The organism is Micromonospora sp. H33 (assembly GCF_052068455.1).
Taxonomy (GTDB): Bacteria; Actinomycetota; Actinomycetes; order Mycobacteriales; family Micromonosporaceae; genus Micromonospora.
In genome coordinates, this window is the sequence record NZ_JBQHDE010000009.1 from 1 (window position 1) to 222,902 (window position 222,902).

177 protein-coding genes, 2 pseudogenes and 1 riboswitch are annotated in these 222,902 nt (G+C 71.7%); of the genes and pseudogenes, 88 read left to right on the forward strand and 91 right to left on the reverse strand.

Annotated elements, in window-relative coordinates; genetic code table 11:
* Positions 1–717 precede the first annotated feature (717 nt).
* Entirely contained in the window at positions 718–2,628 is a 1,911-nt protein-coding gene (htpG, locus tag ACTMS0_RS19820) for a molecular chaperone HtpG (RefSeq protein WP_441156712.1), read from the forward strand.
* Between the two features lie 37 nt (positions 2,629–2,665).
* Here htpG and ACTMS0_RS19825 read toward each other — a convergent pair.
* From ACTMS0_RS19825 to ACTMS0_RS19835, 3 genes and pseudogenes are all read right to left on the reverse strand, one after another.
* Positions 2,666–2,884 (reverse strand): annotated as a pseudogene (locus tag ACTMS0_RS19825) (MFS transporter); the annotation flags it as partial.
* 116 nt (positions 2,885–3,000) lie between these two features.
* Positions 3,001–3,366: a hypothetical protein gene (locus ACTMS0_RS19830; RefSeq protein WP_441156883.1), complete on the reverse strand. Its 366-nt coding sequence runs from the start codon at positions 3,364–3,366 to the stop codon at positions 3,001–3,003.
* Positions 3,367–3,395: 29 nt separating this feature from the next.
* On the reverse strand, positions 3,396–3,704 hold the full coding sequence (locus tag ACTMS0_RS19835) for a hypothetical protein (RefSeq protein WP_441156713.1): 309 nt from the start codon (positions 3,702–3,704) through the stop codon (positions 3,396–3,398).
* A gap of 119 nt (positions 3,705–3,823) precedes the next feature.
* Here ACTMS0_RS19835 and ACTMS0_RS19840 point away from each other — a divergent pair, with 119 nt between their 5' ends.
* The 10 genes from ACTMS0_RS19840 to fxsT all read left to right on the forward strand — a co-directional run bounded on the left by ACTMS0_RS19840 (position 3,824) and on the right by fxsT (position 17,530).
* Positions 3,824–4,519 carry an SDR family NAD(P)-dependent oxidoreductase gene (locus ACTMS0_RS19840; RefSeq protein ID WP_441156714.1) on the forward strand — a complete coding sequence of 232 codons (696 nt, stop codon included), beginning with the start codon at positions 3,824–3,826 and terminating at the stop codon, positions 4,517–4,519.
* On the forward strand, positions 4,513–6,141 hold the full coding sequence (locus ACTMS0_RS19845) for an MFS transporter (RefSeq protein WP_441156715.1): 1,629 nt from the start codon (positions 4,513–4,515) through the stop codon (positions 6,139–6,141). The genes ACTMS0_RS19840 and ACTMS0_RS19845 overlap by 7 nt, the downstream gene beginning before the upstream one ends.
* Before the next feature lie 159 nt (positions 6,142–6,300).
* Positions 6,301–7,230, forward strand: coding sequence for a diacylglycerol/lipid kinase family protein (locus ACTMS0_RS19850; protein ID WP_441156716.1), 930 nt, complete (start codon positions 6,301–6,303; stop codon positions 7,228–7,230).
* A gap of 61 nt (positions 7,231–7,291) precedes the next feature.
* Entirely contained in the window at positions 7,292–8,194 is a 903-nt protein-coding gene (locus ACTMS0_RS19855) for a DUF4231 domain-containing protein (RefSeq protein WP_441156717.1), read from the forward strand.
* 64 nt (positions 8,195–8,258) lie between these two features.
* Positions 8,259–8,459, forward strand: coding sequence for an FxSxx-COOH cyclophane-containing RiPP peptide (locus ACTMS0_RS19860; protein WP_441156884.1), 201 nt, complete (start codon positions 8,259–8,261; stop codon positions 8,457–8,459).
* Positions 8,431–10,908 carry an FxsB family cyclophane-forming radical SAM/SPASM peptide maturase gene (locus ACTMS0_RS19865; protein WP_441156718.1) on the forward strand — a complete coding sequence of 826 codons (2,478 nt, stop codon included), beginning with the start codon at positions 8,431–8,433 and terminating at the stop codon, positions 10,906–10,908. The genes ACTMS0_RS19860 and ACTMS0_RS19865 overlap by 29 nt, the downstream gene beginning before the upstream one ends.
* A complete protein-coding gene (locus ACTMS0_RS19870; RefSeq protein ID WP_441156719.1) occupies positions 10,905–11,768 on the forward strand; it encodes an aminoglycoside N(3)-acetyltransferase in 864 nt (287 codons plus the stop codon). The genes ACTMS0_RS19865 and ACTMS0_RS19870 overlap by 4 nt, the downstream gene beginning before the upstream one ends.
* Positions 11,765–12,442 (forward strand): TIR-like protein FxsC, encoded by a 678-nt coding sequence (locus tag ACTMS0_RS19875; protein ID WP_441156720.1) that lies wholly within the window; start codon positions 11,765–11,767, stop codon positions 12,440–12,442. Before ACTMS0_RS19870 ends, ACTMS0_RS19875 begins: the two co-directional genes overlap by 4 nt.
* Entirely contained in the window at positions 12,429–13,598 is a 1,170-nt protein-coding gene (locus ACTMS0_RS19880; RefSeq protein ID WP_441156721.1) for a TIR-like protein FxsC, read from the forward strand. The genes ACTMS0_RS19875 and ACTMS0_RS19880 overlap by 14 nt, the downstream gene beginning before the upstream one ends.
* The gene (fxsT, locus tag ACTMS0_RS19885) at positions 13,595–17,530 is read left to right on the forward strand and encodes an FxSxx-COOH system tetratricopeptide repeat protein (protein ID WP_441156722.1); all 3,936 of its coding nucleotides are present in this window, start codon (positions 13,595–13,597) and stop codon (positions 17,528–17,530) included. The genes ACTMS0_RS19880 and fxsT overlap by 4 nt, the downstream gene beginning before the upstream one ends.
* Here the strand turns inward: fxsT and ACTMS0_RS19890 are convergent.
* Complete coding sequence (locus ACTMS0_RS19890) at positions 17,524–18,477, reverse strand: alpha/beta fold hydrolase (RefSeq protein WP_441156723.1); 954 nt, start codon at positions 18,475–18,477, stop codon at positions 17,524–17,526. The two genes, fxsT and ACTMS0_RS19890, sit on opposite strands and share 7 nt — an antisense overlap.
* 264 nt (positions 18,478–18,741) lie before the next feature.
* Positions 18,742–19,086 (reverse strand): hypothetical protein, encoded by a 345-nt coding sequence (locus ACTMS0_RS19895; RefSeq protein ID WP_441156724.1) that lies wholly within the window; start codon positions 19,084–19,086, stop codon positions 18,742–18,744.
* A gap of 361 nt (positions 19,087–19,447) precedes the next feature.
* Here ACTMS0_RS19895 and ACTMS0_RS19900 point away from each other — a divergent pair, with 361 nt between their 5' ends.
* Positions 19,448–21,853, forward strand: coding sequence for a M14 family zinc carboxypeptidase (locus ACTMS0_RS19900; protein ID WP_441156725.1), 2,406 nt, complete (start codon positions 19,448–19,450; stop codon positions 21,851–21,853).
* Positions 21,854–21,894: 41 nt separating this feature from the next.
* On the opposite strand, the gene ACTMS0_RS19905 is transcribed toward ACTMS0_RS19900, so the two are convergent.
* Positions 21,895–22,152, reverse strand: coding sequence for a hypothetical protein (locus tag ACTMS0_RS19905; protein WP_441156726.1), 258 nt, complete (start codon positions 22,150–22,152; stop codon positions 21,895–21,897).
* Between the two features lie 273 nt (positions 22,153–22,425).
* On the opposite strand from ACTMS0_RS19905, the gene pdxY reads away from it, so the two are divergent.
* Both pdxY and ACTMS0_RS19915 read left to right on the forward strand, forming a co-directional pair.
* Positions 22,426–23,277 carry a pyridoxal kinase PdxY gene (pdxY, locus tag ACTMS0_RS19910; RefSeq protein ID WP_441156727.1) on the forward strand — a complete coding sequence of 284 codons (852 nt, stop codon included), beginning with the start codon at positions 22,426–22,428 and terminating at the stop codon, positions 23,275–23,277.
* A gap of 9 nt (positions 23,278–23,286) precedes the next feature.
* On the forward strand, positions 23,287–23,778 hold the full coding sequence (locus ACTMS0_RS19915; RefSeq protein WP_441156728.1) for a GNAT family N-acetyltransferase: 492 nt from the start codon (positions 23,287–23,289) through the stop codon (positions 23,776–23,778).
* Positions 23,779–23,826: 48 nt separating this feature from the next.
* On the opposite strand, the gene ACTMS0_RS19920 is transcribed toward ACTMS0_RS19915, so the two are convergent.
* The 7 genes from ACTMS0_RS19920 to ACTMS0_RS19950 form a co-directional block, all read right to left on the reverse strand.
* Positions 23,827–26,217 carry a WD40/YVTN/BNR-like repeat-containing protein gene (locus tag ACTMS0_RS19920; protein ID WP_441156729.1) on the reverse strand — a complete coding sequence of 797 codons (2,391 nt, stop codon included), beginning with the start codon at positions 26,215–26,217 and terminating at the stop codon, positions 23,827–23,829.
* A 119-nt stretch (positions 26,218–26,336) separates the two neighbouring features.
* Positions 26,337–26,798, reverse strand: a complete 462-nt coding sequence (locus ACTMS0_RS19925) for a hypothetical protein (protein ID WP_441156730.1) — start codon at positions 26,796–26,798, stop codon at positions 26,337–26,339.
* Between the two features lie 20 nt (positions 26,799–26,818).
* Positions 26,819–27,694, reverse strand: coding sequence for a carbohydrate ABC transporter permease (locus tag ACTMS0_RS19930; protein ID WP_441156731.1), 876 nt, complete (start codon positions 27,692–27,694; stop codon positions 26,819–26,821).
* Complete coding sequence (locus ACTMS0_RS19935; RefSeq protein ID WP_441156732.1) at positions 27,691–28,698, reverse strand: ABC transporter ATP-binding protein; 1,008 nt, start codon at positions 28,696–28,698, stop codon at positions 27,691–27,693. The genes ACTMS0_RS19930 and ACTMS0_RS19935 overlap by 4 nt, the downstream gene beginning before the upstream one ends.
* Complete coding sequence (locus tag ACTMS0_RS19940; protein WP_441156733.1) at positions 28,695–29,978, reverse strand: ABC transporter substrate-binding protein; 1,284 nt, start codon at positions 29,976–29,978, stop codon at positions 28,695–28,697. Before ACTMS0_RS19940 ends, ACTMS0_RS19935 begins: the two co-directional genes overlap by 4 nt.
* Complete coding sequence (locus ACTMS0_RS19945) at positions 29,975–30,841, reverse strand: carbohydrate ABC transporter permease (protein ID WP_441156734.1); 867 nt, start codon at positions 30,839–30,841, stop codon at positions 29,975–29,977. The genes ACTMS0_RS19940 and ACTMS0_RS19945 overlap by 4 nt, the downstream gene beginning before the upstream one ends.
* Before the next feature lie 95 nt (positions 30,842–30,936).
* Positions 30,937–32,187 carry a PucR family transcriptional regulator gene (locus ACTMS0_RS19950; RefSeq protein WP_441156735.1) on the reverse strand — a complete coding sequence of 417 codons (1,251 nt, stop codon included), beginning with the start codon at positions 32,185–32,187 and terminating at the stop codon, positions 30,937–30,939.
* Positions 32,188–32,508: 321 nt separating this feature from the next.
* Here ACTMS0_RS19950 and ACTMS0_RS19955 point away from each other — a divergent pair, with 321 nt between their 5' ends.
* A complete protein-coding gene (locus ACTMS0_RS19955) occupies positions 32,509–33,849 on the forward strand; it encodes a nicotinate phosphoribosyltransferase (protein WP_441156736.1) in 1,341 nt (446 codons plus the stop codon).
* Positions 33,850–33,896: 47 nt separating this feature from the next.
* Here ACTMS0_RS19955 and ACTMS0_RS19960 read toward each other — a convergent pair whose 3' ends face one another.
* Entirely contained in the window at positions 33,897–34,616 is a 720-nt protein-coding gene (locus tag ACTMS0_RS19960; RefSeq protein WP_441156737.1) for a hypothetical protein, read from the reverse strand.
* A 290-nt stretch (positions 34,617–34,906) separates the two neighbouring features.
* Between ACTMS0_RS19960 and ACTMS0_RS19965 the strand changes: the two genes are divergently transcribed.
* Positions 34,907–35,377 carry a hypothetical protein gene (locus ACTMS0_RS19965; RefSeq protein WP_441156738.1) on the forward strand — a complete coding sequence of 157 codons (471 nt, stop codon included), beginning with the start codon at positions 34,907–34,909 and terminating at the stop codon, positions 35,375–35,377.
* 81 nt (positions 35,378–35,458) lie between these two features.
* On the opposite strand, the gene ACTMS0_RS19970 is transcribed toward ACTMS0_RS19965, so the two are convergent.
* A complete protein-coding gene (locus ACTMS0_RS19970) occupies positions 35,459–37,504 on the reverse strand; it encodes a glycosyl hydrolase family 28-related protein (RefSeq protein ID WP_441156739.1) in 2,046 nt (681 codons plus the stop codon).
* A gap of 380 nt (positions 37,505–37,884) precedes the next feature.
* Here ACTMS0_RS19970 and ACTMS0_RS19975 point away from each other — a divergent pair, with 380 nt between their 5' ends.
* From ACTMS0_RS19975 to ACTMS0_RS20000, 6 genes are all read left to right on the forward strand, one after another.
* Positions 37,885–47,565 carry a calcium-binding protein gene (locus ACTMS0_RS19975; RefSeq protein ID WP_441156740.1) on the forward strand — a complete coding sequence of 3,227 codons (9,681 nt, stop codon included), beginning with the start codon at positions 37,885–37,887 and terminating at the stop codon, positions 47,563–47,565.
* A 584-nt stretch (positions 47,566–48,149) separates the two neighbouring features.
* On the forward strand, positions 48,150–51,302 hold the full coding sequence (locus ACTMS0_RS19980) for an OmpL47-type beta-barrel domain-containing protein (RefSeq protein ID WP_441156741.1): 3,153 nt from the start codon (positions 48,150–48,152) through the stop codon (positions 51,300–51,302).
* Positions 51,303–51,322: 20 nt separating this feature from the next.
* On the forward strand, positions 51,323–52,288 hold the full coding sequence (locus tag ACTMS0_RS19985) for a sugar phosphate isomerase/epimerase family protein (protein ID WP_441156742.1): 966 nt from the start codon (positions 51,323–51,325) through the stop codon (positions 52,286–52,288).
* The gene (locus ACTMS0_RS19990) at positions 52,285–53,445 is read left to right on the forward strand and encodes a multicopper oxidase domain-containing protein (RefSeq protein ID WP_441156743.1); all 1,161 of its coding nucleotides are present in this window, start codon (positions 52,285–52,287) and stop codon (positions 53,443–53,445) included. The genes ACTMS0_RS19985 and ACTMS0_RS19990 overlap by 4 nt, the downstream gene beginning before the upstream one ends.
* Before the next feature lie 200 nt (positions 53,446–53,645).
* Positions 53,646–57,707 (forward strand): ThuA domain-containing protein, encoded by a 4,062-nt coding sequence (locus ACTMS0_RS19995; protein WP_441156744.1) that lies wholly within the window; start codon positions 53,646–53,648, stop codon positions 57,705–57,707.
* Positions 57,708–57,946: 239 nt separating this feature from the next.
* Positions 57,947–59,827 carry an ABC transporter ATP-binding protein gene (locus ACTMS0_RS20000; protein WP_441156885.1) on the forward strand — a complete coding sequence of 627 codons (1,881 nt, stop codon included), beginning with the start codon at positions 57,947–57,949 and terminating at the stop codon, positions 59,825–59,827.
* 50 nt (positions 59,828–59,877) lie between these two features.
* Here ACTMS0_RS20000 and ACTMS0_RS20005 read toward each other — a convergent pair whose 3' ends face one another.
* Positions 59,878–60,648: an FkbM family methyltransferase gene (locus tag ACTMS0_RS20005; protein WP_441156745.1), complete on the reverse strand. Its 771-nt coding sequence runs from the start codon at positions 60,646–60,648 to the stop codon at positions 59,878–59,880.
* 210 nt (positions 60,649–60,858) lie between these two features.
* Here ACTMS0_RS20005 and ACTMS0_RS20010 point away from each other — a divergent pair, with 210 nt between their 5' ends.
* The 5 genes from ACTMS0_RS20010 to ACTMS0_RS20030 all read left to right on the forward strand — a co-directional run bounded on the left by ACTMS0_RS20010 (position 60,859) and on the right by ACTMS0_RS20030 (position 64,020).
* The gene (locus tag ACTMS0_RS20010; protein WP_441156746.1) at positions 60,859–61,320 is read left to right on the forward strand and encodes a helix-turn-helix domain-containing protein; all 462 of its coding nucleotides are present in this window, start codon (positions 60,859–60,861) and stop codon (positions 61,318–61,320) included.
* Between the two features lie 9 nt (positions 61,321–61,329).
* Positions 61,330–61,761 (forward strand): VOC family protein, encoded by a 432-nt coding sequence (locus ACTMS0_RS20015; protein ID WP_441156747.1) that lies wholly within the window; start codon positions 61,330–61,332, stop codon positions 61,759–61,761.
* A complete protein-coding gene (locus ACTMS0_RS20020) occupies positions 61,758–61,919 on the forward strand; it encodes a hypothetical protein (RefSeq protein WP_441156748.1) in 162 nt (53 codons plus the stop codon). Before ACTMS0_RS20015 ends, ACTMS0_RS20020 begins: the two co-directional genes overlap by 4 nt.
* Before the next feature lie 87 nt (positions 61,920–62,006).
* Positions 62,007–63,632, forward strand: a complete 1,626-nt coding sequence (locus ACTMS0_RS20025) for an ABC-F family ATP-binding cassette domain-containing protein (protein WP_441156749.1) — start codon at positions 62,007–62,009, stop codon at positions 63,630–63,632.
* 55 nt (positions 63,633–63,687) lie between these two features.
* The gene (locus ACTMS0_RS20030; protein WP_441156750.1) at positions 63,688–64,020 is read left to right on the forward strand and encodes a nuclear transport factor 2 family protein; all 333 of its coding nucleotides are present in this window, start codon (positions 63,688–63,690) and stop codon (positions 64,018–64,020) included.
* 57 nt (positions 64,021–64,077) lie between these two features.
* On the opposite strand, the gene ACTMS0_RS20035 is transcribed toward ACTMS0_RS20030, so the two are convergent.
* The 4 genes from ACTMS0_RS20035 to ACTMS0_RS20050 all read right to left on the reverse strand — a co-directional run bounded on the left by ACTMS0_RS20035 (position 64,078) and on the right by ACTMS0_RS20050 (position 66,323).
* The gene (locus ACTMS0_RS20035) at positions 64,078–64,590 is read right to left on the reverse strand and encodes a hypothetical protein (RefSeq protein WP_441156751.1); all 513 of its coding nucleotides are present in this window, start codon (positions 64,588–64,590) and stop codon (positions 64,078–64,080) included.
* Between the two features lie 90 nt (positions 64,591–64,680).
* Complete coding sequence (locus ACTMS0_RS20040) at positions 64,681–65,535, reverse strand: isocitrate lyase/PEP mutase family protein (RefSeq protein ID WP_441156752.1); 855 nt, start codon at positions 65,533–65,535, stop codon at positions 64,681–64,683.
* 139 nt (positions 65,536–65,674) lie between these two features.
* On the reverse strand, positions 65,675–66,007 hold the full coding sequence (locus ACTMS0_RS20045; protein WP_441156753.1) for a putative quinol monooxygenase: 333 nt from the start codon (positions 66,005–66,007) through the stop codon (positions 65,675–65,677).
* Between the two features lie 25 nt (positions 66,008–66,032).
* Positions 66,033–66,323, reverse strand: coding sequence for a GNAT family N-acetyltransferase (locus ACTMS0_RS20050; protein WP_441156754.1), 291 nt, complete (start codon positions 66,321–66,323; stop codon positions 66,033–66,035).
* 229 nt (positions 66,324–66,552) lie between these two features.
* On the opposite strand from ACTMS0_RS20050, the gene ACTMS0_RS20055 reads away from it, so the two are divergent.
* A complete protein-coding gene (locus ACTMS0_RS20055; protein ID WP_441156755.1) occupies positions 66,553–67,044 on the forward strand; it encodes a hypothetical protein in 492 nt (163 codons plus the stop codon).
* On the opposite strand, the gene ACTMS0_RS20060 is transcribed toward ACTMS0_RS20055, so the two are convergent.
* Both ACTMS0_RS20060 and ACTMS0_RS20065 read right to left on the reverse strand, forming a co-directional pair.
* A complete protein-coding gene (locus ACTMS0_RS20060; protein WP_441156756.1) occupies positions 67,025–68,101 on the reverse strand; it encodes an NYN domain-containing protein in 1,077 nt (358 codons plus the stop codon). The genes ACTMS0_RS20055 and ACTMS0_RS20060 overlap by 20 nt on opposite strands.
* A gap of 20 nt (positions 68,102–68,121) precedes the next feature.
* Positions 68,122–68,742, reverse strand: coding sequence for an L-threonylcarbamoyladenylate synthase (locus tag ACTMS0_RS20065; protein ID WP_441156757.1), 621 nt, complete (start codon positions 68,740–68,742; stop codon positions 68,122–68,124).
* A gap of 164 nt (positions 68,743–68,906) precedes the next feature.
* Between ACTMS0_RS20065 and ACTMS0_RS20070 the strand changes: the two genes are divergently transcribed.
* The 7 genes from ACTMS0_RS20070 to ACTMS0_RS20100 all read left to right on the forward strand — a co-directional run bounded on the left by ACTMS0_RS20070 (position 68,907) and on the right by ACTMS0_RS20100 (position 77,474).
* Positions 68,907–69,908, forward strand: a complete 1,002-nt coding sequence (locus ACTMS0_RS20070; RefSeq protein WP_441156758.1) for a LacI family DNA-binding transcriptional regulator — start codon at positions 68,907–68,909, stop codon at positions 69,906–69,908.
* Positions 69,909–70,017: 109 nt separating this feature from the next.
* Positions 70,018–71,694, forward strand: coding sequence for an ABC transporter substrate-binding protein (locus ACTMS0_RS20075; protein ID WP_441156759.1), 1,677 nt, complete (start codon positions 70,018–70,020; stop codon positions 71,692–71,694).
* Positions 71,695–71,771: 77 nt separating this feature from the next.
* Positions 71,772–72,941 carry an ABC transporter ATP-binding protein gene (locus ACTMS0_RS20080; RefSeq protein WP_441156760.1) on the forward strand — a complete coding sequence of 390 codons (1,170 nt, stop codon included), beginning with the start codon at positions 71,772–71,774 and terminating at the stop codon, positions 72,939–72,941.
* Positions 72,938–73,915 carry an ABC transporter permease gene (locus ACTMS0_RS20085; RefSeq protein WP_441156761.1) on the forward strand — a complete coding sequence of 326 codons (978 nt, stop codon included), beginning with the start codon at positions 72,938–72,940 and terminating at the stop codon, positions 73,913–73,915. The genes ACTMS0_RS20080 and ACTMS0_RS20085 overlap by 4 nt, the downstream gene beginning before the upstream one ends.
* 3 nt (positions 73,916–73,918) lie before the next feature.
* A complete protein-coding gene (locus ACTMS0_RS20090) occupies positions 73,919–74,989 on the forward strand; it encodes an ABC transporter permease (protein ID WP_441156762.1) in 1,071 nt (356 codons plus the stop codon).
* Entirely contained in the window at positions 74,986–75,993 is a 1,008-nt protein-coding gene (locus tag ACTMS0_RS20095) for an ABC transporter ATP-binding protein (RefSeq protein ID WP_441156763.1), read from the forward strand. The genes ACTMS0_RS20090 and ACTMS0_RS20095 overlap by 4 nt, the downstream gene beginning before the upstream one ends.
* A gap of 68 nt (positions 75,994–76,061) precedes the next feature.
* Complete coding sequence (locus ACTMS0_RS20100; protein WP_441156764.1) at positions 76,062–77,474, forward strand: GH1 family beta-glucosidase; 1,413 nt, start codon at positions 76,062–76,064, stop codon at positions 77,472–77,474.
* A 261-nt stretch (positions 77,475–77,735) separates the two neighbouring features.
* On the opposite strand, the gene ACTMS0_RS20105 is transcribed toward ACTMS0_RS20100, so the two are convergent.
* The 5 genes from ACTMS0_RS20105 to ACTMS0_RS20125 all read right to left on the reverse strand — a co-directional run bounded on the left by ACTMS0_RS20105 (position 77,736) and on the right by ACTMS0_RS20125 (position 84,046).
* Complete coding sequence (locus ACTMS0_RS20105; RefSeq protein WP_441156765.1) at positions 77,736–78,338, reverse strand: cysteine hydrolase family protein; 603 nt, start codon at positions 78,336–78,338, stop codon at positions 77,736–77,738.
* A 12-nt stretch (positions 78,339–78,350) separates the two neighbouring features.
* Positions 78,351–80,438, reverse strand: coding sequence for an amylo-alpha-1,6-glucosidase (locus ACTMS0_RS20110; protein ID WP_441156766.1), 2,088 nt, complete (start codon positions 80,436–80,438; stop codon positions 78,351–78,353).
* Complete coding sequence (locus tag ACTMS0_RS20115; RefSeq protein ID WP_441156767.1) at positions 80,431–80,802, reverse strand: SCP2 sterol-binding domain-containing protein; 372 nt, start codon at positions 80,800–80,802, stop codon at positions 80,431–80,433. The genes ACTMS0_RS20110 and ACTMS0_RS20115 overlap by 8 nt, the downstream gene beginning before the upstream one ends.
* Positions 80,803–80,983: 181 nt before the next feature.
* Positions 80,984–81,925 (reverse strand): sugar phosphate isomerase/epimerase family protein, encoded by a 942-nt coding sequence (locus tag ACTMS0_RS20120; RefSeq protein ID WP_441156768.1) that lies wholly within the window; start codon positions 81,923–81,925, stop codon positions 80,984–80,986.
* Between the two features lie 18 nt (positions 81,926–81,943).
* Positions 81,944–84,046: a PQQ-dependent sugar dehydrogenase gene (locus ACTMS0_RS20125; RefSeq protein WP_441156769.1), complete on the reverse strand. Its 2,103-nt coding sequence runs from the start codon at positions 84,044–84,046 to the stop codon at positions 81,944–81,946.
* Positions 84,047–84,907: 861 nt separating this feature from the next.
* Here ACTMS0_RS20125 and ACTMS0_RS20130 point away from each other — a divergent pair.
* Entirely contained in the window at positions 84,908–86,665 is a 1,758-nt protein-coding gene (locus ACTMS0_RS20130; RefSeq protein ID WP_441156770.1) for a tachylectin-related carbohydrate-binding protein, read from the forward strand.
* A 41-nt stretch (positions 86,666–86,706) separates the two neighbouring features.
* On the opposite strand, the gene ACTMS0_RS20135 is transcribed toward ACTMS0_RS20130, so the two are convergent.
* From ACTMS0_RS20135 to ACTMS0_RS20160, 6 genes are all read right to left on the reverse strand, one after another.
* Positions 86,707–87,105 (reverse strand): DUF4190 domain-containing protein, encoded by a 399-nt coding sequence (locus ACTMS0_RS20135; protein ID WP_441156771.1) that lies wholly within the window; start codon positions 87,103–87,105, stop codon positions 86,707–86,709.
* Positions 87,102–87,416, reverse strand: coding sequence for a hypothetical protein (locus ACTMS0_RS20140; RefSeq protein ID WP_441156772.1), 315 nt, complete (start codon positions 87,414–87,416; stop codon positions 87,102–87,104). The genes ACTMS0_RS20135 and ACTMS0_RS20140 overlap by 4 nt, the downstream gene beginning before the upstream one ends.
* A gap of 29 nt (positions 87,417–87,445) precedes the next feature.
* Positions 87,446–88,258, reverse strand: a complete 813-nt coding sequence (locus ACTMS0_RS20145) for a ribonuclease HI (RefSeq protein WP_441156773.1) — start codon at positions 88,256–88,258, stop codon at positions 87,446–87,448.
* 153 nt (positions 88,259–88,411) lie between these two features.
* The gene (locus ACTMS0_RS20150) at positions 88,412–89,194 is read right to left on the reverse strand and encodes a hypothetical protein (protein ID WP_441156774.1); all 783 of its coding nucleotides are present in this window, start codon (positions 89,192–89,194) and stop codon (positions 88,412–88,414) included.
* Between the two features lie 119 nt (positions 89,195–89,313).
* Positions 89,314–91,074: a DUF6119 family protein gene (locus ACTMS0_RS20155; RefSeq protein WP_441156775.1), complete on the reverse strand. Its 1,761-nt coding sequence runs from the start codon at positions 91,072–91,074 to the stop codon at positions 89,314–89,316.
* 95 nt (positions 91,075–91,169) lie between these two features.
* Positions 91,170–91,700, reverse strand: coding sequence for a DUF4352 domain-containing protein (locus ACTMS0_RS20160; RefSeq protein WP_441156776.1), 531 nt, complete (start codon positions 91,698–91,700; stop codon positions 91,170–91,172).
* 105 nt (positions 91,701–91,805) lie between these two features.
* On the opposite strand from ACTMS0_RS20160, the gene ACTMS0_RS20165 reads away from it, so the two are divergent.
* From ACTMS0_RS20165 to ACTMS0_RS20190, 6 genes are all read left to right on the forward strand, one after another.
* A complete protein-coding gene (locus ACTMS0_RS20165; protein WP_441156777.1) occupies positions 91,806–93,713 on the forward strand; it encodes an N-6 DNA methylase in 1,908 nt (635 codons plus the stop codon).
* A gap of 253 nt (positions 93,714–93,966) precedes the next feature.
* The gene (locus tag ACTMS0_RS20170; protein ID WP_441156778.1) at positions 93,967–95,928 is read left to right on the forward strand and encodes an N-6 DNA methylase; all 1,962 of its coding nucleotides are present in this window, start codon (positions 93,967–93,969) and stop codon (positions 95,926–95,928) included.
* On the forward strand, positions 95,925–97,226 hold the full coding sequence (locus tag ACTMS0_RS20175; protein WP_441156779.1) for a restriction endonuclease subunit S: 1,302 nt from the start codon (positions 95,925–95,927) through the stop codon (positions 97,224–97,226). The genes ACTMS0_RS20170 and ACTMS0_RS20175 overlap by 4 nt, the downstream gene beginning before the upstream one ends.
* Positions 97,223–100,279, forward strand: a complete 3,057-nt coding sequence (locus ACTMS0_RS20180; protein WP_441156780.1) for a type I restriction endonuclease subunit R — start codon at positions 97,223–97,225, stop codon at positions 100,277–100,279. The genes ACTMS0_RS20175 and ACTMS0_RS20180 overlap by 4 nt, the downstream gene beginning before the upstream one ends.
* A gap of 74 nt (positions 100,280–100,353) precedes the next feature.
* Positions 100,354–101,955, forward strand: a complete 1,602-nt coding sequence (locus ACTMS0_RS20185; protein WP_441156886.1) for a protein kinase domain-containing protein — start codon at positions 100,354–100,356, stop codon at positions 101,953–101,955.
* Between the two features lie 298 nt (positions 101,956–102,253).
* Positions 102,254–105,607, forward strand: a complete 3,354-nt coding sequence (locus tag ACTMS0_RS20190; RefSeq protein ID WP_441156781.1) for a type ISP restriction/modification enzyme — start codon at positions 102,254–102,256, stop codon at positions 105,605–105,607.
* Positions 105,608–105,738: 131 nt separating this feature from the next.
* On the opposite strand, the gene ACTMS0_RS20195 is transcribed toward ACTMS0_RS20190, so the two are convergent.
* Complete coding sequence (locus tag ACTMS0_RS20195; RefSeq protein ID WP_441156782.1) at positions 105,739–105,942, reverse strand: DUF397 domain-containing protein; 204 nt, start codon at positions 105,940–105,942, stop codon at positions 105,739–105,741.
* The gene (locus ACTMS0_RS20200; protein WP_441156783.1) at positions 105,935–106,822 is read right to left on the reverse strand and encodes a helix-turn-helix domain-containing protein; all 888 of its coding nucleotides are present in this window, start codon (positions 106,820–106,822) and stop codon (positions 105,935–105,937) included. The genes ACTMS0_RS20195 and ACTMS0_RS20200 overlap by 8 nt, the downstream gene beginning before the upstream one ends.
* A gap of 322 nt (positions 106,823–107,144) precedes the next feature.
* Here ACTMS0_RS20200 and ACTMS0_RS20205 point away from each other — a divergent pair, with 322 nt between their 5' ends.
* The 3 genes from ACTMS0_RS20205 (at position 107,145) to ACTMS0_RS20215 (ending at position 109,454) form a co-directional block, all read left to right on the forward strand.
* Positions 107,145–107,432 (forward strand): DivIVA domain-containing protein, encoded by a 288-nt coding sequence (locus ACTMS0_RS20205; RefSeq protein ID WP_441156784.1) that lies wholly within the window; start codon positions 107,145–107,147, stop codon positions 107,430–107,432.
* Entirely contained in the window at positions 107,429–107,680 is a 252-nt protein-coding gene (locus tag ACTMS0_RS20210) for a hypothetical protein (RefSeq protein WP_441156785.1), read from the forward strand. Before ACTMS0_RS20205 ends, ACTMS0_RS20210 begins: the two co-directional genes overlap by 4 nt.
* A gap of 211 nt (positions 107,681–107,891) precedes the next feature.
* Positions 107,892–109,454, forward strand: a complete 1,563-nt coding sequence (locus ACTMS0_RS20215; protein ID WP_441156786.1) for a family 10 glycosylhydrolase — start codon at positions 107,892–107,894, stop codon at positions 109,452–109,454.
* Between the two features lie 109 nt (positions 109,455–109,563).
* Here the strand turns inward: ACTMS0_RS20215 and ACTMS0_RS20220 are convergent, their stop codons facing one another.
* From ACTMS0_RS20220 to ACTMS0_RS20230, 3 genes are all read right to left on the reverse strand, one after another.
* Positions 109,564–109,740, reverse strand: coding sequence for a hypothetical protein (locus ACTMS0_RS20220; RefSeq protein WP_441156787.1), 177 nt, complete (start codon positions 109,738–109,740; stop codon positions 109,564–109,566).
* Positions 109,741–109,965: 225 nt separating this feature from the next.
* A complete protein-coding gene (locus tag ACTMS0_RS20225; protein WP_441156788.1) occupies positions 109,966–111,762 on the reverse strand; it encodes a serine hydrolase in 1,797 nt (598 codons plus the stop codon).
* Positions 111,763–111,770: 8 nt separating this feature from the next.
* Positions 111,771–113,447: a glycoside hydrolase family 3 protein gene (locus tag ACTMS0_RS20230; protein ID WP_441156789.1), complete on the reverse strand. Its 1,677-nt coding sequence runs from the start codon at positions 113,445–113,447 to the stop codon at positions 111,771–111,773.
* Positions 113,448–113,794: 347 nt separating this feature from the next.
* Between ACTMS0_RS20230 and ACTMS0_RS20235 the strand changes: the two genes are divergently transcribed.
* Complete coding sequence (locus tag ACTMS0_RS20235; RefSeq protein WP_441156790.1) at positions 113,795–115,108, forward strand: protein kinase domain-containing protein; 1,314 nt, start codon at positions 113,795–113,797, stop codon at positions 115,106–115,108.
* 248 nt (positions 115,109–115,356) lie between these two features.
* Positions 115,357–115,740 (forward strand): phage holin family protein, encoded by a 384-nt coding sequence (locus tag ACTMS0_RS20240; RefSeq protein ID WP_441156791.1) that lies wholly within the window; start codon positions 115,357–115,359, stop codon positions 115,738–115,740.
* 24 nt (positions 115,741–115,764) lie between these two features.
* Here the strand turns inward: ACTMS0_RS20240 and ACTMS0_RS20245 are convergent, their stop codons facing one another.
* The 3 genes from ACTMS0_RS20245 to ACTMS0_RS20255 are packed head-to-tail and all read right to left on the reverse strand — an operon-like array spanning position 115,765 to position 117,416.
* Positions 115,765–116,109, reverse strand: a complete 345-nt coding sequence (locus ACTMS0_RS20245) for a TfoX/Sxy family protein (RefSeq protein WP_441156792.1) — start codon at positions 116,107–116,109, stop codon at positions 115,765–115,767.
* 12 nt (positions 116,110–116,121) lie between these two features.
* Positions 116,122–117,096 (reverse strand): TIGR03086 family metal-binding protein, encoded by a 975-nt coding sequence (locus ACTMS0_RS20250; protein ID WP_441156793.1) that lies wholly within the window; start codon positions 117,094–117,096, stop codon positions 116,122–116,124.
* Positions 117,096–117,416, reverse strand: a complete 321-nt coding sequence (locus tag ACTMS0_RS20255) for an ArsR/SmtB family transcription factor (RefSeq protein ID WP_441156794.1) — start codon at positions 117,414–117,416, stop codon at positions 117,096–117,098. Before ACTMS0_RS20255 ends, ACTMS0_RS20250 begins: the two co-directional genes overlap by 1 nt.
* Before the next feature lie 390 nt (positions 117,417–117,806).
* On the opposite strand from ACTMS0_RS20255, the gene ACTMS0_RS20260 reads away from it, so the two are divergent.
* From ACTMS0_RS20260 to ACTMS0_RS20270, 3 genes are all read left to right on the forward strand, one after another.
* Positions 117,807–118,586, forward strand: coding sequence for a basic amino acid ABC transporter substrate-binding protein (locus ACTMS0_RS20260; RefSeq protein WP_441156795.1), 780 nt, complete (start codon positions 117,807–117,809; stop codon positions 118,584–118,586).
* Positions 118,587–118,653: 67 nt separating this feature from the next.
* On the forward strand, positions 118,654–119,448 hold the full coding sequence (locus ACTMS0_RS20265) for an amino acid ABC transporter permease (protein WP_441156796.1): 795 nt from the start codon (positions 118,654–118,656) through the stop codon (positions 119,446–119,448).
* Between the two features lie 5 nt (positions 119,449–119,453).
* Positions 119,454–120,293, forward strand: a complete 840-nt coding sequence (locus ACTMS0_RS20270; protein ID WP_441156797.1) for an amino acid ABC transporter ATP-binding protein — start codon at positions 119,454–119,456, stop codon at positions 120,291–120,293.
* 68 nt (positions 120,294–120,361) lie between these two features.
* Here ACTMS0_RS20270 and ACTMS0_RS20275 read toward each other — a convergent pair whose 3' ends face one another.
* On the reverse strand, positions 120,362–120,760 hold the full coding sequence (locus tag ACTMS0_RS20275; protein WP_441156798.1) for an NUDIX hydrolase: 399 nt from the start codon (positions 120,758–120,760) through the stop codon (positions 120,362–120,364).
* A gap of 187 nt (positions 120,761–120,947) precedes the next feature.
* Between ACTMS0_RS20275 and ACTMS0_RS20280 the strand changes: the two genes are divergently transcribed.
* The 3 genes from ACTMS0_RS20280 (at position 120,948) to ACTMS0_RS20290 (ending at position 129,963) form a co-directional block, all read left to right on the forward strand.
* Positions 120,948–126,950, forward strand: a complete 6,003-nt coding sequence (locus tag ACTMS0_RS20280) for a DUF4011 domain-containing protein (RefSeq protein ID WP_441156799.1) — start codon at positions 120,948–120,950, stop codon at positions 126,948–126,950.
* 141 nt (positions 126,951–127,091) lie between these two features.
* A complete protein-coding gene (locus tag ACTMS0_RS20285) occupies positions 127,092–129,500 on the forward strand; it encodes a hypothetical protein (RefSeq protein WP_441156800.1) in 2,409 nt (802 codons plus the stop codon).
* 157 nt (positions 129,501–129,657) lie between these two features.
* Complete coding sequence (locus tag ACTMS0_RS20290; protein WP_441156801.1) at positions 129,658–129,963, forward strand: DUF1330 domain-containing protein; 306 nt, start codon at positions 129,658–129,660, stop codon at positions 129,961–129,963.
* 110 nt (positions 129,964–130,073) lie between these two features.
* On the opposite strand, the gene ACTMS0_RS20295 is transcribed toward ACTMS0_RS20290, so the two are convergent.
* Positions 130,074–132,824 carry a M36 family metallopeptidase gene (locus ACTMS0_RS20295; RefSeq protein WP_441156802.1) on the reverse strand — a complete coding sequence of 917 codons (2,751 nt, stop codon included), beginning with the start codon at positions 132,822–132,824 and terminating at the stop codon, positions 130,074–130,076.
* A 367-nt stretch (positions 132,825–133,191) separates the two neighbouring features.
* Positions 133,192–134,241 carry a zinc-dependent alcohol dehydrogenase family protein gene (locus ACTMS0_RS20300; RefSeq protein ID WP_441156803.1) on the reverse strand — a complete coding sequence of 350 codons (1,050 nt, stop codon included), beginning with the start codon at positions 134,239–134,241 and terminating at the stop codon, positions 133,192–133,194.
* 104 nt (positions 134,242–134,345) lie between these two features.
* On the opposite strand from ACTMS0_RS20300, the gene ACTMS0_RS20305 reads away from it, so the two are divergent.
* Together ACTMS0_RS20305 and ACTMS0_RS20310 are read left to right on the forward strand one after the other, a co-directional pair.
* On the forward strand, positions 134,346–134,795 hold the full coding sequence (locus tag ACTMS0_RS20305) for a VOC family protein (protein ID WP_441156804.1): 450 nt from the start codon (positions 134,346–134,348) through the stop codon (positions 134,793–134,795).
* Between the two features lie 79 nt (positions 134,796–134,874).
* Entirely contained in the window at positions 134,875–135,261 is a 387-nt protein-coding gene (locus ACTMS0_RS20310) for a DUF2267 domain-containing protein (RefSeq protein ID WP_441156805.1), read from the forward strand.
* Between the two features lie 137 nt (positions 135,262–135,398).
* Here the strand turns inward: ACTMS0_RS20310 and ACTMS0_RS20315 are convergent, their stop codons facing one another.
* The 3 genes from ACTMS0_RS20315 to ACTMS0_RS20325 form a co-directional block, all read right to left on the reverse strand.
* Complete coding sequence (locus ACTMS0_RS20315; RefSeq protein WP_441156806.1) at positions 135,399–137,651, reverse strand: esterase-like activity of phytase family protein; 2,253 nt, start codon at positions 137,649–137,651, stop codon at positions 135,399–135,401.
* 238 nt (positions 137,652–137,889) lie between these two features.
* A complete protein-coding gene (locus ACTMS0_RS20320; protein WP_441156807.1) occupies positions 137,890–138,225 on the reverse strand; it encodes a nucleotide pyrophosphohydrolase in 336 nt (111 codons plus the stop codon).
* Between the two features lie 194 nt (positions 138,226–138,419).
* A complete protein-coding gene (locus tag ACTMS0_RS20325; RefSeq protein WP_441156808.1) occupies positions 138,420–139,688 on the reverse strand; it encodes an endonuclease/exonuclease/phosphatase family protein in 1,269 nt (422 codons plus the stop codon).
* Between the two features lie 241 nt (positions 139,689–139,929).
* On the opposite strand from ACTMS0_RS20325, the gene ACTMS0_RS20330 reads away from it, so the two are divergent.
* Positions 139,930–141,546, forward strand: a complete 1,617-nt coding sequence (locus tag ACTMS0_RS20330) for an alkaline phosphatase D family protein (protein WP_441156809.1) — start codon at positions 139,930–139,932, stop codon at positions 141,544–141,546.
* A gap of 67 nt (positions 141,547–141,613) precedes the next feature.
* Here ACTMS0_RS20330 and ACTMS0_RS20335 read toward each other — a convergent pair whose 3' ends face one another.
* Both ACTMS0_RS20335 and ACTMS0_RS20340 read right to left on the reverse strand, forming a co-directional pair.
* The gene (locus ACTMS0_RS20335) at positions 141,614–142,003 is read right to left on the reverse strand and encodes a penicillin acylase family protein (RefSeq protein ID WP_441156810.1); all 390 of its coding nucleotides are present in this window, start codon (positions 142,001–142,003) and stop codon (positions 141,614–141,616) included.
* Entirely contained in the window at positions 141,934–142,254 is a 321-nt protein-coding gene (locus ACTMS0_RS20340) for a DUF4326 domain-containing protein (RefSeq protein ID WP_441156811.1), read from the reverse strand. Before ACTMS0_RS20340 ends, ACTMS0_RS20335 begins: the two co-directional genes overlap by 70 nt.
* Before the next feature lie 158 nt (positions 142,255–142,412).
* On the opposite strand from ACTMS0_RS20340, the gene ACTMS0_RS20345 reads away from it, so the two are divergent.
* From ACTMS0_RS20345 to ACTMS0_RS20370, 6 genes are all read left to right on the forward strand, one after another.
* Positions 142,413–143,630 carry an ROK family transcriptional regulator gene (locus tag ACTMS0_RS20345; protein WP_441156812.1) on the forward strand — a complete coding sequence of 406 codons (1,218 nt, stop codon included), beginning with the start codon at positions 142,413–142,415 and terminating at the stop codon, positions 143,628–143,630.
* Positions 143,627–144,583 (forward strand): carbohydrate ABC transporter permease, encoded by a 957-nt coding sequence (locus tag ACTMS0_RS20350; RefSeq protein ID WP_441156813.1) that lies wholly within the window; start codon positions 143,627–143,629, stop codon positions 144,581–144,583. Before ACTMS0_RS20345 ends, ACTMS0_RS20350 begins: the two co-directional genes overlap by 4 nt.
* The gene (locus ACTMS0_RS20355; protein ID WP_441156814.1) at positions 144,576–145,388 is read left to right on the forward strand and encodes a carbohydrate ABC transporter permease; all 813 of its coding nucleotides are present in this window, start codon (positions 144,576–144,578) and stop codon (positions 145,386–145,388) included. Before ACTMS0_RS20350 ends, ACTMS0_RS20355 begins: the two co-directional genes overlap by 8 nt.
* Before the next feature lie 39 nt (positions 145,389–145,427).
* The gene (locus ACTMS0_RS20360; protein WP_441156815.1) at positions 145,428–146,708 is read left to right on the forward strand and encodes an ABC transporter substrate-binding protein; all 1,281 of its coding nucleotides are present in this window, start codon (positions 145,428–145,430) and stop codon (positions 146,706–146,708) included.
* An 80-nt stretch (positions 146,709–146,788) separates the two neighbouring features.
* Positions 146,789–147,904 carry a glycoside hydrolase family 15 protein gene (locus ACTMS0_RS20365; protein ID WP_441156816.1) on the forward strand — a complete coding sequence of 372 codons (1,116 nt, stop codon included), beginning with the start codon at positions 146,789–146,791 and terminating at the stop codon, positions 147,902–147,904.
* Entirely contained in the window at positions 147,901–150,102 is a 2,202-nt protein-coding gene (locus ACTMS0_RS20370; RefSeq protein ID WP_441156817.1) for a glycoside hydrolase family 31 protein, read from the forward strand. The genes ACTMS0_RS20365 and ACTMS0_RS20370 overlap by 4 nt, the downstream gene beginning before the upstream one ends.
* A gap of 106 nt (positions 150,103–150,208) precedes the next feature.
* Here ACTMS0_RS20370 and ACTMS0_RS20375 read toward each other — a convergent pair whose 3' ends face one another.
* The 8 genes and pseudogenes from ACTMS0_RS20375 to ACTMS0_RS20410 form a co-directional block, all read right to left on the reverse strand.
* Positions 150,209–150,670 carry a DUF5709 domain-containing protein gene (locus ACTMS0_RS20375; protein WP_441156818.1) on the reverse strand — a complete coding sequence of 154 codons (462 nt, stop codon included), beginning with the start codon at positions 150,668–150,670 and terminating at the stop codon, positions 150,209–150,211.
* 137 nt (positions 150,671–150,807) lie between these two features.
* Positions 150,808–152,007, reverse strand: a pseudogene (locus ACTMS0_RS20380) (D-alanyl-D-alanine carboxypeptidase family protein); the annotation flags it as partial.
* Between the two features lie 238 nt (positions 152,008–152,245).
* Positions 152,246–153,829 (reverse strand): GMC family oxidoreductase N-terminal domain-containing protein, encoded by a 1,584-nt coding sequence (locus ACTMS0_RS20385; protein ID WP_441156819.1) that lies wholly within the window; start codon positions 153,827–153,829, stop codon positions 152,246–152,248.
* On the reverse strand, positions 153,826–154,458 hold the full coding sequence (locus ACTMS0_RS20390) for a DUF5987 family protein (protein ID WP_441156820.1): 633 nt from the start codon (positions 154,456–154,458) through the stop codon (positions 153,826–153,828). Before ACTMS0_RS20390 ends, ACTMS0_RS20385 begins: the two co-directional genes overlap by 4 nt.
* Entirely contained in the window at positions 154,455–155,048 is a 594-nt protein-coding gene (locus tag ACTMS0_RS20395) for a hypothetical protein (RefSeq protein WP_441156821.1), read from the reverse strand. The genes ACTMS0_RS20390 and ACTMS0_RS20395 overlap by 4 nt, the downstream gene beginning before the upstream one ends.
* A gap of 102 nt (positions 155,049–155,150) precedes the next feature.
* Positions 155,151–156,083 (reverse strand): hypothetical protein, encoded by a 933-nt coding sequence (locus ACTMS0_RS20400; protein ID WP_441156822.1) that lies wholly within the window; start codon positions 156,081–156,083, stop codon positions 155,151–155,153.
* 71 nt (positions 156,084–156,154) lie between these two features.
* Positions 156,155–156,862, reverse strand: coding sequence for a FadR/GntR family transcriptional regulator (locus tag ACTMS0_RS20405; RefSeq protein ID WP_441156823.1), 708 nt, complete (start codon positions 156,860–156,862; stop codon positions 156,155–156,157).
* Between the two features lie 143 nt (positions 156,863–157,005).
* Positions 157,006–157,575 carry a hypothetical protein gene (locus tag ACTMS0_RS20410; protein ID WP_441156824.1) on the reverse strand — a complete coding sequence of 190 codons (570 nt, stop codon included), beginning with the start codon at positions 157,573–157,575 and terminating at the stop codon, positions 157,006–157,008.
* 496 nt (positions 157,576–158,071) lie between these two features.
* Here ACTMS0_RS20410 and ACTMS0_RS20415 point away from each other — a divergent pair, with 496 nt between their 5' ends.
* A complete protein-coding gene (locus tag ACTMS0_RS20415) occupies positions 158,072–158,899 on the forward strand; it encodes a hypothetical protein (protein WP_441156825.1) in 828 nt (275 codons plus the stop codon).
* A gap of 27 nt (positions 158,900–158,926) precedes the next feature.
* Here the strand turns inward: ACTMS0_RS20415 and ACTMS0_RS20420 are convergent, their stop codons facing one another.
* The gene (locus ACTMS0_RS20420) at positions 158,927–159,913 is read right to left on the reverse strand and encodes a GGDEF domain-containing protein (protein ID WP_441156826.1); all 987 of its coding nucleotides are present in this window, start codon (positions 159,911–159,913) and stop codon (positions 158,927–158,929) included.
* Positions 159,914–160,141: 228 nt separating this feature from the next.
* On the opposite strand from ACTMS0_RS20420, the gene ACTMS0_RS20425 reads away from it, so the two are divergent.
* Positions 160,142–161,782 carry a hypothetical protein gene (locus ACTMS0_RS20425; RefSeq protein ID WP_441156827.1) on the forward strand — a complete coding sequence of 547 codons (1,641 nt, stop codon included), beginning with the start codon at positions 160,142–160,144 and terminating at the stop codon, positions 161,780–161,782.
* Positions 161,783–161,809: 27 nt separating this feature from the next.
* On the opposite strand, the gene glpK (ACTMS0_RS20430) is transcribed toward ACTMS0_RS20425, so the two are convergent.
* Both glpK (ACTMS0_RS20430) and ACTMS0_RS20435 read right to left on the reverse strand, forming a co-directional pair.
* The gene (glpK, locus tag ACTMS0_RS20430; RefSeq protein WP_441156828.1) at positions 161,810–163,333 is read right to left on the reverse strand and encodes a glycerol kinase GlpK; all 1,524 of its coding nucleotides are present in this window, start codon (positions 163,331–163,333) and stop codon (positions 161,810–161,812) included.
* A 42-nt stretch (positions 163,334–163,375) separates the two neighbouring features.
* Complete coding sequence (locus ACTMS0_RS20435; RefSeq protein ID WP_441156829.1) at positions 163,376–164,143, reverse strand: IclR family transcriptional regulator; 768 nt, start codon at positions 164,141–164,143, stop codon at positions 163,376–163,378.
* A 188-nt stretch (positions 164,144–164,331) separates the two neighbouring features.
* Here ACTMS0_RS20435 and ACTMS0_RS20440 point away from each other — a divergent pair, with 188 nt between their 5' ends.
* The 4 genes from ACTMS0_RS20440 to ACTMS0_RS20455 all read left to right on the forward strand — a co-directional run bounded on the left by ACTMS0_RS20440 (position 164,332) and on the right by ACTMS0_RS20455 (position 170,395).
* Entirely contained in the window at positions 164,332–165,159 is an 828-nt protein-coding gene (locus tag ACTMS0_RS20440; RefSeq protein WP_441156830.1) for an MIP/aquaporin family protein, read from the forward strand.
* A 39-nt stretch (positions 165,160–165,198) separates the two neighbouring features.
* Positions 165,199–166,716, forward strand: a complete 1,518-nt coding sequence (glpK, locus tag ACTMS0_RS20445; RefSeq protein ID WP_441156831.1) for a glycerol kinase GlpK — start codon at positions 165,199–165,201, stop codon at positions 166,714–166,716.
* A gap of 103 nt (positions 166,717–166,819) precedes the next feature.
* The gene (locus ACTMS0_RS20450) at positions 166,820–168,544 is read left to right on the forward strand and encodes a glycerol-3-phosphate dehydrogenase/oxidase (protein ID WP_441156832.1); all 1,725 of its coding nucleotides are present in this window, start codon (positions 166,820–166,822) and stop codon (positions 168,542–168,544) included.
* A 180-nt stretch (positions 168,545–168,724) separates the two neighbouring features.
* The gene (locus tag ACTMS0_RS20455; RefSeq protein WP_441156833.1) at positions 168,725–170,395 is read left to right on the forward strand and encodes a right-handed parallel beta-helix repeat-containing protein; all 1,671 of its coding nucleotides are present in this window, start codon (positions 168,725–168,727) and stop codon (positions 170,393–170,395) included.
* 7 nt (positions 170,396–170,402) lie between these two features.
* On the opposite strand, the gene ACTMS0_RS20460 is transcribed toward ACTMS0_RS20455, so the two are convergent.
* Complete coding sequence (locus tag ACTMS0_RS20460; protein WP_441156887.1) at positions 170,403–172,238, reverse strand: glycoside hydrolase family 15 protein; 1,836 nt, start codon at positions 172,236–172,238, stop codon at positions 170,403–170,405.
* Between the two features lie 222 nt (positions 172,239–172,460).
* Between ACTMS0_RS20460 and ACTMS0_RS20465 the strand changes: the two genes are divergently transcribed.
* The gene (locus tag ACTMS0_RS20465) at positions 172,461–173,222 is read left to right on the forward strand and encodes an ABC transporter permease (RefSeq protein WP_441156834.1); all 762 of its coding nucleotides are present in this window, start codon (positions 172,461–172,463) and stop codon (positions 173,220–173,222) included.
* Between the two features lie 4 nt (positions 173,223–173,226).
* On the opposite strand, the gene ACTMS0_RS20470 is transcribed toward ACTMS0_RS20465, so the two are convergent.
* From ACTMS0_RS20470 to ACTMS0_RS20510, 9 genes are all read right to left on the reverse strand, one after another.
* Positions 173,227–173,754, reverse strand: coding sequence for a DUF421 domain-containing protein (locus ACTMS0_RS20470; RefSeq protein ID WP_441156835.1), 528 nt, complete (start codon positions 173,752–173,754; stop codon positions 173,227–173,229).
* A gap of 47 nt (positions 173,755–173,801) precedes the next feature.
* A complete protein-coding gene (locus ACTMS0_RS20475; RefSeq protein WP_441156836.1) occupies positions 173,802–173,972 on the reverse strand; it encodes a hypothetical protein in 171 nt (56 codons plus the stop codon).
* A gap of 167 nt (positions 173,973–174,139) precedes the next feature.
* Positions 174,140–174,358 (reverse strand): hypothetical protein, encoded by a 219-nt coding sequence (locus ACTMS0_RS20480; protein ID WP_441156837.1) that lies wholly within the window; start codon positions 174,356–174,358, stop codon positions 174,140–174,142.
* Between the two features lie 221 nt (positions 174,359–174,579).
* Entirely contained in the window at positions 174,580–175,011 is a 432-nt protein-coding gene (locus ACTMS0_RS20485; protein WP_441156838.1) for an MmcQ/YjbR family DNA-binding protein, read from the reverse strand.
* 9 nt (positions 175,012–175,020) lie between these two features.
* Entirely contained in the window at positions 175,021–176,289 is a 1,269-nt protein-coding gene (locus tag ACTMS0_RS20490) for an MFS transporter (protein WP_441156839.1), read from the reverse strand.
* Between the two features lie 35 nt (positions 176,290–176,324).
* Positions 176,325–177,512, reverse strand: coding sequence for a DNA polymerase IV (gene dinB / locus ACTMS0_RS20495; RefSeq protein ID WP_441156840.1), 1,188 nt, complete (start codon positions 177,510–177,512; stop codon positions 176,325–176,327).
* A gap of 64 nt (positions 177,513–177,576) precedes the next feature.
* Positions 177,577–178,023 carry an SRPBCC family protein gene (locus ACTMS0_RS20500; RefSeq protein WP_441156841.1) on the reverse strand — a complete coding sequence of 149 codons (447 nt, stop codon included), beginning with the start codon at positions 178,021–178,023 and terminating at the stop codon, positions 177,577–177,579.
* 208 nt (positions 178,024–178,231) lie between these two features.
* A complete protein-coding gene (locus tag ACTMS0_RS20505) occupies positions 178,232–178,753 on the reverse strand; it encodes a GNAT family N-acetyltransferase (RefSeq protein ID WP_441156842.1) in 522 nt (173 codons plus the stop codon).
* A 50-nt stretch (positions 178,754–178,803) separates the two neighbouring features.
* Positions 178,804–180,378 carry an FMN-binding glutamate synthase family protein gene (locus tag ACTMS0_RS20510; protein WP_441156843.1) on the reverse strand — a complete coding sequence of 525 codons (1,575 nt, stop codon included), beginning with the start codon at positions 180,376–180,378 and terminating at the stop codon, positions 178,804–178,806.
* A gap of 139 nt (positions 180,379–180,517) precedes the next feature.
* Here ACTMS0_RS20510 and aceB point away from each other — a divergent pair, with 139 nt between their 5' ends.
* The 4 genes from aceB to ACTMS0_RS20530 are packed head-to-tail and all read left to right on the forward strand — an operon-like array spanning position 180,518 to position 186,246.
* Positions 180,518–182,101: a malate synthase A gene (aceB, locus tag ACTMS0_RS20515; RefSeq protein ID WP_441156844.1), complete on the forward strand. Its 1,584-nt coding sequence runs from the start codon at positions 180,518–180,520 to the stop codon at positions 182,099–182,101.
* A gap of 26 nt (positions 182,102–182,127) precedes the next feature.
* Positions 182,128–183,594, forward strand: coding sequence for an FAD-linked oxidase C-terminal domain-containing protein (locus ACTMS0_RS20520; RefSeq protein ID WP_441156845.1), 1,467 nt, complete (start codon positions 182,128–182,130; stop codon positions 183,592–183,594).
* A complete protein-coding gene (locus ACTMS0_RS20525) occupies positions 183,594–184,841 on the forward strand; it encodes an FAD-binding oxidoreductase (protein ID WP_441156846.1) in 1,248 nt (415 codons plus the stop codon). The genes ACTMS0_RS20520 and ACTMS0_RS20525 overlap by 1 nt, the downstream gene beginning before the upstream one ends.
* Before the next feature lies 1 nt (position 184,842).
* Positions 184,843–186,246: a (Fe-S)-binding protein gene (locus tag ACTMS0_RS20530; protein WP_441156847.1), complete on the forward strand. Its 1,404-nt coding sequence runs from the start codon at positions 184,843–184,845 to the stop codon at positions 186,244–186,246.
* An 18-nt stretch (positions 186,247–186,264) separates the two neighbouring features.
* Here ACTMS0_RS20530 and ACTMS0_RS20535 read toward each other — a convergent pair whose 3' ends face one another.
* The 10 genes from ACTMS0_RS20535 to ACTMS0_RS20580 all read right to left on the reverse strand — a co-directional run bounded on the left by ACTMS0_RS20535 (position 186,265) and on the right by ACTMS0_RS20580 (position 195,922).
* On the reverse strand, positions 186,265–186,831 hold the full coding sequence (locus ACTMS0_RS20535) for a hypothetical protein (RefSeq protein WP_441156848.1): 567 nt from the start codon (positions 186,829–186,831) through the stop codon (positions 186,265–186,267).
* Between the two features lie 142 nt (positions 186,832–186,973).
* Entirely contained in the window at positions 186,974–187,957 is a 984-nt protein-coding gene (locus ACTMS0_RS20540; RefSeq protein WP_441156849.1) for a hypothetical protein, read from the reverse strand.
* 284 nt (positions 187,958–188,241) lie between these two features.
* Positions 188,242–188,865, reverse strand: a complete 624-nt coding sequence (locus ACTMS0_RS20545; RefSeq protein WP_441156850.1) for a TetR/AcrR family transcriptional regulator — start codon at positions 188,863–188,865, stop codon at positions 188,242–188,244.
* Between the two features lie 100 nt (positions 188,866–188,965).
* Positions 188,966–190,474, reverse strand: coding sequence for an Nramp family divalent metal transporter (locus ACTMS0_RS20550; RefSeq protein ID WP_441156851.1), 1,509 nt, complete (start codon positions 190,472–190,474; stop codon positions 188,966–188,968).
* Between the two features lie 84 nt (positions 190,475–190,558).
* A complete protein-coding gene (locus tag ACTMS0_RS20555; protein WP_441156852.1) occupies positions 190,559–191,134 on the reverse strand; it encodes an NADPH-dependent F420 reductase in 576 nt (191 codons plus the stop codon).
* Positions 191,135–191,161: 27 nt separating this feature from the next.
* Complete coding sequence (locus ACTMS0_RS20560; protein ID WP_441156853.1) at positions 191,162–193,309, reverse strand: amylo-alpha-1,6-glucosidase; 2,148 nt, start codon at positions 193,307–193,309, stop codon at positions 191,162–191,164.
* 47 nt (positions 193,310–193,356) lie between these two features.
* Positions 193,357–193,887 carry a VOC family protein gene (locus ACTMS0_RS20565; protein WP_441156854.1) on the reverse strand — a complete coding sequence of 177 codons (531 nt, stop codon included), beginning with the start codon at positions 193,885–193,887 and terminating at the stop codon, positions 193,357–193,359.
* A 16-nt stretch (positions 193,888–193,903) separates the two neighbouring features.
* Positions 193,904–195,031: a peptidoglycan recognition protein family protein gene (locus ACTMS0_RS20570; protein ID WP_441156855.1), complete on the reverse strand. Its 1,128-nt coding sequence runs from the start codon at positions 195,029–195,031 to the stop codon at positions 193,904–193,906.
* A gap of 154 nt (positions 195,032–195,185) precedes the next feature.
* Positions 195,186–195,680 carry a flavoprotein gene (locus ACTMS0_RS20575; RefSeq protein WP_441156856.1) on the reverse strand — a complete coding sequence of 165 codons (495 nt, stop codon included), beginning with the start codon at positions 195,678–195,680 and terminating at the stop codon, positions 195,186–195,188.
* The gene (locus tag ACTMS0_RS20580; RefSeq protein ID WP_441156857.1) at positions 195,677–195,922 is read right to left on the reverse strand and encodes a helix-turn-helix transcriptional regulator; all 246 of its coding nucleotides are present in this window, start codon (positions 195,920–195,922) and stop codon (positions 195,677–195,679) included. Before ACTMS0_RS20580 ends, ACTMS0_RS20575 begins: the two co-directional genes overlap by 4 nt.
* Before the next feature lie 295 nt (positions 195,923–196,217).
* Here ACTMS0_RS20580 and ACTMS0_RS20585 point away from each other — a divergent pair, with 295 nt between their 5' ends.
* A complete protein-coding gene (locus tag ACTMS0_RS20585) occupies positions 196,218–196,481 on the forward strand; it encodes a DivIVA domain-containing protein (RefSeq protein WP_441156858.1) in 264 nt (87 codons plus the stop codon).
* Positions 196,482–196,724: 243 nt separating this feature from the next.
* On the opposite strand, the gene ACTMS0_RS20590 is transcribed toward ACTMS0_RS20585, so the two are convergent.
* From ACTMS0_RS20590 to ACTMS0_RS20600, 3 genes are all read right to left on the reverse strand, one after another.
* Positions 196,725–197,456 carry an amino acid ABC transporter ATP-binding protein gene (locus ACTMS0_RS20590; protein WP_441156859.1) on the reverse strand — a complete coding sequence of 244 codons (732 nt, stop codon included), beginning with the start codon at positions 197,454–197,456 and terminating at the stop codon, positions 196,725–196,727.
* Entirely contained in the window at positions 197,453–198,226 is a 774-nt protein-coding gene (locus tag ACTMS0_RS20595) for an amino acid ABC transporter permease (RefSeq protein WP_441156860.1), read from the reverse strand. The genes ACTMS0_RS20590 and ACTMS0_RS20595 overlap by 4 nt, the downstream gene beginning before the upstream one ends.
* A 96-nt stretch (positions 198,227–198,322) precedes the next feature.
* Positions 198,323–199,162 carry an ABC transporter substrate-binding protein gene (locus ACTMS0_RS20600; RefSeq protein WP_441156861.1) on the reverse strand — a complete coding sequence of 280 codons (840 nt, stop codon included), beginning with the start codon at positions 199,160–199,162 and terminating at the stop codon, positions 198,323–198,325.
* 228 nt (positions 199,163–199,390) lie between these two features.
* Positions 199,391–199,503: riboswitch (SAM riboswitch) on the reverse strand.
* A gap of 269 nt (positions 199,504–199,772) precedes the next feature.
* On the opposite strand from ACTMS0_RS20600, the gene ACTMS0_RS20605 reads away from it, so the two are divergent.
* The 6 genes from ACTMS0_RS20605 (at position 199,773) to ACTMS0_RS20630 (ending at position 207,792) form a co-directional block, all read left to right on the forward strand.
* Complete coding sequence (locus tag ACTMS0_RS20605; RefSeq protein ID WP_441156862.1) at positions 199,773–201,602, forward strand: glycoside hydrolase family 15 protein; 1,830 nt, start codon at positions 199,773–199,775, stop codon at positions 201,600–201,602.
* 92 nt (positions 201,603–201,694) lie between these two features.
* Positions 201,695–202,543 (forward strand): slipin family protein, encoded by an 849-nt coding sequence (locus ACTMS0_RS20610; protein WP_441156863.1) that lies wholly within the window; start codon positions 201,695–201,697, stop codon positions 202,541–202,543.
* Positions 202,544–202,774: 231 nt separating this feature from the next.
* The gene (locus ACTMS0_RS20615; RefSeq protein WP_441156864.1) at positions 202,775–204,430 is read left to right on the forward strand and encodes a serine/threonine-protein kinase; all 1,656 of its coding nucleotides are present in this window, start codon (positions 202,775–202,777) and stop codon (positions 204,428–204,430) included.
* Between the two features lie 35 nt (positions 204,431–204,465).
* Positions 204,466–205,386, forward strand: a complete 921-nt coding sequence (locus ACTMS0_RS20620; protein ID WP_441156865.1) for a hypothetical protein — start codon at positions 204,466–204,468, stop codon at positions 205,384–205,386.
* 68 nt (positions 205,387–205,454) lie between these two features.
* A complete protein-coding gene (locus ACTMS0_RS20625) occupies positions 205,455–206,366 on the forward strand; it encodes a mechanosensitive ion channel family protein (RefSeq protein ID WP_441156866.1) in 912 nt (303 codons plus the stop codon).
* A gap of 184 nt (positions 206,367–206,550) precedes the next feature.
* A complete protein-coding gene (locus tag ACTMS0_RS20630; RefSeq protein ID WP_441156867.1) occupies positions 206,551–207,792 on the forward strand; it encodes an MFS transporter in 1,242 nt (413 codons plus the stop codon).
* A 52-nt stretch (positions 207,793–207,844) separates the two neighbouring features.
* On the opposite strand, the gene ACTMS0_RS20635 is transcribed toward ACTMS0_RS20630, so the two are convergent.
* The 4 genes from ACTMS0_RS20635 to ACTMS0_RS20650 form a co-directional block, all read right to left on the reverse strand.
* Positions 207,845–208,225, reverse strand: a complete 381-nt coding sequence (locus tag ACTMS0_RS20635) for a VOC family protein (protein ID WP_441156868.1) — start codon at positions 208,223–208,225, stop codon at positions 207,845–207,847.
* Positions 208,222–209,052 (reverse strand): hypothetical protein, encoded by an 831-nt coding sequence (locus ACTMS0_RS20640; protein WP_441156869.1) that lies wholly within the window; start codon positions 209,050–209,052, stop codon positions 208,222–208,224. The genes ACTMS0_RS20635 and ACTMS0_RS20640 overlap by 4 nt, the downstream gene beginning before the upstream one ends.
* A 210-nt stretch (positions 209,053–209,262) precedes the next feature.
* On the reverse strand, positions 209,263–209,670 hold the full coding sequence (locus tag ACTMS0_RS20645; RefSeq protein ID WP_441156870.1) for a YchJ family protein: 408 nt from the start codon (positions 209,668–209,670) through the stop codon (positions 209,263–209,265).
* Between the two features lie 126 nt (positions 209,671–209,796).
* The gene (locus ACTMS0_RS20650; protein WP_441156871.1) at positions 209,797–210,036 is read right to left on the reverse strand and encodes a hypothetical protein; all 240 of its coding nucleotides are present in this window, start codon (positions 210,034–210,036) and stop codon (positions 209,797–209,799) included.
* Positions 210,037–210,280: 244 nt separating this feature from the next.
* On the opposite strand from ACTMS0_RS20650, the gene ACTMS0_RS20655 reads away from it, so the two are divergent.
* Together ACTMS0_RS20655 and ACTMS0_RS20660 are read left to right on the forward strand one after the other, a co-directional pair.
* Positions 210,281–210,886 (forward strand): FIMAH domain-containing protein, encoded by a 606-nt coding sequence (locus tag ACTMS0_RS20655; RefSeq protein WP_441156872.1) that lies wholly within the window; start codon positions 210,281–210,283, stop codon positions 210,884–210,886.
* Between the two features lie 120 nt (positions 210,887–211,006).
* On the forward strand, positions 211,007–212,548 hold the full coding sequence (locus ACTMS0_RS20660; RefSeq protein WP_441156873.1) for a serine/threonine-protein kinase: 1,542 nt from the start codon (positions 211,007–211,009) through the stop codon (positions 212,546–212,548).
* Positions 212,549–212,553: 5 nt separating this feature from the next.
* Here ACTMS0_RS20660 and ACTMS0_RS20665 read toward each other — a convergent pair whose 3' ends face one another.
* The 4 genes from ACTMS0_RS20665 to ACTMS0_RS20680 form a co-directional block, all read right to left on the reverse strand.
* A complete protein-coding gene (locus ACTMS0_RS20665; RefSeq protein WP_441156874.1) occupies positions 212,554–213,657 on the reverse strand; it encodes a magnesium and cobalt transport protein CorA in 1,104 nt (367 codons plus the stop codon).
* A 66-nt stretch (positions 213,658–213,723) separates the two neighbouring features.
* On the reverse strand, positions 213,724–214,305 hold the full coding sequence (locus ACTMS0_RS20670) for a class F sortase (RefSeq protein ID WP_441156888.1): 582 nt from the start codon (positions 214,303–214,305) through the stop codon (positions 213,724–213,726).
* A gap of 124 nt (positions 214,306–214,429) precedes the next feature.
* Positions 214,430–214,921: a hypothetical protein gene (locus ACTMS0_RS20675; RefSeq protein WP_441156875.1), complete on the reverse strand. Its 492-nt coding sequence runs from the start codon at positions 214,919–214,921 to the stop codon at positions 214,430–214,432.
* A 285-nt stretch (positions 214,922–215,206) separates the two neighbouring features.
* The gene (locus ACTMS0_RS20680; RefSeq protein WP_441156876.1) at positions 215,207–216,037 is read right to left on the reverse strand and encodes an ArsR/SmtB family transcription factor; all 831 of its coding nucleotides are present in this window, start codon (positions 216,035–216,037) and stop codon (positions 215,207–215,209) included.
* A 158-nt stretch (positions 216,038–216,195) separates the two neighbouring features.
* On the opposite strand from ACTMS0_RS20680, the gene ACTMS0_RS20685 reads away from it, so the two are divergent.
* The 6 genes from ACTMS0_RS20685 to ACTMS0_RS20710 form a co-directional block, all read left to right on the forward strand.
* Complete coding sequence (locus ACTMS0_RS20685) at positions 216,196–217,476, forward strand: lycopene cyclase family protein (protein ID WP_441156877.1); 1,281 nt, start codon at positions 216,196–216,198, stop codon at positions 217,474–217,476.
* A gap of 186 nt (positions 217,477–217,662) precedes the next feature.
* Positions 217,663–218,730, forward strand: coding sequence for an ABC transporter permease (locus ACTMS0_RS20690; protein WP_441156878.1), 1,068 nt, complete (start codon positions 217,663–217,665; stop codon positions 218,728–218,730).
* A gap of 80 nt (positions 218,731–218,810) precedes the next feature.
* The gene (locus ACTMS0_RS20695; RefSeq protein ID WP_441156879.1) at positions 218,811–220,559 is read left to right on the forward strand and encodes an ABC transporter substrate-binding protein; all 1,749 of its coding nucleotides are present in this window, start codon (positions 218,811–218,813) and stop codon (positions 220,557–220,559) included.
* 57 nt (positions 220,560–220,616) lie between these two features.
* Entirely contained in the window at positions 220,617–221,606 is a 990-nt protein-coding gene (locus tag ACTMS0_RS20700) for an ABC transporter permease (protein WP_441156880.1), read from the forward strand.
* Positions 221,607–221,617: 11 nt separating this feature from the next.
* On the forward strand, positions 221,618–222,685 hold the full coding sequence (locus ACTMS0_RS20705; protein ID WP_441156881.1) for an ABC transporter ATP-binding protein: 1,068 nt from the start codon (positions 221,618–221,620) through the stop codon (positions 222,683–222,685).
* A partial coding sequence (locus tag ACTMS0_RS20710) for an ATP-binding cassette domain-containing protein (protein ID WP_441156882.1) occupies positions 222,682–222,902 on the forward strand: 221 nt, incomplete at its 3' end. The genes ACTMS0_RS20705 and ACTMS0_RS20710, both read left to right, overlap by 4 nt.

The window sequence follows — 222,902 nt, forward strand, 5'->3', positions numbered from 1 at the left end:
CGCTTCTTCTCGCCGTGGCCCTTACGGTCGGCCTGGGCGCCCGGCTTGTCCGCCGGGGCGGCGAACGCGGTCGCCGGGCCGGCGAGGGCACCGCCGACGAACGCGGCACCAGCGGCGGTCAGAACGGTCTTACGCAGAATGTCGGTACGCATGATTGGTCGAAGCCTTTCGCTCGGGGGAAACCACGCCGGCACGCAAAAGGGGGGAAGGCGCCGCACGCGACAGGAAAGGGTGATTTCACAAGGACCAGCCCGGCGGGGTGCTGCTCGGGGGTCCGGGGATGTAACCGATCCGAGTCCCGGGCCATTCCGGCCCGCCGCCCGCCGGGGGCGGGTCAGGGGATCCCGGCCGGGCGCCTCGGGGGACGCCCTGCGGTCACCGCATGTACAACGGCCCGCCCCACCCGGCCATTCCACGACCGGGGTGGCCCCGACCACGGCACAGCCGACCCCGATACCGGACACCCCTCCCACGTCACCCCAGCCGGAAACGGATATCCCACCCAAGACCACCCCGCAGCCATCGGGACGCAACCGCACCCTCGAGACTTGGAAGGAAATGGCCCCTGGAGGGGCCGAAAGCTTCCAAGGTTTCGGGGTAGGGCGCGGGTGACGTATCGCCCTGTGTGAGGTGCTCGTATCCTTTCGGCGAACCTCTTCCGGGCGCCGGCCAGCGCCGGCACCCCGGCACCAGGCTTCGCGGACGAAAGGACACGGTGTGAGCACTGAGACGTTGGAGTTCCAGGCCGAGGCACGTCAGCTGCTCCAGCTGATGGTCCACTCGATCTACTCGAACAAGGACGTCTTCCTGCGGGAGCTGATCTCGAACGCCTCGGACGCGCTGGACAAGCTGCGCCTGGCGTCGCTGATCGACAAGGACCTCCAGGTCGACACCGCCGACCTGCACATCGCGATCGAGGTCGACAAGACGGCGCGCACCCTGACCGTGCGGGACAACGGCATCGGCATGTCCCGGGACGAGGTCGTCCAGGTGATCGGCACCATCGCCAAGTCCGGCACCGCCGAGCTGCTGCGCAAACTGCGTGAGTCGACCGACGCCGGCGCCTCGCAGGAGCTGATCGGCCAGTTCGGCGTCGGTTTCTACGCGGCGTTCATGGTCGCCGACCGGGTCGAGCTGGTCACCCGCAGGGCGGGGGAGACCGGCGGCACCCGCTGGGAGTCGACCGGCGAGGGCACGTACACGATCGCGCCGGTCGACGACGCGCCGCAGGGCACCGCCGTCACCCTGCACCTCAAGCCGGTCGACACCGACGACAACCTGCACGACTACACCGCCGAGTGGACCATCCGGCAGATCGTCAAGCGGTACTCCGACTTCATCGCCCACCCCATCCGGATGGCGGTCGAGCGGCCCGGCGCGGACGGCGGCGAGCCCACCACCGAGGTGCAGACCCTCAACTCGATGAAGGCGCTGTGGGCGCGGCCGCGCGACGAGGTCGAGCCGGCCGAGTACCACGAGTTCTACAAGCACGTCAGCCACGACTGGGCCGACCCGCTCGAGATCGTGCACATGCGGGGCGAGGGCACCTTCGAGTACGAGGCGCTGCTCTTCCTGCCGTCACACGCCCCGCTCGACCTCTTCTCCCCGCAGGGCCGCCGCGGCGTGCAGCTCTACGTCAAGCGCGTCTTCATCATGGACGACTGCGAGGCGCTGATGCCGGCGTACCTGCGCTTCGTGAAGGGCGTGGTTGACGCGCACGACCTGTCGCTGAACATCTCGCGCGAGATCCTCCAGCAGGACCGGCAGATCCAGGTCGTCCGACGGCGCCTGGTGAAGAAGGTCCTCGCCACCGTCCGGGACCTCAAGGCCAACCAGCCGGAGAAGTACCGCACCTTCTGGGCCGAGTTCGGCGCTGCGGTCAAGGAGGGCCTGATCGACGACACGGAGAACCGGGACACGCTCCTGGAGATCCTCTCCGTCGCCTCGACCCACGACGCCGCCGAGCCGACGGACCTCGCCGGCTACGTCAGCCGGATGAAGGACGGCCAGACCGACATCTACTACGCCACCGGCGAGAACCGCACCACCATCGAGAACTCGCCGCACATGGAGGCGTTCCGCGCCAAGGGCTACGAGGTGCTGCTGCTCACCGACCCGGTCGACGAGGTCTGGGTGGAGCGGGTCGGCGAGTACGACGGGAAGACGCTGCGCTCGATCGCCAAGGGCCAGGTCGACCTGGACACCGAGGAGGAGAAGAAGGAGGCCGAGGCCGAGCGGGAGCGGCAGCGCACCGAGTACGCCGACCTGCTCACCTGGATGAGCGGCGCCCTCGCCGACCAGGTCAAGGAGGTCCGCCTGTCGTCCCGGCTGACCACCTCCCCGGCCTGCGTCGTCGGCGACGCCCACGACCTCACGCCCACGCTGGAGAAGATGTACCGGGCGATGGGCCACGAGGTGCCGCAGGTCAAGCGGATCCTGGAGCTGAACCCGACCCACCCGCTGGTGAACGGCCTGCGCAAGGCCCGCGAGCAGGGCGGCACCGAGGAGTCGCTGACGGAGACCGCCGAGTTGCTGTACGGGATGGCGCTGCTCGCCGAGGGCGGCGAACTGGCCGACCCGTCCTGGTTCACCCGGATCCTCGCCGAGCGCCTCGCGCGTACCCTCTGACCGGCGGCGGGGACGCCGCGCCGGCGGCGTCCCCGCGTCAGGTCGCGGCGCTCCGCCGGGACGCCACCCACCAGCCGGCCGTCGCCACGACCGCGACGGCGCCGCTGAGCAGGAACGGCGCGACCAGCCCGGCCCGGGCGGCGAGCGCGCCGCCGGTGAGGGCGCCGAGCGCCGTGCAGCCGTAGGTGAGCGTGCGGGAGGCGGCCACGACCCGGCCGAGCAGCCCCTCGGGTACGAGACGCTGCCGCAACGACAGCGCGGCGGCGGCGGTCCAGAACGTCCAGAACGGTCGGCCGAGCGACCGGTCAGCGACCATGCCGGTGAACCTATCGCGCCACCATCCGCCCGCCGGGACGGGCGAGTACCCGAGGATCAGGTCGGCATGAGGATCACCGGCAGGTCGCCGTCGCCGTAGCGTGGCTCGCGGGTGAGGATCGGTGCGTCGTGCTCCAGGCATGCCATCACGGTGGTCGCCAGGTCGAGCCGGCCGGTGAACCCGCGCCAGTACGCCAACTCCTGCCAGGAGTCACCGCGGGTGGGCAGCACGGCGCAGGCGTCCAGCGCGAGCAGCCGGTGCAGCAACGCCCGATCCTTCGGGTTGCTGACCATGGCGGAGGTCTCGGCGGCGGTGACGGCCGTGACGCCGAACCGCACGCGGTCCTGGATCACCTCGTGCAGTGGCTCACCCACGTGCACAGAGCCATCGACGTACGCCAGCAGCGCGGAGCGGTCCAGCACCAGTCGCACCGGCCGCTCTCCTGGACCGGTCACGCGGCCGGCGTCTCGGTGGTGCCGACGGCCTCGTCACTCAGGTGCTGCCGCACCCGGTCGCGGACCGCCGCGTACCGCTCCGCCGGCCACGCCGCGTCCACGGCCGCGCGACGCGCCTTGGCGGCGGCCACACCCTGCTCGGTGACCGCGATACCGGCTCGGGCCAACTCAGTCTCAAGATCCTCGAGGCGCTTGCGGTCCCGTACCGCTTCCGCGACGTAGGCGGATGCGTTGGGTTGTTCCGCCAGGATCTCGGCCACGTCCGGTGGGACGGAGATCGACAACTTCCGCGAGGGTCCGGTCATACCGACAAGATACAACTGGTGGCATCGTGCTGGTGGCAGCCACGGGTGTGGACCGCGTCGCAACGGGAAGGCGGACCTCCTCGCGTCTCGGACGCGGGCGCGCCGGGGACAGGAGGGACATGGCCGGGGGATCCTTCGTGGTGGTCGGCGGCACGAGCGGCCTCGGGCTGGCGGTCGCCCGCGCCCTCGCCGGAGCGCACCGCGTCGCCGTCCTCGGAGACGTCGCGAGCGAGGTGGCGTCCGTCCGCGGCGAGCTGGGCTGCGACGGCGGAGTCTGCGACGTCGCCTCCTACGCCGAGGTACGTGATTCCTTCGGCTGGCTCGCCGAGCGGTACGGCACGATCCACGGGGTGGCCGACTGCGCGTCGGTGTGGGCGGGTGGGGACCTGCTGGACCTGCCCCCCGAGCGCATCCGGCGGGCCGTCGAGGTCAACGTGCTCGGCACCACGTACGTGTGCCGGGAGGCGCTGCGGCAGTTCCACCGGCAGGGCTTCGGCAACCTGGTGTACGTCGGTGCCATGGCGGTGGTGAAGGCCCGGCCGGGCATCCCGGTCTACCGGGCGACCAAGAGCTACGGCGCCAGCCTGGTCGAGTCGCTGGCCGAGGCGCAGCACAGCAACCGGGTGAAGGTGATGCAGCTGCACCCCGGGCCGATGCCCACCCGCCTGCAGGAGCGGGTGGGCGACGAGTTCCTGGACACGGTGTACGCCATGGCCGACCAGGTCGCGCCGGAGGTCGTCCGGCTGCTCCAGCTCGCCCCCGACGACCTGTACGTCTCCGGCGAGCTCGTGCTGCGCGCGGACGGGCGGTGGTGACGCGGGCCGACGCCGAGCCGGCCGTCTCGGCCTGGGCGCCGCTGCGGATCGCGGTGTACCGCAGCCTCTGGCTGGCCCTGCTGGCCGCGAACGTCGGCACCTGGATGCAGACCGTCGGCGCCCAGTGGCTCCTGATCGACGAGCCGAACGCCTCGACACTGGTCGCCCTGGTGCAGACCGCCAGCCTGCTGCCGGTGCTGCTGCTGGCGCTGCCGGCCGGCGCTCTGGCCGACGCCTTCGACCGCCGGCACCTGCTGATCTCCGTGCAGCTGTTCATGGTGGTGGTCGCGGCGGCGCTGACGCTGCTCACCGCCACCGGCCGGATGCCGCCGGCGCTGCTGCTCACGCTGACCTTCGCGTTCGGCGTCGGGCAGGCGCTCACCCTGCCGGCGTGGGCGGCGGTGATCCCGGAACTGGTGCCACGGGACCACCTGCGGGCCGCCTCCGCGCTCGGCTCGATCAGCGTCAACGTGGCGCGGGCCGTGGGGCCCGCCGTGGCCGGCGTCCTGATCGCCCGGGTGGGTGCGGCGCCGGTCTTCGCGCTCAACGGCGTGGCGTTCCTGGTCTTCGCCGTGGCCCTGCTGCGCTGGCGGCCGGGCGACGCCCGTGCCGTCGAGGTACCCGAGCCCTTCACCGCCGCCCTGCGCGCCGGCAGTCGGTACGTGCGCCACTCGCCGATCGTCCGCCGGCTGCTCCGGCGCGCGCTGGTGTTCCTGGTGCCGGGCAGCGTGCTGTGGGCGCTGCTGCCGCTGGTGGCCAGCCGGCGGCTCGGTATGGACTCCGGCGGGTACGGGCTGCTCCTCGGCGCCCTCGGCGTGGGCGCGATCCTCGGCGGCCTGCTGCTGCCCTGGGTCCGCACCCGGTTCACGGCCAACCAGTTCCTGCTGGTGGCGAGCGCACTGTACGGCGGGACGCTGTTCGTCGTGGGTACGGTCCAGGCCGTACCCGTGGTGCTCCTCGCCCTGCTGCCGGCGGGCCTGGCCTGGGTCAACGTGCTGGCCAACGTCAACGCCGAGATGCAGATCTTCCTGCCGGGCTGGGTGCGCGCCCGCGGTCTGGCCATCTACCAGGTGGTGTTCGCCGGCGGCCAGGCGGTGGGCGCCTTCGCCTGGGGCGTGGTGGCGGACATGGCGGGTCTGGTCGCCGCCTTCCTCGCCGCGGGCGCCCTCATGCTGGTCGGCGCCGTGACCAGCCAGATCTGGCCGCTGCCCGACCTGCGGGGCGTGGACAGGGACCCGGCCACGTACTGGCCCCGCCTGCAACTGGCGCACGAACCGGACCCGCGGGTGGGTCCCGTGCTGGTTACCGTGACCTACACCGTCCGGCGGGAGCGGGAGCGGGAGTTCCTCGACGCGATGGACACCGTCCGCGGCTCACGACAGCGGACCGGGGCGATGCGGTGGGGGCTGTTCCGCGAGGGCGAGTCCGTCGACCGGTTCGTGGAGGTCTACCTGGTGCCGTCCTGGGACGAGCACCTGCGGCAGCACGGCGGGCGGCTGACCGGTGCCGACCAGGAGGCCGAGGAGCGGGCGCGGGACCTCGCCGACGGGGAGCCGGAGGTGCGACACCTGCTGCCGGCCGCCGCCGGCGCGGCGATGACCGACCACCGGGAAGAGGGCTGAGCGGGATCAGCGGCGGCGCCGACCGGGGTGTCGCCGCTCCACTCGCCCAGCTTCCCGACCCTGGCCGGCCGGGCCCGGAAACGGACAGCGGTCACCGGATCGGGCGGCCACCGCGCGCCCCGGCGTGGGAGCGACGCCGGTTGGGTAACACCGGCGGGCATGAGCACTCCTACGGCGGAGCGCGCCGCGGCGCCGGCCCGCGTCGGGGCGGTCGCGGTCGTCGCGCACCGGAGGAAGACCTTCGGCGGCGGCCTGGACGCCCTGCGCACCGAGCTGGTCGCGGCGGGCGTCGAGAACCTGATCTGGTACGAGGTGCCGAAGAGCCGCAAGGCCCCGAAGAAGGTGCGCAAGGCGCTGAAGAGGGGCGCCGACCTGGTCTTCGTGTGGGGCGGTGACGGGATGGTGCAGCGCTGCGCCGACACCCTCGCCGGCTCGGGCACCGCCATGGCGATCCTGCCCGCCGGCACCGCGAACCTCTTCGCCGCGAACCTGGGGATCCCGGAGGACCTGTCCGAGGCCGTCCGGATCGGGCTGCACGGCCCGCGTCGCGCGCTCGACCTGGGAAGGCTCAACGGCGAGCACTTCGCGGTGATGGCCGGTGCCGGCTTCGACGGCGACCTGATCCGGGAGGCCGACCGGAAGCTCAAGGGCAGACTCGGCCGGGTCGCGTACCTGTGGACCGGGCTGCGGCACGTGCGGGGCGAACTGGTCCGCACCCGGATCACCGTCGACGGCGCCGAGTGGTTCGACGGCGAGGCGAGCTGCGTGCTGTTCGGCAACGTCGGCACGATCACCGGCGGCATCCCGGCGTTCGACGACGCCCGCCCGGACGACGGCGCCCTGGAGATCGGGGTGTCGACCGCGGACGGCGCGCTGGACTGGGCGCGGACGCTGGGCCGGATGGCGGCCGGCCGCTCCGAGGAGTCGCCGTTCGTGCGGATCACCCGTGGCCGCCGGGTGAAGGTGCGCCTCGCCGCGCCCCGGACGTACGAGCTGGACGGCGGCGCGCGCGGCGCGGTGACGAAGCTGAAGGTCCGGGTCGTGCCGGGCGCGCTGACGGTCTGCTGCCCGGAGACGTCAGGGCGGTGACGTCGACGGCGGCGGATCTCGTCCGGCCGGGGAGCGGACCGGGTGGCCTACCATTCGGGGAGTGTCGACCGTCGATTCGCCAGCCGTGCTCGAAACGGTGTGGCAGCAGCAGGGTGTCTGGTCCCGGGCGGCGGACGCGGCGCGGCGACGGATCGTTCGGGGCCGCCGTCTGGTCGCCGGCCTGACCGTGGTCGCCGCCGTGGCCGGCACCGCGGCCGCGCAGCTCGACACCGTGCACCTGGCGGCGAGCCGGGCGCTGGCGATCGCCGCCGCCGCCGCGCTGGGCCTCGTCCCGCTGGCCGCCCGGTCCACCGCCCGCGAGCCGGTGCAGGTCTGGGCGCGGCTGCGCGCGGTCGCCGAGTCGCTGAAGGCCGAGGTGCACCGCCACCTGGCCGGGGTGGCCCCGTACCGGGGGTCGGACCGCGACGCGGTGCTGCTGAGCCGCGTGGACGCGATCCTGGACGAGGTCGGCGATCTGGTCGGGCACACGGTCGACGTCGCTCCGGAGGCCCGACCGCTGCCGGCGGTGTCGGACGTCTCGTCGTACCTGGCCGAGCGGGTGAACCGGCAGGTCGAGCGGTACTACCTGCCGGAGGCCCGGCGGACGGGCGCCGCGGCCCGCCGGATCCGGGTGGTCACGACGGGCCTGACCGCGGCGGGCGCGCTGATCTCCGCCGTGGTCGGCGTGCTCGGCGACGGGCTCGGCCTCGCCGCGTGGGTGGGCGTCGTCGCCACGGTGACGACGGCCGTGGTCGGGTACGGCGCGGCCCAGCAGTACGAGCAGCACCAGATCGAGTACGCCCGCAGCGCCGACCAGCTCATCCGGCTGCTCCGTGCCCGGCGGGACGGGGACGGGTGGACCGACGATGACGCGGTCGTGGCGGAGGCGGAACGTCTCATCGCACTGTCCAATGAGGCCTGGATGGCCAGAACCCTTGAAGAAGATGGCGTACCGCACCGCTGAGGCTACTCGGCGTGTTGTAGAATCATCGACAGTTGTCTAGGGCCGCCGTCCCGGGTGGCCCCCGCTGACCCACAAGTCCGATGGGGGGACTCACGTGGATCGCAACGCAGGCCGGTCGACGACCATCGCTCCGCTGGCCGATCTCCGGCACACTCCGCTCGGCAAGATTCCGCTCTCCCGCGCCCGCACCGTGGCGCTTCCCGACACCCGCACCGTGGACCAGCCGGCGCGCGTCGATGTCGCAGCCTTCGGCTCTTCGATCTGACGCCGGTGAGCCCGCGACGCCCGGACGGCCCGCGTCGGCCGTAACCCTGAGTCAGTTCGTCCTCAAGATCGTCAGCCGGTGCGACCTGTCCTGCGACCACTGCTACGTCTACGAGCACCCCGACCAGTCCTGGCGCCGTCAGCCACACACCATGGCGCCCGCGACGGTGGCCGCCGCCGCCCGGCGCATCGTCGAGCACGCGGTCGCGCACCGGCTCGACTCGGTACGCGTGGTGCTGCACGGCGGTGAGCCGCTGCTCGCCGGCGCGGCCGGGCTCGCTGCTACCGCCGCCGAGCTGCGCCGCCAGCTCGACCCGGTGACCCGGCTGGACCTGCGCATGCAGTCCAACGGCGTGCTGCTCACCGAGGAGATCGCCGAGGTGCTCGTCACCCACGGCGTCGCGGTCGGCATCTCCCTCGACGGCGACCGGGCCGCCAACGACCGGCACCGCCGCTACGCCTCCGGCGCGAGCAGCCACGCCAAGGTGCGGCGGGCCCTCGCTCTGCTGCGCCGCCCCGAGTTCCGGCCGAGCTACGCCGGGCTGCTCTGCACGGTCGACCTCGCCAACGACCCCGTCGCCGTCTACCGGGCGCTACTGGCCGAGGACCCGCCCCACATCGACTTCCTCCTGCCGCACGCCAACTGGGAGCGACCCCCGCCACGCCCGGCCGGCGTCGCCACCCCGTACGCCGACTGGCTGCTCGCCGTGCACCGGGCCTGGACGGCCGACGGGCGCCCGGTGCCGATCCGGCTGCTGGACTCGCTGCTCGCCACGGCCGCCGGCGGCGTCACCCGCACCGAGGCGGTCGGGCTGGCCGCCGCCGACCTGGCCGTCGTCGAGACCGACGGCAGCTACGAGCAGGTCGATTCGCTCAAGTCCGCGTACGACGGGGCGCCGGCCACCGGGCTGGACGTCTTCACCCATCCGATCGACGCGGTCGCCGCCCACCCGATGATCACCGTCCGGCAGGCCGGGCTGGCCGGGTTGTGCGCCACCTGCCGCGCCTGTCCGGTCGTCCGCCAGTGCGGCGGCGGCCTGTTCGCGCACCGTTACCGCCCCGGCGCCGGCTTCGACAACCCCTCGGTCTACTGCGCCGACCTGGCCCACCTGATCCTCGGGGTGACCGGCGAGGAAGGCGCGGCGCCGCCGGCCTCGGGCCGTCCGGCCGCGTCGGACACCGCGATGCCGCCGGCACCGGCCGTTCCCGCCGGGCGGGATGCCGCGACACACCCGGCATCGAGTCGAGAACCCGTGGACGGGTCGGCGGGAGACGGCGACGCGCCGGCGGAGGACGGCGTCGGGCCGGACGTGCTGGACCAGTCGGTCCTGGACGACCTCGGCACCGGCCACGGCACCGACGCCTCGGTCCGCCAGCTCGCCGCCGTCCACCTGGCCAAGACCCGGGCGCTGCTGGTCGCGCTCAGTCCGGCCACGGCCGGGCACCCGCTCGCCGCGGCGGCCTGGGAGCGACTGGTCGACCTGGACGTCACCGCGCCGGCGGCGGTGCGGGAGGTGCTGGCCCACCCGTTCGTCCGCCGCTGGGCGCACCAGTGCCTGGAACGCCCGGCGCTGGCCGACCTCGGCCGCCTCGCGGCGGTGGCCGCGGCGGCGGCGGTCCGCGCGGGTGCCGACGCCGACCTGGCCGTGCCGGTCCGCGACGGCATACTCGCGCTCCCCACGCTCGGGGCGCTCGCCCTGCCGGAGGTGTCCGGTCCCGTCCTGCTGACCCCGGTGGACGGCGGGTTCCGGGTGCGGGCGGACGGGCGGACCGTCGACGTGCGGCCCGGCGAGGAGACATCCACCTGGCGCCCGGTTCGCCGCGCCGGCGATCCCGATGTGCTGATCGAGGACACCGACCCGCACCGGGACTGCTACCAGGACCTGGCGGTGGCGCCGCGACTCGGCGCCGACGCCGCCGCCCGCTGGGCGGCCCACCTGACGACGGCGGTGGACCGGATCGACACCGAGGCCGAGGCGTACGCGCCCGGCGTGCGGGCGCTGCTCCGCGCGGTCGTCCCGCTACGGCCGGACCGGCGGGGCCGGCAGCGCAGCGCCGCCGCCGCGTCCGCCTTCGGCGCGGTGGCGGTCACGCCGGTGCCCGACGACGCGGCGCTTGCCGTGCTGCTCGTCCACGAGGTGCAGCACCTGAAGCTCGACGGGGTGCTCGACGTCTGCGAGCTGGTCGACCGGCGGGACGCGCGGCTGCTCACCGTGCCGTGGCGGGACGACCCGCGTCCGGTGGAGGGCGTGCTGCACGGCACGTACGCCCACCTCGCGGTCGCGGACGTGTGGCGCCGCCGGCCGGGCGCGGAGGCCGCCGCCCACCACCGCCGGTACCGCGACTGGACCGACGGCGCGCTCGACGCCCTGCTCGGGCTGGGCGCGCTGACACCGGCGGGGGAGCGGTTCGTCGCCCGGATGCGCTCCACGGTGGACCGCTTGACATGACCGTCGGGCGCGCCGGGCTGGCCGCCGACCTGCGGGCCCTGGGCCTGCCGATCGGTGCGACCGTGCTGGTCCACGCCTCGCTGCGCCGGATCGGGCCGGTCGCGGGCGGCCCGGCGGCACTGTCCACCGCTCTGCGCGAGGTGCTCGGCGCCGCCGGGACGGTGGTGGTGCCGACGCAGACCGCCGGCAACTCGATCACCTCACCGGCCTTCCGGGCCGCCACCGCCGGCCTGACCGCGCGCGAGGCAGCGGAGATGGAGGCCCGGATCCCGCCGTTCGACCCGGACCGCAGCCCGTCGCAGGGCATGGGCGCGCTCGCCGAGTACGTGCGCCGACAGCCGGGCGCGATGCGCAGCCGGCACCCGCAGACGTCGTTCGCGGCGCTCGGCCCGGCTGCCGCCACCCTGACTACCGTGCACGACCTCGACTGCCACCTGGGCGAGCGGTCCCCGCTCGGCGCCCTGTACGCGGCCGACGCGCACGTCCTGCTGCTCGGTGTGGACTACGCGGTCTGCACGGCCTTCCACCTCGCCGAGTACCGCCTCGCCCGCCCGGCCGCCCGGCGGCCGTACCGCTGCTACATCCGGGACGACGCGGGCCGGCGAGTCCGGCGCGACTTCCTCGCCCTCGACCTCGACGACTCCGACTTTCCCCGGATCGGCGCGGCGCTGGACGGCCGGCCCGAGGTGCGGCGCGGCCGGGTCGGCGCCGGCACCGGCCGGCTGCTGCCGATGCGTACGGCCGTCGACTTCGCGGGCCGGTGGATGAGCCGGCACCGGACGCGAGCGCGACTGCGGGTTTGCCACTGCCGATACTGTGGTCCCGCGGGAGTGTCCCCTTCGGACGGGAGCGGCGTGTGATCGAGGAGGAGTTCCGGGTGGACCCGCGCGCCCCCGTGTTCTTCCTCAGCTACGCCCGAGCCAAGCAGCGGCCCGCCGAGCCGCCCCGGGACACCAACCAGAAGGTGTTCCAGCTCTACGTCGACCTGTCCGACCACGTGTCCGAGCTGCTGGGCCTGCCCGCGGGCAGCACCGCCGGCTTCCTCGACCGGGTCCTCGACGGCGGCCAGGTGTGGGCGGACGACCTGGCCTTCGCCGCCGGCCACTGCCAGGTCTTCATCCCGCTGATCTCCCCGCAGTACCTGCGCAGCGCCTGGTGCGCCCGCGAGTGGAACGCGTTCGTGCGCCGCCGGCAGGTGCGCCGCCCCGACGCCCGGGCGACGCCGGGGGAGCGGCCCATCATCCCGGTGAACTGGTCGGTGATGGGCCGCCGCCAACTGCCGGAGGCGATCCGCCGGCGGCAGATGTTCTCCCCGACCGGGCTGCCGCCCGACATCGCCCCGCAGTACCAGCACGAGGGCATCTACGGCCTGCTCAGCCTGGGCCGCAACGGCAAGGACGCGTACGACGCGGTGGTGTGGCGGCTCGCGCAGCGGGTGGTGCGTGCGGTGGACACGCACTGGGTCGAGCCGTACGTGTCGCACATCGAGGAACTCGGCGAGGGGTTCGAGGAGGCCGGGGATGAGCTGGACTGACACCACCGGCTCCCGCGCCGGCCGGGAGACGTACTTCTTCCTCAGCTACGCCCACTCGGTGCCGCTGTCGGCGGCGGCCCGCCCGGACACGGACTACTGGGTCACGCGGTTCTTCCAGGACCTGCACGCCGCCGTGCAGCGGGGCGCGCGCCGCGCCGGTGACCTCGACATCGGGTTCTTCGACGGGCTCGTCGCCCCCGGCGCCGACCTGAAGCAGGCGCTCACCGACGCGCTCAGCCTCGCCCACGTCTTCGTCCCGCTCTACTCGCCGAACTACTTCAGCAACGCCTGGGCCGTCGGCGAGCGGGCCGCCTTCCGGTCCCGGCTGGGCCGGCTGGGCCCCGGCGAGGCGGGCCGGCACATCCTGCCGGTGCTGTGGATCCCCTTCCCGCCCTGGGACGACCGGCCGGAGATGGCCGAGGCCCTGGATCTGGTCGGCGGCCCCACCGAGTACGCGGAGAACGGCCTGCGGGCGTTGTGCAAGCTCAGCGCCTACCGGCGGCAGTACGACGTGGTGCTCAGCGCGCTCGCCGAGCGGATCATCGCGGTGACCGAGACCGCACCGCTGCGCCGCTCCCGGGCCGCCCCGGTGGGCGCCGCCCCGGTGGAGGACCGGGGGGATCCGGCGCTGGTCGTCACCGCGCTCGCCGGCCCGGACGGGCGGCAGTGGCGGCCCTTCGCCGGGCGGCACGTGCTGACCATCGCCGACTACGTGGCCGCCACGGCCCAGCGGCTCGGGCTGCCGACCCGGGTCGTCGAGTTCGCCGGCGCCCGCGACCACGCCCCGGACAGCCCGACCGTCCTGCTGATCGACGCCAACCTGGGCGTGGCGGCCGTCCGGGAGGCGATCGCCGGCCTGCCGCGCTGGGTGGTGCCGCTGGTCGTCGCCGGCGCCGACACCCGGCCCGGGGGGACCGCCCGGGAGGCGGGGGCCGACGAGATCGACGCCGCGCTGCGCGAGGCCCGGTTCCCGGAGGTGCGGCCGGTCCACGGCGTGGACGAGTTCGAGCGCAGCGCGCCGCTGCTGGTGATCGAGGCACGCAAGCAGTTCCTCCGGCACGGCCCGCTCTACCCGCAGGACGCCCCGGGCACACCGCGGCCGAGCCTGCGCCCGACCGACCCATCCGACCAGCGGCGACGAGGGGAAGACCGATGACGGAACAGCGCGACGGTCAGGTCGTCACCTTCTACTCGTACAAGGGCGGCACCGGCCGCACGATGGCCCTGGCGAACACGGCCTGGATCCTCGCCGCGAACGGCCAGCGGGTCCTCGTCGCCGACTGGGACCTGGAGTCACCGGGGCTGCACCGGTTCTACACGCCGTTCCTCGACCCCGAGCAGGTCGCCTCCACCGGTGGCGTGATGGACCTGATCGTCGAGTACGAGTGGGCGAACCTGAAGCGGCGCCGGGAGGCCGAGGCCGCCGGGCTCGCCGAGGCGGTGGAGTCGCGGCCCAGCGACTGGCACCGCCACCTGGCCAAGGTGCAGAAGTACGCCTTCTCCGTCAACTGGGAGTTCCCCGGCGGCGGCAGCCTCGACCTGCTGCTCGCCGGCCGGCACAACCCGGACTACGCGAGCAGCGTCACCGGCCTGAACTGGGACAACTTCTACAACCGGCTGGGCGGGGCGCTCTTCTTCGACGCGCTGCGCGAGGACATGAAGCGCCACTACGACTGGACGCTGATCGACAGCCGCACCGGCATCAGCGACGTCGCCGAGATCTGCACCATCCACCTGCCGGACGTGCTGGTCGACTGCTTCACCCTGAGCGACCAGGGCATCGACGGCGCCGCCGCGGTCGCCGCCCGGGTCCGCGGCTACGAGGGGCGGCGGGCGCGGCGGGTGCTGCCGGTGCCGATGCGGGTGGACGAGGGGGAGAAGGGCAAGGCCGACGCCGGCCGGGCGGTGGCGATGCAGCGTTTCGCCGGGCTCCCGGGCGGGATGACCGACGCCGAGCGGCGCGAGTACTGGCTCACCGTCGAGGTGCCCTACCGGGCCTACTACGCGTACGAGGAGACCCTCGCCACCTTCGGCGACATCCCCGGCAGCCGCACCACGCTGCTGTCCGCGTACGAGACGCTGACCGGCCACATCACCGGCGGCCGGATCGCCGCGCTGCCCCGGATGGACGAGGCGCTGCGCCGCCGCACCGTGGCCCGCTTCGAGCGCAAGCCCGCCGTCGCCGACGAGCTGATCGTGCTGCGGCACGTCGCGGAGGACCAGGCCTGGGCGGAGTGGGTGCAGGCCGTCCTCACCGCCGTGGACCTGCGGGTAGTCACCGCGGAGGTGGACGACCCGCCGCCGGTGCGGGCCGGCACGGTGACCCGCGACGTCACCCTGGTCTCCCGCTCCTACCGGGCGGCGCACGGCGAGCAGGTCGACCCGCACCGGTCGGGCGCGGCGCTGATCGTGTACGTGGACAGCACCACCCCCTCGCCCGACGCCCCGATCGGCAGCTGGGTGTCGCTGCACGAGCTGGCCGCCGAGGAGGCCGTCGACCGGCTGGTGCAGCTCCTGGGGGTGTCCCCGCCTCCCGGCCACGGTCGTCCGCTGGTGCGCATTGCCCGCTACCCGGGCTCCCGGGCGCCGGTATTCAACCCGCCCAGCCGCAACCTCCGGTTCACCGGGCGGGAGGAGCTGCTGCGCCAGCTCCGGGAGGAGCTGAAGGCCGCCGGCAGCACCGGCATCCCGGTGGCGTTGCGGGGAGGCCCGGGAATCGGCAAGACGCAGCTCGCGATCGAGTACGCGCACCGCTTCCGCGGCGCGTACGACGTCATCTGGTGGGTGCAGGCGGACCCGCCGCAGTTCGTCGACGTGCGGGTGGCCGACCTCGGCGCGGAGCTGGGCCTGCCCCGGCAGCCCACCATCCCGGAGATGACCCGGGCGGTACGGCAGCGGCTCAGCCGCCCCGAGCGCCGCCCCGACGGCGGCCCGCCCGAGCAGTGGCTGCTCGTCTTCGACAACGTCGACCAGTACGAGCACGTCCGCGACTACCTGCCGCAGGGCGTCGGGCACGTGCTCGTCACCACCCGCAACCCCGACTGGGGCGACCTGGCCCGGGCCCTGGACGTCGAGGCGTTCCAGCGGGCGGAGAGCGTCGCGCACCTGCGGGCCCGCGTCGGCGAGCGGTCGATCACGGTCGCCGAGGCCGAGCAGGTCGCCGACGCGGTCGAGAACGTGCCGATCTTCGTCGCGATGGCCGGCGCCTGGCTGGCCGACACCGGCACCCCGGTCGCGGACTACCTGGCCGGCCTGGAGCGCACCGGCCCGGCCGAGGACATCTGGGACTTCTCCCTCCAGCGGCTGCGGGAGGGCTCGGCGGGCGCGTACCGGCTGCTCCAGCTCGCGTCGGTGCTCGCCCCGGAGATCTCCCTCGAGCTGCTCTACAGCGACCAGGTCGCCAAGGTCATCGCCGCGCACGACCCGGTGGTGGCCGCCCGGGTGGCCGACCGGGTCTCCGAACGGGACATCGCCGCCGCGCTCGTGCAGCGCATCAACCGCCTCGCCCTGGTCAAGGTCGACCTGCACGCCCAGCAGGTGCAGGTCCACCGGCTGCTCCAGGCGGCGCTGCGGGCCCGGATGACGCCCGAGGAACTGGCCGGCGTGAAGCAGGACGTGCACCGCATCCTCGCCGGCTCCCGCCCCTCCGGCGAGGTGGAGGACCCGGCCGCCCAGGCACGCCTGCGCCTGCTCTGGCCGCACCTCGACGGCGCCGACGCGCTGTCCTCACCCGACGACGACGTGCGTCAGCTCATCATCGACCGGATCCGCTACATCTACCTCAACGGCGGGTACGCGCAGGGTCACCGGTACGCCGAGCAGGCCGACGCCGCCTGGTCGCGGCTGCTGGCCCAGCTCGCCCCGGACACGTCCGAGCACCGGGCGTTGCAGGTGCAGCTGCTGCACCTGCGGTTCAACCGGGCCAACCTGCTGCGCGGCCTCGGCCGGTTCGACGACGCCCGCCGCCTCGACGAGGAGACGCTCGGCGCCCAGGAGAAGCTCATCGGGTCCAGCCACCCGTACACCCTCATGACCGCCGGTGGCTACGGCGGTGACCTGCGGGCGATCGGCCGCTACTCCGACGCGCTGGAACGGGACCTGCGCACGTACGCGGCCTCGGTGGAGGTGTTCGGCGAGGACCACCGCCGGACGCTGACCGCCGCGAACAACCTGGCCGCGTCGTACCGCCTGATGGGCGACTTCCGGCGGGCCCTCGACGGCGACGAGGCCACCTACCGCCGGCTGCGCGTGGTGCTCGGCCCGGATCACCCGCGTACGCTGCTCACCGCCAACAACCTGGCCCGGGACCTGCGGGAGGCGGGCGACTACGAGGGGTCGGTGGCGCTGCTGCAGACCGTGGTGGCCGGGTACCGCAACCTCTTCGGCGACCAGTCCCGCAACGTGCTCACCGCGCAGACCAACCTGGCCGCGTCGCTGCGCAGCACCGGTGAGATCGCCGAGGCGGCGCGGCTGCTCGACGACGCGTACGAGCACCTGCTCACCGGGTTCGGCCCGCTCAACCCGGACACCCTGTTCAGCCGCCTGTCCCGGGCCGCGAACCTGATGCTCCAGGGAGAGTGGGAGCGGGCCCGACTCGAGCTGACCGAGACCGAGGAGCAGTTCGCGCAGGTCTTCGGCGAGGGGCACCCGTACGTGCTGGTGTGCCGCAACAACCGCAGCGTGGCGATGTGGGACGACGGTGAGGTGGTACCGGCCCGGGAGCTGGCCGCGCGGACGGCGGCGGCGGTGACCGCGGCGCTGGGCGGGACCCACCCGCTGACGATGGCGGTCGCGAACAACCTCGCCGTGTTCACGATCCTGCACGGCGAGCTGGAGGCCGGGCGGGAACAGCTGCGCATCGTCGTCGGCCGGCTGCGCGAGACCCTCGGCGAGGACCACCCGGACACGCTGCGCGGCCGGGGGAACCTGGCGGTCGCCGAGCAGACCGCCACCGGCGGTGCCGGCAGCATCGAGCGGATGCGGCTGGCGGACCGGCTGGCCAACCGGATCGGTCAGCACCACCCGAGCGTGGTGAACCTGCGGGAGGGGCGGTACGTGCGGCGGGTGCTCGACCCGCACCCCTACTGACCGGGGCGCGCCCCGATCAGCAGATCCCGGCTCACCGCCACGTCGTCGTCGGCGGTGAGCCAGCGCAGGATGCGCGGCAACTCCTCCATCGCGTCGAAGTGCGCCGCGTCGGCCTGCACCTCCAGCTCCGCGCCCGGGATACGGGAGGCCAGCCAGTGGGTGTGGCTGACCGGGGCGAAGGTGTCCTCGGCGCCGTGCCAGAGCTTCACCCTGGTCACCGACGTGTCGATCAGGCCGAGGTCGAACTTCCAGTCCCGCCGCAGCGCCAGCACGTCGTCGATCCACCCGTACGGGCCGGCGCGTAACGCGTCCTCGAAGGTGTCGGCGAGCATCCGCCGCAGCGCCGGATCCCGCACCGCCCGCCGGTCCGCGACGGTCATCTGCGCCATCAGGTCCTCCAGCAGGTGGCGCGGGTCCTCGCTGGCCCGCTGCGCCCGGCGGCGGATCTCCTCCACGACACTCGACGTGTCGGAGCGGCCGGCGCCGAAGCCGTTGACGTTGTCGTCGTTCATCCCGGCGAACCAGTCCAGCTCGGGTGCGTCGGACGGGGCGAACCCGACCAGCGCCGCCACCCGGGTGACCCGGTGGCGCAGCGCCGGGTCGGCGGCGCAGGCGAGGGCGTGCGGGCCGCCACCGGACCGGCCGGCGATGGCGAACCGGGGCAGCTCCAGATGGTCGGCGATGACCTCCAGGTCCCGTGCGGCGTCCGCCACGTCACGGCCCTCGACCCGGTCGGAGCCGCCGTAGCCGGGACGGTCGTAGGTGATCAGTTTCACGCCCAACCGGTACAGAACGATGCCACGCGGCTTCGGCCCCCTGCGGCTGCCCGGCGTGCCGTGCATCAGGAAGACGGGGTGTCCGTCGGGCGCACCCGAGACCTCGAACGCCAGTCGCTTGTTGTCCGCGCGATAGGCGAATTCGGTCCCCGGCTCCCCTTCTCGGCCCACTCCAGCCTGCCTTCCGGTGCTGCTGACCAGCGAATATCCGTCACGTCGGCCCAGAGCGAAGATGATTGATCGGCGGTGAACGACTCCACTCGGCATTTGAGCCTAACGGTCGGGCCGGTCACGCCGCCATCCACCGGTCCGACAACCCGCCGGATCTGTCGGAAAGGACACCGTCATGGCGGTCCGTGATGGAACTTCCACCGAATGGGCCGCCGATCGATTCCGGTCGACGGCCCGTCCGCGTCGTCGCTGGTCAGCGCGCTGTCAGGCGGCGGTGCCGGTGCGGCGCGGCTGCTCCGGCGTGGCCGGGCGCAGCTGGCGCGGCGGGGCCGCCGACCAGCCCGTCAGCGGGTCGCTCGGCCGGTCGGCCGGGACGTCCGCCGGCTGCTGCTCGGGCGAGGCCTGGGCCACCTGCAGCGCCCGCTGGGCGGTCTGCCAGACGGCGCAGGGCCAGCCCTGGCCGGCGCAGAGCAGGTTGACGCAGTCGGCCCCGCCCTCGTCGGGCTGGTGCGCGTCGGCTACCCCGAGGGCGAGCCCCCACAGCAGCGGGTCGGTCACCTCGTCGGGTCGGTCGTGGCGGTCAGACCGGTCGTGGCTGGTGTCGGACATGGTGCGGCCCCCCTCATGTGCTGGTACCGACCCTACCTTCACCCGTTACCGGCATCCGTAAACGGGCAGGTCGGCATGCCGGGTCGGGGCCGGCCGGGTCCGGCGGGCATTGACAGATCGCTAGGTCCCGGCGAACGATGAGCACAGTCCACCGACCGTCATCGGACCGTCACCCGACCCCGGGGCGGTGCTGCGCAGCCGGCGATGCGGGCAGCGTCGACCCTGGACGCCGCCGGACGCCACGGCGCCCCGAAGAACCGCTACCGTCCTGGAGCTGAGGTAGCGGGCCGAACGGTTTCCGAGCGCCGGCGCGCACCCTCCCACTGCCGCCGCACGCCGGTCCCACGAAGGGCGGACATCGATGTTCGGTCTCCCCGGCCGGCGGTGGCGACACCGCCTGCCCGCGTTCCTGGCGGCCGCCACGGCCGTCGTACTCCTGGTCAGTCCCGCCGCGGCCGTCGTGCCCGACGCCCCCGCCGCCGATGCCGGTCCGGTCGCCGGCGAGGAGGCCAGCGTCGTCGAGGTGCTCCTCGACGGAACCGCGCAGCTCGACGCGCTCGTCGCCACCGGCGTCGACCTCGACCACCACGTCTCGCGCACCGAGGACGGCGTGGTGGTGCACGCGGTCGTCACCCCGAGCGAGGCCGCCCGACTCACCGCCGCCGGGTACCGGCTCGGCCGTGTCCTGCACCGCCCCGGCGACGCGCAGGCCCGCGTCGACGAGCGCGAGGCGACCATCGCCGCGCACCGGGCGGAGAACCACACGTTCGCCACGACCGCCACCGCCTCCGATGTCAAAATCATCCGGGCCGACTACTACACCTCCGGGACCAGCCAGATCCTGTCGGTGGAGGCCAAGTGGGCCCAGGGCCAGACCGCCGCCACGCCGCTCACCGTGGAACGCGACAGCGGGCCGGGCACCGAGATCGGCTCCGGCGGTACGCAGACCATCGCCCGCTTCGTCGACGCCGGCGTCTACCTCTACCACCGCGGCGCCGCGCCGGTCACCGTCCGGCCCGAGTACGTGCGCATCACCAGCCCGACCGGGGACGTCGCCGTCGCCAAGGTGCAGGAGTGGCTGCCCATCCCGGAGACCGACCCGGAAGGGCCGGGTTACCAGAAGGACTTCGTCACCAGCTACCTCACGCCCACCGAGCTGTACGCGCGCATCCACCAGCTCGCCGCCGAGTTCCCGGACCTCGCCGAGATCGTCGAGCTGCCACACAAGACCAACGGCTACCGGCGCAAGGCGCAGGCCGTGTTCGGCTCCGCGAACGCCAGCCGCGTCGCGGTCGACTCCCGCGCGTGGGGCCACCAGGGCGGCAACGACGTGTCCGTCGAGCTGGCCCACCCCGGGGCGCCCGGCGCCACCCTGGCCGTCACGGTGACCGGCAGCGACGTGCGGGTCAGCCTGGCCACCGACGCCACCGGCGCGGTCACCAGCACCGCCGCCCAGGTCGTCGAGGCGCTCAACGCGCAGGCCGGATCGCTGCTGCGCGCGTACACCTATCGGGGGAGCGCGGGCACCGGCGTGGTCGCGCCGGCACCGCGCACCCGGCTCACCGACGACCTCAGCGCGCCCGCGTCGGTGTCCCGCGAGCCGCATCCGGTGTACGCGATCCGGATCGGCAAGCACCGCGACGGGTCACGGCTCGGCGTCCTCGCGTACGCGCAGGAGCACGCCCGGGAGTGGGTGCCGCCGCTGGTCACCATCGAGACCGCCGAGCGGCTGCTGCGCAACTACGCGCACGACGGGCGGACCAAGCAGCTGCTGAACGACCTCGACATCTGGATCGCGCCGTCGGTCAACCCGGACGGCGGGCACTACTCGTTCTACGACTTCAACTCGCAGCGCAAGAACATGACCAACCACTGCCCGCTGACCGGGCCGGCCGACTTCCTGGGCCGCGACTCGTGGGGCGTGGACAACAACCGCAACTACACCGAGTACAGCCTCTTCGACGGCTACTCGGGCGCCTCGTCGAGCTGCACCAGCGGCACGTACGCCGGCCCGTCCGAGCTGTCCGAGCCGGAGAACCGGAACCTGGACTGGCTGGCCAGCCGGCCCAACGTCCGCTTCTCGATGAACCTGCACTCCTCCGGCAACTACTTCATGTGGTCGCCCGGGGCGTACGCCGTGCCCGGCCGGATCTCCGCGCCGCGGCCGACGCTCGCCGAGGAGTCGGCGTTCTGGGGCGCGTCGTCGCGGATCCTCACCGCGATCAAGCGGCACCGGAACATGGCCGTGACTCCGGCGCGGACCGGCCCGATCTCCGACGTGCTGTACTCGGCGGCCGGGAACTCCGGCGACATGCTCTGGTACAAGTACCGGATCTACGCGTGGAACTTCGAGGTCGGCACCTCGTTCCAGCCCGAGTGGGACGAGGCGCACCAGGAGACCATGGAGTTCGCCAACGGCCTGGTCGAGATGATGCGGGTCGCCCGCGACTTCGACCGGGACAACACCCGTCCGGAGAGCACGCTGCGGGTGGCGGCCAGCGCGACGGCGGGGACGGTCGACGTGACGTTCGACGTCAGCGAACCGGCTGCGGTCTTCTACACCCTCGACCGCAGTGCGCCGACGTACTCGTCCACGCTGTACGGCTCCGCCGGTATCCGCGAGGGCGGTGAGACGCTCACCGTGCCGGCGGGCACGACGGTCCACTGGTTCTCGGTGGACGCGGCGGGCAACGTCGAGAACAACTACACGCCGGACGGCAGCGGCCGCAACTACCGCAAGGCGGTGGCGACCCTCCCGACCGGCTGACGGCGGAACGGGGCGGCGGCACCCTGGGGGACGCCGCCGCCTCACGCTGTCCAGCCGAGCCAGACGTCACCGGCCCAGACGACTGCCAGCCAGATCAGCACGGCCGCCAGCGGCACCAGCGGCACGAAGGCCGGACGCTCCCGCAGCAGCCGGATCGCCACGGCCAGGAGCACCAGCCAGATCACCAGGAGTACCGCCAGGGCCCAGGCCGGCACGACCAGGCCGCTCGCCGCGTAGAAGAAGGCGAGGACCAGGTGGGCGGCCAGACCGAGCCACCCCACGACGCGCGTCATCCGCATCCGCCCATGATGCGGCTTACCACTCGCCAGCGGGAGACCCGTACCGATCTTGGAAAGAAACGGCCCCCGGAGGGGCCGAAATCTTCCAAGATCTCGCGCGGCGCGCCGGTCGGTACGCTGCTGACGTGGTCAAGGGCGTGCTGCTCGACTTCTATGGAACGGTGGTCGAGGATGACGAGCGGATCATGACTCGGATCGCCGGGCGGGTCGCCCTCGGGGCAGGCGGATGACCGTGGTGCGTAGCGCCGGGGCGGCAACGGCCATGATGGGCCGGTGAGGATCCTGTCCATCCAGTCATCGGTCGCCTACGGCCACGTGGGCAACTCGGCCGCCGTCTTCCCGCTCCAGCGCCTGGGGCACGAGGTCTGGCCGGTGCTGACGGTGCACTTCTCCAACCACACCGGGTACGGCGCGTGGCGCGGGCCGCTGCTGGCGCCGGCCGACGTCGCCGAGGTGATCGCGGGCATCGCGGACCGCGGGGTCCTCGGAGACGCCGACGCGGTGCTGTCGGGCTACCAGGGTGACCCGGCGATGGGCGCGGTGATCCTCGACGCGGTGGCCCTGGTGAAGACGGCCAACCCCGACGCAATCTACTGCTGCGACCCGGTGATGGGTGACGTCGGCCGGGGCATGTTCGTCCGGCCGGGCATCCCGGAGTACCTGCGGGACGTGGTCGTCCCGCGCGCGGACATCATCACGCCGAACCAGTTCGAGCTGGACTTCCTCGCGGGCCGCCAGACCACCTCCCTGGCGGAGGTGCTGGAGGCGGTCGACGTCGTACGGGCGACCGGGCCGCGGCACGTGCTGGTCACGAGCGTCCTCCACGGCGATGTCGCGGAGGGGTCGCTGGAGCTGGTGGCCGTGTCGGACGAGGGTGCCTGGGCGGTGACCACGCCGCTGCTGCCGATCAGCCCGAACGGCGGCGGCGACGTCACCGCGGCCCTGTACCTGGCGCACCTCTGGACCACCGGCTCGCCAGCGACGGCCCTGGAGCGCACCACCGCGTCAATCTTCACCGTCCTCGAGGCGACCCTCGCCGCGGGCACCCGGGAGATCCAGCTGATCGCCGCCCAGGAGGCGATCGCCGACCCGCCGGCGAGGTTCCCCGCCCGGCGGCTGCGCTGAGGCGGGCCGATGGCCACACTTGAGCGGCTCGACGTCAGTCACGCCCCGGCGCTGCTGCGGTTCGAGCGGGAGAACCGGGCGTTCTTCGCGCGGTCGGTGCCGGATCGCGGTGACGGGTACTTCGCCGGGTTCGACGCGCGCCACGCGGCGCTGCTCGCCGAGCAGGCCGCCGGCACCTGCCACTTCCACGTCCTGATTGACGACGACGGGGAGGTGCTGGGCCGGTTCAACCTGGTCGACGTCCTCGACGGCAGCGCCGAGTTGGGCTTCCGGGTGGCCGAACGGGCGACCGGGCAGGGCGTGGCGAGCGAGGGCGTCCGCCGCGTGCTCGGTCTGGCTCGCGACGAGTACGGGCTGAGCCGGCTGTACGCCTCCGCCGCGCTGGACAACGCCGCCTCGTTGGGGGTGCTCCGGCGCACCGGGTTCACCCCGGCCGGCGAGGTGACCCTCGAGGGGCGTCCCGGGCTGCGCCACGTGCGCCAGCTGACAGCGCCCGACTGAGCAGCACGGAGGCCACCTCCCATACCAGGGAGGTGGCCTCCGGACGGACTAGCCGGCGCGGCAGGACGACAGCACGCCCACCACACCGACCCCGGCGTCGTTCAGCGGCAGCCTGGTCGACGCCGCCGGGCAGCGCGGCACCGTGACGTCGTAGATGCCCCGGCCGAACGTCGCCGCGGTGAGCTGGCGCGACGGCTCGTGCCACCGCAGGTACATCACGGCCGCCTGTGGCAGATCCGCGCCGAGCGCCGCCCACTCGCCGCCGTTCCAGGCGGACATGAACACGCCGACGTCGGTGCCGACCAGCAGCAGCCCGTCGGCGGTCGGGACCACCGAGTTGACCGGCGCGTCGGGCAGGCCGCGCCCGATGTCGGTCCAGGTCCGGCCGCCGTCACGGGTCATCATCACGTGCGGCCGGTCGCTGCCGGAGCGGAAGCCGGAGAACGTCGCGTACGCGATGTTCTCGTCCGCCGGGTGCACCGCGACGCGGGTGACCCAGGTGCCGGGGAGCTGCGCCCGGTCGACCTCGTTCCAGCTCCGTCCGAGGTCGTGCGTCCACCAGAGCTTGCCGTCGTCGGTGCCGACGTACAGCGTGTCGCCGTTGGTGGGCGCCGCCGCGATCGTGGTGATGGTGCCCCACGGGTAGCCGGACGGGTCGTTCGGGCCGCCGCCGGTGAGGTCGGGGCTGATCGCGGTCCAGGTACGACCGTTGTCCGTCGACCGGTTCACGATGTTGCCGGCGTAGTACATGACGTTCGGGTCGCTCGGGTCGAACTGGAGCGGCGTGAGCCAGTTGCGGCGCTGCGAGGTGGTCTGGCCGGTGCTGATCGGCTGGCGGGGGCTGCCGCCGGAGTTCTCCGACCGGTAGCAGGAGCCGTACTGGCTGCACCCGAAGACGATGTTCGGGTACTGGGGGTGGATGAGCGTCTGGAGGCCGTCGCCGCAGCCGATCGCGTCCCACGGCCCGCCGGCCCCGTTGTAGCCGCGGTTGCAGCCGTTGTCCTGCGCGCCGCCGACCTTCAGGCTCGGGTCGGTCTGCGCCACGTCGACGGTGTAGAACTGCGTGTACCGCTCGTCGGTGGACTTCACCCAGCTACCGGCGCCGTTGGCCGCCGACCGGTAGAAGCCGCCGTCGTTGCCGAGGTAGACCCGGCCCGGCACCTTCGGGTCCCAGCGCATGGAGTGCTGGTCGGCGTGGACGCCGCCCACCGGGGAGAAGCTCTGCGCGCCGTTGGTGGAGCGCATGAGGTTGACGCCCATGAGGAACACGTGGTTCTGCTCGGCCGGGTCGACGAAGAGCTTGCCGAACCACCAGCTGAACGTCGACTGGGACGCCTGCCCGGCGGTGATCGGGGTCTGCGTCCAGGTGTCACCGCCGTCGTCGGAGCGGTAGAACGCCCGGAACGGGCCGAGGGCGGTGCCGACGTACGCGTACAGGCGCTTCGGGTTGCTCGGGGCGAGCGCGAGACCCCAGCGGCCCTGGTCGGCGTCGGTGGGCAGGCCGGTGGTCATCCGTGCCCAGGTCCGTCCGCCGTCGTCGGAGCGCCAGAGGCTGGAGCCGGGCCCGCCGTAGGTGCGCTGGCTCGGCTCGCGCAGGTGGTCCCACATGGCCGCGTACATCCGGGCGGGGTTGCTCGGGTCGATGACGACCTCGGTGGCGCCGGTGGTGCCGTTCGGCGGTGCGAGGACCTGCCGCCAGCTGTCGCCGCCGTCCTCGCTGAGGTAGACGCCGCGCTCGCCGCCGGGGACGAACAGGTTGCCGCTGGCCGCCGCGAAGATCCGGTCCTCGTTGGCGGGGTCGATCGCGAAGCGGGCGATGGCGTGGCTGTCGGCGAGGCCGACATGTTCCCAGGTGGCGCCCCGGTCGGTGGAGCGGTAGACACCGTCGCCGCCGAAGGTGATGGAGCCGCCGCCGGGCTGCGCCTCACCGGTGCCGGCGAAGAGGACGCCGTCGCTGGTCATGGCGACCGCGCCCATGGCCTGACCCCAGCCGTCCGGCCACGCCGGGGTGAAGGTGGCTCCGGCGTCGCTGGACTTCCACACACCGCCGGAGGCGGCGGCGATGAACACCTGGTTGGGCACCTGCGGGTCCACGGCGATGTCGACGACCCGGCCGCCGATGTCGGCGGGTCCGAAGAAGGACCAGCTCCGCTCGGCGAGGGGCCGGTAGACGCTGCGGGTCCGGGCGGCGAGCTGGTTGGCCTCGCCGCGGGCGCGGGCGTACTTGGCGGCGGACAGGTCGGTGCTGCCGTCGCTCATCCGCTGAGCGGTCATCCACTCGTCGGGGAGTTCCATGGGGCCGGTGGGGGAGCTCGTGGCCAGCGAGGGTTGCGCGGGCGGTGGTGGGCTGGACGACGCCGTCAGCGCGACCGTGGCGGTCAGCGCCAGCAGCGCCGTCGCCGTCAGCCCGCGGCGACTTCGGGCGAGGGTGAGGTTCATGCGGTTCTCCTGTCCGTACGCGGACGGTCCTGTGTGCGCACGCTAGACACCGCATCGGTGAACGTCACCGATCATCTGTCGGGAAACGAACCGCCCGGTTAGGACAGGTGTCGAGGCCGTCAGCCGGTGCGGAACTCGGGCAGGCCCGCGTCGTCGGAATCCGGGCCGACCATCGCCGTGAGCGTGGTGCCGTCGGCGCAGAGCGCCCCGGCCCGCAGGTACATGCGCCGGTCCTGCGCCCGCGCCAGCACCTCGGTCTCGAAGATCTCGTCCTCGATGCGCAGCAGTTCGATGTCGGTGCGCTGCTCATAGTGGGCGCGAACGTCCAGCGGGGACATGCGGACGGTGGCCTCCACGCTGGTCAGCGCCCCCTGCGTGACCACGCTGGTGACCCGGGCGCCGTCGGGCAGGACGAGGCCGGGCACGTCGGCGGCCACCTCCGGCTCCTGGTCCAGCGGCACCCGGTCACAACTGGGCAGGTTGGCCAGCAGGTCCCGGTTGCCACCGGCCGGCGCCTCCCCGCCGCCGCACCCGGCCAGCCCGGCGAGGAGGGCGACGGCGGCGAGGGCCCGGAGTCTCATGGGCAGCAAGGATGTCACGGTCACCTGAGCACCCGCCACCGCCGGACGGCCAGCAGCAGCCCGGTGATGATCACCGCGGTGACCAGCATCAGCAGGATGGTGACCAGCGAGCCGTACGCGAAGCCGGAGAACTCGAAGACCTGGTCGAAGATGTAGACGGGCAGGTAGAGGGTGGCGTTGGCGGGCCGGCCGTCGGTCAGCACGTACGCCGGCACGAAGTTCACCTGCAACGTGAGGATGGTGTCCCGGACGGCCAGCAGGACCAGCACCGGCGCGAGCAGCGGCAGGGTGATCCGGCGCAGCTGCCCGAACGGCCCGCACCCCTCCAGCGCCGCCGCCTCGTACAGCCGGCCGTCGAGCAGCCGGCGGGCGGCGAGGACCACGACGAACCCCTCGCCGATCGGGAACGCGAGCATCAGTACCACGCCCACCCGGGCGGTCGTCGGGTCGGCGAGCCAGGTGAAACCGGGGTGCCCGAACAGGCCGAGGAGCTGGTTGAGTGGCCCGTACAGCGGGTTGAGCACCCACAGGAACAGCACCGCGAGCGCCACGTCCGGGATGACCGTGGGCAGGTAGACGGCGGTGCGGAACCAGCGCCCGCCCGGGCGCGGGGCGGCGAGCAGCAGGCCGAGCCCCACCGCGGCGAGGAACCGCACCGGTACGGCGAGCGCCACATGGAACAGCGAGGCCTGCAGGCTGTCGAGCAGGAATCCGTCGTCGAGCATCCGCCGGACGTTGGCCAGCCCCACGAACCGCGGGTCGCGGGTCAGTCCGGTGTGGTCGGTGAACGCGTACCCCACGTTGAGCAGCGCCGGCACCGCGACCAGCAGGGCGACCGCCACCGCGTACGGGGCGAGGAACGCCCAGCCGGTCAGCGGTGGCCGGGGGCGGCTCACCGGCGCCGCCCGGTGGCCGCGTCGAACCGGTGCAGCCGGTCGGCGCGCAGCCGCACCTCGTCGCCGGGGGCGACGCCGGGGCGGGGGCCGGTGCGGACGGTGAGCCGGGTGCCGTCCGGGCAGCGGGTCAGCAGGATCGCCTCGCTGCCCAGCGCCTCCACCGCCTCCACGGTCGCGGGGACCGGTCCCGCGTCGTCGAGCGTCAGGTCCTCCGGGCGTACGCCGAGGGTCAGGCCCGGGTCGCCGCCGAGCATCCCGCCGCCGGGCACCAGGTTCATCGGCGGGCTGCCGAGGAACCCGGCGACGAAGGTGTCGGCCGGCTCGTCGTACACCTGCTGGGGTGGGCCCACCTGCCGGACGCGCCCGTCGGCGAGGACGACCACGCGGTCGCCGAGCGTCATCGCCTCGTGCTGGTCGTGCGTGACGTGGACGGTGGTCGTGCGCAGCTCCCGGTGCAGGGCGAGGAGGTCGGCGCGGGTGGCGAAGCGCAGCGGCGCGTCCAGGCTTGCGAGGGGTTCGTCGAGGAGGTAGACGCTGGGGTCGCGCAGCAGCGCCCGGGCCAGCGCGACCCGTTGCCGCTGCCCGCCGGACATCTGGTCGGGGTAGCGGTCCAGCAGGTCGCCGATGCCGAGCCGCTCGGCGGCGGCGCGGGCCCGCCGGTCGGCCTCGGCGCGCGGCACGCGGCGGACGCGCAGCCCGAACGTCAGGTTGCCGTGGACGGTGAGGTGCGGGAAGAGCGCGTAGTCCTGGAAGACCATCGCCACCGCCCGTCGGTGCGGCGGCACCCCGGCCACGTCGACGCCGTCGACCAGGACGTGCCCGCCGTCCGGCCGGTCCAGGCCGGCGATCAGCCGCAGGATCGTCGACTTGCCCGACCCGGACGGCCCGACGAGGGTCACCAGTTCCCCGGCCCGCACCTCCAGGTCGACGCCGTCGACGGCGGCGGTCCGCCCGTACGACCTGGTCAGCCCCTCCAGCCGGATGACGCCGCGGGGCTCGGTCACTTGCCCACCGGCAGGGTGAACAACGGACGGACGGTCTCCTCCAGCCGCCGCAGCCCTTCCTCCCGGCCGACCCGGCCGTAGAACACCTCCTCCAGCAGGCTGTCGGTCTCCTTCTCGACGCGGGCCCAGGTGGCGGTGCGCGGGGTGGCCCGCAGGTGCGGCTCGGCGTCGAGGTACACCCGCGACGAGCGCGGCGGCTTTGCCGGGTCGAGGAACGCGGGGGAGCCGGCCACGTCGAGGCGGGACGGGACGGTCCGGCCGGACTCGGCGAGCGTGCGCTGCCCGGCGGCGCCCATCGCGTACTCGATGAACCGCCACGCCGGGCGGTGGTCCGGCAGGCCGGCGCTCATGCAGTACGCGTCGCTGTGCAGGATCGACGCCGGCACGCCGCCCGGCGCGACCGGCAGCGGCGCCGCGTCCCAGGTGAAGCCGTCGATGGTGCGCAGGGTCGGCACGGCGACCCGGCTGCTCAGGTACATGCCGAGGGTGCCGCGCAGGAAGCGTGCCTCGCTGGACTCGCTCTGCTCCTCGGCGTCCGGCGGCACGACCCGGTGTCGCAGTTGCAGGTCGAGGAACCAGTCGACGGCCTCCCGGGCGGCCGGGTCGCCGCGCAGGGTCAGCGCGCTCGGCCGGGTCGGGTCGTCGACCAGCTCACCCCGGTTGGACCACACGAAGGGCGCGAGCCGGGCGATCGACGGCTGCACGCCCACCCCGTACCGGCCGTCGCGGGTGAGCGCCTTCGCGGCGGCGAGGAAGTCGTCCCACGTCCAGCCGGCGGCCGGCGCCGCGAGGCCGGCGGCCCGGAACAGGTCGGCGTTCCAGTAGACGACCAGCGAGGACAGGTTCTGCGGCAGGCAGGTGAGTGCCTTCCCGTCGAAGCGGAACGCGTCCAGTGCCCGTGGGCTGAAGTCGCTCTCCCTGATCGCGGTGCTCGTGTCCAGGTACGACTGCACCGGCTCGATCGCGCCCTGCGCGGCGAACTGCCCGTACCGGCGGTAGTTGAGCAGGAAGACGTCCGGCGGCCGGCCGCCCGCGAACGACGTGGTGAGCCGCGCCATCAGTTCGTCCTGGGTGGCGACGGGGGACAGGGTCACGTCGACGTCCGGGTTGGCCTCGGTGAAGCCGGCGACCAGGGTGCGGTAGCCGGCGACCTCCTCGGCGTCGCCGAACAGCACCACGGTGATGCCGGCCCGGTCCGCCGCCCGGTCACCGGGCGTGCAGCCCGCGACGAGCAGAACGGTGACCAGTGCCGCGCACACGCGCCGCCAGGTGGGGGTCATCGGCGTCCTTCCGGTTGAGGGGCTCGGGCCGGGACTTCGACCCGGCCCCGGAGCGCCGCGAGGGGGTCGTCGGACAGCAGGATCCGCTGCGCCAGCAGGAACACCAGCACGCACGGCGCGGTCGCGACCACGCAGCCGGCCATCAGCAGCGGCCAGTCGGTGGGGTTGAGCAGCAGCAGGAACCGCAGCCCGAGGGGCCACGTGTAGCGGTCGCCGCTGGTCAGGTACAGCAGCGGGTCGATGAAGTTGGCCCAGTGGAAGGTGAACGCGAGCACCGCTACGGCGAGGGTCGCGGGCTTGACCTGCGGCAGCGCCAGCCGCCGCCAGATGGTGAGCCATCCGGCGCCCTCCAGGCGGGCGGCGTGCAACTGGCTGTCCGGTATGCCGCCGAAGCTCCACGCGTACAGCAGGACCAGGAACGGGCTGACGGCGAGCAACGCCGGGGCCAGCAGCGGCAGGTACGTGTCGACCACCCCGGCCAGCCGGAACAGCTCGAAGCGGGTGGCCCACACGGCGGTGACCGGCACCAGCAGCAGCGCCAGCAGCCCGAGCAGCGCCCGCCGGCGCGCCGGGCGGGGCAGCAGCCGCAGCCCGAACCCGGTCAGCGACGCGACCAGCACGGTGAGCGGGACGGCCAGCGCCACCACCAGCGCGGAGTTCGCCAGGTAGCGGAACAGCGGGACCAGCTCCGGCAGGCGGGCGTACGCGTCCGTCGTGGGCTCGGCCGGCCACAGCTCCAGCGTGCGGGGCGGCGGGGAGCCGGCGGGCCGCAGGGAGCCGACCACCATGAACCACAGCGGGGCGGCGAACAGCGCCGCGACGAGGGCGGGCACGACGTACCGCCCGAGCCACCGCCCGGCCACCCCACCACCCCCTCATCGCTCGGGTTCCGCCGAACCTACGAACCGCCCCGCCACGGGGTCATCGGGCACCTGTCGAAGATCTCGATTCCGGGTTGCTACGCCTGTCGCATCCGCCCCCACTCCTCGGGCCGGTAGCGGCCGGTCAACCGGGCCAGCTTCAGCGCCAGGTGCAGGCAGAGCCGCTCGCCCCCGTCCTTGAGGTCGGTGCCGGCGAGCTCCTCGATGCGTTGCAGCCGGTAGTAGAGCGTGGTGCGGTGTAACCGCAGCTCCGCCGCCGTGGCGTGGGCGTTGCCGGCCAGGTCCAGGTACCGCTCCAGCGTCGCGAGCAGCGCCTGATTGCCCGGCCCGTCCAGCAGCCGGGCCAGGCCGGGATGGACGTCCGCCACGTCGAGGTGGTGCTCGCCGAGCCGGGCCAGCACCCGGTAGACGCCCAGGCCCGACCAGGAGACCACCCGGCCGAGCGCCGGCAGCCGCGCGCCGACCCGCGCGGCGTGCAACGCCTCGGCGTACGACTCGACCGCGTCGACCAGGCGCGGCCGGGTCCGGCCGACCCCGACCACGGTCCGCTCGACCGAGCCGAGGGCGCGGGTGACGTGACGCAGGTCGTCGTCGAGGTGCCGGGCCGCGACCTCCGGTGTGGGCCGGCCGGCGGCCGGCTCGGCGGGCAGCAGCAGCACCCCGTGGTCGTGGCGGACCAGGTGCAGCGCCTCGCGGATGCCGGCCCGTCGCCGGGCGGCCACCAGCGACTGCTCCAGCGCGATCCGGGCCCGTTCGTCCGGCTGCCGCTCCCGGGGCGCGACGAGGCGGGCGACGAGCGCGGTGGTCGGGCCGTCCGCGGCGATCATGCCCGCCTCCAGCAGCGCCCGGACCGCCTGGTCCCGGGTTTCCGGGCTGTCGGCGAGCAGCGTCCGCGCCGCCTCGGTCTCACTCTGCGCGGCCAGCTCGCCGAGCAGGTTCTCCCGGTACAGGGCCAGGGACAGCTCCTTGAGCAACCCCGTCGCCGCCAGGTCGACGTCGGCCATGGTGCCGTCGGGGTCGATGAACCAGACGAAGCCGAGCAGCAGGTCGTCGTGGCGCACCGGCACGCAGAGGCGGGGCAGCAGGTCCAGCTCGGGGCAGGCTGGGGTACGCACCGGCGTCCGGGCGTCGGCGATGCCGAACTCGCGGAGCCAGGCGATGACCTCGGGCGTGGTCTGCCGGCGCAGGATCGACGCCCGCCGGACCTCGTCCATCAGACCGGTCTGTTCGCTGTAGACGACGACCCGCTGCCGCCGGTCCTCGATCAGCGCCGGGCGGCCGGCGTGGGCGGCGACGGCGTCGACGATCCGCTGCAGCTCGCCCTGCATGAGATCCTCCTCGCCGCGCCCCACCGGTAATCATGATCAGTTTCCTGTCTACACCGGTGGTTGGCCACCTGACCAGGCCCGTCACGGCTGACCCTCCGCTCAGCCGGCCCGGTCGGGCGGGATGGCCGCCGTTGGGGGGCGTGCCGAGCAGTCGGGCCAGGACGGGCGCGCCGGGTCGCCTGACCGCCGCTGCCCCACGGGACGACCTGTCGCGGATGTCGCGTTTCCCGCCCGTAGCCGGCACCGGGTCGACCACAGTGGGTGCGTGACGTACCAGCCCAGTGCCGGACCGCCGGCCACCGCGGCGGGCGAGGAGGTGACATGACCGGGCTGCGCACCGACCTGTACGAGCTGCGGATGGCGGCCAGCTACCTGCGCCGCGACATGACCGATCGCGCCACGTTCAGCCTCTTCGCCCGCCGCCTGCCGCACCGGCGCGGCTTCCTGGTCGCCGCCGGACTCGACGAGGCGCTGACGTTCCTGGAGACGTTCGCGTTCGACGACGACGAACTGGCGTACCTGCGCGATGTCGTCGGGTTCGACACTCCGACCCTGGCGGCGCTGTCCGTACTGCGGTTCACCGGTGACGTCTGGGCCGTGCCGGAGGGTCGGGTGGTGTTCGCCGACGAGCCGCTGCTCGAGGTGACGGCGCCGATCGCCGAGGCGCAGCTGGTCGAGACCGGCCTCCTGAACCTGATCACCTTCCAGACCACGGTGGCCAGCAAGGCGGCCCGCTGCCGCCTCGCCGCCGGTGGCGCGCAGCTTGTCGACTTCGCGTTCCGCCGTACGCACGGCGTGGAGGCCGGTGCCGGTGTGGCCCGGGCGTCCGCGATCGCCGGCTTCGCCGCGACCAGCCATGTCGAGGCCGCCCGCTGGTACGGGCTGCGGCCGTCCGGCACGATGGCCCACTCGTACGTCGAGGCGTTCCCCGACGAGCGGGCGGCGTTCCGGGCCTTCGCCGCCGACTTCCCCGTCAACCCGATCTTCCTCGTCGACACCTACGACACGCCCGCCGGGGTACGGGCCGCCGTCGACGTCATCACGGAGCTGCGCCTGACCGGGCAGCTCGGCGTCCGGCTCGACTCGGGAGACCTCGCCGCCCTGGCCCACGAGGCCCGCGCGATCCTCGACGCCGCCGGGCTGACCCAGGTGCAGATCGTGGCCAGCGGCAGCCTCGACGAGGACGTCATCGCGGGACTGGTCGCCGGGGGCGCACCGATCGACGCGTACGGCGTCGGCACGAAGATGGGGGTCTCCTACGACGCGCCGTCCCTGGACAGCGCCTACAAGCTGGTCGCGTACGGCGACCGGCCGGTGCTCAAGCTGTCGCCGGGCAAGGCCACCCTGCCGGGCGCCAAGCAGGTCTTCCGGGACCGCGCCGGCGCCGGTGGGGACATCGTCGGGCTGCGCGAGGAAGCGCCACCGCCGGGTCGCGAGCCGCTGCTCGAACCGGTCATGCGCGGCGGACGCCGGCTCGACGCCGCCGACCCGGCCGCCGCAGTCCGCGCCGCCCGGGAGCGCTTCGACGCCGATCTGGCCTGGCTGCCCGAGCCGGCACGCCGGCTGGCGGATCCGGAGCCGCTCACCGCCACCGTCAGCGCCGGGCTGTCCGCGCTGCACGAGCGGGTGGCCGCACGGGTCGGCGCCGCAGGCACGTACTGACCGCCGCCCGGTCGTCCTGGTACGCCGGCGCTCCGCCCCGACGGTCCTCAGGACGCGGCGGGACTCGGACTCGTCCCGCCCGCCACGGGCGCCCCGCCCTCGGAGGCCGGACCGGCGGTCTGCGGAGCGGGCCCGAACAACGCCTCGCCCTTGGCGAACCAGGCGACCCCGAACGCGAGCACCGCGACCGCCTCGCACCAGAACAGCGGCCTGAGCACGTCGCGGGTGGCGTCCGGAAGCGCGTTGCTCGCCACGGCGACCGCGATGGCGGCGAGGATGAGGCCGCCGCAGGCGTGGTACAGGCGGCGGCGTACCCGGCCGTGGACCTCGCGGGGATCGGGCCGGGGGAACAGGACGATGCAGAAGATCGCCAGGATGACGAACAGCGCCGCGGCCGCCACCTGGTGCACCCGCCCGACGAGCACGTCGTTCGGCGTGATCGTCGAGCCGGGTTGCTGCGTCGCGGCCGGGAACAGGGCGACCACGATCGCCAGCCCACCGGCGATGGTGCTGAGCAGGTCGTCGACCCTCCGTTGCCGGTAGGAGACCAGGAAGACGCCGATCGCGCACAGACTGCCGACGAAGACGTCCCGCAGCTCGGTGTAGTAGTACGCGCTGAGCGAGCTGAGCAGCGCGAACCGGCCGCTGACCAGCATGTGGCCGACGACCAGCACGACCGGCAGCGCGACGCCGACGATGCCGACGCCGAGGCGCAGACGGCGTACCGTCTGGGCGTCCTGCGGTCGTTTGACAGGCGAGAGGTCCATGGTCGCCTCCGGTGATCCCGCGCAGCGCCACCGGCAGATCCGCAGCCGGCGCCTACCACTACCACCAGTGCAGTCCGTACGACGCTGCGTGTCAATCCGTCCGGTGTCGCACCATGCGCGTCGGGCCGGACCGGGAGCCGCTCGCGGGACGCGCGGCGCCGACCGGGGACGTTTGTCCGCCCGGCCGGCGGGAAGACCGGGCGGGCGCGACCGTCGGTAGGACGCCGCTTCGTAGCGCCCGGCTGCCGGTGGCGTGCCGACGTGGCGGGCGGATCCGAGGAGGAACCAGGATGGCCGACGGCAGGAGCGCGAGCGCGGCGGGCAGCAGGCCGACCGGGGCCAAGAAGGCCACCGGGGCGAAGAAGGCTCCGATGAATCGGAGGATGGCGGCGAAGAAGATCGCGACGGCCACCAAGCGAGCCACCGGAGCGAGCGCGGCCAAGACCCCGGGGGAGAAGCCGACGTCGACCACGGCCCGCGTCGCCCACAAGAAGGACACCTCCGCCACGGCCGCGCCGACCCGCCGACCGACCGAGAAGGCGGCGGTGGCCAAGAAGGCGACCAAGGCCGTCGCGAAGAAGGCGCCCGGGACGAAAGCCACCGCGAGGACAGCGCCCCCGGCGAAGCGGACGCCCGCGACGAAGGCCGCGGCGAAGAAGGCGCCGGCGACGACGGCGGCACGGAAGAAGGCGCCACCCCGGAAGGCGACCACCATGGAGTCGTTCGGAAGCAAGCGGACCGGCCGCACGGGGGCCAGGTGACCGGCGTTGCCACAAGTCGCCGGCTGGCCCGGAGGACCGGACCGTCCGGCGACGCGTGCGACCGGAGGTGAGTGGGCGACGTCACCAGCGTGACGGCGGTGGCGGTGGCACCACCGGTGGGCGGTCGTCGCAGGTGATGGTGTTCGGCAGCATCCATGGGGCGAGCCACCCACCGTCGTTGCCGCCGAGGTCGGTGAGGCGGAACTCCGAACCGGCCGGCGTGAAGTGGAACGAGCCGCAGTTGTTGACGCCGACGGCGCCGACGTTGCGGGCGTCCACGTTGGCGAACGACGCGGATCCGGCCGTACGGGCACTGACCACCGAGGTGCCGGTGCCGTCGACGCGGATGTCCCGGAAGTGCACGTCGTTGATCGAGTAGAGGTCCTTCACCGCCCACTCGCTCACCAGCATGACGGCGTTGTAGGTGTTGTCCAGGTACGCGTCCCCGACCACCTCCACCCGCGCGTCGATGCTGCGGTCCAGGGCGTAGAGCCAGATGGCGCCGAGGCCGATCTTCCAGTTCAGCTCGTACGTGCCGGCGCGGACGGTGGTGTTGCCGGTGATCCACAGGTGCCCGGTGAACGGCTGCGCCCCGAACCGGGCGCCGACCTGGATCGCGCTGCCTTCCCGTACGGGGTCGGCGATGAGGTTGTGCGAGACGGTGTTGTCCGTGCCGCCGTAGATCGCGATGCCGTTGGCCAGCACCGGTGACTGCACGGTGTTGCGGGTGAACGTGTTGCGGGCGTTGGCGACGGTCTCGGACCACATGGCGAGGCCGTCGTCGCCGGTGTTGCGGACGAAGGTGTTCGCGACCAGCGAATCGGTCACACCGGTGTGGAAGTTCAGCGCGTCGGCGATCTGGTCGACGATGATGGTGTCGGTGACGCGGACGTTGCGCATCGGGCCGTCGAACCAGATGCCCACCTTGGTGTGGTGCAGGTAGAGGCCGTCGATCGTGGAGTCGCTCATCGCGCCGCCGATAGCGTTCACCTGATCGGTGTCGATCCGCTCCCGGACGTCGCCCTCGACCGCGAAGCCGGAGAGGTGGACGTTCCGGCTGCCGCCGTCGGCGGCGTCCCGGCCGTAGAAGCCGACGCCGGTGTGCACCGAGCCGTCCGGGGCGGGGGCGGGCAGCGCGACCTCGCGGCCCTTCAGGATCGTGTGCCAGTTGCCAGCACCCTCGATCGTCACGTCGTCGACGATGATGTGCCGGTTCACCTGGTAGGTGCCCGGGGGCAGGTACACCGGCAGGCCCGTCCGCCGGGCGACGGCGATGGCGCGTTCCAGCGCCGGCGCGGAGTCGCGGCGACCGGTGGGGTCGGCACCGAAGGCCAGGACGTTCGCGGCGGCCAGCCGGACGCGCGGCGGGCCGACCAGTTCCGAGTCGAGCAGGTCGATCACGGTCCACGCGGCGTTGCTGCCGACGGGGACGGTGAGCCGGATCCGGTCGCCGGCCCGGTACGTGCGGCCGAGCAGCAGGCGCTGCTCCTCGTAGAAGTGGCTGGGTCGGAACGGCTTGGTGATGGTGGGGTACGGCGTGGTGTGGGCCGGCACGCAGGAGCACTCGGTGATCCACCAGTCCGGGTGCAGCAGGTCGGCGTGCGGGTCGTTCGTGAAGGGGTACTGGTTGTAGAGCCAGGAGTACTGCGAGGTGAGCGTCATCGTGCGGATCCGCTTGCCGTTGGCCGCCACGTCCAGCGGCGCGGTGATGCCGCCGCCGTTCGGCGCGTCCGGGATGCTGTAGCGCACGGTGATCGCGTTGGCCGGGCTCGGCAGCACGAACTCGACCCACCGGCCGGGGGTCAGCCGGACCGCGCGGCGGCCGGAAGCCTCGGACGGCAGGGTGTAGGCGGTGCGGTCGGGGCCGATGAGCTGCCCGTCGGTGCGGGCGTTCTCCGCCTCCTGCTCGAGGAAGTCGACGCGGGCGCCGCGACCGGCGACCAGCCCGGGATCGAGAGCGGCCCGGGTCACCACCGGCTGGGCGGCGGTGCCGTCCGTCGGGGCGGCGGCGACCGTGCCGGGCGCGCCGGTGAGTACGCCGAGCACGGTTACGAGCGTGATCGCGCCCGCCACCCCCGATCGCCGGCGGCGCTGCGACGACCGGGTGGGGACCATCGTCCAGGGCATCGCGGTTCCCTCCGGGGGAGATGAAGGCATCGGCGGTCATCATGACAGCACCGAACACGGGACTGCAATAGTCGAACATCCGGCTGAAAAAGAGCGATAGCTCCGTCGAAACAACGAGATGGAAAACGGTGAGCGCCAGACCGCGCCCCCGACGGGATGGCGAGGACCGCGTACCGATCGGGGCGGTGCCGGGAGCGTTGCGGCGGGCTGGCCGATCCGTGAGCACACTCCTCCGGCACCGCTCGGCTTGCCCCCGCCCGCCGTTCGGTCTGACGCATTGTCACGATGTCGACACAGTCGTTGTGAGCGGGTCCCGCGATCGATGTTCTGGCCCGGACGAGCCGCCGTCATGGACGGCCATCCGAGGAACGAGGTCGCTCATGGTTGCTCTACGACGGCTTGTCGCTGCCGCGGTCGCCACGGTGCTGACAGCGACGATCGCTCTGGTGTGGACGGCGGCACCCGCGCACGCGGACGAGCCGTGGGAGGCCGCCCTCAAGAACCTGATGTCCCGCACCGCGACCTGGGCCGACGGGGGGCTGTCGCGGGTCGGGCTGCTCGGTCAGCCGTTGCCGCTGCTCGGTGTCAGTCCCGGCGCGCTCGTCGACGCCGACAAACTGACCAAGAAGGCGTCCGACGCCCTGGCCGGCGGCCTGACCAAGGACAACGTGGATCTCGGCGGCGGCACCCGGCTGACCAGCTCGGTCACCACAAGCGGCGGCGACCACGTCCTCGACGTGCTGCTGACCACGAAACAGGAGGTGGCCGACAAGAGCCTCACCGTCGGCGGGGTGACGCTCGACAAGGCGGTCACCGTCACCGGCTGGGCCACCCTGCACCTGAAGGCGCGCCACACCGCGTCGGGCGAGACCTACCTCGTCCGCGACGGCGACACCCCGCGCATCGACATCGACGCCGTGGCCCGGCTGCGCGCCGACCTCGACAAGGCCACCGCCTCCATGGGCATCCTCGGTGTCACGCTGACCGCCGGCAGCACCCTCGCCGCCAGCACCCACCTCAAGGTCACCCTGACCGACCCCAACGGCGACGGCCGGCTCGGCTTCGACACCTCCAGCGGCGCGAACACCGGCGAGCTGGGGGCCGCCGGATCCCTCGCCGGTCTCGTCCAGGTGGCGTTGGACGGCTCCGGCGGTGGGCGGATCTCCGACACCGAGACCGAGTCCGGACCGGGCTCGATGCGCGGCGTGATCAAGCTCGGCGCGGCCACCTCCGGCGCTCCGTTCGCCCTGCCCGCCGTGGCCGCGACGGTCACCGTCGACTGGAACGACATCGCCGTCGGAACCCCGACGGTCACCACCACCGGCCTGGACGAGACGATCGCGAAGTTCCGCAACATGAGCCCGCTGGACCTGGCATCGGGGCTGGCCCAGCTCGCCACGCTGCTCAGCGGCGTGCAGCAGAGCGGCCCGGCGGGGAACCTCAACCTGCCCTTCCTGCGCGGCACCTTCGCCGACGCCGCCGCGGTCAACGAGAAGCTCACCGCGTTCCTCCGCAAGCACGTCCACCCGCGACCGCAGGATCCCCACTTCGACCCGGACGAGCACGACCCCGCTCTGGCGGGACAGCCCACGTTCAGCTCCATCCAGCAACTGCTCGCCCTGCTCGCCGCCGAGCAGCTGCCAGTGGACAACCTCTCCTTCGCCGGCGAGAAGCTGGTGTTCCGGGTCAAGCTGGAGCGTGAGTCCACCGTGGAGGTGCCGCTCGACCCCGGGGCCGCGTCCGTCTCCGGCCGTGGTGCGACCTTCACCGCCAACGGCTTCAGTGTGGGCGAGGAACGGTTCACCGCCGGCACCCTCGTCGGTCAGCGCGTCGTTGCCGGCACCTCCGCCGGCACCGTCCTGAGCAACACCGCCACCTCGATCACGCTTCAGCAGAACTGGATCGGCGGGCAGCCGGCCAACGACAGCGCCTGGTCGATCACCGGGTCCAGCCCCAACATCGGAGCCGTCGAGCTCGCCGGCTCGCTCACCAACACCGTCGCCGGTGACAAGAAGGTCGGCATCCGTGCCGCCAACGCCCAGGCGAGCTTCGCCACGGTGAAACCCCGCTACAGCGCTGCCGTCACGCTGGTCCTCGACCTGCGCGACGACCTGGGTAGCCCGGCCGCCAACGCCGACCGGGTGCTGCTGCGCACCGACCCGGCGACGCCGCTCTTCACCGCCGACTTCCCGATCACCACGGCGGTGGACTTCTACGCGACCGCCGGCTTCCTCAAGGTCAAGCTCGGCGGCCAACTGACGGTGGGCCCGGCGACCGCCGGCCAGCGGATGCTCCAGGTCGGCTTCACCAAGGCCGAGGACATCAGCCTCGGCACGTTCTTCCAGCGCCTGAAGTCCGCGCCGACCACGCTGCTGACCGCCACGTCGTCGGTGAAGACCACCGGCCAGGTGAAGGTCAGCGTCCCCGGCGCCACCGGCGCCCTTGGCGAGGGCATCGGCGTGGACGTCAGCTGGACCGCCGGCCAGCAGCCGGTCGTCAACACGTCGGGGCTGGCGGGGCTGTTCGCCGTCGACTTCAACCCCGACGACCCGAAGGCGCTCTTCGCGGTCGTCGTCGAGGCGCTGCGGCTGGTCAACGCCGCGATCTCCCAGTCCGAGGGCGGCACCGGTCCACTCAACACGGAGATCCCGCTGCTCGGCCGCTCGGCCCGGGAGCTGCTCGGCGCCGACCAGAGCGGCGTCGGCAAGCCCGTCACCTTCGTCGCCGACGGGGCGAACTTCCTGCTCAAGGACGGCAGCCGCAGCGGCGACGCCGGGTTCGACCCGCGGCTGGCCGGGCGCACCGTCGTGATCGGCAGCAAGGCGTACCGGGTGCTGGACCGGGTCGACGGGCAGACCCTGCGCATCGACGCGGCCGGCACCCCGAAGCCGGCCGACGGCAGCGCGTACGCGTTGCGCCCCGAACTGGCCGACGCCGTGGACAAGCTGCTCGCCGCGCCGCCGGAGAACCTCCAGGACGCCCTCGACCTGCTGAACAACTCGATCGGCGAGGGCAGCGGGATCAGCTTCGCGCTCGACCAGCGCGCGGGCGGTCCGTTCCTGCGCGTCGGGCTGGACTGGAAGCGCGACGTCCACACCGGCGGTCCGCTCACCTTCGCCTGGGACGGCGCCCGGGAGCTGGTCACCCTGGACAGCTCCGGCACGTTCGCCCTCGACGTGAAGGCCCGCGCCCAGCTGGGGCTGCTACTGCCGCTGCGGCCGGACGCCGCGCCGCTGCTGGACCGGACCTCCTCGGCGAGCGTCACCGTCTCCGGCGGGGTCACCGACGCCGCCATCGCCGCCCGCGTCGGTCCGCTCGCCCTGGATCTCGGCAAGGACCCGGACTTCGCCACCGTCAAGGCCAACCTCAGCGTGGGGCTCGGCGGGCTGACGGCGGACGGACCGATCGGCGGCCTGCTCGGCGTGACACCGCAGTTCACGACCGCCGGCGTCGACTGCGGTGACGGCGTCGGCGGTACCGCGGTGCCGGTCTGCGCCCGGGCACCGATCTTCGTCAACAACTGCGTACCGGCCGACGCCACCAACCTGTTGACCTTCACCATGGGCCTGGATCTGACGCCCACCGCCAACACCCCGAACCTGAACTCCTGCTTCGCCAACCTGGCGTTGAAGCTCACCGACTTCAACGTCGGTATCGACGGCTACCTGGCGAAGGTGGAGGACGCGCTGCGCCTGGCGAGCTTCGACGGCAAGCTGCCGCTCGTCGGTGAGGACCTGCAGCAGGGCCAACGGTTCGTCGCGAAGCTGCGCGAAGACGTCAAGGCCGCGATCGGTCCGGTGCTGGCCAACACCACCCTGGACAGCGCCGGCATGCAGACCGCCCTCAACGACGTCCTGAAGTCCCTGGACCCGGGCGTGAGCGCGGTGGTCGGTTGCCGCAGCGGAGTGGCGACGCCCTGCCAGCCGGAGAACTTCCAGTCCATCCGGATCAAGCTCACCACCTCGCGCGGGGCGCCGTCCGGAGCGGCCGGATGCACGGACGCGGGCGCCAACACCTGCCTCGGTGTCAACGTGCCGCTCGACCTGGGCATCCCCGGCCTGTCGCTGAAGGCGAAGAAGGGCGCCCCCGACGGCATCCAGGCCAAGCTGGGCTGGAAGCTGCACCTGGACCTGGTGCTCGACCGGGACGAGGGCTTCTACGTCCCCACCCACGACGGCGACACGTCCCCCGAGGTGCAGATCGGGGCCGCGTTCGACATGACCGGGGACCTCGCCGCACAGCTCGCGTTCATCCAGGTCAACGCCACCAAGCAGGGCACCGACCCGCTGGTGAAGGCGTACTTCGGGATCGACCTGAAGGGCTCGCCGGGGGAGAAGAGCTGCTTCGACCCGACGGTCACCGCGAACTGCACCCCCGAGGACGACGACAAGCTCACCCTCGCCGAGTTCGGTGACCTCGGCTCGCTGCTCGCCACCGACCTCACCGCCACGGTGAACATCGACTGGAAGCTGGCGGCGGCGGTGAACACCGGCGACGAGGTCGGTTCCGCGATGCCCGGCCTCAGCGCCCGCTTCGGGCTGAAGTGGGGCTTGAAGCACAAGCAGGGCTCGCTCACCGCGGCGGGCGACGGCGTGGAGACACCGCTGCGGGTCACGTTCACCGACATCGCACTCGACGCCGGCGATTTCTTCGACAAGATCCTCAAGCCGGTGGTGGACAAGCTGAAGGCGGTCACCGGTCCGCTGCAGCCGATCATCGACACCCTCTACGCGCCGATCCCGGTGCTGTCGGACCTGTCGAAGGCGACCGGCGGACCGGATATCACGCTGGTCTGGCTCGCCCAGACGTTCAGCACGCTCAGCGGCGGCCCGAAGCTCGACTTCATCCACACCGTCCGCGAAGTGATCAACTTCGTGAACCGGGACCTCGACTGCGACGGCGACGGCTGCTCCATCCCGCTCGGCCAGTTCCTGGTCGACCCGGCCCGGGCCCTCACCACCGAGGCGTCACCCGCGTCCGCGGAGAGCCTGATCAAGCGGGACGACCCGTTCACCCAGGCGAAGACCGACGTCCAGGTCAAGTCGGCGATCGACACCGCCGCCGGCACCGACGGGGACAAGCTGTTCACCCCGAAGGCGGGTGAGACCAAGTCCGTCGCGGCGAAGACCGGCTTCAGCTTCCCCGTCTTCGACAACCCGGCCTCCCTGTTCGGCCTGCTGCTGGGACAGGACGTCGAGCTCGTCAGCTTCGACTCCGGCCCGCTGACGCTCGGCTTCAGCTGGCGGCAGTCCTTCGGCCCGGTCTACGCCCCGCCGCCGGTGTTCGTCACCCTCTCCGGCAGCGCCTCGGTCACCGCCCGGTTCATCGCCGGCCTGGACACCGCGGGCATCCGGCACGCCATCGAGGCCGCGGCCGACGGCACCGCGGTCGACGCGGTCAGCCTCCTCGACGGCCTGTACTTCAAGACGGCCGACAACACCGGCGCCGCCGTCCCGGTCGTCACGCTGCGCGGTGAGATCGCCGCCGGAGCCGAGGTGAGCGTGCTCATCGTCAAGGCCGGCATCCAGGGCGGCATCCGGCTCACCGTCGGCTTCAGCTGGAACGACCCGAACAACGACGGCAAGTTCCGCACCAGGGAATTCCTCCAGGCCCTGCTGGTGAACCCGATCTGCCTCTTCACCACCAGCGGGCAGCTGTCGGTGTTCCTCAAGGTGTACATCACCATCGACCTGGTCCTGTTCTCCAAGACGTTCGACTTCACCCTGGTCGACGCCACCCTGCTCGACTTCCGGGCGCAACCCGACTGCGAACCCGAGCCACCGGAACTCGGCGGCACCGTCGGGGACACCCTGGTGGTCTTCGCCGGCAAGTTCGGCACCAAGGACCAGCGCGGCGACAAGGCCTGGGACAACACGTCCGGCACCTACGCCGGTGACGTCATCAAGGTGTACGCGCTGCACTACGCCGACGCCGACCCCGAATTCGACGGCTTCGCCGTCGAGGCGCTCGGTCGCCGGCAGGAGTTCCTGAACCGGGACGGGCAGCCGCCTCTGACCCGGGTGGTCGTCGACGGGCGCGGCTACTCCGTCAGCGACGCCGCCAAGACGTCCATGTCGATCCTGCTGCTCGGCGACGGCGACAGCGGGGGCGACGGGACGAAGATGTCGCAGTTCGACCAGACCGCGGTGGTGATCGGCTCCGACGGCAAGGACCAGATCCGCACCGGCACCGGCGTCGCGTACGTCGACGGGCGGGGCGGCGACGACATCATCGTCACCGCCGAGACGGGCGGCAAGGCCAGCCGGGTCGCCGGCGGTCCGGGCAAGGACACCGTCACCACCGGCGACGGCGACAACGTGGTGGCCGGCGACAGCGGCCTCGGTGCCGTCGACCGGACCAGCGACACCCCGGTGCAGACCGGTGCCGGCGAAAAGCACCTGAAGGGCCTGGTCGACTGGACAAAGCTGGGTGACCCGACCGAGGCGACGGACGGCGAGACCGACCACGTCACCGTCGGGCACGGCACCAACCGCGTCTACGGCAACGGCGGCGACGACGTGCTCGGCGTACTGGTCAACGACAAGCCCAACGGGAAGAACACGCTGATCGGTGGCCCCGGCGGGGACACCGTCAACGGCGGTAAGGGCGACGACACCATCCACACCTCGGACAGCGGCGTGCCGGCCGACGCCGACCAGCCCGGCAACGGCGACGCCGGGCTGACCAACCGGGTGGACACCGGCGCCGGCCAGGACACGGTGCACGGCAGCGCCGGCGTCGACCTGGTCGTCTCCCACTCGGCCAGCGGCCAGACCGGCCACCTGTACGGGTACGGCGGCAACGACGTCCTGATCGGCGGCTACGGCACCGATCGGCTGTTCGGCGGCCCCGACGAGGACTACGTCATCGCCGAGCCGTCGACGGTCGGCCAGCCCGGCGACCCGGACGGCTACGGCCCGTCCCGGCCGGTCACCCACGACCCGCTGCCCACCGGTACGCAGTCGCAGACCAAGCTGCTCGTCGGCGGTCTCGGCAGCGACCACGTGATCGGCGGCGACGGCGGGGCGACCGTCTTCGGCGACCGGCACCTGCCCACCGAGACCTGCACGGACGCCACGCTCGCCGGCGCCCAGCCCAACCCCTCCGACCAGGGCGCGGCCGACCTCATCCTCGGCGGCACCGGCGTCGAGGTGGTCTCGGCCGGCAGCGGCAACGACCGGGCGGACCTGGGCGGCGGCGACGACCGCGCCTGCGGCCAACTCGGCAACGACACCCTGCATCTGGGCGGCGGCGCGGACCGGGCGTGGGGCGCGGCCGGCGTCGACCAGCTGCACGGCGACGACGGCGACGACCTGCTCTTCGGCAACACCGACAACGACGGGCTGTTCGGCGGCACCGGGACGGACACCGCCGAGGGCAACGAGGGCGGCGACCAGGTCTTCGGCGGCCCGGACGGCGATGTGCTCTACGGGGGTGGGCGTACTCCCGGCACGAGCGACAGCCGGGACCACCTCTACGGCGAGGCGGGCACCGACCGGATCGTCGGGGACAACGGCACCCCGCGGACCGGCGACACCGGACCGGACCCGCTCGACCTGGCCGGTGACGTCCCCGGCGCCGGCGACGGCGACGTGATCTCCGGCGGCGGCGAGAACGACGTGGCGTACGGCGGCCTCGGCGACGACCGGATCAACGGCGACGGCGGGGACGACCAGCTCGAGGGCAACAACGGCGCCGACCTGGTGCACGGCGACCAGGGCCGGGACGAGGTCGTCGGCGGCTCCGGACAGGAGCCGACCGCCGGCACCGGCCGGCCGGACGTCGGCGACCAGTTGTACGGCGACGCCGACACCGACCTGATCGCCGGGGACAACGCCCGCTTCGCGCCGGCCACCGCCGACGCCACCCGGGTCACCCAGGGCCGGGCCGGCCCGCAACGCAAGGTCACCCTGCTCGACCTCGGGTTCAGCCCGGCGGCCGGCACCAGCGGCGGCGACCTGATCTCCGGCGGGGACGCCGACGACGTCATCTTCGGCCAGGGCGGCCCGGACCGGGTGCACGCCGACGGCGGCGCGGACTTCGCCGAGGGCGGCCCCGACGCCGACTGGGTCGAGGGCAACGCCGGTGACGACGACCTGGTCGGTGGCTCCAGCACCGCGTACGACGGATCCGGCGCGACCACCTGGGGCCAGCCGGACACCGCGGACGCCGTCTTCGGCGGACCCGGCTCGGACGCGGCCATCGGTGACAACGGCGCCGTCCTCCGCCCGCTCCCGGGCGAGCAGCCAACCTCGGTGACCGTCCGGCTCGGCGCCGGCGGCGCCCTGTTCGGCCCGCGGATCGTGGTGCTGCTGGACCGGGCCGCGGCCAGCGGCATCCGGTACGGCGGCGACCGGATCAGCGGCGGCGACGGCGTCGACACGCTGTGGGGCCAGGACGGCGACGACGCGCTGACCGGTGACGGCGACGGCGACTACCTGGAGGGCAACGGCGGTGCCGACACCCTGCGCGGCGACAACCCGCTCGGCGCTCCCGGACGCAACACCGTCACCCCGCTGCCCGACCCGGGCTGGCCGGGGACTCCGGCCGCCGCGGGCGACCTGGTCGGCTCGGGCGCACCGGCCGGGCAGGACGACCTGATCGGCGGCAGCACCGCCCCCGGCTTCCGGGACACCGGGGACGTGGTCGAGGGCAACGGCGCCGACGACGTGGTCCTCGGCGACAACGGCTCCCTGCTGCGCACGGTGGTCACCACGAACGGAAGCCACGCCGAGCGGGTCTACACCGAGCGGTACCCGACCGACGCGGTGCCGGACCACGCGACCGTGGCCCGTACCCACGACCCGGCCCTGCCCGGACCGTCCACCCGGTTCTGCACCACCGCCCAGGCCACCTGCGAGCCGGCCGGCGCCTTCGGCGGCGACCAGCTCTACGGCGACGCGGGCAACGACGGGGTGTGGGGCCAGGACGGCGACGACGCGATCCGCGGCGGTGACGGCGACGACGACCTCCTCGGTGAGCTCGGCGCCGACACCCTGTACGGCGACGACGGGCAGGACGCCATCCTCGGCGACCGGGGCGGTGTGGTGAACCAGTACCTCAACGCCGACGACGTGGCGGCGCTGGGCTTCACCACCACGCTGTCGTCGGTGCCGCAGGAGTCGTACACCGGGTTCCGGGCCGGCGACTACGACCGGCGGGTGGACCTGCTGCACGACACCGACGGCGACGCCTGGATCGGCAGCCCCACCTCGCCGTCGATGCCGCACGCCGGCCTGACCGCCGGCGCGGCTGACCTCATCCGCGGCGGCGCCGGGGCGGACAACATCCACGCCGGCTTCGGCGACGACGTCGCCAACGGCGACAGCGGCGGCGACAAGCTGTTCGGGGCGGAGGGCTCGGACGTGCTGTGGGGCGGCAAGGGCTGCGACCCGGCGCGGGACGCGGCCAACCCGCAGTGCCAGGTGAACGGTGCCTTCAGCGCCGCCGCCCGGGGCGACCGCGACCAGTACGTCGACCACCTCTTCGGCGGTGCCGGGGCGACCAGCGGACCGGCGGTGACGGCCGTGCTCGGCTCGGACCTGCTGGACTTCCGCCCGCGTGGCTCGTACCCGGACAACTGCGCTCCCGGGGCCTGGCCGGTGACCACGGCGTCGGGGACGGTCGACCCCTGCCGGTGGTTCGAGATGACCGACCTGGACGACGACGTCGTCGCGGACAACCAGCACCACCACGGCACCGACTGGGTCTACGGCGGCTGGGACCGGGACGTGCTCCAGGGTGACGTGACGGCGAACGGCCCGAACAACGGTGACCGGCTGTTCGACTGGAACGGTGCCTACAACCTCTACACCCACTGCAACGCGGCCTACGGCGGCTTCAACGACGTACGCCAGCACAGCCCGGCCATGCAGAACTTCCTGACCGGGCTGGCCTGGGCCGACGGCGCGGGTCGCAGCGCGGGCGACGTGACCACGGCGGGCACGTCGGCCTTCCTGGAGCTGTCCTACGTCTACCCGCGCGACAACAGGGAGCAGGGGGCGGGGGCGGCCTACCCGAGCACACCGGGGCACTTCGACCAACCGTCCTGCACCGACTGATCCACCGACCGGCCCGGGGCCCGGCTCTCCTGCGAGAGCCGGGCCCCGGCGTCTGTCCGGCGCCGTCGGGCGGCGGCGCGGGGGCATTTCAACCGCCTGTAACGCACTTTCGTTTCACTAGAGGAAAGTGCTGTTGGAGCCGACGAAAGGTCTAGACACGCTCGGGCGAACTTAGTAGTGTCCGAGACACATCGAAGTGTTTCACCGAGATGAACCGGCGGCGCGGTGAGTCTCGATCGTGGTCCCAGGCGGCGCAACACGCCCGGCGGCCACGGCTGGGACCAGGGACGGCACCCCGGGTCGGCGCTACCACAAGCGCCCCGGTGCGGACAACGCGCCGTGGCTTGACCGATGCTCATCCCTTCTGCACTCACACCCCGTCAGCTCCGATGCGGAACCCTGTCTGATCCCGCGCGCGATCCGGCTCGCCGCTGACGTCAGGCACATCCCGTTCCTCCAGGGCGGCCGTGACAACCGGTCACGGCCGAGGACCTCGTGCGGCCAGGGAGGGGCCCACGAGCGGTGAATACAACGTCGTACGCCGAGCAGACGAAAGATTCCTACGGGCCGTGAAAGAGGCAGTTATGAATGGGTTCTCACCGCCCGGCCGGCTCTCGGTGCGCCGGCTCCGGAGATCGATTGCGGCCGGCCTCACGGCGGCCCTGATGATGCTGACCGCTGGACTGGCACCGGCTCCGGCCAACGCGCGTCCGGTCGACGCTGACCGGGCGACGACCGCGGCCGCCACCGCGTCGTCGCAGCAACTCCAGGCCCAGGTGCTCACCTGGACCGCCGGCGACGACTTCCTCTCGTACCTCTCGGCACCCACCACCGCCGTCGCCGGGCCGGCGACGCTCGTGTTCGAGAACAGCCGCGCGACCGGCAACACCACCGGTATGCAGCACACCCTGACGTTCGAGACGGGCAATCCGGCGTACAACAGCGACGTCGACGTGAACATCCTCGCCGACCCGAACGACGCCAACGGTGGCCGGTGGACCGTGGACGTCGTGCTCTCGCCCGGCACATACCGGTACTTCTGCGCGATCCCGGGTCACGGCGGGATGTCCGGCCTCCTGGTCGTCTCCGGAGGTGGCTCGGACACCACGCCGCCGACCGCGTCGGCCGCCGTGTCAGGTGAACGGGACGAGAACGGCGCGTACGTGGGGTCGGCGACGGTGACGCTGTCGGCCACGGACACCGGCTCGGGCGTGAACCGCATCGAGTACTCCCTGGACGGCGGCGCCTACGGCACCTATTCGTCGCCGGTCACGGTGAACCAGCCGGGCCAGCACACGCTGAGCTACCGGGCGACCGACAACGCGGGGAACACCTCGACACCCCAGTCGGTGTCGTTCACGGTCGTGGAGCCACCGCCGCCGGACACCACCCCACCGACCGTGACGGCCGCGGTGTCGGGTCAGCGGGACGACGACGGCGCCTACGTCGGCAGTGCCACCGTCACCCTGTCCGCAGCCGATGCCGGCTCGGGTGTCGACCGCATCGAGTACTCGGTGAACGGCGGCGCCTACACCGCCTACTCCGCGCCGGTGACGGTGAACCAGCCGGGTCAGCACACGGTCAGCTACCGCGCGACGGACAAGGCGGGGAACACCTCGGCGGCGCAGCAGGTGGCGTTCACGGTGGTGGAGCCACCGGCGCCGGACACCACCCCACCGACTGCGACGGCTGCGGTGTCGGGTGAGCGGGACGACAACGGCGCCTACCTCCGAAGCGCCACCGTCACCCTCTCGGCCACCGACACCGGGTCGGGCGTGGACCGGATCGAGTACTCCCTCGACGGGCAGCCGTACGCCGTCTACGCCGCGCCGGTCGCGGTGAACCAGCCGGGTCAGCACACGGTCAGCTACCGCGCGACGGACAAGGCGGGGAACACCTCGGCGGCGCAGCAGGTGGCGTTCACGGTGGTGGAGCCGCCGGCGCCGGACACCACACCGCCGACCGCGTCGGCCGCGGTGTCGGGTCAGCGGGACGAGAACGGGGCGTACGTCGGAAGCGCCACCGTCACCCTGTCGGCCACCGACACCGAGTCCGGCGTGGACCGGATCGAGTACTCGCTGGACGGGGGCGCCTACGCCGCCTACACCGCGCCGGTGACAGTGAACCAGCCGGGTCAGCACACGGTCAGCTACCGGGCGACCGACAAGGCGGGGAACACGTCCGCGGCGCAGCAGGTGGCCTTCACGGTGGTGCAGCCGCCGGCGCCGGACACGACTCCGCCGACCGCGTCGGCCGCGGTGTCGGGGCAGCGCGACGAGAACGGCGCGTACGTGGGATCGGCGACGGTGACCGTGTCGGCCACGGACGCCGGTTCGGGTGTCGACCGGATCGAGTACTCCCTCGACGGGCAGCCGTACGCCGTCTACGCCGCGCCGGTCACGGTGAACCAGCCGGGTCAGCACACGGTCAGCTACCGCGCGACGGACAAGGCGGGGAACACGTCCGCGGCGCAGCAGGTGTCGTTCACGGTGGTGCAGCCGCCGGCACCGGACACCACCCCGCCGACCGCGTCGGCCGCGGTCTCGGGCCAGCTCGACGACAACGGTGCCTACGTCGGTAGCGCCACCGTGATCCTGTCGGCCGCGGACGCGGGATCGGGTGTCGACCGGATCGAGTACTCCGTCGACGGGCAGCCGTACGCGACCTATTCCGCGCCGGTCACGGTGAACCAACCGGGCCAGCACAGCGTCAGCTACCGGGCCACGGACAAGGCCGGCAACACGTCGGGCACCGCGTCGGTCACCTTCACCGTGGTCGCCAGCGGGCCGGAGCCGGACTGCCCCGTTCCGGACACGCGGCCGACGGTATGGCTCGGCACGGTCGACAGCGGCGTACCCAACCGCGTGGTCGACGGTGACTGCACCGTCAACAACGTCATCGAGGACGAGCGGGCCTGGTCCAACCACGGCGAGTTCGTCACGCACGTCACGACGATCGCGGAGCACCTGCACCACCTGGGCGTGATCACCCACAAGGAGCACGGGCGCCTGGTGAGCGCGGCCGGCCGCTCCGGCGTCGGCAAGCTGGACGAGAAGAGCGGCTACCAGCCGCTGCTCGACGGCTCGGCGGCGTCGTTCGCCCGGTGGCAGCACGTCGGGGCGGGGGCCTTCACCCGCAATGCCGACGGATCGATCACCAGCCGTCCGGTCGCCGGCCTCGGCATGCTGTGGTACCCCGTGACGGCGTACGGCGACTTCTCCCTGAAGCTCCAGTGGCGCGACGACGCTCCGGGCACCGGCCGCGCGAACAGCGGGGTCTTCGTCCGCTTCCCCGACGTCCACCGGCACGCCGCCGAGTCACGGCCGGAGTGGGTGGCCATCAAGTATGGCCACGAGCTGCAGATCTTCGACCGGCCCGACGGCGACCAGTACAAGAGCGGCTCGGTGTACGGCTTCGACCGCGTCGACCTGGCCGGGGCCCAGGTCACGCCGAAGGGCACCTGGAACGACTACGAGATCCGGGTGGTGGGCCAGCACTACTCGGTCTTCCGCAACGGCGAGCTCATCAACGAGTACGTCAACACCCCGGACGCGATCTTCAGCCCGCCTCGCGCCGACGATCCCGGCGGCGCCGGACGCCAGAGCGCCAGCGGATACATCGGCCTGCAGAACCACGGCACCGCCGACGTCATCAGCTTCCGCAACGTCCGGATCGCACCGCTCTCCGCGTGCTGCCCGAGCGGAACGGCGTCCGGCAACTCGAGCACCTGCTGCTGACCGAGCGAAGGGAACCAACCATGGCGAAGAACAGAATCGACCGTCGGGCCCTGTTGCGCGGGCTCGCCGGAACCACCGTCGCGGTCAGCGCGGCGAGCCTCGCCGGAGCGCTGCCCGCCGCGGCGTCCGGCGACTCGAACGGGCATCTGATCCCGCGCGGGCACATGGGCATCCAGCTCTACAGCGTCCGGGACAAGATCTCCCAGCTCGGATTCGCGGCGGTCTTCGAGGAGCTGTCCCGGATCGGCTACCGGGAGGTGGAGTTCGCCGGCTACACCCAGGGCAGCGTCGGGCCGATCACCCCGGCCCAGATCCGACAGTTGATCGACGACAACGGGCTCAAGGCCGCGGGCAGCCACCGGAGCTTGAACGACTTCCGCACCAACCTGGAATGGGAGCTCGACGTCGCCGAGACCCTGGGCATGCCCGCCGTCGGCACCGCCCAGGCGCCCACCGGGAATCGCACCATCGCCGGGTACCAGGCGGCCGCGGCGGAGTTCAACGCGTGGGGCGCCGCCGCCGCTGCCCGGGGAATCAAGCTTTACCAGCACAACCACACGATCGAGTTCAGCTTCGCGGTCGACCGGCCCGACGTGCGGCTGTACGACCTGTTCCTGGAACTCACCGACCCGCGCTACGTGTACCTGGAGATGGACATCCTGTGGGCGTACGGCGGCGCCCGCAAGTACCCGGGCTTCCGCCCGGTCGACTACGTCAACGCCCACCCGCACCGCTTCCCGCTGTTCCACGTCAAGGACGGCGTGCCCCTGCCCGACCCCCAGCAGGGCAATTCCTACGTGGACGTCGAGTTCGGCGACGGGGTCATCCCGTTCCCCGAGTTCTTCGGGGAGCTCAAGAGTGGCGGCCGCTTCGGCTACCTGTGGGAGATGGACCGGGCACCGAGCGCCCAGCCGAACCCGCCCGGCTCGCTCGGCGCAGCCGAGCGCAGCTACCAGCGCATGGTCGAGCTGCGGGGTGACCGGTGACCGCGTCGGCCTGGCGGCTACCCGAGACCGGCCCCGCGCCGGAGCCCGGCCGTTCCGGCCCGAGCGCGCGCCGACTGCTGATCGTGGCGGCCATCGTGCTGCTGACCGTCATCGGCGCCGGCGGGCTGGCGGCGGCCGGCGCCCCGATGGCGTTCTTCGCCGAACGGCCGGACGGCTGCGCGAAGCCGGACCGCAGCATCCAGCTGTACGCGGTCGAGCTGCCGAAGGACGGCACCCAGATCCGGCTCGGTTACGGCCTTACGCCGGAGACCGCCTCCTACCCGGGACCGACGATGGAGATGATGGAGGGGGAGTGCCTCGCCATCACCCTGCACAACCAGGTGCCCGCCGCGACCCTGGAGCAGCTGCGTACCAACCCCAGCCATCCGCTGGGTGTCTCGCTGCACGTGCACGGGGTGAAGTACACGCAGCTGTCCGACGGCACGGTGCAGAGCAACTCGTTCGTGCCTCCGGGCGAGTCGCGTACGTACACCTGGTTCGCCCAGCAGCGGAACAACCGGACCGGGGCGCAGGGCACGGCGGGTTACTGGTGGTACCACGACCATGTCGTCGGTGGCCCGCACGGCACGCAGGGCCTGGGCGCGGGGCTCTTCGGCGGGCTCGTCGTACGGCGGCCGGGCGACCCGAAGCCCGACCGGACGTACGTGTCGGCCTTCGGTGACCGGCAGAGCATCAACCTGCGCCGCGGGGACGCGACCGACACCTGTGACCAGCAGAACCCGCAGCCCGGGCCGACCTGCCTGGTCGCGCGGAAGGGGGAGAAGGTCGAGTTCATCGTCATCGGCCTCGGCAACGAGATGCACACCTTCCACCTGCACGGGCACTCCTGGGCGGACACCCGGACCGGCGTGGTGAGCAACGGGCAGCCCTTCGCCGACTCGGTCCCGGTCATCGACAACAAGCCGCTCGGTCCCGGCGACTCGTTCGGCTTCACCGTGGTGGCCGGCGACTCGGTCGGCCCGGGGCACTGGATGCTCCACTGCCACATGCAGTTCCACTCCGACGCCGGCATGTCGACGATGCTGCACGTCCTCGACGAGTCCGGGGCGATGCCCCCGGGCCACGACCACCAACACACCGCGGCGCACGCCGCCTCGGCGCCCGCCGTCGACGGCGGCGAACACCAGCACAACTGACCGGTCGGTGGCTGCTGGTTCTCCCTGAGGACCAGCAGCCACCGGACCCCCACCCACCCGCCGACACCACCGATACCGCCGCACCGGCCGCCCGACGGGTGGCGCCGACGGTCGCGCACAGCCTGCTCCGGTGAACGCCGCACCTCACCGGCAGATCGACGACCCGGAAGAACCTGTCCCTCAATCCAGGAGGAGTCGAGATGGCTCAAGGCCGCCATTTCCGGTTCTCCCGATGGGTCGGACGCCTCCGCGCCGACTCAACGGGATCCACCACACCCACACCGCCCACCCGGACCGCCCCGCGTCGCGCCGGCAGCCGCCGCCGCGCCGGCGCCCTGGCGTCGAGCGCCGCGCTGGCGCTCGGCACCCTGACGCTGCCCGTCCAAGCCGTCAACCCTTCGGCTGCGGCCGCCGCCGAGGCCACCGCGGCCGTGAAGGTGCTGGTGTTCCACGGTCCGGTGGACCAGCAGGACGACCCGGTCGCGAAGGCTGCCGCCGCGATCAAGGAACTCGGCGCGGCGAACGGCTTCTCCGTCGACGCCTCCGCCGATCCGGGCGTCTTCACCTTCGGCAACCTGGCCCGCTACCGCGGCGTGGTCTTCCTGTCCGCCAACGGGGTGACGCTCAACGACGCCCAGGAAGCCGCCTTCCAGGCGTACGTCAAGGGCGGCGGCGGGTTCGTCGGCGTCCACGACGCCGCCCGCGCCCAGCCCAGCTCCGCCTGGTTCACCGGCCTGATCGGCACCCGTCCGGCGGCCAGCCTCCCCAACGCCGAGAAGGCGGTCGCGGCCACGGCGAGCGCCGAGAACCCGCCGAACGAGACCGCCGCCAAGGCGATCGACGGGTCGACGAGCACCAAGTGGCTCACGTTCTCCCCGACCGGCTGGCTCGCGGCGAAGCTCGAGAAGCCGGTGGCGGTGTCCCGCTACGCGCTGACCTCCGCCAACGACTTCCCGGGCCGGGATCCGAGGAACTGGACCCTCCAGGGGTCCCAGGACGGCACCACCTGGACCGACCTGGACACCCGGACCGGGGAGTCCTTCCCGCAGCGCTTCCAGACCAAGCAGTACAGCTTCACGAACAGCACCGCGTATCAGCACTACCGCCTCAACGTCACCCAGAACGGCGGCGAGCCGCTGGTCCAGCTGGCCGAGCTGTGGCTGATCGGCCCCGACGCCGGGCCGGCCCCGGACACCCGGGTGCAGGAGGCCACGGTCGACCTCACCGACCGCCAGCACCCGGCCAACAAGGGGCTGCCCCTGACCTGGACCCGATCCGACCAGTGGATCAACTGGGACCCGAGCCCGACCGGCCGGGTCCACACCATCGCCCAGGTGGAGGAGCGGACGTACAACGCGGGTCTGAGCGGCAACGGGGCGTTCCACCCGATCTCGTGGTGCCAGGACTACGACGGCGGTCGGTCGTTCTACACCGGCATGGGCCGCACCGAGGCCAGCTACACCGGCGACAAGCAGTTCCAGGGCCACCTGCTCGGCGGCATCAAGTGGGCGACCGGCATGGTCCGCGGCGACTGCCAGGCGACCATCGCGTCGAACTACCGCATCGAGCGGTTGACCGCCACCAACCAGCCGGGGCAGCTCGACCAGATCGGTGAGCCGCACGGGCTGACCATCGCGCCGGACGGCAAGGTCTTCTACATCGGCAAGGCGGCGTGCCCGTCCGGGCCGATCACCAGCTGGGACGACCCCAAGGTCGGCCTCGGCTGCGGCACCATCCACCAGTGGGACCCGAAGACCAAGCAGGTCAAGCTGCTGACCACCCTCGCCGTGATGGGCAACCGGGGCAGCGGCAGCGAACTGGTCAAGAACGAGGAGGGCCTGGTCGGCATCACTCTCGACCCGAAGTTCGCCCAGAACGGCTGGGTCTACGTCTACTGGATGCCGCACGAGTCGATCGACCGGGACAAGCGGATCGGCAAGCGGACGGTGTCGCGGTTCACCTACGACGCGGCGAAGCAGACGATCGACCAGGGCACCCGCAAGGACCTGCTGCAGTGGGACACCCAGATCCACAGCTGCTGCCACGCCGGCGGCGGCATGACCTTCGACGAGAGCGGCAACCTCTACGTCGGCAGCGGTGACAGCAACTCCTCCGGTGGCTCCAGCGGCTACTCCGGCAACAACTGGACCCAGGACTACAAGGGCGTGTCGTTCCAGGACGCCCGTCGTACCTCCGGCAACACCAACGACCTCAACGGCAAGATCCTCCGCATCCACCCGGAGCCGGACGGCACCTACACCATCCCGGCGGGGAACCTCTTCACCGGCAAGGAGGAGGGCGGCGGCAAGACCCGTCCGGAGATCTACGTGATGGGCGTACGCAACATCGCCCGGATCGCCTGGGACCCGGTCAACGACTGGCTGACCGCCGCCTGGGTCGGCCCGGACGCGGGCGCCCCGAGTCCGGACCTGGGCCCGGCGAAGTACGAGACGGCGACGATCATCACCTCCGCCGGCAACCAGGGCTGGCCGTACTGCATGGGCAACCGGCAGCCCTACCGGGACCGCAGCAACACCGACGCCAACGTCCTGACCGGCTGGTACGACTGCGACAACCTGAAGAACGAGTCGCCGCGCAACACCGGCCTGGTCAACATCCCGCCGGCGCGGGACAACATGATCTGGTACTCGCCGCAGGGCGGTGGCCCGGTCTTTCCGAAGCGCACCGACGGCAGCGGTCTGCCGACCTACCAGCTCGGCCAGGAGACGTTCACCCAGCCGTACCTCAAGGGCGGCGGCCAGGCCATCATGGACGGGCCGACCTACCAGCGGGAGAACGTCGACACCAACAGCGGTGTCGCGTGGCCGGCGTACTGGGACAACAAGTGGTTCATCGGTGACCAGTCCAACGCCAACAACCGGGTCGCCGTGACCGTCGACCCGACGAAGGTCGAGAGCCACGGGCCGCCGGCCTTCGGCGAGGACCTGCGCAGCATCATCCGCTCCGGCAGCGGCGCCACCCAACTCCAGTCCTGGATGGACGCCAAGTTCGGCCCCGACGGCGCGCTCTACCTGCTCGACTACGCCGGCGGGTTCTTCAGCCTGCACTCGAATCAGAAGCTGATCCGCGTCGCCTACCAGGGCGGCCCGGCCACGCCGCGCCCGAGCGACGCCATCGCCCGGGCCGTGGCGCAGAGCGAGCCGAAGACGATCGCCTTCTCCAGCGCCCGCGCCGGCGGCGTGGCGTGGGAGTGGAACTTCGGTGACGGCAGCGCGCCGTCGCACGAGGCCAACCCCACCCACACCTACGCCGACTACGGCACCTACGAGGCAACCCTGAAGGTGACCTACGCCGACGGCGAGGTGGCCACCGCGAAGATCCAGGTCTTCGCCGGCTGCGCCGCGCCGGACGCCCGCAAGACCGTACGGATGTTGGACACCGACACCGGCGTGACGAACCACGAGGTCGGCGGCGACTGCACGGTCAACGACCTGATCGACGACGAGCGGAGCTGGGAGAACCACGGCCAGTTCGTCAGCCACGTCGCCGACGTCACCGCCGGGCTCCGCACCGGCGGCGTGCTCGACAACCGGGAGGCCGCGAAGCTGAACAGCTCGGCGGCCCAGTCGCAGATCGGCAAGATCCCCGGATACCGGTCGCTCTTCGACGGCACGGCCCAGTCGCTCGCCGACTGGCGTCAGGCCCCCGGCGGGTCGTTCGCCCTGCGGCCCGACGGATCGATCCGCAGCACCGGCGGGCTCGGCATGCTCTGGTACGCCAAGGACGACTTCGCCGACTTCTCCCTGCGGATGCGGTTCCGCGACGTCTCGGCGGAGGGCACCTACGGCAACAGCGGTGTCTTCACCCGGTTCCCGGACCCGCGGACCCCGCTGGACCAGCGGCCGGCCGGCAGTTGCGGCACGGTCGGGTCGGCCCGGTCGTCGGAGGCCTGGGTGGCCATCTACTGCGGTCACGAGATCCAGATCTACGACGGGCCCACCGGTGAGCCGCAGAAGACCGGGTCGATCTACAACTTCGACCCGAACAACCTGGGCCAGTCCGGGGCGACCCCCAAGGGCCAGTGGAACGACTACGAGGTCCGGGTGGTCGGACAGCACTACACGATCATCCGCAACGGCGTGGTGATCAACGAGTTCGACAACACGCCCGGCAAGGCGTCGTCCCGCCAGGGCGACCCGCCGAGCGACCTGCGCCAGTTCCTGAGTGGATTCGTCGGGTTGCAGAACCACGGCAATAACGACCTGGTCGAGTTCCGCGACGTGCGGGTGCGGGAGTTGTAGTAGACGGGTGTGCCGGGTACGGGGGCGCTGCCTCCCCCGTGCCCGGCACACCGCTGTCCGCCTCCTGACCGGCATCCGACAAGCGATGCGAACCGGGGCTCCTCCGGCGTGGGTTTGACGGACCCTCCTGCCACCATCAGTGATGGTCCCAACACGAGGAGGAGGCGCCCGTGTCATCGTCCACCCGCGACCGTCCCGTCGAGAGTCAGCCGCAGTCCGTCCTGCCGGAGCTGCGCGCCATGTGGTGGGAGACCGGCGTTCGGGCCCGCGCCGAGGCGGGCCTGCTCGCCGTGTTCGCCGAGTTGCCCCGGCTGGTCGCGCAGGCCGTGGCGATCAGCTGGCGGGCCGACCGGCTCCGCACGTCGGTGGTGGCCGCCGCGACGGTCGGCGCCGGCGCGATGGCCGCCGGCGGGCTGCTCGCCACGCAACGGGTGCTGGTGGAGCTGTTCGCCGGCGGGCCGACCGCGGAGAAGGTGGTGGCGGCGCTTCCGGCGCTCGCCGTCCTGGCGGCCGTGACCGGCGTCCGCGCCGGCATGGGCATCGCCACCGGGTACGCGATCAACGGTCTCACTCCCCGCGTCGACCGCGAGGTCGAGCGCGGCCTGTTCGAGGTCACCACCGCCGTGCGGCTGGACGCCTTCGACGCCGACGCGTTCGCCGACGACATGGAACGCGCCACCCGGGGCACCGACTCGGCGATCGACCTGGTGCAGTCCTCGATGAACCTGATCGCCGGCCTCGTCGGGCTGCTCGCGGTGGCGGTCGCAGTGGTGGTCATCCACCCGCTGCTGCTCCTCGCGCTGCTGGTGGCGACGCTGCCCAACGCGTGGGCGGCGCTGCGGGCCGGGCACCTGCGGTACCGGACGTACATCACCGGCTCGGTCCGCCGCCGCCGGCTGTGGATCCTGCACCGGCTGATGGCCGAGCGGGTCTCCGCGCCGGAGCTGCGGTCGTACGGGCTGCGCCGGTTCCTTCTCGACCAGTACGACCGGGTCATGGACACCGAGACCGGCATCCAGCTCGCCCTGGCCCGCCGGGTCACCACGACCACCGCCGTCGGGGCACTGGTCGGCGGGCTGGCCACCGCCGTCGTCTACGTCCTGCTCGGGCTCCTGCTGGTCGACGGGCAGATCCCGCTCGCCGCGGCGGCGACCTGCGTGATCGCCGTCCAGGCCGCGCACCGGTCGCTCAGCACGGTCACCTTCCAGGTCGACCGGGTCTACACCGAGGGCCAGCACTTCAGCGACTACACCGGCTTCATGGCTCGCGCCACCGCGTACCTGCCCGACGCGGACACGCCCCGGCCGGCCCCGGGCCCGCTGCGGGAGGTCGCCGTCCGCGGCGTGACGCTGCACTACCCGGAGCGGGACACGCCCGCCGTCGACGACGTCACCCTCGCCATCCGCGCCGGGCAGACCGTCGCCTTCGTCGGGGAGAACGGCTCCGGCAAGACCACCCTGGCCGCGATGATCGCCACCCTGAGGACCCCGACGCGCGGCACCGTCGAGTGGAACGGCCGCCCGGTCGGGGAGTGGGACCTGGCGCAGGTCCGCGCGCGCATCGCGGTGGTCACGCAGGAGTACCACAAGTGGCCGTTCACCGCCGCCACCAACATCGCCGTCGGCGACGTCGACCGCGAGGCCCGCCAGGACCGCATCGAGACCGCCGCCGCCCGCGCCGCCGCGCACGAGATGATCAAAGACCTGCCGTACGGGTACGAGACGCTGCTCGACCGCACGTTCGCCAAGGGGCAGGACCTCTCCGGCGGACAGTGGCAGCGGATCACCGCCGCCCGAGGGTTTCTCCGCGACGCCGACCTGCTGATCATGGACGAGCCGTCCTCGGCCCTCGACCCGCGCGCCGAGGACGCCCTCTTCCAGGCCATCCGGGACCGGCACGGGCGGGCGACGACCATCCTCATCACGCACCGGCTGGCCAACGTCCGCCACGCCGACCGCATCTTCGTGCTGCACGCGGGCGCCCTGGTCGAGTCCGGCACCCACGACGAGCTGATCGCCGCCGGCGGCCGGTACGCCGAGCTGTTCGCCCTCCAGGCGGCCGGCTACGACGCCGCACCCGCCCGCCCAGCGGTGCCGCAGCAACCGGAGCCGGCCACCTGACCGGGCGGCGGCTGGGCCCGGCGCGGGCGGCCCAGTGCGTGGAACAGGCCCTACGGCAGGCAGTACACGTCGCCGGAGTTGGCGGCGTGCGGCAGGGCGTCCAGGTGGGCCGCCATGGCGCTCGCGGACATCCACTCCGGTTCGGCGAGGGCCATCGTGTCGCCGAGGGCCAGGTTGAAGCGGGTGAAGCCGAGCGCGGTGGCGCGGTCGAGCGCGCGGCGGGCCACCGCCCGCTCGATCGTGGTGAACTCGAACGACACCGCCGGCAACGGACGGGTCAGCCCGGCCAGCACGCTGTCCTCGAAGCCCTCGACGTCGATCTTGACGAAGGCCGGCACGCCGTGGTCGTCGATGAGCGCGTCGAGCGTGGTGGACGGGACGTCCAGCCGCGCGTCCCACGTCTCGTCCCGCCACCCGTCCGCGCCGTCCGCCGCCTGGATGAAGTGGGGCGACGCGGTGGAGACGGTGGGGTTCGCCGAGTTGACGTGGAGTTCGAGGGTGCCCGGGGTGGCGCCGCAGGCGGCCTCGACCAGGACGACCTGGTCGTCCCCGCCGTACAGGGCCCGGATGGTCCGCGCGCACAGCGGCTGCGGCTCGACCGCCACCACCCGGGCACCCAGGCGGCGGAAGCTGCCGGTGCGGTCACCCACGTGCGCGCCGACGTCGACGACGAGGTCACCGGGCCCGACGAACTGCGCGTAGAAGCGGTCCATCGCGGCCGCCCGCTCCGGGTCGCCGTACGACAGGTCCAGCGAGCGGCGCAGGGCGGAGGCGGCCGGATCGGCCTTGAGCGACTCGATGACCTCGGTGTTGACGTGCACGGGCGGACCCTAACGTCCGGGCTCCGGCATCGGGTACCCCTTCGCCCGATTCCTCCACCCACGGTGTCCCCTTGATCCACTCCGCGTCAGCGGCACCGGGGTATCCGAGGTGACCACGACCCCCGACGCTGGCGGCATGGAGTGGATCACCAGACGTGTCAGGCCGACTCCGATCGCCGCCGCCCGGCGGCGGGCCTACGCTCGGCGATGATGAGCCCTCCGCCGCGCCGAGCCCCCGGTGACCTCCTGGTCCACCTGCGGCGGGCCCGCGACCACATCGACCGCCACTACACCGAGCCGCTGGACCTGGCGACCGTGGCGGCGGTCGCCGGCCTCAGCAGGTTCCACTTCCAGCGCCTCTTCACGATCACGTACGGGCTGTCCCCGGCGGCGTACCTGTCCCGCCGGCGCATCGAGCGGGCGCAGGACCTGCTGCGGGCCACCAACCTGACCGTCACCGAGGTCTGCCACGCGGTCGGCTTCACCAGCCTCGGGTCGTTCAGCAGCCGGTTCCGGGAGATCGTCGGGGAGACGCCGCGAGACTTCCAGCGGCGCTGGGCGCAGACCGGCGCTCCCCACATCCCCGGCTGCTTCGTCTTCATGTGGGGGCTGGCGGAACGGGCCGGCGCGTCCGCAAGCGAGGAGAAGCCGCCGGCCGGAAATCCTTCATAGCCTGGCCTCATGATTACGCACGTTTCGATCACCAGCGTCTTCGTCAAGGACATCGACGCGTCCAAGGCGTTCTACATCGACGTCCTCGGCTTCGAGGAGCACACCGACATCACCCTGGCCGACGGCTCGTACCGCTGGTGCACCGTCAAGCACCCCAGCCAGCCCGAGCTGGAGGTGCACCTGACCCTGCCCGGGCCGCCGCTGTCGCCGGAACTGGCCGAGACGTTCCGCCGGGCGCAGGACGAGGGCGGGCTGTTCGGCCTCGGTCTGGGCGTGGACGACTGCCGCAAGACGTACGAGGAGCTGCGGAGCAAGGGGGTGGAGTTCCTCCAGGAGCCGGCCGAGCGCCCGTACGGGGTGGAGGCCGTCGCCCGGGACAACTCCGGCAACTGGCTGGTGCTGGTGGAGCGCAAGGAGTTCAGCCCGGCCGACTTCACGTGACGGCCGCCCGCGTCGGCTGGCTGGACGTTCGAGGTCCGGCAAGCCGGAGCGGCGCGAAAATGGGTTCGGCGGTGGTCGCGGCCGCTGTTAGGGTTGACGGCGATTACCGGATCGAGGAGTTCGACATGCTCATCGGGGACGACGACATCTCCGGGTGACCGCACCCGCGGGCGCGCGAAAGCGCTCGCCCTCGTCGTCATCCGGGCGACCATCGCCCGCCCGTCTCTCCCCGAGGATCCGCTTCCATGTCCGACGCCTGCGTCGTCTGTTCCCACCTGTCGTTTTCCTGGCCGGACGACACCCCGGTCTTCCAGGACCTGTCCGTCACCGTGCCGCCGGGCCGCACCGGCCTGGTCGCGCCCAACGGCGCCGGCAAGAGCACCCTGCTGCGGCTGATCGCCGGCGAGCTGGCGCCCACCGCCGGCACGGTCACCGTCGACGGCGTGCTCGGCTACCTGCCGCAGACCCTGCCGCTCGACGGTGAGCTGACCGTCGCCGAGGTGCTCGGCGTGGACGCCGTACTGCGCGCCCTGCACGCCATCGAGGCCGGCGACGCCGCCGAGGAGCACTTCACCACCGTCGGCGACGACTGGGACGTCGAGGAGCGCAGCCGCCACGAGCTGGACCGGCTCGGCCTCGCCGACGTCGCGCTCGACCGCCGCCTGCACACGCTCAGCGGCGGCCAGGTCGTCTCCCTCGGCCTCGCCGCGCAGCTGTTGAAGCGGCCCGACGTGCTGCTGCTCGACGAGCCCACCAACAACCTCGACCTCGACGCCCGGCACCGGCTCTACGCGGCGCTCGACGAGTGGCCCGGCTGCCTGCTGCTGGTCAGCCACGACCGGGCGCTGCTGGACCGGATGGACCGCATTGCCGAACTCGACCGCGGTGAGGTGACCTTCTTCGGCGGGAACTTCACCGCGTACGCCGAGGCCGCCCAGGCCGCCCGGGAGGCCGCCGAGCGGACGGTCCGCAGCGCCGAACTGGAGGTCAAGCGGGAGAAGCGGGAGATGCAGCAGGCCCGCGAGCGCGCCGAACGCCGGGCCAGCAACGCCGCCCGCAACCTCAAGAGCGCGGGCCTGCCCCGCATCGTCGCCGGGGCCATGAAGCGCAGCGCCCAGGAGTCGGCCGGGCGAGCCCAGGACACGCACGCCAACCGGGTCAGCGAGGCCCGGGCCCGCCTCGACGAGGCCAGCCGCGCGCTGCGCGACGACGCGACCCTCACCCTGGACCTGCCCGACACGACCGTCCCGGCCGGGCGCACCGTGTTCGTCGGGGAGCGGATGCAGGTCCGCGGGCTCTTCGCCGGCGACGGCCTCGACCTGACCATCCGGGGACCGGAGCGCATCGCGTTGACCGGGCCCAACGGCGCCGGCAAGTCGACCCTGCTGCGCCTGATCGAGGGCTCCCTCGCACCGGACGCGGGTTCCACGCGGCGGGCGGACGGGCGGGTCGCGTACCTCTCGCAGCGCCTCGACCTGCTCGACCCCGCCCGCACGGTCGCGGAGAACTTTACCGCGTACGCCCCGGAGCGGCCGCAGGCCGAGCGGATGACCCTGCTCGCCCGCTTCCTGTTCCGCGGCGCCCGCGCCCACCTGCCGGTCGGCGCACTGTCCGGCGGTGAGCTGCTGCGGGCCACGCTCGCCTGCGTCCTGTACGCGCAACCGGCACCGCACCTGCTCCTGCTCGACGAGCCGACCAACAACCTCGACCTGGTCAGCGTCGGGCAACTCGAAAGCGCCCTCAAGGCGTACCAGGGGGCGTTCGTGGTAGTCAGCCACGACGAGCGGTTCCTCGCCGGGATCGGGGTGGACCGGTGGCTGCGGCTCGCCGACGGGCGGCTCCGGGAGACCGGAGGGCCCGACGGCGACTGACGGCCCCTCCACGTCCCGGCCGGCGTGCTCCGCCCTGCGAGCTGAGGAGGGACACATGACCACCACCGTTCCCGATGTGATCGCCCGTTACTTTCGCATCATCGGCGAACGCGACGTCGACGCCTTCGTCGCCTGCTTCACCGACAACGCGATCGTCGCCGACGAGGACCGTACCCACGAGGGCCGGGCGGCGATCCGGGCTTGGCGTGAGCGGACGGTGGCCGAGTTCGACTACGACGCCGTACCGGAGGACTTCCAGGAGGAGGCCGGGGGCAACGTCGTGGTGACGGCCCTCGTCTCCGGCACGTTCCCGGGCAGCCCGGTCCGGCTGCGCCACCGGTTCACGCTCCGCGACGGTCTGATCGGCGCCCTGGACATCCGGCCGTAACGGAGGTGCGCGTGGGTCGACGTCGGCCGCCCGCCCACGCGTGGGTCGTAGCGGGTGTCAGGTGCGTCCGGCGACGGGCACGAGGGGCGTGTCCGCCATGGGCATGCCGTTCGCGTCCAGCGGCGTCACCGGAACAGCGACGTCCGAGGGCGCCATGACCGAGGCAGGGACCAGAAACACGCCGTCATGGAGGTCTACCCGCACGGCGACGCCCGGTTCTCCCACCGACACGGCGTGCGCGTCGGCCATCGGCACGTGGCCGACGAGCCCGCCGAGGACCTCGCTGACGGTGTACTCACCGCCACCACTGCTGGCGCCGACGGCGGCCTCGTGCCGGCCGGAGGTCAGGCTCTCGACGTACCAGCCCGACGGTCCGGTCCAGAGCCGCAACGCGCGGTCGGTCGCCAGCGGAACCGTGTCGGTGACGGCGTAGCCGGCGGGTGGCCGCCAGGCGGGCATCGCCGAAGACTCCGACGAGCGTGAAGCGAAGACGATGACGGCCGCGATCACCAGCGACACCAGCGAGAGCCCGAGGAGGGACCGGCTGTTCGAGCGGGCCGCGACATCCATCACGTCATGGTCGCAGCAGCGCGTAGGCCTGTCCACGTCGCCGGCCACCGCCGCGGTTCCGGTCGGCGGCGGTGGCCGGGCCGAGGGCGCTCAGGTCGCCGCGCCCGCGGTGAGCGCGGTGTTCATCGTGCCGTACGCGATCGTCTCGGTGACCGACCCGTAGGTACCCGTCGACAGCAGTTCGGTCGCCGCGCGGGCGGCGACCGCGTATGCGGCCTGCACGATCGCGGAACCGAGACTGATCCGGACGACGCCGGCGGCGGCGAGTTCCGCCACCGGCGGGGCGCCCGCCCCGGCCATGACGGCGATGGGCAGCGGCCCGGCGGCCAGTTCGGCGAGGGCGGTGGGGTCGACCAGTCCGGGTACGAAGAGGCTGTCCGCCCCCGCTGCGGCGTACTGTTCGGCGCGTTCGAGGGCGTCGTCCAGCCGGCGCTCGGCCGGTCCGACTCCGGCGAGGAAGATGTCGGTCCGTGCGTTGATCCACAGCCGGACGCCGAGCCGGCTCGCGGCGGCGCGGGCAGCGGCCAGCCGTTCCGCCTGTTCGGCCGGAGTGAACAGCGGCGTGTCCGGGTGGCCGTTCCGATCCTCGAGGTTCACCCCGACGGCGCCCGCCCCGACGACGGCGGTGACGGTCGCCGCGACGGCGTCGGGTTCCGCGCCGTAGCCGGCCTCGATGTCGGCGGAGACTGGAACTCCGACCGCGGCCACGATGCGCTCGACCGCCGCCGCGGCGCGGTCAGGTCCGAGGTCGGCGCCGTCGGGTACGCCGAGCGACCAGGCGACGCCCGCGCTCGTCGTGGCGATCGCCCTGGCCCCCGCGTTGGCGATCGCGACGGCCGACCCGACGTCCCAGGCGTTGGGCAGCAGCAGCGGGTCGCCAGGGCGGTGCAGCGCGGCGAACGTCTCGGCCGCTGTCGACAGGGCGCGGGAAACCTTCGGAAGCACGGAATCTCCTTGCGGTTGGGCGTGCCGGTGGCATCCCGAAGCATTCCGTGGCGACAGGTGGTCGTCTGGCGAGATTCGGACATCATCGACGCGCGGATCCGGCCGGAGCCCCGGGCCGCCGGCGTTGCCGGGGCCGGTGCTACCTGCGGTCGGGGACGGCCATCTCGCCGAGCTCGGACCAGTCGTCCTGCGGGATCGCCATGTTGACGATGCGGGGGGTCTCGGCGAGGTGGGGCGGCAGGGTCCGTTGCGCGGCCTTGAAGTGCTCGGACTGGACGTGCGCCGCTCCGGCGTCGGCGTTCCGGAACGCCTCGACCAGGACGTACTCAGTCGGGTCGTCGATGCTGCGGGACCAGTCGAACCACAGGCACCCCGGCTCCGCTCGCGTGGCCCGGGTGAAGTCGGCGGCGATCTCCGGCCACCGGTCGGCGTGCTCGGGCCGCACTCGGAACTTGGCGGTAATGAAGATCATGACTTCTCCCAGTCGGGGCAGGCGACTACTTCACCTTGCGCGTCGACCGCGCCACGATGTCGTCGTACTCCGGGTGCTTGCCCAGCCACTCACTGAGGAAGGGGCAGATCGGCACCACGGTCCGCTGTTTCGCCCGAGCGTCGTCCATCACGGCACGGGCCAGGGTCGATCCGACCCCCTGGCCCTCGAACTCCGGGGCGACCTCGGTGTGGGTGTAGACGATGATGTTGCCGGTCAGTTGATACGTGACCAGGCCGGCCGTCGCGCCCGTTTCGTCCCGCGCCTCGAACCGCTCCCGCTCGGGCACATCAGTCACCGTGAACTGCACCCCACCATCCAACCACGGTTGTCAGGAGGCAACCTCTGCGGCCAACACCTCGGCCGCGACAAGGCCGGGCCATAGGTTGGAGGAACCGACGTGGTGAATCGAGGTCAGCATGCTGTTTCCCGCCGGGACGCTGGACGCCGTGGAACGAGGCGACGTGACGCTGGCGTTCCGGCGGTGGACCAGACCGCGAGTGCGGCCGGGCACTCGGCTGCGTACCTTGATCGGCCTCGTCGAGATCACCTCGGTGAGTGTCGTCCAGCCGGAGCAGATCGACCCGGAGGACGCGCGGCGTGCCGGGTTCGGATCGCTCGACAGCCTGTTGACCTTCCTGGCCGGCCGGCTCGACGGCGACATCTACCGCATCGGCATCCGCCACGCCGGGCCTGATCCTCGTCTCCGGCTGCGGGAGCAGGATGAGCTGGCACCAGCAGAGCTTGCGGGCGTGGTCGCCGAGCTCCGGCGCATCGACGACCAGGCGCAGCGTGGGCCGTGGGTGCTGCCTGTCCTGCGAGCGATACTGCGGCGGCCCGCGGTGCGGGCGCCTGATCTGGCCGCCGAACTCGGCTGGCCCACGGACGCTTTCAAGCGCCAGGTTCGGCGGCTGAAAGAGCTGGGCCTGACCGAGAGCCTCGGCACCGGGTACCGGATCTCGCCCCGGGGGCACGTCGTTCTCGCCGCCTACGACGCGGTCAGCCGGCCCGGGCGGTGAGGAGGTAGTCGTCGGCTTCGGGGCTCCACCGCAGCTCGACCGCTCCGCTGGTGGCGGCCGCCCGGCAGAACTGGAGGAAGCTGCGGTAGCCGAGCTTCTTCTCGCTGAAGTCGGGCTTCGCCCGGCGCAGGGCGTTCTTGAGGCCGGAGAGGGGCACGCTGCCGTCGCCGCCGGTCAGATCCCGGACGACGGTACGGAGCAGCCCGAAGGCTTCCTCCCGTTCGCCGTGCTCGGGTAGGGACACCTCCGGGTCGCCCTTGGCCGGGCCTTCGGCCAGTTCCACCACGTTGCGGTCGGCGAGGTGCCGCAGCAGTTCCCCGAACGTGCGGAACCCGTAGTCCGACTCGCTGAACGTCGGGTCCTTCCGGAGGAGGGTGCGCTTCAGGCGCGAGGCGGTGACCTCGCCACCGGAGCTGCCCTGAAGACCGGCCACGGTCTGCGCCACGAGGGCCGACAGCGTGTCGACGTCCCGTGCCGGTTCCTCGACCTCCGGCTGCGGCTCGGGCTCCGGTTCCACTCGCAGCGGCTCCGGGCTGGGCAACCGTGCGGGGCGGCCGCGCCGGACGCGGGTCGACGGGATCTCGACCCCCTCCAGACGGTCGTAGTAGAGGAACTCGTCGCAGGCGGGCGGGAGCAGGGCGGAGGTGGACTTCTCGACTCCGACGCCGATGACGCGCTTGTTGAGTTCGCGGAGCTTGTGCACCAGCGGCGTGAAGTCGCTGTCACCGGTGCCGATCACGAACGTGGAGATGTACTCGCGCTCGAAGGCCAGCTCGACGGCGTCGACGGCCATCTTGATGTCGGCGGCGTTCTTGCGGGACGCGCCCATGCGCTGGGGTATCTCGATGAGTTCGACGTGGGACCGCGTGAGCATGCGGCGGTCCTCGTCGAAGTACGACCAGTCGGCGTACGCACGGCGCACCACCACCCGGCCGCGCTCGGCGAGGGCGTCGGCGATGGGACGGAAGTCGAAGGTGACTCCGTTGCCGTGGTCGCGTACGCCCAGCGCGAGGTTCTCGTAGTCGAGGAAGAGTGCGATGCGATCCTCTTGATCCACGTCAGCCAGCCTACGCCCCGTCACTCGAAGCGGGAGGGGTCGCCGGCTCCCCGGCGCAGGATCTCCGGCTCGTCCTGGGACAGGTCGACCACCGTGGTCGGCTCCTTGCCGCCGTCGCCCGCGTCGATCACCGCGTCGAGGACGTGGTCCAGCCGTTCCTTGATCTCCCAGCCCTGGGTCAGCGGTTCGTCCTCGCCGGGCAGGATCAGCGTGCTCGACACCAGCGGCTCGCCGAGTTCGGCCAGCAGCGCCTGGGTGACGGTGTGATCGGGTACGCGGACGCCCACCGTGCGCTTCTTCGGATGCAGCATCCGGCGCGGCACCTCCTTCGTGGCCGGCAGGATGAACGTGTAGCTGCCGGGTGTGGAGGCCTTGACCAGGCGGAAGACCGAGTTGCTGACGTGCACGAACTGGCCCAGTTGCGCGAAGTCCCGGCACACCAGCGTGAAGTGGTGCCGTTCGTCGAGGTGCCGGATCTCGCGGATCCGGTCCAGCCCGTCGCGGTTGCCGAGCTGGCAGCCCAGCGCGAAGCACGAATCGGTCGGATAGGCGATCAGGCCGTCGTCCCGGATGAGGTCGACGACCTGCCGGAGGATCCGGGGCTGCGGGTTGTCCGGGTGTACGTCGTAGTACCGCGCCATGCGCCGAGACTAGGCGCTGCCGGCCGCTGTCGGCACCGGAAAGAAGGCTAACCATTCGTTATCGGCCCGTTATTGACGTGACCGCCGTCACTCCGCTTGACTGCGACGGAACCGGTTCCGCAACCGGTTCCGTAACCGGTTCCGAACAGACTCAGGAGCGCCACGTGCCGATCACCATCGCCGACGTCGCCAGCCGGGCGGGCGTGAGCAAGACGACCGTCTCGCGGGTGCTGAACGGCAAGGGCGAGGTGGACCAGACGACCGCGGACCGCGTCCGCGCGGTCATCTCGGACCTCGGTTACGTACCCAGCGCGCGGGCGGTCGGGCTGGCTCGGGGCCGCACCCGCGTGGTCGGGATGCTGGTGCCCGCCCTGACCTGGCCGTGGATGGGCGAGGTGCTGCAGGGCGCGGTCGACGTGGTCGAGGACGAGGGGTACGGCCTGCTGCTGTTCACCTGCAACCGGGGCGACGAGTCGATGCGGCGGTTCACCTCGCAGGTCTCGGCGAAGGCCTTCGACGGCCTGCTGGTGGTGGAACCGGAGGGCACGCTGGACTACATCACCGACCTGCACGAGCAGGGCCTGCCGGTCGTTCTCATCGACGACCGGGGTCACCGGCCCCGCTTCCCCTCGGTGCAGACCACCAACCACGCCGGCGCCCGCGCCGCGGCGGCGCACCTGCTGGAACTCGGCCGGCGGCGACCCGTGGTCATCACGGGCGTGCCCCAGTTCGGGTGCACCGAGGAGCGGTCGGCCGGGTTCGCCGAGCGCTACGCCGAGGCGGGACTGCCGATCGACCCGGATCGCGTGGTGGAAGGAGACTTCACCTTCGAGTGCGGCCGGGCGGCGGTGGAGCGCCTGCTCGCCGCCGGCGTGCCGTTCGACGCGGTCTTCGCCCACAACGACCTGTCCGCCGCCGGAGCCCTGCAGGCCCTCATGGACGCGGGCCGCCGGGTGCCGGACGACGTCGCGGTCGTCGGCTTCGACGACCTGCCCCTGGCGGGGCACACCCATCCGCCACTGAGCTCCGTACGCCAGCCGTTGCGGGAGATGGGGGAAGTCGCGGCCCGCACCCTGATCTCCCACCTCGACGGCAGACCGCTGCCCGACCGTCCCATCGTCATCCCCACCGGATTCACCGTGCGCGCCTCGACCAGCGGCACCTGACGCCGCTGTCCCTCACCGACGACGCCGGCGGGCACCGCCCTCCGGTGGTAACACCGCACACCCTCCATCCACCACACCCCCCGTCCGGGGAGCACCGAGGGAGACCTCCATGAGAAGACGACGGCTCCTCGCCATCGCGCTGGCCGGCGCGGTGGCCACCACCGTCGCCGCCTGTGGCGACAGCCCGAACGCGAACAAGAACAACGGCCCGGCGGCCACCGTGCTCAACGTCGGCATGCCGAACGGCCCGCAGACCGAGAACAACAACCCGTTCCTCACCACGTCGGCCGCTTCCTCGCTGGGCTACCGCTGGCAGATCTACGAGCCGCTGATGATGTGGAACCCGGTCAAGCCGGCCGACCCGATGAAGCCGTGGCTGGCCACCAAGGCCGAGTGGTCGGCGGACTACACCTCCGTCAAGGTCACCATCCGCGACAACGCCACCTGGTCCGACGGCCAGAAGGTCACGGCCGAGGACGTCGCGTTCACGTACAACCTGGTCAAGAAGTACCCGGCGCTGAACGACCAGGGCGTGCCGTACACCGAGGCGACCGCCAGCGGCAACGAGGTCACGATCAAGACCGCCAGCCCGCAGTTCGTCAACCAGCAGAAGGTCCTGTGGCGGGTGCCGATCGTCCCGAAGCACATCTGGGAGAAGATCAGCGACCCGACGACCGACCCCGTCAAGCAGCCGGTCGGCAGCGGCCCGTACACGTTGAAGTCCTTCACCCCGGCCAGCACCACGCTGAGCGTGCGGGAGAGCGGCTACTGGCAGGACCCGCCGAAGGTCAAGGAGCTGCGCTTCACGTCGTACACCGACAACAGCGCGCAGACCACCGCCCTGGCCAACGGCGAGTCGGAGTGGAGCTTCGTCTTCATCCCCAACTACAAGGCCGTCTTCGTCGACAAGGACCCGGCCCACCACAAGGTGTGGGCGCCGGCGATCCTGGGCATCCACGGCCTCTACCTCAACACCACGAAGAAGCCGTTCGACGACCCGGCGCTGCGCCGCGCGATGAACATGGTCATCGACCGCGAGGACATCTTCACCACGGCGGAGGCCGCGTACTTCCACCCGCTGGTGAAGAGCGTGACCGGCCTGCCCAGTCCCGCCGGTGACCCGTTCATCGCCCCGGAGTTCAAGGGCCAGGAGCACAAGGTCGACGTCGAGGGCGCCAAGGCGCTGCTCACCGGCGCCGGCTACCAGCTCGACGGCAACACCCTCAAGGACAAGTCCGGCAAGCCCGTCACGCTGACCCTGACCGACCCGGCCGGTTGGTCCGACTACCAGACCAGCCTCGAGATCGTGAAGGACAACCTGTCCAAGATCGGTATCGCCGCCACGATCGACAAGGCCAACCAGGACGCCTGGTTCCGGAATGTCGAGCAGGGCAACTTCGACGCGACCTTCCGGTGGACCGAGGGCGGCGCCACGCCGTACGACATCTACCGGACCGTCATGGACGGTCGGGTGCTGAAGCCGATCGGCACCGCCTCCCCGGCGGGCAACTTCGGCCGCTTCAACAACCCCGAGGCGACCGAGGCCCTCAAGGCCTACGCGAACGCGACCGACGAGGCCGCCCGTACCACCGCGATGAACACGCTGCAGAAGATCTTCGTCGAGCAGATGCCGATGATCCCGGTCGGCGCGGACAACATCGGTGGCGCGTACAGCACGAAGAACTGGACCGGCTGGCCCGACGACTCGAACCCGTACGGCGCGATGCAGCCCACCCAGCCCAACGCGGTGGACGTGGTCCTGCACCTCAAGCCTGCCGGTAGCTGATCCCCTCGGGTGCCCCTCCCCGGCCGCTGCCGGCCGGGGAGGGGCTCCCACACACACATCCCAGACAGGAACTCGCCATGACGTTGAGCGACAGCGCGGAGGCGCCGGTCAACGAGGTGGTGCTGGAGGCCGTCGGCCTGACCAAGCATTTCCCCGTCCGCAAGCGACTGCGTGACCTCTTATCCCGATCGGCGGCGGCCGTCCACGCCGTCGACGACGTCTCGTTCGTGCTGCGCCGTGGCCAGGTGACCGCGCTGGTCGGCGAGTCCGGCTCCGGCAAGTCCACGGTGGCCCGGCTGCTGGCCCAGCTCCACCCCCGCACCGCCGGCGACATCCGCCTGCACGGCACGTCGACCAGGGTCCGCGGTGGTCGGGCGTTCCGGGCGTACGTGCGACGCGTCCAACTGATCCTGCAGGACCCGTTCGCGTCGCTGAACCCGGTGCACACCGTCCGCTACCACCTCACCCGATCGCTGCGGATCCACGGCAACGCGGGGCGCACCGCCGAGGACCTGGACAGGGCCCTCGCCGATCTGCTCACCCGGGTCAGCCTCACGCCGCCCGAGCGCTACCTGGACGCGTTCCCGCACGAGCTCTCCGGTGGCCAGCGGCAGCGGGTCGCGATCGCCCGGGCGCTCGGGGCCGACCCGGAGGTGCTCCTCGCCGACGAGCCGGTGTCCATGCTGGACGTCTCGATCCGCCTCGGGGTGCTCAACCTGCTGCGGGACCTCAAGGGGCGGCTCAACCTCGCCATCCTCTACATCACGCACGACATCGCCTCGGCCCGCTACTTCGCCGACGAGACGATCGTGATGTACGCCGGCCGGATGGTCGAGGGCGGCGACAGCGAGACGGTCACCCAGAACCCGGCGCACCCGTACACCCGGCTGCTCATCGAGTCGGCGCCGGACCCCGACCGCATCACCGGCGACGGCGGCGCCGACGTCGGCGGGGCCGCCGGGGCGGACCGCGGCCACGGCGAGCCGCCGAGCCTGATCAGCCCGCCGGCCGGCTGCCGGTTCCACCCGCGCTGCCCGCACGCCATGCCCCGCTGCACCGTCGACCTGCCGCCGCGGCACACGATCGGCGACCGGCCCGGCCACTGGGCGGCGTGCTGGCTCTACGACCCGGCCACGGTCGCCGCCGAAGGCCCCGGCTCCGCCGCACCCGACGCCGATCCGACCGTGCCGCCGCCCCCGGCGCTGGCCCACCAGGACGGCACCGCCACCGTGGGGGACGTCCGATGAGGTTCCTGCTGCAACGCATGGCCTTCTACCTGTTCACGGCGTGGGCGGCGATCACACTCAACTTCTTCATCCCGCGGATGATCCCCGGCGATCCGGTCCAGTCCCTCATCTCGCGCAACCAGGGCCGGATCAGCGCCGATGCCATCGAGTCGCTTCGCGTCCTGTTCGGCCTGGACGAGAACGAGAGCATCTGGGAGCAGTACGTCGACTACTGGAAGCAGCTCTTCCAGGGTGACCTCGGTCTGTCGTTCACGTTCTTCCCGACGCCGGTGTCGACGGTGATCGGCGACAGCCTGCCGTGGACGGTCGGCCTGGTCGGCGTCACCACGATCGTCAGCTTCCTCCTCGGCACCGCGCTCGGCGTCGGCGCCGGCTGGCGGCGCGGCTCGTGGATCGACGCCCTGCTGCCGGCAACGACGTTCCTGTCCTCGATCCCGTACTTCTGGCTGGGCCTCGTCGCGATCGCCCTGTTCGCCGGGCCGGGGAGCTTCTTTCCGTCGTCCGGCGGCTACGAGCCGGGCCTCGTGCCGGCGTTCGACCAGTACTTCATCCCGAGCGCCATCCAGCACAGCATCCTGCCCGCGGCCACCATCCTGGTCTCCTCGATGAGCGGGTGGATCCTCAGCATGCGCAACATGATGGTCACCGTCTCGTCCGAGGACTACATCACGGTCGCGCACGCGAAGGGCCTGTCGGAGCGCCGGGTGGCTCTCAGCTACGCCGCCCGCAACGCGCTGCTGCCCAACGTCTCGGGCTTCGCGCTGTCGCTCGGGTTCATCGTCGGCGGCACCCTGCTGGTGGAGATCGTCTTCTCCTACCCGGGGCTCGGCTACCAGCTCTTCCAGGCGGTCGGCGCCAAGGACTATCCGCTGATGCAGGGGATCTTCCTGATCATCACGATCTCCGTGCTGGTCGCGAACCTGCTCGCCGACGTCGCGTACCTGCTTCTCGATCCGCGGACCCGAAAGAGCTGAGCGATGACAATCTCACCCTCGAGCATCGAGCAGGTCATCCCCGGCCAGGGAGCCATGGCCCAGCCGTCGACCGCGCCGGGCAGGGCGAAGCGGCGCCGGTTCCGGTTCATCGCCAACGCCAAGGTCGCGGCCGGCCTGGTCATCCTGGCCATCTACGGCCTCTTCGCGGTCATCGGGCCGTGGGTGGCGCCGTACGACCCGAGCGCCCGAAGCAGCGACGTCCTGCAGGCGCCCTCGGCCGAACACTGGTTCGGCACCACCCACCTCGGTCAGGACATCTTCAGCCAGATCCTGGTCGGCACCCGCAGCGTCGTCGTCGTGGGTCTGATCGCCGGCGTGATCGCGACGCTCCTGTCCATCCTCATCGGCGTGACGTCCGGCTACGTCGCCGGGGTGGCGGACGAGGGCCTGTCGGCCCTGTCCAACGTGTTCCTGGTGATCCCGGCGCTACCGCTGATCATCATCGTGACCTCGATCGTGGAGCGGGCCAGCGACACGCTGGTCGCGCTCATCATCGGCCTCACCTCGTGGGCGTGGGGCGCCCGGGTGCTCCGCGCGCAGACGCTGTCGCTGCGCCGCCGCGACTACGTCGAGGCGGCGCGCGCCACCGGCGAGCGGACCTGGCGCGTCATCCTCTTCGAGATCCTGCCCAACCTCACCGCGATCATCGCGTCCGGCTTCGTCGGCACCGTCATCTTCGCGGTCATGTCGGAGATCACGCTGGCCTTCATCGGCATCTCGTCGATCACGACGTGGAACTGGGGCACCATCCTGTTCTGGGCGCAGGGTCAGCAGGCCCTCGCGCAGGGGGCCTGGTGGTGGTTCGTGCCGGCCGGCCTGGCCATCGCGCTGCTGGGCACCGCGCTCGCGCTGATCAACTTCGGCATCGACGAGTTCGTCAGCCCTCGGCTGCGCAGCGGCGGCAGGACCCGGATCCGGACCGCGTCCGGGCGCACCGTCCGGATGCGGGTCGGCTTCACCCCCGTACTCGACCCGCCGCCGGCGAGCCCGCCCCCGGTCCCCGTCGGCGCGGTCGTCCTGAGCAGCACCGACCGGAAGGGTGGGAGTCGATGACGCAACCGGTGCTGGAGATCAAGGGCCTCAACGTCGACTACGGGGTCGGCGACCAGGCCGTGCGGGCGGTCCGGGAGGTCGACCTCACCCTGCGCCGCGGGGAGGTGCTGGGGCTGGCCGGCGAGAGCGGCAGCGGCAAGTCCACCCTGGCGTACGGGATCACCCGGCTGCTGCCGCCGCCCGGCGTGATCCGCAGCGGATCCGTCCGCTACCACCCGGCAGACGGCGAACCGGTCGACATCATGGCGCTCTCGCCCGCCGAGCTGCGCCGCTTCCGCTGGGCGGAGACCTCGATCGTGTTCCAGGGGGCGATGAACTCGCTCAACCCGGTCCACCGGATCTCCACGCAGCTCCTCGACGTGATCAAGGCGCACGAGCCGACGACGAGCGCCGCCGCCCGGCTCGCCCGCGCCCGCGAGCTGCTCAAGCTGGTCGGCATCTCGGCGGACCGGATGGACAGCTATCCGCACCAGCTCTCCGGTGGCATGCGCCAGCGCGTCATGATCGGCATGGCGCTCGCGCTGGAGCCCCAGATCGTGATCATGGACGAGCCGACGACGGCGCTCGACGTCGTCATGCAGCGGCAGATCCTCGGCGAGCTCGCCGAACTGCGCGAGCGGCTCGGCTTCGCGGTGCTGTTCATCACCCACGACCTGTCCCTGCTGGTCGAGTTCTCGGACCGGATCGCCATCATGTACGGCGGACGGATCGTCGAGGAGGCGCCCGCGGCGCAGCTGTACCGGGCCGCCCTCCACCCGTACACCGACGGGTTGCTGCACTCCTTCCCCGCGCTGCGCGGACCGCGGCGCGAACTCGCCGGGATCCCCGGCTCCCCGCCGGACCTGCGCGCCATGCCCGCGGGTTGCGCCTTCCACCCGCGGTGCCCCCGGGCGTTCACCCCCTGCGACAACGAGCTTCCCGTCCTCGGCGCTCCCGCCGACGACCACCCGGGCCGCACCGTCGCCTGCTGGCTGCATCCCACCGCCGAGGCGGTGACCCGGTGAGCCGCCCCGGCCCGGCGGACGCCCGTACCCCCGATTCCGACTCACCGTCCGCGACCGCGAGGAGAACCATGGACAGCAACCCCACCAGCCCGGCGACGTCGACCGAGGCCGACCCGATCGACACGCTGCCACCGGCATTCCGGTGGGGCGTGGCCACCTCGTCGTACCAGATCGAGGGCGCGGTCGCCGAGGACGGTCGCACGGCGTCCATCTGGGACACCTTCTGCCGGCTGCCCGGCGCGGTGGTGAACGGTGACAACGGCGACGTGGCCTGCGACCACTACCACCGGATGCCGCAGGACGTGGGACTCATCGCCGACCTGGGCCTGGACACGTACCGCTTCTCGGTGGCCTGGCCCCGGGTGCAGCCCGGCGGACGGGGACCGGCCAACGCCGCCGGGCTCGCCTTCTACGACCGGCTGGTCGACGAGCTGCTCGGCCGGGGGATCGACCCGTGGGTCACGCTGTACCACTGGGACCTGCCGCAGGAGCTGGAGGACGCCGGCGGCTGGCCGGCCCGGGACACCGCCTACCGGTTCGCGGACTACGCGGAGCTGGTCTTCGACACCCTCGGCGACCGGGTGCGGACGTGGACCACGCTGAACGAGCCGTGGTGTTCGGCCATGCTCGGGTACGCGTACGGCCTGCACGCCCCCGGCCGGCGCGACCTCGGCGACGCGATCGCCGCCGCGCACCACCTGCTGCTCGGCCACGGGCTGGCGGTCGGGCGGCTGCGGGCGGCGGCCACCCGGCCCATCGAGGTGGGCATCACCGTCAACCTGGCCACGGCCGACCCGGCCACCGACAGCCCGGCGGACCGGGACGCCGCCCGGGCCGCGGACGGGCTGGGCAACCGCCTCTACCTCGACCCGGTGATCCACGGCCGGTACCCGGAGGACGTGGTGGCCGACCTGGCCCGCGACGGCGTACGCATCCCGGTCGAGGACGGCGACCTGGACGTCATCTCCAGCCCGATCGACGTCCTCGGGGTCAACTTCTACTTCGGCCAGATTTTCTCCGGCGTGGACGAGCAGGGGCGCGAGCGGGACGACGAGGGCCGGCCGGTGCGGCGGGTGGTACGGCGGGACCTGCCCCGCACCGCGATGGACTGGGAGATCGTGCCCGACTCGTTCACCGACCTGCTGGTCCGGCTCAGCCGTGACTACACGGGTGTGCCGATGGTGATCACCGAGAACGGCGCGGCCTTCGACGACCAGCCGGACGCCGACGGTTTCGTGGCCGACGACGACCGGGTGGCCTACCTGGCCGACCACCTTCGCGCCGTGGCGCGGGCCCGCCTGGCCGGGGCGGACGTGCGGGGCTACTTCGCCTGGTCGCTGCTGGACAACTTCGAGTGGGCGTACGGCTACGACAAGCGGTTCGGCATCATCCGGGTCGACTACGACACCCAGCGGCGGACCCCAAAGCGCAGTGCGCTCTGGTACCGCGACACCGTCCGTCGGGTCCGCGGCAACCGCTGACCCGTCGCGCGGCGGCCGTCCGGCACTGCCCGGACGGCGGCGCCGGCGTCCCCACGAGTGCCGACAGACGCCGCCGTGACGAGGGCGGGCGCGGCGGCCAGCACCGCGGTCAGGTGACGCCACCGGCTGGTCCTCGATGCGTTCGCCGTTCCTGACCGTCGTGCTCCTCCTGCTCGACGATGCCGGACATCATGTGGAACGGGCCGCCGGCGCGGTCACAGTCCGGTCGACGGGCGGTGACGTTTCCGTCCCGGATGTGTGTCAGCGCTCCATGCCGCAGACGATGTCGTCCGTGGTGGCCACCAGGCCGAGCTGACCCAGCGTCGCGAGGCTCGCCCGATGCGCCTCGTCGGTCGCCGCCGTGCACGCGTCCGAGACGGTCACGATGCGGTACCCGTGGTTGACCGCCTCGTATGCGGTGCCGGTGATGGACAGGTTGGTGGCGACGCCGGTGAACAGGACGGTCTCCACGCCCCGGGCGCGCAGGATCGTGTCCATCTCGGTGCCGAAGAAGCCGCTGAGCCGGACGTGGGTGATGACGACGTCGCCCGCGTGCGGCGCGACCTCGTCGATGATCCGGGTCTTCGGGGTGCCCTCGAGGAAGGCCCCGCGTTCCCGGATCAGCGCCAAGCTGGGGGTGTTGGGAATGAGGTCCGGATAGCCGGGTCGGTGTGCGACGCGGGTGTAGACGACGAGACCGCCTGCGGACCTGACGGCGGCGGCGACTCGTGCCGCGTACGACGGGACGCGGTGCCGGGTGACCTGGGCGGCGAAGAGCGGGCCGAACAGTCCGTCGGGGCTGACGACCTCGTGCTGCCAGTGGACGCAGAGGACGGCGGTGCGCGCCGGGTCGATCTCCTCCATCGTCCCCTCCCGTCATGGGGCGGAGAGTTGCGGCGGCGCCGGCTGCAACCCGTGTCGGTCGGCCGCGGCCGGCCCTCTGCCGTAGGCGTCGAGGCGCCCCCATCGGCCGGGGATGTCGAGCAGCGCCACGAAGTCGAGATTAGCGGGCAGAGCCGGCCTGATCACCAGATCGTCGCCGGCCGGCCGGAGACCGAGCATCGTTCGCAGCAGGAGCAGCGGGGCCCCGGCGGACCACGCCTGCGGGCTGCACGCGGTCGGGTAGTTGACGGGATACCTGGTCTCGACGCGGGCGCTACCGGCGAACGCCTCGGGCAGCCGGCCGTCGTAGAAGGTCGCCGCGTCCAGGATGCCGGCGGCGATCCGGGCCGCCTCGTCGGCGTACCCGTACCGCCGCAGCCCCCAGGCGATGAACGAGTTGTCGAACGGCCAGATCGTCCCCACGTGGTACCCGATCGGGTTGTAGCGGGCCTCGCCCTCGGCCAGCGTGCGGATGCCCCAACCACTGAACAAGGCGGGCGACATCAGGTGCCGCACCACGGCCGCGGCCTTCTGTTCCTCGAGGATGCCGCTCCACAGCAGGTGCCCCATGTTCGACGACAGGGCGTCCACCTGGCGGCCCTCACCGTCGAGGGCGAGCGCGACGTACTCGCCGTCGGCGACCCAGAAGTCGCGGTTGAAGCGTTCCTTGAGGTCGGCGGCCTCCCGCTCCAGCCGGTCCGCGTACGCCGGGTCGTTCCAGATGGCGCGGGCGAGCCGGGCGGTGCGCATCTTCGCGTCGTACGCGTACCCCTGAAGCTCGCACGTGGCGCGGGGAAAGGACGGCAGCCGGCCGTCGCGGAACGAGATGCCGTCCCAGGAGTCCTTCCAGCACTGGTTCTCCAGGCCGTTCCTCGTGTTGCGCCGCCGGTAGGAGATGTACCCGGCACCGGTCAGGTCGGCGTAGTCGTTGATCCAGTCGATCGCGGCGCGCGCCTCCTGCTCGACCGAGCGCACCAGGTCGGCGTCACCGGTCCACCGCTCGTACTCGTCGAGCAGTACGAGGAACAGGGGAGTGGCGTCCGCACTGCCGAAGTACGGACTGTGCGGCGTGTCGTCGAAGACGGTCAGCTCGCCGTACCGCATCTCGTGCAGGATCCGGCCGGGTTCCTCCTCCCGGAAGTCGTCGACCCGGCTGCCCTGCCGGAACGCGAGCACGCGCAGGGTGGTGGCGGCGAGGTCGGGCGCGAACGGCAGCGTCTGGAAGCTGGTGAGGATGCTGTCCCGGCCGAAGAGGCACATGAACCAGGGCAGGCCGGCAGCCGGCACGCTCTTGTCGTCGGCGAGGAAGGGGCTGAAGCGCAGCGCGGCCAGGTCGATGAGACTCTGCCGGTACGTGACCCGCAGCGGCTCCCAGCCGGTCTCCAGACGCGGCGCCTGGTTCAACCATTCCCTGAGGTCGCGCTGTTTGTCGCGGCCCGTCCGCGCCGCTCGCCCCGGGATCGTGAGCCGTTCCAGCCCCCGTGGCATCGGAAGGTCCGGTTCCGCGTTCAGCCTGGCGCGCCACCTGCTGTGCGGTTCGATGTGAACGGTGAGTGTCAGCCCGTTCTCGTCCGGCTCCGCCGGGACCGTCGCGGAGACGATCGTCTCCCGCCGGAACCGTTCGCGCTCGTAGCCGAGGATGAGGCGCTCGCCGTCGATGCGCCGGTAGTGCCGCCCCTTCTTCTTCAACGCTGCGTCCTTGACCTCGAAGAGGTCCGCGAAGTCGGCGTCCACCTCGACCCGGAGGGTGAGGTCGACCGGTCGCCGGTCGTTGTTGATGATGATCAGGTCCTCGTGGAGACCGGCGTTCAGGGTGTGCATCCGGCGCACCGCGAGGGTGCTGTTGACGTAGACGTCCTGGCTGCCCGGGACCAGGTAGAACCGGTTCTCGAAGTAGTGGACGTCGTCGATGGAGAGCGTGGTCAGCGACTCCCCGTTGATCGTCAACTGCCACTTCGACAGCAGGCGCGTGTCGTGGGCGAACAGACCGTGGATGGCGTCGGTGTTCGGGTCGATGTCCCCCGACCGGTCGCAGACCATGAAGGTGGTTCCGTCGAGGATGTTGACCTCGTTCTCAGCCACCGTCACCTCCCCGGCGTCGCGCCTCTCGCGAGCCCGGCGGTGGCGGAAACAACCGTCGGACCGTCGCGAACAGCCGCGGGCTGCCCTCGACGGTCGCCTCGCCGCGCAGGACGGTGGTCAGGAAGTACGCCTCACCGCTGGCGATGCGGTCGAAAACCGCCCGGTCCGCCCGGACGACGGCGTCTCCGCCCGTCGCCTGTTCCGACACGGTGATGTCGCCCTTGGCGATGGAGACCAGCCAGTGGTCGACCTGACCGTCCCGGGTGATGTCGAAGCGGACACTGCCCTCGTGCAGTGCCGTCAGCCGGCAATCGTCCTTCCGCCGCGCGAGACCGCGGAAGAAGTCGGCGGTCACATCGGTCATCGCGCCCCCTCCCAGGGGCACACTGCCGCTGCGCGGGGCGATGCCGCCTCACCCGTAAGAGGTGAACTTCGGACTGCGCTTGCGGATCCTGCGGGACCGTTACTGGCGTGGGCTGGACGCCAGGGCCGGCGGTGTCGGCCCGCCGGCCCTGGTGTCCGTCAACACTGCCTGCCGCGGTGCGTCAGTACCGCAGCTTGCGCAGGTAGCGGTAGCCGACCTCGGCGGTCTGCTGCGGTGTCACGTCGGGGGTGTCGTTCTCCACGATGTACTCCAGCACCGAGTGCTCGCGGAGGATCCGCGCGAAGTCGATCATCCCGGTGCCCAGGTCGGCCATGTCGCCGGTGGACTCGTTCCGGTCCTTGACGTGGTACTGCAGGACGCGCTGCGGCGCGGACCGGATGACGTCCAGCGTGAAGCCCTCGGGGTCGGCCACACCGTCGCCGGACTCGATGCCGCCGGTGACGGCCCAGTAGATGTCGATCTCCAGGTGCACGAGCTTCGGGTCCAGCTCAGCGGTGAGGATGTCCCACGGGCGCTTGCCACCACCGAGGTCGATGGTGAACTCGTGCGCGTGGTTGTGGTAGCCGTAGCGCAGGCCGGCCGCGGCCGCCGCGGCGGCCTCCACGTTCATCTGCTCCGCCCAGCGCTTCCAGTCGTCCGCCTTGTCGGAGTTCAGGTACGGCACCACCATGAACGACTGGCCCAGCGTCACCGCGTTCTCGATCTTCTGCTCCAGGCCGGCGGCGTCACCGCTGATCCCGTCGTGGCTGGACGTGGCGCGGATGGCGATGCCGTCCAGGAACTGGCGCAGCTGGGCCGCGGTACGGCCGAAGTAGCCGAGCGCCAGCTCCACGCGCGGATACCCGATCCGCGCGAGGTGGGTGAGGGTGGCGTCGTACCCCGGCGATCCCCAGAGCGCGTCGCGTACCGTCCACAGCTGGATGCTGATCAGGCCCGGCGGCACGTGGTGCCGGCCGGTGGTGCGGGTGGTCGCCTCCGCAGCCGTACCGCCGATCCCTGACGCGAGCCCGACACCGGCGAGCACCGCCAGTGAACCGCCCAGCAGGCTCCGCCGGTCAAGCGACCGCTGCAGGGCGGCCGTCCCGTCGTATCCGTAACACATGATGACTCCTTCGTGGTCTTACGCGGCCGGGACCAGGACGACCTGGTCCGTTCCGGTCAGCGACGGCAGCCCGTCGCCACCGGCGTCGGTGTAGGAGGCGACGAACACGCCGGTCAGGTCGTCGTTCGCCGGGTCGTGACCGGACGGCACGGTCGTCTGGATCGAGCCGGTGCAGCCGTTGGCGGTGGTCTGCGGGTGCCCGTGGTCGTCGTGGCCGAGGATGTACGTGACGCTGACCCGCGCGCAGTCCACCGGCTGGTCGTCGGTCACCCGTACCTCGAACTGCACGGTGTCGCCGAATCGGAAGGCCTGGCCCTCGACCGGCCGGACCAGCTCCACCACCGGCGTGGCGTTGCCGACCACGATCCGCACGGAGGCGGAGGCCGACAGGCCGCCCGGGTCGCTCACCCGCAGGGTGGCGTTGTAGAGGCCGTTCTGCCGGTAGGTGAACGTCGGGTTCGCCGCCCGTGAGTCGACCCTGCCGTCGTTGTCGAAGTCCCACGCGTACGACAGCCGGTCACCGTCGTAGTCGGTGGTGCCCTCGCTGGAGAATGTGACGGTCAACGGGGCGATCCCGTCGGTGGGCGTGGCCGACGCCTGCGGCACGGGGGTGTGGTTGCCCGTCCAGCCGGTGTAGTCGATGCGGGCCAGCTGCGCGTCCGGGTTCTCGCTGAAGAAGCCGTCGCCGTATTCGAGCGCGTAGAGCGCGCCGTCCGGGCCGAACTCCAGGTCCATCGGGTTGTCGAAGACGAACGAGGGGAGCACCGGTTCGATCCCGGTCAGGTCGCCGCCGGCGTCCAGCCGGAAGCCCTTCACGTAGTCCCGGGTCCACTCGTAGAACAGCGGGATGCCGTCGTAGTACGCCGGCCACGCCACCGGCGCGCGTCCCTTCGTCGTCGGGGCCACGAACTGGTACGCCGGGCCGGCCATCGGGCCGATGCCACCGTCACCCAGCTCCGGGAACTGCGCCGAGGTGCCGTACCCGTACCAGACGTCCGGCTGCTCCACCGGGGGCAGCTCCCGCAGGCCGGTGTTGTGCGGTGACTCGTTGACCGGGGCGGCGCAGTTGAACGGCTGCCCAGACTGGCCGGTGGCGAAGTCGTAGTCCCGGTACGGCAGCTCGGCCGTCGCGCAGTACGGCCACCCGTAGTTACCGGCCTCGCGGGCGGCGAACCACTTGCCGTGGCCGGCCGGCCCGCGCTGCGGATCGGGCTCGCCCGCGTCCGGCGAGTAGTCGGCGACGTAAAGGTCGTCGGTCTCGCGGTTGAGCTCGATCCGGAACGGGTTGCGCAGGCCCATCAGGTAGATCTCGGGCCGGGTGCCGGCCGTGCCCTCCGGGAACAGGTTGCCGTCCGGGATGGTGTACGACCCGTCGGCGCCCACCTTGATGCGCAGGATCTTGCCGCGCAGGTCGTTCGTGTTGGCGGAGGTGCGCTGCGCGTCGTACGCCGGGTTGCGGCCGGGACGCTCGTCGATCGGCGCGTAGCCGCCGGACTCGAACGGGTTGGTGTCGTCGCCGGTGGACAGGTACAGGTTGCCCTTCGAGTCGAAGACGATGTCCCCGCCGACGTGGCAGCAAATGCCCCGGTCGACCGGCACGTCGAGGATCTGCTGCTCGGTGGAGAGGTCCAGCTTGTCCTTGACGAACCGGAACCGGGAGAGCCGGATGACGCCTTCGAACCGCTCGAAGTCCGCAGGTGTGCCCCAGGCCGGCGCGTCGCCCTCGTTGACGTTCGGGGTCGACGGGTCATCGACCGGGGTCTCCATCGGCGGCGAGTAGTACAGGTAGACCCAGTTGTTGCCGCCCTTGCCGAAGTTCGGATCGATCGCGACGTTCTGCAGGCCCTCCTCGTCGTGCCGGTAGACGTCCAGGGTCGCGGCGATCGTGTTGCGGCCGGTGGCGGGGTCGTGCAGCCAGACCTCACCCGGGCGGGTCACGTGCAGCACCCGGCTGTCGGGCAGCACGGCGAGGTCCATCGGCTCGCCCGGGCTGTCGTTGAGGGTCACCTTCTGGAAGTCGCTCTCCGGCGGCGGGCTGGGTGCGGCCGTCGCGACGGTGGGGGTGGTGATGAGCGCCAGGGTCGTCAGACCCGCTACGGCGAGCGTGAGTCGTCTCTTCATCTGCCTCTCCTTGTACTGGGGACTGGTCGGGGCAGGTCCACGGGCGCGGCTCGTTCTTCCTTCGTGGACGGACGGGCGCATCCTCGGCATGACTGAGTAGCCCGTTGCGCGGGAGGCCGCGACCGCGACGGGCGAAGGATCTGGCGAGATGGGCGAGGTTGGGGTAGGGGGCGGGCGTCAATCCGGGTGTTGGCCGTGGTTAACCAGGACGAAACACCATCACGCGGCCGACGCTACAAAAGACCTATTCATATGTCCATAGCTTTCATCGGGATAGGCCCAACTTTCCTCCGAAGCTGACGAAAGTTGTCCCACGGGTTGTGGCGAGGCCTGGTCCGGTGGCTTCCACGCCCGACAGAGACCTGTTGGCCCGGCGGGCGTGCCCATGTGAAGCGGCAGCGGGGTCCGGGAGCGGGCAGCAGCCCATCGTCCCATCGTCCGCCTGGCCCCGCGTCGGCGTGCAGTCGTCGTTGCTCCTCCGGCACGAGGAGGACGCTGTCCGCGGTTAGGCAGTCAAGAGGCTGCGCAGCCGTTCGTCGAGACTGATGAGCCGTCGCAGCGACGAGGGTGCGCCGGTGGCGAGGGTCCGAACGGTGTGCATGCCCGTACCGTACGGACTGGTCCCTGCCCGCGACCGTCACGCCGAGCACACGAGCGCTCAGTACCCAACGGCATCCGGGAACTGGCCACACAGCCGCCGGTGCTCGCCGGCGGCCAACCCTCGCTGGAACACGGAACGCCGTTCCAGGGCCGGCGCGTGCAGATCTCGATGCCGCGTCGCCCTGGTCGATATGCGAGATGCGCCCGGCTGATGATTGTTACTGTGGCCCAGCGGTCGCTTTGTCGGACCCGGGAGAAGGCATGCTGGCGAACATCGAGAGCCCCGAGTACGAGACGGTCGACGACATTGTCGATGCCACTGGCCCAATCGGTACCGGTATCAGCATCATTCGGTTTATCTATGAATTCGGCAAGACTGACCCGCTCGTGTACGCGCTGAATGAGATCAATCGCGAGATCGAACTCATCAAGACGCAGCTGGCGAAGCTCAGTGAGCGCTTGGACACGGTGACTCAGCGACAGGTCAAGGGGGAGAATCTCGCGCGCATCCGCGCGTTGCAGGAGCAGGTGACCCGCCTGTCGACGATTGGGGTCCAGCTGCAGCGCAGCCCGGACGACCGGGCTCGTGCGGCCGAGGCCGCATTCGAGGCCGGCGCTCGCGCGGACACGCTCCTCACCGACCAGGACCTCTGGCTGTGGAGCGACGTCCGCATCACGCAACAGCGTGACGAGTTCGGCAACCCGGTCGGTGAGCCGGCGATCGAACCTGTTGACCCGGACTTCAAGACAACGCTGGCTCTCCCCGTCTACTCGATGGCCGTGACCATCTGGCTCGCAGCCATGATGGTCGACACCGCCTCCGACAAGGCTGCCGTCCAGTCGGGGTACGGTGCGCAGCTCGATCGGCACATCGGGGCTGTATCAGAATCGATCGCCGGTAAGATCCGTTCACGCATCACCTGCCAACCGATCCCGGTGGAAAAGTACGCCAGGAACGGAGTCTGCACGTTCACCGTGCAGTGCACCAACGCGATGGCCCGAACGCGAACGGTCATCCGGGAGCTCCAGACCGAAATGCCCGAGGGCACCAGCGTGCTCTGCACCATTGACCCGGGCTTTGTCGCGCTCGACGAGCGGGACATCCAGGACAAGGAGCCCGCGATCATCCTGCTGGGCCTTTTGGAGCAGATGCTCAGGTCGGTTGCCGCAGCCGGCCACCTCCCGGCCGAGCAGTTCGTCGGCCAGTTCCCGAACTGGACGGCGGCGTTCGTCGGCATGTACGGCGTGGACCGCGACCAGAACTTGCACTACCTGACGCAGATGCTGCCGACCGAGAACGGCGCTTGGACCGCTCCGCTGCTCGTCGGCACCAGTTGGAACTTCGAGGCGATCGTCCATGGCGGCTCGTCCGCCGTGCTGGCAAAACAGGACTCGGGCAACTGGCTGTGGTACGGCCATCGAGGCTCGGAGCAAACTCCCCCAACAGACGAATGGCGGGGACCGAACCCGATCGGCGCCTGGGTGAGCAGCGATCCGACGAAGACTAAGTGGTTCCACTTTGGAGCCGGCTACGGAGTCGTCTACGGGATCGTCGTGTCCGACGAGACGGGCACCTTCAGGGTGGGCGACCTCTACTGGAACCGGTACAACGGCTACCAGACCGGAGAGGGCGCCTTCGCCACAGTTGCCCAGATCGGCACCGGGTGGGACGGTCTCTCACCCGTCTTCTCGGGCAGCGAAGGGATCATCTACGGCGTGCAACCCAGTGGCGTGCTCCGGTGGTACAACCACACCGGCTGGGGGAACGGCGCCAACACCTGGGCCGAGCCACGAGACCTCGCCACCAACGTGGACTGGAAGCAGTTCAGCCGAATCGTCCCGGGTGGAGAGGGCGTCGTCTACGGCGTGCTGCCCAACGGCGCCATGCGCTGCTACCGGCACCTCGACTGGCGTACCGGCGGGGACCGGCTGGAGGGTCCAATTTCCGTGGGCAACGACTGGAACCGGTACCCCCTGCTGTTCGCGTCGCAACCCGGGGCAGTCACCGGAGTCCGCTGAGTCGCCGGCCGCGGTGGCGGCAGGCCGTCGTACTCGTTAACTCAGGGGTTCGGGGTCGCGGCGCCGATGACGCTGCCGAAGAAGGCCATCACCGTGAAGGCGATCATCGGGCCGACGAACACGTAGCCCAGGACGAGACCGGCGACCGCCATGCCGTGCCCGGACCGCGTGCCATCGCGGGTCTCCCGCAGGGCGAGGTGGCCGAGGATGACGGCGAGGACGCACGGCAGCCCGAACAGGCACCAGCCGCCAAGGGCGCCGAAGATCCCGAGCACCAGCGACGCGGTCGCCAGGCCCGACGTGAGCGGCGGCCGCACCTGCTGCGGGGTGGCGGGCGGGTACTGTCCTGGTCCGGCGGGAAGCGGGGGATAGGCGCCCGGCGGGCCGGACACCGGCGGGTACGGCTGGATGGGCTGGTGGCTGGGCTGCTGGTAGGTCAACGGGACTCACCCCACGAACGGGCGGCCGAGCGCAGGTGGGTGACGAGCGTGTCGACTGGGATGCCGAGTACGGCGGCCAGCAACGTCAGCGGCTCGGGGTGGCCCTTGGCGGTGAGGTCGTCGAAGATGTCCAGCAGGCCGCGTAGCCGGGCGTCCTCGGCTTCGGGGCCGGCAGGCAGCTCAGCGATCCGCCGCTCCACGTACCGGCGCGTGACAATCTGGTACGCACCCACGCCATGCACCTCCTGCTCGTCGGCGTGCGGGCCGAACCCGTCGTCGGGCTGGGGCTTCGGGCTCTGGTTCTTCGACATCGGTCTCCCCGTGATGAATGCGGATGTGGTCAGCACGTGGCGTGCCAGTCGGCCAGGAACGCGTCGACCAGGGCGTGCGCCCGCGGGCGTACGTCGAAGGACTCGTCGAGGCGCCGACGCGCCATGTGCGACAGGCCGTCGGCGGCCTCGTTGAGCGCGTGGCCGCTGTGCCCCTTCACATGGGCGAAGGACAGGTCCGGCCGCCGGCTCACCAGCTCCGCCAGCCGGACGAGGGTGGGTTGGGGTGCCCACCGGCGCGGGCGCAGGCTGTAGCCGCTCGGCATCGCCTCGGTCTGGCCGGCCTGCCAGCGGTGCAGGTACCGCAGGGCGGTCAGGTTGTCCAGCAGCACGGTCATCCCGGCCGGCACCTCGTCGTACCCGGAGAGCAGGAAGTCGACCGCGCGCAGCTCGTTGATCAGCACCCGGGAGGAACCGGTGGGGTCCATCGGTCCGGTGCCCCGGCCGCGCAGGCCGTAGTGGCCGTCACTGACGACGTACGCGATGCCGCCGGCACGCCCCTTCCAGCTCGCGTCGGTCGCGGCGACCAGCGGCGCGGACGTCCCCGCCCAGCGGTGGACCTGGCCGCGTCCGCGCTGGTCGTCCAGGCCTGGCCGGCACGCCGAGCCATGCCCGGCCGCCTTCTGCTCTGCCGCGTCGAGCAGCTGCCGCGCCGAGTCGAGCTCGTCCCAGTGAACGGCGGTGAGGGCCAGTCGGACGGCGTCGCCGATCCGCTGGCAGTGTTCGCAGCGGGTCGGCCGGGCGTAGGCGCGCAGCGCGGCGGCACGCTCGTGCAGGGGAGCGGGGAGCAGGTCCAGGGCGCGCAGGAATTCATCGGTACGCACGACGCCTCCTGACGTCTCGCGGGGATGGGGGAGGGGCGCCGGGCGAGGGAGTGTGCTCGCCCCGGCGCTTTGGAGCTGATGTCGCAGACGGATCAGGGGCTTGCTGGTCCTGTCGAGCTGCCCCGTTTGTGAGACCAGAGGCGTCAGCCGACCTCAGAGGACCTTGATCGAGGCGACCATGAGCATCGGCACAGTGGTCTCGCCGCCGATCTGGGTTTCGTAGCTGTACGAGCCGAGCACGGTGACGTTGGCGCGGAAGATGTCGTCCTCGACCAGGTTCTCGAGGTCATCGGAGTCGCCGCTGAGCATCGTGTTGGTCTCGTAGTCGTACTCGTCGGCCATCCGCTTGTGTCCGACATCCGCGCGGAAGCTGTCGACACCGGTCGCGGCGTCGAACTGAGTGACCCGGCCGAAGACCACGTAGGTCTTGCCGATGTAGGCGTCCGGGTTCTTCGCGATGAGCTTCCACTGCCGCTCGCTCAGCGTCTTGTAGGACGGCGGCTTCGGCTTCGGCGCGGGAGTGGTCTTCGTGGGCGACGGCGCCGCGCTGGTCGGCGCAGCCGTCGTGGGAGCGGCGGTGGTGGGCGCGGCCGTCGTCGGCGCGCTGCTCGGCGACGCCGAGCTGCTCGTGCTCGCAGCCGGGTCAGCATCATCGGCGGCGACCGCGCCGATGGCCAGCCCGGCGGTGAGGGCGATGACGAGGGCGAGGCCGCCGACGGTCCAGACCTGTGCGTTGGAGCGCTTAGGCGAGATAGCGGCGCCGACCGGGGTGCTGATCGGCGGCTCGGTCGCCTCCGACGGCGGTACGGCGGCGTCGGACGGCGGCGCCGGGTCCTGCGGCGACGTGTGCGGCTCCTGCGGCGACGTGTGCGGCTCCTGCGGCGGCTGCGACTGGGGCACGGCCTGCGGGTCCGGCTGAAACTCGGGCTGGGTCATGGTTCTTCCTTCTTCGTTGGTGGCTGGGTTGACGCCCGAGCCGGAAAGGGGCGGTCTGCCTGGGCGGGGCGGGACGGATTAGGGCGGCAAATCGTGGTGACCGGCAGGTCGTGAGCGAGTCAGGCGGGTGGGATGCCGACGACCTCGACCTCGACGCCCTCGTTGCGCAGCGACTTCATCGCCCGGTAGAGCGCGACCTGGGCGAAGGTGAAGAACGAGTCGACCGTGAGCGTCCTGCCGGAGCCGAGGGCGATCGCGTAGATGACCTTGCGAGGGCGGAAGTCCAGGCCGATGGCGCGACCCGACCCCTGCTGGCGAGCCATCTTGACCAGCGCGGCCCGGGCGTCAGCCTCGTACCGCAGCGCATCGACCGACACCTCACCCTGAGCAAAGAGGTGGCTCAGCGGCGAGCTGCCGTTGGCCCTCTTGACGTGGATCAACTCGCCGTCCGGCCCGAGTAGGTCGCAGGCCTCGATGCCGCGGTGGTGCTGACCCGTCCGCAGCAGGCGCCGGTCCAGCAGCGTCAGGCCACAAACCGTGGCGGCGTGGGCGTTGTAGTCCGCCTCTTCCGGTAGGTCGGTGGTCCATGCCGGCAGCACAATGCTCGCCGGCCCAGCCAGGATCTGTTCGATCTCGTCGCGGAGGAACTCGCGGTGCCTGTTGCCGATCTCGTACCAGCCGCCCTCGTGCAGCAACAGCTGACTCGTACCGTGCGCGAGCTGGGCGGTGATCCATCGCGACGCGGCCGTCGAGCCGATCTCCTCCTCCCCAGCAATGTCGGCGTAGAGGGTGATCCGTCCGTTGCAGAGGGAAGCCCACCGCTGGCCGTCGGGTACGCCACTGGTCTGCGTGAGGATGTCGGCCAGCGTGAGCTCCGACAGGCGCGCCGCGCGGAGGCCGGACCTGGGCACCCGCAACTTGTACGACTGGATGCGCTCGATTTCGTTGAGAACCCGGCCCGGTACGGCCAGACCGATCTCGTCCGCGTTGGGTGACGCGAGCAGTCGGCCCAGATGCTCCTCCAGCTCCGACAGCCGCGGGTCGCGGGCCGGCACGGGACGGATCTGGGTGATGAACTCCAGGTCCTCGAAGGGCGCTTCCTGCTTGCAGACCCGGCTAATCTCCCGCAGATCGGCGAGCAGATTTTCCGGCTCGACGCCGAGGTGGATACGCAGGGCATCGCTGCCTTCGACCGGGGTGGCCTTGCGGGTGGACCGGCAGACGGTCAGGTTCGGATTGAACGTCCGCCCACAGACCTGCCCGACGATCTCGCCCCACTTGTCGATCCCGTACATCCGGATGTGCTGACCGCCCGGCACCATGTTGCGATCCACCCGCCCGGTGGTGCCGAACACGCGACGGCGTACCTGCTTGATCTCGTCTGGCGCGAGCGAACGCACCGCGAAGCCAATCCCGAAGCCTGCGTTGGCCAGGTCGAGGTCGATCATGTGGCGACCGACGGTGCCGTAGGCGAGCGCGTACACGTGGTCGTCGACCGCGACGAGCAGGGCGGCGCCGCCACTGCTGAACCCGAGATCGATCGTCTCCCCGGTCAGCGAAGCCAGCACATCGCACCAGTCGGCGCGCTCGCGCGGCACCGTTCCATGCACCAGCAGGGCCGGCGCGCCGGCGACCAGCCGCTCCTCGACCCTGAAGTCGTGCTTGCGCAGGTAGCGGTGGTCCAGCGCGTCGTGAAGACCCTCGATCGTCGGCGGCACCCGCTCCAGCTGGTAAACGGAGGTCGGGTAGGTGCCAGACGGCGGCTCGGGCAGGTCCAGGTCGAAGAGAGTCGGCGGATCGTTCGATGGGCGGGTGGCGTCCTTGCGAGCGGCACGGCGGTTGGTCGGTCTGGTCGTGGTCGGCTGGTTCGCACGGCGCATGTCGATCTCCTCGCGGCGAGAATCGGGATGGCGGTTGTGCGGGGGAGGGGTGCGCCGGGGGCGGGCTTCGCGGGACCCGCCCTCGGCACGAGGGGTCAGCTCAGCGCGACGGTGACGCCGCCGGAGAAGGCCGAGTCGTGCAGCTCGAGCTTGGTGAGCTTGACGTTCTTCGGGATGTCGAAGACGAAGACGCCGGTCACCTGGTTGCCCGGGTTGATCTCCTCGAAGAAGGTGCTGCCGTCCTTGTTGGCATAGAGGCCGGCCTCGGTGTCGGACGAGTACTCGGTGCCGTCCGCGGAGAACGCCTTCTGGCTGCTGCCGTCCAGCGTCTGCGCCTCCTTGCCGATGTTCTTCACGTTGACGGTGACCAGGCAGAACTGGCCCTGGGCCTTGTCGCCGAGGAGGTCGCTGCCGACCTTGGCGACGCCGCACTTGTTCGACTTCACCGTGAACTCGAACTTCCCGTCCCGGGCGGCCTGGCCGATCTTCGCGGTCTTGGCGGGCTTGTCCTCGCCCTTGGCGGCGGTGTCGCCGCCGGCGCTGCCGGCCTCGTCGGTGGCCCCGGCGCCGCAGCCCAGCGCGATGAGAGCGGTGGCGAGCAGAGCGAAGGTCGTCGTCTTGCGCATCGTTGTCCTCCAAGTGTGAACGTGGCGGCGTCAATGAGAGCATGAGCTGTGAACGCTGTCAACATACATGATGCTTGACACGTGTGACACACTACGGAGGTGCAGGTGAACCCGACTATCACGGCGGCGGAGATCGCCCGGCTCGCCGGGGTGGGTCGCGCCGCGGTCAGCAACTGGCGCAAACGCCACCCCGACTTCCCAACCCCGGTCGGCGGCACGGCCGCCAGTCCGGAGTTCGACCTGGTAGAGGTCGAGCAGTGGCTCCGGGGCCAGGGCAAGCTCCCCGAGGTGTCCCGCGCCGAGCGACTTTGGCGGCACTTCGCCGCCGCCACAGAGAGCCCCGCAGCCGCACTGGCCAGCGTCGGCGCCCTCCTGCTCGCCCGGCAACGCGGCGAACGCCCCAGCCGCCGCCAGGTCGACCCGGCCATCAAGACCCTGCTACCGGAGGTCGACGCCCTCGCCGACGAACTCGGCCCGCAGGCCGCCTTCGACGAGCTGTGGCAACGCTTCTCCGCCCCCGCCCCGGGCCGCCCCTGGGCCACCCCGGACGAACTGGCCGACCTCATGGTCGGGCTCGCCGGCGTCGGAGCCGGCTCCGTCCTCGACCCGGCCACCGGCTCCGGCGCCACCCTCCGGGCCGCCGTCCGTGCCGGCTGCACCTCGGCGTACGGGCAGGAGCTCGACGAGGACCTCGCCAAGCTCGCCGGGCTGTGGCTGGCCCTACGCGAGGTGCCCGGCGAAGTCTGCCCCGGCGACTCGCTACGCGCCGACGCCTTCCCCGGCCGCACCCTCGACGCCGCGATCTGCCACCCGCCGTTCGGCGTCACGACCTGGGGTCACGAGGAACTCAGCTACGACCCCCGCTGGCAGTACGGCGGCATCCCACCGCGTACGGAACCGGAGCTGGCCTGGGTGCAGCACTGCCTGGCGCACCTGCGTACCGGCGGGCACGCCGTACTGCTGATGCCACCGACAGCGGCTGGGCGGCGTGCCGGCCGGCGGATCCGGGCCGAGCTGCTGCGCCGCGGCGCGCTGCGGGCCGTCATCGCGCTGCCGAGCGGGGTGGCCGCGCCGCACGGCGTACCCCTGCATCTGTGGGTGTTGCGGCGGCCCGCGGCCGACGCGCCGCCGCCGGCGCGGACGCTGCTGGTCGACGCCGCCGACGGCGACTTGGCGGAGCTGGCCCCGCGGATCCTCGCCACCTGGCAGGCCTTCACCGCCGATCCCGACGCCGAGGTCGAGGAGGCCGGTTTCGCCCGCGCGGTGCCGGTCATTGAGCTGCTCGACGAGGAGGTCGACCTCACGCCCGCGCGCCGCCAACCCGCCGTCGGGGGCGAGCAGACCGGCGAGCATCTGGTACGCACCAGAGAGCGGCTCGCCGCAGTCGTGGGTGAGCTGCCGGCGCTGATTCCCCAGGTCGCGCCCACGCCCGACGGGGCGGCACCGCCTGCCGTGACCGTCGCCGAACTGGCCCGCACTGGGGCGTTGCAGCTGCTCGGCCCGGTGCGCGCGGTCGCCCGTGACACCGAGTCGGACCTCCCGGTCCTCCATGCGCGGGACGTGGTCGAGGGGATCGGGCCGTCATCACGCGGCGACCGGCCCGCGGGGGAGCCGATCCACCTCGCGCCGGCGGACGTCGTCGTGCCGGTGGTCTCCCGCCGGATCACCGCGCGGGTCATCACCGACGAGAAGGCGGTGCTCGGGGCGAACATGTACCTGCTGCGGCCGAACCCGGCTGCGCTGGACCCGTGGTTCCTGGCCGGGCAGTTGCGCAACACCGCGAACGAGAAGCAGACGTCGAGCCTGTCCGGCACGCTGCGGTTCGACATTCGGCGGGCGCTGGTGCGGCGGCTGCCGTTGGAGGAGCAGCGGGCGCACGGGGAGGCGTTCCGGCGGCTCGACGCGTTCGAGTCGGCGATGCGGCAGGCGGCGACGCTCGGCGCGGAGCTGGTACAGCTCACCGCCGACGGCCTCGCCCAAGGCAACCTCCGCCCGCAGGACGACGACCGCTGACTCGCATGCGTCGGATATCCGACGCTGGCGGGGCGCTTTGGCAACAAACGCTGGAAATGTGGCGACCAGTAGACGTCTGACTCCCCGGTCAACGCCCGGCGCGCAGATCGTCGCGTACCGCCCATCCCGACGCGTCGTGCACAAGCAGGAGCCGTCCCCTGACAGTCGGTTGATCGTGCCGGCCGAGTGGGGGACTACAACGATGCAGACCAGCGGGCATACTGCTTGGCTTAAGCAAAACGAAAGGAATCTGGTGAGTACCAAGCACCACGAACTCGCGAACTTCATCTGGTCGGTGGCCGACCTGCTGCGCGGCGACTACAAGCAGTCCGAGTACGGCCGGGTGATCCTCCCGTTGACCGTGCTGCGCCGCCTGGACTGCGTGCTCGAGCCGACGAAGGATGCGGTGCTCGCCAGACACGCCCAGCTCAAGCAGCTCGGCGTGCAGAACATGGACCCGGTGCTGCGCAAGACCGCCGGGCTGTCGTTCTACAACACCAGCGAGATGTCGTTCCGCAAGCTGCTCGGCGACCAGGACCACGTCGCGCTCAACCTGCGCGCGTATATCGGCGGCTTCTCGCCGGGCGCGGTCGATGTGCTCGACAAGTACGGCTTCGACACCCAGATCAGCCGGCTCGCCGAGGCCGGGCTGCTCTACCAGGTGGTCGCGAAGTTCGCCGACATCGACCTGCACCCGGACGTGGTCTCCAACCACCAGATGGGCTACGTCTTCGAGGAGCTGATCCGCCGCTTCTCCGAAATCAGCAACGAGACCGCCGGTGAGCACTTCACCCCGCGCGAGGTCATCAAGCTGATGGTCAACCTGCTCCTCGCCCCCGACGAGGACGACCTGGTCACTCCCGGCATTGTCCGCAAGGTCTACGACCCGGCCTGCGGCACCGGCGGCATGCTCACCGAGGCGCAGGAGCACATCCAGGCCCACAACCCGCACGCCACCGTCGAGGTGTACGGGCAGGAGCTCAACGGCGAGACGTACGCGATCTGCCGGTCGGACATGATGCTCAAGGGCGGCGACCCGACGAAGATCGCCTTCGGTAACTCGTTCAGCCAGGACGGCCACGAGGCCGAGCGGTTCGACTACATGCTCGCCAACCCGCCGTTCGGTGTGGAGTGGAAGAAGGTCGAGGCCTTCATCAAGGCCGAGCACGCCCGCGGCCACGCCGGCCGGTTCGGCGCCGGCCTGCCCCGGATCAACGACGGCTCGCTCCTCTTCCTCCAGCACATGATCTCGAAGATGAAGCGCCCCGAGGACGGCGGCAGCCGCCTGGCGATCGTCTTCAACGGCTCGCCGCTGTTCACCGGCGCCGCCGGGTCGGGGGAGTCGGAGATCCGCCGCTGGATCCTGGAGAACGACCTCCTGGAGGGCATCGTCGCGCTGCCCGACCAGCTCTTCTACAACACCGGCATCTCCACGTACTTCTGGATCCTCACCAACCGGAAGGAGTCGGCCCGCCGGCGCAAGGTCGTGCTGCTCGACGGTCGCGACTACTGGACCAAGATGCGCAAGAGCCTCGGCGACAAGCGAAAGATGCTCACCGACGAGCACATCGACGAGCTGACCAGGCTCTACGTCGAGGCGCTATCCATCGCGGATGACCCCGAGGACCCGCAGCACGCCAAGGTGAAGGTCTTCAAGACGACCGACTTCGGCTACCAGCGGATCACCGTCGAGCGGCCGCTGCGGCTGCGCTTCGAGGTCAGCGAGGAGACGGCCGCGCTGCTTGCGGAGGCGCGGGCCGTATTGAAGTACGCCGAGCGGGAGTCGCTGCTGGCGGCGGCGAAGTCACTGATCGGTACGAAGTCTGCAAACCGTGCCGATTTTGCGATGAAGCTGGTCGGGCTCGGGAAGCTGCCGGCGACGGTGGAGAAGGCGGTGTGGGAGGCGTTCTCGGTCAGTGACCCCGAGGGCGAGGTGCAGACCGACCGCAAGGGCAACCCGCTGCCCGACCCCGACCTGCGCGACAACGAGAACGTGCCGCCCGACGAGGACATCTACGACTTCCTTAGGCGCGAGGTCCTCCCACACGTCCCCGAGGCCTGGATCGACGAAACAAAGACCAAGATTGGGTACGACATCCCTTTCAGTCGCTACTTCTACGTCTACCAGCCGCCACGTGCGCTCGCCGCGATTGACGCCGAGATCAGGATGTTGGAGGCGCAAATTCAGGTCCTGCTGAGCGAGGTGACTAGGTGACTTCGGTTCTCGCGACGATTCCCGGTGGCATCCCTACCCACTGGAAGGACCGACGTATCCGGTCCCTCGTCGCCCATGTTGCCTCCGGGCCAAGCCCCACCTGCGAGAATCGGAATATCGAGGGCGATGCGGAGTGGGGGGTTCTGAAGACGACCGCGATCACATGGTCGGGCTGGAATCCCAGTGCCCACAAGGTCCTTCCTTCGGAGTTCTGGGGCAAGCGTTCGATTGAAGTACGCAAGGGCGATGTGATTGTGACGAAAGCGGGACCTCGTCACCGGGTCGGCGTTGTCGCTTATGTAGATAGGGTTCAGCCGCGTCTGGTGGTATCGGGGAAAATGGTCCTGCTCCGGCCGGACCCGAGGCAGATTCATCCGCAATTCATGGCGTGGATGCTGTCAACCCCTGGGCCGCAAGGTTTCCTGAATGCTCACAAGACTGGCATGGCTGAGTCTCAAATGAATTTCAGCAACGAGGCCTTGTTGGGCCTTGTGATTCCTCTGCCGCCGCTACATGAGCAGCGGCAGATAGTCGACTATCTTGACCCGGAAATTGCCCGCATCGACTCCCTGATAAGGGTTCAGAAGGAAGTTCTTCTGAGGTTGTACGAACGAGATCTCGCAGTTCTCGACTCAAGGATTGAGCAGCTCGCGGTACAGTTCGGCAGCGTGCCCTTCAGGAGATTTATCGTTGGGATGGAGCAGGGAGTAAGCCCTCAATGTGACAATATGGCGGCCGAAGAGTCCGAATGGGGCGTGTTGAAAGTCAGTAGCGTAAAGGGTGGCGCGTTCCTGCCGTTAGAGAATAAGAGACTTCCAGAGGGGCTGTCACCTGATATTCGTTATGAAGTTCGGGAAAATGATCTGCTCGTGACCCGCGCTAACACGCCTGCCCTCGTAGGCGCCGTCGCAGTTGTTGGTCCAGTTCGCCGGAAGCTAATGCTTTGCGACAAGATATTTCGCATTCGAACGACGAGCGACCTAGATAAGAACTACCTAGCCATGGTCGCTCGTGGGACTCGGATCCGAGACCTCTGTGCCGCCGCCTCTCATGGAAGCTCTCAATCGATGGCCAATCTGAAGACTGAAGAGGTCAAGGATTGGCCTGTGCCTCCCGCCCCGCTATCGGAGCAGCGTCAGGCGTTGGCCGAGGTCAGCGCGCACCATTCACGCTCATCCATGCTCAGGACGGCAGTAGAGCGGCAGCTTGGTCTTCTGACGGAGAGGCGACAAGCGTTGATAGCAGCCGCAGTTACAGGACAGATTGATGTGGCAACGGCACGCGGGGTGAAGGTATGAGCCCGGTGCGTCAGGAGCAGACGTTCGAGGCGGCGATCGAGGGTGAACTGCTCGGCTCGGGATGGCTGCGCGGCGCTGCCAGCAACTACGATCGACAACTGGGGCTGGACACGGCTGAGTTGTTCGCGTTCGTCGGGGCGACGCAGCCGGACGAGTGGACGAAACTGTTGGCGTACCACGGCAACAACCCGGATGAGGCGCAGCGGCAATTCGCGCGGTACCTCGCCAAGCAGATCGACGAGCGCGGTCCTCTCGACGTCCTCCGCCGTGGCGTCAAGGACAAGGGCGTCCTGATCCGCCTCGCTTATTTCAAGCCCGCCCACGCCATCACCGACGATGCGGTCAAGCTCTACCGCGCCAACCGCCTCACCGTCACCCGCCAGGTCGCCTACTCGACGAGCAATAACAACACCCTCGACCTGGTGCTCTTCGTCAACGGCATCCCGCTCGCCGAGGCCGAGCTGAAGAACCCGCTGACCGGGCAGACCGTCGAGGACGCCAAGGAGCAGTACCGCAAGACACGTGACCCGAAGGAACTGCTCTTCGCGCGGCGTACCCTCGTGCATTTCGCCGTGGATCCCGACCTGGTCTTCGTTACGACGAAACTGGCCGGCGACAAGACCCGGTTTCTGCCCTTCAACACCGGCTCCGACGGACCGGGCGTCTCCGGCGGCGCCGGCAACCCGCCGGCGGGACCGTCGGGGTACCGCAGCTCCTACCTGTGGGAGCAGATTTGGCACCCGGACACCTGGATGGACCTGGTCCGGCGGTTCCTGCACACCGACAAGGAGTCGCGGAGCCTCATCTTCCCGCGCTACCACCAGTGGCACGCGGTGACCCAGCTCGTCGACCACGCCGCGCGCAACGGCTCCGGGCAGAACTACCTGGTCATGCACTCAGCCGGATCGGGCAAGTCGAACACCATCGCCTGGCTGGCACACCGGCTCTCCAGCCTGCACACGGCGCCCACCCTCGACGAGGCGCGAGTGAAGGGGCTGCGCCCCAACGAGCCGGTTTTCGACAAGGTCATTATCATCACCGACCGGGTGGTGTTGGACCGGCAGTTGCAGGACACGGTCTTCCAGTTCGAGCATGTGCCCGGCGTGGTGCAGCGGATCGACAAGGACTCCGCCCAGCTCGCCGCCGCCCTCCAGGGCGAGACGGCGAAGATCATCATCACGACTATGCAGAAGTTTCCCTACATCCTCGACCAAGTGCAGGGGCTCAAGGGCAAGCGGTTCGCGGTCATCGTCGACGAGGCGCACTCGTCGCAGTCTGGCGACTCGGCCGCCGCCCTGAAGAAGGTGTTGCTCAAGCTCGGCAGCGATGACGTGGACGAGTCGGGCGACGTGCTCACCGCGTCGGCGCTGGCCCGCGGCCGGCACGAGACGCTGTCATACTTCGCCTTCACCGCCACCCCGAAGCCGAAGACCCTCGAACTGTTCGGTACGCCCCACCCGGTGACCGACAATCCGCAGCCGTTCCACACGTACTCGATGCGCCAGGCCATCGAGGAGGGCTTCATCCTCGACGTGCTGCGCAACTACGTGACCTACAAGTCGTACTGGAAGCTGGCCAACGCCAACCCCGACGACCCGGAGGTCGACCCGAAGAAGGCCGGTGCGCAGCTCGCCCGCTTCGCCAGCCTGCATCCCACGATGCAGGCGCAGAAGGCGGAGATCATCGTCGAGCACTTCCGCAAGCACACAGCGCCGCGTCTCGGCGGTCGGGCGAAGGCCATGGTGGTCACCGGTTCCCGCGAGGCCGCCGTCCGCCTGCACACCGCCATCAGGAAGTACGTCGAGATGCAGGGCTACGTCGGCTGTGACTCCCTGGTGGCGTTCTCTGGTGACCTGGAGGTCGACGGCGTCGAGCACACCGAGGCCCGGGTCAACGGGTTCAGCGAGGGCGAACTGCCCGAGCGGTTCGCCTACACCACCGCCGACGACAAGCACGCCGGCACGCCGAAGGCGAAGCAGCCGGTGGAGTACCGGATCCTGGTCGTGGCAGAGAAGTACCAGACCGGCTTCGACCAGCCGCTGCTCACCACCATGTACGTCGACAAGCTGCTCAAGAGCGTCGCCGCCGTGCAGACCCTGTCCCGGCTCAACCGCATCCATCCGCTCAAGGCCCAGGGCGACGTCTTCGTCCTCGACTTCGTCAACGAGGCCGGCGACATCGCCGAGCAGTTCAAGCCGTACTTCGAGACGGCCGCCACCACGCCCACCGACCCGAACCTGCTCTACACCGCCCAGCACGCGGTCATGGCGCACGCGCTGCTCGTCGACTCCGAGATGCAGGCGTACGCCGAGGCGCTGCTTGCCGCCGAGCCGAAAGCCACCAGCGACACCGGCCTTCAGCGTGCCCACGCGGCGCTCTACCGGTTCACCGAGCCGGCCGTCGACCGCTACAAGGCCCTGGCCGCCGACGACCCCGAGGCCGCGGACACCTTCCGGTCCGCGCTGCGCGACTTCACCCGCATGTACGCGTTCCTCAGCCAGGTCGTGCCGTACCACGACGAGGAGCTGGAACGCCTCTACCTGTACGGGCGGGCGCTGCTCAACCGGCTGCCCCGCCGACAGGACCCGTCGGTGGACATCGGCGAGGTCACGCTGACCCACCTGCGGGTCAGCAAGACCGGCGAACACGACGCGTCGCTGACGCCCGAGGGCGAGCAGATGCTGCCCGGCTTCGTCGGCGGGGGAGCGGGCCGCCAGCACGACCCGGACAAGGTCGCCCTGTCGGAGCTGATCGACGAGTTCAACGACCGGTTCGGCATCGGGCTGGGCGAGGCCGACAAGGTCTGGGTCGAGCAGCAGATCGTCGCCCTGGCCGAGGACGGCACCCTCGAAGCGGCCGCGATGGTCAACGACGAGAGCAACTTCGGCGTCGTCTGCGACAAGCGGATCGAGGACGTGATCCTGTCCCGGCACGACGACAACGGCAAGCTGATGCAGCGCTATCTCGACGACGAGAGCCTGCGCTCGCAGCTCAACCAGTTCGCCCGCCGGCAGGCGTACCAGATGATCCGCCGCCGCAAGGGAATCGCTTAACCTGAACGGCCAGCCATAGGCTGGCACCTGCTGAAGCGCGTGGGGAGGCGACGGCAGTGCAGGCGCAGGAGCGCGTGGCCGACCGGTACGAGTTGACGTACCCGGTCGGCAGCGGCGCCATGGGGCAGGTGTGGGCCGGATTCGACGAGAAGCTGGACCGGCCCGTCGCCATCAAATTCCTCCGTAAGCTCGCCATCCCGGAGAGCGAGCGGGAGCACGCCGTCGAGCGGTTCATGCGCGAGGCCCGGGTCACCGCCCGGCTGGACCACCCCGGCGTGCCGAGCGTCCACGACGTCGGTTACCACGATGACGACATCTACATCGTGATGCAGCTCGTGCCGGGCATGGTGCTCGCTGACCTGATCGCCGAACGCGGCTGGCTCTCCGCGCCGTGGGCCGCCGCGATCGGCGCACAGATATGTTCGGTGCTGGCCGCCGCGCACGCTGCATCGCTCGTGCACCGCGACCTCAAGCCGCAGAACCTGATGGTCACGCCGACCGGTGCGGTCAAGGTGCTCGACTTCGGGGTGGCCGCGCTGCTCGGCCCAGACGTACCCCGGCTCACCGCCACCAGCCACACCCTGGGCACTCCCACATACATGGCTCCCGAGCAGGCACTCAACAGTGCGGTCGGACCGCGGGCCGACCTGTACGCGCTGGGCTGTGTGCTGTTCGAGCTGCTGACCGGCAACCCGCCGTTCCGGGCGGACAACCCACTCGGCATGCTGCACCGGCACATGAACGATCCGATTCCGTCGATCGCCGAACACCGCGCTGGCGTGCCCGACGGCCTGGCGCAGCTCGTGGTCCGGCTGCTCGCCAAGGACCCGCAGCATCGCCCCGGCTCTGCGGCCGAGGTGTACGAGATCCTGGCTCCGTTCGGCGCGGTCGCGCAGGAACTGGCTGCTGATCTCGCGTTGACCGTCGCCGACGGGCAGCGGGTCGACCCGACGATGCCCTACCGGTATCCCTTCGGCCCGCTGCCGCCTCAGGCGCCGCTGCCACCGACTCGCGTCGACATCGTCCGACCACGAGCCACCCCGGAGGTCGTCGAGCCGCCGTCTCTCGACGAGCTGGCCGCAGTCGAGGAGCGCGCCTGGGAACTAGCTGAGGACGAGCGGTTCACTCAGGCAGCCGAGCTGCTCGAAACCACGCTCCGGCCGGTGAGGAAGGGGCACGGCGCCAAACAGCCGAGAATCCTGGAGCTGCGGCTGAACCTCGCCAACCTGTACATTCTCGCCGGTGCGTACCGGCAGGCATTGCCGGAATTCACCCAGCTGGCCGAGGACCTGGCGGAGCGGCCTGTACCGGATCAAGAGCTGATCTGGCACTGCCGCCAGCAGGCTGCCGTCTGCCAGGCGGAGCTCGGCGAGGCGACAGCGGCACTGACGAGGCTGCGGTCGCTGCTCGCCGAAGGGCAGCAGTTCATGGCCCCTGAGACGCCCGAACTCCTAGGGTTGCGTCAGCAGGTCGCCATGCTCGCCGCCGGAGCTGGGGATGTGATCGGCGCACAGCACCAGCTCGAAGACCTGCTTCTCGATGTGCGTCGACTGCAGGGGCCGCACGCGTCCGCCGCAGCGGAGATCGAGGCGCTGCTGACTCGCCTCGGCCGGCTCCCCGGGAGACGAACCAGTGGAGCGCCCAGCAGCGTTGGGTCTCCGGGAGATCGCAATTAGTTCAAAGGGCGTCGTACTGCAATTAAAAGCTCCGAATCAGACAGTTCGCGCCGTGCGCTATAGACATTGCCCAACTTTCGTCCGATCAGGCCTGGACCGAGTCGCCTGCGCCCCGCAGAGCGTCACCCGTCAGCGCCGGCATGTCGATCTTTCGCACAGCTGCACAGTCCGTTGGCTGCATGCCCGATCGAAGAGTATACCGAAGCATCGTTACTAATCGCTATCGACCGGTTGCATCTTGTATGTAGCGCGGCCTGTGGAGAAGCTGGGATACCGGCTGCGGCTGCAGGGGGGTCCCATGGCCAGTCCCGCACATCGTCGTCGTCCTATCTCAGGAACCAGAGCGTTGCGCCTTGTTCCTGATCCGGTTGCAGCGGACATCGCCGCCTTCGGCGCTGCCCTCACGGAAAAGCTGAACCGCGGCGGTGATGACGAAGACCAGCTTCGCTCCCCGTTCGAAACGTTGCTGCGTCAGATGGCTAGGCACATCGGCGTACAGGCCATCCTCTACGGCGAGGTGCGGTTGCATGCGATCAGGGCGCGCCCGGACTTCGCCGTGGACGTGGGCGAAGCTCGCGTCGGCTACGTCGAGCTGAAGGCTCCCGGCAGGGGTGTTCCGGCTACTTGGCGGCGGCCCACGAAGCGAGAGCGCGAGCAGTGGGAGAAGCTGAAAGCCTTGCCCAACGTCCTCTACACAGACGGCTTGAAGTGGGCTCGCTACTCTTACGGGGAGCTCGCCGGCCCGGTGGTTGAGCTGGAGGGAAACCTATCTGACGCTCGGAAGCCGCTGCGAAGCCAGGGGAGTGCCTTCGAGGCGCTCGTCAAGGACTTCCTACTCTGGGAGCCAGAGCAACCGCGCAGCCTTGCGCACCTAATCAACGTTGTTGCGGGGCTATGCCGGTTGCTACGGGACGAAGTCGCCGTGATACTCGCCGATCCCCGCCGTGACGCCGCTCACGAAGAGCTATCTCTGTTGGCGGCGGACTGGAGGGACCTTCTCTTCCCCGAGCTCGACGACATCGGATTTGCCGATGCCTACGCTCAAACTGTTACCTTCGCTCTGTTGTTGGCGCGGGTGGATGGCATCGTTTTCGACGAGACATCGCTACACGAGATCGCTCGACTGCTCGGCAAGAAGCATTCCCTCATGGGCCGCGCGCTTGCTGTCCTGACCGACAGCGAGGCAACAGACGAGCTTCAGATGATTGACACGCTGCTGCGGGTCATCGGCTGCGTCGATTGGAGCGTGATCGATGATGGGCGAACTGACGTGCATGCTGACCTGTACGAGCGCTTCCTGTCTATCTACGACCCGGCCCTGCGGCGTCGCAGCGGCTCCTACTACACCCCGCAGCCATTGGCGGGAGCGGTTGTAGACATTGTCGACGAGATTCTGCGGGCGCGATTCGAGCGTCGCTGGGGGCTCGCGGCGGATGATGTCATGGTCGTCGACCCGGCGATGGGTACCGGAACCTTCCTCGTGGAGGTCCTCCGATCGGTTGCAGCTACGGTCGACGCGCGGCAGGGGATAGGCGCAAGGGCGCCTCGGTTAAGGCGCTTCTTTCAAGAGCGGCTTGTTGGCTTCGAGATTCAGACTGCCCCATACGCTGTCGCCGAGCTACGCCTTCACCAAGCGATGAAAATGCAGTTCCAGACCGAACTTCCGCCTTCTGAGGTGCGGTTTCTAACCGATGCGCTTGAGGATCCGGTCGCACAGCAGGGGCGCTTGCGGGCCGGCTACCGGATCATCGAAAAGGCTCGACGGGAAGCGAACCGAATCAAGCGTGAGGTACCGGTCATGGTGGTGATTGGTAATCCTCCCCATGTTGAAAACACCAAGGGGCGTGCGCCCTGGATCGAGGAGCGGCGCAAGGTCCCCTTAACGCGCGGCTCTAGAGTAGAGCGGCCATCGCTGGACGAGTTCCGCACTCCCGGCGGTGGCAGATATGAGTCCGATCTATATGGCCTGCCGTGGTGCTTCTGGCGATGGGCAATTTGGAAAGCGTTCGAGGCGCATCCTGCTGACCCGCAAGGTGTCGTGGCCTTCGTGACCCCAGCCAGCTTTATCAAGGGAAAGTCCTTCGAGGGAGTGCGCGAATACCTCCGGCGGACCTGCGACGAGGGCTGGATCATCGAGCTTTCGCCCGAGGGTAACCGGCCGCAGCAGAACACCCGGCTCTTCGGGCCGGAGGTGGGCAGACAGCTCTGCATCGCGATCTTTGCGCGCTACGGCCCTGGTGACGACAGCACGCCAGCCATGGTGCACCGGCTAGCTCTGACCGGTACTAGCGCCGACAAAATAGGACGTCTCGACGGCTTGAACCTTGAAGACCCAGGCTGGGCGACCTGTCGTGATGGCTGGCGGGAGCCCTTCCTCGAGAGGTCCAACTCTGCCTGGGCCCTTTACCCGAACCTGACGGACCTCTTCCCCAAATCCTCGCGGGGGGTTACCGCCGGGCGCACCTGGGTGTATGCGCCCGACCCGGAAACGCTCCAGCTGCGCTGGCGGGCCTTTACGGAAGGCGGGAAGCCGGCCCGCCGTCAGATGCTTCCGGAGTCGGAGTATCGAAGCATTGACGATGTCCTTCCACCCCTACCTGGCATTCCATCACGCAATACAACCCTGGCTGACGAGAACGGACCCCCAATCACTCCGGTACGGGTCGCATACCGATCGTTCGATCGTCAGTGGGTACTACCGGACCACCGTCTGATGGTTCGGCCTCGGCCACCGCTTTGGGCAGTTCGATCGTCTGCCCAGATCTACCTCACCGAGCAGAGCAACCATCCGATTGAGAGCGGACCAGCGCTCGTCTTCACTCACCTCGTACCTGACCTTCACCATTACAACAATCGAAGTGGACGCGTCATCCCGTTGTACTGCGACGCGGAAGGTGAGCGTCCGAACGTCAGCCCAGGACTCCTGGCCCTTTTCAACGATCTCCTTGGTTACCGACCCGCACCGGTCGACGTCTTCGCGTATGTGGCTGGCATTGTCGGCCATCCCGGCTACACATTCCGCTTCAAGGATCAATTGAAGCAACCCGGTGTGCGCGTGCCACTGACCTCTGATCGAGCCCTATGGCGCGAGGTAGTGGCGATCGGTCACGAAATTCTCTGGCTGCACACGTTCGGTGCGAGCGTTTTCGGGCGGCCCCAAGGCGTACGCACTTTTGCAGATTTCGTCGAGACCACAGGCCCCCGCGTACTTTCCGCCGTCCCAGATGACGCGGGGGAAATTCCTGACCTCATGTCGTACGACCCGGACAACCAGATCCTGGCGGTGGGGTCGGGGCGGATCGCTCCGGTGAAGCAGCGCGTGTGGGATTACGACGTCGGTGGAATGCGGGTCGTCAAGCATTGGTTCAACTACCGATCCGCAAGCCAACGCTACCGTCGTCGATCGTCTCCCCTCGACGACATTGCGACCGACCGCTGGACGCCGGCCCTAACCGACGAGCTGCTCGAGATCCTCGCGGTCTTGAACGGCTGCGTAGCCCTAGAGGACCGGCAGAACCGCCTTCTGAACCGCGTTTGCTCAGGTCCGCTTGTCTCCACGGACACTCTGGTTGAGGCGGGTGTCCTCCCCGTCGTCGGCGCCACGAAGTTGGGGGTGGGGGCTCCGGGGGCTCGGCATACTCGGTTGTTCTAGCAAGTTGGCGGTGTGGCGAGACGAGGACCGCCTCGCCGTCCGGGCGTATTAGTTCGGACAGCGTTCGACTTAGTTCGGACAGCGTTCGACGCAACAAGGGATACTCGGTCGGTCTTGTATTGCGCCTTGCCTCAGCCGGTAGTTTCCTCCGTCCTCAGATCAGCGACGAAAGCCGTCCAAGCGCGGGGCTCAAAGGTCAGCATGGAACCATATGGGTCCTTGCTGTCTCGGACAGCGATGGCGGCGGGAAGGTTTATGGCGACCTCGACGCAGGCGCCACCGTTGTCGCCGCTGCGAGTGCTCTTGCGCCAGACGGCGCCGGTCAGGTCAGTCATGCCGCATCTCCCCAATGAGCCTCTTGATCATGTCCTTCGATTCTGCCTCGCTGAGCGCGAGCGCATCCAGTCCCCGCCACACGCGCTCGTAGGCGGCCAACTCGTCCGGCTTGTCGAGGTACAGCGCACCGGTGAGCGACTCGCTGTAGACGACCGATGGTTCCGGCGCGGCTCGACCGCCCTTTGTCGGAGGGAAGTCGAGAATCATGAAGGTGCCGGCGACCGCGCCGGGCTGGGGACCTACTGCCAGCGGCAGCACTCTGACCGACACGTTTGGCAAATCTGAAAGCCTGATGAGGTGGTCGAGCTGGGCGGCCATGACAGCAGAACCGCCAAGGCTGCGTCGGAGCACTGCCTCCGACAGGACCGACTCCAGCCGGGGAGCAGCGGGGAGTCGTCGGGTGAGTAGCGCCTGACGCTGGAGTCGTATCTCGACGAGGCGCTCTCGATCCTCGTCGCTCATCGTTCGCCTGAGGCGGTAGAGCGCGTGCGCGTACTCCTTGGTTTGAAGGATTCCGGGGATCAGCGACTCGTCGTAGCCTCGCAGCCGTGAGGCGGCGGATTCCAGGCCGACGTAGAGCTCGAACCAGCTCGGCACCGCGTCGCCGTACGCGTGCCACCAGCCCTTCGACTTCGTCTCCGCGGCGAGGCCGCGCATCGCCTCGGTCATCTCCGGCGAGACCCCGTACAGCTCGCACATCGCCTTGACGTCGAGCACCCGGACCGGGCCCATGCCGCACTCGAGGCGCCAGATCTTCTGCCGGCTGTACTCCAGGGCCTCGGCGGCCGCGTCCAGAGTCACCCCCGCCTCATTCCGGAACTGGCGCAGCAGCCGGCCGAGTTGCCGGCGCGGCACGGTCGATCCGAGCTCCTCGGCCATCCGCACACTCCTTGATTCCATGGCGCAACATTGCGTGACCTGCTCCTGCAACTCCTAGAGGGTTCAGGAAAGAAAGTCAATGCATGCCAGGGAAATCGCGCTATCAAACGTTGCGTCTCCACTGCGGACTGTCACAGGATGACCACAGCGCGGCGGTCGGACGATCCCCCCGACCGGCCGCCGTGCTTCCCGACCGCACCCTCGCTGAGCAGCCCTGATGCCGTACCGCTGATCGAAGCTGCGGTGTCCGGGCGGGGTGGGTCCGCCCGTGCGGGGAGGGCGGGTGGGCCCGCCCTATCCACGACCAGGAAGGCAGGCAGAGATGAGCGTCCGCAACCAGAGGCCGTTCCCGGCGAGCGGAGGTACGACGTACCGCTCCGGCGCGTACCCCAGTCTGCTGCCGTGGCAGGTGCGTGAGCGCCGCTTCCCGCCCGCCCGGCTCGGACGCCGCGGCCTCAACCCCGATGAGGTGTACGCGTTCCTCGACCGGGTCGCCGTCGACATGGCTGCCGTCTACGCCGCCTTGGCGCAGAGCCGCCGGGAAACGGCCGTCGTCAAAGACGCGCTGCGCCGCTGGCAGTCCGAGCAGGCCGACGGCGGCCGCCGGTGAAGGGGCGGTACGTGATCCACCTGCCGGTGGTGGCCGCCGATCTGCCGGCCGCGCAGCGCCTGGCCCGGGTCGTGGGCCGCTGGATCACCGTGCTGCCGATGATGAACCCGGGGGAGATGACCGTCTCCGAGGAGGACAAGCAGTTCCTCCGGCACCGCGTCTTCTGCGACTTGCGGATGCCGGGTGGGCGGCGCTGCATGCTCCGTGACGGCCACGACGGCGAGTGCTCCCGCCGCCTGTGCCGCTGAGGGGAGGTCGAGGGACCCCACCTTCAGCCATTCGGTCGCCGACACGTCAGTCTGGGCGAGCCTCCAACTCAGGATCTTGCCGGACTGGAGCGGACGCCCCGAGCGCCGGCGCGTCCCGGTCCCTTGCCCCCGAAGCCCGCCGTAGTTTACCTTCGCCTTTACTGCAATCGATGCAGATATTCTTCAGCGCACCTTCCGGCATGGAGGGCACATGAAAAGACGAGTGCTAGCCGTCCTGACCGCCACCGTCCTCGCGCTAAGCATGGCCACCCCCGCGAACGCGAACCCGGAAACGGAACCCACCCAGCAGTGGCGCAGCTACTGGGTCGACGCGTTCAACGAGGGCATCTACACCCCCGCACAGGTCACCAGGCTCGTGCAGGACGCGAAGAAGATCAACGCCAACGCACTGATCGTCCAAATCGCCCGGCGCTATGACTGCTTCTGCAACCGGGCGCTCTACCCGCGCACCGACGCAGCTATCGCACCACGGCCCTACGACCCGCTGGACGAGATGATCGCGCAGGGGCACGCGGCGGGCATGGAGGTGCATGCCTGGGTCAACGTCAACACGATGTGGAACTCAGCCACGCCACACTCCTCACCCGAGCATGTCTTCAACAAACACGGCCGGTCGGCCACCGGGCCTGACCGCTGGCTCAACAAGCGCTACGACGGCCTGGAACTCATGGGCGCCAACGCCTACATGGACCCTGCCAACCCGGGCGCGGTCAACTACATCGTCTCGGCGATCCAGAGCATCGTGCGTGAGTACGACGTCGACGGCGTCAACCTCGACTACGTGCGCTACCCCGACTTCAACTCCACCACCACGCACAGCGACTGGGGCTACAGCGAGACCTCGCTGGCCCGCTTCCGCGCCGCCACCGGCCGCACCGACACACCGCTACCCTCCGACCCGCAGTTCTCGGACTGGCGGCGCACCCAGATGACCAACCTGGTCCGCAAGATCTACCTCGGCATGTGGGAGGTGGATCCGCAGGCGCGCCTGTCGATGGACGGCATCACCTACAGCTTCGGGCCGCAGACCATGGGCGGCTGGGAGAAGACCCGGCCCTACGCCGAGGTGTTGCAGGACTGGAAGGGCTGGATGGCCGAGGGGATCATGGACACGGTCGTCGCCATGAACTACAAGCGCAACTGGATGCCCGACCAGAAGCAGATGTACGACGAGTGGACAGAGGTGCTCGCCGACTGGCAGGGCGACCGACAGGCGGTGATCGGGCCGGCCCTGTACCTCAACGACATCCCCGACAGCGTCGAGCAGGTGCGCCGGGCGCTCGCCCCCACCGCGGCGGGCAACACCGCCGCCGGCTGGAGCGGCTACTCGTACGCCAATCCGACCCGCGCCGGAGTCAACCAGCCGCTGTCCTTCCGCAATGCCGAGCGGGACAGGCTGGCCCAGGCGCTGACCACCGGGCCGGACGCCCCGTTCGCCAACGAGGTGGCGGTGCCGGTGATGCCGTGGAAGGCGGCCCCCACCGAGGGGCACGTGTCCGGCCGCGTCGCGCTGCGCACCGGCGCGCCGCTGGATCAGGCGACCGTCACCCTGCGGCCGCTGACCACCGGCGGTGAGCCGATCACCCGGCCTACCGACGGCGACGGCTGGTTCGGCTTCGTGCATCTGCGTCCCGGGACCTATCTGGTGCAGGTCGATCTGCCCAACGGCGTCGTCGGCCAGCCGGTCGCGGTCGCCCAGGTCCGCGCCGGCGCGATCGCCGAGGTGGACCTGACCCGTCTCATCCAGTTGTAGACGACCCGGTTCCCGCCCGTCCGGAGACCGGATGGGCGGGAACCGCCGCCGCCGTCCGCACCATCGAGGACACCGGCCGCGCCCGCCCGGCGCGGCCGGTGTCGCCGCGTCAGGGGCAGGGCGGTCCCGCGCAGACGTCGATGACCTTGCCGGTGAGCATCGCCTTCTGCTGCTGGGCGCCGGGCTGGGCGCGCGGGAACTCGTGCGAGTCGTCGCCGGACTCCCGCCCGGCCGGGGCGAGGTTCGTCGGCGGCGGCGCGTACGCCGCACCGCTGTTCCAGATCACGATTGCCGAGCCGGTGTACGGGTCACGCCGTGGTCTCCTTCCTACGCCGATCAGGGAAGCTCGGCAAGGCCCCGGCCACGACCGTCCGGGCGGCTCGACCTGCGGATCGACGCGATCGGCAACCCGTACCCCACCCGCTCGTGCTCCGCGACGGCCACGACGGCGAGTGCTCCCGCCGCCTGCACCGGTAGTGGCTGGGGCAGGGGGGCGGGAGCACTGGCAACCTCAGGAGCGGGCGGGGGACCACCCGTCGGCGACGAGTCGTGCGGCGTCGCCGCCCTCGCCGTGGAAGAGCAGCCCGTTCCGGTCCGTCGCGACGATCTGGTCGACGTAGACGCCACGACCTCGGCCGGAGCCGTCGGTGGTGCTGCTCCATCGCAGGTGGGTCGCCTGGTCGGGCAGCTCCACCGAGACCTTCCACCAGACCCGTCCGCCGTAGCCGGTGACCATCCCGTCGCTGGTCCACCGCCGGTCGCCGTGGCGCAGCAGCATCCGCGCCGGTACCCAGGTCGAGCCTCCGTCCGTGGAGACCTCGAGCCGGGCGCTGTCGTAGCGCGGCTCGGTGTCGTACCAGAGCAGGAAGCTCGCCTTTCCGCCGTGCGCCGCACGGCGCAGCGGGGCGGTGAGGGTGACCGTCGCGGAATCGCGAGGGTCGGCCCGCCAGGCCTCGCCCGACCGTGGACGCACCGGCATCGCCTCGGCGAGGTCGCGCGCGACCGCCCGCCGGGCGACGTTGTTGCTGCCCCAGCCGCGGTCGGGGTGCACCCGGTTGCTGAGCAGGATGAGGAAGGAGTGGGAGAGCGGGTCGATGACGATCGACGTGCCGGTGAAGCCGGTGTGGCCGAACGCCACGGGGGAGGAGAGCCCCATCATGTACCAGTGCTTGTTGAGCTCGAAGCCCAGCCCGCGATCGCTTTCCGGGTAGGCCTGCTCCAGCGGCGCGTTGTAGTTGACCAGCATCGCCCGGACGGTGTCCGCCTGCAGGATCCGGCGTCCGCGGTACTCGCCGCCATTGAGCAGTGACTGGCAGAGCACAGCCAGGTCGGCCGCGGTGGAGAAGACCCCGGCGTGCCCGGCCACGCCGCCGAGGGACCAGGCGTTCTCGTCGTGCACCTCGCCCCAGACCATGCCGCGCCCGGCGTACGGCTGGTACTCGGTCGCGGCGATCCGCGACCGCAGCTCGGGGGCCGGGTTGTAGCCGGTGTCGGTCATGCCCAGCGGCTCGGTGACGCCGTCGCGGACCAGCTCGGCCAACCCTCGCCCGGTCACCCGTTCCACCAGTACGCCGAGCGCGATCAGCCCGAGATCGGAGTACACGTACCGCGTGCCGGGCGTCGCCCCCGGCGTGAGCGGCGTGGCGAGTGTGGCGGCGAACCGCTCGGCCGGCGTCGGGTACCGGCTCCACAGTGCTGTGAAGGCGGGCAGGCCTGAGGTGTGGGTGAGCAGCATCCGTACGGTGACCGCCGCCTTGCCGCCGGCCGCGAACTCGGGGATGTAGCGGGCGACCGGGGCGTCCAGGTCTACCCGCCCCCGTTCGACCTGCTGCATTGTGACGATGGTGGTGAACAGCTTCGAGATCGACGCCAGGTCGAAGATGGTGTCCGGTCGCGTCGGGATCTGCTGGTCGGCGGGGAGCTCCACCCCTACCAGCCCGGGCGGCGGTCCGACGGCGGCGTACCGCACCGCCGTTCCCACCGCGGCCTGCTGCACGATCACGCCGTCCTTGGCCGCCAGGGCCACGGCGCCCGCGTACGTGGGGTGGCCGGGGTGGTCGGGCGTCGGCGCCAGGTATGCCGCCAGGTCGGCGGGCAGGCGATCCACGTGCTCGGGGAGCAGGCCGACCTGGCGGGCGTCGCCGCGCCGCAGCGTGTCGTGCCGGAAGTGGATGTCGGCCGGGGTGACGGCCGGCGGTCCGGAGTCCGCCGGCGGCTGCGCGGCGGCGGCCGCCGGCCCGGCCGGCGCCGCCGTGACCAGGACGGTCACGGCGGTGCCGAGAGCGAAGGTTCGGAGCGAAGCCTTCATCGTCCCTCCTACCAGGTCAGGCCGTGGCCGTAGGGGTACAGGTCGGTGCCGCCGTCGGCGGTGGGAATCGTGACCGGCAGGCGTCCGCGGGGGGACAGCTCGCCGTGCAGCGCGCGGACGAGCGCGTCCATCGCCGCCCGGGTGTACGAGTAGGTCGCCAGGTAGGTGGTCACGCCCGGCAGGTACGCGATGTCGTACGGGTCCCGGACCGCCACCACGACGACGGGTTTGCCGGTGCTGAGCAGCGCCGCGACGAGACGCTGCTGGGTGGCCCGCGGGTCGGTGACCGTCGTGTCCCACGCCTTGTTCACCAGCACGACGGTGAGGTCGTGCTGGTCCGCTGCGGCGGCCGTCGCGGCGATCGTCTGGTCGGAGGGGAGGGTGGCGGGCCGGGCGGTGGCTCGGGCGCCGCGGGCGGTGAACCCGGCGGCGACGGTGGCGACCGGGGCGAAGGCGGCGCTGTTCCAACCGGTGACCAGCACCGACCGGTCCGCGCGGGCCAGCGGCAGCAGCCCGGCGTCGTTGCGGACCGCGGTGAGGGTCGGGTCGGTGACCTGGGCGACGGCGGCCAGGTGTTGCGGCGCGCCGACCGTGCGTACCGCCTCCTCGACGTCGACCATCGGCGACCGGGCCAGGCCCTGCCGGTACTTCAGGGCGAGGATCCGCCGGACCGACTCGTCGATGCGCCCCTCGGTCAGCTCGCCGCTGGCGACGGCCCGCAGCACCGCGTCCCGCGCCAGCCGCAGGTTCGGCGGCATCAGGAGCTGGTCGGCGCCGGCCTTGAGCGCCAGCACGGGCACCCGCTCGTCCCCGTACTTCTGCCGCACGCCGGCCATGTTGAGCGCGTCGGTGACGATGACTCCGCGGAAGCCGAGCTCGCCCCGCAGCACGCCGGTGAGGATCCTCGGCGACAACGTCGCCGGGTCCCCGGACGGGTCCAGCGCGGGCACCATGATGTGGGCGGTCATGATCGATTCCACGCCCGCGCTGATCGCCCGCCGGAACGGCGGCGCGTCGATCCGGTCCCACTCCTCGCGGGTGTGGTTGATCACCGGCAGGTTGGTGTGGCTGTCGTTGTCGGTGTCGCCGTGGCCCGGGAAGTGCTTGGCGACCGCGGTCACGCCGGCGCCGTCCTGGAACCCGGTGACCTGGGCGGCGGTGAGCTCGGCCACCAGGGTGGGATCGGCGCCGAAAGCGCGTACGCCGATCACCGGGTTCGCCGGATTGACGTTGACGTCGGCGATCGGCGCGTACGGCTGGTGGATGCCGACCGCGCGCAGCTCCCGCCCGGTGATCAGCGCCGCCGTCTCCGCGGCCGCCGGTGACCGGCCGGCGCCCAGGGCCATCGCCCCGGGGAACTGCGCGGCGGGGGCGGGCATCCGTAGCACCACGCCCTGCTCCTGGTCGGTGGAGATGAGCAGCGGTACGCGGCCCTTGCTGCCTTCGCCGAGGGCTGCCCGCTGGAGTCCGTTGGAGAGGGTGGCGATCTGGCGGGGACTGTCCAGGTTGTGAGACCAGGAGAAGTAGCACACGCCGCCGAGGTGGAACTCGTCGACGACCTCGGCCGGCGTCTCGACGCCGAACGCGGCCCGGTTGGCGGCCCGGTCGGCGGCCGTGGGCTCGGTGGCGTCGCTGCCGTAGACGTAGGTGGCGAAGAGCTGGCCGACCTTCTGCTCCAGGCTCATGTGCCGCAACGTCGAGGTGACCCAGCCGTGCTCGCCTGCGGACGAATGCACAACTGCGGCGGAAGCCTGGACGGGAAGGGGCGCGAGGGTGGTCGCCAAGGTGGCTGCCAGGACGGTCGTGGTGACGAGTCGGGCCTTCATAGACGATGACCTCTCTGTCCGATTGGCTGAAACTTAGCTACGGAGCAGCCAGCCGTCAAGAAGCTTTACTACAAGGGTCGATCGGGCCCGGGGAGACGGACCCGCAGACCCACCGCGCGTACCGGTCGCGATGCCCGCCGGGCGCCCGCCGCCGGGGCTGGGGCGTAGGAGAGAAGCTCCGTGGGTACGGGAATCGGATGCCGGACGTGGGGGACCTGATCGGAGACCGCTATCGCCTGGTCGATCGGATCGCTGCCGGCGGCATGGGCGAGGTGTGGCGCGCTGTCGACGAGACGCTGAACCGGACGGTGGCCGTCAAGATGTTGCACACGCGGTTCATCGAGGAGGCCAGCGCCGGCGAGCGTTTCCGGCGGGAGGCGCGGGCCATGGCCGCGTTGCGGCATCCGGGTGTCGCGGAGGTCTACGACTACGGCGAAGCGCCCCTGCCCGGAGCGCCCGGGCTCGCCTACATCGTGATGGCCTACGTGCAGGGGCAGCCGTTGTCGGAGCGCATCGCTGAGCTCGGTCGGCTGGGTACCGCCGAGACGCTGTCGATCGTGGCGCAGACCGCCCGCGCCCTGCAGGCTGCTCACGACGTCGGCGTGGTCCACCGCGACGTGAAGCCGGGCAATCTGATCATTGAACCGGATGGACACGTCGTTCTCGTCGACTTCGGTATCGCGCACTCTCCGGAAGCGACGAGTTTGACGGCGGCGAACCAGGTTGTGGGCACCGTCCTGTACATGGCGCCAGAGCAACTGTCCGAGAAAGCGATCACTCCGGCCGCAGACATCTATGCCCTGGGGGCGGTGGCATATCACTGCCTCGCTGGCCATCCGCCATTCCCGGGCGAGAACCCCGTCGTCGTGGCCCTGCGCCGCCTTGACGAGGAGCCGCCCCCGCTGCCCGACGATGTCCCGACGGCCGTGCGCGACCTCGTCGCCACCGCGCTGGCCAAGGACCCTGATCATCGGTTCCCGACCGCCGCAGCGATGGCCGCCACCGCAGAGGCGGTCGCCGGCTCGCCCGGTTCGCCGACGGCCCCCGCGCTCGCAGCGGTGGCTCCGGCCGCACCGGAAGCCGCCCGTCTCGCGACTCAGTCACCGAACATGGCTCGCCGGCCTGGCCGAGGGATCGGCGCGTGGCGTGGAATCACCGCCGTCGTGCTCGCCCTTCTGGCCACCGCGGCGGCTGCCGCGGTGCTCGCTGATCGAACCGGATGGTCGCCTGGTCCGTCCGGTGTGCCATCGCCCTCCGTCGTCACGTCCCAGCCAGACTCCGGCGGGGGTGGCCCTGCGAACACTCCGAGCGGGGCGCGGAGCGTACGGCCTGATCCGGACCTCACCACGCCCGCTGCCCGCGCCTCCGAACCTGCCTCGGGACCGTCGAGCAACGGATCTGGCGCGACGCCGTCAGCCACCGCCCGCACCTCCGCGCCGACGGCCGAACCTACACCGGAGCCGACCGGTGACCCAGGTAGCCAGTCACCGTCGCCGTCACCAGCGGCAACAACTCCCTGAACCGGCCGCGCCACACGGCAGAATCGCTGGGCGCGCTCGGTCCCCGGCGGTGCTGGCGCAGCGGGCGCCACGTGCTCTACCAGTGCCACACAGCTGGATCGAGAACCAGCAGGGCCAGATTTAGGGGGTGTGGCCGCTGGACTCTGGGGTACGCGGGTGGCTCGATCGCGAGGAGGGAATGCGCGATGAGTGAAGAGGCGGCAGACCGGCCTGGACGGGGCGCGACGACGGGCAGTCCCAGCGAGCGCTTGGCAGCGGACCTGGCAGATGTGGTCCGCGAGGAGGTGCGGGCGATCCGCCAACAGCTGGCCAACGCCGCCCTGCCCGCCGGAGTCGGCTTCGGGCTGCTCGCTACGGCCGGAGGCTGTCTGGTGCTGGGAGCAGGGGCGGCCTCGACGACCGTGCTGCGCATCCTGGAGACGTTCCTGCCCCGGCGGCTGGCCTCCTCGGGCTTGACCGCCGGATACCTCGTCGCTGCCGCCTTCCTCGGCCGGCTGGGTCTGGAGCAGCTGCGGGCCGCGGGTGGAAGCTCGGCGCGACTGGCGGACGAGGTACGCAACGCCGTCTCGGCCACCGCTGGCCGGGTGGTGCCAGCAAGCTCCTCCGCCGCCCGGGAGGCGCTCGGACGCTGATCGTTCCCTGGGCCGACGCAGGCGTTATTTCTTCTTGAGCTTGGGTGGCAGCGTCGCGACGTACGCCTGCGCTTTGTTGACCCACAGGCTCGCCTGTTCGGCGGTGAACGACGATGGCAGGGACAGGTATCCACCCATCGGCCGCTCGGCTGGGCCGAACGGTTCCGCACCCTCGATGGTTGCGAGCTCGGCCAGGTCGTCGGCGGCGAGCTTGACGCCGATCGACGAGCCGAACAGTCCGGCGAACATGTTGCCGTTCAGGAACGCGCCGAGGTTGCCGAACATCGGTTTGACCTCGACCCCCGGTGCCTCGGGGATGAGGGAGCGGAAGAACTGCTTGTCAGCCTCGGTGGGCTTGGGCATCTGCATCGTCGGATCCGATCAGGCAGCGACGGGGCGGCGGCCGGCGTACGCGGCGAGCCGCTCCATCGGGTCGGCATCGGCGGACGGGGTGACCTCGTCGGCGAACGAGGAACCGCGGCCGCCGGGGACGAGCTGCTCGGCGAGCTTGTGGACGTAGGCCACGACCTCGTCACTGACGACCAGGGGAGTGCCGCTGCCCTGGGCCATGTCCCACGCGTGCAACAGGAACTCCACCGGCATGATGCTCGCCGCGAACCTGGCCGGCATCTCGCCGCCGCCGGGGGCGGGGACGGTGCCGTCGAGACCGCGGGCGCGCCATCCCTCGATGGCCTGCGCCGCCATGGTGGCAATCCGGTTCTCCAGCGAACCCGTCTCGGGGTTCACGACCTTGACGCCGGCCAACGCGCCGAAGGCGACCATGGAGCCGAACAGGTGCTCGGCGAGGTCGTGGCAGGTGAATTCGGCGCACGGGGTCTGCTTGGGGCGGTCCTCGGCGGCCAGCTGGCGCAGGACCGTCTGGAGCACGGCCAGGGTGGCGTCGGCGGCGGACAGTTCGTCGAGCCGTTCGGGAGCGGCGGACCACTCGTCGGGGCCGGCGTCCCCGGCGACGGCGGCCTTCTCGAGCCGGCCGAGGTAGTGGTTCCAGCCCTCGGCGTGCATCGCTGCCTGCTCGTCGGTCAGCCCCTCGTGGGTGAGGGTGACCTGCGTGCCGTTGGCGACCGGTTCCAAGGTGATTGAGACGGTCGAGGTGTCGGGGGCAAGGTCCGGGTTGCCTTCCCAACCCCAGCCGAACACGACCCGCTTGCCGGGCTCGACCTCTCGGAAGGTGCCGGCCGCCACGTGGCCGGGGGTGATGGTCCAGCGGTACTCACCGCCCACGCGCAGGTCGACGCGGGCCGACACCGTCTGCCAGCGGCGCAGCCGCTCCGGCTCGGTGATGAGGGCGAATGCGTCGTCGATGTCGACGGGAAGGATGACGGTCTTGGTGAACATCAGCGGTCTCTCTCGGTCCGTTGAGACTTCAGGGCGTGTGCGTCGGTGACCAACTGGTCGAGCTCGGCGGTCCAGAATCGGTCGATCTCGGCCTGCAGCTTGCGGAGTCCCTCCGGAACGACGCGGTAGATGCGCTCCCGGCCGACCTTCTCGGCCTCCACCAGGCCGACCTCCGCCAGCAACAACAGGTGCTGGGAGATCGCCGACCGGGTGACCGTGAACTCCGCCGCGATGCTGCTCACCGTGCGGGGTTGCGACGCGAGCAGCTGCAGGATGCGTCGCCGGGTGGGTTCAGCAGCGGCAGACAACGCGTCGATCACCAGAAACACGTTAGCCATGACTAACGCGTCTGTCAAAGCGCTCACCTGCGCGAACGTCCGGACGTGCCGCCGAAGGTCGTCGCGCACGCCTTCGGATCGGGCGGCCTTCGGCGGCAGCAGGGGTGCCCGGCGAGGTTCCCGCGAACCCGGCTGACCCGGCCTCCCGGCGTCTCCTGTCGTCCGGTTGCGGGCCGAGTATCCGGGTTTACTGACCGTGACGGTTGCAGGCTCGATTCAACCCCCGCTGTGATCTTGGTAAGGCTCCGCCGATCAGGTACCGTCCCTTGTCGCACCGTTTTCGCACAACCCTGGCTGCCCGTCGTACGGGGGCTGAATCGGAGGGGACGCAGCGTGACTTTCCATAGCGCAGTCCGCAAGACAGGACTCATCGTGGCGATCGCCGCCCTCGCCCTGAGCGCCGGATGCGCCAAGAAGGATGAGGGCGAGGTTCAGGCGGGCGGGGTCAAGCTCATCGACAAGGGCAAGCTGACCGTCTGCACCCACCTGCCGTACGCGCCGTTCCAGTCGAAGGACGCCAGCGGCAAGGTGGTCGGGTTCGACGTCGACGTGATGGACCTGGTCGCCAAGGAGCTGGGCGTCGAGCAGACGATCGTCGACACCCCGTTCGAGGGCATCAAGTCCGGCCAGGATCTGAACACGGGCAAGTGCGACGCGGCCGCCGCCGGCATGACGATCACCGAGGAACGGCAGAAGGTGATGAACTTCTCCGATCCGTACTTCGACGCAACGCAGGCGATGCTGGTCAAGACCGGCAAGCCGTACAAGTCGTTCGACGACCTCAAGGGCAAGAAGCTCGGCATCCAGGCGTCGACCACGGGCCGTGACTACGCCAAGAAGTTCGAGCAGGAGAAGGGCCTCCAGCTCGTGGAGTTCGAGGACCTCGCCGCCCTGCAGCAGGCCCTCGCCAACGGCCAGGTCGAGGCCGCCATCAACGACCTGCCGGTCTGGACCGAGTACATCAAGGAGAACCCGGGCGGGTTCGAGGTGACCGCGGAGTTCGACACCGGCGAGCAGTACGGGTTCTCGGTGAAGAAGGACGGCAACCCGGAGCTGCTCAAGAAGATCAACGAGGTGCTGGCCAAGGCCAAGCAGGACGGCACCTACGACAAGATCTACGAGAAGTGGATCGGCAAGCAGCCGGCCAAGTGATCGACACTCGTGGCAGGAGGGCGCGCGCCCGTCGCGCGCCCTCCGCGTGGGCAAGGAGCATCCAACTGTGAAGCTGCGACGCCGCCAGCGAGAGCGGCTGTCCCTCTGGCTCCAGTACCTGGCGTTTGTCGCCGTCATCGCCGTGGTGGTCTACGCCGCCGACTGGGGCAGGCTGCGAGAGGCGTTCTTCCGCGTCGACATCATCGAGTCGATGTTCCCGACGATCATCACCGTCGCGCTGCGCAACACGATCCTCTACACGTTGGGTGCGTTCGCCTTCGGCCTCGTGTTCGGCACCCTTCTCGCGCTGATGCGCCTGTCCCGCGTGGCCCCGTACCGCTGGCTGGCCACGGCGTACATCGAGCTGTTCCGCGGTCTGCCCGCGCTGCTGGTGCTCTTCCTCGTCGGGTACGGCATTCCCATCGCCTTCCCGGAGCGGGAGATCCCGGGCGGCGTGTTCGGCTCGATCGCGATCGGTCTCGGGTTGACCGCCGCCGCGTACATGGCCGAGACCATCCGGGCCGGCATCCAGGCCGTGCCGAAGGGGCAGATGGAGGCGGCGCGCACCCTCGGCATGTCGCACTTCACCGCGATGCGCACCATCGTCATCCCGCAGGCGTTCCGGGTCGTGATCCCGCCGCTGACGAACGAGCTCATCCTGCTCACCAAGGACTCGTCGCTCGCCTACGTGCTCGGCGTGACGGCGTCGACCATCGAGATCACCAAATTCGGTCGGGACACGCTGAACGACCGGGTGAACGCCACCCCGCTGCTGGTGGCCGGCTTCACCTACCTGATCATCACCCTGCCCCTGTCCCAGGTGGTACGACGCCTCGAACTCCGCTACGCCAAGGCTCGGTGATCCACATGACGACTACCCAATCCCGGCCCGCAGTCGAGATCCGCGACCTGCACAAGTCCTTCGGCCCGCTCGAAGTGCTCAAGGGCATCGACTTCGAGGTCGGCCACGGCGAGGTGGTCTGTGTCATCGGGCCGTCCGGCTCCGGCAAGTCGACGCTGCTGCGCTGCGTCAACCTGCTCGAGGAGCCGACCGCCGGCAAGATCTGGGTCAACGGTATCGAGATGACCGACCCGGACGTCGAGATCGACTCGGTCCGCCGCGGCATCGGCATGGTCTTCCAGTCGTTCAACCTGTTCCCGCACCTGACCGTGCTGGACAACCTCACCATCGCCCAGCGCCGGGTGCTCCGGCGCGGCCGCGCCGAGGCCGAGCGGATCGCGCGGGACAACCTGGAGCGGGTCGGCCTGGCCGACAAGGCGAAGGCGTTCCCGGCGCAGCTCTCCGGCGGGCAGCAGCAGCGGGCGGCGATCGCCCGCTCGCTGTCGATGGACCCCAAGCTGATGCTCTTCGACGAGCCGACCTCCGCACTCGATCCGGAACTCGTCGGCGACGTGCTCACCGTCATGCGCAAGCTGGCCGAGGACGGCATGACGATGATGGTGGTCACCCACGAGATGGCGTTCGCCCGGGACGTCGCCGACCGCGTCGTGTTCATGGACGGCGGTGTGGTGGTCGAGCAGGGGCCGCCGCAGGAGGTGCTCGGCGCGCCGCGGCACGAACGGACCCGCTCGTTCCTCTCCCGGGTCCTCGACCCGACCCATGTCGCGCAGCTCGGTCAGCCCGACCAGTCCGCAGAGCCCCAGGAGCCGCCCCGCCTGCCGGCGGACGACCGCCACAACCTGTGACCGCCGAACTTCCCGAGCGAGGCGGGTGGCTACCGTTCAGGGCGGGGCGGGCCGATCGACGGGTCGCGTCAGCGTAGACGGGCCGTCTCCTTCAGGTGGTCGAAGATGAGTTGGTCGACCGGGGAGACGCGCTGGCGGTCGCGGTAGGTGAGCCAGGCGATCTCCTCGATCTCGCTGTCCGGTTCGAGGATGCCCCGGTAGTCGGCGGTGTAGCAGGTCATCCGCACGGTCGTGCCGGCAGCGTGCCCGTGCGCCTGGGCGTGGAACGTCCCCAGGTGTTCGGCGCTCTCGGGGACGATGGCGACGCTCAGTTCTTCACGGATCTCGCGGGTGAGGGTGTCGAGGTCGCTCTCGCCGGGTTCGCGCTTCCCGCCGGGGAGGTAGTAGACGTCCTTGCCGCGGGAGCGGGAACTGAGGATCGCGCCGTTCTCCAACCGGATCCAGGCGACCTTGTCGATGACGGGCATGCTCAGCCGCCGATCGGGTTCAAGCTGCCGTAGACCAGGCGCCGGGGGCTCGGGTGGTGTGTCGTCATGGCGCACATCCTGCCTCAGGCGTACGACAGCCAAGATCGGCGTACGGCCGGGGCCCCGTCCACCGGTCGGATGACCGTTAGGCTGGCCCTTCCTGGCCTCGCCACCTGGAGCAACGCCCATGTCCGACAGCGTCTTCGCGGAGTTCACCGCCGACGACGACCAGCTCGCCGTCGCACTGCTCGTGCAGCCGGCGATCAATGCCGCCCTGGTGCACAACCGGGTGCCGTTGGTCCGCCACCTCACGCTGGTCAACCGCGGTACGGAACCGCTGGCGGACGTGACGCTGACGCTGGAGCTGCTCGGCCCCGACGGCCCGTTGACCGAGCCGTGGACGCGTACCCTCGCCGCGCCGTTGCGGCCCGGGGCGAGCACCGGCTGGGACGACTTCCGGGACGTCACGCCGGATCGCGCGCTGCTGTACCGCACCGACGAGGCGTTCCCGGTCGACTACCGCCTCACCGTCCAGGCACACGAAAAGGCGCTAAGGCTGGTCGCCCCGTCGTCGGTGCTGGCGCACAACGAGTGGTTCAACAGCCCCGCCCTCTACGACAGCCTGGCGGCCTTCGTGCAGCCGAACACGCGGGCGGTGGAGGCGGTCCTGCGGGCGGCGGCGCAGATCCTGCTCGCGCGGACCGGGTCCGGCTCGCTTCAGGGCTACCAGGACGGCTCGGAGCGGGCGGCGCTGATCGCCGGCGCCGTGTACGAGGCGCTGCGCCAGCTCGAGATCACCTACCAGACGCTGCCGGCGTCGTTCGAGAACAGCGGCCAGAAGGTCCGGACGACGGCCGCCGTGCTGCACGGGCGGCTCGGCAACTGCCTCGACCTCTCCGTCACGTACGCGGCGTGCCTGGAGGCGGCCGGGCTGCACCCGCTCGTCTTCATCAGCGAGGGGCACGCCTTCGGCGGCTTCCTGCTGGAGGAGGAGCGGCTCGGCTCCGCCGCCGTGACGGAGACGAACCTGCTGATCTCGATGGTCGACTCGGGCCGGGCGGTGCCGGTCGAGCTGACCCGTATCGGGCCGGGTGCCCAGTCCGCCACCTTTACCGAGGCGGTACGGGTCGGGCTCGGCCACTTCCGCGGCGAGGGCCAGCGCCTGCAGGGCGTCGTCGACGTCCACCTGGCCCACCGCTCCGGCATCCGGCCGCTGCCGTCGACCGACGAGCTGGTCACGCCGGCGCCGGTCGACGCCGAGGCCGCGCCCGACGCCGCCGCGTCCCTCGACCTTCCGCCCGGTGTCGCGGCGGCCAAGCTGCGCCAGCTCGCCGACGAGGGCGACGAGGTGCCGCAGCAGGCCGACGGCTCGCCGGCGCGCATCCAGCAGTGGCGGAAGTCCCTGCTCGACCTGAGCCTGCGCAACCCGCTGCTCAACCTGCCCAAGCGGGGCCGTGGCCTGGACCTGCACGTGCCGGCCGGCGCCCTCGCCCTGCTCGACGACCTCATCCACGAGGGCCGCCAGGTGCAGGTCATCCCGCAGGACGACATCAGCCACGTCCACGAGCTGGCCGGTGCGCGCCGGGCGCAGGACCTCGACGCCGAGATCCTGACCCGCGAGCTGCGGACCGACCGCCGCGTCTACGGCGCCGTCACCGAGGCCCGCTACAAGACCGTCATGCGGGCGTTGCAGCGCGAGGCGCGCACGATGGAGCAGGAGACCGGCAGCAACTACCTCTACCTGACCATCGGCACGCTGGTGCACACCAAGACGACCGGGGGAGAGGCGTACGCCCCGCTGTTCCTCCTGCCGGTGCGCATCGAGGGCGGCACCGGCCGCCGCCCGTACGCGATGGTCATCGACGGCACCGAGGTCGCCAGCCCCAACCACTGCCTGGTCGAGTGGCTGCGGGTCAAGCACGGCGTCCGCATCCCCGAGCTGGAGCAGCCGGTCCTCGACGAGCACGGCATCGACATCGCCAAGACGCTCGCCGCCGTCAACACCGGGCTGGTCGACAACCGGCTGAACTACCGCATCGACGAGACCGCCAGCCTGCGGCTGCTGCAGTTCTCCACCTTTCAGATGTGGCGGGACCTCACCGACCACTGGCCCCGGTTCATGGCGAACCCCGTCGTGCGGCACCTCGTCGAATCCTCGGGCGCCACCTTCGACGACCCGGCCCGCCCCGATGCCGAACTCCTCGTCGACGAGGCGGAACTGCACCTGCCGATCCCCGCCGACGGCTCCCAGATGCAGGCGATCGTGATGGCCGAGCGCGGCCAGTCGTTCGTCCTGGAAGGACCGCCCGGCACCGGCAAGTCGCAGACCATCACCAACATGATCGCCCGGGCGGTCACCGCCGGCCGGTCGGTGCTGTTCGTCGCCGAGAAGCAGGCCGCCCTCGAAGTCGTGAAGCGCCGCCTGAAGCAGATCGGCCTCGGGCCGTTCGCCCTCGACCTGCACGGGCGCAAGCAGTCCCTCAACGCGATCCGCCAACAGCTCCGCGACGCCCTCGACCAGTACGACCATGGCAGCGACGGCACGTGGACGGCCGTCGAGACGGCCTACCGGACGCGCCTCGCGCCGCTGGTGGAGTACCCGACGCAGGTCCATTCCGCCAACCCCGTCGGGATGTCGCTCTGGTCGGCCTACGAGCAGGTCCTCGCGTACGGGGACGGCCCGGTCGCCCCCGTCCCGCTGAGCTACCTGCACGCTCCCGCCGAGGTACGCGCCCACGTCGAGACGACGCTGCGGGAGTTCCCGGCCGCCGCCCGCTCGGCGCGCGTCCGGGCCGCGCACCCGTGGGCGCTCAGCGGGTGCCGTACCCTCGACGGGCTGCACGGTGCCGCCGTCACCGAGATCGCCGAAGAGCTGGAACGACTCCGGGCCGACCTCGCCGCCCACCCCCACCTGGTCGGGCTGCTGCGGACACTGCCCGCCCCGGAGACCGTCAGCGAGCTGCAGGCGGGCGCCTGGCTCGCCGTACGCGGGATGCTGCCGGACCGGGAGACGACCCTGCGCGCCGGCGACCGGCGGTGGGACGAGGCGATGGCCCGGCTCCAGGCGGAGCTGGCGGCCTTCCGTCAGGGCTTCGCCGGTGAGCTCGCCACCTTCCGGCCGGACGTGTTCGCCCGTGCGGAGCTGACCGCCTGGCACGCCGAGGCTCAGGAGGCGGCGGGAAAGCTGTTCGGCAAGCGCAAGCGCCGGCAGGCCGTCGTGGACCGGCTGGCGGTGCACCTGGTCGCCGGCGCGACGCTCGACGTCGACCGGGTGGAGGTGGCCACCGGTCGCCTGGTCGCCGCCCAGGCGCAGGCCGCCGCGCTCCACCAGCAGACGGTGGCGCTGGGCGGGCTGCGGCTGCCGGCGTGGCAGCCGACCGACCCCGACGCGCCGGAGCGGCTGGCCGAGGCGGTCGAGGCGACCCGGGCCGGCCGGACGCTCCTGGCCCGGCACCCGCAGGCCTGGGAGCTGTTCCAGCGCGGAGTCACCGAGGTCGACGCCGCCCTACTCGACCGGGTCGCCTCCCGGTGGCGGGCCTGGCGCGGGGTGCTGCGCTCGGCGACGCCGGAGCTGGCGTTGTGGGCCGGCGGCGCGCACTGGGTGGACGCCTGGCAGCGGGACGGCGCGGCCTGGCTGCACGAGCTGCGGGCGGAGGAGCTGTTCCCGCTGCGCCGGTGGGCGACCGTCCTGACCCACGCCGACGTGCTCACCTCGGCCGGCCTGACCGAGTACCGGGACCAGCTGCTTCGCGCCGAGGTGACCGGGCAGCTCGCCGAGGAGGTCTACCGGCGGGGAGTCGCGGCGGCGTCCCTCGCCGAGCGGGTACGCGCCGGTGGCCTGCAGTACTTCGACCCGGAGCTGCACGACGACGAGATCGCCCAGTTCGAGGCCGCCGCCGGTGAACTGCGGTCCGCGCTGCCGACGCAGTTGCCGTCGGTGCTGGTGCGCCGCCGCCCGTTCAGCCCCACCGACCGGCGCGGCCGCTTCGCCGACTTCGCCGCCGAACTGCGCCGGAAGCGGGGCGGCAGGTCCTTCCGGGAGCTGTTCGAGCAGTACCCGGACGCGGTGCTGGCGTTGACGCCCTGCGTCCTGGTCAGCCCCGCCTCGGCGGCGAACTTCCTGGCCCCCGGCGGTCAGCGGTTCGACCTGGTCATCTTCGACGAGGCGTCGCAGATCCGCGTCGCCGAAGCCATCGGCGCGATGGGTCGGGGCAGCGCCGTGGTGGTCGTCGGCGACTCCCGGCAGATGCCGCCGACCAGCATCATGCAGGCCAGCCACACGACCGACGAGGTCGAGGACGACAACGGCCCGGTGCCGGAGGACCTGGAGAGCATCCTCAGCGAGGCGGTCGAGTCGGGACTGCCGCAGCGGTGGCTGTCGTGGCACTACCGCAGCCACGACGAGTCGCTCATCGCCTTCTCCAACCGCTACTACTACGACAACAAGCTCTCCAGCCTCCCGTCGCCCGGCGCCAGCGGCTCGGCCGGCATCACCTGGCGCCGCGTCGACGGCCAGTACGACCGGGGCGGCTCGCGGACCAACGAGGTCGAGGCGCGGGCGATCCTCGCGGACATCACCCGCCGGCTGCACGACCCGGCCACCGCCGGGCAGTCCATCGGTGTGGTCACCTTCAACATCCAGCAGCGGGACCTCATCCTCAACCTGCTGGAGGACAGCACCGACCCGCTCATCCGGGAGCACCTGTCCGGCGCGGTCGCGGAGCCGATCTTCGTCAAGAACCTGGAGAACGTGCAGGGCGACGAGCGGGACGTCGTCCTGTTCTCCCTGGCCTTCTCCACCAACCCGGAGACCGGCCAGCTCCCGCTGAACTTCGGCCCGCTCAGCCAGGCCGGTGGCGAGCGGCGGCTCAACGTGGCCATCACCCGGGCCCGACGGCAGGTCGTGCTGTACTCGTCCTTCGACCCGTCGGACATCGACCTGTCCCGCACCTCCGCCGTGGGCACCCAGCACCTGCGCGCGTACTGCGAGATGGCCGCCGCCGGCGCCGACCGCCTGGGCGACCTCGCCACCGACCGCACCGAGCGGCGCAGCCGGATCCGCGACGAGGTCGCCGCGGCGCTGCGGGACCGCGGCCACGAGGTCCGCACCTCGCACGGCCTCTCCGACTTCACCGTGGACATCGCCGTACGCGCACCCGGGTCACCGCGGTGGCAGGTGGCCGTCATGCTCGACGGCCCCGACTGGAGCGCCCGCCCCACCGTCGCCGACCGGGACTCGGCGCCCGCGCTGCTCCGCACGATCATGGGCTGGCCGGAGGTGGTGCGGTTCTGGCTGCCGGCGTGGCTCCACGACAGGTCCGCGCTCCTCGACCGGGTCGACGAGGCGATCGCCCGGGCCGAGGCACCCGCGACCGTCGAACCCGAGCCCGAGCCATCGGAGGTCGTCGCGCCGCGCGGCGAGGTCGACCCGCCGCAGCCCCGGGCCGCGGCGGAGGTCGAACTCCCGCAGCCGTATCCCACAGTGGACACCGAGTTGCCGCAGCCGCGCCCCGCGGCGGACGACGAGCCCGGGACCGCCACGACGCCGGCGCCCGTGACCGGGATCGCCGCTCCGTCCGCGCCGCGCCCGGTGGTCGTCGCGCCGGTGACAGCGTCCGACGCCGTCACGGTGAGCCCCTTCGTCCCGTACGTCCCGACACCGCTCGGCGATCAGGCCGACCTCGACCTGCTCGCCACCGACCAGCGGGTGCGCGGGATCATGCGGACCGCACTCCGCGAGATCATCGAGGCGGAGGGGCCGATCGAGCAGCACCGTCTCGCCCGCCTGGCCCTCGCCCGGTTCGGCTTCCTCCGGACGCGCGAGGACCGCCGCACCGCCGTGCTCGCACTCGTCGACTCCCGACGGCTGTACGCCCACCCCACCGTGGGCCGGTACGCCTGGCCCGACGGGACCGACCCGCAGACGTACCGCGCGTACCGGATCATTCAGGCGAGCAACGACCGGGCGTTCGAGGAGGTGCCGCCCGAGGAGGTGGCGAACGCCTTCGTGCACGTGCTGCAGGGCGTACCGGGAATGGACGAGGAGCGGCTGCTGCGCGCCGGGCTGGAGCGCCTCGGCTACCGGCGGCGCACCGACAAGATCGACAAGCTGCTCCGGTACGGCCTGCACGTCGCCCTGACCGGCGGCCGCCTCCGGTACGACGAGGAGGGACGCCTCGCCCTCGGCTGAAGGGCCGTCGGCGCGCTCAGCGCTCTTGCGGCGGACCTTTCACCCGCGACACGGTTCGCGATTGGTGTCCGCTGAGTGACTGCCGGTTGCGGCGTCGTCCGTTAGAGAGGGCATGAGTTGCGGTAGCGCCGGAGGTGGAACGTGGGCGGCTACGTGAACCGGGACGGCGGCGGCTGGACCGAGCTGCGCGTTCACGGAGTGTCCGGAACCCCGCCGGAGCGCATGCTGGCACACCCGCACGTGGTGCGCGTGGCGGGAGACGCCGAAGCGGGCTTCTACCGCCGGCAGTGGGAAGCGAAGCAGACCTCCACCGATACGGCGGACGAGCGCCTCGAGGCGTACTCCTGGGGCGGGTTGACCGCGGGCAGCGGGCAGCGGGCGCTGTGGTTGCTGCTCACACCGTTCCTGCTGGTGAATGTGGCCTTCTTCGCTCTGCCGCCGACGGGCGCCGACGACGGGCGCCGGGGTGCCCGGCGTACGGCGGAGGTGCTGCTGCGGCTGTTCGCGCTGTCGATAACGGTCACCCTCGTCCTGGCCGTCGTCCTGGTCTCCATGGACTTCTTCGGATGGCAGTGTGTGCGCCAAGCGCGCGACTGCACGGACCGGGTCTCGTGGTTGGGCTTCCTCTCCTGGTCGTGGCTCGACCTGCCCGGGCGGCGCATCGCCGTGACCGCCGCGCTGCCACTGGCCGTGGTGGGTTTGCTGTGGTGGCTGGCGAACAAGACCTGGCGGGAGCTGGAAGCAGCGAACGTGCCGCCGGCCGCCTCGGAGGAGCAGGACCGGACGCCCTTGGAGGACCGCCGGATGTGGAACGGCGAGAGCCAGGTGCGCCGGCTACGTGCCGCCCACGTGGCGGCCGGCTTCGCGCTGGTCGGCGTCTTCCTGCTCGCACCCTTCGCCGGTCAGGGCCGGAGCCTTCGCGCAGTGCAGCCGGGGGCGGCCGCTGGGGCCGCGATGGTCCTGTTCGGGCTGGCGCTGGGCCTGCTCGGCCTGACCGCGGTGCTGGTCTGCCTGCGAAACGACCGCCCCTTGCCGGGCAAGGGCGGTGAACACGCTGGCCGGCGGGACCTCTACACGCTCCTGCCGTGGCTGGCCCTGGCCGTGACCGTTCTCGGCGGGGCGGTGGTCTGGCAGCCCGGCGTCAACACACCGGTGCGCGTGCCGGGCGACGCACGTTCGCAGCTGCCGTGGCTCACGGGAGCGGTTCAGGTGCTGGTTGCCGCGCAGCTCGTTCTACTGCTGGCCATGCTGGTCCTCCTGCTGACGCAGAGTGCCCGGACAAGGCGCGCGAGCTCGGCGGCCGAACAGTCACCGGTGTGGTTCGGGCTCGCGGCGCCCGCGCTGATGATGTTCGCTGTGGTGCTCGCCGGCGCCTTCGCCGCCGGCCTGGCCCTGGCGGTGGCCCATGTCGTGGGCAAGCCGGGGCCGACCGATCGGGCCGCCGACACGATCGTCGTCCCGCTGGTGTACTTCTGGGGAGCGGCGATGGCGGTCCCGGTGGCCGCGACGGCGCTACTGCTGGCGGGTGTCGCGCTGTGGCTCGTGCGGCGCGGCACCGACCGGATGCTGTGTGACCACGTTGCCCGCGCCTACCAGCCGGAGAGGGTCGCGGAGGCTCTCCAGGCGCCCGACGTGCCGGAGCACGCGGAGACCCTGCGACGTGCGCGCCAGATCGCCGCCGCCTGGTCCCGCGCAACCATGAGCGACGTGGGTGGACGGGTCAGTGGCGTGTTCGTCGTCCTGCTCGCCGCCCTGACCGCAGGCGGCGTGGTCGGCTATCTCGTCGACCGGAACTGGATCTACGCCGACGCGCGGGCGCGGTTGGCGGTCAACATCGGCGACCTGCTCGTCGGTGGATTCGCGGCCGGCCTCCTCTACGTCGGGCGCCAGGCGTACCGCAACCCGCGGTTCCGCCGGACCGTCGGCGTTCTGTGGGACGTCGGCACGTTCTGGCCGCGCGCCACGCATCCACTCGCGCCCCCCTGCTACGCCGAGCGGGCGGTCCCGGATCTGGTCCGGCGCATCGCGTACCTCGGCTGTACCTGCGGCGGTCAGGTCCTGCTGTCGTGTCATTCCCAGGGCACGGTCATCGGCGCGGCTGTGGTCATGCAACTCACCTATGCGGAGAGCGCACGAGTTGCCCTGCTCACCTACGGCAGCCCGCTGCGTCGGCTCTACGCGCGCTTCTTCCCCGCATACTTCGGACCAACCGCGTTGCGCCGTACCGGCGCCCTCCTGATGGGCCGGCCGTTGGACATCACCGACCGTGCCCGCGCCCGCTGGCCGTGGCGCAACCTCTACCGGCCCAGCGACCCGATCGGCGGGTGGATCCTGAGCGACGTCAGGCCGGTCGGGACAAGCGGCGACCCGGGGGCCACCGAGGGGACCGCGGGCGCCCAGCAGGACGTCGACCGACGAATCATCGACCCGGCGTTCGCCAGGACGGCAGGGGACAGCTGTTATCCGGCCACGCTCGGACACTCCAGCTACGCGGACGACCGGGCATACGCAGAGTGCGTCGAGATCCTCCGCGAGCTACGCCGAAGGTGATCGGTGAAGGCGGGCACATGTCGCCCACGATCGCCACCACCCGAACGAAGGGCGTCGTCCTCCGGGCAACGTCCGGGGGGATAGCCGGCCAAGACCCCTCATCGCTCCACCGCGCGCTAGGCTCCTACGGCTTGGCAGCGAACAGGAGACAGAGACGATGGCGAAGGCGTACTGGATCAACACGTTCCGGTCCATCAACGACGAGAAGAAGCTGGCCGCCTACGTCGAGCTGGCCGGGCCGGCGATGCGCGCCGCGGGCGGCAGGTTCCTGGCGCGCGGACTTCCGGCTCACGCGTTCGAGTCCGGGATCGTGGAGCGCACGACGCTGATCGAGTTCGACAGCGTCGAGGCCGCCGTTGCCGCCTACCGCAGCCCCGCCTACCAGGAGGCGCTGCGGGCGCTCGACGACGGAGCCGAGCGCGACCTGCGCATCATCGAGGCGGTGTCCGAGACGCCCGCCTGAACTCTTCGCCGCTGAGTCCGCACCGGTGGCCGCCTTCGCCGGCGGATGACGGAGGGAGCATCCCCGGGTGGGATGCTCCCTCCGACTCCGACTGCTCGCCTACATCCTGGTCAGCCGGTGAACCTGAAGTAGGCGCGATGCTGGGATCCGTTGTCGAGGGTCAGGACGAACTCGCGGCAGGTGCCGGCCCAGGCCGGGTCGGTCTTCCACGGGTACGTGTAGTGGCCGTTGGCGTTGACGGACAGCTGCGAGCCACCGGGGGTCTGGGCGGCGACCGGCGTGGGCCGGGGGGTGATGCTGCCGTCCGGGTTGACGGTCCGGAGGGTGTCGCAGTCGACCAGGCGGGAGTAGGGGGAGTTGCTGGCGAGGATGTCCAGGCCCCGGTTGGTGCCGAGGTTGAACCTCATCGGGACCGCGTCACCGGCGTCGACGGTGTTCAGGGCGGGCTGTGCCGCCAGGCCGGTGAAGGTGCCGCGGCAGGACGGGTGGGTGTCGAAGGCCTCGGTGTTGTCGTCGCGGTTCGTGGTGCCCTGCACCGCGCTGTAGCCCAGGCCCCGGCGGGCGAAGGAGGCCCAGAGGGTGCAGGCGTTCTCGCCGCCGGTCAGGGCCGCGTCGGCGGCGATGATCGCGTTGCGGCCAGTGACGAAGCCCGGTCCGCAGCCCTGGAACTTCAACCCGTCCATGACCAGCTGCATGGCGAGGTTGTTGCCGCCGGTGTTCCAGGAGCCGTAGACGTTCGGGTTGTACCCGTGCCGGTCGATGAGGTCCCACGTCATGTCCCACAGCACGGCCGCCCAGCCGTGGCCGACGCCGTGCGGCATCGCCAGGGACGTGCCGTTCAGCCAGCCGCCGGTCTTGATGCTGTCGTACGTGAACGGCTGGATCTCCATGTTGCGGGAGTACGGCCGCGGCCGGATGCCGTTGCCGCTCCGGTCGTCCTGGAACAGGACGTACGGGCCCATGCCGCGCCGGCCGTCCGCGCTGTCGAACCTCGGGTCCATGAGCATGGTGATGGCGAAGTAGTCGCTCCAGCCCTCGCCCATCCGCTCGTCGCCGGTCAGGCAGTTGATCGTCGGTCCGCCGGTGAGCCGGTTGGAGATGCCGTGCGCGTACTCGTGGATGACGACGCCGGCGTCGAGGTCACCGTCGCGGATGCCGGGGTGGTTCGGGTGCTTCCGAAGGGTTCCCGTCGCCGTTCCGTCGGCGATGGCGGCCTTGATGGTGGCTCCGTCGGCCTGGGTCACGGCGACCGCCGGGATGGTGACCGGTGCGCCGGCCATCGACCCGGTCAGGACCGGCGCGGCGCCGGCCGCGTTGTGCGCGATCACCACGGCGACGGCCCCGAGCGACTCGGCGACCTGGGCGCGTACCAGGTAGCTGCAGGCGGCGGTGCCGCCGTCGAGCACCGCGATCCAGCCGGTGGCCGGCCGGCCTTCGGGGTACGTCGCGGTCGTGCAGCCGGTACCGCCATACACGAACTGCCCGGACCGCCCGGCGACCGTCGGCGCCGGGGTGAATCGCGACCAGGACGCGTCGAAGGAGCCCGCGCCGTCCACGACGACCTGGTTCTGGCTGCCGAACTGGTTGCCGGGCCACAGGAACATCTGCATCCGGGGAGTGCCCACGCCGTCGACCGCCGGGGTCGAGAAGTTCGCGTTGTTCGTGCCGCCGCCGTCCGCTGCCTCCGCGCGCACGTAGTCCCCGCTCGCGCCACCGCGATCGTAGTTGTTCGCCTGGAAGTTGCCCGACGCCTCGTCGAAGCCGTACCGGTGGGTGACGTCGTGGACGATGTTGTTCCAGTAGAAGAGGTTCGCCGTCGCCGCGTCCCGGTAGTTCTGCGCGTGCTCACCGAGGTCGAGCGGGAAGTTGAAGCTCAGACCGGCCCCGCCGTCCGGGCTGCTGCCGAAGTCCGCCGTGTTGTTGTTGTCCTGGTCCTGGTAGGCGTGGACGTTGTTGCCCTGCGTCGTGGTGTGCTCGGCGCCCGCGGCGGCGTCGGTGTCGTGCCAGCCGTGCGGCGACGCCGTCCCGTCCGCCGGGTTCGTCACCAGGGTGCGCGGCCCGTCGTTCGGGCTCTCGGTCGGGAGGCCGAACACCTGGTAACTCGATCCGTCCTGCACGGGGTTCGGGGAACCGGCCGTACCGGTGACCTGCGAACGGCCGGCCACATGCTGACCCAGGGTGCTGGACAGCTCGGTCACCTCGTCGTGCGTGGTCCAGTCCTCGACGGCGAGCAACTCACCGGTCTGCGCGTCGATCGTCGCGTTCCACAGGTGGGAATCCGTGGAATCGTCGATCACCAACTGCCACGCCAGGCGCAACCCGTCCTCGCTGGGCTGCCACCCCAGCTTCGCCGGTATGGGCTGGTCGGAGATGCCGCTACCGGAGACCACCGTCCGTTGCGCGGGACCGGCGGCACGGCTGAGGACCCGCGGGCTATGCGGAGCCGCCAGTTTCAGTTCCTTCGCCGCCGCCTGCACCGCCTTGACGGCGTCCACCGACACCTTGTCCGGCGCGCCGCCGGACAGCCCGGACACCAACGTGTCGCCCACGAAGATGACACTGCCGTCCCGGGCGACGTTGACCGTGGCCGTGGCCCCGAACACCTCCAGTTGCTTGTACCGCTGGGAGAGGTTCACATGCCTTACGCCGTTGTGAGCGCTGGTGTAGCTGGACGCGACCGCGAGATCGCTCAGGTCCGAGGCGCGGACACCGTGCTGACCCGCGTTCGCCCGTAGGTAAGTCATGGCGATGCTGTCCGGCCGGCCCTCGTTCGGACCGGTCAGGAAGATGGGGTTCGGCTTCGCGGCCTGGCCCTCCTCCGGAGCCGCCCAACCCGGCGTGCCCGCCAAGGTCAGCGACACGACAAGACCGCTGGCAAACAACAACCGGGTGGTGCGCCGAGCACGCGAGATGGGGGGAGATGAAGGCACCGCTGCTCCCTTCGCTGTTCCGACACGGCGCCACGTGGCGCCGAGCCACCACCACCGGAACAGCCCGAGCCGACGTACGCCCCAGCGCGGTGTTGCCGACCGACGCTACGGACCGGGCGGGCACCCGTCATCCAGCACATGTTTAAATATCTCGATTGTTTCTCCGACACGTGTCCGTCCCCGTCGCCGCCGACCACGGCCCCCGCCTACCAGGAGGCGCTGCGGGCACTCGGCGACGGAGCCGACCGCGACCCGCGGGTCAGCGCGGCGGTGTCCGAGACGACGGCGTGACGCGATCTCACCGAGGGTTGATGAGGCACATTCCGCCGGCGGTGGGCCGGTCCATCGTCGCCAGCGCGTCGGGCACCTCGGCGAGGCCGATGGTGCGGGTGATCAGTTCGGCCGGGCGCAGGACGCCAGCGGTGACCAGCCGGAGCAGCTCCGGGTAGGCGTGCGCGGCCATGCCGTGACTGCCCAGCAGCTCCAGCTCGTACGCGATCACCAGCTCCATCGGCAGGGCCGGGCGGCCCTGGGCAACCGGGAGGAGTCCGACCTGCACGTGCCGTCCGCGCCGCCGCAGGCTCTCGATCGAGGCGGTGCAGGTGGCGTGACTGCCCAACGCGTCGAGTGACAGGTGGGCGCCGCCACCGGTCGCCTCCCGTACGGCGGCGGCCACCGCGCCGGGCCCGGTGAGGACACTGCCGTCCAGGCAGACCGTGGCCCCGCAGCTCCGGGCCAGGTCGAGCGCGCCGGGGGCGATGTCGACCGCCACCACCTGCGCGCCGCACGCCGCCGCGATCATCACCGCGGAGAGCCCCACTCCGCCGCAGCCGTGCACCGCCACCCACTCGCCCGCGGCGACCCGCCCCTGGCTGACCACGGCCCGGAACGCCGTGGCGAAGCGGCAGCCGAGCGCCGCCGCGACCGGGTAGTCCAGCTCGTCGGGGAGGCGGACCAGGTTGACGTCGGCGTTCCGCACCGCCACGTACTCCGCGAACGAGCCCCAGTGGGTGAAGCCGGGCTGTGTCTGCCGCTCGCAGACCTGCTGGTCACCCGCCAGACACGCCGGGCAGCGGCCACAGGCGCAGACGAACGGAACGGTGACCCGGTCGCCGGGCCGCCACCGGTGTACGCCGGCGCCGACCGCGGTGACGACACCGGCGTACTCGTGCCCGGGGACGTGCGGCAGCCGGATGTCCGGATCGTGGCCCTGCCAACCGTGCCAGTCGCTGCGGCACAACCCGGTCGCCTCGACGCGGATGACCACGCCCCCGGCCGGCGGCACCGGGTCCGGGACGTCGCGGACCTCGGGCCGGGCACCGAACTCGTCGAAGATCACCGCACGCATGCGCCGCATCCTCACATGTCGGCGACCGGCCGGCCCGCCCACCCCTGGGGTGTGCCGGGGCCGCAAGCGGGTACGCCCGACCGATGGGACCGGGGGAGGGGCGGATGGCGAGCGAGGCGCCGGACTACTTCCAGCCCGAGGGCGGGCTGGTGCTCACACATCTGCTGATCGTGCGGGACGTGGACCGTTCACGGGAGTTCTACCAGCGGGTGCTGGGAGCGACGGTGGTGCGGGAACGCCAGCCGGCGATCCTGCGGTTCCACAACAGCTACATCGTGATCAACGACGAGGGCGGTCCGACCGACGACAAGCCGGACGTACGGGCACAGGCGCCGCCGGACTCGGCCACGTTGAGCAGCGCGATGAACGTCCGCGTCACCGATGTCCGCGCCGTCTACGAGCAGTGGCGGTCGCGGGGTGGGGAGTTCCTGACCGAGCCGAAGGATCACGGTGTCGAGATCCGGTGCTACCTGCGAGATCCGGACGGCTACCTGATCGAGCTCGGTCAGGGCACCGGGATCCTCGCCGAGATGGGCCGGGCCGCCGCCGGCTGACCCTGATCGGGGAACGTGCCCCTGTTTGTGGCCGGTAGCCGGGGGTAGCCACCCCCGGTCCAGACGGAAGGACGGGGGCATGGCTGAGCTGCAGTTCTTCGAAAAGGTGGCCGCACGGGCGGGCGTACCGTCGGACACGGCGCAATCCCTGACCGTGGCCACCCTGCGCACCCTCGCGGAGCGGATCAGCGGCGGCGAGGCGGCGGATCTGGCCGACCACGTCGCGTACGAGCTGCGCGACCTCCTGGTCAAGGGCACGGAGGAGCAGGAGGTCTTCGCGTACGACGAGTTCCTGCGGCGGGTGGGGGAGCGCGCCGGGGTGGATGAGGACCTCGCGGAGCGCGGTGTCGAAGCCGTCCTGAAGACCCTGCACCGTGTGGTCGGGCACGACGAGTTCGAGGACGCGTTGGCGCAGTTGCCGACGGAACTCCAAGCCCTGGCCCAGCCGGTGCCCCGCGAGCCCTGAGCACCGCTGGGTGATCACGCGAATGGTGCCACGCGACGCGACAACCGCGCTGCCCCGCTCGGCAAGCCGACCAGGGCGTCCTTCACCCATGAGTACGACGTGAAGGACGCCCTGACCTCGAACGAGGATTGGTCGGGCTACCGCAGGCCGGGGACGTCGAGGACGATCAGCTCGGTGTCGTCCGCCCGGCCGGGGATCCGGCCGTCGTTACCGGGGAAGTTGTTGTCGTTGGCCACCAGCACCCGGTCGCCGGCCAGCGGCAGCACCGACTCCACGGACTGGAGGGGGAACGAGAAGAGCGGTCCGACGCCGTACTCGCCGGGCCGCGCCGGCGTGGAGACGCCGTCGGGATCGGCGATCCGCATCAGGTCCACCGCGGTACGGCGGGGGAGCGTCCCGCCCGCCGCCGCGGCGTCGAGGTCGGTGACCACCAGGCGCTTCACCTGCGACTGCGGGCCCATCGCGTTGTCCCGCTCGATGAGCAGCAGTCGCCGGCCGTCGAGCAGCGCCGCGTCGCCCACGACGAGGGACGGATCGTCCACCCGGAACGACCAGGTGCGTCCGGTGTACCGGTTGGCGCGTACGTCGAACTCGTACACGACGCGGCGGCGCTGGTCGGGGTCGTCGGTCTTCGCCCCTTCGAGGATCGGGTAGAGCGTCCACCCGTCCCGGCTGGCCGCCATCGCCTCGAAGCCGCGGCTGCCCGGAACGGTCGGCGTCTCGCCGGGCGCCAGGTCCGGTGACTGCGGCGACTTGGCCCCGTCGGGCAGCGGGATCGGCGCCTGGAGCACCTTGCCGGTCCGGTCGGTGCGGATCAGGTACGGGCCGAACTCGTCGCCGATCCACAGGTCGCCGCGGGCATCCCGGGCCAGCGACTCGATGTCGAAGTCGACGCCGGTCAGCAGCCGGTCGGCGGTGTTGTCGTTGACGATCGGGAAGGGCACCTTCCGGTCCGGGTCGCGGAAACTGAGGAAGCCGCGTACGAGCACCTCGCCCGTCCGGTACCGGGGCTCGATGTCGTACGCCCGCAGCAGGAAGTCGGCCGAGTTGTTCTTGGCGCCGAAGCCGTTGTCCGGCATGGCGAGCAGCCGGTTGCCGGAGCGGTCGCCGGCCCGGGCCGGGATGACGGCGGAGAAGCCGGGGATGGGCTGGCCCGGGAACGGCGGCGTGACCCCGTTCACCGGCGTCGGCGCGAGCTGGGTGCCGGAGACCGGGCCCGGCTGGTACGCGGTGGCGGACAGCAGCGCCCGGTCGGTGAGTTCCGGCTCCGGCCGCAGCGCGACGCTCAGCGCGTACACCCGGGTGGTCTGCGCCGGGTTGGCGTTGTCGTCGGAGACGAGGTAGAGCAGCTGCCGCCCGCCGGGCAGCCGGTCACCGAGGGCCATGCCCTCGATGTTGTCCAGCAACGGGTTCGGCTGCGGCTGCTTCGCCGTGGCGCCGGACGGTGGGCAGCCCACGACGTCCACGAGAAGCTGCTTGCCGAGCCAGGCGCGCGGATCGGTCAGCGTGGCCAGGGATTCCACACCGGACAGGTCCGGTATGCCGGTGGCGGAGACCCGGTACACCCGTACGGTGTTGCCGACGCCCGCCGTGAAGCCGCGCTCCAGGGCGAGCAACTGGTCACCGCCCAGCGCCACCAGCTCCACCAGACCCAGCCCGGGGTCCGTGCGGTACGCGTACTGGCTGGTCGGGGTGTAGGCGCCGCCCTCGCGGCCGTCGTACCGGAGGATGCGCTGCAACCCGCGGCCCTGGCTGTCGCGGCCGTCCGCGGACAGCGGCCCCTCCATGCCGGCGTAGAGGGTCCGGTGGTCGGGCGTGGCGGCGAGCGCCTCGAAGGTCTGGTTCACCGCGGCCTGGCCGGCCGGTGCGACCCGGAACCGGGTCGGCACCGCGAACGTGGCCGTCTGCCGTCCGTCGGAGAGTCGGAACCGCCGGATCGACGGCTCGGACTCGGAGCTGGCCAGGATGGTGCCACCGCGCTCGGCGGCCAGGCCTTCGCCGTCGAAGTCGGTCCCGGTGTACGGCGTCCCGTCCGGTCGCTTCAGCACCGTGACGCTGCGTACGCCCACCGAGACGCCGCGCCGGTCCGTGGCCAGGTCCAGGCCGTACACCCGGGCCGGTGTCGTGCCGATGTTGTCCACGAGCGCCAGCGCGCCGGACCGGCCGGTCAGCGCGAGCGCGGACAGGCCGGACACGGCGGTGTCCTGGAACGTCGCCTTGTCGAGGTGATCGGAGAAGCCGAGCAGGGAGGCGTCGGGCCCGCAGGGCGCGCCGCGGTGTGGGCCGTCGTGGCCGGACCGGTCCGCGGCGACCGCCGGGCCCGTCGAGAGAAGCACGATCGCGGTCGCCGCGAACGCGGCGGCCTTCACACGTGTCGAGGAGGTTGTCACGGGTCGATCGAAACCAGCCGCACCCGCGTACGCGCGACGGCGGGCCGAACGGTCCGTGAAGAGAACATGACCAACCCGAGCGCCCCGATCTTGTAGTCGGCGGTCTTCGTCATGCTGGGGTAGCCGCCCTCGTGCCCGATGCCGGAGATCGGAGCGTCACTGAGCTTGCGGCCGTAGGTGTAGCGCCGGGGTCGTAGCTGATCCGGACGCGCATGGCGCGGCGGCTGTCGGCGCGGCCTCACCGCTTGGCGGCGGAGCCCTTCGCCTGCTCGACCGGGTAGCGCGTGGCGGCCTCGTCCAGCTTGGTCAGCGCCGCCTCTACCAGGTCGATGCCGAGGACGTCGGCGAGCCGGCTCAGATAGATCATGACGTCGCCGATCTCCGCGCGGACCCGGGCGCCGGCCTCCGGATCCGCCATGACGCGGCTCGCCTCCTCGGGGGTGAGCCACTGGAACTCGGCGAGCAGCTCACCCACCTCGCCGGCCAGTGCCATGGCCAGGTTCTTCGGGGTGTGGAACGGCTGCCAGTCCCGCTCCTCGGCGAAGGCTCGCACCCGTTCCGTCAGGCCATCCATGCCGGGCAGCCTCCCACACCGCCGCAGCCTGGGGCCCACCTCGGACGCTTTGGAGCTGATGACGTGGACGTATCAGGTGTGCAGAGGGCCTGTCGAGCTGCCCCGTCTGTAGGACCGGAGCGGGCACGACGGCGACCGCCGACGAGGCGTCCCGCACGCGTACGAACGTGTGCGGGACGCCTCGCCGAGCGACGTCAGCGCCCGGGGCGGGTCCGGACGTCGAGCCAGACCAGGCGGTGGTCGGAGCTGGGGAACGGGAACGTGCCGGTGAGCCGCGACAGCGGGTCGCTCGCGACCGGCCAGAACACGCCGCCGTCGCGAACGGTCAGGCCGCGCGAGGGCAGGACGTAGTCGGCGCGCAGGTTGCCCGGTCCGGGCACGTCGGCGAAGTCGGCGGTGTCGTACGCGGGGTTGCTGCGGTGGGCGGTGTTGGCGCCGCCCTGGACGGCGCTGGCCTCGGCGGCGCCGGTGCTCGACGGGGTGACGTCGGCGTTGACGCGGGGGTGGTCCAGGAGCTGCTGGGCGGCTCCCGGGATGCTGTCGCCATCGTACGGGTCGGAGTTCAGGTCGCCGGCGATCACGAACTGCGACCCGGGACGCAGCCCGCCCCGGTGCCCGTCGTCGTCGTAGATGTAGCGGCCCTGGCCGGGGCGGACGTAGTCGGCCCAGAACCGGATCTCGTCGAAGTTGCGCTGCCCGTTGCGGTCCTCCGGCCCGTCGAAGACCGGCGGCGTGGGGTGGCTGACCAGGAAGTGGACGGTACGGTGTCCGATCCGGACCGGCACGTCCCAGTGGCTCTTGGAGGAGAGCGGGAGTGCGGCCAGCTCCTGCGGGGCGTACCAGTCGGCGGGTGCCGGGGTGGCCGGGTCGTCGGGCAGCAGCGCGCCCGGCATGTCCTTCCACCGGAAGTTCTGGAAGGTGCGGATCTGGTCGTGGTCGATCGGGTGGCGGGAGTAGACGACCATGCCGTACTGACCGGGGAAGGCGCCGAAGCCCAGCGCGTCGTCGCCGTATCCGGGCGCTCCGGGCTCGGTGACCACCCGGCCGTCGTTGTTCAGGTCGAAGCCCGAGGCGACGCCGGTGTTGCTCGGCGCGATGAACCGGTACGGGTAGGCGATCGGCGCCGCGCCGTTCTGGCCGACCGACAGGTAGTTGTCCTGGAACAGCCGCGCTGCGGCCGGGTCGTAGTCGAACTCGTTGATCAGCAGCACGTCCGGTCGGGTGCGTTGGACGATCTCCGCGATGGTGCGGGCCTGCGCGTTGCCGGGCGTGGACAGGTCGGTCCGCAGCGCTCCCGTGGCCCCCCGGTTGAGCGAGGCGTTGAACGTCGCGAACCGTACGTCGGTGGTGTTCCCCGCAGCGGCCGGCGCCGCCGCTCCGGACAGGGCGGCAAGGGCGGCCACCGTGGCCAGCGCACCACCGCGGACCGCAGCCCGTCGGGTTCGTGTGAAGGCTGACGACATGCTCTCTACCTCCGGGGGTTCTCGTTGTCATCGGACTGTCTACCGATGACTGTGGACCATCCGGTGCCCTCGATGTGAACTGCCGGTTCTTGTCGGTCGACGCCGAGGCTCGTAGTGTCGTGACGCTGTACGGTGGCCGGGATCATTCGCCGGAACGTCATGTGTCCTCAATCGGCGCTCCACGCGGACCTCCACTGTGCCGAGTCCGATCACCTCGACGGTGCGGCAGGGAGGACGGGTCGTGGGCGAACAGGTCGAGCAGCGGGGTGTCGGGCGGCGTCGCCTCCTCGTCGGGGCCGCGGCCCTGACCGGGACCGCGGCCGTCGCGGGTAGCGCGGATCCGGCGTACGCGGGCGGGTTGTCCTGGAACCCGTTCGGCCTGGGGGTGGCGAGCGGTGATCCGCTGCCGGACGGTGTCGTGCTCTGGACCCGGCTGGTCCGCGATCCGTTCGACGCCACCTCGATGGGCGGCCGTCGGGTGCAGGTGAGCTGGCAGGTCGCGAGCGACCCGTCGTTCCGTCACGTGGTCCGCGCCGGCTCGGTGACCGCCCGGCCCACGTGGGCGCACTCGGTCCACGTCGACGTGCGGGGCCTGCGGCCCGGCCGGGACTACTGGTACCGCTTCCGGGCCGGCCGCCACCTCAGCGACGTCGGCCGGACCCGCACCGCGCCGCCGGCCGGATCGCCGGCGTCCCGTCTGCGGTTCGGCATCGCCAACTGCCAGGACTGGCAGAACGGCTACTACGCGGCCTACCGGGACATGGTCGGGTACGACCTGGATCTGGTGCTGCACCTCGGCGACTACATCTACGAGTACGACCCGAGGGCCGGAGCGGTCCGGCAGCACAACCCGTCCTCGGGGACGGCTGCGGGCGCCGACCAGTTGTCGACGCTGGCGGACTTCCGCAGCCGGCACGCGCTGTACCGCACCGACCCACAGTTGCAGGCGGTGCACCGTGCGTTCCCGTTCGTGGCGGTCTGGGACGACCACGAGACCGAGAACGACTACGCCGACCTGGACGACGAGCAGGACGACCTGCCGTACGCCCAGCGCTACCAGGCGCAGCAGGAGTTCGCGATCCAGCGGGCGCACGCCTACCAGGCGTGGTACGAGCACACCCCGGTCCGGGCCTCGTACCTGCCCGGCTCGCCGAACCTGCGTATCTACCGCCGGCTCGACTTCGGCACCCTGCTGCGGCTGAACATGCTCGACACCCGCCAGCACCGCACCGACCAGCCCGGTGACGTTCCGGGCAACCTCGGCCCCCAGGCGCTGGGCGCCACCAACGTGACGGGGACGCTGACCGGGCCGGAGCAGGAGGCCTGGCTCGTCGACGGGTTGCGCTCGTCGCCGGCCCTGTGGAACGTGCTCGGCCAACAGGTGATGATGGCCGCCACCCGCTTCGTCACGCCCCCGCCGGCGTCGACCGTGAACCTCGACCAGTGGGACGGATACTCGCCGCAGCGGGCGCGGCTGCTGTCCGCCGTCCGGGCGAGCGGCGCGCCGAACCCGATCGTGCTGGCCGGCGACATCCACTCGACCTGGGTGAGCGACCTGAAGCTCAACTTCGACGACGCCGCGTCGCCGGTGGTCGCGACCGAGTTCGTCGCCACTTCGATCACGTCGAACTTCCCGGCCGAGCTGGTGCCCATCGTGGAGGCGTCGAACCGGGCGTTCAACCCGTGGGTGCGCTACTTCAACGGCCGTACCCACGGGTGGCTGCGGATGGACGTCGACCGGTCGCGCTGGTTGGTCGAGGAGCGTTCGGTGGCCGGCGTGGACTCGCCCGACGCCCCCGCGTCGACCACCGCGCGCTGGGTCGTCGAGGCGGGCCGGCCGGGAGCCGTACCGGCCTAGGGTCTATGTCGACATCCCGGCGCGCGCCGCGCCGGGCCGTCGACACCGGCCCTCACCTCAACGGCGGTCACGGCTCCAGGGTCAGCGTCTGCGCCGCCTCGGCCGCGATGGCCGTCCGATCCCAGCGCATGGGCAGGGTCTGGCCGGTACGCCACAGCTCGAGCTGGTCGTCGTAGTTGGAATGGAACGCGTGCCCGGAGTTGCCGGTGAGCTGGATCCAGCGGGACGCGTCCAGGTCGGCCAGGTCGACGATCATCCGCATGGACGGGACGGCGTCGACTTCCGCACCCGTGGCCAGGAAATGCGTACGGGATTCACGTCGCGGGATCCTAGTGCCCTCGACCCCGGGGTAGGTGATCTTGGCGGCCGGACAGCTCCCGCGGCCTCCTACGCCGCCGTCGGCGGCGAGTCGGCGAGTTCCGCGATGACCTCGGCGTGGCAGCGTTCCGGCGCACACCAGCAGCCGAGCCGGCGCCCGCGCAGGTCGGGGCGGAGGGCGAGCAGCTCGGGACGGCCGAGCAGGTACGCCCGGTACTTGTCGAGGACCTCGTCCCGGGTCCCGTCACGCCCCGGCCGGAACGGGCTGGACAGCGGGGAGGTCGGCAGACGCCAGCCACCGCGATGCATGGCGCGCCCGACGTAGACCACGTCGGCGTACGCCGGGTCGTCCCGGTGGCCCTTCAGGTTGACGACGGTGGTTGGGCGCATCGCTCGGCTCCTCACGTTCCCGCCGGGAGCGCCCAGTATTGCGCAGGTCGCGGTGCTGCCGCCGATGGTCTCGGTCTGGTCACGGGGCCTTGACATCCGTCGCCTAACTTCAGAGCCTTTGTTTGGACACCGAATTTAGCGGTGAAAGGAAGTGCTCCATGACGGCTGCGACGTCGGGGCCCCGCCTGCGGGACGTCAACCGGGTCGCCGTGCTCGCCCTGATCGGTCGACACGGGCCGATCTCGCGCGCCGACATCGCCCGGCGGCTCGGCCTCAGCCCTCCGACGGTCACCGCGGTCGCCCGCTCGCTCATCGAGGCCGGGGTCATCCGGAAGGTCGACGACGGGATTTCGCGGGGTGGCCGTCCCGGTGAGCTGCTCGCGGTGGTGGGCCCCGCCGCGCACGCGATCGGGGTCAAGGTCGCCGCTGGTCGGCTCACCGGAGTACGCGCCGATCTTGACGGCACCGTCCTGCACACGTTCTCCGCCCCGTTCGACCAAACCGCCGTCAACCCGTTCGACGCCCTGTCCGAGCTGCTCGCGCCGCACGTGACCGCGGTCGGGGATGCACCGCTGCTCGGGGTCGGGCTCGGTGTGCCCGGCTTCGTCGACAGCCGCACCGGCCTGGTGGAGGCGCCCCTGCTGGGCTGGCGGCACATGCCGCTGCGCGATTACCTGAGCCAGCTGCTCGACGTGCCGGTGCTCGTGGACAACGACGTCAACACCCTGGCGGCGTATGAGCACCTGTACGGCCTGGGCCGGCCGTACGAGGACTTCCTGACCATCACCCTCGGTCAGGGCGTCGGCGCGGCCGTCGTCTCCGCCGGCGACCTGCGTCGCGGCGGTCACGGCGCGGCGGGCGAGCTCGGGCACCTGCCGATCGACCCCGACGGACCGCCCTGCCACTGCGGCAAGCGCGGCTGCCTCGAGACGTACGTCTGCGACGCCGCGCTCGTCCAGCAGGCGCGCGAGGTGGTTGCCATCGGTCCGGACGCTGGTCCGGCCGACCTGCGCGCGGCGGCGGACGACGGGCACGCCGGTGCCCGAGCCGTCTACCGTGCCGCCGGAGCGCGCCTCGGCACCGTCGCGGCCGGGCTGGCCACCGTGCTCGACCCGCAGGCGATCCTGGTCAGCGGCGAAGGAACCCTGGCCTGGACGCACCTCGCCGAGGGATTCCTCACCGCCCTGCGCGCCGGCATGTTCCCGCCGATGGCAGACGGGGTCAGCGTGCACGTCGACCCGTGGGACGACACGAAGTGGGCGCTGGGCGCCGCCGCCCTGGTGCTCCGGGCGCCCTTCACGATGGACGCCGAGCCGCACGCCGACGCGATACGGGCGCGGCTGGCGGCCTTTCCCGGCGCCGAGGTGACCCAGTGACCGCACCACGTACCGCCACCACCACCCGGCCGACGGCGCGGCCGGAAGCGCCGACCCCGCCGCGTCGCCGATCCGGCGCCCGCCGCCGGCTGCGCACGGCCCTCGCGGCGGCCGGCTTCCTCGCTCCGAGCCTCCTCCTGCTACTGGGCTTCTGGATCGGCCCGATGCTCGGCACCGCGTGGGTGAGCCTGCAGGACTGGAACCTGATCGGTGTGCCCACGTTCGTCGGGTTGGACAACTACACCGAACTGCTGGGCGACGCCGAGTTCCACGCCGCGCTCGGCCACACCCTCGTCTACCTGGCCGGCTACCTGCCGCTGGTGCTGGTCTGCGGGCTCGCCGTCGCCCTGCTACTGGATGCCAAGCTCCCCGCGATGGCCCTCTACCGGGCCACCTTCTTCCTGCCGGTCATCAGCAGCTGGGTCGCCGTGTCACTGCTGTGGAAGTGGCTGCTCAACCCGGCCGACGGGCTGGTCAACCGCATCCTCGGCGCGTTCGGCGTGACCGGACCCGGGTGGTGGACCGACCCGGACTGGGCGATGCCCTCCGTGGTGCTCGCCTCCGTCTGGAAGGACGTCGGGTTCGTCGCGGTGATCCTGCTGGCGGGTCTGCAGGCCATCCCGCGCGACGTGGTGGAGGCCGCCGCGCTCGACGGCGCCGGCTGGTGGCGCAAGCTGCGCAGCGTCACCCTGCCGATGCTCTCCCCGTCGCTGTTCTTCGTCACCGTGATCAGCCTGATCAACGGATTTCAGGTCTTCGACCAGGTGTGGGTGATGACCGAAGGCGGGCCGGGTGGCGCGTCCAGCGTCGTGGTCGAGCAGATCGTCAACTACGCCTTCTCGTACGGGCGGGTCGGTTACGCCTCCGCAATGAGCATGGTCCTCTTCGCGGTGATCCTCCTGGTCACCCTGGCCCAGCTCCGACTGCAGCGCAGGTGGGTGCACTATGAATAGGAAGATCCTCCGGTACGTCGCGCTCACGCTCGGTGCGGTGGCGATGCTCGGGCCGTTCGCGTGGATGCTGGTCACCTCGCTCACCGGCGACGCACAGCTCGGCCGGGTGGACGCACCCCTGCTGCCCGATCCGCCCACGGTCGAGCCGTACGAGCGGCTCGGCGAGGCCTTCCCGTTCTGGCGCTTCGCCGCCAACAGTGTTGGCGTCGCCGTCGTCTCCACCCTGCTGCAACTCGTCACCAGCGCGACCGCCGCGTACGCATTCAGCCGCCTTCGCTTCCGCGGCAGCGGCGCGGTGTTCGTGCTCTACCTCGCCACGATGATGATCCCGATGCAGGTGATCATCGTCCCGCTGTTCATCGAGATGCGCTACCTCGGGCTGGTCGACAGCTACGCCGGGCTCTTGCTGCCCACGATGGTCTCCAGCTTCGGGGTGTTCATGCTCCGGCAGGCCTTCATGGCACTGCCGAAGGAGTTGGACGAGGCGGCGTACGTCGACGGGGCGGGGCATCTGCGGGTCTTCGCGCAGGTGCTGCTGCCGCTGGTGACACCGGCGCTCGCCACGTTCGCCGTCTTCGCCTTCATGTCCAGCTGGAATGCGTTCCTCTGGCCACTGGTCATCGCGCAGACGGAGGCACACATGACCCTGCCGGTCGGCCTGTCGCTGCTGCAGGGTCGGTACAGCACCGCGTGGAACGTCGTCATGGCCGGATCGACCCTGTCGGTGCTGCCGATCCTCGCGCTCTACGTCTTCGCCCAGCGCTACGTCGTGCGGGGCATCGCCTTCACCGGCATCAAGGCCTAGCTCCTCCTCCACCACCCACCACCCCCAAGGAGAGATCCGATGACCACGAGAAGACGAGTCCTGGCGGCCGCGGCCGGGGCGCTCGCCGCGGTGAGCCTGCTCGCCGCGTGCGGGCAGGACGCGTCCGGCGGCGCGGACGACGGCGCCACCGGCACCATCACCTACTTCACCTTCTCGGCCGCGCCCGACCACCTGAAGGACCTGGACGCGATCAAGGCCGAGTTCGAGAAGCAGAACCCGGGCATCACCGTGCAGGTGCAGACGGCCGCTTACGACGACTACTTCACCAAGCTGCAGACGGCGATCGCGGGCGGCACCGCGCCGGACACCTTCGAGCTCAACTACGAGAACTTCGTGACGTACGCGCGGGCCGGTGCGCTGCTGCCGCTCGACGAACCGGCCAAGGCCGACAAGAACTACGACGCGAAGCGGCTCTACCCGAAGGCGCGGGAGGCCTTCCAGTTCAAGGGCAAGCTCTACGCGGTGCCCTCGACGTTCTCCGACGTGGTGCTCTTCTACAACAAGAAGCTCTTCGACGCCGCCGGCGTCGCCTACCCCACCGCGGACTGGACCTGGGCCGACGAGCGGGCGGCGGCGGAGAAGCTGACCGACAAGGCCAAGGGCATCTACGGCGACTACCAGCCCGTCACCTTCCACGAGTTCTACAAGGCACTCGCGCAGAACGGCGGCTCGTTCCTCTCCGAGGACGGCAAGAAGGCGACCTTCAACGACGCCAAGGGCCTCGAGGCGGCGCAGTGGCTGCTGAGCAAGCCGGGCACGGTGCAGCCCACCGTCGCCGAGATCGGCGGCAAGGCCGACTACGACACCGCCCTGTTCACCTCCGGCAAGCTGGCCATGTGGCACAACGGGATCTGGCAGATCTCCAAGCTCGCGAGCACGCCCGGGCTGGACTTCGACATCGTCACCGAGCCCGGTAACACCCGGAAGGCCAACGCGGTCTTCATGAACGCCACGGCCGTGTCCGCGAAGACGAAGAAGGCCACCGCGGCCTGGAAGTGGGCCCGGTTCCTCGGCACCTCGCAGAAGGCCGTGGAGACCCGGCTCGCCTCCAACTGGGAACTGCCGGCGGTCGACGACCAGGCCGCGTTCGACACCTACCTCAAGCAGACGCCGCCGGCCAACCGCAAGGCCGTCTTCGACGCGCTGGCGGACATCGCGCTCCCGCCGGTCCTCGACGCCCAGCAGTCGAAGATGCAGGACATCGTCACCCAGGCACTGGAGAAGGCCGCCTCCGGCCAGGCCACGCCGCAGGCGGCGCTGGACGAGGCGGCGGCCGCGGTGACCGCCCTCATCAAGTAGTGGAAACCAGCGGGGCGCGGCCGTTCCGCACTCGGCCGCACCTCGCGCACGACCATACCGACACCTCCTGGAGGAACCCCGTGCCCATCGCCGCACGGTCCGACCTGCGTACGCTCGTCGAGTCCAGCCTCACCCTCATCGAGGCCCACCAGCACCCGTCCGGCGCCTACCCGGCCAGCCCCGACTACCCCGTCTACCGCTACAGCTGGCTGCGCGACGGCGCCTTCATCGCCGACGCCATGAGCCGGGCCGGTCGGGCCGACAGCGCCGACGGGTTCCTCCGGTGGTGCGCCACGGTGATCGAGGCCCGCGCCGGCCGGATCGCCGACCTCGTCGCCCGGGCCGAGCGGGGAGAGAAGATCGGCGCCGACGAGATGCTGCCGACCCGCTACACCCTCGACGGCGGCGACGGCGACGAGCCCTGGTGGAACTTCCAGCTCGACGGCTACGGCACCTGGCTGTGGATGCTCGTCGCGCACGCGGCACGGCACGGACGGCCGCTCGCCGCCTACCGGCCGGCCGTGACCGCCACGGTCGACTACCTGATCGCGTTCGGCGACCGGCCCTGCTACGACTGGTGGGAGGAGCACGCGGAGCACCGGCACGTCGCGACGCTGGGCGCGGTGCTGGCCGGGCTGCGCGCGGTCGTCCACGCCGGTGACGAGCACGGCGAGCCGCTGCTCGACGCCGCCCGCGCTGCCGCCGCCGCCGCGAAGGTGAGCGAGTTCGAGGCCCTGATCGCCACCGAGGGCGCCGCGGACGGGCACCTCACCAAGTGGCTGGGCGGCACCGCCGTCGACGGCAGCCTCCTGGCCTGCCTGACTCCCTTCGACCTGGTCGACCCCGGCAGCACGGTCGCCGAGCGCACGTACGAGGAGGTACGCGACCAGCTGCTGCGCGGCGGCGTCTACCGCTACCTCGGCGACACGTTCTACGGCGGCGGGGAGTGGCTGATCCTCACCGCCTGGCTGGGCTGGCACGAGGCGCGTACCGGCCGGACCGAGGCGGCCCGGCAGCGGCTGGAGTGGATCGCCGGCCAGGCCACCCCCGAGGGCCACCTGCCCGAGCAGGTCAGCGGCCAGACCCAGCGGCCCGAGTACATCGCCGAGTGGACCGAGCGCTGGGGGCCCGTGGCCACGCCCTTGCTGTGGTCGCACGCGATGTTCGTCACGCTCGCCCTGGAGGTCGGACGGTGAGTGACGCCGTGATCAGCCATCGCCCCGCCGGGACCGGGCACCCCTACCGCCACGACCTGGACCAGCGGGTTCCGGTGTATCCGCTGCGGGGCGAGGAGTACGAGATCCGGGTGCTCACCGACCCGGACGTGACTGAGGTCCGGGTCGAGTTCGGTGCCGGCACGCAGGTGCCCGCCGAGCGCGTCGACCCGGCCACGGTGGCCCTCGACTTCGGGGCGCCCGCCGCTCCGCCGACCGGCTCGGCGGGCCACCTGGCTTCCGCCGCCGCGGCCGCCCCGGACACCGGCGGCCGCACGGTGTGGATCGCCCGGGCGACGACGGACTCCGATGACGCGTACACCATCGTCGCCCGGACCTCGGCGGGCGGTGAGGTCCGGACGGTCGCCTACCTGGTACGGCCGCTGGCCTGGCAGCGCGACGGCGGACGGCTGGAGGTGCGCGACCCCGGCGGTGCCGGCGTCCTCGACCCCGGCAGCGTCGAATGGCTGACCGGCAGCGACGGACCCCGCCGGGTACGCTTCGCGCTCCGGCTCGCCGAGGGCGAACACGTGGTCGGATTCGGTGAGCGGTACCACGCGCTCGACCAGCGCGGCCAGGTGCTCGACGCCACGGTGTTCGAGCAGTACAAGCGGCAGGGCCACCGCACCTACCTGCCGATGCCGTTCGCCGTGGTCGTCGGCGGCGGCTGGGGCTTCCACGTGGTGACCAGCCGGCGGAGCTGGTACGACGTCGGCGCGTCGCGGCCGGACCGGATCCTCGTCGAGGCCGAGATCGACCCCGCCACGCCCGTGCTGCCACTGCACCTCTACACCGGCGAGCCCGCAGCGGTCGTGCGGGAGTTCCTCACCGAGACCGGGCAGCCCCCGGTACCACCGGCCTGGGTGTTCCGGCCGTGGATGAGCGGGAACGAGTGGAACACCCAGGCCCGGGTGCTGGCCGAGGTGCGCCGCAGCCTCGCCGAGGACATCCCGGTCGGTGCGATCGTCATCGAGGCCTGGAGCGACGAGGCCACCTTCGTGGCCTTCCGCGACGCGCGCTACGAGGTGCACCCGGACGGCGCACCGCACCGCCTCGCCGACTTCGAGTTCCCCGCCGACGGGGCCTGGCCCGACCCGAAGGCGATGATCGACGAACTGCACGAGGCCGGTGTGAAGGTGCTGCTGTGGCAGATCCCGCTGATCCCCACCGACCGCGGCGACGACGGCCAAATCGCCGCCGATCTCACCACCCTGGCCGAGCGCGGGTACGCCGTCCGTGAGGCGGACGGTTCGCCGCACCGCAACCGGGGCTGGTGGTTCCCCGGGGCGCTGCTGCCCGACTGGACCAACCCGGAGGCCCGGCGGTGGTGGCTGGACAAGCGGCGCTACCTGGTCGAAGAGCTCGGCGTCGACGGCTTCAAGACCGACGGCGGCGAGCACCCGTGGGGTCACGATCTGCGGTACTTCGACGGATCACGCGGTGACGAGGGGAACAACCAGTTCCCGGTGCGGTACGCCGCCGCCTACCACGAGCTGATGCGGTCAGCAGGGATCGAGGGGGCCACGTTCAGCCGGGCCGGGTTCACCGGATCGGCGGCCTTCCCGGCACATTGGGCCGGCGACGAGGACTCCACGTGGGAGGCATACCGGGCATCGATCACCGCCGGCCTGACCGCCGGTGTCGGCGGCATCTTCTTCTGGGGTTGGGACCTCGCCGGCTTCTCCGGCGACATCCCCGATGCGGAGCTCTACCTGCGCTCGGCGGCGGCGGCCTGCTTCGCCCCGATCCTGCAGTACCACTCCGAGTTCAACCACCACCGTGAGCCCTCGGTGGACCGTACGCCCTGGAACATCGCGGAGCGAACCGGCGAGCCGCGGGTGCTCGACGTCTTCCGGCGGTTCGCCCGGCTGCGCGAGGAACTCGTGCCGTACCTGGTGGAGCAGGCGCAACGGTCGGTCCAGACCGGCAAGCCCCTGATGCGGCCGCTGTTCTTCGACCACCCGGACGACAAGCGGGTCTGGGACTGGCCGCAGCAGTGGCAGCTCGGCGATGACCTCCTGGTCGCTCCGGTCACCGAACCCGGTGTCAGCACCTGGCCGGTATGGCTGCCGCCGGGGGAGTGGGAGGACTTCTTCACCGGCGAGCGGCACGTCGGCCCGGTCGAGGTTCACCGTAGGGTGCCGATCGACGAGATTCCGGTCTACCGCCGTCGGGCCTGATCCTTGCGGGGGTAGGCGGCGTTCGGTGCCGCCGGCCGCATTGACGTGGTGTCGGCGCGGCCGGCCCTCCGCCGCGGTCGGCGTGCTAGACCGGCTGACGGGTGGCTCAGCGGAGGGGACCGTCGCCCGGGCCGTCGGGATCGGCGACCAGGTGCATCGCGGCCTCCTCGGCGCTGGCGGCGCCCGCGTCGATCCCGGCGTCCCAGGCGACCGAGTCGGCCTCGTCGTCCGGGCGCTGGCCTTCGTCAGGGGCGACGAGACGTCCCGCGCGCAGTTCGCGCTCGTACCCGCGCCGCAACAGCTCGTCCTCGTCGTCGGTCACGTCCGCGTGCGGGTCGATGTCCGGCTCCTCCTGGGCCAGCAACTGCGCGAGGGACTCGCCCGCCCGCTGCTCGGCCGGCGTCGTGCCGTACCGGTTCGCAGCCGTCCAGTGGTCCGCGGCGACGATGCCGGTGTCGAGGGGATCGCGGACGCGGTCGTCGTCCAGCGTGTCCGAGGCGTCCAGGACCCCGTCGTCCTCGGCCAGGTTCCAGTCCTCGACGGCGTCCGTCCGCTCCGTCTGGCTCACGGTGGCCTCCCTCGTCGCCCTTCAACGATGGGGCCAGCCTAGTCCTCCACGTCCGCCGGGGCGCGGGGTGAGGAGGAGAAACGTCCCGCAGCATCTGTTCCCGTACCGCCTGACAGCGGGAGGGAAGTCAGCCGTTTCCGCGCGCCGGACCGTCGCCGGAGCGTCGCCCCGAGCACGACACTCAGGAGGATGGCGGCGCCGAGGCCGAGCGCGACCGGCGACGACAGCGATGAGGACGCGCCGGCCCCACCGCGCCCGTCTCCGACGGCGATGACGACACGGTCGTCCTTCGTCTTCTTCTCCTCGGGTGCGACCAGGCGGCCGACGGAGGCGTCGGGGGAGAGGGCGAAGCCCCAGTTGAGCAGCGCCGTCGCCTCGCCCAGGCTGCCCAGCGGCGCGGTCTCCGCGCCGAGCAGGGTCACGGCGAGTCGCCGTCCGTCGCGTTCGGCCACCCCGACGTACGTCTGCCGGGCCAGGTCGGTGAAGCCGGTCTTGCCCGCGAGCATCCCGGGGTACGCGCCCAGGAGGGCGTTGTCGTTCGTGATCGCGAAGGCGCCTCGCCCCCGCTGTTCGGCCACCTGCGTCGCGCGGGTCGCCATGTACCTCCGGAAGTCCTCCCGCGCGAAGGCGGCCCGGGTGATGAGCGCGAGGTCGTACGCGCTGGTGTACTGGCCGGGGCCGTCCAGACCCGACGGCGTCGCGGCGTGGGTCTGGTACGCCCGCAGCCGGCGTGCCTCGTCGTTCATCGCCTGCACCCCGCCCGGCCGGCCGGCGGCGCCGCCGCCGAGCCGGGCCAGCACGTTCGCCGCGTCGTTCCCGGATTCGAGGAGCAACCCCAGCCACAGGTCCTCGACCGAGTAGCGGCCACCCGGGACCACCCCCATCAGCGAGCTCTCCGGATCCAGATCGTGCAGGTCCTCCCGTTTCACCTCGACGACCTGGGCCGGGTCGAGACGGGGCATCAGGGCCGCCGCCAGCAGCAGCTTCTGCACACTGGCCGGCGTCCGGTGCTCGTGGGGTCCGCAGCCACCCAGCACCAGACCGCTGTCGAGGTCGGCCACGACCCAGGAGGTGGCGGTGACCGCGGGCACCCGCGGCGCGCCCGGGGGTGCGGCCAGTCCAGCGGTCGCCAGCCCCTCCCCGCCCACCGCCCGCTGGGCGGAGTCGACCGGCGGCGGTGACGGTGTGGCGGGCGGGCGCCCCGGCGACTCCACAGTGGGGCACGGCCGGTGCGGTGCGGCCACCGCCCGGCTCCCGGTCGCGACCGCTCCGGCGGGCGACACGAGGAGGGCACTCAACGTCACGGCGGCAATGCGGAAAGAGGTCACGTCACGCACGGTAACGGCATGCACGGCGGGTCCGCTCCGATTGGAGAAAGCGCGAGGTATCGACGGTAGGGCGAGCCCTCGACATTCCTGCCCGGGGGGATACCGCACTGTTCCTCATCGGCGTCGGCGTCGGCAACCGCCACCGATCCGACCGTTTTCGCTGCCGCGTCTGGCATGGTGCCGCTTCGGCGGAGAGAGCCGGATCTGTCCAGGAATCAGCCGCGATTTACCGCCCGTTTGTCCCATATCATCCGGTTACTCCGGGTGGCCGGATCTCCTGGCCCCGGGTCACGCCCAGGGCGGCCAGCCGCGCCAGGATCGTTTCGCTGGCCCGTTCGGCGAGTGCCGCGACGGTGAGCGACGGGTTGACGGTCAGCGCGGCCGGAACCGCGGAGGCGTCGGTGACGAACAGATCGGGATGACCGCGCAGCACGTGGCCGGGGGTGAGCGCGGAGGTCGCCGCGTCGTCCCCCAACCGGCAGCTCCCCAGGGGGTGGGCGGTGACCGCCCCGCCGACCTCCTCGGTCCACGGGTGAACGGTCGCCAGGCCGCCGGCGGTGAAGATGCGGCGGGTGGCTGCGTCGGCGTGAGCCCAGCCGCGACGGGTGGCGGCGGAGGGGGCGTACGAGAAACCGCCCAGCCCCAGCCCATTCGTGACGCGGGTGAACGACCCGGTCAGCGGCGGTACGCCGAAGGTCCCCTCGTTGTCGTCCTCGGTCATGGCGAGGACGGTGAGCCAGGAGCGCCAGCGGGAGCGCAGGTCCTTCTTCGCCACCCCGTACCAGCCGGGTGCGCCGGCCAGCAGGTTCGTCAGAGCCGGGAACGCGAGCTGCTGGAGGCTGAACCGCTCGAACTCGGGCCGCCCCGCGTCCAGGTAGTCGTACGTCATCGCGGTGATCGCCCGGCCGATGTGGTGGGCGTCGTACGCGCCGGCGGGGCCGCGGCGCAGGCCGAGCAGACCGGCGACGGCGTCCTCGGATACGTCGGCGACGCTGATCCGGTCTCCGTTGCCGGACAGGTGCCGGCCCACCGCCGCGGGCACCCCGCCGAGCAGGGGCGCGGACCGGCGGAGCACGACGGGTGTCCCCACCGCGCCCGCCGCCAGGACGACGACGCGCGCCTCCAGGCATCCGGTGGAGGTGATGATCCGGTAGTCGTCCGGGTCCAGGACGGTGTAGGTGACGCGGTACCGGTAGCCGGGCGTGCTCGCCGGGGAGATGGTCTGCACCTCGTGCAGCGGCCGGACGTCCGCGCCGTGCGCGGTCGCCCCCGGGAGGTAGCTGACCAGCATGGACCGTTTGGCGTCGACGTGGCAGCCGGACAGCATCCAGTTGCAGTTCGTGCAGCGGGGCAGGTCGACCGCGACGGGGACGGGGTTGGCGGTGTGGCCGGTGTGCCGGCAGGCGGCGGCGAAGACACCGCCGGCGTAGGAGACGTCCGGCCAGTCGGGCGTCGTCACCGGAAGCGCGGTCTCGACGCGCCGGTAGTACGGATCCAGCGTGGCGCGGCTGATGGCGGCCGGCCACAGCCGCTTCCCGGTGCCGCCGGTCCGCTCGAAGGTGACCGAGGGCGCGCGCAGTGAGGCGGCGAAGTAGACCACACTCGACCCGCCGACACAGTTGCCAGCGATGACGGTCAGGCCGTCGCCCTCGATGGCGTCGACGATCCGGCCGACGCTGCCGAGCTGCATGCTGTGCCGCACGTCGGCCGCCGTGACGTACGGTCCCCGTTCCAGCACGACGGTCCGGGCTCCGGCGGCGGCCGTGTAGTAGGCGGGGATGGCGCCGCCGAATCCGGAGCCGATCACCACCACGTCGCAGCGTTCGGTCATCGCGGGCTCCCCTCGGGTGTGGTGTCGGGGTGCCGATCGGCCAGCGCCCGCCGGTAGGAGGAGTCGGGGTGACGCCAGAACCCGTCCGGATCGGGCGGCGGGAAGCGGAGCGTCGCCAGCCCCGGGTGCCGGTCGCGGACGGCCTGGGCGGTGGGCAGGTGCGCCGCCGCGTCGAAGGCCAGGCTGGAGGCCAGCGCCAGCACGGCCCACAGGTCGCGGTCCGGGTCGTCGCGCTGGAAGAGGCGGGCCACGACGGCCGACCGGTGCCGGTACGGCAACGCCACGAACGCCGGCAGCAGGGGCGTCAACCAGATGCCCCGGCTGAGCGCGTAACCCCACGCCCGGGCGTTCAGCAGGGTGGCGATGGCGGGGAGCAGTGGCCGCGCGCCGGCGCGCGGATCGGTGAGCAGGGTCAGGAACCCGGCGTCGGCTCCGCCCGGGCCGGCGGCGACCCCGGCGACGGCCACGTCCCCGGGGAACCGCTTTGCACCGGGGATCAGCGTGTCGGTGAACGCGTCGAGCGTGTCCACCGTGGACGCCGGGAGCGCCGCCGCGGACCGGGCCGCCCCGCCGAGCAGGGGCAGCGCGGTGCCGGTCAGCGCGGCGGTGAGCAGCCAGCGACGGTTCACGACGTCCCGCACCAGGGGCTGTCGGGCAGGGTCACGGTGAGGCCCGTCTCGCCGGGGGACGCGCCGTACTCGGCCAGGGCGCGGGCCAGCTCCGGATGGTCGTCGGCGAGGGCGGCGACCACGTCGCCGATGCCGGCGGAACGTCCGGCGACGCGGAAGTTGGTCAGCCGCAGCGCGGCGACGCCGGTCCGCCGGTCGAACCAGTAGCTGCCGTCCCAGGCGACCAGCGGGGTGGCGCCCCGGGTGCGCTGGACGCTCCAGTGGTCCTGCTGCCAGTACCGGCAGGTGGTGGCGGCGAGGGCGAAGCGGGACGGCTCGGCCAGCAGGAAGCGCAGCGCTCCGCCGTTGTCGGCGGTGATGTCGCGCTTCGCGTACTCGACGCAGAGCGGGTCGGTGAACCACAGCCAGGCCGGCGGCCACTCTCCCTCTCCGAAACGGTGGACGGTGCAGCCCGTGCCGAAGGGCGGAGGCGTGTACCCGCCGGTCCGGGTGGCGACGGCGGCGGACGGCGTGGTGTCGGCCCGGCCGACGCCGGGCGTGGCGGCGAGCAGGACGGCGGCGCAGACGAGGGTGGCGACGGTGCGGCGCATGGCGTTCGGACCCTTCCGGGAGGCGGTGGGCGGTCGAGCTGGCTCAGTGGCTCAGCCGCTTTGGTCACGCGGGGAGGAGGAGCGATCCGTGCTGGACGCTTCTCAGCGCACGCCGACCTCGGCGTGCGCCGTACCGTCCAGGCGCCACCGGCGCTCGGGTCGCCAGCCGCCGCCACCCGCCCGCGTCTCCAGCAGGATCTCGGCGTCGGCGCGCTCCGAGTTGTGGCAGACGCACCGCGACCCGTCCGGATCGGTGTACGGCACGCTGAGGGTGCGCTCCGCGGGCTGCCGGACCGTCACCGACAGCCGGCGGTCACCGTGCCGGCCGCTCACCCGCCACTCCGGGAGTGCGAGGACTCCGCGGAACCGCAGCGCGGCCAGCAGCGGGTCGCCACCCGGCCAGTCCACGCCGTCGATCCGGAGCCGGACGAACGGCAGGACGGGCAGGTGCCGCCAGCCGCGCCGCCGGGCCACCGCGGCCACGATCTCCAGCACGTCACCGTCGCCGAGGTCGGCGTGCAACCAGGACCAGCGGCGCGCCATGCCGTGCCCGAAGATGCGGCCGGTCGCACCGGGGGCGTCGGTCAGGCGTACGACGCGGTCGCCGTAGCGCACCTCGCCGTGGTGCAGGCCCCTCGGCGCCGGCACGACCTGCGCCGCCGGAAGCAGCTCCCGCCGCCACGCCCACCGCGGGAACGTGTACATCGGAGGTCCCGCGTCCTGCCAGGACACGTCCCAGGAGACGTCCTCGACGTGCCCGGTGAACCGGTCCCGGGTCATCCGGACGTCGCCGCTGGCGAAGACGGCGCCGTCGGGCCGCCAGGGCGCGGGCGGCAGGTGGCGCAGCAGCGGCCGGCCGTCCGGGGGGAAGACGCCGACGAGCCCGTGCGCGTACGGGGTGGCGCCGTCGGCGGGGGCGACCAGTTCGTGGTGCAGCCAGATGCCGGTCCCGGTCGCCGGGTCGGTGATGGTCGTGTACCAGACCTCCTTGCGGCCGGCCTGGCCACGCCACCGGGATGCCAGCAGATCCTCCATGTCCCACGCTCCTCGCGATCGGGGTCGAGCGGGCGGTCGGGCTCGTGCGGGTGGTGCGGCTGGCGACGCGGTCACTGCTGGCCGAGCATCAGCTCCCGCGTCTGCGCCAGGTACGCCTCGGCGGCGGTTCGTGCGGCGTACGGCTCGCCGGCGCAGACGGCGTCGACGAGCGGCGCGAGGCGGGCGCCCGCCACCGCCGGGTCCGCGAAGGGCGCCCGGAACAGCGACCGCACCTCCAGGTACGCCTTCAGCAGGGAGTTGACCAGCAGCTCGTACACCCGGTTGCCGGCCGCCGCCGCGAGCATCCGGTGCACCTCGGCCTCGGCGAGCTGGGCGGCGTCGGCGTCACGCGCGCCGGTCACGGTCGCGATCTGCGCCCGCAGCGCGTCCGCCTGGTCCGCGCTGCGGTGGGCGGCGGCGCGCGCCGCGACGACGGCGCCGACCTCCTGGCGTACCTCGAACACCTCGGCGAGCCAGCGGCCGTCCGTGCCCTCGCCCAGCGCGTGCGTCAGCAGCATCGGCAGGAGGTCGGGGCCGCCGTGCCGGCGGTAGTCCAGGACCACGGTGCCGACGCCGTGCCGGGTCTCCACCAGCCCCGCCTGGGCGAGTCGCACCAGCGCGTGCTTGAGCGAGGTGCGGGTCACGCCGTACGACGCGGCCAGGTCGCGCTCGGGTGGGAGCCGGCTTCCGGCCGGGTACCGGCGGGCCAGCACGTCGTCGCGGAGCCGGTTGACCAGGGCGTCGACGAGGGTGTCGTGCGCGATCGGGGTGCTGGTCACGGGCGTCCGTCCTCGGATTGGACCAGTGGCTCATCCACTTCGGATGACGGACACTTTGCCATCGACGGCGACGGATGGCAACAGGTCCGTGGCAACGCGAAGGGGCCCCGCAGTGGCGGGGCCCCTTCGGCTGAGCGGTTTCGTCACTTGAGGAACGGCAGCTTCCGCACGATCGGGAGCCTCTCCCAGGCCGCGCCGAGGCCGAGGGTCCGGCCGGCGCCGATCAGGGTCAGGCCGACCAGGACGGCGGCGAGGGTCAGGTGCTCGTCCAGGAAGGGGTTGGTCTGCGGGGGAAGCGCCACCGACCACATCATCACGTAGAGGGTCGCGCCGGCCGCGGCGGCGATCCGCATGCCGATCCCGAGCGTGAGCGCCAGGCCGATGCCGAGCAGGCCGAGCATGAATCCCCAGTTGGCGAAGGCGGTGCCGGCCAAGTCGTGGTGGAAGCCGGCGAACGGACCCTCCGCGCCGCTCAGGAAACCCTTGGTCGGGTTGCCGCCGTTGATCCAGGCGCGCTCCGACGGGGTGGCGAACCCGAGCCCGAACACCTTGTCGACGAACGCCCACAGGAACGTCCAGCCGAGGGCCAGGCGGACGCCGGCGAAGACGTACCGGGCGGCCCTGCGGGTGGTCGTCGGGGTCCGGTCGGTGCAGACCGCAGGAGCGGTCGTCTCCGGGATGTGCCGCTCGGCAATCGCGGTCATGGCTTCCACGTTCTCTCGTCATCCGATGTGCCCCGGTGGGCACACATCGATTCCACCGCGATCGGCGTGCCACCAGCAGGGGCGCTGGTCCGCCTTCCGGCGAGCCACCGTTCCCGTCCCGGCGGGACCTTCGGCCCCCCTGCACCCCGGCCAGGGGAGCGACCCTCGTCGTGGTGAGGCGGCGTGGTCAGCAGTCGAAGTCGTGCTCGCCGAGTAGCCGCCGGACTGTCTCTGGATCCGGGCTGTCGCCGCCCCAGCCGTCGACGTCCCTGTCGTCGACCTCCTCGATGTTCCAGTGGTCGCCGCGCAGGGAGCGAACCTCCTGCGTGCCACCTGACCTCCCGCCTTGCGCAACCGGACGATCCGCGGCCGTCCGTGACGGAACTCCCGACCGCGGCGCCATCACGGTAGAAGGGCCCGGCGACGGGGGCGGGACCTGCGGTGACGATGATCGAAAAGGTGACGGGCGCGGCGGTCAAATCGACTCCAATGCCCATACAATCCTGTGTCACCGGTCACATCGGTCCGGGCGATCGGCGTCGACGCGACAGCGGCGAAGGGGGAGGACGAGGTGCGCCCACGGCACGGAGGCGACCAGGACGGCGTCTGGCGGATCGGGCCCGTCCGCCTGCTGGCGGTGGTGGGGGTCGGCTACCTGATCGTCGTGCTGGCGCTGGCGGCGCTCACGGCGGGCGTGGACAGCGGATCGTCCGTCGACGCGGGGCCCGGTCCCGGGACGGGCGCCGTCACGCCCGCCCCGGAGTCGTCCGCGCCCTCCGGTCAGGGTGAGGGCACCGCCGGAGCGTCGGCCCCGGGATCGCCGGCGGGGAAGGACGTGCGCGTCGGCTCGGTGGAGAACCGGTCCGTCCCGCCCTCGCCCTCGCCGTCGCCGTCCGCGGTGCGCCCGTCGGCCGCACCGCCGCCCGCCACCCCGGCCGCGCCGCCGGTGGTGACGTCGTACGAGGCGGAGTCGCCGGTGAACGGGCTGGCGGGCACCCGGACCTTCACCTGCTCCGGGTGCTCGGGGCAGAAGAAGGTGGGTTACATCGGCCGTGACATGGGGGCGTTGCAGTTCAACGGTGTCACCGCCCGGACGGGTGGTACGGCCGCCGTGACGATCACCTTCGTCAACGGTGAGGGCCCGCGCGTCGGGCACATCAGCGTCAACGGCGGAGCGCCGATCGTCCTGACCTTCCCGGACACCGGCGGATGGAGCACGGTCGACACCACGACCGTGACGATGACGCTGCGGCCCGGGGCCAACTCGGTGCGGATGTTCAACCCGTACGGGCCGGCACCCGACTTCGACAAGATAACCGTGAGCGTCCGCTAGGCATCCCCGGAGGACCGTCGAGGGTCTCTACGGCAGCACGCCGAGGGTGTCCGGGTGCCGGGGTGGGGGAGCGGCCCCGGTCACCCGGTGCTTCTCCTGCTTGACCCGGTAGAGGCGCTGGTCGGCGGCGTGCATCAGCGACTCCAGCGTGGTCCCGTCGTACGGGGCGGTGGCCCAGCCGATGCTGACGCCGGTCTGCTGGCATACCGCGGTGTCGACCCGGGCCGCCACCGTCTGCGCGGTGGCCGCGTCGGCGTCGACCAGGACGACGACGAACTCGTCGCCGCCGATTCGGGCGACCACGTCGTCCGGGCGGACTGTCCGGCGCACCGCCGCCACCGTCGTCTGGAGCAGCTGGTCGCCGGCCGCGTGCCCGTACCGGTCGTTGACGAGCTTGAAGTCGTCGAGGTCCAGGCAGAGCAGGGACGGGCCGGGGCGGCACCGCGGAACGAACAGGGTGGAGGCGAACTCGGCAAGCCCGCGCCGGTTCAGCGCGCCGGTGAGCGGATCCAGGGTCGCGAGGGCACGGAGCTGGGAGCGCTGCCGCGCGAGCTTGCGGGCCTGCGTGGAGCAGACCGAGATCAACACCATCATGCCGGCGACGTTGATGAAGAGGTGGCCGGGGCGCATCGGCTCGCCGACCTCGGCGACCGCCACGTACGTCCCGAGGATGAGCACCTCGAGCCCGATCATCAGTCGCAGCCGGGGCGTCTGGGTGGCCACGAAGACCGTGGTGGTCACGAAGCCCAGGGCGGCGGGGGCGGCGGCACCGCCGTCCCAGTGGGAACCCAGCGCCAGTGCGAGGAGCGTGACCATCAGGATGACACCGGAGATGCGGTAGCCGGCCGCCTTCGTGGTCACCCGGCGGGCGGCCCACAGGCCCACCGCGCCGCCCGCCATCCCGCAGCCGTACACCACCAGCATCTTCCCCCGGTGCGGCTGGTCGAGGGTCAGGAGGCAGTACAGGACGGCGACCCCGTGCGAGACGATGTGCAGGGTCGCGCTGAGCCGCATGCGTCGGCGACGCTCGTTCACCGATTGCCCCCCGCACCTACCGCACCCGGCGGGCGCTGCCGGATGACGCCAGAGCGAAACCGGTCGAAGTGGCGGTGTCCCATGGCGAGGCCGCTCCGACGTGGCACCGTGCCACCTGCACATTGAATGGTGTGCCGCAGGTCACCGTCAAGACCTGTTGCCGTGAAGCTGCACGCAGGGTAGCGGCGACCGGGCATCCTACGGACGATGCACGTCAACATGACCGACCGTCCTCGTGGCCCCGCACTGCTGCTGCTCGCCGCGGTGCCGCCGATGGTGGAGATGGGCGCCCTGGTGGGGCTGAGGTTCTTCGCCGCGCAGCCGCTGGCTCCGCAGGCCACCGCGGTCTGGCCGTACGACTCGTACCACGACCTGCGCTGGCTGCTCGTCTACCACAACTCCTGGGAGACGTTCGCGCTCGGCTTGGTGGTCGCCGTCGTCGTCCGGGGCGTGCTGTCCGCCGGCCTGACGGCGCTGGCCTGGCCGGACGAGCTGGATCGCCCGTCGTGGCGTTGGCTGGTGCGGCGCAACCTGGAGGTCGCCGGAATCGCCATCCTGATCATCTCGCCGTGGGCGGCGATCTCCGTCGCGTTCTCCGCGGTCGCGCTCTCCTGGTACCTGTTCGCCTCGGTGGTCCCCATGCTGCTCATCGCCCCGTTCCTCCAGCGCGCGGGGGTCGTCCAGCACTGGTGGCGGGGCCTGCCGTCGGTCGGGCTGCTCGGTTGGTCGGTCCTGAACTTCCTGGTGCTCACCCTGGCCAGCGCCGTGATCGTGAGCGTGCCGGGCTGGTCGCGGGTCATCGTGGCCGGTCTGGCCGGGGTGGTCAACGGGCTGTTGTGGCGGCGGACGGTGCGGGCGGCCGTCCGGCACGAGCCGACTCGCCTGGTACGCGTGCCGGTGGCGCCGATCGCGATCGTGGTGACCATGGTCGCCGCGGTCGGGGCGCCGCCGCTGATCGGGCTCGCCTCGGGCACGACGGGAGCCTGGACCCCGCCCTTCCTCAAGCGACCCCTCCCGGAAAAGGTGCCGTACGCGGTGGTCGTCCTGGCCGGCTTCGAGTCGAGCTGGGACGGGCAGCCGCCCGTCGACCCCCGGGTGGAACGCTTCTCGTACGCCGGCCTGGACGCCTCGGGCCGGCCGCTGGCGTACCGGCCGGAGGACACGCACCGGTCGCTGGATTCCAGTGCGGCGCTGCTCGACGCGCAGGTCGACGCCCTCCACCGGCGGACCGGCCGGCCGGTGGCCCTGGCCGGGGAGAGCGAGGGGGCGCTGGTGATCCGGACGTACCTCGACAAGCTGCCGGGTGGACCGGTGGCGGCGGCGATGCTCTTCAGCCCGCTGATCTGGCCCGGGCGCGCCTACTACCCCCCGCCCTGGCATGAGGGCTGGGGCCTCGTGGCCGGCTGGGAGCTGCGGGCGATCGCCGCCGTGACGAACCTGGTCAAGGAGGTCGACACGGGGCCGGACGAGCTGTTCATCCGGTCCGTCATCGCCGAGGCGCCGTTCTACCGCAACCGCATCCTGTGCCCGGTGCCGGGCGTCCGCATGATCGCGTTCCTCCCGCTGATCGGCGCGGCCGAGGCGCCGCCCGGCGAGTACACGCGGGTTCCGGTCGTCGAGGTCCCCGCCCTGCACGGCGGCCTGCTCGGCCGGGGGGACGTCTACGAGCAGGCCGTCGCCTTCCTCGCCGGCGAGCCGGTCGACCAACCCCTCCGGGTGTACGAGGTGGTGCAACGGCTCAGCGCGGCCTGGCAGGCGCCGCCGCTCGTCCTCGACGTCAACCCGATCTGGTCCGCGGGCCGGGAGGGCGATCCGGCGCTCAGCGGCCGGATCTGCGAGGCCCGGTGACGGGCGCGTCGCGGCCATGGCACCGGGTCAGCCGTTCGCGGCGCGGGCCTCGGGCTTGATCCACCCGAAGGTCCGCTCGACGGCGCGTTGCCAGTTCTCCCGCTCCTGCTCGCGGACCGTGGCGTCCATCTCCGGGACCCACCGGGCGGCGAGGTGCCAGTTGCGGCGCAGTCCCTCCAGGTCCGGCCAGTACCCGACGGCCAGCCCGGCCGCGTACGCGGCGCCGAGGGAGACCGTCTCGGCCACCATCGGGCGCACCACCGGCACAGCGAGGACGTCCGCGACGAACTGCATCAGCAGGTTGTTGGCGGTCATCCCGCCGTCCACCCGCAGTGCCGTCATCTCCAGCCCGGAGTCGGCGTTCATCGCGTCGACCACCTCGCGGGTCTGCCAGCCGGTCGCCTCCAGCACCGCGCGGGCCAGGTGCCCCTTGGTGATGTACGAGGTCAGCCCGACGATCACCCCGCGGGCCTCGCTGCGCCAGTGCGGCGCGAACAGCCCGGAGAAGGCGGGCACGATGTAGCAGCCGCCGTTGTCCTCGACCGTACGGGCGAGGGTCTCGATCTCCGGCGCGGTGCTGATCAGCTCAAGCCGGTCGCGGAACCACTGCACCAGCGACCCGGTGATCGCGATCGACCCCTCCAGCGCGTACACGGCGGGCTCGTCGCCGATCCGGTAGCCGACGGTGGTGAGCAGCCCGTGGCTGCTCAACACCGGCTCGGCGCCGGTGTTGAGCAGCAGGAAACTGCCGGTGCCGTAGGTGCACTTGGCGTCGCCGGGGGCGAAGCAGGTCTGCCCGAACAGGGCCGCCTGCTGGTCCCCGAGGGCCGCCGCGATGCGGACGCCCGGCAGGACGGCCGTGGCGGTGCCGTACACCTCGGAGGACGAGCGGATCTCGGGGAGCATGGCGGCGGGGATCCCGAAGAAGGCCAGCAGGTCCCGGTGCCAGTCGAGGGTCCGCAGGTCCATCAGCATGGTCCGGCTGGCGTTGGTGACGTCGGTCAGGTGCAGGCCGCCGTCCGGGCCGCCGGTGAGGTTCCAGATCAGCCAGCTCTCCATCGTCCCGAAGAGCACCTCGCCGCGCTCGGCCCGCTCGGTCAGCCCGGGCGCGTGGTCGAGCAGCCAGCGCAGCTTCGGCCCGGAGAAGTACGTGGTCAGCGGCAGTCCGCAGAGCCGCTGGATGTCCTCGGCGCCGGGGGAGCGGGTCAGGGTCTCCACCACCGCGTCGGTGCGGGTGTCCTGCCAGATGATCGCGGGCGCCACCGGGACGCCGGTGCGCCGGTCCCACACGACGGTGCTCTCACGCTGGTTGGCGATGCCGATCGCGGCGATCTGGTCGGCGGTCACGCCGGCCTGGGCGAGGGCGCGGGGGACGACCTTGCCGACGTTGCGCCAGATCTCCGCCGCGTCGTGCTCCACCCAGCCGGGCCGGGGGAAGTGCTGCTGGTGCTCCCGCTGAGCCACCGAGACGAGGTTGCCGCGGCGGTCGAACACGATGCAGCGGGTCGAGGTGGTTCCCTGGTCGATGGCGACGACGTAGCTCTCGGTCATTGCTCGTCCTTCGTGAAGCCGGGTGGTGGTGGGGTGGGCGGATCACCAGCGCGCGGCGCCGAGATCACGGGACACCGCGCGGGCGGCGTCGCGGACGTACGTGACGAGGGTCGGGCGGGGGATGCCCGACCCGTCGCAGATGCGGTCCACCGGGCCGGAGAGCCCGATCGCGCCCACGACCAGGCCCCCGTAGCCGCGGATCGGTGCGGCGATGCCGGCCTTGCCGGGGGTCATCTCCTCGATCTCGGCTGCCCAGCCGTTGTCCCGGATCTCGCTGAGGGCCCGGGTGAGGGCCCGCGCGGTGACCAGGGTGCGGCGCGTGTAGGGCTCGGGCTCGCCCTGCACGACCGCGTTGGCGGCGCCCACGTCGTACGCGAGCAGGACCTTGCCGAGGGCGGTGGCGTGCGGGGGCAGCAGGGACCCGACGTCCAGCGTCTGGAGGGTGTCGTCGGGCCGGAACACGTGGTGGACCACCAGCACCTTGCCGTCCAGCAGGGTGCCGATGCGGACGGCCTCGCCGCTGCGCGCCGCGAGCGGGTCCGCCCAGTTGATGGAACGGGAACGGAGTTCGTTGACGTCGAGGTAGCTCGTGCCGAGGTGCAGCAGGGCGGCGCCGAGCTGGTACTTGCCGGAGGTCTTGTCCTGCTCCACGAAGCCTACGTCCTGCAGGGTGCGCACGATGCCGTGTGCGGTTCCCTTGGGCAGGTCGAGGGAACGGGCGATCTCCCCGATGCCGAGCCGGCCGGAACTGCTGGCCAGCAGGCGGAGAATCGCCGCGGCACGCGCGATGGACTGCACCTGACCCGGCATGGGCCGGATGCTAATCGCGTTCGGGCCATCGCAACAGTGTTCGACATTGTCGACCGGGGTTCGTTGACCCTGCCTCCCGTGTTTCCTACGGTTCACCGCACGGCGACGGTCGGACACCTCGCCGACACCGACCGGCCCTCCGCCCTTCCCCTGCTCACGGAGGGCCGCCACCCCCACCTGGAGGCACCATGACACAGCGTGTGCGAGCGCCGGGTCTCGTCGGCGAGCTGGCCGCCGAGTTCGCCGGCACCGCGATCCTGATCTTGTTCGGCGTGGGCGTCGTCGCCCAGGTCGCCGCCGCCGGCACCGGCGAGTTCGACAGCATCGCCTGGGCCTGGGGCCTCGGCGTGACCCTCGGCGTGTACGTCGCCGGCCGGATCAGCGGCGCCCACCTCAACCCCGCGGTCACCCTCGCCCTCGCCGTCTTCAAGGGCTTCTCCTGGCGCAAGGTCATGCCGTACGCCCTCGCCCAGACCGCCGGCGCGTTCGTCGCCGCCCTGATCATTCGCTGGAACTACAGCGAGGTGCTGTCCCGGTTCGACCCCGGCCTCACCAGCAAGAGCCAGGGCGTCTTCTCCACCCTGCCGGGCGCCGGCGTCACCGAGTGGGGCGCCCTCCGCGACCAGATCATCGGTACGGCGATCCTGCTGTTCCTCGTGCTCGCCGTCACCGACGCCCGCAACTCCCTGCCCGGCGCCAACCTCGCCCCGCTGATCGTCGGCCTGATCGTGGTGGCCATCGGCATGGCGTTCGCCGTCAACGCCGGCTACGCGATCAACCCCGCCCGTGACTTCGGCCCCCGCCTCGCGTCCTTCCTGACCGGGTACGAAACGGCGTTCCAGGACACGAGCGGATATCCGTACTTCTGGGTGCCCATCGTCGGACCGCTGGTCGGCGGCGTCATCGGCGCCGGCCTCTACGAGCTGGTCATCGGCCGGTTCCTGCCGAGCGACGAGCCGGAGCCGGGCGCCATCGCCACCGAGACGGTTGCGACGCCCGAGCCCGCCCGCGTCTGATCGACACATCCCCCTTCGACCGCAGAGGAGACCTCCCGCATGGCTGACTTCGTCGGCGCGGTGGACCAGGGCACCACCAGCACCCGCTTCATGATCTTCGACCACGGTGGCAACGAGATCGGCCGCCACCAGCTCGAGCACCAGCAGATCCTGCCGCAGGCGGGCTGGGTCGAGCACAACCCGCTGGAGATCTGGGAGCGGACCCAGACCGTCATCCAGACCGCGATGAACGAGCGCGGCCTGACCGCCTCCGACCTCGCCGCACTCGGCGTCACCAACCAGCGCGAGACCACCGTCGTGTGGAACCGCCGCACCGGCCGCCCCTACTACAACGCCATCGTCTGGCAGGACACCCGGACCGACCGGATCGCCTCGGCCCTGGAGCGCGAGGGCAAGGGCGACATCATCCGCCGCAAGGCCGGCCTGCCGCCGGCGACGTACTTCTCGGGCGGCAAGATCCAGTGGATCCTGGAGAACGTCGAGGGAGTCCGGGAGGCCGCCGAGCGCGGTGAGGCGATCTTCGGCAACACCGACACCTGGCTGCTGTGGAACCTCACCGGCGGTACCGAGGGCGGCGTACACGTCACCGACCCCACCAACGCCAGCCGCACGATGCTGATGAACCTGGAGACGCTCGACTGGGACGACGAGCTGCTGTCGTTCTTCGGCATCCCGCGCGCCATGCTGCCGCAGATCCGGCCGTCGTCGGACCCGAACTCGTACGGGACCACCGCGCCGCACGGCCCGTTCACCGGCCCGGTCCCGCTCACCGGTGACCTCGGCGACCAGCAGGCCGCCACCGTCGGGCAGGTCTGCTTCGCCCCCGGCGAGGCCAAGAACACCTACGGCACCGGCAACTTCATGCTGCTCAACACCGGCACGGAGATCGTCCGGTCCAAGGCCGGCCTGCTCACCACGGTGTGCTACCAGTTCGGCACCGACGCCCCGGTGTACGCCCTGGAAGGCTCGATCGCGGTCACCGGGTCGGCCGTGCAGTGGCTGCGCGACCAGCTCAAGATCATCAGCACCGCGGGGCAGAGCGAGATCCTCGCCCGCCAGGTGGCGGACAACGGCGGGGTCTACTTCGTCCCGGCGTTCTCCGGCCTGTTCGCCCCGTACTGGCGTTCCGACGCCCGCGGCGCGATCGTCGGCCTGTCCCGGTTCAACACCGACGCGCACATCGCCCGGGCCACCCTGGAGTCCATCTGCTACCAGAGCCGGGACGTCGCCGAGGCCATGGAGAAGGACTCCGGCGTGCCCCTGGAGTGCCTCAAGGTCGACGGCGGCGTCACCGTCAACGACCTGTGCATGCAGATGCAGGCCGACATCCTCGGCGTGCCGGTGAGCCGGCCGGTGGTCGCCGAGACCACCGCGCTCGGCGCCGCGTACGCCGCCGGCCTCGCCGTCGGCTTCTGGAAGAACACCGACGAGCTGCGCGAGAACTGGAACGAGAGCAAGCGCTGGCAGCCCACCTGGTCGCCGGAGCAGCGCGAGAACGGGTACGGCCGCTGGAAGAAGGCGGTCCAGCGCACCCTCGACTGGGTCGACGTCGACTGATCAGCATCACCCCCACCCGAGGAACGGGCGGCCGGCGTTCCCCGCCGGCCGCCCGGACCGGCCGACGTCCGCGCCGGCCGCCCAGAAACAGGAGAACGAACGCATGCACTCCGCGACACTGTCACCGGCCGCCCGCGAGCGGTCCCTGGCCGCGCTCAGCAGCGGTCAGGAACTGGACGTCCTGGTGGTCGGCGGTGGCGTCACCGGCGCCGGCTGCGCCCTCGACGCCGTCACCCGGGGCCTGTCGGTCGGGCTCGTCGAGGCCCGCGACTGGGCCAGCGGCACGTCCAGCCGCTCCAGCAAGCTGATCCACGGCGGCCTGCGCTACCTGGAGATGCTCGACTTCGGTCTGGTCCGCGAGGCGCTGCGCGAGCGGGGCCTGCTGCTGCAACGGCTCGCCCCGCACCTGGTCCGCCCGGTGCCGTTCCTCTACCCGCTGCGCCACCGCGGGTGGGAACGGCTGTACGCGGGCGCGGGCGTCCTGCTCTACGACACGATGAGCCTCTCCGGCAACCACGCCCGGGGCGTACCGGCCCACCGGCACCTGACCCGGCGCGGCGCGGTCCGCGCCTGCCCGTCGCTGCGGCCGGAGGCGCTGGTCGGCGCGTTGCAGTACTACGACGCCCAGGTCGACGACGCCCGGCTGGTGACCTGCCTCGTCCGCACCGCCGCGGCGCACGGCGCGCATCCGCTGTCGCGGGCCCGCGTCGTGGGCTTCCTGCGCGACGGCGACCGGGTCACCGGCGCGCGGGTGCACGACCTGGAGACCGACCGGGTCTTCGAGGTCCGCGCCCGGCAGGTCATCAACGCCACCGGCGTGTGGACCGACGACATCCAGGCGCTCGTGGGCGAGCGCGGCCCGGTGCAGGTCCGCGCGTCCAAGGGCATCCACCTCGTGGTGCCCCGCGACCGGATCCGCTCCACCACCGGCCTGATCCTGCGCACCGAGTCCAGCGTCCTGTTCGTGATCCCGTGGGGCCGGCACTGGCTGATCGGCACCACCGACACCGACTGGGACCTGGACAAGGCGCACCCCGCGGCCACCAGTCGCGACATCGACTACCTGCTGGAGCGGGTCAACGAGGTCCTGGCCACCCCGCTGACCCGCGACGACGTCGAGGGCGTGTACGCGGGCCTGCGCCCGCTGCTGTCCGGACACTCCGACGCGACGGCCAAGCTGTCGCGGGAGCACACCGTGGCGAGCCCGGTGCCCGGCCTGGTGATGGTCGCCGGCGGCAAGTACACGACGTACCGGGTGATGGCGCGGGACGCGGTCGACGAGGCCGTGCGCGGTCTCGGTGCCGGCGTGCCCGCCTCGTGCACCGACCGGGTGCCGCTGCTCGGGGCCGAGGGCTACGTCGCCCGGTGGAACCAGCGCCGCCGGATCGCCCGGCAGTACGGCCTGTCCGTCGAGCGGGTCGAGCACCTGCTGCGGCGCCACGGCGCCGCCGTCGATGAACTGCTGGACCTGCTGCGGGAGGACCCGGCGCTGGCCGAGCCGCTCGACGCCGCCGACGACTACCTGCGCGTGGAGATCGTCTACGCGGCGTCCGCCGAGGGCGCCCTGCACCTGGAGGACGTGCTCACCCGGCGCACCCACATCTCGATCGAGACCTTCGACCGGGGTCTCGCCGCCGCCCGTCCGGCGGCGGAGCTGATGGCGCCGGTGCTCGGCTGGGACGCCGAGCGGGTCGACCGGGAGGTGGCCCACTACGTGGCCCGGGTGCACGCCGAGCGGGCGGCCCACGAGCAGACGGACGACGAGGCCGCCGACGCGGTGCGCCTGGGCGTACCGGATGTGGTGCCGCCGGTGGCGCTCGCGGCCTGACGCGGCTCTCCGGCGGTGTGCCCCGCGCACACCGCCGGAGCCGCGTTCCGCGTCCCCGTCGCCGGACCGGCCTTCCGCGCGTCGGACGCCGGGCGGCGCCCCACCTGACGGGTTTCCCGCTGCCGGCAGCGGGAAGGCGGGCGGCGGAGACCAGCCGATCGACGGCCGGAGGAGCCCGCCGTGTCCCACCAGGGTCTGTCCACCGCGGTGCCGAAGCGGCTCACACCCGTGGCCGGCGCGCCCCTCTGGTGCGACGCCCGGGACCACGGGCTGTGCGGGGACGGGGTGACCAACGACCAGCCGGCCCTCGCGGCGCTGGTGGACCGGCTCGGCGAGGGGTACGCCGCCGACGGCCGGGCCCGGGTGATCTACTGTCCGCCCGGGATCTACGCGATCCGGGACGCCGGCACGGTGTGGCGCAGCGGGGTGTCGCTCATCGGGGCGGGCCCGGCGGCGACGCGCTTCCTGCTCAGCAACGAGGGCAACCGGTCCGACCCGGTGCCGCTCGCCTTCTGGACCACCGTGCAGCACGGCGCGGACCGGGACCGGCACATCGCCGAGTGCACGTTCGCCGACTTCGAGATCGACGGCTCGGGCGTGGCGATGACCGGGTACAGCTACCTCGCCAAGGGGCTGGGCCTGCAGTACGTCGTGCGGGGCGTGTTCCGCAACCTCTACATCCACCACACCGGCGCCACCGGCCTGGGCTGCGACTTCCTTCAGGACACGCTGATCGACGGGGTGGTCGTGGTGGGCTGCGGCCGCCTGGACAACGGCCTCCAGATGGGCGGTGCGGGCATCGGCATCGGCGTCGGCGGCTGGGGTGCGATCGAGCGCTGCACCATCGCCAACTGCACGACGCTGGGCAACGGCACCAACGGGATCTTCCTGGAACTCCAGAAGCCGGACTGGACGCCGCCGCGCGGCTACCGGATCGTCGGCTGCCACAGCGAGGCCAACCGCTTCGGCATCTCCGACTGGGGCGCCGACGGTCTCGTCGTCTCCGCGTGCACCCTCACCGGCAACCTGGAGGCGGGCTTCGACGTCTCCGCCAACGGCACCGCTGGCGTCGCCGGTCGGGGCGGGATCCTCACCGACTGCGTCATCGACCGCAACATCGGTGACGGCATCAGCATGGGCAACACGCCGGGCCCGTACACGATCCGGGGAAACCGGATCACCGCCAACGGCGGGTACGGCTACCACGAGTACGACCTGGGCAACGGCTACCGGGGCGCCGCCGCGCACGTCGTGCTCGACGGCAACGATCTCTCCGACAACGGCCTGGACGCCATCCGGATCGACCGTCCGATGGTCGACGCCTTCCTCGTCGGCAACCGGATCCGCGACAACGGCCGGCGGTGCGCCCCGGCCACCGTGGGCGCGGGGAACTCGGTGCGGTACGGCCGCAAGTCGGTGAGCGACGTCGAGGGCTCCTGGCCACCGGACGGCCACCGGGGCAAGGTCCTCCGGGTCGACGGCCGGACGGCGGTGGTCGCCGGCAACACCGCCACCGAGCTGACCCTCGCCGAGGTACGGCCCGACGCCGCCACCGCGTGGAACGAAGCGGTGCCCGAGCCCGGCAGCCGGTACGAGCTGCCCGCCCCGCCGCCGGTCCGGGCCGGGATCACCGTCAACGCGCCGGTCGACTCGGCGACCGTCCACGGCAACCGGGTGTGGGACACCGGCGCCGGGACCCAGACGTACGGGTTGTGGATCACCGAGCGGGGCAGTTGCGTGGCCTGCCGGATCGAGGACAACGACCTCGCCGGCAACGGCGACGGCGGGGTACGCCTGGACACGCCGCCGGTGGGCGGCCGGTGGACCCGCAACCACACCGACGACGGCTGACCCTCCGTCAACCTCGGTGTCGGGCGTCGAGCAGCTCGTCGAGCGCCAGGGCCGTGGTGATCAGGGAGAGATGGCTGAATGCCTGCGGGAAGTTGCCGATCTGCTGCCCGGTGAGGGCGATCTCCTCCGCGTAGAGGCGGAGGTGGTTGCTGAAGGTGAACATCTTCTCGAACGTGAGCAGGGCGTCGTCGAGTCGCCCGGAGCAGGCCAGGGCCGCGACGTACCAGAAGGTGCACATGTTGAACGTGCCCTCGTCGCCGGGGAGCCCGTCCGGCGCCTCGGAGGGCTTGTAGCGGTGCACGAGGCTGTCGGAGACCAGATCCTTGTCGATGGCCTGCAGGGTGGACTGCCACAACGGGTCGCTCGGGGTGACGAACCCGACCGACGGCATGATGAGCAGCGCGGCGTCGAGGACCTGCTCCCCGTACGCCTGGACGAAGGAGCGGCGGTTCCAGTCGTACCCCCGCAACATGATCTGGTTGTAGATGGCGTCCCGTTCGCGGACCCAGCGGGGGACGTCCCCCGGGCGGCCGTGGCGGGCGGAGAGGCGGATGGCCCGGTCCATCGCCACCCACGACATCAGGCGGCCGAAGGTGTAGTCGCGGGGGTGGCTGCGGCTCTCCCAGATGCCGGCGTCCGGCTGGTTCCAGTTGTCGCAGAGCCAGTCGACCATCCGGACGGTGCTGCGCCACACCTGGTGCGAGGTGCGGATGCCCTGCAGGTCGGCGAAGAGCATGGCGTCCAGGGCCTCGCCGTGGATGTCGAGCTGGAGTTGGTCGGCGGCGCCGTTGCCGATCCGGACCGGCCCCGACCCCATGTACCCCTCCAGGTGGTCGAGGACCTCCTCGTGCAGGTCGGACGAGCCGTCCACCCGGTACATGATCTTGAGGGGTGCCGCGTGGTCGCCGGCCTCGCGGATGCGCTCGTCGAGCCAGGTCATGTACCGGGCCGCCTCGTCGGTGAAGCCCAGCCCGAGCAGGGCGTGCACCGAGAAGGAGGTGTCGCGGATCCAGGTGTAGCGGTAGTCCCAGTTGCGGGTGCCGCCGATCTCCTCGGGCAGGGAGGCGGTCGGTGCGGCGATCATGGCGCCGGTCGGCGCGTACGTCATGAGCTTCAGCGTGATCGCGGACCGTTCCACCATCTCCCGCCACCGCCCGGTGTACCGGGACCGGTCGAGCCAGCGGCGCCAGTAGTCGCGGGTGAACTCGAACAGCGCCTGGACCTCCTCGGCGGTGAAGCGGCGGGGTGCCTCGGTGCCGGCGGTCTCCATGACGATCGCGCCCGTGTCACCCTCCTGCAGGGTGGTGAAGGCGAGCAGGTCCCCGTCGATGTTCTGCAGGTTCTCGATCGGGATCAGCCGCCCGTCGGGGTGGGAGGCGTGCAGCGTCAGGGTCGCCGACGGGGCCCGGAAGACGGCACCGTCCGCGTGCATCTCCAACTCGTGCCGCTCACGTCCGTAGTTGAAGCGGGGGCAGCACTCGGCGCGGAACCTCATGCTGCCCCGCACCATGTTGATGATCCGGACGATCCGGTGCTGGTCGGTGGGCCGCTCGCCGGTCACCGGCATGAAGTCGACGATCTCGCTGACGCCGTCCGCGCTGATGAAGCGGGTGATGAGGATCGGCGTGTCCGGCAGGTAGAGCTGCTTGCTGATGTACCGGATGCCGTCGGGCACGATCGAGAAGTAGCCGCCGCGCCGGCGGTCCAGCAGCGCGCCGAAGATGCTGGGCGAGTCGAACCGGGGCGCACAGAACCAGTCGATGGTGCCGTTGCGGGTGACCAGGGCGGCGGTCTGCAGGTCCCCGATGAGACCGTGATCCTCGATGGCCGGGTAGGCCCGCATGCCGGTCTCCCCGTTTTCCCACGACACCTGTCGAACCTTAGGGACGCGGGGGCGGCGGGTGGCCGGGAAGGCGAGCCGACCACCCGTCCGGGTTACGGCACGCGCGGTGCCCCCGGGGCCGCTTCCGGGGTTCCGGTTCTACAGTGGCAGCCGGTCCGCGCCGGCCAGCACGCCGACCAGGTGGCCGCGGCTGGTGACGGCGGATCGGGTAAGCACTGGCGCATGACGTCGACGATGCTGGTGATCGGGCCGAGGCTGGCGGTCGCGCTGGTCGTCCTGACGGCGCTGGCCGCGGCCGTCGCGACGGTGGGCCGGCTCGGTCACGGGCGGCAGATCGTCGTCGCCGCGGTCCGCGCCACGCTGCAACTGGCGGCGGTGTCGGTGGCGATCGCGGCGATCGTCGGGTCGCTCTGGGCGACCGCCGGGTTCGTGCTGCTCATGTGCACCGTCGCCGCCGTGACCGCCGGCCGCCGGATCACCGGCGGCGGACGGGGCTGGTGGGCCGGCGTGCCGATCGTCGCGGGAAGCCTGCCGCTCGTGGTGGCCCTGCTCCTGACCGGCCTGCTGCCGGTGCGGGGGATCGCGGTCATCCCGGTCGCCGGCATCCTGATCGGCGGGGCGATGACCGCCACCTCGCTGGCCGGCCGCCGGGCGTTGGACGACCTGACCGGCCGGCGCGGCGAGGCGGAGGCGGCCCTCGCGCTGGGCCTGCTCCCGCGCGACGCGGTGCTGCTGGTGTGCCGCCCGGCGGCCGGTCAGGCGTTGATTCCCGCGCTGGACCAGACGCGGACGGTCGGCCTGGTGACCCTGCCGGGGGCGTTCGTCGGCGTGCTGCTCGGCGGCGCCGACCCGCTCACCGCCGGCGTGACACAGCTGTTCGTGCTCATCGGCCTGCTGGCCGTGGAGGCGGTCGCGGTGGTGCTCACCGTGGAGCTGGTGGCCCGCGGCCGGCTCCGGCGCGGCGGCGCGGCCGAGGGACGGTGACCGGTCAGGGCGCACCCCGCGTGCGGGACGTCCCGCCGGCGCCGCCCTCCCTGGAGCGGGTGATGACGCTGAACCCGCCGTCGGACTCCATCCGCACCTCACGCGCGTCGGCGAGGTCATCGACGCCCTGCTCGCGCAGCTTGGCGTACAGCTCCTCCTCGGTGACCAGCTCCCGGCGCATGTTGCGGCGCAGCATCCGGCCGTCCCGCACGAGGACCAGCGAACCGGGACGGATCACGCGGGCGGCGGCCGGCCACCGGTACGCGAGCGCGTCGAGCAGGCACGCCCAACCGATGATCGTCGCGACCAGGACCACCCCGTCGGCCAGGGAGGTGTAGTCCTTCGCCATGCCGTTCTGGGCCGCGTCCGCGATCAGCACGATCACCAGCAGGTCCGTGACGCCCGTGGTACCGCTCTCCCGCTTCAGGAGGACCCGGAGCAGGAAGAACAGCGTCAGGTACATCACGCTGCCCCGGACGACGATCTCCAGCAGCGGAGTGTCCGGCGTGAACACGGCCCGCCAGTCGACCACGGCAGCGGCTACCCGTCCGTGCGGTGTTCACACGCGCCGGGGTGGAGTCACTGCTCGTCGTCGATGACCTCGGTACGGTCGCCGCGGGTGACGGTCGGCGGGAGGTGCTCGTCCGGCTGTGGCGCCTGCGCCGGCGTGTGGTGCGGGTCCCCGTCGGGTGAGTACAGCACCCGGTCGGTCTTCGGGCTCTTCTCCCGACTCTCCTCCGGCTCCGTCACGTCACTCTCCCCCCGGTCGCGTGTGCCCTCCACGCTACGCGGCCCGGCCGTTGGCCGATCCCGTTTCCGCCGCGTGCGTCACCGCCACACGGTGACCTGGTCGGCGGCCAGCGCCCGCTGCCCCTCGAACGCCCGGTACGGCTCCGGGGCACGCAGGCGGCGGCGCGTCAGAACGCGCGGTGGCGCGGGTGCGGGATCCAGCCGAGGAACCGCTCCCGCAGGGCGGCCGGCGGCGACCGCAGGTCCGCGGTGGCGGCGGTCAGGCAGGCCGCCAGGTAGACGCTGAGGTTGGCCGGGTGCGGCCCGTACTCCCGCAGCAGCAACTGGCGGCGGGTCGGACACGGCCAGCTCTGCCCGCAGTCCCGGCACTCCCACGCGGGAGTCACGGGTTCGTGACGATCCGACACCGCTCACCTCCGCGAGCGTGTGCCGCCGGGATGGCGGCGGGCTCGCGGTCACGTAACGAGAGTCGACGCGGCGGGGTTCCGGCGGCACGACCGACGGCCGGGGTATCCGACCGAGTGGGGGACTGCCAGCCGCCTGACGGCGTACGCGGCGTGACCGACCGCCGTCGCGGGCGCCCCGATCGGAGCCGCCACCCGCTACGTCACCGGCTAGAGCCGCCTGGGGAGGCCGGCGGCGCGACCCGGGCGACGAGCTTCCGGGGCGCCAGGCGGCAGTAGCTCTCGGTGAGCAGTTCGGCCAACTCGTCCCAGTCGAAACCGTCGTCGACGACCAGCCCCAGGACGTCGGCGCCCCAGCCGGGCTTGAAGAACGGGTGGCCGCCGGCGACCAGCGCCTGGATCTCGTCCACCGGTGACCGGAACGTCAGGACGCAGACCGGCTCGTCGGTCCCGACCGCCCGCGCGTACGACATCTGGTGGTCGGGGTCGACGGTGAGCACGTGGGCGAAGGTGCGCTTGCGCACGCGCCAGCGCACGCCCACCCAGGCCGGCTCCTCGTACGCCTCCGGCAGGCCGAGACAGATCGGGCGCAGCCGGTCGAGAAGCTCGGGCGGGACATCCCCAGGTCCGGTCACGCCCGCACGTTAACCCGTACCTCCGACACCGCCTCGGCGCGGCGAGCCGACCCGGTCCCGGCGGAGGACGGTCACCAGCACGCCCAGCGCGACCGCCTGGACCGTCGCGGTCACCGCGACGAGCAGCGGAACGGACGTCTCGTACAGCCCGCCGGTCAGCGCACCACCCGCGGCGGCGGCGACGCCGACCACCGCGCCGAACACTCCGTACGCCGTGGCCCGCCGGCCCGGCCCCACGAGATCCGCGACCGTGGCCTTCAACGTGGACTCCTGCACGCCCAGCACGGCACCCCACACCAGCACGCCGGCCACCGCCGGCCCGACCGTGGGGGAGAAGGCGAGCGCGGGAACGGCGGCGGCCACGACCGGCAGCACGACCAGGACCCGGGCGCCGTACCGGTCGTACGCCCACCCGGTGGCGATGGCGGCCACCGCGTCGACGACCATCGCGGCCGCGTAGAGCACCGGCACCGCCGCCGCGGGCAGCAGGTCCGCCGCCACCAGGTGGAAGGAGAGCACGCCGAACGTGGCGAACCCGGTCATGGTCAGCCCCGCGAAGGCGGCATACACCCAGAACCTGCCCGGCAGCCGGCTCGCCGCCCCCGGCGTCGCCCGGTCCCGCTGTCGCGGCTGCTCGGCGGGCCGGCCGGTCTCGTAACGGGCCGGGTGCGGGACCCGCACCCGCAACCACGCCAGGACGGTGAGGGTGAGCGCTCCCGGCACCGCGAGCGCGAGCAGGGCCGGGCCGTAGTCGCCGCCGCTCGCCGCCAGCACGGCGGCCACCGCCAGCGGCCCCGCCAGCGCTCCCGCCTGGTCCAGCGCCTCGTGCGCCGCGAAGCCGCGACCGCGACCGGTCACGGCGGCGGCGTGGGAGAGCAACGTGTCCTTCGCCGGCTGGCGGACGGCCTTCCCGACCCGTTCGGCGATGATCAGCGCCCCGGCGACCCAGACGACCGAGGCGAGACCCAGCAACGGGACACTGACGACGGTGAGCCCGTACCCGGCGACCGCCCACGCCCAGAAGCGGCCGGTACGGTCCGCCAGCGGCCCGGACACCAGCCGCAGCACCAGCGCGGACGCCTCGCCCACGCCGGTGATGACGCCCACCGTGAGTGCGCTCGCCCCCAGGTCGGCCAGGAGCGGCCCGGTGATCGACCGGGCGCCCTCGTAGACGACGTCGGCGAGCATCGCCACCACGCCGAACCAGAGCACGAACCGCCACGCCGACAGGGGCGGACGGGCGGGTCCGGTGTCGGCGGGTCCGGCCGGTGGCGGCATGCCCTCAGTCTGCCGCCCGGCGCGCCGGCCGACGGTCAGTCGGGCAGGAGCGGCATCTCCACTCCGGGATCGCGGCCGAGCAGCGTCGCCCGGGTCAGCGCAGCCGAGCCGAAGCGGCTGCGCACCGCGTCCACCGCGGCGTCCAGGTCGGCTCCCGGGTCGCGGTCGAACGGCAGCGCCGGCTGCACCGGGGCGTCGTCCAGGTTGCCGACCGAGACGCCGATCAGCGTGACGCCCCGTCGCTCGATCTCCGGCAGCGCCGCGCGCAGCAGCGCCCGCGCGGTGGCCAGCAGCGGTGCCGTGTCGGCCGTCGCCTTGCCGATCGTGTGCGAGCGGGTCGCCCGCGTGTAGTCGGCGAAGCGCAGCCGCAGCATCACCGTACGGCCCGAACGGGCGGCGGACCGCATCCGGCGGGTCACCCGGTCCACCAGGCCGGCGAGGATCGCGTCCAGGTCGGCGGGGGAGTGCGGACCACGCCCGAGGGCGTGCTGCGCGCCCATCGACGACCGCCGCCGCCCCACCTGCACCGGTCGCGGGTCGCGGTTGTGCGCCAGCGCCTGCAGGTGCCGGCCGGCCCCCGCGCCGAGCAACGTCACCAGCGTCGCCTCCCCGAGCCGGGCGACCTGGCCGACGGTGCGGATGCCCCGCTCGCGCAGCTTCGCCGCGGTCACCGGGCCCACGCCCCACAGCCGCTCGACCGGCAGCGGGTGCAGGAACGCCAGTTCCTGCCCGGGTGGGACGACCAGCAGCCCGTCAGGTTTGGCGACGCCGCTGGCCACCTTGGCGAGGAACTTCGTCCGGGCGACGCCGACCGTGATCGGCAGCCCGACCTGCTCGCGGACCTCCCGGCGCAGTCGGACCGCGATGTCGGCCGGCGGACCGACCAGCCGGCGCAGGCCGCCCACCTCGAGGAACGCCTCGTCGACCGAGAGCCCCTCGACCAGCGGCGTCGTGCGCCGGAAGATCTCGAACACCGCGCGGCTGGCCGCCGTGTACGCCGCCATCCGTGGCGGCACCACGACCGCGTCGGGGCAGAGCCGGCGTGCCTGGCGGCCGTTCATCGCGCTGCGGACGCCCCGCGCCTTGGCCTCGTAGCTGCAGGCGAGCACCACGCCACCGCCGACGATGACCGGCCGGCCGCGCAGGCGGGGGTCGTCCCGCTGCTCGACCGACGCGTAGAACGCGTCCAGGTCGGCGTGCAGGACGGTGGCCTCGGTCGACACGGACACATGTTCGCACACCTGTTCGGAAAGTCGTACTGACCTGCCCGAACGGTGTCGGGGTCGGTCAGGCTTCCGCCCGCTCCAGCAGTGCCTTGAGTCGCGCCAGGTCCTTCCGGTTGGCCCGACGCATCGCGCCGGCCAGCACCGGCGCGGCGATCGACGCGAAGCCGCTCGGCTCGCCCCGGTTGCGCAGCGTCATGCGGGTACGCCGCGCGTCCAGCGGCTCCCAGCGGTAGGTGGTCTCCATCGGGAACGGGCCCTCCGCCGTCCGCATCACCAACCGATCGTCGGACACCAGCTCGACGATCTCGTACGTGTAGGCCAGCCGCCGGCCGAGGAAGTGCGCCACGAACGCCACCCGGGAGCCGACCCGCAGCGGCGGGGGCGTCCGCCACTCCACGGACGTGATGTTCACGTACCAGGCCGGAGCGTTCGTCGGGTCGCCCGCGAACGCCGCCACCTCGGCGACCGGGCGGTCGATCACGACCTCCGACACCACGTCCACCGCCACGGGGACCTCCCGACAGCCAGCGCCCGGAACCTCCAGACGTCCGTCCAGTCTCCCAGGACGGCCGGGACCGGGTGGGGCGGGAGCCGTGACGACCGGCCGGCCGGGCGACCCGACCGTGCCGCGCAACCACTCTCGCAGGCCGACGTCCGGATGTCGGGGCCGGGCCCACGCGTCCGGAAGGCGCGCCGAAGTGCCGGAGCCGCGCCGACTACAGGTCGGCGAACGGCGCCGCGTACGCGAACTCGCCCTTGATGGTGTCGCGCCAGGCCGTCAGCGGACGGGCCTGGAAGTGGGCACCCCACGCCGGCACCGGCGGGGTGACGCCCAGGTCGACCGCGGGCCGGAACCCGAACCGCGGGTAGTAGTCCAGGTGGCCGAGGAGCACCGCGAGGGGCTCGTCGAGCGCGTCCGCGGCGCCCAGCACGGCGTGCATCAGCGCCGACCCGACGCCGCGCCGCTGCCAGGCCGGCAGCACACCGAGCGGCCCGATCCCCAGGGCGACCGGCTCGCCGTCGACGTGCCCACGGGTGGCCACCACGTGCCCCACCACCTGCCCGTCGACCACGGCGACGAGAGAGAGCGCCGGTAGCCAGCCGGCGTCGGCGCGCAGCGCGTCGACCAGGCCGGCCTCCACCGGTACGGCGTCCGGCCGCTGCGCGTCGGCGAAGGCGGCCGCGTGCACGGCGTGGATGGCGGCGACGTCGGCGGGGGACTCACGTCGGATCAGCACCGCGCCACCGTACGCGAGACCGGCCGGACGGCACCCGCGATATTTCCTGCTCAGCCCACGGCCGTCGGGGAGGGGGGCGCGCTGCCGCCCTGCGGCGCCTCGGCGGTCAACAGCCGGACGATCTCGGCCCGGTCGGCGGCGGACGGGAGCCCCCAGCCGGGGCGGTACGCGTACACCTCGTCCAGCGGGGTGGAGGCGGTACGGCCGTCGAGGACCTCGACCGAGCCCGTGTCGATCAGCCCGGGATGCTCGACGCCGCACGCCTCGGCGACCTTCATCAGGTCGCGCCGCAGGGTCCGGACGTAGTTGGCGGCCCGCACCGACTTGCGGGCCGGGTCGAGGCCCCGGGTCAGCCACGCGTTCTGGGTGGCGACGCCGGTGGGGCAGGTGTCGGTGTGGCACTTCTGGGCCTGGATGCAGCCGATGGCCAGCATGGCCTCCCGCCCGACGTTCACCATGTCGGCGCCGAGGGCGAACGCGACCACGGCGTTGTCCGGCAGGCCGAGCTTGCCCGCGCCGACGAAGACCACCCGCTCGTGCAGGTCCCGCTCGGCGAAGACCCGGTAGACCCGCGAGAAGCCCTGCTGGAACGGCAGCGACACCGAGTCGGTGAAGATCAGCGGCGCGGCGCCCGTGCCGCCCTCGCCGCCGTCGACCGTCACGAAGTCCACGCCGCGGCCGGTGTCGCGCATCAGCGTGGTCAGCTCCGCCCAGAACCCGAGGTCGCCGACGGCGGACTTGATGCCGACCGGCAGGCCGGTCTCGGCGGCGAGCAGTTCCACCCAGTCCAGGAGACTGTCGCAGTCGGAGAACTCGGCGTGCCGCGACGGGCTGACGCAGTCCCGGCCCGGAGGGATCCCGCGGGTCGCGGCGATCTCGGCGGACACCTTCGCCGCCGGCAGCAGGCCACCGAGACTCGGCTTCGCGCCCTGGCTGAGCTTGATCTCCAATGCCTTCACCGGCGCACCGGCGACCAGGTCCTTGAGCCGTTCGAGGCTGAACCGGCCGTGCTCGTCGCGGCAGCCGAAGTACGCGGTGCCGATCTGGAAGACCAGGTCACCACCCTTTCGGTGGTACGGCGACAGCCCGCCCTCGCCGGTGTTGTGCAGGCAGCCGGCCAGGGCCGCGCCCCGGTTCAGCGCCTCCACGGCGTTGCCGGAGAGCGAGCCGAAGCTCATGCCGGAGATGTTGACCACCGACTCCGGACGGAACGCGCGCGCCCGGCCCCGGGCGGCGCCGAGCACCTTCGCGCAGGGCAGCGTGACGTCGTGCCCGGCGGTGGGGGACGACGGCGGCACCGTACGGCCGAACGTGCGGTGCTTGATGATCGGGTACCCGGGGGTGTACTCGATGTCGTTGTCGGTGCCGAACCCGAAGTAGTTGTTCTCTTCCTTCGCCGACGCGTACACCCAGCGCCGCTGGTCGCGGGTGAACGGCCGCTCCTCGTTGTTGCCGGCCACGATGTACTGGCGCAGCTCGGGCCCGATGGACTCCAGCAGGTAGCGGGCGCGGCCGAGGACCGGGAAGTTGCGCAGCAGCGCGTGGTCGCGTTGGAGCAGGTCGCGTGCGGCGAGGGCCGCGACGGCGGCGACGGCGGCGGGTACGGCTCGACGGGCCCAGTTCATGCCCGCCACTCTTTCCGCGATGGTCGCCGGTCAAACGGGCCGGCGTCCCACCACTCGCGGTCCGTTGGTCCCGCAACTAGAGTCGACTCACCATCCCGTGGATCGATTCGACGGCATCCGCCACGGTGAGGAGCGCGCCATGGGTATGCCCGACGAGGTCGAGATCGCCGGTCCCCGGCACGACCGTTTTCAGGAGATCCTCACGCCGGAGGCGCTCGGCTTCCTCGCCGAACTGCACCGCGCCTTCGACGCCAGACGGCGTGAGCTGCTCGCCCGGCGCGCGGAACGGGAGGCCACGCTCGCCAACGGTGGCCTGCTGGACTTTCTGCCCGAGACCCGGCACGTCCGCGACGGCGACTGGCGGGTCGCGCCGCCGGCACCCGGGCTCGTCGACCGCCGGGTGGAGATCACCGGGCCGACCGACGCGAAGATGACGATCAACGCCCTCAACTCGGGCGCGAAGGTGTGGCTCGCCGACCACGAGGACGCCAACACACCCCTCTGGGAGAACATGATCGGTGGCCAGCTCGTCCTGCGCGACGCGATCGACCGGAGGCTCGCCTTCACCTCGCCGGAGGGCCGGCGCTACACGCTGAACGAGGGCGAGTTGGCGACCATCGTCGTCCGGCCGCGCGGCTGGCACCTCACCGAGAAGCACATCCTGGTCGACGGCGAGCGCACCTCGGGCAGCCTCGTCGACTTCGGCCTGTACTTCTTCCACTGCGCCGCGCGGCAGCTCGAGCGCGGCTCCGGTCCGTACTTCTACCTGCCGAAGATGGAGAGCCATCTGGAGGCCCGGCTCTGGAACGACGTCTTCCTGCTCGCCCAGGAGCGGCTCGGTATCCCCCGCGGCACGATCCGCGCGACCGTGCTGATCGAGACCTACCCGGCGGCGTTCGAGATGGAGGAGATCCTCTACGAACTGCGCGAGCACTCCGCCGGACTCAACGCCGGCCGGTGGGACTTCATGTTCAGCGTCATCAAGAAGTTCCGCACGCGGGGGCGGGACTTCCTGCTGCCCGACCGCAACGCGGTGACGATGACGGCCCCGTTCATGCGGGCGTACACCGAACTGCTGGTGCGGACCTGCCACAAGCGGGGCGCGCATGCCATCGGCGGGATGGCGGCCTTCATCCCGAGCCGCCGCGACCCGCGGGTGAACGAGACGGCCCTGGCGAAGGTCCGCGACGACAAGACCCGCGAGGCGGGCGACGGCTTCGACGGGTCCTGGGTGGCCCACCCCGACCTGGTGCCGATCTGCCGGGAGGTCTTCGACGGCGTCCTCGGCGACCGACCGCACCAGCTCGACCGGACCCGCGACGACGTGCGGGTCAGCGCGGCGCAACTGCTCGACGTGCGGAGCACACCCGGGCGGATGACCGAGGCGGGGCTGCGCAACGGCGTCAGCGTCGGCATCCAGTACCTGGCGAGCTGGCTGCGCGGCACCGGCGCGGTGGCCATCTTCAACCTGATGGAGGACGCTGCGACGGCCGAGATCTCCCGGTCGCAGGTGTGGCAGTGGCTGCACAACGGCGTCACCCTCGACGACACCGGCGACAAGGTCAGCCGCCAGCTCGTCGAGCGCCTCGCCGACGAGGAGCTGGCGAAGCTGCCGGGCGACCCGGCCGACTACGCCGAGGCGCGGGAGCTGTTCATGGAGGTGGCCGTGGCCGACGACTTCGTGGACTTCCTGACCCTGCCCGCGTACGAGCGGATGCCCTGATCCGAGAGCGCGACGGGAGGTCGGCGATGACCACGACGGACATCAGCAGCCTCGCCGCGCGACTGCGGGCGGCGCTCGGCGACCGGCAGGTGATCAGCGACCGGCAGGAGCTGCGCACCTACGAGTGCGACGGACTGGCCCAGTACAAGGTCGTTCCCGCGCTCGTCGCCCTGCCGCGCACCGCCGCCGAGTGCGCGGCGACCGTCCGGGCCTGTGCGGACGCCGGCGTGCCGTTCGTCGCGCGCGGCTCCGGCACCGGGCTGTCCGGCGGGGCGCTGCCGCACGCCGACGGGGTGCTCATCGTGACCTCGCAGATGCGCGCGATCCGGGAGATCGCCCCGCACGACGAGCGGGCCGTGGTCGAGCCGGGAGTGATCAATCTTCAGGTGACCAGGGCCGCGGCGCCGTACGGCTACCACTACGCGCCGGATCCGTCGAGTCAGCAGATCTGCTCGATCGGCGGCAACGTCGCGGAGAACTCGGGCGGCGCGCACTGCCTGAAGTACGGCTTCACCACCAACCACGTGACCGGGCTGGAGGTGGTCACCCCCGACGGCGACGTGGTCCGCCTGGGCGGCCGGGCGCCCGACGCGCCGGGCTACGACCTGCTCGGCGCCTTCGTCGGCTCGGAGGGGACGCTCGGCATCGCCACCGAGGTGACCGTACGGCTCACCCGGTCACCGGAGGCGGTGCGTACGCTGCTCGCCGCCTTCGCCACGACGGACCAGGCCGGGGCGGCGACCTCCGCGGTCATCGGCGCCGGGATGGTCCCCGCGGCGATCGAGATGATGGACGCGCTCGCCATCGAGGCCGCCGAGGCGGCTGTCCAGTGCGGCTATCCCGCCGGGGCGGGGGCGGTGCTGATCGTCGAACTCGACGGCCCGGCCGCCGAAGTCGACGCCCAGTTCGCCGACGTCGAGCGGCTCTGCCGCGACAACGGCGCCTTCGAGATCCGGATCGCCGCGGACGACGCCGAGCGGGCGCTGTTCTGGAAGGGCCGCAAGTCGGCGTTCGCCGCGGTCGGGCGGATCAGCCCCGACTACATCGTCCAGGACGGGGTCATCCCGCGCACCGCGCTGCCCGAGGTGCTGCGCCGCATCGCGGAGATCTCCGCGCAGCGCGGCGTCCGGGTGGCCAACGTCTTCCACGCCGGCGACGGCAACCTGCACCCGCTGGTGCTCTTCGACGACGGCGTCGAGGGCCAGGCCGAACAGGCGGAGGAGGTCTCCGGCGCGATCCTCGACCTCTGCATCGAACACGGCGGTTCGATCACCGGCGAGCACGGCGTCGGCATGGACAAGGCGAAGTTCATGCCGCGCATGTACACCGACGACGATCTGGACACGATGCAACTGCTCCGGTGCGCCTTCGACCCGCGCGGACTGGCCAACCCGGGCAAGGTCTTCCCGACCCCGCGGCTCTGCGGGGAGGTGCCGGGCCGGCGCAAGGGCGCGCACCCGGCGCAGGAGGCGGGCCTGGCGGAGGTGTTCTGATGTCCGACCGCGTCCTCGACGCCCTTCGCGCCGCGGCCGGCGCCGACGCCGTGCGGCCGGCCGGCGCCGGCGACGTCGTCTCCGGCGTCCAGCCCCGCTACCTCGCCATGCCCGGCTCCACCGAGGAGGCGGCCGCCCTGCTGCGTGCCGCCGCCGCGCACGAACTGGCCGTGGTCGTCGACGGTGGTGGCACCAAGCAGGACTGGGCGAATCCGCCGCGTCGGCTGGACCTGCTGCTCAGCACCCGCCGGCTCACCGGCGTGGTGGAACACGCGGCCGGGGACCTCGTGGTCGTCGTCCGGGCCGGCACCCCGCTGGCGGAACTGCGGGCCAAGCTGGCCCCCGCCGGCCAGCAGTTCGCCCTGGACGAGCCGATGCCGGGCGCGACCGTCGGCGGCACGGTGGCGGTCAGCACCAGCGGGCCCCGGCGGATGCTCTACGGCACGGTCCGCGACCTGCTGATCGGCGTCACGATGGTGCGCCCCGACGGGGTGGTGGCCCGCGCCGGCGGCAAGGTCGTGAAGAACGTCGCCGGGTACGACCTCGGCAAGCTCGTCGCCGGCTCGTACGGCACCCTCGGGCTGATCACCGAGTGCGCGTTCCGGTTGCACCCGCTGCCCGCCGCGAGCGCGTACGTGTGTCGCCGGGCCGAGGACGCCGCCGAGGCGGGCCGTCTCGCCGCCGCCGTGCTCGCGGCGCAGGTGGTACCGAGCGCACTCGAGGTCGACGCGGCGCCCGACGGCGGGGTGGAGGTCGCCGTGCTGCTGGAGGGAACGCCGAAGGGCGTGGGAGAGCGGGTCGCCGCCACCCGGCGGTTGCTCGGCGGGGGAACGGCCGCGGCCGCCCCGCCGCCGTGGTGGTCGGCTCTCCCGTGGCGGACGGGCGAGGTCGGGGTGAAGCTCACGGCGGCCCTCTCCGGCGTGCCGCGCCTGCTCGCGGCGGCCGGCGAGGCACGGCGCCGACACCAGGTCCCGCTGGCCATCCGCGGTTCCGCGGGTACCGGGGTGCTCTACGCCGGCCTGCCCGGTGCCGCGCGACCCGATGCGGTGGCCCGGCTCGTCGCGGACCTGCGCGCCGCGGCGGCGGCCGTCGCGGGCCACGCCGTCGTGCTCACCGCGCCGGCGGCGGTGCGCGAGCGGGTCGACCTGTGGGGGCCGGTGCCCGGGCTCAACCTGATGCGCCGGGTCAAGCGGCAGTTCGACCCGGACGGGCGCTTCGCTCCCGGCCGCTTCGTGGGAGGGATCTGAGGTGGCCGGTCACGTCCCGGCCCAGGGCGGCGTCGGACGGCCGCGGGGCAGCCGAGCGGAGAGCGCACCCCGGGACGTCCTGGGACCGGTCGCCGCCGCGCCGGGCGAACCGGCCTTCGACGACCACCACCCGCCCCGACGCGACCTGGTCAACGACTGCGTGCACTGCGGCTTCTGCCTGCCCATCTGCCCGACCTACCTGCTGTGGGGCGAGGAGATGGACTCGCCCCGGGGGCGGATCTACCTGATGAAGGAGGGGCTCGACGGCGAGCCGCTGACCGCGTCGATGGTCGAGCACTTCGACCGCTGCCTGGGCTGCATGGCCTGCGTCACCGCATGCCCGTCGGGCGTCCGGTACGACCGGCTCATCGAGGACACCCGCCAGCAGGTGGAACGCCGGCATTCCCGGTCCCGCCGGGAGCGGGCGCTGCGGGCCGCCGTCTTCGGCCTCTTCCCGTACCCGAAGCGGCTGCGCCTGCTGCGCGGCCCGCTGCGGGCGTACCAGGCGACCGGCCTGCGCCGGCTGGTGCGGCGCACCGGGCTGCTCCCGCGCCTGGCCCCGACGCTCGCCGCGCTCGAAGCGTTGGCCCCCCGGATCGGGCGGGCCGCCCGGACTCCCCGGCGGGTGCCCGCGCAGGGGGAGAAGCGGGCGACGGTCGGCATGCTCGCCGGCTGCGTGCAGCGCGCCTTCTTTCCCGACGTCAACGCGGCCACCGCGCGGGTCCTCGCCGCGGAGGGGTGCGAGGTGGTCGTCCTCGCGGACCGGCAGGGTTGCTGCGGCGCCCTGAGCATCCACAACGGACGTGAGGCCGAGGCGCGCCGCTTCGCCAGGGCGCTGATCGACGTCTTCTCCTCCGCCGGCATCGACTGGTTCGTCGTCAACGCCGCCGGGTGCGGATCGTCCCTGAAGGAGTACGGCGAGCTGCTCCGCGACGACCCCGAGTACGCCGAGCGGGCCGCGGCGTTCGCCGCGACGGTGCGCGACCTGTCCGAGGTGCTGGTCGAGCTGGGACCGGTCGCCCGGCGTCACCCGTTGCCGGTGACCGTCGCCTACCACGACGCCTGCCATCTGGCACACGCGCAGGGAGTGCGGGCGCAGCCGCGTGAGCTGCTGTGCGCCATTCCTGGGCTCGAGTTGCGGGAGATCGCCGACGCCGAGATCTGCTGCGGATCGGCCGGCGTCTGGAACGTGTTGAATCCGGAGCCGGCGGCGCAGCTGGGCGAGCGCAAGGCCCGCGACGTGCTCGCCGCCGGCGCCGACCTGCTCGTCACCGCCAACCCGGGCTGTCTCATGCAGATCGCGTCGGCGGTTCAGCGGCTCGGCGGCACCGTCGCCCTCGCCCACACCGCCCAGGTCCTCGACGCGTCGATCCGTGCCCGACCCGTCACCGACCTGCTGCGGTGAAAAGAGGGTGGCGTCCCGCTACTGCTGCGCGTTGAGAAATCCGACGGCGGTGGCGGTCCACCAGCCGGCTTGAGAGATCACCATGACCAGGGCCGCGGTCAGCAGAAGCCTGCGCGGTGGGATCTCTCCGTTCAGTTCCGCCAACCGCCGCTGCACCTGCCGCGCGCAGAGACCGTTGATCGCCACGGCCAGCACCGCGACGAGTTTGACCACGGTCAACGGCGCCGATGTGTCGGGCGCGAGGAGAACACCGCTGAGCGTCAGTCCGCCCAGGCCGAGCCAGATCGGCGCGTGGACGCCGCGCGCGACCTGCATGACGGTAGCCAGGGTTCGGCGTCGCAGCAGCCACATCAGAGCGAACCAGTCCAGGGTCAGCACCGCGCCGAAGCCCAGCACCAACGCGGCCAGATGGCCGAAGAGCGCCAACTGCCGGACGCCCTCGCTCGCCCCTACATGGGGGGCGCCAAGGAACATCGCCGTCCAGGCAACCACCAGCGCCAGTGGCAGAAGACAGGACGCGGCCCGGCGCCGGAGCCGGGAACGGCGCAACCGGGGGACGCGCGCGCTCCCATCCAGAGCTGTCATGGCAATCTCCGCAGTGTTGGGGATCCGGCCTACGGCGTGGCGGTCATCGACGCGTGCGTCGAACGGTGGTGGGTGGTGCCGGAACGGCGTGGGCGGGCCGTGTCCTGCCGCGGCCCGCCCACTCGGGTCGTCGGTCGCGCCGTCAGCGCTCGGCGATCCAACCGGTCATGATGCCCATGACGTCCTCGTGCGGATGGTCGGCGACGTAGCGGGCCGCGACCTCCAGGACATCGCCGCGACGGACGGTCGCGACCGGAGCGCCGATGCAGGGCGGTGCATCGGAGATCTCCTTGTTGCCGTGCTCGTCGATGAACTCCGGCGAACCACCCAGGACCACGGCGACTTCGCAGATTCGCTGACCCGTGGTGAGGTTGGTGGCCGTGATGGTCCTACCACCGTGGTGCAGGTGACCCTTCACGTAGACGACCTCACCGCTCACCGTCGACCTCCACCGCGCGGTTCGGGTGGTGTCTCCCGCGGGAACGTCGAAGGTGGGGTTGAGACAGCTCACCACGTCCAACCACATCGGGGTGACCGGCGTCAGTCGCCGCGCGGCCAGGCCGGTCACGTACGTGTACTCGATGGAGATGTAGACCGTCTTCTGCTCGTGGGCGTGGTTCATCAGGTCGTACACCATGCTCCAGCGGTCGCCCGAGTCGATCCGCATCCCGTACCCGGCGGGCAGGGTCACCGGGGTTCGTTCGTTCCCCGACGAGAACACGCGTTTCGGGCCCAGCCCGCCGAGGCGGCACACCAGGTCCGGCTCGCCGAACTGGCCGATCACGGCGTGGTGCAGCATCGGGCCGGTGTTGATGTTGGCGTTCCTGCCGTCCTCGTACACCAGGTTCGGCTTGATCGCCGTCACCATGCAGTCCGAGCACGGCTTCTCGACGTTCAACGCCAGCCGGTTCCCGGTGCTGCCCATCTCGTCGTGCGTGTGGCCGGTGGCGGCGGGAATCGTCCACGAACCGTACCGAATGGTCCTCGTCTCAGTCGCCGAGGCCTGCTGCTCGCCACCGTCCGCGGCGCTCGCCGCCGGGATGCCGCCGACAGTGGTGCCGGCGACCGCGGTGCCGGCGACCGCGACCGCGGCGGCCACCGTCAACGTCAGTCTGCGCAGAGACACGATGTCCTCCTTTTCTGGGCCGAACCCACTTCCAAAACACGCCCAAATATGGACGATTTTGGATAGTGACCGTTCAGTAACCTGACTCACCCAGGATGGCCAGCACCACGACGGATGTCAATGGATTCGAGGCGGTGCGGCTACCCGAAGTTCACGTCCTACGACGGGTCGGGTGGTCTGTGCGCGCCGTCGGGGCCCGCCAACGGCTCCGCCTACGGCTCTGCCAACGGCTCCGCCTACGGCTCTGCCAACGGCTCCGCCTACGGCTCTGCCAACGGCTCCGCCTACGGCCGGCCCTCGTCCACCGGCAATCCGTGATGGCGGGCGAGGGCCAGCAGGGCGACGCGTAGCTGCTGTACGGGCAGCGACGCCACCGGACCGTCGAACCAGCGCGCGATCGCGGTCCCGCCGACCACGCTGAGCATGAAGCGGGCGATCTCGTCGGCGACGGCCGGGCGGTCGGCGAGGCCGAAGACGTGGCCGAGTGAATCGGTGGCCCACTGCCGCAGGGCCAGCCGGTACTGCCCCAGCTCAGCGATGGCCGCGACACCGGTGCCCTGCTCCAGCATCCCGAGGTCGAGCAGCAGCCGTAGGTCGTGCGGGTGCTGCTCGAACGCGGCGGCGGCGCCGTCGAGGAACGCGGTGAGCCGCTCCTCCACCGTGTCACCGGCCGGGATCCCCGGGAGCGAGTCGACGAGGTACTGGCGGGCGCGCCGCAGCACGGCGAGGTAGATCCCGTCCTTGTTGCCGAAGTGCCAGTAGATCGAGCTGGCCGGTGACCCGGAGGCGGCGGAGATCTTCGAAATGGAGGTACCGGCGTAGCCGAGCCGCGCCATCAGTGCCGTGGCGGCGTCGAGGATCGCTTCGCGGGATGGCACCTCGGCACCGTGGAGGGCGGCGTCCTGCATGGCGTCCAGCGTAGGGCCCACCGCCGCCGGTCGCGACGCCCGGTTGCGACCGGCGGCGGTGCCCTGGTCGGCACCGGGGCTTGAAACGACAGCTCGCCGATCAGAACGTGACCAGCGGGTTACCGACGAAGTCGGCGATGAAGTTGACGAAGAAGAAACCGAAGAAGATCACATTGATGATCAGCAGTACGTAATGCCACGCCCGCGGGCGCGCGGCGCGCGGCAGTCTGCTGTTCAGGTAGATCAGCATGAACGGGAAGATCAGCGCGCCCAGGTTGGACATGTTCGCCGACCACTGCACCAGGCTGACCGGCAGCGCGAGGTGCAGGACGACGGCGATGATCACCAGCAGCAGGAGCATGAACGGGTAGTAGAACCGGCGGGGGTCGCCCTCGATCAGGCGCCGCAGCCGCGGACTCGTGGCGTGGGCGGCGTCGGTGGTCACCCGCACCATCGCCTCGAAGATGCCGAGCTGGGTGCTGAACAGGACGAGTACGCCGATCAGCAGCATCCCGTAGAACATCACCTTGCCGTACTCGGGTTCGAGCGCGGTGGCGACGAAGGTCGGCACGGTGGCCTGGGTCGGTTTCTGCCCGGACAGTTGCACCGCCTGTGCCATCAGGATGGTGGGCAGGAGCATGCCCAGCATGGCCCCGACGAAGAAGACGCCCCACATGTCGGTGAGCAGCAGCCGGTACCACCGCTTCCACCGGGCGGCGTTGACAGGGTCGTCCGGGAAGGTGACTCCACTGGCGAGCAGCTCGCGCCGATCGCCGCGCAGTCCGGAGATGTAACCGGTGCGGTAGCCCATGCCGTAACCCTTGTCCCGGTAGTGCCCCATCACGTACCAGTTCAGGCCGGAGGCGAGGGCGGTGAAGCCGGCGAGCCCGCCGAGCTGGGTCGCCGTGATGCCGGCGGGCGGCGCGGCCGGGGTGAAGAATCCGCGGATGCCCTCCCACCACAGGCTCCCGGGCACCACGAGCAGGGTGACGAACAGCAGGGCGACCAGGATGGTCCCGACCATCACCCAGTTGGCCAGTTCAAGGGTGCGACTGATCCGTCTGGCCGCCGCGGTCATGAGGAAGACCAGCACCAGCAGGGCGATCGCCCAGAGCCGCGGCTCCTCGGCTCCGGCCGCCGCCACCTCGCCGTGAACCAGCGCGTACATGCCCTGGCCAGCGGACGCGGCCCAGCCGCCGGCGATGAACGCGAAGATGACCAGGAACACCGACAGCGGCACCCAGAGCAGGTAGCCCGGAGGCACCCGCCCCCAACCGACCACAGGCGCCTCGCCCGTGGCCATCACGTACCGCGATGACTCGACGTTGTAGAACGTCTGCAGGACGGCCGAGACGAGGATCACCCATCCGACGCCGACGAAGCCGAACTGTCCCACCGCCTGCGGGCCGAGCAGCCATTCCCCGCTGCCGATGGAGATGCCGAGAGCGATCAGGCTCGGGCCCAGCGCGTACTTGAACAGCTGGGGGAGCCCGAGCTTGCGTACGCCGAACACCTCTTCCGGCTCGGGCAGGTCCGCGATGGTGAGCGGAGGGCGACTCTTGCCTAGTTGATAGTTGCGGACGTCCGGGGCCTCAGTCACTTCGGTCATGAAGAACCTCCTTGTTGGAAGGGCCCCCCTGACCATCAATCGTCATACTTCGTTAAATTTGACGCAACAACCGGCTGACCCCGTTCAGGTCACGACGCCGAAACCACCGTCCCACGGAAGCTTCTGGGCGGCGGCCAGGGTGATCTCCAGGAAGCCCATGGCTTCAAGTTCCCGGGCGCGACGTAGCGGGCCAGCGTCGACCGCCTTCAGACCACCGGGCTCGACCACATCGGCGAGGAGCGCCTTGGCGGGCGCGTCGTCGCCGGCCATGAGAACGACGACCGGCTGTGATCCGACCTTCCTCGCCTTGAGGGTAGCCGCGAAATTGGTGTTGAACGCCTTCACGACCCGCGACTGCGGCAGCGCTCTGGCGATCTCCGCGGCGGCCGAACTGTCCGGCGGGACGACGAGCGAGTCGAGGGTGTCGAAATTCAGCGGGTTGGTGATGTCGACGACGACCTTCCGGGCGAGGTTCTCGCGCTGGGCGGCGAGCACCTCGCTGACCGCCGGGTAGGGGACGGCGAGGATGACGATCTGCCCGGCTGCCGGCTGGTGTACCTCGGCGTGACCGAGCACGTCCACGGTGTTGCCGCCGGCGGTGACGACTTCGGCCAGGGCCTGGCCCATCTTGCCGTTCCCGATGATCGTGACGTGGGTCATGATGTTCCCTTCTGATCGGTGTCGACGTTAGATCCGATGGCGGGTGGCCATCGCCTGCAGGGTGGGGCGGCGGATCACCGCGATGCGGTCGCCGCGGACACGGACGGAGGTGCGCCCGCCGCGCCGGCGCCGCAGGGTGAGGTCGACGGTGGCGCCGCCGACCCGTACCCCTTCGAGGGTGAGCCGGGGCAGCCACTCGGGGAGGTGCGGGTCGATGAAGATCGTCCGCAGGGGTGCGGCCGGGCGCAGCGCCAGGAGGGCCTGGATCAGCGCGATGACGGAACTGGCCGACCAGGCCTGTGGGGAGCAGGAGTTCGGGTAGACGCCGGGGTGCGGGTGGTCGTGGTCGCGTGGCAGGCCGCTGAGCACCTCCGGCAGGCGGTGGTCGTCGAACAGCGTCGCCGCCGCGAACATCCCTTCGGCCAGGCGGTGCAGGTGCGACCAGCAACCGTACCGGGCGAGCCCCAGGCCGATGGTGCCCGCCTCGACCGGCCAGACGCTGCCGCGGTGGTAGCTGAACGGGTTGTACGCCGGGTGCGCGCTGGAGAGCGTACGGACGCCCCAGCCGCTGAACATGTCGGGTGCCATCAGCCGGTCGGCAACCACCGGCGCGATGCGGGCCGGCACGATGCCGGTGGCGAGCAGGTGCCCGTCGTTGGAGTTGACCGAGCGGACCTGCCGCTTGTCCGGTCCGAGCGCCATCGCGTAACAGCCGTGGTCGGGCATCCAGTACGCCCGGTGGAAGCGCCGCTTCAGCGCGGCGGCCCGGCGCACCAGGCCCGCGGCGAACGCGGGACGGCCGGCCACGGCGAACGCTACGGCAGAGTGCCGCAGCGCGGCGTACCAGTAGGCCTGCAACTCGCTGCTCGCGATCGGGTTCGGCACCACCCGGCCGTGTTCGTCGACGACGGCGGTGTCCGAGTCCTTCCAGCCCTGGTTCTTCAGGCCGGCGCGGGAGCGGCAGTGGTACTCGAGGAAGCCGTCCCCGTCGAGGTCCCCGTACCGGTCGATCCACCGCAGGCACCGGCTCGCCGCCGGCAGGAGGTCCCGCACCGTGTCGAGATCCCCCGTCCAGGCGAGGTACTGGCCGAGGAAGACCAGGAAGTCCGGCGCGGTCGACCAGTCGCCGTGGTAGTGGACGAAGGGGTCGATCCCGAGGACGGACACCGGGCCCCGGCGGGCCTCGTGCAGCGGCTTGCCCGGCTCCTCGTCCCGCCAGTCGTCCACCCGGCGCCCGAGGTGGCGGGCGTTGAGTCGCAGGCTGTCGGCCAGCATCGTCGGCCCGGCGAGGAGGGCCTGCCACGACGCGGTCATCGTGTCGCGCCCGAAGATCTCCTGGTAGATCGGCAGTCCGGCGATGGGCGCCGTCGGCCCCGCCTCCTCACCGAGGGGGAGCCGGGCCAGGTCGTCCACCGCGCACCCCCAGGCCGCCGTGACGTCGACGTTGGCGCTGCGGAGCCGCGTGAGCTCGCGGGCGAGGCGGTCGCGCGCCGCCGCGGCCGCGTCGTCCGGCTCGGCGAAGGTCGGTGGCGGGGCGGGGAGGCGCCGGCCGTCGACGACCGGCTCGACGACGAGGTCCACCTGCCGGCACTCCCGGGGTGGCACCGCCACGTCGACGGCCAGCGCGCCGTCGGCGTACCGGACCGGCGCGTCGGCGCACGCCCGGATCACCACCGCCCGGTCGAGCCCGTCGCACCGGTACGTCAGGCGCAGCTCCTGCGTCGCCGCGTCCCACCGCGTGTCGACGTCCCCGAACTGGAGCCGGCGGCCGCTCTCGGCCTCGCTGGTGTCGGCGAAGTCGGCGGCGAGTTCGACCCGCAGCCGCAGGTCCAGCGGTTCGGCGGCGTAGCTCGCCACGGTCAGCCGGGTCCGCAGCCCCTCGCCGACGAAGCGCTCGACGATCAGGTACGCCGCGCGGGAGGGCAGCGCCTCGCCGTCGCCGAGTTCGGCGTACGACAGCATGGCGTGGGCGCCCACGCTCGCCGTGCTGAAGGGCACCGGCTCCCGGCCGTCGACGGTGATCCGCTCGCGGCTGAGGACCCGGGTGTTGCGCGCGAAGAAGCCCTGCGGGTCGGCGCCCGTGACGCGACCGCGCACGTCGGTGACCAGGGTGCTCCACCCGCTCGCCACGTACCGCAGGTCCGGGCGGACGCGGAGGTCGTGGACGCCGGTCACGCGGGGCCATACCCCGTGGCGCCCCGGCTACACCCGACGGAGAGCGGTCAGCCCTGGGGCTGGGTGATGTTGACCATCCACGGGATGTCGAACCGGTCGACGCACATGCCGAACTCGTCGCCCCACATCTGCTTCTCCAGCGGCATGGTGACGGTGCCGCCGGTGGACAGCTTGTCCCAGTAGCCGCGCAGCTCGTCGCCGTCGTCGCCACTGAGGCTGATGGCGATGTTGGTACCGGGTTGAAGTTCCATCCCGGGGGCGATGTCGGAGGCCATCAGCGTGATGCCGTTCGAGGCCTCCAGCATGGCGTGCATGATCTTGTCCTTCAGTGCCGGGTCGTCGTTGCCGAACTCGCCGAACGTGTTCAGATTCAGGCTCCCGCCGAAGACGCCCTGGTAGAAATCCATCGCCTGCCGCGCCGTGCCGGGAAAGTTGAGGTACGGGTTCAGCTTGGTCTGCACGGGCACACCCTCCTTGGTCGTAGCCAGCATCATCGTGGCAAACGATCGGGTGCCGGACAACGACGCGTGCGCCCACGCGTCGCCGCCGTCGCGGTGGAGGCGGTCGACCACCTCCACCGCGTAGCGGAGCCCGTCAGCGGTAGGACTGGCGGACCGAGCCGCCGACCAGCACGCACCAGGTGCCGGTGGTGAGCTTGCCGTCCTCGGGCAGGTCGTGCAGGGCCTGCAGATCCTTGACCGCCTTCTTGGTGACGTAGTCGTACTCGCCGGTGACCGCGACGTCGGCGTACCCCTTGGTGTTGAGCATGAACTGCGCCGCGCTGACCGGCAGGCCGCTGGCGTCCTTGTCCAGCTCCGGCACCAGGGACTCCCAGGTGGGCGGGGTGAGGGTGGCGTCCACGTCCACCGGGATGCCGTTGCGTGCCTGCCAGTCCTGCACGGCGGTCACGGTGGCGGCGTCGAAGACGCTGGTCGGCGTCACCGCGTACCCGCGGTGGGCGAGCAGGTACTGCGCCACCCGGACCGACGGCGACCCGACGAACCGCCACAGGTCCGGCCAGCGGCGGGCCGGCACGTCGGCGAGGTCCGTGCCGAGCGCCGCGAAGACCCGACGGCGCAGCATCGGGAACTGGCGGTAGAAGGCGGCCCCGGGGCACAGCGTGTTCCGGAAGTCCCAGTGGCCGAAGATGTCGTGGGCGTGCAGCCCGTACTGCCGGCAGATGGTCGTGCAGAGCTTCACCAGCGAGTCGAGCAGCGCCTCGGGCGGCGTCTCGGTGACGTAGGTGCCCTCGTTCTCGATGCCGATGGAGCGGCCGTTCTCGCCGGGGCAGTGGGCGGAGACCATCTGCCGGTCGCCGGCCTGCAACCGCTCCAGGCTGCCCCGCCGTCCCTCCAGGACGTACCCGCCGCGGCTGACCGTGAAGTGCTGGCCGGTGTCGGACCAGCCGTTGCCGTCGATGTGCAGGTTCTGGCAGTCGCGGGCCAGCTTGATCGCCTGCGCCTCGCTGTAGTCGGTGACGTTCGGGAACGCCATGTGGTGCACGATGATCTTGTTGGTCGGGATCGCGCTGACGACCAGGGGGTCCTTCGGCGGGCGCGCACCCCACTCGTCGCAGCTGTAGATCCAGTCCAGATCGGCGCCGGGGTCGGCGTGGGCGGCGGCGGGAAAGGCGAGTTCGCTCCCGACCACCGCCACGGTGGCGGCGCCGAGGCCGGCCCTCAGCAGCGTACGGCGGTCCAGTTCGCTCTGCTCGACATGCATGGCATCTCCTCCGCGCCCGGCTCGCGGGGGTGCGGTGAGCCGCGTGAAAACCAGCTCCAAAGGCCGGGCGTGAGGTGGAGAATATTGCCAAGAAGGGTGGTCGCGCTAGAGGTCAGCGCCGATCGCGGGTGCGCTGAACGCCGTAGCGGGATAGCTATGCCGGCGTGTCGAGCCGGTCGACGACAGTTCGCCAACTCAGCTCGGCAGGAAGTGGTGCAATGACGACGTCCGCGTCCCGGAGCAGCCGCAGGTGCCGGTCGTAGCTCGGATGCGCGGCGAGCTGTGCCTTGACGTTCGGGAACGCGTACACCGGGATGCCGCCGCCGGGCGCCTCGTTGAGGATGCCGAGAGCGAGCGTGTCGTTGATTCCCTGAGCCCACTTGTTGATGACGTTGAACGTCGCCGGTACCACGGCGACGGCGGTAGCCGGCGGATGTGGCTCGGGTTCGCCGGGCTTGCGCCATTCCACCCGAACCGGGTAGCCGGTCTGCTGGGCGAGTGCCTCTCGATCGATCCAGGTCGCGGCGGTCGGCGTGGCGGTGAGGCAGACCGTCCAGCCGTCCTCCTGTAGGAGCCCGATCAGCTCACCGATCCTCAACACCGGGGGAGCGGCGCAGACGACCAGGGCCAGCACGCCTCGTTGGCTCATGCCAGCATGGCCTGTCCTCGATGCCTTGCCACCGACACGTCGGCGAGCATGTCGTCGAGCTGTTCGAGCGTAACGCCGAGTGCGGAAGCGATCCGGGTCCGATGCCACGGCTGGGGATCCGTCTCGGCATTCTCCCAGCGCACCACAGTCGACCGCTCGACATCAAGGATGTCGGCCAAGCGCTCCTGGCTGTACCCGAGGGCCTTCCGCCGCTGGGAGAGCCGGTGTCGCTTCAAAGGCACGGACGTCTCCCTCCGGTCCACCCGCCACTCTAGTGACAGTTCGTCGACCGGCTGAGTACGCAGATGCCTCATTCCTGCGTCGGAGCGGCCCCTCGGACGCTGTAGTTCCTGGTCAGCTCCTCGCCGAGGCTCAGTGCATGGCCCGGGGCGGGTGCTGGCTCCGGTGGTGTCGACCCGAACGACGCGCACTGCTCCCGCCCGCCTCGGCGCCACGCCACGAGCCAGGGACATGGCTCGATCGACGACGAGATCGGCAGATCGACATGCTGATCGCCAAGCAGGAGGCACCGCTGCGATGATCTACACGACGGGGGAGCGTCTGCGCCCGTACCACCTCCGCGCCGCCGCCTTCGACACCCGCTGGCGCGGTCTCGACCCCGAACAGGTGCACGACTTCCTCAACCGGGTTGCCGACGAACTCGACCGCTTGCACAGCGAGCGGGCCACCGCCAACACCGAGGCCGAACGCATCCGCCAAGCCCTGCGGCAGTGGCAGTCCCGGCACACCGACTGCCGTCACACCGTCCCCGGTTCACCGAACAGCCGGTGGCCGCGATGACCGCACCCCGCTGGGTCATCCACCTGCCCACACCCTGACCAGCCTCGACGAGACCACCAGACTCGCCTTCGCACTGCGCGACTCGCTCGGGCACGTCACCGCCGTCGACTCCGGGGAGACCACCCTCAGCGAGGAGGACCGCCAGTTCCTCCGTACCCGGGTGTGGTGTGACGCCCGGCTCGACGACGCCGGCCGCTGCCGGCGTCGCAATGACCACGACGGCCGGTGCTCTGGCGCCGAAGGCTAGAGGACCTGGGAGAGGAACTGGCGCAGCCGGGGGTGCTCGGCGGCCTCGAACACGGCTTCCGGCGCCCCCGCCTCCAGCACCACGCCCCGGTCCATGAACGCGACCGTGTCGGCCACCTCGCGGGCGAAGCCCATCTCGTGGGTGACCACCACCATCGTCATGCCGCCCGCGGACAGCTCCGCCATCAGCGACAGCACACCCTTGACCAGTTCCGGGTCCAGCGCCGACGTCGCTTCGTCGAAGAGCATCACCTGCGGCTGCAACGCGAGCGCGCGGGCGATGGCGACCCGCTGCTGCTGCCCGCCGGAGAGCTGCGCCGGCCGGGCGTCCGCCTTCGCGGCGAGCCCCACCCGGTCCAGGTGGTGCCGGGCCACCGCGACCGCCTCGTCCTCGGGCAGCTTCCGGATCCGCCGCAGCGCGAGGGTGACGTTGCGCAGCACGCTCATGTGCGGGAACAGGTTGAACTGCTGGAACACCATGCCGACCCGCTGCCGCAACCGGTCCGGGTCGTCGCCCAGCACGCTGCGGCCGTCGAGGAGCACGTCGCCACTGTCCGGCTCGATGAGCCGGTTGATCGTCCGCAACAGAGTGGACTTGCCGGACCCGGACGGGCCGATCACGCACGCGGTGGCCCCGCTCGGCACGTCCAGGTCGACGCCGCGCAGCACCCGGTTCCGGCCGAACGCGAGGTGCACGTCGCGAAGGCTCACACTGACCGACGTACTCATCGTGGGCTCCCCTCCACCGCACCGGCGAACGTCAGGTCGTCGTCCTCGTCGCCGGGTGAGCCGGCCGGACGCCCGTGCCGCAGCCGCCGGTCGATCCAGTTGACCGCATGGGTCAGCGGCACGGTCAGCGCCAGATAGAACAGGCCGGCCAGCAGCAGCGCCGACTGGTTGCCGGTGTTCGCCGCGTAGTCCTGCCCGATCCGGAACAGCTCCCGCTGGCTGGCCAGCAACCCGAGGAAGTACACCAGGCTGGAGTCCTTGATCAGCGCGATGAGCTGGTTGACCCACGCGGGCAGCACGCGGCGGACGCCCTGCGGGATGATCACGACCCGCATCGCCTCCCCCCAGGAGAAGCCGAGGGCCCGGGCTGCCTCCACCTGGGCGGCCTCCACCGACTGGATGCCGGACCGGAAGATCTCCCCGATGTACGCCGCCGCGATCAGCGACAGCGCCAGGATGCCGAGGGGGTAGGGGTTCGGACCCCACACCTCCATCCCGAACGGCGCCAGCCCGACGCCGATCAGCAGGATCGTCGCCGCCGCCGGCAGGCCGCGGAAGACGTCGGTGTAGACACGGGCCGGCCAGCGCAACCAACGCGTACGCGAGATGCCCGCGACCGCCAGCAGCAGGCCCAGCACGGTGCCGAGCAGGGCGGCGGAGACCGCCAGGATCAGGGTGTTGGGCAGCCCGACGGTCAGCATCTCGGGCAGCGCTTCCCGCATCGACTCCCAGTCGAAGAAGGTCTCCCACAGGGTGCTCAACGGATCCATCAGTGGCTTCTCCTACCGCCCCGCTCGCTCTTTCCTGGTTCCTGTTAAGAAGGGGCCCCTTCACCTCGCCAGGCGTTTAAAAGGGGCCCTTCCTTGTCAGCTGACCGTGACCGTGCCGCTGCCCGGCTTGAAGTCCGCCGGGATCGGTCGACCCGGGTAGTACTGCTGCTGGAGTCGCGTCCAGGTGCCGTCCGCGATCACCTCGTCGAGCGCCTTGTCCAGCGCCTCGCGCAGCTTGTCGTTGCCCTTGGCGAACGCGTACGCGGTCGGCGCGGGGCTGAGCTCCTTCGCCGCCACGGTGATCTTGCCGTTGCTGTCCGCGGCCGACTTGTCGCCGATCTCGGCGGGGGCGATCCAGGCGTCGGCGGTGCCCGCCTTGAGCTGGTTGAGTGCGCCGTTGTAGTCCGGCACCCGGACCGGGTCGAGACCCTCCCGGGTGGCGTAGTCGTCCTGGACGGTGCCCTGGACGACCACCACCCGCTTGCCCTTGAGCTGGTCGAAGCCGGTAATGGGGGAGCCGGCCGGCACGTCGAGTCCGAAGTAGCCGAAGTCGTAGCCGTTGCCGAAGTCGACGGTCCTCTTCCGCGCCTCGGTGATGGTGATCGACGAGCTTCCGACATCGAACTTGCGGTTGGCGACCTGCGAGAGCAGCGCCGAGAAGTCGGTGCCGACGAACTCCACCTTCAGGCCGATCTTCGCGGCCGCCGCGACCAGCAGGTCGTTGTCGAAGCCGGTGAACTTCCCGTCCTTGAGGTACACGTTCGGTGGCGCGTCGGTGAGCGTGCCGGCGCGCAGCACGCCGGGCTGGAGCAGGTCGTAGGGGTTGTCCGCCGAGCCGGCGGCGTCGTCACCGCCGCAGGCGGTGAGGGTGGCGGCGCCGAGGACGGCGGCGACGGCGAGGGCGGCGGCCCGGGTCAGGGCGGGAACGAATCGCACAGGTGTCTCCGAGTGGGTTGTCCGGGCGGGCACGGGCGTGCGCCGCCGACGGTGCGCCGGTGGGCGGACCGCTGGGAAGGTTCGGTGCGAGGGAGTGTGGCGCTCAGCTACACGCGGCGCTGCAGACCCGCATCATGTCGACGTGACGGCGCCGGGTCAGGGCCGGCGGCGGGGCGTCGATGCGGACGTACATGGCTCTCCTCCAGGTCGGTGCTGACCTGGGGAACCAGGCCACGCTTGCACCGGAGCCCGCTCCGGTGCCTGGTCCTCACCCGGGGCACCCCTACGTGGACGAGGGTTGCCGGCCAGCAAGCCGGGGCTTCGCGCTGGCACTCATGACCTGCGGACGAGACTAGCAGCGGGTGACGGTGTGCCGTCCAGCCGTTATGACCACCCTCACGTGCCGCCGTACCTGCGGATTCGTCACTCCTCGATCGCCCCGCCGACGTGCCGCAGGTGCGCGCGGAACGGGTAGCCCGGGTCGGCGTCGGCCCGAGCGCTGACCGGTTCGCCCTGGCGGCACGCGGCTTCCCGGCCGGTACCGGATGTGAGGTGTGGCCCGTGAGGTCGGGGGTAGTCGGCGGGGTCGGGGGAAGACTGGGGAGGTCTGGTGGACTCGTACCCTGCGGTGGAGGCGCACGGGCTGATCGGCGACCTGCAGACCGCTGCGCTGGTGAGCATCAACGGCACCCTGGACTGGTTCTGCGCGCCGCGCTTCGACTCGCCGAGCATCTTCGGCGGCCTGCTCGATCGGCGTCGCGGCGGCTACTTCCAAATCTCGCCCGACGGCGTCGACTACACGAGCAAGCAGCTGTACCTGCCGGGGACCCCGATCCTGATCACCCGCTTCCTCAGCTCTGACGGCGTCGGCGAGCTGGTCGACTTCATGCCGGTGGCGGGAGACCGACCCACCGATCGTCACCGTCTGGTCCGGATGCTCCGGGTTGTCCGGGGCAGCATGCGGTTCCGGGCCGACTGCCGGCCGCGTTTCAACTACGGCCGCGATCCGTACAAGCTGGAGGCGTACCCCGACGGCAGCGTCCTGCGCAGTACCACGCAGTCGCTCACCCTGGGCACCATCCGGTACGCCGAGCGCCTGTCCGAGGAGCATGAACGCCGGCGCACCGAAGAGGGCCTCTGTGTGGTCGCCACGCTCCATGAGGGCGAGGCCGGGGGAGTGGTCCTGGAGACCAATTCGCCGGATCCGCCCCGCGCCTACAGTCCGGACGAGGTGCGGGAGATGCTGGAGGAGACGCGCGACTTCTGGCGGCGCTGGCTCGACCGGTCCCGGTACACCGGGCGCTGGCGGGAGATGGTGGAGCGGTCGGCGATGACGCTCAAGCTCATGACGTACGCCCCGACCGGAGCCCTGATCGCGGCGCCCACCGCCGGGCTGCCGGAGCAGGTCGGCGGCGAACGCAACTGGGACTACCGCTACACCTGGATCCGCGACGCGTCGTTCTCCGTGCATGCGCTGCTCGGTCTCGGTTTCACCGACGAGGCCGCCGGCTATCTCCGGTGGCTCGGCGATCGGGTCCAGGACGCGGAGCGGGACGGAGTGCCGCTGCAGATCATGTACCGCGTCGACGGCTCGCCCGATCTCACGGAGGAGGTGCTCGGCCACCTGGAGGGGTACCGCGGGTCCGGGCCGGTGCGGGTCGGCAACGGTGCGGCACGGCAACTGCAACTGGACATCTACGGCGAGGCTCTCAACTCCATCCACCTCGCGGACAGCCACGGCCTGAAGGGCCCCCATCAGGCGTGGCTGCGCATCGTTCGCATCATCGACTGGCTCTGCGACAACTGGGACCAGCCCGAGGACGGGATCTGGGAGAGCCGCGCCGGCCCCCAGGACTACACCTACGGGCGGCTGATGTCGTGGGTGGCGCTCGACCGGGCCATCCGCCTCGCGGACCGCCACGGCCGACCCGCCGACACGGGCCGCTGGGTCACCGCCCGCAACGCCATCTACGACCAGATCATGACCCGGGGTTTCCACCCCGGCCGCGGCGCCTTCGTGCAGCACTACGCGACCGACGTCCTGGATGCCGCCCTGCTCGCCATGCCCTCGGTCGGCTTCGTGACGCCGACCGACCCGATGTGGCAGTTGACCCTGCGGGCCATGGACTCCGAACTCGTCTCCGACAGCCTCGTCTACCGCTACAACCCCGACGCGTCACCGGACGGTCTGGCCGGCGACGAGGCCACCTTCACGATGTGCACGTTCTGGTACGTGCAGGCCCTCGCCGAATCCGGCCGGCTCGACGACGCCCGGTTGACCTTCGAGAAGATGCTCACGTACGCCAGTCCGCTCGGTCTGTACGCGGAGGAGATCGCCCCCAGCGGTGAGCAGATGGGCAACTTCCCGCAGGCCTTCAGCCACCTGTCGCTGATCAGCACCGCCGTGAACCTGGACCGGCTGCTCGACGCCCGTCCCTGACGACCCCGACATCCCGCTTCCGGATGCGGAGGACTATCCGCCGCCACAGCGGGAAAGGGCCGCCCGGGAAGTCGTACCGGATCGGGGGTGCCATGGGAGCGGCCATCGTCGGCGTGGTGATCGTTGTCGCGGTCGTCGCGCTGCTCGGCGTGCTGAGCATCCGGCTGGTCCAGCAGTACCAGCGGGGCGTCGTGTTCCGTTTCGGCCGGGTGGTGCCGCCGGTCCGCGAGCCCGGACTGCGGTTCATCATCCCGATCGCCGACCGGATGGTGCGGGTGAGCATGCAGACCGTGGTGATGGGCGTGCCGGCGCAGGGCGCCATCACCCGCGACAACGTGACGCTCACCGTCGACGCGGTGGTCTACTACCGGGTCGTCGATCCGGTGAAGGCCCTCGTCAACGTGCACGACTACCCCTCGGCCGTACGCCAGGTGGCGCAGACCGCGCTGCGATCGGTCATCGGCAAGGCCGACCTGGACACCCTGCTCGGCGACCGGGACAAGATCAACGCCGAGCTGAAGGCGGTCATCGACGCGCCCACGGAGAAGCCGTGGGGGCTGCTGATCGAACGGGTGGAGGTCAAGGACGTCGCGCTGCCCGAGGGGATGAAGCGGTCGATGTCCCGCCAGGCCGAGGCCGAGCGGGAGCGGCGGGCCCGGGTGATCGCCGCGGACGGCGAGTACCAGGCGTCCCGCCGGCTCGCCGACGCCTCCCAGGCGATGGCCGCCACACCGGGGGCGTTCCAGCTCCGGCTGCTGCAGACCGTGGTGGACGTGGCGGCGGAGAAGAACAGCACCCTGGTGATGCCGTTCCCCGTCGAGTTGCTGCGCTTCTTCGACAAGCTCGGGCATACCGCCGCGGGACCGGACGGGGCCGGCGGCGAGGCCGCACTGCCGTCGACCGGGGACGGCCAGCGGCGCGACGCCGCGCACCGCCCGTAGGCCGCCCTCACCCGCGGGCCGCACCGCCGGTCGGGTTGCGGGCACCTGCTACCACTGGGCCGTGTCCGTAACCGACCATGCGTACGCGACCCCGGTCGCGGGTCCACAGCCAGGCCGACGTCCGGGGCCGGGAAGCAGCCGTTGCGCCGATTTCCCGGCGTGCCGGCCGGACCACAATGACCGGCGGGGCGGCCGGTCGGCCCGCCCCGTCGGGGTCGGGGAGGTGTGGTCGTGACCGGCTGGCAGGTGTCCGGCTACACGCCCGTGCGGCAGCTCGGCGCGGGCGCGTCCGGGCGGGTCGACCTGGCCGTGCACGAGGCGACGGGCACACCGGTGGCAATCAAGTACCTGACCGGCGCCGTGGGGGACGCCCCGTCGTTCCGGGACGCGTTCCGCACCGAGGCCCACCTGCTGGCCGAGATCGACAACCCGCACGTGTCGCGCCTCTACGAGTACGTCGAGTCGCCCGGCGGCGCCGCCATCGTCATGGAACTGGTCAACGGGGTCTCGCTGCGCCAGATGCTGCGCGCCAACGGCGCCACCACCCCCGAGGCGGCGCTGGTCGTCCTCAAGGGATCCCTGGCGGGGCTCGGCGTGGCCCACACCCGTGGTGTGGTGCACCGGGACTACAAACCGGAGAACGTGCTGGTCACCGCCGAGGGTGCCAGCAAGCTCGCCGACTTCGGCATCGCCCTGCCGGTCGGCACCGGCGCCGGCACCACCGTGTCCGGAACGCCCCGCTACATGGCGCCCGAGCAGTGGACCGGTGCTCCGGCCAGCCCGGCCTGCGACATCTACGCCGCGACCGCCACCTTCTACGAGTGCCTGACCGGCCGGCCCCCGTACGACGGTCGGGACCTGTTCACGCTGCGCCGGCAGCACGCGGAGGCGCCGATCCCCACCGACCCGGCCCCGGAGCCGGTGCACGACCTGCTGCGGCACGGCATGGCCAAGCGCCCGGACGAGCGGCCCCAGCCGGCGGAGGTCTTCCTCGCCGTGCTGGAGCAGGTGGCGGCGGACGCGTACGGGCCGGAGTGGGAGGAGCGGGGCCTGCGGGAGCTGGCCCGCCGTGCGGCGCTGCTCGCCGCTCTCTTCCCGTTCCGCGACGACACCGGCGGCGCCACCAGCGTGGCGACCACGACGCTGGGCTCCGGTGCCGACCGGTGGGGCTGGCTGCGCGGCGGCCGTGCCCGGCCCGCCCTGGTGGCCGGCGTGGTGGCGGCGGCCGTGGTCCTGGGCGGCGCCGGACTGAGTTACGCCGCGCGGGAGGAATTTGTCTCCACCGCGGTGGCCGGCGCGGAGCCGACCATCGGCACCGTCGTCACGGCGGATCCGGGCACCGCGCCAGGGGCGCCGACCGCGACACCCGACCCGACGGCCACCGCCACGCCGACCGCCGGCCCGACCACTCCGGCACCGACCGGCGGCGCGACCGGCACTCCGACCACACCGGGCGGACCGGCGACGGCGGCTCCGGCGACCACCCCGCCGGCACCCCGCCCGACCGTCTCGACCAGCCCGCCGCCCCCGCCGGACACGAGTGCCCCGACGGTCGGCAAGGTCGGCGCCAGCCCCACCGAACTCGACCCGAAGGGCTGCCCGTACGGGCCCACCGCCAGCACCGTCACGGCCACCGCCTCCGACGACCGCACCGCCGCCGGGGACCTGCGGGTACGCCTGCGGTACAGGCTGGACGGCCGCACCGTCGACCTCGCGATGAGCTCCGCCGGCCGGGGCGTGTTCACCGGCGTGATCGCCGACCTGCCCCGGCCGGCCAACAGCACGCGCATCCCGGTCACGGTGGCCGCGACCGACCGGGCCGGCAACACCTCGGCCGAAAGCGGCCCGGTGCACGTGACCCTCTACCCGTTCTGCACCCCGGGCTGACGACGCCCGGCACACCGACAGGAGGGCGGGCCGCCGTGACCCAGCCGGACGACCGGACGACGCCGGGCGGGTGGACACCCGACGACGGCGCGACCGTGCACCTGGGCCGTCCGCACCCGTGGGACGACCAGCCCACCGGGCGCCTCGGCCCGGACGAGCCGACCATCCGCCTCGGCGGCGACGAGCCGACGACCCGACTCGACGCGGCGGGCGCGACCGTTCACCTGGGTCGCGACCAGCCCACCACACGTCTCGGGTCGGACGTTGCCACCGCACGGGTCGTCCCCGCCCCCGGGAGGGGCCCGGAGGGGCAGCCGACCGTGCACCTGCGGACGCCGGAGCCGGTCGAGGAGCGCACCGTCCACCTCGCCGGCTCCGCACCGACATGGGAGCAGACGACGGCGTCCCACGGCGGCGTGGTCGGCGCGCGTACCCCCGGTGCCACGCCTCCCGCGACGGGCGGTGAGGTGCGGTTCGGGCCGGGTGTGCCCGCCGCGCCGCCGGCCGCCCCGCCCTGGCCGTCGCCCGCGCCGCCACCCCGGCGCCGGCCGCTCTGGCGGCGCGTGACGTCGGTGCTGTCCACCCTGCTCACGGTGGTGCTGGTCGCGGTCGTCGGGTGGTACCTGTGGCAGCGGCTCAGTCCACTGGAGATCGCCGGCGTGACCGTGGCCGTGCCCGAGCCGGCCGGTGACCGCTGCGACGTCACCGTCGACGTGGTCGCCACCGTGACGACCAACGGCCGCGCCGGCGAGATCCGCTACCAGTGGCTGCGCTCCGGCAGCGCGCCGGGCGCGGTGCTCACCGAACGGGTGGGCCGCGGCCAGCCCACCGTGGACCTGACGCTGCGGTGGACGTTCAGCGGGGTGGGCCGCACCGCGGAGACGGCGACGGTCAACATCACCGCGCCCTCGCCGGCGCAGGCACGGACGGTGGTCACGTACGACTGCCGCCGCTGACGCCGTGTTTCTGCCGAAGCCAGCAGGGGTAGGTCGGGCGAACGAACCGCATGCCCCTGGAGGAACTTATGACAGAGAACTTCGGTGACGCGGCGGGGGACGCCCTCCGCTCAGTGCTGCTCTTCCTGCCCAAGGCGCTCGCCTTCGTGGCCATCCTGGTGGTCGGCTGGCTGGTCGCCAAGGCGGTACTCAAGATCGTCGACAAGGTGCTGGAGCGGGTCGGCTTCGACCGCGCCGTCGAGCGCGGTGGCATCCGGCGGGCGCTCGCCCGCTCCCGCTATGACGCCAGCGACATTGTGGCCAAGCTCGCCTACTACGGCGTGCTGCTGGTGACGCTTCAGATCGCCTTCGGCATCTGGGGCCCGAACCCGATCTCCGACCTGATCGCCGGCGTGATCGCCTGGCTGCCGCGGGCGTTCGTGGCGATCGTCATCGTGGTGGTCGCGGCCGCCATCGCCAACGCGGTCCGCGACATCGTCAGCGGCGCGCTGGGCGGCCTGTCGTACGGGCGGATCCTGGCCACCATCGCGTACGTGTTCATCCTCGGCCTCGGCGTGATCGCCGCGCTGAACCAGATCGGCGTCGCCACCACGATCACCACCCCGGTGCTCGTGACCGTGCTCGCCACCGTCGGCGGCATCCTCGTCGTCGGGGTCGGCGGCGGCCTGGTCCGTCCGATGCAGAGCCGCTGGGAGTCGTGGCTGGCCCGGGCCGAGCAGGAGTCCCACGCCATCGCCACCCACGCCCGCGCCTACCAGGCCGGCCGCCGGGACACCGAGGCCCACCTCGGCGGTGCCGCCGACACCACCCAGGTCGTGCCGAGGCCGACGGGCGCCGACCCGACCGTGCCCGTGCCGCGTTCCGCCGACGACCCGGAGGCCACCCAGGTCACCTCGCGCGCCGCGACGCAGCCGACGCCGGACGACGTCGAGGCGACGGTGGTCATCCCGCCGGCGGACGCCGACAAGTTCCGCCGCTGACCGGCGGGTGCTCGGGGCGGGATCCGCGACGGATCCCGCCCCGAACCGTGTGGTCACCACCGCAGTGGCCGTCTAGCATCACCGGCATGACGTGGCGATGTTGATCCACCGCTGAGAGTCCGTCCCGTGGGCCGCCGCGGTCGCCGTTCGTCCGGCGTCCGCTCTCATCCCACGGGAAGGTTTCATGACCCCCAGCACCGTCCGTCCGCCCGACCGCCGGGTCCGTCGGCTCGCGGCAACCCTCTACGCGTACGCGGTCCTGCGTGACCTCGTCCTGCTCTATCCCGTCTACGCGCTGCTCTTCGCCGACACCGGCCTGTCGGTCTGGCAGATCTCGACCCTGTTCGTCATCTGGTCGGCCAGCGGCATCCTGCTGGAGGTCCCCTCCGGCGCGCTCGCCGACGCGCTCTCGCGGCGGCTGCTGCTCTGCCTCGCTCCGCTGGTGACCGCGGCCGGCTTCGCCCTCTGGGTGCTCGTGCCGTCGTACCCGGCGTTCGCCGTCGGCTTCCTGCTCTGGGGCGCCGGTGGGGCGCTCGCCTCCGGCGCGCTGGAGGCGCTGGTCTACACCGAACTCGACCACCTGGGCGCCGTCGGCTGGTACGCGCGCGTCATCGGCCGGGCCCGGACCGCGGAGACCGTCGGCGTGCTGGCGTCCATCGTGCTGGCCGCACCGGTGCTGGCCGTCGGCGGCTACCCGGCCGTCGGGGCGGCGAGCGTGCTGGCCTGCCTGCTCGCCGCCGCGGTCGCCACCCGCCTGCCGGAGCACCGCCACACCGGCGGCCTCGGCGACCGTCGGGAAGAGCCGAGCGTCGGCGACGGTCCCGGCTGGTGGACCAGCCTGCGCGCCGGGCTCGCCGAGGCGCACGCCGACCGGCGGGTCCGGGCGGCGGTGCTGCTGGTCGCCGCGGTCGCCGCCCTGTGGGGGGCGCTCGACGAGTACACCCCGCTGCTGGCCCGGGACACCGGCGTGTCCGAGCCGGCCGTGCCACTGCTGCTCCTGCTCACCTGGCTCGGGGTGGCGGTCGGTGGCCTGCTCGCCCCGGCGGGGGAGCGGCTCGGCCGCCGAGGGTACGGCGGGCTGCTCGCCGGATCGGCCGTCGCGCTCGCCGCGGGCGCGCTGCTCGGCCGCCCGGCCGGGTTCGTGCTGGTCGGCGCCGCTTTCTGCGGCTTCCAACTGGCGACCGTGCTCGCGGACGCCCGGCTCCAGGCCCGGATCACCGGCCCGAGCCGGGCCACCGTCACCTCGCTGGCCGGCATGGCGACCGACCTGACGATCATCGCGGTCTACGCCGCGTACGGCCTGCTCGCCACCGCCGCCGGCAACGGCGCCGCGTTCGCGGTGGCCGCCGCCCCGTACCTCGTCATGGCCCTGCTGGTGGCCGTCGGTCGGGCCCGGGTAGCCTCGCCCGCCGCCCGGGCCGGCTGACCGCCGGCCGGCGGCCCCGCGGCGCACCCGCGGGGTCGCCGGCCGTCCACCGTCAGCCGGCCAGGTGCAGGAACGACCACTGGTGGCCGTCCCGGTCCCGGAAGCCGCGCATGTAGAGGCCGCCCAGATCCTGGCCGGCGCCGAGCGGCTCACCCCCGGCCGCCACCGCCCGGTCCACCAGGTCGTCCACCCGCTGTCGGCTCTCCACCGCGAGCCCGACGATCACCTCCCGGCCGGCGGCCGGATCGGCCGCGGCCCCTCCGGCGTACGCCTCGAAGGCCGCCCGGGTGTGCAGGACGAGGTGCGTGGTGTCGTCGAAGGCGAGGTGCACGCTGTCGCCGGAGGGCTCGTCGGCCGTGAAGCCGAGCGCACGGAAGAACTCGGCGGCGGCGGACAGGTCGGCCACCGGCAGGTTGACGAACGTCATCGTCATCGCGCGTCTCCGTCCCTCTCGAGGAGGTGCTTGAGCGCGTCGAGCCGCTCCCGCCAGTACGCCTTGAGCTCCGTCGCCCGCTCCGCGCTGTCGACCTTCTCGTGCTGCACCGACACGCGGGACTTCGTGTCGCCCGCCGGCACGAACCCGACGGCGATCCGGGTCGGGCCGCCCGCCCAGTCGGCACGGAACGTCTTCGGCGCGGTGGCGGTACGCACCCGCACGTCGACGTCGGGCAGCCAGCGGCGGCGCAGCGCCTCGTCGGCGAACGCGGCGAACAGGCGGTCGACCGGCACGGCCACCGTGCGGCTGCCCCCGGCCGAGTACCCGCCGCCGCGCTGCTGGCCCGGGGCGCGCAGGCCGCGCGTCTGCTCGTACCCGACGGTCACGGTCTGCGCCCACCAGCCCGGCACCTCGTGCGCGGTGACCAGCCAGCGGGCGATCTCGGTGTGCGTGTGTGCGGTCGCGCCCCACTCGTCGAGCAGGCCGAACCACTCCTCCCAGCCGCGCCCGGTGCGCTCGCGCAGCAGCGCGTCCGGGATCCGGGCCACCTGCCCGGCGGTGCCGCCGGCGACCGGCGGCGCGTCGACCGGCGGTGCCTCGGCCGGCGTTGCCGGCGGTTCGGCCGGCCCGGTGGCGGTGGGGGCGGGCGGTTCGGCCGGCGGCTCGACGGCCGGCGGTTCGGTCCCGGCCTCGGCGGCGGCGGGTGGCTCGGCCGGGGCGACGGGCACCCGGGCCAGCAGGTGCCGGCGGGCGGTCGTGTAGCTCTCACCGGTCTTGTCCATCCGGGCGCGGACCCGGGCCTTGAAGGCGCGCTGGTTCGTCATCACATGCTCCCTGTCGACGGCGCGGTCGCGGGGACTCACGCTCCCGTCGACCCCGCCGGAGTGGGGCACGTGGTGGTGCATCCCGAGGGCTGGGGCCCCCTTTGCCTCCGCGAGGCCGGTGGCGTGAGCACCGGGAGGGAGGTGTGGCGCAGGACGATGCCGGCACCATCCTAGCGCCCCGACGCCGCCGTCGGGCACCCCGACGCGCCGTCAGCGCTTCTCGCCGTCCAGGTAGACCCAGCGGCCGTCCTCCCGCACGAACCGGCTGCGCTCGGTCAGCGTGCCCGGCCGGCCGCGCTCCCGGTAGTGCGCCCGGAACTCCACGGTGCCGGTCGTGTCGAACAGGCCGCCCCGCTCGCTGTCGACGACCTCCAGGCCGGTCCAGCGCTCGCCCGGGTCCAGCCGCAGCCGCGCCGGGCGGGTCGAGGAGTGCCAGCTGCGCAGCAGGTACGCGGCGTCCCCGACGGCGAAGGCGGCGTAGCGGGAGCGCATGAGCGCCTCGGCGGTCGGCGCGTCGGCCGCGCCCCGGTGCAGCCGGCCGCAGCACTCGACGTAGGGCAGGCCCGAGCCGCACGGGCAGGACCCGCCCGGGCCGGCCCGCTCTCCACGCTTCGCCATGGCGGTCATCCTTCCGGGCCGGCGGGAGCGGGGCCGAGCCGGGGGTGCCGGATCAGGCCGGCTCGCGGGAGCGCTGCGCGGGCACGGCCGGCAACCCGGTTCTCGGGTTTGCCCTGGTCGGCGGAATCAGGTCAGCGCGACGACGATCAGGGCGAGACAGCCGACCAGGAGGGTGATGCCGCCGAACATCGGGTAGGGCCACCACTCGCCGCTGCCGCCGGGCGGGGTCGGCGTGGGCGTCGACCCGGTCACGACCGGCGGCGCGGGCGGACGGAGGAGCGTCGCTCGGGGCGGTGGCGTCGGCGCGGAGCGGGCATTCATCGGCGGCCAGTCCGGCGACGGTGAGAGCATCCTGTCCGGCGTCATGCTGCCTCCGTCCCTGTTCTGACACGTGATGGGCCGGGTGGGATCCGGGGGGCGGGGACCCCACCCGGCGAAGGCATGAACTCCACCTCCACCAGAACGAGCGCACCGCCGACACGTTCCGTTACCCGTACCGTCCGCGATGGATTCCGCACCGGTGGACGTCGATGTGTCTACCCGATCCGTGGAAGAGCCCCCGGTGCGGGCACCCCGGCCGGCCCGGCCCGGCTCTGGCATGATTTCCGGCGTGCCTGCCACGCCCGATCCCCGTGACGCTGAGTGGGCCGACCCGTCGGCGGGCTCATCGCCGCCCCGGATCGGCGGGAGCCGGCACCGGGCTCCGGATGACGGCCGTCGCCTGATGTGGGCCGCGCTGACCGGTGCCGGGGTGGTGCTCGCGGTCGCCATGGCGGCGGTCAGCTGCTCCGGCGGGGACCCGGCCGGCCCCGGCCCGGCCGGTGGCTTCGCCATCCCGCGGGAGACCATCACCGCCGAGGTCACCGACGTGCCGGCGGAGGAGTTGTCGTCCTCCCCGAGCCGGTCGGCGTCGCCCTCGCCCTCCGCACGGCCCGCCGTGCGTCCCGCGGATCTTCTGGCCGGCCTCCAGGCGACGCTCGACGGACTGGTGCGGGACCGGCAGCTGCGGCGCGATGCCAGCAACGAGCTGGGCAAACGGCTGCGGGAGGTTTCGGACCGACTCGCCGAGGGCGACGAGGACAAGGCGCGGGAGAAGCTGCGCGAGTTCGCCGAGAAGCTGGTCAACCTCCGCCGGGAGGACAAGATCGACGCCGGCGGCTACGAGATCCTCGCCGCCCTGACGCGGCAACTCGCGCAGGCGCTGCCCGGCGGCTGACCCGGCCGGCCGGAACGCGGCCGAGCAGCCCGGTCAGCACGTCCAGGCCCTCGTAAGGCGTGCTGCCGGTCGGCGTACCGGTTGTTTCCCGCCGGTGCCCGGTGGGCATCGCTACGGAATATGGACACCGGATCTCTGCTGGGCGGGCGGTACCGGCTGCGGGAGCGGCTGGGCGCGGGCGGCATGTCGGTGGTCTGGCGGGCCCACGACGAGGTCCTCGGGCGGGACGTCGCGGTCAAGGTGCTGTCGTCGGACCTGGTCGCCGACCCGCGGCTGCTGAACCGCATCCGTTCGGAGGCCCGCTCCGCCGCCCGGCTGCGCCACCCGAACATCGTGGCGGTGTACGACTACGGCGACGCCACCGGCAACAGTGGACGGCCGCTGCCGTACGTGGTGATGGAGGTGGTCGAGGGGCGGTCACTGGCGCAGTTGCTCACCGGCGGCGCGCTGCCGTGGCGGGTGGCCGTGCTGATCTGCGCCCAGGTGGCCGCCGCGCTCGCCGCGGCGCACGAACAGGGCGTGGTGCACCGCGACGTCACACCGGGCAACGTGGTGGTTGCCGGCACCGGGGTGAAGCTGGTCGACTTCGGCATCTCGGCCGCGTCGGGGGAGTCCGAGGCCGGCGGTCAGCTTCTCGGCACACCGGCGTACCTGGCGCCGGAGCGCTTGGAGCGGGGCGCGGTGCGGCCGGCCACCGACGTGTACGCGCTGGGCCTGTTGCTGTACCGCACCCTGGCCGGCCGGCTGCCGTGGCAGGCCGCCACCACCACACAGATGCTCACCGCCCACCGCTACCAGGAGCCGGCGGCGCTGCCGGAGATCGCCGACCTGCCGCCCGAGGTGAGCGACCTGTGCCGGCGCTGCCTGGACAAGGATCCGGACCGGCGCCCGGCCGCGGCCGAGATCGCGGAGTCGCTCGGCGCCGTGGCGGGTCTGGCTCCCGCGAGCCTCCTCCTGCCCCAGGTTGCCGTGGGGGGCGCCGGCGGAGCCACGCCGAACCGTACCGCCGTGTACCTGCCGAGCCTCGTCGGTACCGCCGCCGCCTGGTGGGCAGGCCGCTCCCTGGATGCGCCGCTGCGTCGCTGGCGACGGTTGCCGGCGACGCAGCGGGCCATAGTCGCGGCGACCGGTGCCGCAGTGCTGCTCGTCGCCGGTGTCGTGGTGGCCGCGCCGTTCTCCGGAGACAACCCTGGCCAGGGAGACCGGACGATGGCCGCTCCGCCTGCCGTGGCCGCTCTGGGGGAGCGCGCGCCGGAGTGCAGCGTCCGGTACAGCGTCCGCCGGGCCGTCGACGGCCGGTTCGTCGCCGCGGTCAGCGTCGCCAACGTCGGAACGGTGCCGTTCGACACCGGCCGGCTGACCTTCACGTTCCCGGGCGAGCAGCGGCTCCTGCGGGGTTCGCCCGGCAGTTGGCGACAGGAGGGTCGTGTCGTACAGGCACGGATCGGCGACCTCCGGCCGAAGGCGTCCCGCAACGCCACCGTCGAGGCGACCTACCGCGACGTGAACCTACTGCCGGGCCAGTTCCAGCTCGACGGCGCCACCTGCGGATCGGTTCTCTCGATAGCCGGCCAGAACAACCCGCCCGAGAAGGACGACAAGAAGGATGACAAAAAGGGCGACGAGGAGAGGAAGGACGAGGAGAAGAAGGACGACGACTGAGGCCGTCAGAGCCAGCCGGATCGGCGGAAGAGGCGGTACAGCGTGAACGCGCTCAGAGCCATCAGACCGAGCGCGCCGAAGTAGCCGTAGCGCCAGCCCAGCTCCGGCATGTGGGCGAAGTTCATGCCGTACACACCGGCGATGCCGGTCTGGGTGGCGGCGATCGCGGCCCACGCGGCGATCTTGCGCATGTCGTTGTTCTGGTCCACGGCGAGCTGCGCGAGCCGGGACTGGAGGATCGAGTTGAGCAGGTCGTCGAAGGCGGCGACCCGGTCCACCGCCCGGGTCAGCCGGGCATCGACGTCGGCGAACCACCGGTGCAGGGCGCGCGGCGGGTTGTCCGGGCGGCTGTCGAGCAGGGACCGCAGCGGCGCCTGCAACGGCAGCACCGCCCGCTTGAACTCCACCAGCTCCCGCTTGAGCTGGTAGATGTGCTGGATGTCGGCGGAGCGGTCGCGGGCGAAAACCGTCTCCTCGACCCGTTCCAGGTCCCGCTCGACGTGCCCGGCGACCTCCAGGTACAGGTCCACCATCCGGGAGCCGACCGCGTACGCCACGGCCCAGGGGCCCTCGGCCAGCACCGTCGGGCGACGCTCGATGTCGGCGCGGACCGAAGTCAGCGCGCCCGCCGCACCGTGGCGGACGGTGACGACGAACCGGTCGCCGAGCAGCACCGTCACGTCGCCGGTGTCGATCACCTCGGAGTCGTGGGTGAGTTCATTGTGTTCGACGTAGCCCGCGGTCCGGAGCACCAGCACCGTCACGTGGCCGTTGCGCTGCACGGTGGGCCGGCGGCCGTCGGCCAGGGCCTGCTCGACGACCAGCTCGTCGAGGCCGAAGGTCCGGCCGACGGCGGCCATCACCGCGGGGGCCGGGTCGTGCAGGCCGAGCCACACGAAGGCGTTGCGGCCGCGGCGGGCACGGGCGTACGCGTCGGCGTAGTGGGGGCGGCCGGGCTCCCGCCGGCCTCCGACGTAGACCGCGCAGTCGACGACCGCGTCCGGGTTGACCCGTCGGGACGCCTCGCGCCGCTGGGGTGGCGCGACGCGGCCGAGCAACCGTCCGACCACGGCCGGCAGCCGGAGCCGTTCCCGCACCCCTGGTTCCACGCGTCCACCTCCGCGTCGCCACGCCTCCGCCGCGCGTCACGGTACGCGGGGACGGCCCGATCCGGATCACGGCACCCGGGTGGCGACGACGATGACGTTGTCGACGTAGCTGCGGCGGTCGGGGTCGAAGCGGCCGCCGCAGGTGACCAGGCGCAGGCCGGCGGCGGGGTTGGGGCCGTAGACCAGGTCGGTGGGGAATCGGTCCTTCGGGTACGCGGCGACGCCGTCGACGGCGAAGGTGGCGACGCTCCCGTCGGCGCGGGCGACCCGGACGGTGTCACCGGGGCGAAGCCGCCCCAGGTCGAAGAAGACCGCCGGACCGGCGGTGGTGTCGACGTGGCCGACGAGGACGGCGTTGCCGGTCTCGCCGGGCGTGACGCCGTGCCGGTACCACCCGGCGATCTCCGGCCGGTCCAGCGGCGGCACCTCGAGTTCGCCGCGGGCGTCGGCGCCGACCGGCACGAGCCCCGCCCGCACACCGATCGTCGGGATCCGGACCTCGACGGGTTCGGCCCGGGGCAGTGGCGGCAGCGGGGTCACCGGGCGCGCGCCGGCCGGGGCGTCGCCCGGTCGGGGCGGTCGGGGCGGGGACGTCGGGAGGCCGCTGGTCACCAGCCCCAGTCCGCCGGCGGCGAGCAGGGCGATCATCCGGACCGCCCAGCCGGGCCGGCGTCGGGACACGTCCCACCTCCGTACGCGCGTCGCCCGGGTGCCCGCGCCGGCGGCTCGCCGATGCGGGCACCCGTACCCAGGGATGGGTGGGCCGGTGACCTCAGCCGGTCGCGGCCATGGTCGCGTGCCGACGGCGGCGGGCCAGGATGAGCGCGCCGCCGGCGGCGGAGCCGAGGAGCGCGACCCCCGCGGCGACGGAGCCGGCGCCGCCACCGTCCGTGCGGCCACCGGCCTGGGCACCGCCGATCGGGGTGACGGTGAACGTGGCGGTGCCCGCGGCGCTCCCGTCGCCGCAGGTGGCGGTCACCGTGTAGGTGCCCAGGGTGAAGCCGGCGGTGAAGAGTTCCGCGCTGAGCCCCCCGCCGGCCGCCGCCGTGGTCGATCGGACGTTGATGTCCCGGTCGGGACCGGTGACGCGGAAGATCGCGTCGCCCGACTTCGGGTTGCAGGTGGTGGCGGTGAGAACGACGGTTCCCCCGACCGGGGTGGAGGCCGGCGACACGATGGTCTGGGCCCACGCGGCGCCGGGCAGCAGGAGCGTGCCGAGGCCGACGCCGACCGCCGCCGACACGAGGACTGTCTTCGCCTTCATACGCGTCTTCCCTCACTTTTCGTCCGCTGATGGGTGGGACGTCGTTCGGGTGGCCAACTCCGCAACTAGCACCGGTGTGCCCAACACTAGGAGGGTTGGGCCCCCGATCCGGTGAAAATGAGAAATCCTCGTTGCCGTCACGTGTCCACCCGGGAAGCGGAGGGAGCAGCGGATATGCCGGGACGGGGCGTGCGCGTGCTTGCTCCCGTCGATGCCGCCCGGTCGCCGGGCGGGCACCGGTGGGCCGAGGGCCCGGAATCGGGCGACATCGACGGGAACGCGCGCTCAGCCGGCCGGGGCGAGCTGCGGCTCGGGTAGCGGATGGCCCGTCTCCAGCAGGGTCTTGAGGCTCGCCACCAGCTCGGGCCAGCCGCCGCTGCCGTCGAGCTGCCCGCTGATCGCGCGGTGCATCTCGCTGTCCGGCGAGAAGTCGTCGTGCGTGACGGTGAGCCGGACGACGTCGCCGTACGGGGCGATCTCGAAGGTGACCTTCGAGCGCCGCTCGCCCAGCCGGGCGGCCAGTTCCTCGTCCGACCAGCCGAAGTGCGCGGCGTGCTCCGGCTGGAAGCCGTGCCAGCTGTACGACAGCAGCCGGTACGGCTCGGCGGCCAGGACGTGCTGGCCCAGGTCGCGGAACTCGCCGCCGGGCTCGTCCTGCCACAGCACCGGCGAGCCGACCTGCCAGTCGGACCGCAGCGCCACGCCGCCCCAGTACCGGCGGGTGAACTCGGGCTCGGTCAGGGCGGCCCAGAGCCGCTCGGGCGTGGTGTCGATGTACGTGGTGTAGACGAAGGTGGGACCGTCCATCGGCTTGCGCTCCAATGCTTCCTGCAGGTCGGCGAGCGCGCGTACCCGCTCGCGGTCGTAGCGGTGGATCCACCGGTCGGCGATGGCGTTGATCGGCGCGGGGTTGAGGTAGTGCAGCTTCTCCCGGCCGCGGCGCACCGTGGTCACCAGGTTGGCGGCCTCCAGCACCGCCAGGTGCTTGCTGACCGCCTGCCGGGTCATGGCGAGGCCGGCGCACAGCTCGCGCAGGCTCTGCCCGTTGCGGACGTTGAGGTCGTCGAGCAGCCGGCGCCGGCTCGCGTCGGCCAGCGCCCGGAACACGTCGTCCATCCGCCCCTCCTCAACATGCAGCCGCCCGGTTGCCTGTCACCTTAGGCAACCGGGCGGCTGCATGTCCAGTTGCCGCCTCGACCGGGCGTCTCAGCGGCGGCGCGCCTGGACGTGGCTCCACTCGTACGTCGTGTTCTGGGTAGTGGCCCCCGGCGCCGATGTGGCAGCGTGAACGGGTGCACAGCTCCGCGCCGGTCGACGTCGACCTCGCCCTGGTCGGCGGCGGCGGCGCCGCGTCGCTCGTCCTGGCCGCCCTCGACCGGCACCGCGTGCGCGGCCTACGGGTCGCGGTCGTCGACCCGGTGCACCGCCGCGGCCAGGACCGCACCTGGGCGTTCTGGGGCCGGCCCGACAGCGACCTCGATCCGCTGCTCGCGGCGAGCTGGTCGCAGGTCGAGATCGCGACGCCGGCGCGGCGCCGCGTCCTCGACCTCGACCCGCTGCGGTACGCCATGCTGCGCTCGGGCCCGGTCTACGACCGGGCTGCCGAAGCCGAGCAGCGCCTCGACGCGATCCGCGTCGTCGCCCCGGCGGAGGCCCTCGACGACAACGGCGAGCACGTCACCGTGCACGCCGGCGGGTCGACGGTCCGGGCGTCCTGGGTCCTCGATTCGCGACCCCGGCCGCCCCGCCGGCCGGGACGCACCAACTGGCTCCAGCACTTCCGCGGCTGGTGGCTGGAGGCCGACCGGCCGGCGTTCGACCCGGGGCGGGCGGTGCTGATGGACTTCCGCACCCCGCAGCCGGCCCGGGGCGTCTCCTTCGGCTACGTCCTGCCGGTCAGCGACCGGTCCGCGCTCGTGGAGTACACCGAGTTCACCCCCGGCCTGCTCACCGACTCCGGCTACGACGTGGCGCTCGCCGCGTACCGGGACCTGCTCGGGCTGGACCCGGCCCGGCTGACCGTCCGGGAGGTGGAGAACGGGGTGATCCCGATGACCGACGGACCGTTCGATCCCCGGCCCTCGCCCCGGGTGGTACGCCTCGGCACCGCCGGCGGCGCCACCCGCCCGTCCACCGGCTTCACCTTCTCCGCCATGCACCGCCAGGCCGAGCAGGTCGCCGCCGCGGTCGCCGCCGGCCGGCCGCCGGTGCCGGCACCCGCGTACCCCCGCCGTCACCGGTGGATGGACGCGGTGGCGCTGCGCGCGCTGGACCGCGGCGGGATCGACGGGCCCGGGTTCTTCGACCGGCTCTTCGAGCGCAACCCGCCCGAGCGGGTGCTGCGCTTCCTCGACGGCGCCACCAGCCCGGCCGAGGAGATCGCGCTGATGAACTCCACCCGCCTGCTGCCGATGGTCACCGCGACCGTCGGCGACGCCGCCGCCCGGCTCCGGGACCGCCTCGTGCCGTCGCGCCGGCGGGCGACGTGGACCGTCCCGCCGCCCCTGGACGGGCCGTCGCCAACGAACCGACGCGGAAATGGAACCCACGCATGACAACCGGATCGGTGGGCGTCGCGTTGCGCATTGACCCGGATATGGCCGAACGGACGACAACGGAATGGCCCCGTTACGGCAAGGTGCCGGCGCCGTTGCCAAACCGTTGTGAATGAATGACAACCGATCCGGTCGTTATCCGAACGATTCTTTCCGCCCTTTCTGATTCGCTTATCGTCGGCGCAGATGGCAGTTCCGCAGACGAAGGGGCCCGCGATGAGCGACATGTCCCACCCGCCGTCCCTCTCCCTCGCGGGGGAGCCGCCCGAGCCGGTGGCGGAGGTGAACTCGCTGGCCGACACCCCGGACGGCGCCGCCCGCCGTGACATCGTCGGCCGCTCACCCGGCCAGCTCGCCTGGCTCCGGCTCAAGCGGGACCGGACCGCGCTGCTCAGCGCGGTCACCCTGGTCGTCGCCATGGTCGTGGCACTGGCGGCCCCGCTGCTCGAGTGGCTGACCGGCATCGATCCGACCGACAAGTTCGTCGACCGGTTGAACGATTTCGGCATGCCTCTCGGTTACGGCGGCGGGATCAGCGCCGACCATTTGCTCGGACTCGAACCGGGCAGCGGCCGGGACATCCTCATGCAACTGGTCTACGGCCTGCGTACGTCATTGTTCATCGCCTTCGTGTCGGCGTTGCTGGCATCGCTGATCGGGGTGGCCGTCGGTGTCGTCGCCGGTTACGCCCGGGGCTGGCTCGACAGTCTCATCAACTGGTTCATCGACGTGACGCTGGCCTTTCCGTTCCTCATCTTCGCCCTCGCCGTCATCCCGATCGTCGAGGACCGCTTCTTCACCGCGCGGGAGGCGCCGCCGCCGAGCTTCCGGATCGCCCTCATCGTGGCCACGTTCGGGCTGTTCAGCTGGACGTACACGGCGCGACTCGTCCGGGGCCAGGTCATCTCGCTGCGGGAGCGGGAGTTCGTCGACGCCGCGCGGGCCGCCGGCGCCGGAACCGGCCACCTCCTGCTGCGCCAGTTCCTGCCGAACATCTGGGCGCCGATCCTGGTCACCCTGTCGCTGAACGTCCCGCAGTTCATCGCCATCGAGGCGGCCCTGGCCTTCGTCAACATCGGCGTCACCGAGCCCACCCCGGACCTGGGTCGAATGATCTACAACAGCATCGGCTACGTGGCCAGCGACCCGTACTACACCCTGTTCCCCGGGTTGACGATCTTCGTCCTCGTCCTCGCGTTCAACCTCTTCGGCGACGCGCTGCGGGACGCCCTCGATCCCCGGTCGACCCGGTAACCGAAATCCGATCACCAACCGTTCGTCCGGCGAACGGCGGGCCGCACACGGCCTGCGCCGGGCAGGAAGGGAGATGCACCGTGCACAGAAGAGTCCGGACACTGTCGATCGGTGTCCTGTCCGTGGCGTTGTTCGCCGCCGGGTGTTCCAAGACCACCGACGGCGGCGGCACCACCGACAACGAGAAGGCGAAGACCCAGACCGGCTCGATCTCGTACGAGGCGGCCGACAACCAGGGCCCGGCGGCGGCCGTCGAGGGCGCCACCAAGGGCGGGACCATCACCGTCCTGCGGGAGTTCGACTTCGAGCACCTCGACCCGGCCCGCAACTACGTCAACGTCCAGCAGTTGACCGCCGGCCTGATCTACCGGTCGCTGACCGGCTACAAGGAGAACGGCACCGGCGAGATGCTCCTCGTGGGCGACCTGGCCAGGGATCCCGGCAAGGACGTCAACGGCGACTGCAAGGTCTGGGAGTTCACCCTCCGCGACGGGCTGAAGTACGAGGACGGGTCGCCGATCAGCGCGAAGGACGTCGCGTACGGCGTCGCGCGGTCCTTCGCCCCGCAGCTCAACGAGGGGCCCCACTACATCCAGCAGTGGCTCTACCCGGGCGGCGAGTACAACGCCACCTACAAGGGACCGTACGACGGCGGCAAGCCGGCGCCGGACGGAGTGGAGACCCCGGACGACAAGACGATCCGGTTCACCTTCGCCGAGCCGCACTGCGACATGCCGTACGCGGCCGCGATGGCGACCACGGCGCCGGTGCCGGCGGCCAAGGACACCAGGACCAACTACGACCTGCGGCCCTTCTCCTCGGGACCGTACAAGGTGAAGTCGTACCAGCGGGACGTGGCGCTGGAGTTGGAGCGCAACCCGAACTGGGACCCGAACACGGACCCGCTGCGCACGGCGTACCCGGACGGCTTCCGGTTCACGTTCGGCCTCGAGGCGGCGCAGATCGCCGAGCGCCTCGTCGCCGACGCCCCCGCCGACCAGACCGCGTTCACCTGGACCGACGTGCCGCCCGCGGTGCTGTCCCGGACCACGTCCGGCCCGGTCGCCGAGCGGGTGGTCAAGGGCCCGACGCAGTACACCTGGGTGCTCAACATCAACACGCAGCGGGTCACCGACATCAACGTCCGCAAGGCGCTGAACTACGCGGTGGACAAGGACGCGGCGCTCAAGGCGATCGGTGGCCAGGCCGCCGGCACGCCGGCCACCACGCTCATGTCGCCGACGACGGCCGGCTGGAAGCAGTACGACGTGTTCGGCACGCCGCCCACCGGTGACGCCGCGAAGGCGAAGGAGCTGCTGGGCGGGCGGACGCCGGAGCTGGTGCTGGCGCATGCCAACACCGAGCTGCGCACCCAGCAGGCCGAGGCGATCCGGAAGAGCCTCACCGAGCGGGGCTTCAAGATCACCATGAAGTCGATCGAGTCGTCGAGCTACTACGACGAGATCGGGCGCAAGAACAACCCGTACGACCTGTACCTGGGTGGTTGGGGTTCCGACTGGCCGACCGGTTCGACCATCATCCCGCCGCTGTACGACGGCCGGGAGATCGGGCCGGAGGGGAACAACAACCTCTCCTACCTCAACGACCCGGGCATCAGCGCCGAGATCGACCGGGTGCGGAAGCTGCCCGCGGCCGAACAGGACGCGGAGTGGATGAAGCTCGACGAGAAGATCATGCGCGAGCTGGTGCCGGTCATCCCGGTCTACTACGACGCCACCTACGTGCTGCACGGCTCGAAGGTCGGCAACGCCTTCCTCAGCGACGCCTTCGGCGCCATCCAGGTCAACACCATCTACGTCAAGCAGTGACGCCCGGTGGGGAGCGGCCCCCGGCCGCTCCCCACCACAGCCCGAGAGGTTCGACGGATGCTCCGTTTCATCGTCCGGCGGCTGCTCGTCGCGGTCGTCACCCTCATCGTCATCAGCCTGGTCACCTTCGGGCTCTTCTTCGCGGTGCCGAGCAGCCCGGCCAAGGTGATGTGCGGCAAGAACTGCACCGCCGAGGACATCGCCCAGGTGGAGGAGCGGCTGGGCATCCGGGACCCGCTGCCGGAGCAGTACGGCAACTTCGTCAGCGGGATCTTCGTCGGGCGCACCTTCGGCTCCGGGGACTTCCAGCGGGAGTGCCCGGCCCCGTGCCTGGGGTACTCGTTCCGCAACGACCAGCCGGTGACCGAGATCGTCACCCAGCGCGCCCCGGTCACCTTCAGCATCGTCTTCGGCGCGGCGGCGATCTGGATCCTGCTCGGCGTGACCCTGGGCATGATCTCTGCGCTGCGCCGCGGCACGGTCTTCGACCGCCTCGCCATCGGGGTCAGCCTCGCCGGCGCCTCCATGCAGGTCTACTTCTTCGGCCTCATCCTGCTCTACCTGCTCGTGTACGCGACCGGGCTGCTGCCCTTCCCGACCTACACGCCGCTGACCGAGCACCCCGGGAAGTGGGCGCTGGGCCTCCTGCTGCCGTGGATGACCCTGGGCTTCCTCAACTCGGCGCTGTACGCCCGGCTGTCCCGGGCGCAGATGCTGGAGACCCTGTCCGAGGACTTCGTCCGGACCGCCCGCGCCAAGGGCCTGCCGCTGCGCCGGGTGCACACCCGGCACGCCCTGCGGGCGGCGATCACCCCGATCGTGACCATCGCCGGGCTGGACATCGGCACCGCGTTGGGCGGCACGTTCATCACCGAGACCATCTTCGGCCTGCAGGGTCTCGGCAAGGCCACCGTCGAGGCGGTGCAGTTCCTGAACCTGCCGGTGGTCATGGCCACCGTGCTGCTGGCCGCCATCTTGATCGTGATCGCCAACATCGTCGTCGACGTGCTGTACGCGGTCATCGACCCACGGGTGCGACTCGGATGAGGGGAGACGAGATGACCACCAGCACCGTGCCGGCCGGCCGCCGGCCGGGCCCCTACCTCCAGGTGGAGGACCTGCGGGTGTGGTTCGACTCCGCCGACGGCGTGGTCCGGGCGGTCGACGGCGTGTCCTTCACCGTCGAGCAGGGTCGCACGCTGGGGATCGTGGGGGAGTCCGGCTCCGGCAAGAGCGTGACGTCCCTGTCGATCCTGGGCCTGCACGACCCCCGCCGCACCCGGCTGTCCGGGCGGATCCTGCTCGCCGGACGCGACCTCGTGCGGATGTCCGAAGAGGAGGTGCGCCGGCTGCGCGGCCGGGACATGGCGATGATCTTCCAGGATCCGTTGTCGGCGTTGCATCCGTACTACACGGTGGGGCGGCAGGTCGCGGAGGCGTACCGGGTGCACCACCCGAGGGCCGGCAAGCGGGAGGCGCGGCAGCGGGCGGTCGACATGTTGGGCCGGGTGGGGATTCCGCAGCCGGCGCGGCGGTTCGATCAGTATCCGCACGAGTTCTCGGGTGGGATGCGGCAGCGGGCGATGATCGCGATGGCGTTGGTGAACGACCCGGATCTGTTGATCGCCGACGAGCCGACCACGGCGTTGGATGTGACGGTGCAGGCGCAGATCCTGGATCTGCTGGCCGATCTGCAGGGGGAGTTCCGGTCGGCGATCATCCTGATCACGCACGACCTGGGTGTGGTGTCGCAGGTGGCCGACGAGGTGCTGGTGATGTACGGCGGTCGGGCGGTGGAGCACGGCAGTGTGGAGCAGGTGTTGCGGCGGCCGCAGCACCCGTACACGTGGGGGTTGTTGTCGAGCGTGCCGTCGTTGCACGGTGACGCGTCGGCGGACCTGGTGCCGATCCCGGGGAACCCGCCGTCGTTGATCAATCTGCCGTCGGGGTGCGCGTTCCACCCGCGGTGCCGCTACGCGGGCCGTAACGGGAACCGGTCGTCGACCGAGGTGCCGGAGCTGCGGCAGGTGCGGGAACGGGGGCACCTGGTGGCCTGCCACCTGCCGGAGGTCGAGCGGCAGCGCATCTACCGTGACGAGGTCGCCGAGGTGGGGGTGGCGCGATGAGCGTGCCGGAGCAGAGCATGCGGGCGGGGCACGACCGGGAGCCGTTGCTGCGGGTGCGGGGGTTGACCAAGCATTTCCCGGTGCGGACCGGCCTGCGGACGACGGGGTTGGTGCGGGCGGTCGACGGGGTGGATTTCGACGTGCGGCCGGGGGAGACGCTGGGTCTGGTGGGGGAGTCCGGCTGCGGTAAGACGACGACCGGGCGGATGTTGGTGCG

Bases quoted from the DNA above. Each gene is read 5' to 3' on its own strand.
- ACTMS0_RS19835 (WP_441156713.1), bottom strand. From the start codon at position 3,704: ATGACCGGACCCTCGCGGAAGTTGTCGATCTCCGTCCCACCGGACGTG.
- ACTMS0_RS19840 (WP_441156714.1), top strand. From the start codon at position 3,824: ATGGCCGGGGGATCCTTCGTGGTGGTCGGCGGCACGAGCGGCCTCGGG.
- ACTMS0_RS19850 (WP_441156716.1), top strand. From the start codon at position 6,301: ATGAGCACTCCTACGGCGGAGCGCGCCGCGGCGCCGGCCCGCGTCGGG.
- ACTMS0_RS19865 (WP_441156718.1), top strand. From the start codon at position 8,431: ATGTCGCAGCCTTCGGCTCTTCGATCTGACGCCGGTGAGCCCGCGACG.
- ACTMS0_RS19870 (WP_441156719.1), top strand. From the start codon at position 10,905: ATGACCGTCGGGCGCGCCGGGCTGGCCGCCGACCTGCGGGCCCTGGGC.
- ACTMS0_RS19880 (WP_441156721.1), top strand. From the start codon at position 12,429: ATGAGCTGGACTGACACCACCGGCTCCCGCGCCGGCCGGGAGACGTAC.
- fxsT (WP_441156722.1), top strand. From the start codon at position 13,595: ATGACGGAACAGCGCGACGGTCAGGTCGTCACCTTCTACTCGTACAAG.
- ACTMS0_RS19895 (WP_441156724.1), bottom strand. From the start codon at position 19,086: ATGTCCGACACCAGCCACGACCGGTCTGACCGCCACGACCGACCCGAC.
- ACTMS0_RS19900 (WP_441156725.1), top strand. From the start codon at position 19,448: ATGTTCGGTCTCCCCGGCCGGCGGTGGCGACACCGCCTGCCCGCGTTC.
- ACTMS0_RS19905 (WP_441156726.1), bottom strand. From the start codon at position 22,152: ATGCGGATGACGCGCGTCGTGGGGTGGCTCGGTCTGGCCGCCCACCTG.
- ACTMS0_RS19915 (WP_441156728.1), top strand. From the start codon at position 23,287: ATGGCCACACTTGAGCGGCTCGACGTCAGTCACGCCCCGGCGCTGCTG.
- ACTMS0_RS19920 (WP_441156729.1), bottom strand. From the start codon at position 26,217: ATGAACCTCACCCTCGCCCGAAGTCGCCGCGGGCTGACGGCGACGGCG.
- ACTMS0_RS19925 (WP_441156730.1), bottom strand. From the start codon at position 26,798: ATGAGACTCCGGGCCCTCGCCGCCGTCGCCCTCCTCGCCGGGCTGGCC.
- ACTMS0_RS19940 (WP_441156733.1), bottom strand. From the start codon at position 29,978: ATGACCCCCACCTGGCGGCGCGTGTGCGCGGCACTGGTCACCGTTCTG.
- ACTMS0_RS19950 (WP_441156735.1), bottom strand. From the start codon at position 32,187: ATGCAGGGCGAGCTGCAGCGGATCGTCGACGCCGTCGCCGCCCACGCC.
- ACTMS0_RS19955 (WP_441156736.1), top strand. From the start codon at position 32,509: ATGACCGGGCTGCGCACCGACCTGTACGAGCTGCGGATGGCGGCCAGC.
- ACTMS0_RS19960 (WP_441156737.1), bottom strand. From the start codon at position 34,616: ATGGACCTCTCGCCTGTCAAACGACCGCAGGACGCCCAGACGGTACGC.
- ACTMS0_RS19965 (WP_441156738.1), top strand. From the start codon at position 34,907: ATGGCCGACGGCAGGAGCGCGAGCGCGGCGGGCAGCAGGCCGACCGGG.
- ACTMS0_RS19970 (WP_441156739.1), bottom strand. From the start codon at position 37,504: ATGCCCTGGACGATGGTCCCCACCCGGTCGTCGCAGCGCCGCCGGCGA.
- ACTMS0_RS19975 (WP_441156740.1), top strand. From the start codon at position 37,885: ATGGTTGCTCTACGACGGCTTGTCGCTGCCGCGGTCGCCACGGTGCTG.
- ACTMS0_RS19980 (WP_441156741.1), top strand. From the start codon at position 48,150: ATGAATGGGTTCTCACCGCCCGGCCGGCTCTCGGTGCGCCGGCTCCGG.
- ACTMS0_RS19985 (WP_441156742.1), top strand. From the start codon at position 51,323: ATGGCGAAGAACAGAATCGACCGTCGGGCCCTGTTGCGCGGGCTCGCC.
- ACTMS0_RS19995 (WP_441156744.1), top strand. From the start codon at position 53,646: ATGGCTCAAGGCCGCCATTTCCGGTTCTCCCGATGGGTCGGACGCCTC.
- ACTMS0_RS20000 (WP_441156885.1), top strand. From the start codon at position 57,947: ATGTGGTGGGAGACCGGCGTTCGGGCCCGCGCCGAGGCGGGCCTGCTC.
- ACTMS0_RS20010 (WP_441156746.1), top strand. From the start codon at position 60,859: ATGAGCCCTCCGCCGCGCCGAGCCCCCGGTGACCTCCTGGTCCACCTG.
- ACTMS0_RS20015 (WP_441156747.1), top strand. From the start codon at position 61,330: ATGATTACGCACGTTTCGATCACCAGCGTCTTCGTCAAGGACATCGAC.
- ACTMS0_RS20025 (WP_441156749.1), top strand. From the start codon at position 62,007: ATGTCCGACGCCTGCGTCGTCTGTTCCCACCTGTCGTTTTCCTGGCCG.
- ACTMS0_RS20030 (WP_441156750.1), top strand. From the start codon at position 63,688: ATGACCACCACCGTTCCCGATGTGATCGCCCGTTACTTTCGCATCATC.
- ACTMS0_RS20035 (WP_441156751.1), bottom strand. From the start codon at position 64,590: ATGGATGTCGCGGCCCGCTCGAACAGCCGGTCCCTCCTCGGGCTCTCG.
- ACTMS0_RS20045 (WP_441156753.1), bottom strand. From the start codon at position 66,007: ATGATCTTCATTACCGCCAAGTTCCGAGTGCGGCCCGAGCACGCCGAC.
- ACTMS0_RS20065 (WP_441156757.1), bottom strand. From the start codon at position 68,742: ATGGCGCGGTACTACGACGTACACCCGGACAACCCGCAGCCCCGGATC.
- ACTMS0_RS20075 (WP_441156759.1), top strand. From the start codon at position 70,018: ATGAGAAGACGACGGCTCCTCGCCATCGCGCTGGCCGGCGCGGTGGCC.
- ACTMS0_RS20080 (WP_441156760.1), top strand. From the start codon at position 71,772: ATGACGTTGAGCGACAGCGCGGAGGCGCCGGTCAACGAGGTGGTGCTG.
- ACTMS0_RS20085 (WP_441156761.1), top strand. From the start codon at position 72,938: ATGAGGTTCCTGCTGCAACGCATGGCCTTCTACCTGTTCACGGCGTGG.
- ACTMS0_RS20090 (WP_441156762.1), top strand. From the start codon at position 73,919: ATGACAATCTCACCCTCGAGCATCGAGCAGGTCATCCCCGGCCAGGGA.
- ACTMS0_RS20095 (WP_441156763.1), top strand. From the start codon at position 74,986: ATGACGCAACCGGTGCTGGAGATCAAGGGCCTCAACGTCGACTACGGG.
- ACTMS0_RS20100 (WP_441156764.1), top strand. From the start codon at position 76,062: ATGGACAGCAACCCCACCAGCCCGGCGACGTCGACCGAGGCCGACCCG.
- ACTMS0_RS20105 (WP_441156765.1), bottom strand. From the start codon at position 78,338: ATGGAGGAGATCGACCCGGCGCGCACCGCCGTCCTCTGCGTCCACTGG.
- ACTMS0_RS20115 (WP_441156767.1), bottom strand. From the start codon at position 80,802: ATGACCGATGTGACCGCCGACTTCTTCCGCGGTCTCGCGCGGCGGAAG.
- ACTMS0_RS20120 (WP_441156768.1), bottom strand. From the start codon at position 81,925: ATGTGTTACGGATACGACGGGACGGCCGCCCTGCAGCGGTCGCTTGAC.
- ACTMS0_RS20125 (WP_441156769.1), bottom strand. From the start codon at position 84,046: ATGAAGAGACGACTCACGCTCGCCGTAGCGGGTCTGACGACCCTGGCG.
- ACTMS0_RS20130 (WP_441156770.1), top strand. From the start codon at position 84,908: ATGCTGGCGAACATCGAGAGCCCCGAGTACGAGACGGTCGACGACATT.
- ACTMS0_RS20140 (WP_441156772.1), bottom strand. From the start codon at position 87,416: ATGTCGAAGAACCAGAGCCCGAAGCCCCAGCCCGACGACGGGTTCGGC.
- ACTMS0_RS20150 (WP_441156774.1), bottom strand. From the start codon at position 89,194: ATGACCCAGCCCGAGTTTCAGCCGGACCCGCAGGCCGTGCCCCAGTCG.
- ACTMS0_RS20155 (WP_441156775.1), bottom strand. From the start codon at position 91,074: ATGCGCCGTGCGAACCAGCCGACCACGACCAGACCGACCAACCGCCGT.
- ACTMS0_RS20160 (WP_441156776.1), bottom strand. From the start codon at position 91,700: ATGCGCAAGACGACGACCTTCGCTCTGCTCGCCACCGCTCTCATCGCG.
- ACTMS0_RS20180 (WP_441156780.1), top strand. From the start codon at position 97,223: ATGAGCCCGGTGCGTCAGGAGCAGACGTTCGAGGCGGCGATCGAGGGT.
- ACTMS0_RS20190 (WP_441156781.1), top strand. From the start codon at position 102,254: ATGGCCAGTCCCGCACATCGTCGTCGTCCTATCTCAGGAACCAGAGCG.
- ACTMS0_RS20195 (WP_441156782.1), bottom strand. From the start codon at position 105,942: ATGACTGACCTGACCGGCGCCGTCTGGCGCAAGAGCACTCGCAGCGGC.
- ACTMS0_RS20200 (WP_441156783.1), bottom strand. From the start codon at position 106,822: ATGGCCGAGGAGCTCGGATCGACCGTGCCGCGCCGGCAACTCGGCCGG.
- ACTMS0_RS20205 (WP_441156784.1), top strand. From the start codon at position 107,145: ATGAGCGTCCGCAACCAGAGGCCGTTCCCGGCGAGCGGAGGTACGACG.
- ACTMS0_RS20215 (WP_441156786.1), top strand. From the start codon at position 107,892: ATGAAAAGACGAGTGCTAGCCGTCCTGACCGCCACCGTCCTCGCGCTA.
- ACTMS0_RS20225 (WP_441156788.1), bottom strand. From the start codon at position 111,762: ATGAAGGCTTCGCTCCGAACCTTCGCTCTCGGCACCGCCGTGACCGTC.
- ACTMS0_RS20230 (WP_441156789.1), bottom strand. From the start codon at position 113,447: ATGAGCCTGGAGCAGAAGGTCGGCCAGCTCTTCGCCACCTACGTCTAC.
- ACTMS0_RS20245 (WP_441156792.1), bottom strand. From the start codon at position 116,109: ATGCAGATGCCCAAGCCCACCGAGGCTGACAAGCAGTTCTTCCGCTCC.
- ACTMS0_RS20250 (WP_441156793.1), bottom strand. From the start codon at position 117,096: ATGTTCACCAAGACCGTCATCCTTCCCGTCGACATCGACGACGCATTC.
- ACTMS0_RS20270 (WP_441156797.1), top strand. From the start codon at position 119,454: ATGACGACTACCCAATCCCGGCCCGCAGTCGAGATCCGCGACCTGCAC.
- ACTMS0_RS20275 (WP_441156798.1), bottom strand. From the start codon at position 120,760: ATGCCCGTCATCGACAAGGTCGCCTGGATCCGGTTGGAGAACGGCGCG.
- ACTMS0_RS20280 (WP_441156799.1), top strand. From the start codon at position 120,948: ATGTCCGACAGCGTCTTCGCGGAGTTCACCGCCGACGACGACCAGCTC.
- ACTMS0_RS20290 (WP_441156801.1), top strand. From the start codon at position 129,658: ATGGCGAAGGCGTACTGGATCAACACGTTCCGGTCCATCAACGACGAG.
- ACTMS0_RS20300 (WP_441156803.1), bottom strand. From the start codon at position 134,241: ATGCGTGCGGTGATCTTCGACGAGTTCGGTGCCCGGCCCGAGGTCCGC.
- ACTMS0_RS20305 (WP_441156804.1), top strand. From the start codon at position 134,346: ATGGCGAGCGAGGCGCCGGACTACTTCCAGCCCGAGGGCGGGCTGGTG.
- ACTMS0_RS20310 (WP_441156805.1), top strand. From the start codon at position 134,875: ATGGCTGAGCTGCAGTTCTTCGAAAAGGTGGCCGCACGGGCGGGCGTA.
- ACTMS0_RS20320 (WP_441156807.1), bottom strand. From the start codon at position 138,225: ATGGATGGCCTGACGGAACGGGTGCGAGCCTTCGCCGAGGAGCGGGAC.
- ACTMS0_RS20325 (WP_441156808.1), bottom strand. From the start codon at position 139,688: ATGTCGTCAGCCTTCACACGAACCCGACGGGCTGCGGTCCGCGGTGGT.
- ACTMS0_RS20340 (WP_441156811.1), bottom strand. From the start codon at position 142,254: ATGCGCCCAACCACCGTCGTCAACCTGAAGGGCCACCGGGACGACCCG.
- ACTMS0_RS20345 (WP_441156812.1), top strand. From the start codon at position 142,413: ATGACGGCTGCGACGTCGGGGCCCCGCCTGCGGGACGTCAACCGGGTC.
- ACTMS0_RS20355 (WP_441156814.1), top strand. From the start codon at position 144,576: ATGAATAGGAAGATCCTCCGGTACGTCGCGCTCACGCTCGGTGCGGTG.
- ACTMS0_RS20360 (WP_441156815.1), top strand. From the start codon at position 145,428: ATGACCACGAGAAGACGAGTCCTGGCGGCCGCGGCCGGGGCGCTCGCC.
- ACTMS0_RS20385 (WP_441156819.1), bottom strand. From the start codon at position 153,829: ATGACCGAACGCTGCGACGTGGTGGTGATCGGCTCCGGATTCGGCGGC.
- ACTMS0_RS20395 (WP_441156821.1), bottom strand. From the start codon at position 155,048: ATGCGCCGCACCGTCGCCACCCTCGTCTGCGCCGCCGTCCTGCTCGCC.
- ACTMS0_RS20400 (WP_441156822.1), bottom strand. From the start codon at position 156,083: ATGGAGGATCTGCTGGCATCCCGGTGGCGTGGCCAGGCCGGCCGCAAG.
- ACTMS0_RS20420 (WP_441156826.1), bottom strand. From the start codon at position 159,913: ATGCGGCTCAGCGCGACCCTGCACATCGTCTCGCACGGGGTCGCCGTC.
- ACTMS0_RS20425 (WP_441156827.1), top strand. From the start codon at position 160,142: ATGCACGTCAACATGACCGACCGTCCTCGTGGCCCCGCACTGCTGCTG.
- glpK (WP_441156828.1), bottom strand. From the start codon at position 163,333: ATGACCGAGAGCTACGTCGTCGCCATCGACCAGGGAACCACCTCGACC.
- ACTMS0_RS20435 (WP_441156829.1), bottom strand. From the start codon at position 164,143: ATGCCGGGTCAGGTGCAGTCCATCGCGCGTGCCGCGGCGATTCTCCGC.
- ACTMS0_RS20440 (WP_441156830.1), top strand. From the start codon at position 164,332: ATGACACAGCGTGTGCGAGCGCCGGGTCTCGTCGGCGAGCTGGCCGCC.
- glpK (WP_441156831.1), top strand. From the start codon at position 165,199: ATGGCTGACTTCGTCGGCGCGGTGGACCAGGGCACCACCAGCACCCGC.
- ACTMS0_RS20450 (WP_441156832.1), top strand. From the start codon at position 166,820: ATGCACTCCGCGACACTGTCACCGGCCGCCCGCGAGCGGTCCCTGGCC.
- ACTMS0_RS20460 (WP_441156887.1), bottom strand. From the start codon at position 172,238: ATGCGGGCCTACCCGGCCATCGAGGATCACGGTCTCATCGGGGACCTG.
- ACTMS0_RS20465 (WP_441156834.1), top strand. From the start codon at position 172,461: ATGACGTCGACGATGCTGGTGATCGGGCCGAGGCTGGCGGTCGCGCTG.
- ACTMS0_RS20490 (WP_441156839.1), bottom strand. From the start codon at position 176,289: ATGCCGCCACCGGCCGGACCCGCCGACACCGGACCCGCCCGTCCGCCC.
- ACTMS0_RS20510 (WP_441156843.1), bottom strand. From the start codon at position 180,378: ATGAACTGGGCCCGTCGAGCCGTACCCGCCGCCGTCGCCGCCGTCGCG.
- aceB (WP_441156844.1), top strand. From the start codon at position 180,518: ATGGGTATGCCCGACGAGGTCGAGATCGCCGGTCCCCGGCACGACCGT.
- ACTMS0_RS20520 (WP_441156845.1), top strand. From the start codon at position 182,128: ATGACCACGACGGACATCAGCAGCCTCGCCGCGCGACTGCGGGCGGCG.
- ACTMS0_RS20525 (WP_441156846.1), top strand. From the start codon at position 183,594: ATGTCCGACCGCGTCCTCGACGCCCTTCGCGCCGCGGCCGGCGCCGAC.
- ACTMS0_RS20535 (WP_441156848.1), bottom strand. From the start codon at position 186,831: ATGACAGCTCTGGATGGGAGCGCGCGCGTCCCCCGGTTGCGCCGTTCC.
- ACTMS0_RS20545 (WP_441156850.1), bottom strand. From the start codon at position 188,865: ATGCAGGACGCCGCCCTCCACGGTGCCGAGGTGCCATCCCGCGAAGCG.
- ACTMS0_RS20550 (WP_441156851.1), bottom strand. From the start codon at position 190,474: ATGACCGAAGTGACTGAGGCCCCGGACGTCCGCAACTATCAACTAGGC.
- ACTMS0_RS20555 (WP_441156852.1), bottom strand. From the start codon at position 191,134: ATGACCCACGTCACGATCATCGGGAACGGCAAGATGGGCCAGGCCCTG.
- ACTMS0_RS20570 (WP_441156855.1), bottom strand. From the start codon at position 195,031: ATGCATGTCGAGCAGAGCGAACTGGACCGCCGTACGCTGCTGAGGGCC.
- ACTMS0_RS20575 (WP_441156856.1), bottom strand. From the start codon at position 195,680: ATGAGCCAACGAGGCGTGCTGGCCCTGGTCGTCTGCGCCGCTCCCCCG.
- ACTMS0_RS20585 (WP_441156858.1), top strand. From the start codon at position 196,218: ATGATCTACACGACGGGGGAGCGTCTGCGCCCGTACCACCTCCGCGCC.
- ACTMS0_RS20590 (WP_441156859.1), bottom strand. From the start codon at position 197,456: ATGAGTACGTCGGTCAGTGTGAGCCTTCGCGACGTGCACCTCGCGTTC.
- ACTMS0_RS20595 (WP_441156860.1), bottom strand. From the start codon at position 198,226: ATGGATCCGTTGAGCACCCTGTGGGAGACCTTCTTCGACTGGGAGTCG.
- ACTMS0_RS20610 (WP_441156863.1), top strand. From the start codon at position 201,695: ATGGGAGCGGCCATCGTCGGCGTGGTGATCGTTGTCGCGGTCGTCGCG.
- ACTMS0_RS20625 (WP_441156866.1), top strand. From the start codon at position 205,455: ATGACAGAGAACTTCGGTGACGCGGCGGGGGACGCCCTCCGCTCAGTG.
- ACTMS0_RS20630 (WP_441156867.1), top strand. From the start codon at position 206,551: ATGACCCCCAGCACCGTCCGTCCGCCCGACCGCCGGGTCCGTCGGCTC.
- ACTMS0_RS20635 (WP_441156868.1), bottom strand. From the start codon at position 208,225: ATGACGATGACGTTCGTCAACCTGCCGGTGGCCGACCTGTCCGCCGCC.
- ACTMS0_RS20640 (WP_441156869.1), bottom strand. From the start codon at position 209,052: ATGACGAACCAGCGCGCCTTCAAGGCCCGGGTCCGCGCCCGGATGGAC.
- ACTMS0_RS20645 (WP_441156870.1), bottom strand. From the start codon at position 209,670: ATGGCGAAGCGTGGAGAGCGGGCCGGCCCGGGCGGGTCCTGCCCGTGC.
- ACTMS0_RS20650 (WP_441156871.1), bottom strand. From the start codon at position 210,036: ATGACGCCGGACAGGATGCTCTCACCGTCGCCGGACTGGCCGCCGATG.
- ACTMS0_RS20660 (WP_441156873.1), top strand. From the start codon at position 211,007: ATGGACACCGGATCTCTGCTGGGCGGGCGGTACCGGCTGCGGGAGCGG.
- ACTMS0_RS20670 (WP_441156888.1), bottom strand. From the start codon at position 214,305: ATGATCGCCCTGCTCGCCGCCGGCGGACTGGGGCTGGTGACCAGCGGC.
- ACTMS0_RS20675 (WP_441156875.1), bottom strand. From the start codon at position 214,921: ATGAAGGCGAAGACAGTCCTCGTGTCGGCGGCGGTCGGCGTCGGCCTC.
- ACTMS0_RS20680 (WP_441156876.1), bottom strand. From the start codon at position 216,037: ATGGACGACGTGTTCCGGGCGCTGGCCGACGCGAGCCGGCGCCGGCTG.
- ACTMS0_RS20685 (WP_441156877.1), top strand. From the start codon at position 216,196: ATGTGGCAGCGTGAACGGGTGCACAGCTCCGCGCCGGTCGACGTCGAC.
- ACTMS0_RS20690 (WP_441156878.1), top strand. From the start codon at position 217,663: ATGGCAGTTCCGCAGACGAAGGGGCCCGCGATGAGCGACATGTCCCAC.
- ACTMS0_RS20700 (WP_441156880.1), top strand. From the start codon at position 220,617: ATGCTCCGTTTCATCGTCCGGCGGCTGCTCGTCGCGGTCGTCACCCTC.
- ACTMS0_RS20705 (WP_441156881.1), top strand. From the start codon at position 221,618: ATGACCACCAGCACCGTGCCGGCCGGCCGCCGGCCGGGCCCCTACCTC.